This window comes from Rhodosalinus sp. FB01 (assembly GCF_041365715.1).
Lineage (GTDB): Bacteria > Pseudomonadota > Alphaproteobacteria > Rhodobacterales > Rhodobacteraceae > Rhodosalinus.
In genome coordinates, this window is the sequence record NZ_JBGFSH010000001.1 from 56,299 (window position 1) to 279,076 (window position 222,778).

Genomic DNA, 222,778 nt, shown 5'->3' on the forward strand with positions numbered 1-222,778 from the left:
CACCGCCTTCGGCTTCGAGATGCTGATCCGCAAGGCGCTGGAAGCGGGGCTTCAGGACGCCTTCCTGCGGTCGGAGGCCTACGCCGCCTACGCTTCCGAACGCCGCGCCGCGGGGCTCGAATGAGCGGGCATTCCGACCGCGCACGCCGCGCGCTCGCCCATCTCGCAGAGACCGACCCCGCGCTTGCCGCGCTCGCGCTCTGGTGCGCCCACCGCGACGGGACGGGCGAGATGCGCAGCGAGGGCGCGACGATCTACTACGACGCGGGCTTTCCGCTTCGCCCGCTGCCCGAACAGGTGGGACTCGCCGGGCATCACGTGCTCCACGCGGCGCTCGGCCACGGCGCGCGCAAGGCGGCGATGGGCGCGCGCCAGGGCGGCGGGTTCGATCCCGCGCGCTTCGCGCTCGCCGCCGACGCCATCGTGAACGAGGCGCTCCTGCTCGCCGGTCACGCCCTGCCGCGCCCCGCCGTCCGGCTGACCGAACTGCTGGTCGCCGCGGGGCTCGGGACAGCAGCCCCCGAAACCGCGCTCGCCGACTGGGACGTGGAGCGGCTCTCCACCCGCTTGCCATCCCGCGAGGGCGCGGGGGGGCGAGGAGGTCGTGGCCTACGCCGCCGCCAAGGGCTTTTCCGGGGATTTCGAGGCCGAGGCGGCGGGGTCGTCGGGCCGCGAGAGCGCCCCCGCGGACTGGCGCGGCGCACTCGCCCGCGCGATGGAGGCCGGGCGGCGCGCCGGGCGCGGGATCGGGCGGCTCGCGGGCCGCGTGGCCGACATCCCCGACACCCGCACACCCTGGGAGCTGGAGTTGCGCGGGCTGCTCGCCAAAGCCGCGACCGAGATGCCGGAGCCCGCCGCCCTTCGCCCCGCGCGCCGCTGGATCGCGATGGCCGCCGAGGCGGAAGCCCGGGGCGCGGCCCTGCCCGGTTTCCAGCCCGGCACGGCGCGCACGGGGCGGCGGCCGCGCATCGCGGTCGGGCTCGACAGTTCCGGATCCATCGACGACGCGACGCTGGCGCGCTTCGCCGCCGAACTCGACGGCGTCGCCCGGCGCAGCCGGGCCGAGACGCATCTTCTGGCCTTCGACGAAACCGTCCACACCGCCCGCGCGGTCGGCCCAGGCGGCTGGGACGCGGCGCTGCGCGCGCGACCGCTGCGGCGCGGGGGCGGCACCGCCTTCGGCGACGTGATCGCCCGGGCGGTGGAGATCGACGCGTCGGCCGCGGTGATCCTCACCGACCTCGACGGCGCCTTCGGTCCCGCGCCGCGGGGCCTTCCGGTGATCTGGGCGGTGCCCGGCGCGCCCCCGGCGCCCCCGCCCTTCGGCCGGGTCCTGCGGCTCGACCGCTGAGGCTGCGACATCGCGTCCGGATGGCGCGAGTTCTTGCGAATGGCTCTCACTTGCATTGACAAATGCGACTAACTCGCAATATTGGAGTCGTGGGGCTGCACGCCTCGATGCAACGAAGGTTCACGTAACGGATGCTGACGAAACGCATGTTCCTGGCCGCGGCGACGGCCTGCGGACTCGCCCTTGGCACCGGCCCGGCGATGGCCTCCGAAAGGCTCGACGTCGTGGCCACCACTGGCATGATCGCCGACGCGGCCCGCGAGGTGGGCGGCGAGCTTCTGGAGGTGCGCGCGCTCATGGGTCCCGGCGTGGACCCGCACTCCTACCGGCAGACCCGCAGCGACATCGTCGCCATGGCCCGCGCCGATCTGGTGTTGTGGCACGGGCTCTACCTGGAGGCGCAGCTCGAGGAGTTCCTGCTGGACCTCGGAGCGGATCGCACCGTGGTCGCGGTTGCCGAAAACCTGCCGCGCGATGTACTGATCTCGCACGAGGATTACGCCGACAAGCATGACCCGCATGTGTGGATGGACCCCGAACTCTGGGGGCTCGTGGTGCTCAACGTCCGCGACGCGCTGATCGCGGCGCGCCCGGGGGACGAAGCGGCGTTCCGCGCCAACGCAGAGGTGTATCTGGCGCAACTGGCGGAGCTCGCCCGGTATACCGACGCGGTGCTCGCCTCGGTTCCCGAGGAAAGCCGGGTGCTCGTCACCGCCCATGACGCCTTCAACTATTTCGGCGCCGCCCACGACTTCGAGGTCGTCGGCATCCAGGGCATTTCGACCGAGAGCGAGGCGGGACTGCGGCGGATCGGCGAACTCGTGGACATGCTGGTGGCGCGCGACATCGGAGCGGTCTTCGTGGAAAGCTCCGTCTCGGACAGGAACGTGCGCGCGCTCGTCGAGGGCGCGGCGGCACGCGGGCACGAGGTCGTCATCGGCGGCGAGCTCTACTCGGATGCCATGGGCGCGCCCGGCACCTACGAGGGCACCTATCTCGGCATGATCGACCACAACGCCACCGTGATCGCCTCGGCGCTCGGCGGCACGGCCCCCGAACGCGGCATGCAGGGGCTGCTCAACTGATGGAGCGTGACAGGATGCAGACCCCGGGGCTCAGCCTTGCGGCGCGGAACGGCCGGGCCACGGACACCTTCGCGATACCGCCCGGCACGGCGCTCGCCATCCGCGGGCTCACCGTCTCCTACGGAGAGTCGCCGGCGGTCTTCTCGGTGGACGCCACCTTCCCCGCCGGGACCATGTCGGCGATCGTGGGGCCGAACGGCGCGGGCAAGTCGACGATGTTGAAGGCCGCGCTCGGCATCGTTCCGCGCCTCTCGGGAGACGTGCGCATCTTCGGGCAGCCGCTCGAGCGCGCGCGCGACCGCATCGCCTATGTGCCCCAGCGCGCCAGCGTGGACTGGGATTTCCCGACCACCGTGATGGAGGTGGTGCTGATGGGGCTCTACCGCCGGGTGGGTCTGCTCGGCCGCGTCACCGGGCGGCATCGCGCGACCGCGCGGGAATGCCTCGACCGCGTCGGCATGGCGGATTTCGCCCAGCGGCAGATCGGCCAGCTTTCCGGCGGGCAGCAGCAGCGCGTGTTCCTCGCCCGCGCTCTCGCCCAGGAGGCCGATCTCTACCTGCTCGACGAGCCCTTCGCCGGCGTGGACGCCGCGACCGAGCGTGCCATCATCGAGGTGCTGACCTCGCTCAGGGCCGAGGGCAAGGCGGTCATCGCCGTGCACCATGACCTCTCGACGGTGCGCGCCTACTTCGACCACGTCTTCCTGATCAACGTGCGCGGCATCGCCGAGGGCCCGGTGGAGACGGCCTTCACCGCCGAGACGCTCAACGCGGCCTATGGCGGACGCCTCGCGGCCACCCATCTCGACGCGCTGGAGCTGGCCGCCTCGTGAGCGCGCTTCTCGACGCGCTCACCCTCGGTGCGGGTTACAACGCCGCGCTCGTGGCGGTGGGCGCGGGGCTTCTTGGCTTCTCCGCCGGGTCGGCGGGCAGCTTCCTGTTCCTGCGCAAGCGCGCGCTCGTCTCCGACGCGGTGGCCCATGCGACACTGCCGGGCGTTGGGATCGCCTTCATGGCGATGGTGGCGCTCGGCGGCGACGGGCGGAACCTGGCCGGCCTTCTGGCCGGTTCGGCGCTCAGCGCCTGGATCGGGCTTCTCGCGCTGGAGTGGATCACCCGGCGCACGCGGCTGTCCGAGGATGCGGCCATCGGCGCGGTGCTGTCGGTCTTCTTCGGCCTCGGCATCGTTCTGCTCACCGTGATCCAGACCATGGGCGCGGGGCGGCAGGCCGGGCTCGAGGACTTCCTGCTCGGCGCCACGGCGGGGATGCTTTGGTCCGACGCCATGCTCATCGCGGGCGGCGGCGCGCTGGTGCTGGCGATCCTCTGGCTGCTGCGCCGCCCGCTCACGCTGGTGGCCTTCGATCCCGACTATGCCGCGGCGGCGGGCTACGACGTGCGCCGCATCGACCTCGCGGCGATGGGGCTCGGCATGGCCGTCACCGTGATCGGGCTGAAGCTTGTCGGGCTCGTGCTGATCGTCGCGCTGCTCATCATCCCGCCCGTGACGGCGCGGTTCTGGACCGAGCGCACGAACCGCATGGTCTGGACCGCCGGCGCGCTCGGCGCGGTCTCGGGCTATGTCGGAGCGGCGATCTCGGCTACCGCGCCTGGCCTGCCCACGGGGCCGCTCATCGTGCTGACCGCCGCGGCGCTCTTCGCCCTTTCGCTGCTCTTCGCGCCGGCGCGGGGCCTGGCCTCCGCCCTGCGGCGGCACCGGCGCTTCCAGCACCGGGTGCACCGGCGGCAGGGTCTGCTCTCGCTCGCCCGCGGCGAGGTGATCCACGACGCCTTCACCCTGCGCGTGCTGCGCGCCGAGGGGCTGATCCGTCCCGACGGGGTGGCAACCGAGGCCGGGCGCGCGGCGGCCGCCAAGGAGGCGCGGGACGAACGCCGCTGGGACGTGGCGCGCGCCGTCCACCAGGACACCGCGCTCGCCGGGCGCTATGACGGGCTGACCCCGATCGAGGACGTCTTCACCCCGGACGAGATCGCGGAGTTCGACCGCCGGATCGGCCCGCCGCACGCGGCCGGAGGACACGCCTGATGGGAGCGGAGTTCGTGCAGTTCTCGCTGACGCCGATCCTGATCGGGGTGCTCGCCTCGGTGGCGTGCGCGCTGCCGGGCAACTTCCTTCTGCTGCGGCGGCAGGCGCTTCTGGGCGACGCCATCAGCCATGTCGTGCTGCCGGGCATCGTCGTGGCGTTCCTGCTCACCGGGGTGGTCGCGGCCGGGCCGATGCTGCTGGGCGCGGGGGGCGCGGCGCTGGTGGCGGTGGGGCTGATCGAGGCGGTGCGCCGCCTCGGCCGGATCGAGCCCGGCGCGGCCATGGGCGTGGTCTTCACCACCCTCTTCGCGGCCGGCGTTCTGCTGCTGGAGCGCAGCGACACCTCGAGCGTGCACCTCGACGTGGAGCACGCGCTCATGGGCAATCTCGAATCGCTGGTTTGGCTTCGCGCCGAGGGCTGGGGCTCGCTCCTCGACCCCGCCGCGCTGGCCTCGCTGCCGCCGGAGCTTTTCCGCATGGCGCTGGCCTGTGCGCTCGTGGCGCTGCTGACGGCCGTGTTCTGGCGCTGGCTCAAGATCTCGACCTTCGACGAGGGCTTCGCCACCGGGCTCGGCCTGCCCGTGCGCTGGATCGGCCTTGGCCTCGTGACCGCCGCGGCGGTGGCGGCGGTCGCCGCCTTCGACGCGGTGGGCTCGATCATCGTGATCGCGATGTTCATCTGCCCGCCCGCCGCCGCGCGGCTGATGACCGACCGGCTGGCGCGTCAGGTGGGATGGTCGGTGGGTTTCGCCACGCTCTCCGCCGTGCTGGGCTACGTGCTCGCGGGCTACGGGCCGCTCTGGCTCGGCGGGCGGGACGCGGTCAGCGCCGCGGGCATGATCGCGACCGTCTCCGGCGCGATCCTCGCGCTTGCCTGCCTCTTCGGGCCGCGTCGGTCCCGTGCGGGTATCGGCCGCGAAGAGGCGGCCTGACGCCCGAACGCAGCGAAATGGCGCAGGCGCTCCGCGCTTTGCCCGCTCGGTGTTTCGCGCTAGCCTAGCCGCCAAGGCAGAGGCGAGAGACTGTGATGCGGCTATCCCGGCGGACGATGGCACTGGGCCTGGGCGCGACGGCGCTCGCGGCCTGCTCGGGCGGTCCCGGACCGAGCGCGCGCGCGCCCGCGGGCGCCGACCCGGCCATGCGCCCCGCGCGCAATCCCGCCTTCGACGCGTGGCTCGACGGCTTCCGCCCCCGCGCCCGTGCCGCGGGCATCTCCGAGGCCACGCTGGAGCGCGCCCTGCCCCGCGCGGGCTTCCTGCCCGGCGTGGTGGAGCGCGACAGGAACCAGGCGGAGTTCACCCGCTCGCTCGAGGACTATCTCGCCATCGCGGCCTCGGACGAGCGCGTGGCCATGGGCCGCGCGATGCGCCGGCGCCACGCGGCCACGCTCGCCGCGATCGACGCGCGCTACGGCGTCGAGCCCGAGATCGTCACCGCGATCTGGGGCCTCGAAAGCCGCTACGGCGAACGGCGGGGCGACATCCCCGTGATCTCGGCGCTCGCCACGCTGGCCTTCGACGGGCGGCGCGGCCCCTTCTTCGAGCGTCCGCTCGTGGCCGCGCTGCGCATCCTCGCGCGCGGCGACATCACGCCCGACCGGATGACCGGAAGCTGGGCCGGCGCCATGGGGCACACGCAGTTCATCCCGACCTCCTTCGAGGCCTATGCCGTGGATTTCACCGGCGACGGGCGGCGGGACATCTGGTCGGACGACCCCACCGACGCGCTCGCCTCCGCGGCGGCCTATCTCGACCGCTTCGGCTGGCGGCGCGGCCAGCCCTGGGGCGTGGAGGTGCGCCTGCCCGCGGGCTTCTCCGGCCCCTTGGGGCGCGGCACGACGCGCAGCCCAGCGGCCTGGGCCGCGGCGGGCGTGCGCGACATGGACGGCCACCGCGTGCCCGACCACGGCCCGGCCTCGATCCTGCGCCCGGCGGGGTCTGCCGGGCCCGCCTTCATGGTGTTCCCGAATTTCGGTGTGATCGCGCGCTACAACAACGCCGAGTCCTACGTGATCGGGGTGGGCCACCTTGCCGACCGGATCGCCGGCGGCCCGCCCATCCGGACAAGCTTTCCGCCCGATGCAGAGGGGCTCACCCTCTCCGACCGTAAGGAGATCCAGGAGCGGCTCACCCGCGCGGGCTTTGACACGAACGGCGTGGACGGGGTGATCGGTAGCGGCACCGAGGCGGCGATCCGCGCCTATGAGCGCGCCCGCCGCCTGCCCGAAACCGGCCGGGCCACGCGCGCGCTCCTCGACCGGCTCCGGCGCAGCGCCTGACGCGTCAGGGCGCGATCCAGGCGCCCGCGAATCCGTCCGCCCGGGAGAAATCCGCGCGGCGGTGCCAGTCCCCGAGATGGAGCGCCTCGATCCGCTCCACCCGGCCGTCCAGCACCGCGAAGCGCGCGCGCTCCCGCGTCTCCTCGTAATCGGCCACGGGATCGCCGATGGGCCGGCCCGGTTCCGGCCGGCCGCCATAGGCCCGGCGCGCCTCGGGCGACAGGCGCTCCCAAAGCGCGTCGAGCGAAGCGCCGGTGCGCAGCTCGACCGTCAGCGCGAGGCGGATCTGCAGCCGGTCCTTCGGCTCCCAGACATGAAGCGTGGCGCGGGGCTCGCGCGCGAGTTCGGCCACCTTGGCCGAGGCCGCATCGGTGTAGATCGTGACGCTGCCCGCAGCCTCCGAGGAGCCGCGCAGCACCACGGTGCGCGCCTCGGGCGCGCCGTCGGTGCCCAGGGTGGCCAGCGTCGGGTGTCGCGCGGGCGCACGCCGGTCCGCCACGCCGCGCCCGAGGCGTTGCCACACGCGGGCGCGCAGGCCCTCCAGCGTCTCGAACCACTCACTCATAGCCCGTCATCTCCAAGTAGCCGTGGCCGTCATGGCTGCCGGAGACGGAGACTGGCCCTTCCCAGTAGGGAAAGCTCGTGGCCATCCATGACTGCGGGTTGAGCGGCTCGGTCGTGACGTCGAGCCCCTTGGCGGGCAGCTCCACCCGCCAGCGCACGGGCACCTCGCGGCCCGCCACCTCGGCCGTCCCCAGCGGCGTGAGGCGCAGCGCCCCGTCGCCGTAGGGCGTCTCGGTCCCGTCAGGCGCGATCCAGGTGGCGAAGGTGAAGACGCCGCCCCCCGTCTCGCGGACCTGCGCCGCCATGACCCGCGCGCCGCCATCGAGGCTGATCGAGAACCAGTCCCAGCCCTCCTGGCTTTCGGAGAGCGGCTGGCTGGACCATTCCCGGTCGAGCCAGGCGGTCCCGGTGACCGCCACCTCGCGCCCCTCGAGGGACAGCGTGCCCCGCGCCCTGTAGAAGGGTTGCGAGTAGTAGTGGCTCGCCTGCCCCTCGGCGGACTTGACCGAGAAGCCGTTCTCGCCGTGGAAGACGAAAGGCCCCTCCGCGTCGAGGTCGAGGGCATAGCCGAAACCGGGGCCGGAGGCGGTGACGGTGACCTCCGACAGGCTGGGCCCCGCCGCGCGCCAGTCGTCGATCCAGGCCGCGAAGGGCTCGGCCGTGACGCCCGCCTGCCCCACGCCCCCGCGCGCCAGGCGCTCGGCGTGGTGGTGCCGCGAAGCGGTGGTGAGCGCCGCGTGCCCCATCCAGAGCTGCGGGCTCTGCCACCCGTCCGCCTCGCGCGGGGCGAGCGCGGTGCGGAAAAGCGTCCATTGCACGCCGTAGCGTGCCCCGTCCGCCGCCTGAAGGTTGGCCGTCAGGTACCACCATTCGATGCGGAATTCGGGATGGGCGCCGTGATCCTCGGGAAAGGTGATCGGGGCCCCGCGCTCGGGCAGCGCGAAACCCTCCGCCTCGGTGCCGAGGCCGGCGAAGCCCTGCGCCCGGGCCGTGCCGGCCGCCGCCACGAGAAGGATGGCAAGACATCTAGCGATCATGGGTGAACACCGCGACAAGCTGGCGGGGCGGCATCCGGGCGAGCCGCCGCGCGGGGATGAGCGCGGCCAGCACCGCCGCCAGAACCGCGAGCGCGGCCAGCGGCGCCCACTGGCCGGGAAAGAGGTGCATGGGAAGCCGCCAGCCGAACGCCTCCACGTTCACCACGGCCAGCAGCAGCCAGGCCAGCGCCAGCCCGACCGGCAGCGCCAGCACGAAGGTCAGAAGCGCCAGCATGCCCGCGCGCGCGAGTTCGAGCGTGGCAAGCCGCCGTCGGGCCACCCCCGCCGCCCAGACCGGCGCGAGCTGCGGCAGCCGCATGGCCGAAAGCGTGAGCAGGCTGGTCAGCATCGCCACCCCCGCCACGGCCAGCGTCAGCACGTTGAGCGCGGCCGTCACCGCGAAGGTCCGCTCGAAGACGCCGAGCGAGAAGGCCTTGATCGATGCCTGGTCCACGACCGCCTCCGCCGGCAGGCCGAACTCCTCCACCAGCGCGGCGCGCAACCCCTCGGCCTCTTCCGGTGGCAGGCGGAGGCCGAAGCGCAGCGGCGCCACGTCTGGGAAACGCTCGGTGAAAGGCTCCGCCCCCACGATCGCCTGCCCGGCCGGGTTGCCGTAGTCGGAGTAGACGCCCGCCACCGGCAGCTCCCACCCCGGCGCCAGCTCCACCTGCGTGCCCGGCCAGAGCCCCGCGCGGCGCGCGAGCTGCTCGTTCACCAGCGCCGCCTCCCCCGCCGCGACCCGGTCCCACGGGCGCGCGCCCGCGGCGAGAAGCGGCCAGGCCTCGCGGTAGGTGTCGTGATCGACGACGCCGTAGACCTCCGCGGGCTGCCCCGCGATGCGCGTGTCGGCCCACTGGATCGGCAGCACCGCGTCCACGCGCGGCGCCACCCAGTCGCGCAGCGCCGCCGCCTCGGTCCGGTCGCGGGCGCCGATGTAGAGTTCGGCCGCGAGGCGCTGATCCAGCCAGCCCGTGAACCCCAGCCGGAAGGAGGACACCATCGTACCCACGCCCACATTCGCCGAGAGCGCGAGCAGAAGCGCCATCAGCGCGAGCGACAGGCCCGGAAGCTGGTGGCGCGTGTCGGCCCACACCCACTCGGAGAGCGGGCCGCGCGCCAGGGCCGCCGCCCGGCCCAGCACCGCGTGAAGGAACACCGGCAGCGCGAGCGCCGCGCCCAGAAGCAGCCCGCCGAGCGCGGCGAAGCCCGCCAGCAACCCGTCGAAGAGAACCGGGGCAAGCGCGCCGGCCGCGAAGAGCGCCGCCGCGCCCGCGCCCTGCCGCCGCAGCCCGGCCGCGGCCGCCCGCGACCAGGCGCGCGGCTGCGCGGGCGCCAGAAGCGGCAGCCGCCAGAGCCGCCAGATCGCCTGCGCGGCCGCGACCGCCGTCCCGCCGAGCGCCATGGCGAGCCCCGCCGCCGCCCAGCCCGGCCGGAACGCGAGGCTGCCCGTCACCTCCGCGCCGTAAAGCCCCCGCAGCGTCGCCGCCACGTCCGGCAGGAGCACCGTGGCGACGCCGTAGCCCAGTGCGAGCCCGAAAAGCCCCGCAAGAAGCGCGAGCGCCGCCAGCTCCGCCGCCACCACCCGCATCACCAGCCCGAGAGGCGCGCCGAGGGCGCGCAGCGTGCGCACCATCGCGCGCCGCTGCTCGAAGGCGAGGCCGATGGCGCCGTGAACGATGAAGAGCCCCACCGCGAAAGACAGGAAGCCGAAAGCGGTGAGGTTGAGGTGAAAGGACCGCGTGAGCCGCGCGATGTCGCCCTGCGCCTCGGGCGCGCGCTGCACGAGCCCATCCGCCACCGTCTCGAGCGGCGCGCGCCCGGCGGGCTGATCGGGCAGAACCAGGATCCGCGTGACGGTGCCCGGCGCGCCCGACAGCCGCGCCGCTGTGGCGATGTCGGTGATCGCGCGGCCGTCGGCCAGACCCGCCGAGACACGGATCTCCGGCCAGCCGGCGCGCTCGGCCGCGTTGAGCGCCGCCGCAGTGCCGGGGGCGGCGTAGGCGATGCCGGGCGGCGTCAGGAAGTCGAGCGCGGCCCCGTCGCCCAGCCCCGGGATCGCGCCGCCCGAGGGCGCGGTCAGCGGCTCCACCCCGAGAAGGCTCACCGTCTGGCCCCCCGCGACGAGCTGCGTCTCGATTTCCGGCGACACCCGCCAGCCCGCGCGGCGGAGCGCCGCGAAATCCGCGACGGTGAGCGCGCGGCCCTCGGCCTCGATCACCGCGAGATCCGCCTGCCCGGTGGCCGACTGCGCCGCGGCGTAGCTGGCCCGCGCCTCGGCGTTGATCGCCTGGACGCCGGACCAGAGCGCGGTGGCGAGCGCGAGCCCCGCCAGCAGGGTGACGAGCTGGAGCGGATGGCGCCGCCAGTGGCCAAGCAGGGCGACGAGGATCCAGCGGCTCATGCAAGCCGCCCGGCGCGCAGATGCACGCGCCGCTCCATCCGCCCGGCCAGCCGCTCGGAATGGGTGACCATCAGGAGCGCCGCGCCGGTTTCGGCCACGAGTTCCAGCATCAGCGCGAGCACGGCGTCGCCGGGCTCCTCGTCGAGGTTGCCGGTGGGCTCGTCGGCCAGGATGAGCGCGGGGCGCGGCGCGAGCGCCCGGCCGATCGCCACCCGCTGCTGCTGGCCGCCCGACAGCTCCTCCGGGTAGCGCCGCTCGAAACCCGAAAGGCCCAGCCTGTCGCACAGCCGCGCGGTCCAGCCCGTGTCCTCGCGCCCGGCGAGCCGCGCCTGGAAGGCGATGTTGGCGCCCGCGTCGAGCGACGGGATCAGGTTGAACTGCTGGAAGACGAGGCCGACCGTCTCGCGGCGCAGCGCCGCGCGGCCCGCGTCGTCGAGCGCGCCCACATCCGCGCCGGCCAGCCGCACATGCCCGCCATCGGGCGTGTCGAGCCCGGCGACGAGGTTCAGAAGCGTGGACTTGCCGCTGCCCGACTCGCCGGTCAGCGCCAGCGTCTCGCCCGCGTCGAGCGCAAGCGACACCCCCTGCAGCACCGGCGGCCCGCCGGGATAGGTCTTCTCGACTGTGTCGATCTCAAGCAGCATCGCTTTGCCCTCTGCCTTCCAGAGGTGCGTCCCGTGACCGATTTGGCAAGCGCCCGCAAGACCCGGGGGGCGGCGCGAAACGCCGCCCCCCCCCTGGCGATCATCCTGCGCTCCCGTGGCCGGGGGCCTTCGCCGCTCAGAAGAGCTCGATGTCGCCCTCGTTGAACCCCGTGAGCACGGAAGCCGAGTTGAACTCCGCGAGCTTGTAGTCAGCCACGCCGTCGGCGTCCTCGTCGAACCAGAGCGCGCGCGTCGTCGCGAAGTCGTCGAGGATGAAGGTCGCCTCGCCTGGCGTCGCGCCGAAATAGGTCTGCGTCGTGGCGTCCACCGAGGCGTTGACGAAGTTGTTCGCATCGAGCAGCCCCGCGGTTTCCGCATCGAGCAGGGCGCCGAAGGCCGACTTGTCGATCCGGATGCCATCGCCGTCGGCGGTGGAGTAGGACGCGATGAGGTCGGTCCCCTCGTCGGGGGCGCGGAACTCGAACCTGTCGGCGCCGGTGCCGCCGTTCAGCGTGTCCGCCCCGGCGCCGCCGTAAAGGAGGTCGTCGTTGTTGCCGCCGAAAAGCTCGTCGGCACCGGCCCCGCCGAACAGGCTGTCGTTGCCGTCGAGGCCGAGCAGCGTGTCGTCACCAGCACCGCCGCCGAGTTCGTTGGCGTCCATGTCGCCGGTCAGCGCGTCGCCGAAATCCGTGCCGAAGACGCGATCGATCCCCGTCACCTCGTGAACCGGCGCCGCGCCGGTTTCCTGGAACGTGCCGGTTGTAAGCGAGACGGTCACCGCAGCGGTATGGTCGGTGAAGGACAGGAGGTCATTCCCGCCGCCACCGTCGATGGCGAAGACCGTCCCGCCGGTGAGCCCCGTGACGCCGAAGCTGTTCGCAGCGGCACTGCCCGAGACGTCGAGCGTCTCGATGCCCGAGAACGTCACCGTGTCGGAGAAGCTCGCCGGCACCGGCTCGTAGGAGAACGAGGCGGCCCCAAGCGCGAAGTTGCCCGACCCTGCTCCGCTGCCGTCCACCAGAAGCGTGTCGTCGTCGGCCCCGCCGATCACCGAGTCGTCGCCGTCGCCCGGCGTCCAGACGAACAGGTCGTCCCCCGCGCCGCCGTCGAGGGTGTCGTTACCGGTGAAGCCGTTAATCAGGTCATCGGCATTGGTGCCGACGATGCTGTCCGCCTGCGTCGTGCCGTCGATGAAGACGATCTGCCCGGCGGGCAGCGTCACCGTCAAGCCGCTCAGATCGACGCTGCCGTCCGCCGCCGTCTCGTCGAAGAACGAGCCCGGATTGGCCGCCGTGTTGGGGGTGCCGCTGGGCGACTGGTCGGCCATCGGGTCGATGCCCACCGGTGTACCCCACAAGGTGCTGTCCACGTCCACGCTCGAGTTCGCGACCGAAAGACCCGTCATGTCCGTGTAGCCCTGGACGTAGAACGCCGGTTTCCGCGCCTCGCCTGACAGGGTGAGGCCGTCGATCGTCACGGTGCCGATGGGCGTGAGGACGTCGTAGCTTCCGACCGAGGATCCCGGCGTCGGCGTGAGCTGGTCGTAGAGCGGACCGTCGAAGCCTGCCATCTGGAACAGGTAGTCCGCGCTCGTCGCGCCCGAGATCGCGTTCGACGAGGTGACGTTCGTGATCGTCGCATCGCCGTCGAACTCGAAGAACACGATATTGCCCGCGTTCGACGAGGTTTGCGCATTGTCGATGAAGCTGGAGCCGATCAGCACCACGCTCTGCACCCCGGCCTGATCGTAGGCGCTGCTGGCCTTGCGACCCGACACGAGCAGACCGGAGCCGCCCGCGCCTTCCACGCGGACGCCCTCGATCCGCAATGTGCCCAACACCTCTTGGTCCGCCGCCGTGATGCCGGCCCCTTCGACCGCGAGATCCTGGAAGGCCACCTCGCCCGAGGCGTTGTCTGCGGCGAGGTCGACCGAGAGACCGCTCGTGAACACCGTGTCGGCAGCGGTCGCGCCGTCGCCCTGGCCAATGACGGTCACAGCCTTCGTGAGGGCCGCGCCGGCATAGCTGCCCGATGCCACGAGGATCGTATCGCCAGAGACCGCCGCCGCTTCCGCCTCCGCGAGGCTCGAGAAGCCGCCATTGGCCGCGTCGTCCACCAGCAGGACGGTCTCGCCGCCGATCTCCACCCGCTCGATGCCGAAAAGCGTGTCGGTGTCGGTGCCGTCGGTGACCTCCCAGGCGCCTGCGGGTTCGTTCCACGAGAGCGTGAAGCCCGCGCCGTAAGTGGCCGTATCAACGGTGGTGTTCGCGTCGTCCGCCGTGTCGGTGCCGCCGTAGAGCGTGTCCGACCCGGCGCCGCCGTCGAGCGTATCCGCGCCCGCGCCGCCCGAAAGCGTGTCGTCGCCGCCCGCGCCGTTCAGCGCGTTGTCGCCGGCGTCGCCCGTCACGGCCTGCGCGACCTCGTTGCCCGTGAGCGTGAGCCCGGATCCGCCGGAAACGAGCGCCTCGATCTCGGCACCCACGGCGAGCACGTAGTCCACCGAGGCCTCGACCGTGTCGCTGCCCTCGCCCGCGGCCTCCAGCACCACGTCGAGGGCGTCGTCCACGACGAAGCTGTCGTCGCCCGCGCCACCGTCCATGGTGTCTGCGCCGCCACCGCCGTCGAGCTGGTCGTCGCCGTCGAGGCCGGTGAGGCTGTCGTTCGCCGCCGCGCCGAGCAGGATGTCGTCGGCATCGCTGCCTTCGACCGCAAAGGGCGTGGTGAGCGTATCCGTCGCCTGGTGCCACACCCCGACGCCGTAGCTATCGGTCACGTCGACATTGGTGACCGCGTTGTTCTCGATCAGGATCTGATCGGGCGTGATCTCGCCGACGGCGAGAATGCCGACATCGGTGCCGTCGATGCTGTTTCCGGAGATCTCGCCTCCCGAGACGGCGCCGGAACTGTCGGCAACATAGATGCCGATGACCTTGGTCGCAGGCTCGGCGCCGTTGGGGCTGGTGATCTGGTTGCCCGTCACCGAGAGATCCGTGCTATCGAACAGGAGCATCGCGCCGGAATAGACCGAGTCCGACCCGGCATAGCCGATCCCGTTGATCGCGATGCCCGAGATCGAGCCCGTGGACCCCGACGTCTGGATGCCGTTCTGTGCGATGACGGGCTGCGCGCCGCCGCCCTGCACGGTGACGCCGGACACATCCAGGTCGGCCTGCCGGAATGCGGTCGCGTTCTTCTGGAAGTCCTCGATCGTGCCGCCCGACATGCCGAAGGACATGAGCGTGTCGTTGTCCACCCGCACGCCCACGCCACGCTGGTTGCCGGACACCACCGGGAAGCCGTCCACCGTGGTCCCGCCCGGGTAGGCATCGCGGATGCCGGTCACGTTCACGTCGGTGAGGCCGCCGGAGGCGTTACGGTAGTTCACGCCCACGAAATTCCCGCCACCGGTGACGACGCCCGCCTGTCCGTCACCGTCTACGGTGACGTTCTCGATCTGGACGTTCGCGGAGTCGATCACGTCGACCACCGCCCACACGCCGCGGCCCGAGCCTGTGGTCGACGTCTGCACCGCTGCGGCGTCCGCCTCGACCGTCACGTTGCCCTGACCGATCAACGTCAGTTCGTCGATGCCGTCGATCACCACTTGGCCGGTGTAGGTTCCCGCGGAGACGAGGATCGTGTCGCCGGCCTGCGCCTCGTCCACCGCCTCCTGGATGGTGTCGAAGCCGCCGTTGCCCACGAGGAGGGTGCGCGAGACCAGCGTGCCGGAGCCGTCGCGGGTCTCGACGATCTCGATATCCTTCAGCGTATCCGTGCCCTGGCCCGTGGCGAGGCCGGTGGCGTCCACCTGCCAGCCGTCGAACGCGGCGCCGCCCACCGGCTCCGTGCCGGAGACGGCCGAGATGTCGGCCGTGCCGATCTCGTCGGCCGCGCCGCCGAGATAGACGGCCACGTCGCCCTCGCCCGGGTCGGCCGCGCCGTTCAGCGACTCGAGCCCGCCGTCGAGGTAGTCGTCGCCCGCGCCGCCCGTCAGCTCGTCATTGCCCGTCTCGGCCACGGTGGGCTGTCCGGGCTTCTCGGAGCCATAAAGCTCGTCGTCGCCCGCGCCACCCGACAGGCTGTCGTCGCCCGTCTTGCCGTGCAGACGCTCGTTCGCCGCCGTGCCGATGATCGTCGTGTTCACATCGGCCTGGTCGATCTTCTCGCCCTGCAGCTCGGCCACGATCCCGGAACCCGCGGGGTAGGTGATGCCGTAGGCGGTGGCGTCGATCGTGGCGTCGGTCACGCCGTCGATGTTGAAGAGCGGCCCCCAGGCGCTTTCCGCGCCGGAGAAATCGAGGCCCGAGATCGAGAGCCCGTCGATCTCGCCGAAGTTGAACACCGCGACCGGGTTCTTGTGATAGGCGCCCGCGACCGTGACGTTGGCGAGGCTCACCGTGCCGAGATCCGGCGGCGTGCCGCCGTTGACAGCGCTGCCGCCCGCGACGTTGCCGGTGATCTCGATGGCGTTGTCGGGCCGGTCGGCCGTGGCCGCGCCGCTCGCCGCGCCGTCGAAGGTGACGTCGGTGAAGCTCGCATCGCCCCAGAAGCCGAAGAGCTTCGCATCGGCGGTGTTCCCGCCACCTGCCCCGTTGTCCGAGAAGGCGACGTTCGTCACCACCACGGCGGCCGCGCCCATCAGGCCGAGCGCCGTGTCGCCGGTGACGTAGAGCGCCACGTTGCCGAGGCCGCTCAGGGCCCCGTCCTCCACCGTAAGGGTGCCGACATTGGCCACCTCGTCGAGGAAGATGCCGTTCGTGCCGCCCGCGATGTCGAGGTTGACGAAGGAGAGGTTCCCGCCGCCGGTGTCCTGATCGACCGTGAACGCGTTGCCCGAGGCCGGCGCGATCACCGCGCGGTTGCCGTCGATGGTGACGCCCTGGAAGGTGAGCGCCTTGCCCTGGGTGTCCACCGTCTCGTCGAAGGCGGTGGGCTGGCCAAGAATCTGCACCGTCATGCCGTCGGCGGTCGAGGCCGCGTCCACCGCCGCCTGGATGCCGGCGTAGGCCCCGACGAGCGCGCCGGAGCCGTCCACCACGCGCACCGGCGCGGTGAGGTCGATGTCGGTGTCGTCGAAGCGCAGCGTCTCGACATCGGCCGCGATCTCGATCGCGTCCGTGCCGTTGTCCATCGTCACCGCGCCGTCCGCCGCGACGGCGTAGCTGTAACTGGCCGCATTGCCGACCACATCCACGATATCGTCGCCCGCGCCGCCCGACACCGTGTCCGAGCCGCCCTGGGTGGCGAAGAGGTTGTCCTCGTCGTTGCCCGTCATGCTGTCGGACTGGGCCGAGCCGATCACGTTCTCCACGCCCGAAATCGCGGCGAAGCCCGTCGCGCTCTGCCCCGACCCGCTGTCGTTCAGGTCCACCGTGACGCCGGTTGTGAAGTCCGAGTAATCGACTGCGGCGCCCACCAGCGTGCCCCAGGCCGGCAGGGAGAAGGCGCTCTCGCCCGTTTCGCCCGCGTGGTAGGTATATCCGGCCGCACCGTCGTTGACGGCGAAGGAGTCGTTGCCGCCGCCCGACTCGAAGGTCAATGTCACGGCGTCGCCGGCCGCGAGGTTCCACGCGATCAGGCGATCGTGTCCGCCCCCGCCGAGGCCGCTCGCGTCATCCGGCCCGACGAAGACGTCGGTCACCCCCTCGACCGCGAGATCCCCGCTGACGAATACGTCCGAACCGCCATCGCCCAGGAACACGCGGATGTTCTCGATGTCGTTCGCCTGAACCCCGTTGGTGAAATCCTGGATCGTCACCCCCCCGGAGACGGGCGCGTCGATGGCGATGTTGCGGAAGCTCGTGACCGGGTCGGCCGTGCCATCGGCCGGGCCGAGCGACCCGTCCGGGAAGACCGCAGAGAAGATCACGGTGTCCCCGCCCGCGCCATTGGTGCCGCCGTCGACGATCGCGGTGCTGCCGGGCCCGGCAACATGTGTGAAGTGCACGAAGGTGTCGTCGCCCGCCTCGCCCGAGAGGGTGTCGATCCCGCCGCCGCCGAAGATCAGGTCGTCGCCCGCGCCGCCCTCGATCGTCTCGCTGGCCGCCGTGCCGATCAGCGCGTCGCCCACGAAGCCGCCCGGATCGCTGTCCGAGCCGATGATCGTGCCGTCGGTCCCAACGCCGTTGACGACCGTGCCCGCGTTGCCGAGCGGCGCGAAGGCCGGGCTGGTGCCGTAGCTGCCGCCCGTCACGTTCACGCCGGTCAGGTCGATCGCGGAGGGCGTGGGCGAGCCGGTGACATTCGCGCCGAAGGTCGGATTCACGTAAAGGCCCGTCCACGCGGCGTTGCCGTTCAGCGTGAGCCCGCCCGAGAAGTCGAGGCCCGCCAGGTCGTTGTAGCCGTGCACATAGGCCAGCGTCTTGGCGTAGTCGCCGGTGATCTGGACGTCGGTGAAGGTCACGTCGCCGATCGGCGCGTCGATGGTGTCGCCCGCGCCGTCGTCGTAGCCGGCGACCTGGATGCCGTTGTCCCCGCTGCCGGAGCCTTCGGCGGTGACCCGGAGGAAGTCCGCGTCGCCCAGGAACTCGAAGAGCGTGATGTCGCCCGAGCCCCCGGAGGTCGGCGCGAGGCCGTTCTGACTGAGGTCCACGTCGGTGAAGCTGACCGACAGACCGGTGCCGCCCCCGTTCACCAGCACGCCCGCCTGGTCGTAGCCGGTGATCGCAACGTCGGCGACGACCAGCGCGGCGAGCGGGTTGGCGGTGCCGTCGCGGCTGCCCGTGTAGCGCAGGCCCACATTGGCGCTGCCCGCCGCGGCGTCGAGCGTCATGTTCTCGACCCGGAGCGTGCCCGTCGCCGCGTCGAGCCCGGAGGCGCCGGTGGCCGTGGAGAGCGAACCCAGCGTCACCTCCGTCGGGTCGGCGCCCGCGCCGATCAGCGACACCGCCACGTCGAGCGAGACATCCTCACCATAGCTGCCGGGCGCGATCAGGATCACGTCCCCGTCCTGGGCGGCGTCCACCGCCTCCTGCACCGTGGCGAAGCCGCCATTGCCCACGAGGTGGATCGCGCCGCCGGCATGGGCGATCGTCTCCATGCCCTCGAGCTGGTCGGTGCCCTCGGCGCCGGCGGAAACCTCCCAGCCCGTGCCGGAAAGCACGATATCGGCCTCATCGAGCGTGCCGGCGTAGCTCGCCGTGTCGATGCCCGCGCCGCCGTCGAGCGTGTTGTCGCCCGCGTTCCCCGCGCGCGCGTCGTCCCCCGAGCCGCCGGTGACGTTCTCGAAGCCCGAGATCGCCGTGGCCGGCGCGCCCGCCGCCGTGGCAGCCGCGCTCGGCGTGAAGCCGGTGGCCGTGCCCGCGCCCAGGGCGACGGCGACGGACTCGGTGGTGCCGCTATAGTCGAGCGTATCGGAGCCGGTATCCCCGGCAAGCGGCGCCAGGGTGCCGCCCGCGCCCGGCGTCGTGTCCACATGGGCCGTCACCGCCTCGATGGAGGAGAGGCTCGCCCCGTCGAGCGACGTGATGACGCCGCCCAACACGCTCACGCCCACCGCGTCGTCGCCCGCATCCGCGTCGAGCAGCAGCAGCGCGTCCGCGTCGTCGCCCCCGTCGAGCGTGTCGCCCGCGCCTTCGCCGCTGAACTGGATGAAGGAATCCGCGCCCGCGCCGCCGCTGGCGGAGTCCGCCCCGGCCCCGCCGAGGAGCAGATCGTCGCCCGCGGCGCCGTCCAGCGTGTCGTCGCCCGCGGCGCCCGAGATCACGTCGGCCCCGTCGTCGCCGGTAAAGACGTTCGCTTCGTCCGCGCCGTTCGCGCCCACCGAGATCTCCGGCGCCGTGGCCGCGGCATTCGTGACGCGCAGTCCCGGCGCCGCGCCCGCGTCGAGATCGCCGCCGATCCCGTCGATGTTGAGCCCGGCGAAGGCCGCGGTGACGGCGATGTCGAGCGATCCCGCCGGATCCGCGCCCGCGAAGGTCAGGCCTGAGAGGTCGGTGAAGTTGTAGATGGCCACCCCGGTCTTCGTGAAGGCGCCGGTCACCGTGACGCCCGAAAGGGTGATCGTGCCTGCCGGCCCCGGCGTGTCGAGACCGCGAAGCTGGATGCCGTTGTCGGCGCCCGCGCCGCCGGTGACGGTCACGTCGGTCAGCGTGACGCCACCCGTGTAGCCGAAGAAAGTGAGCGCGCCCGAGCCGTTGGAGCCCGAACTTCCGTTGCCGCTGAAGGCCGCGTTCTCGATCACGATCGCGTCGACATCGGCCGCCGTGTTGGCCGCCTCGACCGGGTTCGCGCCGCTGCCCACCAGAAGGCCGTGGCTCGCCCCGCCCGTCACGTCGCCGTCCCGAAAGGCCACGCTGTCGTAGTCGGCGCCCTCGTCGATCGAGACGCCCGCCCCGTCCGTCGCCAGAACGTCGACATTGCCGATCTCGACCGACTGCCCGGCGCCGCCGCCGGTCACGTCGATGCCCGCGACGCTCACGTCGCCGAGGCCCCGGATGGTCACGCCCTTGTCGAGCACGAGCGTCTCTGATCCCGAATAGGCCGTCTCGCCCGGCCCGCCCGCGCCGTTCACCAGGATGGTGTCGCCTTCGGCCGCGGCGTCGATCGCCGCCTGGATGGTGGCGAAGGTGCCCGCGAGGGTCGTCGCCCCCGGCGTGCCGGAGAAGAGCTGCACCGCGCTGTCGAGGCGAAGCTCCGCATCCGCGAAATCCAGCACCTCGACGCGTGTTAGGGTGTCGGTGCCTTCGTCCGCCGGGCTGCCTGCGGCCCCGTCCGTGTCCTCGACGCTCGCAAAGCCCGTGACGAAGCCCGAGGCGTCCGCCGACGTGGTGACGGTGTAGGTCGCGCGCAGGTCGGCATAGGCGGCGGTGTCCACGCCGTCCCCGCCGTCGATGGAATCGTCGCCGCCACCCCCCATCACGGTGTCGTCGCCGCCCGCGCCCGAAATGGTGTCGTCGAGATTGCCGCCCGTGAAGCTGCCCGCGCCGTCGCCGTCCGTCACGTTCGCCACGGCGGCGAAGGTCACCTCGACGGGCGCGGACGTCGCGCCGGATGTGTCGGTGACGGTCACGGTGACCACCCGGTCATTCGCGTTGAACCCGAAATCCGTCTCGCCGGCGATGACCTGCACCTGCTGGAGGACCGACTGGGCGAGCGAGGCGGACATCGGGCTGCCCGATGGCGCCTCGATCACGAAGTCCGCGGCGTTGCCGTCCCCGCTCAAGGTGAAGCCCAGGGTTTCGAGGAAGCCCTGGAACCCGGCATCGAGGAAAACCGCGTCGCCCGCGTCGAGGCCGGTGTCGCCGGGCACGCTGCTGGCGTCCACGGAGAGACCGAGCGTGATGCGCGCGATCCCGCCCTCCGGGTCGCTGCCGGTGGCCGCCCCGGCGACCGCCTCGGCGACGCCGGCCGTCACCGTGCCCGAAAGCGGCGAGACCGCGAGGGTCGGCGCGTCGTTCGCGCCATTGACCGTCACGGCCAGAACCGCGGTGTCCGACCCGCCTTCCCCGTCGGTGATGCGGTAGGAGAACATCTCCACCGGCGCGTCGCCCGCGCCGAGGGCGTTCACGGCCGCCTGCTGCGCCGCGCTCACGCCGAGCGTGTATGTGTAAGCGCCGTCCGCACCGAGCGTCAGGTCGCCATAGGTCCCGGACACCGTTGCGCCCACGTTCAGGGCCGCACCCTGTACCGCGGCCACGGCAAGCGTGTCCGCCGTGTCGACATCGCTGTCGGCCTGGTCGCCGGGGCCTTCGCCGGTCAGGACGTTGCCTGCGACCGTTTGCGCCGCGTCTTCGGTGACCTGTGCGGCGTCGGCATTGGCCACGGGGCCGTCATTGGTGCCCGTCACCGTGACCGTCAGCTGCGCCGACGCGCTCTCTGTGGGTGTTCCGTCATCGACGGCGGCGTAGGTAAACACGTCCGTCACCGATTCTCCCGCGGCGAGACCCTGGGCCGCCGCGTTGTCGAGCGCGTAACTGTAGGCTCCCGTCGCCGCGTCCACCGTCAGTGTGCCGTGGCTACCGACCACGACGATCTCTCCGCCGCTGGGCGCGGTTCCGTCCACCTCGGCCACGGCCAGCGTCTGCCCCGCATCGGGGTCGTCGTCGTTCGCCAGAAGGTTGCCCGCCGCGGTGGTCATGACGTCTTCGGTCACGCCCACGGCGTCGTCCTGGGGCAGCGGCGCCTCGTTCTCGTCCGTCACCGCCAGGGTGAGCGGGGCCGTGTCGTCCGGCGCGCCGCCCAGGCCCGCGTCGTCCACCTCGACCGTCACGTCGTAGGACGCCTGCGCCTCGAAGTCCGGGCTCGCGCCGACGTAGAAGAGCTCCGTGCCCCCGTTGCGCAGCTCGAAGGCCCCCGCGTCCGCACCGGCGAGCGACAGCGCGTTCGTCCCGAGCGCGTCGTCCGTTACCGCGATGTCGGCGACCTTCACGCCCACGCTCGTGTCCGTCCCCTCGGCGATCCCGGAAACCACGTTCGACAGCGCCACCGACGGCGCCTCGTTCTCGTCCGTCACCGTCACCGTGAGCGACTGCACCGTCGCGTTCACGCCGTCCGAGGCGGTCACCTCCACCTCGTAGTCGTTGCCGCCGTCCGCGTCGCCCGGCGCCTCGAAGTCCGGCGCCGCCGCGAAGCGCAGCTCGTTCCCGTTCACCAGCTCGAACAGCGCCCCGTCCGCGCCGCCCGTGATCTCGAAGCTCACCGGGCCGCCCACCGTGTCCACATCCGTCGCCGACAGCGTCAGAACCGGAAGACCGCCCTCCGCAACCGACGCCGACGCCGCGCCCGAGAACACCGGAGCCTCGTCGTTCACGTCCGCCACGGAGACGGTGAAGAGCGTGTCCGCCGTGCTGCCGTCCGTCGAGGTCGCCGTGACCGTGATGTCCGCCGTCGGCTCGCTCTCGAAGTCGAACACCGCGCCGGCGGCAAGACGGACCACGCCCGCGGCGTCCACCTCGAAGCGGGCGTCGTCCACCGCGTAACTCACCGTGTCCGAGCCGTCCGCATCCCCGGCGAAGACGGTGATACCGACCGCCTCGCCGCCGGCGGCCGTGCCCTCCGTCACCCCGTTCTCCGAGGCGTCCACGTCCACGGGAACGGTCACGTCGAACTCATCGACGTCCAGCACCTCGATCGTGCCGGTGGCGAGGAAGGTGAGCCCGTCACTGTCGGTCACGAGCGCGCTGAGGGTGATCTGGGTTTCGGCCTCGTAATCGAGCGCGATGCCGTCCACGAGCTTCAGCTGCCCGCCGGCGACCTCGAAACGGTCATCGGAGAGCTCGAAGGTGAAGGTGTCGCCCTCGTTGGGGTCGGTCACGACGATATCGCCCACGACACCGCCCGGTGCGTTCTCGGCGATCGTGTCGTTGAGCAGCTCGACATCCGTCGGCGCCTCGGGCCCCTCGGCATCGACGATCACGTCCGACGCAACGAGGACCGTTTCGCCGCTGTCGGAGACGAAGACCCGCAGCGGCTCGCCCGAGACCGGCGAACTGGCGGTGCCTTGCTCCGTCCAGAATCCCAGAAGGTCGAGCGAATCGTCGGCCCCGCCGATCACGACCATCTCGTTTCCGCCGCTCACGGCCGTAATCGCGGCCACGTCGAGAGTGAGCGACCCCGCGACGCCGTCGAGATCCACGACCTGGATGTTGCGCGTCGCGGCCTGCTGCCCCGGGACGGTCAGATCGAGCGTGTCGAGCGGGCCGGTCAGTATCAGCCTGTTGAACGCGCCCCCGCCCCCGTCGATATTCGCATAGCCGGCGGCCCCGATCTCGAAGCGGTCGTTGCGCGCGCCGCCCGTCATGTCATCGCCCGCGCCGATGCCCACGAAGCGGACGATCTCGCCCGTTTCCGCGCTGGCGTCGACACGATCGGCCGAGGCGCTCAGCAACACGGCAAGCGAGGAGCCGACGGCGAACCCATCGGACAGCGTCACGTCGGCCCCACCGCGCAGCTGCAACTGCTCGAACCCGGTCACGTTGACCATGTCGAACGCGCTGACCGATCCCGCGCCGAGCACGACGAGCCGATCCACGCCCGCACCGCCGTCGAGGTTGTCGGAGACCGTGAATTCGTCCGCGTCGATGAGCACGGCATCCCCCGCCGCGCCGCCAACGAAGGTTCCCGCCGCGGCGCCGAAGCCCGCCACGACGCGCACGTCGACAAGGCCGCTCGCATCGAGTTGCTGCAATCCGCCCTCCGCCGCGTAACGCAGCTGTCCCGAGGACGTCATCGTCTCGACGAGCGTGATGTTGGCGGGGTCCGCGCCGACGCGCACCTGCTCGACATTCGTGAAGGCCGACATGGCGGCCGCGCTCAGCGTGCCGCCGCCGACAAGGCGCACCACGTCCGTGCCGGCGCCACCGTCGAGGTCATCGCTGGCATCGAGATCGCCCGAGGCCGGGTCCACGAAGAAGAAATCCTGGCCCGCGCCGCCGATCACGCGATCCGTGCCGCCCCCGACGCGGTAGAGAACCGTGTCCGCCAGAACGCCGCTCGCATTCACGACCTCGTCGCCTGGACCGGTGGCCGTGACGCTGATCTGACCGGTGTCGCCCAGCCCGTCTACCAGTTCGACGGTCGCGCCGGCCCCCAGTTCGAACACGTCGATACCGCTCACGTTGGCGAGATCGGCGGCGGTCAGCGTCATGCCCGGGTCGAGCTGGAACGTGTCGCTGCCTGCGCCCCCGGCGATCGTGTCGCCCGAGGTGATATCGCCGCCTGCGATCTGGAACAGCTCGGCCACCGCGCCACCGGCGTAGCTGTCGTCACCGAGCCCGAGGTTGACGCGAAGCTGGATCGAGGGCGCCGACACGGCGCTGGAATCGATGACGTCGTTCCCGTCGCTTGCCAGCAGGCTGAAGGCCGGCGCGTCGGCAGACGCCACGAACGCGTCCGGCAGGGTGAGTTCCGTGGGGGCCGTGAGGACCACGCGCTCGAACCCGGCGACATTGGCGAAATCGTCGGCGACGAGAACGCCCCCGTCCGTAAAGCGCAGGCGATCGACGTCCTGCGGGCTGGACGAGCCGGTGAGCACATCCGCATTCGACAGGTTTTCGATCGTTCCGAAAACGACATTGACCTCGCCGGTCACGCCAGTGAAGAAATCCGCCCCGGACGTCAGTTCAAAAGATGCCATATCGTGCCCGCTCCCGGTTTCGACCCGCACCGCGAGGGACCGCGGCGCCTTTCAATTCGCGTCGGCCGGTCAGAAGGAAGATCTTGAAAAAGGCTCGGCGCCGTCCCGGAAGGAACACGCTTTTAGTGTGCCCGATTCACTGCCCTTCACACCGCGTGGCTTCTGCCATTCTCGCCGGAGACCTGCCTCGAAATTATTTTTACCATTTGTTAACGATTTCTCAACCTTGTTGTGGGCCGCCGGGAGCAAATCATCACAACTTGGGCAGATTTTTGAATAGCTTCAATGCGATGTCCGATTTCGGAACGCATCGAAATCGCCATCTTTCGCGAGAAGTCTACGTGGAAAGATAACCTGAAATTGCATTTACTTTTCAAAAATATATCGAGAAGAGAATTCCACGCCCCAAGCGGACCGGACATGTCATTTCCATGAGGGGCACTCCCACGCGGACGCACGGCTTGCCGAATGATGGCGAGCACCGAATCCGGCCAGGGTCGCAGGGACGGCGCCGGGCTGCGTTTCCCGGGCTGCCGGTCAGCGCGACAGACGGGCTCCGACCGCCGCGCTCAATGCCCTTCCTTTCCGGTTTCCGCCGTACGGATGTCCATCGCGTCGAAAAACTCTTCGAAGTCGGCGTGCAAGGCTTCGCGGCTCGACGCGCCCAGGAATATGGCCGCGAGTTCGTGGCTGTATTCGTCGCGGTGCTTCAACTCGCCCAGCCGCAAGCCTTCTTGCACATAAAGCTGGATCCGCGCGCCGGGAAAACGCTCCTCGAGGGCGCGGATCTTGTCTTCGCCGGGCGCGTGCGTCACGACCTCGTCGTCGGAATGGCCGTAAAGCCGCGGCATGAACTTGGCGGCGTAACGGAATTCACCGCGACGGGCGGGGTAATCGGGCTTTCGCCCCAGCGCCACGTCGAGCATGACCTCCTTGTGGGGCACACCCTCCACCATGTCGAAGATCGGGCTGTGCGACTTGGAAATGCGCGCGTTGATTTCCAGCAGCGACAGGCTGTCCTCTTCCTCGTGGTAGAAATACTCGATGTTGAACGGCGAATTGTCGAGGCCGATGGCCGCGACGACCTCCGCGGCCGAGGCGCGCATGCGCGCTTTCACCGGCTCGGGAAGCGCGGAGGGATACTCGTACCGCTCCAGGCTGGACCGGTTCGGCCCCCGGATCGAATCCACGATCCCGTAGATCTCCGTCTCGCCCCGAAACACGTAGCCCTCGAGTGTGCATTGCGCGCCCTGTGAAATGATTTCCTCGGCGATGCACTGCGCCGCGCCCGCCTCGGCGATCTCGGCGGGCAAATCGGCATATCCCATCAGCACCTCGAGCGGCTCCGCGAACCGCGAGATTCCCGACCGCGTCTGCGCGAGCGCGTGGGCGTAGTCCTCCCGGTTCTCGACCCGAAATCCGAGGATCGAGGAATGGGCGACGACCGGCTTCAGCCAGAACGGATAGTCGAGCGGCGGCGCGTCCGGGTCCGCCTCGAAGGGATCGACGCGCGCGAAACGCGGCACCTGCCGCGGCACGGCGTTTCGCTGGACGCTCCGGCTCCAGTACTTGTGCTGGCAGCGCAGGACGCTTTCGAGGCTGGGGCCCGGGAGACCGAATTCCCGCCGCAGGATCGGCATCATCACGATGGACGGGAAATCCCAGTAACTCACGATGGCGTCGATCGAGCCGTCGAAATCGCGCAGCACGCCCCGCGCCTTTTCGAGCAAGGCTTCCATGTCGAAACGCTCGGCATGGGTGATTTCGTCGAAATCGAAAAGCGTGTGGAACGCGTAATCGTCCGCATGACGCACGTTTTTCAGAAGGCGGAGATTGAACGGGTCTAGCCCCGCGACGAAAACGTTCCTGCGTCGATCGTCGTCCATAGGCCCTCACCCCACCCTTTGCAGAACGGCTGAAAAGGTCTCACACGCGGGCAACCGGGTCAAATCGGCCGGGCGCAAGGGCGCGATGGCCGCCCAGGGCCGGGCCATCGACGCGGGCGCCACTCCGGCGCCCCCCCGCGCTCTCTCTTCGAAGGCCCCACGTTGCGGCGCGGCTCAGCCCTCGGGCGCGTGGCGTGCGCCCGCCGCTGCAAGCCGCGCGGGCGCCAGCGCGGGCAGGAGCGCGGGATCGGGCGCGGCGCCGCCGCCGGTCACGAGATGGCGGGCGATCGCGGCGAGGGCGGGCGCGGTCTGCACCCCGTAGCCCCCCTGCCCCGCGAGCCAGAAGAATGCCTCCGCGTCCGCGGCGAAACCCGCCGCCGGCGTGCGGTCGGGCAGGAAGCTGCGCAGCCCGGCCCAGCTGCGCTCCACCCGCTCCACCGCCTCAGTCACCGCCTGTTCGTAGCGCCAGAGCCCCTCGGCCAGCACCATGTCGTCGGGCCAGGCATCGTGCGGGTCCACCGGGTCCTCGTCCGCCGGCGAGACCATGAGCCGGCCGGCATCGGGCTTCGCGTACCAGGTCTCGGTGGCAGAGCCGAAGAGCGGCCAGCGCGCCACGTCACGACCGCCGGGCGGCGGCAGGATCGCCGCCGAGCGCCGGTGCGGCACGAGGCCGAGGGGCGCCACGCCCGCCAGACGCGCCACCTCGTCCGCCCAGGCCCCGGCGGCGTTGACGATCACCGCCGCCCGTTCCGCGCCCTGCGGGGTCTCCACCCGCCACGCGCCGCCCTCCCGCGCGATGGCCGTCACGGGCGCGCCGGTCACGATCCGCCCGCCCCGCGCCCGCAGCAGACGGGCATAACCCTGGAGCGCGCGATCCACGTCGATGTCGCGGGCGTCGGGCTCCAGCGCGGCGGCCTCCACCGGGCCGGGATCGAGGATCGGCACGAGCTCCGCCGCCTCCCGCGCGCTCAGCCGCTCGATCCCGTCCGCCTCCGCGCAGTAGTCGGCGAAGGCGTGGGCCTCCCCCGCATAGGCCAGCGTCAGCGCGCCGCGCGCGGACAGAAGCGGCGTGTCGGAGATCCCGGAGGCTTCGGCATAGACCGGCTCGGCCAGCGCGTTGAGCGCGCGGAGCGTCGCGTTGCCGTAGTTGCGGATGAAGATCGCCGCCGAGCGGCCGGTGGAATGGTAGCCGAGCGCGGGCTCGGACTCGAGAAGCGTCACCCGCGCCTCCCGGGCGATCTCGGCCGCTGCGCTCACCCCGGCGATGCCGCCGCCGATGACGATGACGTCGGGCGCGCGCATGCCGCGGCGCCGGAGAGCGCGGCGGTCAGGTTGGGCCCGCGATCGGGCGAGAGATAGCCGCCCTCCTGCACGTAGAGCTGCGGGCGCCCGAGCCCGGCGATGGCGCCGGTGATCCGCCCGAAGCCCTCCGTGGTGACGGCGAGGCCCTGGAACGGGTCGTTCACATGGGCGTCCAGCCCGAGCGCCACCACCACCACGTCCGCCCCGAAGGCGTCGATCCGCGCGAGCGCGGTGTCGAGCGCGGCCAGGTAGCCCGCGTCGTCCGTGCCCCGCGGCAGCGCCAGGTTGAGGTTCGCGCCAAGCCCCGCGCCCTCGCCCCGTTCCTGCGGGTAGCCCCAGAAGAACGGGTAGAAGCGTTCGGGATGGGCGTGGATCGAGACGGTGAGCACGTCGCCCCGCGCATAGAAGATCCCCTGCGTGCCGTTGCCGTGATGCACGTCCACGTCGAGGATCGCCGGGCGGCGCCCCGCGCGCAGCAGGTGCTCGGCGGCGATGGCGGCGTTGTTGAGGAAACAGAACCCGCCCGCGAGATCGCGGTAGGCGTGATGGCCCGGCGGGCGCGACAGCGCGTAGACGGCGCGCGCGCCCCCCAGCACGAGATCGGCCGCCGAAAGCGCCGTCTGCGCCGACCAGTAGGCCGCCTCCCAGGTATGCTCGGCGATCGGGCAGGCCGTGTCCGCCTGGTGCCAGCCCGCCTGCCCCACCGCCGATTTCGGGTAGCCGTCGGCCCGGCTCGCCGGGTGGATGTTGGGGATGACCTCCTCGCCCGCCCCCTCGATACGCCGCCAGCGCGGGTAGATGGTGCGCAGGAAATGCAGGTATTCCGGCGAGTGCACCGCCGCGAGCGGCCCCATCCCGTGATCCGCCGGCGCCTCGAAGACGCAGCCCGCCGCCTCCGCCGCCGCCTTCAGCCGGGCGATGCGCTCGGGCTGCTCGGGGCTCGGCAGGCGGGTGCCGTTCGCCATGAAGAACTTCGGGTCGTGCCGCCACTGGCGGTCGTCGAAAACGGCTTTCATCGCTCTCTCTCCAGTGCCGCGAAACCGGCCTCGCTCAGCATCATGCGGGTCTGCCCCGTCACGGGCGCGAAGCCGAGCCTCTCGTAGAAGGCCCGCGCCGCGCGGCTGTCCTCGTAGACCGCGAGGGTGAGGAAGAGCGCGCCCCATTCGCGGCGCGCGTCCGCCGCCGCCGCGGCCAGCAGGCGCCGCCCGAGCGCCCGGCCGCGCGCGCCCTCCGCCACCCAGAGATCGGAGACGTAGAGCCCCGCCCCGCCGGCCACGGTGGAGAAGACCGGCGAATAGAGCGCGAGGCCCGACGGCGCGTCGCCGGCGATCTGGGCGCGCGCCACGCCGCGCGAGAGCGCGGCGGCAAGCTCCGCCTCCCCGGCGCGGTGATCATCGCCCAGATCGGCCGAGAGGCGGGCGAGCCCCTCGGAAAGCGCCGGCATGTCGTCGGGCCCTGCGGTGCGGATCGAAACCGTCATGTCAGATCGCCGTCGCCGCCGCGCCCTTGAGACCCAGAATCTCGCGCGCCTCGTCTGGGCTGGCGGGCGTGCGGCCGAGCTCTTCCACGATGCGCCGGACCTTGGCCACCTGCTGGGCATTGCTCTGCGCAAGCTCGCCCGGCCCGATGGTCAGGCTGTCCTCGAGCCCCACGCGCACATGCCCGCCCATGGCGGCAGCCTTCGCCGCGAAGGGCATCTGGTAGCGCCCGGCGGCCAGCACCGAGAAGGCATAGTCAGAGCCGAAGAGCTTGTCGGCGATGCGCTTCATGTGGATCAGGTTCTCGGGGTCGGCGCCGATCCCGCCGAGGACGCCGAAGACGAACTGGATGAAGAAGGGCGGCGCCACAAGCCCGCGATCGGCGAAATGGCGCAGCATGTAGAGATGGCCCACGTCGTAGCACTCGAACTCGAAGCGTGCGCCGCGCTCCTGGCCGAGCGCGGTGAGGATGCGCGCGATGTCGCGCGGCGTGTTCCTGAAGACGAGGTCGTCGGAGCCCTCCAGGAACGGCTTCTCCCAGTCGTGGATCCACTCTTCCACCCGCTCGGCCATGGGATAGAGGGCGAAGTTCATCGTGCCCATGTTGAGCGAACACATCTCGGGGCGCGCCTCCATCGGCGCGGCGAGCCGCTCTTCGAGGGACATGACCGCGCTGCCCCCGGTGGAGAGGTTCAGCACCGCGTCGGTGGCCGCGGCGATGCGCGGCAGGAAGGCGCGGAAATGGGCGGGATCGGCCGAGGGCTGCCCCGTTTCGGGATCACGGGCGTGCAGGTGCAGGATCGCCGCGCCGGCCTCCGCGGCCTCCACCGCCTGCGCCGCGATCTCCTCGGGCGTCACCGGCAGGTAGGGCGACATGGAGGGCGTGTGGATCGAGCCCGTGATCGCGCAGGTGATCAGGATCGGCGGCATCAGGCCACCGCCGCCATCTCGGCACTGAACTCCGCGAGCGTCTCGTCGAGAAGCCCCGCGATCTCGTCGATCTGCGCCTCGCTGACGATGAGGGGCGGCGCGACGATGACGTGATCCCCGGCGTAGCCGCCGCGCGTGCGGCGCGAATAGACGATGAGCCCCCGCGCATAGGCCAGCTCCACGAAGCGGTGAAACGCCGCCCGGCCGGGCGGCAGGGGGGCCATCGACTGCCGGTCGGCCACGAACTCGAAGGCGGTGAGCAGCCCCTTGCCGCGCACGTCGCCGATGAGCGGGTAGCGCTGGCGGAGCGCCTCGAGCCGCTCCATGAGGCGCGCGCCCATGCGCTCGGCGTTCTCCACGAGGCCCTGGCGCTCGATCTCCTCGATCACGGCGAGGCCCGCGGCACAGGCGAGCGGGTTGCCGGCATAGGTGTAGCCGTGCAGGAAGCCGCCCGCGTCGAGCACGGGCTCCACCAGCCGCGCGCCCACGGCCATCGCGCCCAAGGGCACGTAGCCCGCCGCGAAGCCCTTGGAGAGCACCATGATGTCGGGCGTGATCCCCCAGTGCTCGGCGGCGGTGAAGCGCCCGGTGCGCCCCGCCCCGGTCATCACCTCGTCGAAGATCAGCAGGATGCCGTAATGCCGGCAGATCTCGGCCACCCGCTCCATGTAGCCCGCGGGCGGCACCAGCGCGCCCGTGGAGGCCCCGCCCACCGGCTCCACGATGAAGGCGAGCACGCTTTCCGGGCCTTCCTCCTCGATCTTCGCGGCCAGCATGTCGGCATAGTGCCGCCCCGTGGCCGGGTCGGCGGGGTCCAGCCCGTCGAGATAGGCGCGCGGCGCGGGCACGCGCGGCATCATCCGCATCATCGGCTCGAACGGGTCGGTCAGTGCGTCGTAGCCCGTCACCGCGAGCGCCCCGAGCGTGGAGCCGTGATAGGACGGGAAGCGCGAGATCACCTTCCAGCGGCCGCCCTGCCCCGTGGCGAGCGCCCATTGCCGGGCGAGCTTCAGCGCGCTTTCCACGGCCTCGGATCCGCCCGAGACGAAGAACACGCGGTCCAGCTCGCCCGGGAGAAGCGCGGCGGTCCTGCGCGCCAGCGCCTCGCTCGCCTCGGTCTCGAAATGCAGCCGGTAGCCGAAGGTGGACCGCTCCATCTGCGCGCGCATGGCGGCCAGCACGTTCGGGTTGGAATGGCCGATGTTGCAGACCATCGCGCCCGACGAGCCGTCGATGTAGCGCTTGCCGTCCACGTCCCACATGTAGATGCCGCGCGCCTGGTCGAGCACCGGGCGGCGCTGACGGCCCTGGTAGAAGAGATGCGATGGCGGACGCTCGGTCATGGGCCTACCCCTCCGGCAGCGCCGCGCAGTCGCGCGGACGCAGGTGCAGCGTGACGGCATCTCCCTCGGCGAAGGGATGCTCGTCGATCATGTTGATGGCTTGCAATTGGCGCTCCCCGGCGCGCACGAAATAGCGCACCGCCTGGCCCTGGTAATCCACCGTCTCGACGGTGGCGTCAACGCAGGCCGCACCCTCCCGCGTCGCGCCGCGCGGGGCGAGTGTCAGCTTTTCGGCCCGGATCACCAGCTTGGCCGCGCCCGCGTTCCCGACATGGGGCGCCTTCCCGGCGGGCACGGGGATGCGGCCGAAGACCGCCTCCTCCAGCACCACGGCGCCGCCCTCGCGGCCGGCGACCCGCGCGGGCAGGATGTTCGAGGCGCCGAGGAAACGGGCCACGAACTCGCTCGCGGGCGTGTTGTAGACCTCCTCGGGGGTGCCCACCTGCTCGACCCGGCCGTCCGACATCACCACGATCCGGTCGGACATCGCCAGCGCCTCGGACTGGTCGTGGGTCACGAAGACCGTGGTGACGTTGATCTGGTCCTGGATGCGCTTGAGTTCCACGCGCATGTCCTCGCGCAGGTTGGCGTCGAGCGCCGAGAGCGGCTCGTCGAGAAGCAGCACGTCGGGCTCGATCACGATGGCGCGGGCGAGCGCGATGCGCTGCTGCTGCCCGCCCGACAGCGCCTTGGGGTAGCGATCCCCCAACTGCGGCAGTTGCACGAGGTCGAGCGCCCGCTGCACCCGCCCCGCGATCTCGGATTTCGCCACGTCGCGGTATTTCAGACCGAAAGCCACGTTCTCGGCCACGGTCTTGTGTGGGAAAAGCGCGTAGTTCTGGAAGACGAGCCCGAGGTTGCGCTTGTGGATCGGCACGTCGTTCATGCGCCTGCCGCCGATCAGGATCTCGCCCTCGGAGGGGTCGAGAAGCCCGGCGATCATGCGCAGGTTCGTCGTCTTGCCGCAGCCCGACGGCCCGAGAAGCGTGACGAAGGCGCCCTCCTCGATCTCGAGGTTGGTCGGATGGACGGCGGTGAAGCTGCCGAAACGCTTCACGATGTTGCTGAGCTGGACAGAGCTCATTCAGACAACCTCCTTGCATCGGGGGCGGCCGCGCGCCCCCGGAAATCCGGCCCGGGCACCCGGCCTGCCGCGCGTCCCTTGCCGCCCGGGCCCGGCGCGGCGCCGCGTCATGCGCACCGATTCCGCGACCCTTCGACCGGCGCGGCCCCGTCGCCGGGACCGCGCCCTGTCCTCAATACCCGCGCTGCACGCGGCTGAACTGCTTGGACCACTCCGCCTCGTTGCCGTTCCAGTATTCCGGATCGGCGAAGGTGAGGCCCGAGAGCGTGCCCGTCGGGTCGTAGGCCGGCAGCGTCGGGATCTTGTCGCCGAGATCCACCTTGGTCCCGTCGAGTGCGGGCGGATAGTTCTGCCCCTCGGCCACCGCGATCGAGGTTTCGGGCGCCAGCATGAAGTTCAGAAGCTCCTCGCAGGCCGAGCCCGGCGAGCCCTTGATCACGAAAAGACACTCCTGCCAGCCGAACCCGCTCGGCGGGTCGTAATAGCCGATGTCGTGGCCCTGCTCCTGCAGCGCGGCGATCCGGCCCGACCAGCCCTCGGTGACGTAGATCTCCTCCTCGGCGAGAAGGCTCATCAGTTCCGCGCCCGAGCCCCAGTATTTCAGCGCGAGGTCGCGGTGCTGGCGGATCGCGTCCCAGACGGCGTCCATGTCCTGGATGTCGTTCGGGTCCTGCCCGGTCTGAAGCGCCCCGTACCAGATCCGCGTGCGCCAGTCCGACCAGCCGCCGATCTTGCCCTCGTAGGCCGCGTCGATCAGGATGCGCGCGCCCTTTTCCTGCATCTCCTCGTCGGAGAGGTGCGCGCGATTGTAGGCAAGCCCCGTGGTCCCGTAATTGTAGGGCACCGCCGACAGCGCGTCGGGCGTGATCGCGCGGTAGGGCTCGACGAGCCGCGTCATCACCAGCTCGAAGTTGGGGATGTTCGCCAGGTCGAGCTCGGTCGTCAGGTCGAAGTTCCGGTACCGCGCGTAGTCGAACACGCCCGAGAGGTGGGCGATGTTGTACTCGCCCGGCTGGCTCGCGCGCACCTGGGCGAGATACTCGTCCCCGCCCGAGAAGGTGCCGTCCACCACCTCGATGCCGGTCTTGCCGGTGTAGGGGTCGAAGGCGTGTTCGCGGAACGCCTCCGACACCACGCCGCCCCAGCCGTCGAAGCGGATCTGGCTCACGTCCTGGGCGTGGGCGTAGCGGGCGAAGGGCGTCTGCATCCCGTAGGCCAGCCCCGCCGCGCCGATGAGGCCGAGAAAGCCCCGGCGGTCGATGTCGCCGTTCCGGTAACGCTCCAGCAGTCGTTCGTAACGCGTTGTATCGTCAATTTTTTTGGTCATCTTCATCTCCTTGTCGGTCTGGGGTTGGGGGCGGCGGTTTTCACCCGCCGCTTCTGGTTGCGAGGGCCCGCGCCAGTGCCAGCCCCAGAAGGGGCAGGCCCACCGTCATGAGGATCATGACCGTGCCGAGCGCGTTGATCTCGGGAGAAATGGAATTCCGCAGCAACGAGAAGATCTGCGTGGGCACCGTCTCGACGCCGCCCGGCTTCCAGAACAGCGTGCCGGTGATGTCGTCGAAGCTGATGGTGAAGGCAAAGAGCGCGCCGGCCAGCACCGCCGGCAGCATGAGCGGCAGGGTGATCTCGAAGAAGGTCTGCACCGGCGAGGCGCCGAGCGACATCGCGGCCTCCTCCACGTCGCGGCGGATCGCCACCAGCCGCGCCTGCACCACGAGGATCACAAAGGGCAGCGTGAAGATCACGTGCCCCAGAAGGAGCATCGTGAAGCTCTTGCCCAGTTCCAGGAAGTTCAGGAAGAGCAGCAGCGCCACGGCAAGCACCACCTCGGGCACGAGGATGGGCGCGATCAGGAGCGTCGTGATCATGTTCGCCGCCGGCACCCGGTAGCGCACCAGCGCGAGCGAGGCGAGCACGCCGAGCGTGGTGGAGATGATCGCCGTCAGCAGCCCAAGCGCGATGGAGGTGCGGAAGGCGCGCAGGATCGCCTCGTTCTGCGCCAGCTCCACGAACCAGCGAAACGAAAAGCCCGTCATGGGAAAGCTGCCGAACTGGCTCGCGTTGAAGCTGAGCAGCACCACCACGGCCACCGGCAGGAACATGAAGCCGTAGACCAGAAGCGTCCAGAAACGCACGAGATTCCAGCCGAGCCCCCCCATCAGCCGAGCCCCTTGGCCAGTTGCGCCATGCCGAGATAGCGGTTGTAGATCAGCACCAGCGCGCCCAGCACGATCAGCAGCATGAGCGAGAGCGCGGAGCCCAGCGGCCAGTTGAGCTGGGTGATGATCGCCTCGTAGACGAGGTTGGCGAACATCGCATCACGCGGCCCGCCCAGCACCATCGGCGTGATGTAGGTGCCCGCGCCCAGCACGAAGCACAGCAGCCCGCCCGCCGCGAGGCCAGGGAGCGAGAGCGGCAGCGTGACCTGCAGGAAGGCCTGCCACCGGGTGGCCCCGAGCGAGGTCGCCGCGTCCTCGAGGTTGGTGTCGATCCCGTCGAGGCTCACGAACACGTTGAGCACCATGAAGGGCAGCAGGAAATGCACGAGGCCCAGGATCACCGTGGTCTCGTTGTAAAGCATCTGCACCGGCTCCGCGGTGATCCCGAGGGTCATCAGCAGCCAGTTCAACGCGCCGGAGACGCCCAGGATGTTGATCCAGCTCATCGTGCGGATGATGTAGCTGATCCAGAAGGGAAGGATCAGGAGAAGCAGAAGGATCGCCTTGTTTCCCTTTGACCTCGCGATGAAATAGGCCGCCGGATACCCCATGAGCGCGCATACGAGCGTCGTGATCCCGGCGATCTTCAGCGTGCCCAGCAGGATGTCGCGGTAGAACGCATCGGTCAGCGCCTCCTGCCAGTTCGCGAGCGAAAGCGCCGGAATGTCCGCGCCCGTCGCCGAGCTCAGCCAGAAGGAATAGACCACGATGAAGAGAAGCGGCACGAACAGCAGGAAGGTGACCGCCGTCAGTGCGGGCGACAGCAGGATCCAGGGCTGGCGGGCTTCGCGGGCCTCGACGGACATGCACAGTCCTCGAAATGACGGTTTCGGGCGAAGCTTGACCCCTCGTCCGGGTATAGATCAAATAGTTAACGAGAATTGTCATTATTGATAGGGTCTATGATCTATGGATCTGCCCGACGATCGCCGCGCGCCCGAGCGCACCATGCGAGAGCTGGACTGGAACCTCCTGCGCACCTTCGTCGTGCTGTCGGAATCGCGATCGGTGACGGAGGCCGCGAACCGGCTGCGACTGGCGCAGCCCTCCGTTTCGGCGGCGCTGAAGCGGCTGGAGGCGCGCATCGGCAAGCGCCTCATCGACCGTGGCCCGGGACTGTTCCGCCTGACCGAGGCGGGCGAGCGTCTCAAGCGCGAGGCGGTGGACATCCAGGGCTCGATCCTGCGCATCGCCACGCTCATGCGCGAGCTTCCCGACGAGATCAGCGGCCATGTCCGCCTCGCCGTGGCCAGCCACGTGGTCTGCCCGCTCTTCGACCGGGTGCTCGCGGAATTTCACGCGTGCCACCCCAAGGCCACGCTTTCCATCGACGTGCACACCAGCGCCGAGGCCGTCGCGCGGGTCACCGACAAGAGCGCGACGCTCGCCGTCTGCCTCGTGCGCGAGCGCAACCCGCGGCTTGAATACAGCCGGCTATATCGCGAATATTTCGGCCTTTTCTGCGGCCCGTCGCATCCGCTTTTTGGGCGAGAGGGCCTTGCCGTCGGCGATCTGGCGGGGCAGGACGCGGTCAGCTTCGAGACCGACCGGCTGGGCGACGTGCTGCGCCCGGTGACGCTCATGCGCGCCGAGGCGCGGATCGGCGAGCGGGTGATCGGCGTCTCCAGCCACCTTGAGGAGGTGCGGCGGATGATCGTCGCGGGGCTCGGCGTGGGCTCGCTTCCCGTCCACGTCGCGGCGCGCGACATGGCCGAAGGGCTGCTCTGGCAGCTGCCGCCCCACGAGGCTCTGCCCGCCATCGACGTGCACGTGGTGTGGAACCCCAGGACACGCATGAACCGCGCCGAGTCCTCCTTTCTCGAGCTGTTGCAGGCGGCCATCGAAACCACGCCGATCGAGGCGCGGACCTACCGCTGAGGCGCGTGGCGCCCGACGTGCCGTGCGGCCCGCCCTACCCGCCCTCCGTCTCGGGCGGCTCGCTCAGCAGGTCCCGCAAGTGCCTGTCGTAAAGCGCCTCGACGCCCGCGCGGTTCAGGTGGTCGGTGTCGAAGTAGAATTCCGGCACATCGAGCGCGGCGGACAGGTCCACAAGCGGCACGCCCGCCGCGTCGAGGGTCCGCGACAGCGCCGCCTCGAACGCCGGGGGGCGCGGTGCAGCGGCGCGGAACGCCTCGGGCACGGGCAGGCGCAGCACCACGACCCGCGTGCCCGCCGATCCGAGCCTGTCGAGAAGACGGGCGAAATCCTCCAGCGCCGGTCGCGCCTGCGCGAGTTCCGCGCCATCGGGGTAAAGGAACTCCATCCGCGCCCGCACGGCGTGGCGCGAGGGGCGGTGCACGCGGTCGAACGCGGCCTCCCCCTCCCAGCCCTGCGCCGGGAAGCGCTCCGGCGGGTTCAGCTTCGAAAACCCGGTGAGATAGTCGAGCAGCGCGCGGGGATCGACACCCTCCGCCCTCACCGCCCCCGCCAGCAGCGCGACGGTCGAGGCCCGCAGCGGCGTCAGGCGCAGCAGGGCGCGATCCTCGATACGCCCCGCGTTCCAGCGCCGATCGAAGAAGGCGAAATCGTCCAGCACGTAAAGCGCGCGTGCAGGCGCCACGTCACGGAGGGCCTGATCGGCCACCATCCGCATGTAAAGCGGCCCGGCCCCCGTTTCGGCGAGGATCAGCATCCGTTGTCCGGTGTCCTCCTCGAGCCGCCGCGGCACCTCTCCCCAGTCGAGGGGCAGCGCGTGCGACGCGCCGAGGACGACCCAGTCCGCTGCCGCGCCCCGCGCGGCCAGCAGCCGCTGGAACGGCGCCTCCGCGCCGGCCCGGGCCACGCGGAATTCGGCGATCACGGCGGCGGCGGCGTAAAGTGCGAGGAACCCTGCCGCAAAGAGCCCGAGCCCTGCCCAGCTCGGTCGGGCACGCTTGAGGTTTTGATCAGAACTGCATGTAGACAAAGCTTTCTCCCTGCCAGCGGCCAATCAGCACGAGGGCGAAGAGCGCGGCGTACCACCCTGCCCAGCGCAAGGCGCGCGGCGCCCTCGCAAGGCGCAGGCGGATGGCGCGGCTTTCCTGCGCGGCCTCGCACAAGAGCAGCCCCGCCACGAGCGCGGCGAGAAAACCGTGCTCGGCGGTGAAGGGGTAGCGCACGACGAGCCCGGGAAGCTCCGGCAGCGCCGCCCAGATGCGCCGGGCCACGGTCACGCCGTCGGAAAGCCCGCCCGCACGGAAGAAGATCCAGCTCACGAGAACGAGGTGGAAGACGACGATCGCCGCGAGGATCGCGTGGACCCGCGCCCAGGGCGACCCCTCGAGCCGCGCGGCCAGGCGCGCGCGCCAGGGCGCGAGCCCGCGCTCGGCACAGAGATAGATGCCGTTCAGCGCCCCCCACACGACGAAGCCCGCGCCGATCCCGTAGCCGAGCCCCGCGTGCCAGACCCCGCTGACGACGAAGACGACCATGATCGCGGCATAGACCCGCAGCGGGCCCGCCCGCCGGCCCAGAAGCGGGCGGAAGAGATAGTCGCGGAACCATTGCGACAGCGAGATGTGCCAGCGCTCCGACCAGAACGTGCCGATGGAAGTGGCGAAATACGCGCGGCGGAAATTGCGGTTGAGCTCGATCCCGAAAAGCCGCGAACTGCCCCGCGCGATATCGGTGTAGCCCGAGAAGTCGCAGTAGATCTGGAATGCGAAGAAGTAGGTTGCGAGCAGAAGCTCCATCGGCACCAGGTAGGCGGGCGCGGCGTAGGCGCGATCCACGAAGGGCGCGAGGTTGTCGGCCACCACGACCTTTTTCACCAGCCCCCAGACGATGAGTTGCGCCGCGCCCGCCACGAGCGCGGGATGCAGGCGCGGCGCCTGGGCCAGCTCCGCGGCGAAGGGCTTCGCCCGCTCGATCGGGCCGGCGAGGATCTTCGGGAACCAGGCCAGCAGAAGAAGCTCCTGCCCCGGCGTCGCGCCGAGCGCCCGCGCCTGCCGGTAGCGGTCCGCCAGCAGCGCGATGGCCGTGCAGGCGTAGAAGGAGAAGCCCGGCGGCGCCTCGAGCCCCAGTTCGAGCGGCAGGCCGAGCGCCCCGACGGCCGCGTCGTGGTACTTGAGCGCCCACATGAGGGCGAGGATCGCGCCCCCCCCGGCCCAGAGCGCCGCCCCCCGCCCCGCCGCGTCTTCCCGGGCAAGCCGCCGGCCCGCCGCCAGCGCGACCGCCGCCACCGCGCCCAGCGCGACGAGGTGCGACAGCCCGAAGGAGGCGTAGAAGCCAAGGCTCGCCAGGACCAGCACGGGCAGCCGGGCGCGGCCCGGCAGCGCCCAGGCGGCGAGCGCGACGGCCGGAAGAAAGATCAGGTAGCCGAGGGAGGTGAACAGCATCCCCGCCCCCGGCCCCGCGCCTCAGTAGGAGGCGCCGCCCGCGCGCAACTCGCGGGGGATGAGGTCGATCGGGATGCCCGCATTGACCACCAGGTACTCCGCGAGCAGCCGGCGGTCGGCCTCGGTCATCTCGATCTCGATGTGGCTGGGCGAGTTCATGGTGCCGAGCCACGCCTCGACGGTGCGGTCCTGCGTGACCGTCACCGTGATGATGTGACAGGACTGGCAGAGCGCGAGCGCGAGGTCGCGCCCGTCGCGCGGCATCTCGCCCCCGGGGTCGAAGGGCGCGCGCGCGGCGAGATACTGGGCGAGCGTCTCGGTCTGCCACTGGTCGAGGTCCGTATCCCCGAGGCGGGCCATCCACGCGTCCTCGTCGGCGTCCTCGGTCGCCACGGCCCGTGCGAGTCCCTCCGGCGCGTTTCCGTCGAGAAGCCCCGCGAGCAGCGTCCGCCCGCCATCGGGGATGAAGGAGAAGATGTCGTCCTCCTGGGCGAGCGCCAGCCCGGCGGCGAGCCCCGCGACGGCGGTGGCGGAGAAGGCGAGGTATCTCGGCGGTCTCATGGGCGCATCTCCCTCGGGTCTGGGCTCAGAAACGGAGTTCGGGCGGCACGTCGCCGACCTTCATCGGCATGTTGAGCGCCGAGTAGGTCGCGAAGGTGGCGCGCTCCGTCTCCGTCATCGGTATCTCGAGGTGGAAGGGCGCCTTGAAGGTGCTCTTCCACCCCTCCACGTCGCGGTCATGCGTCAGGTAGCCGGTGAACATGGAATGGCAGAACTGGCACTGCGCGACGGCGAGGTCCTTCCCGTCGGGCGGCAGGAGCGCGGGATCGCCGCTGTCCGCCAGACGCTCCAGCACGTCGGTCCCGACGGGAAAATTCAGCTCGGCATAGGCGGCGAAGGTCCGGGCGGCGACATCCTCGATGTCCGGGGCCCGCGACCGCGCCCACGCCGTCCAGGCGTCCGCGTCGGCCTCGCGCCCCGCGGTCCTCGCCAGCAGGGCCGGATCGTCCCCGCCCAGCCGCTCGGCGAGGATCGTCCGGCCGCCGGGCGGCATGAAGCCGAACGTGTCGCCCCCTTGGGCGAAGGCCGCCGCGCCCGCCAGCGCGACAGCCAGCGCCGCGGTGAGGATTCCGGAGCCTGTCATCCGCCGCCCCCCTCATCCGGCGCGAGGCGGAAGACCGGCACGGAAAGACGCCGCGCCGCGCGCGCCTCGGGAAATCCCGAGCCGCGCAGCCTGTCGAGCCGCATCGCCGTCTCGTCGTCGTAGAAACGCTCGTTGCAGCCGGTGCAGACGAGCGCGGGCACGTCCTCGACCACCACGAGGCGCTCGCCCTCCCAAAGCGCGGTCTGCACCCGCGTCTCTTGCAGGTGGCCGCCCCGGCACAGGTCGCACACCGGGGCGGCGGGCAGGTCGGCGCGCGCCTCAGAGAAGGGCACGGGCCGCCTCCACCACGTTTTCGGGGCCCGGCCGCATCCACAGGAACATCTCCGGCGAGGCGGGCGGCGGCGCGTCTGGGAAGGCCACGCGCTTGACCTTCACCCCGTCCACGTTCTCCACCGCGCGCGCGATCACCTCCGCGCCCGGGCAGAGCGTGTAGTAGGACTGGTCCACCGTAAGCAGCCGCCTGGTCTTGGCGACCGAGGTCACGATGGTCTCGGTGTCCATCTGGTTGAGCGCGCGCAGGTCGATCACCTCCACGCTCGCGCCCTCGCCGGTCCGCGTCTCGGCGGCCTCGAGCGCGGTGCGCATCCCCGCGCCCGAACTCACGATGGTCAGGTCGCTTCCCTCCATCCGCACGGCGGCCTTGTCGAGCGGCACCTCGAACGCCTCGTCCGGCACCTCCTCGGTGAGCGTCCGCAGCCCCGCCGGGTAGAGGTAGACGACCGGGTCGGGCGAGCGCAGCGCGGCGTGCATCAGCCCCTTGGCGTCATGGGGCGTGGACGGGATCACCGTGCGCACGCCGGGGATGTGCATGTAGTAGCTGTCCTCCTCGTAGCAGGAGTGCTGCTGTCCGAAGCCCGGCGTCTGTCCGGTCATCTCGATGATCCAGACCACCGGCACCGAGGCCCGTCCACCGGTCTTGTGGCGCAGCTTGCTGGCCACGTTCTGGATCACCTCGAAGGGCATGCACGCGCCCTGGTAGGGGATGTAGGTGGCCGATTTCGACCCCGCGAGGCCCGCGCCGATCACCGCCGAGGCCATCCAGTTCTCGTCGATGCCGGTGTTGACCACGCGCTTTCGCCCGAACTCGGTCTCCAGGTTGATCACCGGCTGGCCGGGGTTCGAGGCCACCGGCGGGGTGAGTTCGAAGATCCAGGTCATCGCCGGGTCTTCGCGCATCTCGTACTGCACGGCCTCGAGGACCGAATACATCCAGCTTTTCTGTGCCATCTTGGTATCCTCCGGTCAGCGGGCCATCATCCGAATTGACGGGCGGGCACGGTGCCTTCGGCAAACACGTGCTTGAGCCCGTCCTCGGGGTTGCAAAGCGGCTGCGAGAGCCCCCATTCGAAGGCGGCCTCGATCTCGGCCTTGACCTCCTTCTCGATGTCGGCCGCGCCGGCCTCGTCGGTCACGCCCCAGTCCACCAGCACCCGGCGGCAGATATCCACCGGATCGCGCTGCATCCATTCGCGCAGCTCGCGCTCGGGCCGGAAGGAGGTGATCGCCAGCGGGTCGTATCCGAAGGCGCCGAGTTCGCCCTCCTTGGCGCCGGGCGCGCCCCAGTGGTTGTAGTAGCGGTAGGTCTTGGCCTCGATGAAGCTTGGCCCCCCGCCGGCGCGCGCGCGCTCCACGGCCTCTTTCGCCGCGTTGTAGACCTGGATCACGTCCTGCCCGTCCACCGTGCGCGACGGGATGCCGTAGGCGGCCGCGGCCGAGGCGATGTCCTCGTGCGGGCACGACAGCGAGTAATGCGCGTACTGGGGATAGAGGTTGTTTTCGCACACGTAGATGAGCGGCAGGTCCAGAAGCTTCGCGTTGTTGAGGGTGGAGTGGAAATGCGGCGCGGCGTAATTGCCGTCGCCGGCGAAGACCACCGCGACCTGGTCGGATCCCCGCGCGCGGAACGCGAAGGCCGAGCCGCTGGCGCTCACCGGCGCGGGCCCGATCATGCCGTCGGCGCCGGCGAAGCCCACATCGGGGTCGGCGATGTGCATCTCGGCGCCGTAGCCGCCGTTCATGCCGGTGGCGCGAAAGTCCATCTCGGCGACCATCTTCGGAATGTCGACGCCCTTGGCGATGGCGTGCCCCGAGGGCCGGTGCGACGAGTAGACGAGGTCGAGCTGGTCGCGCGGGCCCGAATTGCGCAGGTTGGCGCAGACGCCGGTCGCCACGGCCTCCTGGCCCGCGTAGAAGTGATTGTAGCCGCGATAATCTGGGTTCGTCAGCATCTGGTCGGCCTGCGTGCGCTCATGCCAGCGGATGCGCAGGATTGTGCGATACATGTCGATCAGCTTTTCGTCCGGCAGGTCGTGGGCGTAGTAGGGCACCTCCACCTGGCCCCAGGCCCGGCGGCCGACCGAAACGGCGGCCCCCGTCAGGGCGGCGAGTTTCAGGAAGCCGCGCCGCGAGTTCGACGCGGGCACATCCTCGCATCCGGTCTCCGCGACCGGGGTATCGGCAGTGTCGTGCATGGTTTTCCTCCCGAGTTCGGCGCGGATGCCCCGCGCCCCGCGGTCGCCGGACTCCTCCCTTCCGGGACCGCTTGAGGGCAGGGTACGCCCGGCCCGGGGCCGAATCATTGATGGCGCACAACGCTCCGGTCGCCGCGCGGGCCGATCACCTGCCACGGCGCGGGGCCCGGGGCGCCCTCCGCGCCGGCCGGGTCGAGCCGCGCGAGCCGCCTGAGGCCCGCGATGTCGGGGATCCGGTAGCGGTGGCGGGCCAGCGTCTCGACCAGCCCCTCGTCGGCGAGCCCCCTGACCACGCGGCTCACCGTTTCGACGGTGGTGTCGGACATGTCCGCCCAGTCGCCGCGCGACACCCGCATCGTCACGCGCAGACTGCCGTCGGGCAGACGGTCCACCGGCATGCACTCGGTCGCCTGAACGAGAAACGCGATGACCCGTTCCCGGCTCGTCAGCCGGCCGCGCAGCCAGATCGCGTCCTGCAGGCGTCGCAGATGCGCGGCGGCGTTGTCGAGGATCCGGTGCCGCAGCGCGGTGTCCCGCCCGAAGGCCGCGCGGAAGGCGGCGCCCGAGATCTCGCAGACCTCGGTGTCGCTCGCCGCCTCGACCGAAAAGCCCAGCGCGCGCCCGGGAAAGGCCGGCACCACGTCTCCCGCCGCGAGGAGCGCCATCACCACCCGGTCGCCGTCGCACCCGAAGCGCAACATGCGCAGATAGCCGCGCCGCAGCAGGAAGAGACGTTCCGGCACCTCCCCTTCGTGGACGAGGGTCTCGCCCTTGGCGAGATGGCGCACGCGCACGCCGCTCAACGCGGCGAACCGGCAGTCCCCGCCCTTGCGAAGCTCGCATGTCCCGCAAACCCGCTTGGACGGCAGTGTGGCGATATCGGTCATGGTCTCTCTCCGGTGATGCGATGACTCTCGAAAGATTGCAGAACCGTCGCGCGCAGCGTCGTTTCTGGCAGGATCACGAGGTTGCGCGGCTCTTCCAGAATGACGGTGGACCAGAGCGCGGGCGGCGCGGCGGCGCGCAGCGCCGACAGCATCCGGGGTTCGGCGAAAACGGCCAGCCGGGTGAAATCCCCGGCCACGCGATGGGTGTCGAGAAACCGCAGAAGCGTGCGCGCGAATTGCGCGACGTCTTCCTCGGGCCCGGCTGCGGTGCCCGGCGCGGCGCCGGACAGCGCGGCGCGCATGCCGCGCGCCTGCGGCCGCTCCACGAGTTCCGTCGGCGGGTCGGCATCACCACCGCCACGCTCGAGGCCGCGAAGGATGCGCGCGCGCACGCAATCCGACACCAACGCCCAGATCCGAAACGCAACCATTCCCCCTCCCGCGAATGATCGGGCCTCGATCCGAGCATGAACCTTCCGTAACGTCATTGACTGCCGTCAACCGATCCGCATTGTGCGATAATCGGAAAGTGCTGCGTCCCGGACGGTAGCCGTGCTACCTTTGTCGTCTGGCGTGCAGTGACCACCGCGCGGTGGCATGGGGGACCTTATGATCGAAATGAAGCCTGCCAGGCAGGACGGGCACAGGGACGGTTGCGGCCTGAGCGCCATGCCCTTGTTCCGCGCGCTTCCCGCAACCGTGCGGACGGAGCTGGCCACCATGGCCAAGCCCATCCGCTACGCCCGCGACGAGACGGTCTTTCCCGCCCATGTGCCGCAGGATCACGTGGGCTGCGTCACCCGGGGCGTGCTGAGGCTGGAGAAGCTGCTTTCCGACGGGCAGCAGCAGATCATCGGCATCCTCGTGGCCTCCGACATGTTCGGCCGGATGTTCGACGGGCCCCTCGGCTACGCGATCGAGGCCGCCACCGACGCCGAGGTCTGCCTGTTCCGCCGCGGGCCGTTCGAGGATCTGCTGGGACGGTCGCCGGAACTCGAGAAGCTGGTGATCCTCAACATCCTGAACGAGGTGGACGCGGCGCTCGAATGGGTGGGCGTGCTCGCCAACCGCAAGGTTTCGGCCCGGGCGGCCTCCTTCCTGCTGATGCTCTGCCGCCGCTGGGCCGCGCAGACCGGCGCGCTCTCGCTCGACCACGGGCGGATCGAGGTCACCGTGCCGCTCCGCCGGCACGACCTCGCGCTTTTCCTCGGCACCCGCCCCGAGACGCTGAGCCGCGCCTTCCATAGCCTGGCAGAGGACGGCTTCATCGCCATGCACTCCCCCTACCGGTTCGAGATCCGCGACCTCGACGGGCTGACACGGCTTTCGGGGCAGGACTATCTCTCGGACACCGACCCGCTTCTGCAACTGGCGCGCGCCGCGTCGAACAGCTGAACGCGGCGGGCGCCTTGACCGGCGTCAAGGCCGCGGGTCACATCACCGGGCATCACTGGCCCATGGGATCCTGCGCCGTGCAGACCGCCGCCTCCGAGGGGATCACGCTTGCCCACCGCACGCGCGGCGGCCGGATCCGCCTGCGCGTGCCCCCCCTGCCCGACCACGCGCGCAGCATGGCCCGCCTTGGCGCGGCGCTCGACGCAGACCCGCGCGTCGAGGAGGTGCGCGCGCGGGCCGCCACCGGCAGCGTCATCCTGCGCGCGCCCGCGCTGACGAGCGACGCGGCGGTCCTGTCGCTTGCGCGGGAGGCGCTCGGCCGCGCCCTCTCGCCGGACGCGCCGGCCCCCTCTCGCGGCGCGCCGCGGCCGGAACGGGCGGCGCGGGACTGGCACGCCGAGCCCGCCGAGGACGTGCTGGCAAGTCTCGGCACGGACCCGGACCGGGGCCTCGGCGACACGCAGGCCGAACGGCGCCGCGCCCGCCACGGCCCGAACGTGCTGCCGCAGGACGAGCGGCAATCGCAGTTGGCCCTCTTCGCGCAACAGTTCAACAGCCTGCCGGTCGCCATGCTCACCGTCTCGTCGGTGTTTTCCATCGCCACGGGCGGGGTCGCGGACGCGGTGGCCACGCTGTCGGTCGTGGGCGTCAACGCCGTCTTCGGCTTCGTCACGGAAGCACAGGCCGAGGCGGCGATCCACAAGCTCATGGACACCTCACAGGAGGAGGTGAGCGCGATCCGCGACGGCCGGCGGCTGCGCATCGGCGCCGCGCATCTCGTTCCCGGCGACATCGTGGAGGTGCGCGCGGGCACGCAGCTGGCCGCCGACATGCGCCTTCTCGCGGCCGAGAACCTGCGGGTGGACGAATCCGCGCTGACCGGGGAAACGCTTCCCGTCTCGAAGGATCCCGCCGCGCGGGTCGAGGCCGATGCGCCGGTGGGCGCGCGCGCCACCCTGCTGCATGGCGGCACGCTGGTGGCCGAGGGGTCGGGCCGCGCGGTCGTCGTGGAAACCGGCGCGCACACCGCGGCGGCGCGGATCTCGCTCCTGAGCAGCGGCGCGCAACGGCCCCGCGCCCCCGTCGAGGAAGAGCTCGAACGGCTGAGCGGCACGCTCGCGAAGCTTTCGCTGCTCGCCTGCGGGGCGTTCTTCGGCATAGGCTGGGCGCGCGGCATGGCGCTGTCGGCGATCCTGAAGGACGCGCTCGCGCTCGCCGTGGCGGCCGTGCCCGAGGGGCTGCCGGTCGTGGCCACCACCACGATGTCGCTGGGGCTGCGGCGGATGGAGAGGAAGGGCATCCTCGTGCGCCAGATGGACGCGGTGGAGACGCTGGGCGCGCTTCAGGTCATCTGCCTCGACAAGACGGGCACGCTGACACGCAACCGTCTCACGGTCTGCGAGGGGGCGGCGGGCCTTCGGCGGACCGAAGAGCTTGCGGATCCCGCGCTCGCCACGCTGGCCGAGGTGGCCGCGCTCAACAACGACGCAGAGCCCGGCGCCGATGGGGCCCGGGGCTCCTCGGGCACGGAGCGCGCGCTCCTCGATTTCGCCGCCGCCCACGGCGTCGACGCGGCGGCGCTGCGCGCCGCGTCCCCGCGCGACGGCGTGGTCGAGCGCACGCTGAGCCGGCCATGGATGGCCACGACCCACGGCGACGGGACGGGCTGTTTCCTGGTGAAGGGATCGCCCGACGCGGTGCTGGCCATGTGCGACAGCTACCTCGAGGATGGCGAGCACCGCGCCCTCGACGAGGAGACGCGCGCGCGGGTCCGGCAACTCAACGACGAGATCGCGGCGCGGCCCGCGCGGGTACTGGGCTTCGCGCGCGGGCCGGTTCCCGACGATCCGGAGAGCCCCGCGGGCCTGACCTGGCTCGGCCTTCTGGGCATGTCGGACCCGGTCCGCGAGGGTGCGAAGGACTTCATCGCGGCGATGCACGGCGCGGGCCTGCGCACCATCATGATCACCGGCGACCAGGTCGCCACCGCCGAGGCCATCGCCCGCGAACTCGACCTGGCCGCGGGCGAGGCGCTCCGCATCGTGGACGCGCCGCGGCTGGGCGATCTCTCGCCCGAGGTGCTGGCCGGCATCGCGCGCCGGACCCATGTCTTCTCGCGGGTGAGCGCGCAGCACAAGCTCGCCATCGTCAAGGCGTTGCAAAGCTCGGGCCAGGTGGTCGCGATGACGGGCGACGGGGTGAACGACGGGCCGGCGCTCAAGGCCGCCGACATCGGCATCGCCATGGGCGCCACCGGCACCGACCTCGCCCGCGAGGTCGCGAACGTCGTCATCCGCGACGACGAGCTGCGCACGCTGGAGGACGCCATCGCGCAGGGCCGTTCGGTCTACCGCAACATTCGCCGCGCGCTGGAGTTCCTGATCACCACCAACATGTCCGAGATCGCCGTCGGGCTGGTGGAGGCCGCCCACGGCCCGAACGAGCTCGAGACGCCGATGGAGCTTCTCTGGATCAACCTCGTCAGCGACGTGCTGCCGGGCCTCGGCCTCGCGCTCGCGGACCCGGACCCGGACGTGATGCGCCGCCCGCCCCGCGCGCCGGGAGAGCCGATCATCCCCGAGCGCGATTTCCGCCGCATGGGCCTCGATGGCGGGACCATCGCCGCGTCCGCGCTGGTGTCGCATTTCGTGGGGCTCGCCCGCTACGGGCCGGGGCCGAAAACGCGGGGGATGACCTTCCTGTCGCTGTCGCTCGGGCAGCTTCTCTACACCATGATGTGCCAGCGCTCGGACGTCCGAGAGCTTCGGCCCGACAAGCTTCTGGAGAACCGCGCGCTCGACGGGGCGGTGCTCGTCTCCTCGGGGCTCGCGGTGCTGCCCTTCTTCGTGCCGCCGCTCCGGCGGCTTCTCGGTGTCGCGCCCATCGGGCTTTCGGACAGCGCGATCGCGCTCACCGGCGCGGTGGCGCCGGCCGCGGCGGTCCTTGCCCGGCGCGGCGTGCGCATCGACCTCGACACGGTGGAGGGACGCCCATGCGGGACTTCGTGATGACCTCGGATTCGGTGACGGCCGGGCATCCGGACAAGCTTTGCGACCGGATCAGCGACGCGGTGGTGGACGCCTGGCTCTGCCACGGGCTGCGCGCGGGCGTCGCGGCGGAATGCGCCGTGGCCTCCGGCGTGGTGTTCCTGTCCGTCCGGTCGGGCGCGGGCGCGCCGGTGGATCCGGCCGCCATCGCGCGCAAGGTGGTCGCGGAGGCGGGCTATGGCGATGATGCCGAGGACGGCGATGCCCCGACCGTGGTCCTCGAGATGCGCGAGGACGATACGCTCTCGCCCGACCGCGTGACCGAGGCCGTCTCGCGCCACATGGTCACCGCCTTCGGCTACGCGGTGGCGGGGGCGCCCGCGGCGATGCCCGCCCCCATCGAGGCCGCCCACCGGATCACCGCCGCGCTCGATGCCGCGCGCAAGGACGGGCGCCTGCCCTGGCTGAGCCCCGACGCGCAGGCGCAGGTGGCGGTGCGCCATGCCGATCGCCGGGCGGCGGAGGTGACCGCCATCGCGCTCAACGTCGCGCTGGCCGAGGCGATGTCCCACGCCACCGTGCGCGAGGCGCTCGAGGCCGAGATCGTGGGCCCCGCCCTCGACGGGCTCGGGGTGGGCCGCATGCGGGACATGCGCTTCTCGCTCACCGTGCACCCTGGCCGGGGCGGTCCCTCGGCCCACTCCGGCCTGACCGGGCGCAAGACCGGCGACGACACCTACGGCGCCTTCATCCGCCACGGCGGCTCGGCGCTGAGCGGCAAGGACCCGTCGCGCGTGGACCGCATCGCCGCCTACGCCGCGCGCCACGCCGCCCGCGCCGTCACCGCGGCGGGGCTGGCGCGGGAATGCGAGGTGCAGCTCTCCTACATGCCGGGCGACTCCGCCCCCCATGACCTGGAGGTGGACAGCCACGGCTCCGGCGCCTTGCCCGACGCCGAGATCGCGCGCAGGCTCGCCCGCGCCATCGACTTCCGCGTGGGCGCGATCCAGGAGCGCTTCGGCCTCTGGGAGCTGCCGGGCCGCCATGACGGCAGCTTCTACCAGCGCCTCGCGGCGCACGGGCACATGGGGCGCGAGCGCCTCGGCGCACCGTGGGAGGACACGGACGCCGCCGCGTCGCTGGCGCGCGGCTAGCCGCGCTTGCCGCGTTCGAGAAGCGAGAAGGCCGTCATGGCGAGCGTCGTGGCCGGGCCCGCCACCCGCCCGCGCGCCAGCTGAACGATCGCCGCGCCCAGAAGCGCGACCGCCAGCGTGCTGCGCAGATCGAGCGCGCCCTCCGTCCGGCGCGCGAGTTCCATGTCGGTCCGCGCAAGGCCGAGCTGCATGACCTGCCCCACCGCCACCGGCCTCGGCGCGTCGACGATCCGGACGAGGTCCGACCCCGCCAGGGCCTCCAGCACCTCCCCGGCCGGGGCCAGCGTTTCGATGATGACGCTGCCGGTCCGCGGGCGCACCAGCGCGCGCGCCACCCCCGTCAGGTCGGCCAGCCCGTCGGCGAAGGCCGCAAGCGCCGCACCCTGGGGCACCGGCGACTGGAAGCGCAGGCGCACGCGGCGGCCGGAGCGGTGCACGAGGCAGAGGCGGGGCGGTCGGGCCGTGCCCTCAGTCGGCATCATCGGCGGCGCCCGGGGCGGCCGTGCCGGCCGCCTCCTGCGCGGCGGCGTGGCGCTCGGCCTCCATTTCCTCGCGGATCTCCGCGGCGATGTCCTCGAAGTGCTCGAACGCCTCCGCCCCCGCCTTGCGGAACTCGTCATAGGCGACGGTTCCGGTGCGCAGCGCGGCCCGCGCCAGCGGCTTGCTCGCGCGGCCGACCGCCGGGGCGACGCCGGGGATCAGCATGACGGCGCCGACCGCGACCGTCGCGCCGAGAAGGAAAGACTTGTTCATGTCGGACGCCCGCTCCATCTGCGATCGTCTCGAAGGCTACACGCTGCGCCGGCGCGACAAAAGTCCCCGGCGCGGCAGAGGCGGAAAAATCCGCGCCCCCCGCTTCCGGCCCCCGCGGTCAGGTGGCGCGCACGCTCTGCCAGAGCCGCATGGCCGGCGCGAGGCCCGCGTCGTCCAGCAGGGCGATCAGCATGTCGCCGCCCTGCCCCGCCACGGCGAGATGCCCGCCGGCCGGCGCGGGCAGGCCGAAAAGCAGAAGCCCCTCCTCCCGAAGCTCCGCGGCGGGCGGTGTTTCGCCGCCCACCAGCCCTTCGAGCGCCGTCTCGCTCCAGCCGGTCAGCGTCTCGATCAGCGCCCCGTCGCCCTTGAGCACCGTGATCTGCGCGCCGCTCGCGCGGAAGGCGGCCCGCAGATGCACCTCGAGCCCCTCCACGAGCGCCGCCAGCGCATCCCCGCCGGCCCGTTTCGGCGCGAGCGCCGTGCCGACGCCCAGCGCCTCGGCAAGGCGCGCGGCCGAGATCCCGGTCTCGCCCGTCTCGGTGCCGTCGCCGCGCGGCGCGGAGGAAACCCGCAGCCGCGACGCGCCGGCCGCAAGACCGCTCAGCAGCGCGGCGAGGGCTTCAAGGTGATCCTCCTCCGCGCCGGAAAGCGGCGTCCCGGCGAGCGCCTCGGCCTCAGGGCCCAGACCGTCCGGCAAGGGCGGAACGAGCCGCAAGAGACGCCGGCCCGACGCCTCGCAGAGAAGCCGGCCACGCCCCTCGAAATCGAAGGCGATCACGCGGCCGAGAACGGTGGCGTCGATCTGTCGGACGATGACGGCGAGCGCGTCCTCGGGGGCCGAAAGCGCATGTTCCCGCGCGGGCGCCACCCCTTCGGAGGCCACCCGCCGCAGCACGGCGCGCAGATCGTCGAGCCCGTTCAAGGGCGCGCCCCCCGGCCCATGGGTCCGGACCCGCTCATCCCGCCCCCGCGAACGCGGCGCGCCCCGCCTCGAGAAGCCGCTCCGGCGGGACGCCCGGCGCGCAGAGGCAGCACAGCGCCTCGCCCGGCTCGGCGGGATCGCGGAAAAAGGCGCGGCAGGTCACCGGGGTCAGCACCACGGCGGTGTCGGGCTCCGCCCCCTCGAACGCGCCCGCGCCGGAAAAGAGCCGGGCCGCCTCGGCGCACAGCGCGTCGAGGTTCTCCTGCGGGTGTTTCAGCGCGGCGTCGGCGGCGAGCACGGTCCCCGAGAAAACGTCGGCGAACACCGCGAGTTCGCATTCGGGCAGATCGGCGCGCAGCTGGGCGAGATCATCGGCGGTCATCGGCGGGCCTGTCCGGGTCTGTGGATGCCCGCCGTTCTGCGTCAGCGCGCCCGCGGATACAAGCCCCGCGTGCGCGCCGCCCGGGCCGCGCCCCCGTCAGAAGAGCGACGGCGCCTTCTCGCCCGGCCCCGGGCGTGCGCGGCGGCGGCCGCCGCCCGATGGCGGCGCCACGCGGCGCGGCAGCACTGCGGCGTCGGCCGGTGCCGGCTCTCCGGGGCGTTCGGGCTGCGCCTCGTCCTCGTAGGGGCCCGCGGCGTCGGTGTCGGGCGCCCCGGCGCTCTCCTGCGGCGGCTGCCCGCTCTGGCGGGCGCGCAGGCGATCGGCGATCTTTTCGGGTGCCGCGGCCTCCGCGCCCGCCGACCCGGTCTCGGCCGGGGCCGCCGAGGGAAGGCGCGGCGCGCCCTTCGGACGCCGGGCGACCTGCTCGACGAGATCCTCCAGAAGCTCCACCAGCGCATCGGTGAAGGCCGCCGCGCCGCTTTCCTCCCAGAGCTCGGGATCGCCCTCGGCCTCCAGCGCCTCGGTAAGCGAGATCGGGTAGACGGCGTGGAAACAACCCTCGACCGCGCGCTCCACCCGGCGGAAGACGCGCGTCCGGTCGGTCTCGGACAGGATCTTGTCCATCCGCGTGACGAGCAGCAGGCTCTTCTCCTGCAATTCGAGCGGCACCTCCTCCCAGACCGCGGCCTCGGACTGGCGCCAGGCCTGGGTGGCCGGCGTGCACCAGATCACCGCATCCGCCTCCTCGAGCACGGCCTGCCAGACTTCGGGATCCATGTTCGGGTCCGAGGTGCCGGGCGCGTCGATGAGGTCGCAAAGCCCGAGGATGCCCGCCCGCAGGAAGACGCGCACGGCGCGCGTGTCCTCCACGCCGACGCGACTGAGGCCCTCGGCGTCGAGCCTGACATGCTCGCCCGCATGGGTGATGCGGAAGGGCGCACCGTCGCCTTCGCTGTACCACACCGGGGGCAGCTGGGTGGCGATCACCTTCACGGGCGAGACGGCCTGCTCCATCAGCAGGTTCGCCAGCGTGCTCTTGCCGGAACTGAATTCGCCCATCAGCACGATGCGGGGCTTGCGGCCGCTCACGGGCAGGCTCTGGATCTCGCTGGTCTCGGACATGGGTCGCGCCCTCCTCCGGGTCAGGTGTTGTCGAAGGCTGCCAGCACCGACAGCGTGGATTTCAGCGTGTCCCAGCGCTGCTGGCCGCCGCCGATCTGCGCGCGCAGCTCGCCCGCGTCGAGATCGGCGCGCTCGGCCAGGTCCATGAGGACCGCGCGCTGGCCCGACAGGAATTCCGCGAGCGCCGCCTCGATCCCCCGCGCGTAGGCGGCCGCGTGATCGGTCTCGAGCGCCTGCACGACGGGCAGCGTCTCGGCGTGGATGAGATCGGTGAACTCGCGCGCGAAGGACGCGTAGCTGCGCCGCCGCCGCCACCAGCGGGTCCACCAGTTGCCCTTGAGGTCGAGCGCGATGGTCTGACCCAGAAGCACCGGCGCGGGGGCGGCGGGCACCGGCGGCGCCTCGAGCGCGAAACTCTTCTCGGGGATGGAGAAGGCGCGCAGGTAGAGATCGCAGATCTCCGATGTGGTGCGGTAGAACACGTCCTCGCCGATCTTCGAGGCCGCGCGCGCGTAGACCCGGTAGCCGGAGCGCAGAAGCAGGCGCAGCCCGCTCGGCTCGTAGATCCAGACCTTCTTTTCGCCGTGCTTTTCCAGATGCTGGATGAGCGAGGCGGCCGCACGGTCGAGGAAGGTGCGGTGCGTGCCGGCCGCGCGCCCGCGGAAGTCGTCGAGCGCGGCGTCGAGGCGGCTGCGCAGCTCTTCCAGCCGTTCGGCCTCGATCCGGTCGATCTCGGCGCCGATCCGGTCCGGGTCGATCGGCGTGACGGACGCGCCCTCCGCGCCGCGCGAGACGACGCTGCGCGAGGCGGAAAGACCGTTCGCGAGGTTGCGCGCCGCGCGCGCGATCTTCGCCTCGAGCTCCGCGCCGGGGCCGCTGTCGGCGCGTTCGGCGATGGCCTTGCCGAGCGCGGGCAAGCCCGACAGGCTCCAGATCATCGAGTCGACGGACGGGTCGGCGTTCTCGGCGGACACCTCCGACTGCGCCCAGTTGAGCAGCGCCTCGCCGCTCGCGCCCTTGAGCCCGTCATAGCGGCCGCTCAGCGCGTGGTTGGCCCAGAAGGCGCTGCCGAAGATGATCTGCGCCTCGGCCGGGCCGCCATGGCTCTGCAGCGTGGCCCGGATGCTGTCGCGGATCTCCGGCACCTCCCGCCCCGGGTCGGCCAGCTCGTCGATGCGGTTCACGAAGATGACGACCTCGCGCGACTTGATGTTCGAGATCAGCCGGATCAGCGCCATGTCCACCGACGACAGCGCCTGATGCGCCGACAGCACCACCACGCAGATCCGGCTTTCGCGGATCGCGTGGATGGTGATCTGCTCGCGGATCATGAAGGTGTCGTTCACGCCCGGCGTGTCGCGGATGCACAGCTTCATCGGCAGCTCGGGCTGACCGAAATGCAGGTCCGCGGCCTTGGTGATGTCGGCGAAACGGCCCTGCCGGTCCTCCGGGCTGGCGTCGAGATCGTCGCCGAGGCAGACGTAACGCTGGACGAGCTCCTCGTCGAAATAGCCGTAGTCATGCTCCTGCCCGAGCAGCATCTCGAACTTCCGGCCGAGCCTGCGGCGCGATTTCTCGCGCATCTCCTCGAGCTGCTGTCGGACCTTCTCGATCTCCTGCTCGGCGCCGGCGCGGCGGGCCAGCTCGCCCACGCGGCCGCCGCGCTCCAGCAGCCGGCCCCACTCCTCCTCGCTGAAGAAACGGAACCGCGCCGAATTGCCCACCGCGGTCTGGCGCGGGTCCATGTGCAGGGAGGTGACCACCGAGGTCCACGGATTGACGTCGGCCGGCAGAAGGCCCGGCCAGCCGATCATCGCGTTGACGAGCGAGGTCTTGCCCGCCTTCACCTGCCCGATCATCGTCACGCTCGGCTCGAACTCGCGCAGCCGCTTGCGCATCCGCTGCGCGGCGATGTCGATCGCGCGATCGCCGGCCTCGCCGATATCGGCGATGGCCCGGTCGAGGGTCTCGATCCGGCCGGCGCGGCCCGAGAACCCGGCATAGGTGGCCGACAGGAGGCCCGATTTCGGCGGCACACGCTCGGCAGGGTCGAGGCGGAGTTTTTCGGCAGTCATGTCAAACGGTCCCCCGGGGGATGGCGGCGCGGCCCGGCGGGGGCCACGCGGCGTGGTCAGGTCGGCGCGGCGCGCCGGTGATGGGGCGCAGCGGGGTCATGCCGCGAGTTCCTGCGCGAACTCCTCGCGCAGTTGCAGAAGCAGCGTCGCGGCCTCGCGGGCCTGCTCCTCGCCGCCCTCGAGCTGGAGCAGCACGGCAAGCTCGCTCGCCTCGATCACCGCGCGGTGCAGCGCGGCGCCCGAGACGTCGTCGGGCGCGTCGGCCTCCAGCAGGTCGGCCAGGCGCTCGGTGGTCTCCGTGCAATGGGCCAGCACGTCGCCGGCCCAGCCGCCTTGCGCCTCGGCGTCGGCGAGGCGTTCGAGAAGCGCGCGGGCGCGGGCGCGGAGGTAGAGAAAGGGGCGCGACAGGCGCGTCACGTCGGCCGGGCGGCGCGGTGCGGCCACGGCCGCGCCCGGATCGGCGGGCGGGGACCCCGCGTCGGCGGGACGGTTCGGCGCGGGGGCGCTGTCGTCTTCGGCGTCCGCGGTCTCGGCGGCGGGCCTCGGCTCGAAGCGGTTCAGGAACAGCATCGCGGCGTCCAGATCCTCGGCCAGCGCGTGGTCGATGTCGCGCGCGAGGCGCGCGAAAAGCGCCTCCATGCCCGCCAGCGTCCCGGCCGCGCCGTCAGCCGCCGGCGCGACGGGGTAGCGTCCGTCGAAGCCGGCCTCGGCCCAGCCTTCGACGGCGGGCGCGTCCGGGTCGGTCTGCACCAGAAGCGCGTGATGCTTGAGCGCCTCGGGCCCGTCGCGCCAGAACGCCCGCTCCTCATCGCCGAAGCGCCGCGTGCACCAGAGCGCCAGATCGGTGCGCGGCGCGCACCAGCGCAGCGCCGCGCGCATGTCGCGCGGCGTGCCCTCGGCCGCCACCAGAAGAAAGGACATGCGGCGCAGCGCGGGCAGCGGCGCCTCGATCCGCAGGAAGACCGCGCCCTTGGCCAGAAGCGCCGCGTCGGGCAGCCCGTCGCGTGTCAGCGTCGCGCCGTCCGCGAGCGTGGCCGTGGTCCGCGCCGCCTCGCCGAAGGCAAGCTGGCAGGTCGGCAGCACCGTGTCGCCGGCCGCGATCGCATGTCCGGCGAAGGCATCGAGAAGCCGGCGCTTTCCCGCCCCCGGCAGGCCCAGGATCGCCACGCGGACGGGACGGCGTAGCGCGTCGATGATGCGCCCGCAGCGATCCGCGGCACGCGGCGGCAGGGCGCGCGCGTCGCGTGCCGCCTCCAGCCGGGCCAGCGCGCCGGCCGCGTCGATGCGCGGGGCGACCGTCACGTCGACCTCCGCTGGCGCGCGCCGCCGACAAGCTGGCGCAGGGCGCCGAAGGCGCTGGCCGCCGCCGCGCCGGGCGCGAAGCGGCCATCGGCCCCGGGAAGAAAGGGCGCCATGCCCAGGCGCGAGGGCGTCTGCGCGTCCGAAACCCGGATGACGACCAGCGCGACGTTGTCCTGGTCGGGATCGTCGAGCGCGGCCACGCCGTCGAGCAACGCCGCGGCGATCGTGTCGCTCGACTGCGCGGCATGGCGCTCGAGGATGCCCGCGATCGTGGCGTCGTCGAGGAATTGCAGACCGTCGCTGGCCATCACCACCACGTCGCCCGGCACAAGCGGAAGCGGCTCCGCCGGGCAGTCCATCCGCTCGATCGCCTCCCCCATCAGCACCGCGGACAGGCAATTGCGCTGCGGGTGGCAGCGCGCCACCTCGGCGTCCATCAGCCCTTCGCTGACCATCAGGTCGATCTGCGCGGCCAGGGAGTGGTCCTCGTTGAGCCGCGAGAGGGCTCCGTCGCGAAAGAGGTAGAGCGGCGAGTCGCCCACCGACGCCCAGTGCAGGCAGCCGCCCTGCACCACCGTGGCCACGACGGTCCCGCCCATCCCGTCGCAGTCGCTCCGGGCGTCGCCGTGGGCGCGGACGCTTTCGTTCGCGCCCTCCACCGCGTGACGCAGGATCGCGGGTGTCGCGTCGCGGAAGCGGTCGGCCTCGGCGCCGTGCAGCATGAGTTCGCTGAAGACCTCCGTGACGATGAGACGGCTGGCGAGGTCGCCCGCGGCATGGCCGCCCATGCCGTCCGACAGCACGGCGATGCCGATCTCCCCGCCTTGGGGAAAGCCCGTGATCACGGCATCCTCCTGCCGCTCCCGGCGCCCCTGAGACAGCGCCGAGGCGGTATCGAGAAGCAGTTCAGCGGCCTGCAGCATCGGCCTGCCCGTCCGTTTCGCCCAACTCCCAACGGAAGCCGGGACCGCACAGGGCGACGAAGCGCAGCACCGTCTTGCCCACGCGGATCAGGTCGCCATCCTCCAGATCCTCGGTGGCGAGCACGGGGTTGCCATTGCGCCGCACGATGTTCGACTTGCCGCCGTGACCGACGAAGAAGCGGTTCTGCTCGTCGTCGTAGGCGACCGCCGCGTGGTGATCGCGCGAGATGCTGGTATCGCCGAAATCGAGCTGGATGGTCTGCCCGTCGCCCCGCCCGATGGTCGACACGCCCGCGGCGACCGAGAAGGAGGCCCCGCGGCCGGGCCCTTCCCCCACGACGAGCCAGCCGGCCGGGAACTCGGCGGTGGGCGCGCGCGCGACGGGCGGCTGCGCGAAGACATCCTTCGGCAACTCCTCGCCGTGAAAGCCCACAAGCCGGGTCTTGACCCGTCCGGCGCGCGCGGTCCGGCCGGGCGCCACGGCCGGGGCGGGCGCCTCGGGGGCCGCATCCTCCCGGTCGGGGTCCGGCTCCGGCTCGAGATCCCAGATCTTCGGCGCGGCGGTCTCGGCGTCGTCGGCGCCGTCCTGCGCGGGCGCCTCGGGCGCGGGCGGCGCGGTGCGGGCCCCGGCGATCTGGACGAGCTCCTCGGCGACGTCGCGCCCGGGCGTGTCGCCGCCGTTCTCCGCCGTCGCCCCGCCCTCGGCGCGGCGCGGGCGCTCGGCCGCGATCTCGGCGAAATCCCGGACATAGGGCACGTCTTCGGAACTGTCCTCCTGGCGCGCCCGGGGGCGCTTGCGCACGATCACGTCTCGGAGCTGCCTCATCTCTGTCTCTGCGCCTCTCTGTAATTGCCGGGACGGGTTCGGGGCCGCCGCCACAGGAACCGGGCCGCGCCCGAAAGCAGCCGTGGCAGCAGCCGCGGCGCCGGGGCGGCGGCGGGCGGCGCGGCCGCGGGCCCGCGGCTGGCGGCCGGCCGCGCCTCCGCCTCCGGATAAAGATCCTCAAAGGAGACGGGATCGCGGCGCGGACGGATCCGCGACGGGAAGTCGGACATCCGCGAGCCGACCGGCACGGTCAGCGGCTCGCCCGGCGCCCGCGCCGCGACCGCCTCCCGGGCCGCGGCCTCCGCGGCCGATGGCGCGGTCCTGTCGTCCTCTTCGATCGCCTGCAGGGACTGCGTGACGAGCATGGATATCTTGTGCTCCATGTCCTTGTCCTTCTGCGCCTGGGCGCGCAGCATGGCCTCGCGGCGCTCGGTGTCCACCATCTCGCGCCACTCCTCGGCGCTGTCGAGGCGATCCTTGGGAAAGACGCTCAGGCACTGGTTGAGCGCGGTGAGGAAATAGGCGTCGTAGCCCTTCGTGCCGTTGCCGAGGGGGACATAGGGGTCGAGGCGGTTCTCGGCCGTCGCGGCAAGCCGCAGGTGGCTGTTCGGCGGCGGACGGCCGTTGATGAGATGGTAGAAGGTGGCGGCAAGGGCGTAGAGATCGCTCGAGCGGCCCTGGTAGCTGCCCGCGAGGTAGTATTCCTGCGGCGAGTAGCCGTCCTTCACCGTGTGCACCTTGGACAGGATCCGGCTCGCGCGGCTCGCGCTTTCGCGCGCCGCGCCGAAGTCGATCAGCACCGGACTGTTGTCGGGATCGAGCAGGATGTTGTCGGGCGAGATGTCGCGGTGCAGGATCCCGCGCTCGTGGATGTAGGCCACGGCGTCGAGCAGCTGGATCAGCAGCCGCTTTATCGTCCGGGGCGTCAGCAGGTCCCGCTCCTCCTCCATGATCTGGAGAAGGTCCCGCCCCTCGATGAAATCGAGCGCCATGTAGGCGGTGCCGTTGTCCTTGAAGATCTGGTGCACGCCCACGATGTTAGGATGCTCGAGCGCGGAAAGCGCGCGCGCCTCGCGCTCGAACAGCTCGATGATCTTGTCGAAATCGGACTGGTAGGAGCGCGAGCGCAGCCGCACGTTGTCGCTCTTGCGGCAGCACATGGCGCCGGGAAAGCACTCCTTGATCACGACCTTCCGGCCCAGGCTGTCGCGCGCAAGATAGGTGATCCCGAACCCGCCGGAGTTCAGGTAGCTGTCGATGGTGTATTGGCCGCCGCACAGCTCGGTCCCGGGGCGCAGCGCGTCCCCGAACTCTTCTGCCGGATCGACGGCGATGTCTTCGGTCTGCTCGGTCACGTCCTCGTCCTCGTCCTTGACGCAAGGCAGGATGCGAACCTCCCTTAGAGAGGAGGATTGCGGCCATTGAGGCGCGAGAAAGTGTCTGAAAGGTGTCGTGTTTCGGGTGAATCTTCGTCGCCGTTCCGGGCGGGGCGAAGCGCGCCGCGGGGCGCCGCGTCAGCCCGCGCGCGGCGCCGCCAGCAGCACGGGACCCCGCGCCGCGTCAAGAAGGGCGCGCAGCCCCGCGCGGCCGAGCGCCAGCGCGTCGGCCCGGTCGATCACGAGGCAGGCGACGCTCATCCGGCCGAGCCGCGCGCGCCCGGCCGCATCGAGCCCCGATTCGACGAGATCCGCGCCCATCCGGCCGGCAAGGTCGGCCGCCAGCGGGTAGAGCGGCCCGGGCCCGTCCCCTCGTGCCGACACGAGCACCACGCGCCCGGCGGCCGCTGTGTCCGCGCCCTGCCCGATCACCACGAGATCCCAGTCCGCCGCCGCGCCCAGAAGCCCCTCCGCCAGCTCGGCCTCCCGCCGCTCGAAACTCCAGCCGGTGCCGGCCTGCGCGGCGAAGGCGCGCAGCGCCGCCTCGAAGGCGCGCGCGTCGCCGGACGCAAGGCGCGCGAAGGCCGCCCGGCCCGGCGCGGGCGACAGCTCTCCGCCGAAACTCACCAGCCTCTGCCCCGGCAGCTCGGCCAGGCGGCCCGGCAGCGGATCGGCCAAGAGGAGCCCGCCCACCCGGCCGAGCGCGCGCCCCCGCAGCAGTTCGGCCAGGCGCAGGGCACGCCGCGCCTCCGCGAAGCTGCCCGCCCCGACGAGAAGCCGCGGCGCGGGGGCGCTCATGGCGCGCCCTCCCCGTCCGGTCCCCCGGCGCCCGGCCGCGACGGCGCCCGCACGAAGGCGCGCCGCGCCTCGGCGAAGCGGCGCAGCGCCGCGTCCACGCGCCCGTTGACGCTCTCGGGCGGGAATTCCCCATCCTCGCCGCGCGTGCCCGCGGGCGTTCCGGTCAGGATCCCGACCCCCTCGTCGACGCGCGACACCGGGATCACGCGGAACTCGCCCGCGCGCACCGCCTCCACCACCTCGTCGCGCAGCATCAGGTGGGCCACGTTCGCCTCGGGGATGAGCACGCCCTGCCGCCCCGTCAGGCCGCGCGCGGCGCAGGTCTCGAAGAAGCCCTCGATCTTTTCGTTCACCCCGCCGATGGGCTGAACCTCGCCCTTCTGGTTGATCGAGCCCGTCACGGCGAGGCCCTGGTCGATCGGCAACCCCGCAAGCGCCGACAGCAGCGCGTAAAGCTCCGCGGAGGAGGCGCTGTCGCCGTCGACGCCGCCATAGCTCTGCTCGAAGACGAGGCTCGCATGAAGCGAGAAGGGCAGATCGCGCGCGTAGGTGCCCGTGAGGTAGCCCGACAGGATCATTACCCCCTTGGAATGCAGCGGGCCGCCAAGCTCCACCTCGCGCTCGATGTCCACGAGCTTGCCCGCGCCCAGGCGCACCCGCGCGGTGATCCGCGAGGGCCGGCCGAAGGCGTAGTCGCCCAGCCCGATGACCGACAACCCGTTGATCTGCCCGACCTCCGCGCCCGCGGTGTCGATGAGCACGGTGCCGCGGCGGATCGCCTCCTGCATCCGGTCGCGGAGGCGCGAGGCGCGGCGCTCGCGCGCCGTGACCGCGGCCGCGATGTCCCCGGCGCCGATCTCTTCTCCGCCCCGCGCGCCGGCGTAATGGTCGGCCTCCTGCATCAGGTTGCCCAGCGCCTCGAGCCGCAGGCTGAGCTTTTCCGTGTCGCCCGCAAGGCGAGCCGCCTCGTCGGCGAGACGCGCGACGCCCGCCGCGGTGAGCGCGCGCAGCCCCGCCGCGCGCGCCTGCGATCCGAAAAGTCGCGCGAAGCCCATCAGCGTCTCGTCATCGCGGTCCGCGACATCGTCGAAATCGGCCTGAAGCTTGAAAAGACGTGCGAAATCCGGATCGAGCATCACCAGCAGCGCATGGAGCATCCGGTCGCCCACCAGCGCCACCCGAAGGTCGAGCGGGATCGGGTCGGGCTCGAGCGAGGTGGTGGAGACGAGGCTCATCCGCTCGCCGAGCGAGGAGATGGTGATCTCGCCGTTGCGCAGGCAGCGTTTGAGCCCGTCCCAGGCGTAGGGCTCGGACAGGATGCGCCGCGCGTCGAGCACGAGAAAGCCGCCGTTGGCGCGGTGCAGCGCGCCGGGCTTGATCATAGTGAAGTTCGTGACGAGGGAGCCCATATGCGTGGCGTGCTCGATCCGCCCGACCACGCGGTCGAGCGTCGGCAGCGCCTCGTGCTCGAGCGGCGCGCCGGTCTCGGTCTCGGCCTCCTGCCCCACCATGACGTTGACGGCGTAGCGGCCGAAGACCGGGTCCATGTGCGCCTTGCCCACGGTGTCGGGGAACGGGGCGTCCTTCGACTGCGCGGCGCGGCGCAGGAAAAGCTCGGCGTTGGCCACGATGTCCTCGCGCAGCTCGGCCACGAAATCCTGGATGTCCGGAATGGTGTCGAAGGCCTCGGCCACCTCGGCCACGCGCGCGTCCACCACGCGCTTGGCCATCGCCGCGTTCAGCGCCTCCACCCGTTCGCGGTGGCGCTTGGCGCGGCGCGGCGCCTCGCGCAGCACGACCGCCAGCTCCTCCTGAAGGCGCGCGATCTTGGCGTCGATCTCGGCGCGCTCCTCCTCGTCGAGTTTGCGGTAGTCGTCGGGTTTGACGAGCTCGCCGTCGCGCAGCGCGCTCAGCATGAAGCCCATCGGCGTGCGCAGGAGCGCGATGTCCTCGGCGCGGGCGCGCTCGGCGAACTCCTCGAGCGAGGACTCCTCTTCCTCGCTGAACTCCTGCTCGATGGCGCGGCGCTGGCTCTGGTAGTCATCGGACTCGAAAAGCGCGGGCAGATCGCTGGCCAGATCGTCCACGAGGTCCTGCATCGCCGCGCGCAGGGGGATCGCCACGCCGGCGGGCAGCCCGATCGCGCGCGGCTTGTGCTCGGCCTCGAAGTTGTTGACGTAGACCCAGTCCTTCGGGCGCGGCCGATCGGCGGCCGCCTCGCCCAGGATCCGCATGAGCGCGCTGTGGCGCCCCGTACCCTCGGGGCCCAGCGCGAAGACGTTGAAATCCCGGTGCGGGATCGCGCCGGCAAGGCGGATCGCGTCGAGCGCGCGCTCCTGCCCGATAAGGTCGGCCGGCCCGTCGAGCTCGGCCGTGCTGGCGAAGGGGAACGCGGACGGGTCGCAGCGCGTCTGCAACCGCTCCGCGGGCAGCCCTTCGGGTCCGCTTGCTGTCGCTGCCATCGCCGCCTCCCCGTCGTCGCTGCGCCCACCTGAACATCACGGCGCGGGCGGGGCCTTGACTTGCGTCAACGCCCCTGGCGCGCGAGGGACGTGACAGCCGCGCCGTTTCGTCCGACAAAGGCGCGAGAGGCCAGAAGCTGAAGGACCGCGAGCGCATGACCGACAGGCGATACGCCGCCCCGCCGGGCGGGCATCCCGGCCAGGGCGATCTTCTGACCGGCCGGGCCGTCTTCACCGAGGCCTACGCCGTCATCCCGGCCGGCGTGCAGCGCGACATCGTGGCAAGCCGCCTGCCCTTCTGGCGGGAAACGCGCGCCTGGGTGCTGGCCCGCCCGATGAGCGGCTTCGCCGAAAGTTTCGCGCAATACGCGCTGGAGGTCGCCCCCGGCGGCGGCTCCGACCGCCCCGAACCCGACCCGGAGGCCGAGGCCGCGCTTTTCGTCACCGGCGGGACGGCGGCGCTCTCCTTCGCGGGGGCCACGCACCGGCTCGCGCCCGGAAGCTTCGCCTTCCTGCCGCCCGGCACGCAGTGGCGGCTGCGCAACGAGGGCGGCGAACCGGCCCGCCTGCAATGGATCCGCAAGCGCCACCAGGCCGTCGAGGGGCTGGGTCTTCCCGCCCCCTTCGTCACCAGCGAGGCCGAGATCGCGCCCGACCCGATGCCCGGCACCGAGGGGGGCTGGGCCACGACCCGCTTCATGGACCCGGACGATCTGCGCCACGACATGCACGTGACGATCGTGACGCTCGAGCCCGGCGCGGCGATTCCCTTCCTCGAGACCCATGTGATGGAGCACGGGCTCTACGTGCTGGAGGGCAAGGGCGTCTACCGGCTCAACCGCGACTGGGTGGAGGTGGAGGCGGGCGATTTCATGTGGCTGCGCGCCTTCTGCCCGCAGGCCTGCTATGCCGGGGGACCGGGGCCCTTCCGCTACCTTCTCTACAAGGACGTGAACCGCCACCCGCCGCTCAGCCCGCCGTGATCCGCCAGGGCGTGGCGAAGACATGCTCCTCGAGGTTCGCGCCGGGGCCGATCCGGTCCACCACCGCGAAGAGCCCCGGCGGCGCGAGCGGCGCCAGAACCCCGTGCCAGGTGCCGCGCAGGTAGTTCACGCCCTGCCCCGGCCGCGTCAGGAACGCCAGCGGCCGGCCCGGGCGCCCGCCCTCGTCCGGCGCCACCACGACGAGGAAGGGATCGGCGGTCATCGGCAGGAAGGCCTGGCTGCCCCCCGGGTGGCGCTCCACGAGGTCGAGCTCCAGCGGCAGCGCGCGGGGCTCGGCGCGAAAGAGGCTGATCCCCGCCCGCCCGTCGCCGAAATCGAGCCGCGCGCGGTCGTGGAAGCGCCTGCACCGCCCGGCATTGATGAGCTGGTCGGGCGCGCCCGCGGCCTCCAGCACGTCGCCGAAGGGTGCGAAGGCCGCCGCGTCGAGGGGGCGCGCCACGATCTCCCGGCTCATCCGAGCGCCTCCCGCAGCCGGAGCTCGGCGATCCGCTCCACCTGCCGGCAGGCTTCCGCGACCTCGGCCTCGCGGTCGTTGGCCAGCCGCCGCTCGAAGGCCGCGAGGATGCCCGCCTTGTCGTGATCGCGCACGGCGATGATGAAGGGAAACCCGAACTTCTCGGTGTAAGCCGCGTTGAAAGAAGTGAATTTTTCCCGCTCCGCGTCGGTGAGCGCGTCGAGCCCGGCCGCGGCCTGCTCCGCCGCGCTCGCCTCGGTAAGCCGCCGCGCCGCAGCGAGCCGCCCCGCGAGGTCGGGATGCGCGCGCAGCACGCCCAGCCGCTCCGCCTCCGAGGCGCTGCGGAAGACGCGCGCCAGCGCCGCGTGAACCCCGCGCGCCGTGTCGTGAGTGGGCCCGAGCTCCAGCGCCCAGGCGCGCTCCGCGAGCCAGGGCGAGTGCTCGAAGATGCCGCCGAAGGCCGCGACGAAGCGCGCGCGGTCCATCTCGGAGGGGCGCTCGCCGCGCGCGGGCGGGTGCTCCCGCGCCCAGTGCTCGGCGATCTGGAGCCGCGTGGCGAACCAGACGCCGTCATGGCCGCGCATGTGGTCGAGCGCGCGGGCGAGCGCAGCGGCCCGGCCCGGCCGCCCTGCGAGGCGGCAATGCAGCCCGATGGACAGCATCTTCGGCGCCCCGGCCGATCCTTCGGCGTAGAGCGTGTCGAAAGCGTCCCGGACATGGCGCTCGAACTCCGCGCGCGAGCCGAACCCGGCCGGCACGGCGGAGCGCATGTCGTTCACGTCGAGCGTGTAGGGCACGACGAGCTGATCGCGCCCGCCGGTGCGGATCCAGTAGGGCAGATCGTCGGCGTAGCTGTCGGCGACATAGGCGAAGCCGCCCTCCTCGGCGGCAAGGCGAACGGTGTTCATCGAGGAGCGCCCGGTGTACCAGCCGCGCGGGCGCGCGCCGACGACCTCGGCGTGCAGGCGGATGGCCTCGGCCATCTGCGCGCGCTCCTCTTCTTCGGGCATCGCGCGGTGCTCGATCCACTTGAGCCCGTGGCTCGCGATCTCCCAGCCGGCGTCCTTCATCGCCGCCACCTGCTCGGGCGCGCGGGCGAGCGCCGTGGCCACCCCGAAGACGGTGACGGGCAGGCCGGCCAGCATCCGGTGGAGCCGCCAGAACCCGGCCCGCGCGCCGTATTCGTAGATCGACTCCATGTTCCAGTGGCGCTCGCCCGGCCGGGGCTCGGCGCCCGAGATTTCCGACAGGAAGGCCTCGGAGGCCGCGTCGCCGTGCAGGATGCAGTTCTCGCCGCCCTCCTCGTAGTTGAGCACGATCTGCACCGCCACCCGCGCGGCCCCGGGCCAGCGCGGGTCGGGGGGCGTGGGGCCGTGGCCTGTCATGTCGCGGGGGTAGCGCTGCACCTCGGTCCTCCTGCTTGACGGGACGCGCGCGGGATGAGACCGGAAAGCGAGACGGAAGAAAAGGGGGCGCGCCATGGCGGGCTATCTCACGACCCATGTGCTGGACACCGCGGCGGGCCGCCCGGCGGCGGGGATTGCGATCGCGCTTTACCGGATCGAGAACGGCACGCGCCGCGAGGTGGCCCGCGCCACCACCAACGCCGACGGCCGGACGGACGGGCCTATCCTGCCCGAAAAGGATTTCGAGACAGGCGTTTACGAGCTGGTCTTCGCCGCCGGCGACTACCTGCGCGCACAAGGCGCGGCCGCCGCGGAGCCGCTCTTCCTCGACGAGGTGCCGATCCGCTTCGGCATGGCGGATCGCGCGGCGCATTACCATGTGCCCCTCCTGCTGTCGCCCTACGGCTATTCCACCTATCGCGGCAGCTAGGCGCCGCGCCGCGGCCCGATCCTTCGGCAGGCGCGGTCCCGCGGCCCGCGGGCGGCGCGGCTGGTCTTTCCTCCCGCGCGCGGCGGCGCTATGCCGGGGCGGTGCCCACCGGAGGCTTCGCCATGCTCGATTTCGCCATCTTCTGGGACTGGATCGCCTTCGCCGTGCGCTGGCTGCACGTCGTCACCGCGATGGTCTGGATCGGCACCTCGTTCTATTTCATCGCGCTCGATCTCGGGCTGGTGCGCCGCCCCGGCATGCCCGAGGGCGTGACCGGCGAGGAATGGCAGGTGCATGGCGGCGGCTTCTACCACGTCGAGAAATACGCCGTGGCGCCCGAGCGGCTGCCGGAAGACCTCACCTGGTTCAAGTGGGAAAGCTACGCCACCTGGCTGTCGGGCGCGGCGCTCCTGATGATCCTCTACTGGGCGGGGGCGGAACTTTACCTGATCGATCCCGCGAAGGCGGATCTCTCGGTCTTCCAGGCGGTGCTGCTCTCGGCGGGCTCCATCGCGCTCGGCTGGCTGATCTACGACGGGCTCTGCCGGTCGCCCCTCGGCCACCGGCCCGTGGTGCTGATGCTGGCGCTCTTCGGGGTCATCGTGGCGATGTCGTGGGGCCTCAACCAGGTCTTCACGGGGCGCGCGGCGCTTCTGCATCTCGGCGCCTTCACCGCGACGATCATGACGGCGAACGTCTTCCTCGTGATCATGCCGAACCAGCGCATCGTCGTGGGCGACCTCAAGGCCGGGCGCGTGCCGGATCCCGAATACGGGCGGATCGCCAAGCTCCGCTCCACCCACAACAACTACCTCACCCTGCCGGTCATCTTCCTGATGCTGTCGAACCACTACCCGCTGGCCTTCGGCACGCCCCATGCCTGGGCGATCGGGGCGCTCGTCTTCCTGATGGGGGTGACGATCCGGCACTACTTCAACACCCTGCACGCCCGTAAGGGCCGCCCGAACTGGACATGGGCGGCGACGGCGATCCTTTTCCTCGCGATCATGTGGCTCTCCGCCCTGCCCGGCCGCGGCCCCGCGCCCGCGGAGGCCGCGCTGCCCGAGACCGGCGCCGCGGCGCGCTTCGCCGCCGCCGAGGGGTTCGGGACGGCCCACGGCATCGTGCTCGCCCGCTGCTCCATGTGCCACGCGCGCGAGCCGCTCTGGCAGGGGCTGCACTGGGCGCCCAAGGGTGTCGCGCTCGAGACCGAGGCGGACGTCGCGCGCCAGGCCCGCGCGATCTTCCTGCAGGCCGGGGCGAGCCACGCCATGCCGCCCGGCAACCTCACCTACATGACCGGGGAGGAGCGGCAGGCCCTCTCCGAATGGTATCGCGCCGGCGCGGGCGGCTGACGCGGCCCGCAGCGCGCCCGGCCCTAGCGCGCCGCGCGCAGCGGGCGCGGCGCGAGCCCGCCCAGTTCCCGCAGATGCGCCACCGCCTCCGCCACACCCTCGCCCTGGCGCAGCGCGGCGAAGACGGTGGGCCGGCCCTGCCGGTTCTCGGCGGCGTCCCGGCGCATCTCCTCGAGATCGACGCCCACATGGGGCGCGAGGTCCGTCTTGTTGATGACCAGCAGATCCGAGCGCATCAGCGCCGGCCCCTTCTTGCGCGGGATGTCCTGCCCCATGGCGACGTCGATCATGTAGATCGTCAGATCCGCGAGCTCAGGGCTGAAATTGGCCGCGAGGTTGTCGCCGCCCGACTCGATCAGCACGATCTCGAGGCCCGGATGACGGGCGGAGAGCTCGGCCACGGCGGCGAGGTTGATCGAGGCGTCCTCGCGGATCGCGGTGTGCGGGCAGCCGCCCGTCTCCACCCCGATCACCCGGTCCCCGGGGAGAACCTGCATCCGCAGAAGCGCCTCGGCGTCCTCCCGCGTGTAGATGTCGTTGGTGATGACGCCGATGGAGTGATCGGGCGCGAGGGCGCGGGCCAGCGCGGCGGTGAGCGTCGTCTTGCCCGCGCCCACCGGGCCGCCGATTCCGACGCGAAGGGGGCCGTTCATGGTCATGAGCGGAAAAGCCTCGTCTCGAGAGTTTCGTGGCGCATGGAGGCGATGTCGGCCGCCCATGCGATGGAGGACAGATCGTCGGGCCCGAGCGCGCCCGCCTCCCGCGCGAGCCGCGCGCAAAGCGGCGCGGCCCCGGCGAGCGCCTGTTGCGCCTCGGTCTGGCCGAGGGGCACGAGACGCTGCGCCGCACCGGCGAGCGCGGTGGCGAAGGCGTGGAGGTAGAGCCGCAGCGTCTCTTCCCCGGGCAGGCCCATGAGGCGCGCGGCGCGCCCCACCGCCACGGGCTGGGCCATCGGCGCGAGGTCGAGCCCCCAGACGGCGGCGGTGGTGCGGGCGAAGGCCGCGCCCTGCTCCACGGTCTCGGCGCGACGCTCGGCCGAGGGCGCGAAGGCGCGGGCCGTGGCGTCGGCCTCCCGCACCTCCGCGGGGGTCTCCGCGCGCCAGCCTTCCATCAGGAACACCGCGTCAGCGCGCCCCGCCCCATGCTCCAGCACGTCGGCGAGCCAGGCCGCGAAGCTCTCCCGGTCGCGCACCCGCCCCTCGGCGATCTCGGTCTCGAGCCCGTGGGACCAGGCGAAGCCGCCCGTGGGATAGGCCGGCGAGAGCCACTGCGCGAGGGTAAGGAGCGCATCCGCCCCGGGCTCAGTGAGCATGGGCGTGGGTCCTGCCGTGGCCGTAGGCGCCGCCCTCGGGGGTGAAGGGCGCCTCGGCCTCCTCGATCCGGGCGCCGAGGCGGTCCAGCATGTCGCGGAGCACGTGATCGCGCCGGATGAAGAGCCGCCCAGGCGCCACCTGGCAGGGCGTGTGACGGTTCCCGATATGCCAGGCCAGCCGCGGCAGGTCGCCCGTGACCTCGTAAAGCGGCTCGGGCGCGGCCACGACCTCGACGAGCCGCCCGTCGGAAAGCTCCAGCGCGTCGCCATGCTCCAGCGAGACGGTGTGCGGCAGATCGACGAGAAACGGCACACCGTCCCGCGTCTCCAGCCGCTTGCGGCGCAGGAAGCGCGACTCGTAGTCGAGCCGTACCCACTCCGCGGGCCCGTGCCATTCGCCCTTGCGATGGAGCGTCTGCGCGATGGGAAGCTCGGTCATGTCATTGCCTCAGAACAGGAAATAGCGTTGCGCCATGGGCAGCACCTCGGCCGGCGCGCAGGTCAGAAGCTCCCCGTCGGCGCGCACCTCGTAGGTCTCCGGGTCCACCTCCATCTTCGGCAGCGCGTCGTTGAGGATCAGGTCGCGCTTCGTCACGGCGCGGATGCCGTGGACCGCGACGGTCTCCTTGGCCAGCCCCAGCGTGTCACGGATGCCGGCCGCCTGCGCCGCCTGGCTCACGAAGGTGACGGCCGAGCGCTCCACCGAGCGGCCATAGGCGCCCCACATGGGCCGCGAATAGACCGGCTGCGGCGTGGGGATGGAGGCGTTCGGATCGCCCATCTGGGCCATCGCGATGGTGCCGCCGATCAGCACCAGATCGGGCTTCACCCCGAAGAAGGCGGGCGACCAGAGCACGAGGTCGGCGCGCTTGCCCGCCTCCACGCTGCCGATCTCGTGGGCGAGGCCGTGCGCGATTGCGGGGTTGATGGTGTATTTGGCGATGTAGCGGCGGACGCGGAAATTGTCGTTCTCGCCGGTCTCGTCGCCAAGCCGCCCGCGCTGTTTCTTCATCTTGTCGGCGGTCTGCCAGGTCCGCAGGATCACCTCGCCCACCCGGCCCATCGCCTGGCTGTCCGAGCCCATCACCGAAAACGCGCCCATGTCGTGGAGGATATCCTCGGCCGCGATGGTCTCGCGCCGGATCCGGCTCTCGGCGAAGGCCACGTCCTCGGGGATCGACTTGTCGAGGTGGTGGCAGACCATCAGCATGTCGAGATGCTCTTCGATGGTGTTGACCGTGAAGGGCCGCGTCGGGTTCGTGGACGAGGGCAGGATATGCGCCTCGCCGCAGATGCGGATGATGTCGGGCGCGTGGCCCCCGCCCGCGCCCTCGGTGTGGTAGGCGTGGATCGTGCGCCCCTTCATCGCGGCGAGGGTGTGTTCGACGAACCCGCTCTCGTTGAGCGTGTCGGTGTGGATCATCACCTGGATGTCGTGGTCGTCCGCGACCGAGAGGCAGCAGTCGATCGCCGCCGGCGTCGTGCCCCAGTCCTCGTGCAGCTTGAGCGCAGAGGCGCCCGCCTCCACCTGCTCCACCAGCGCCTGCGGCAGCGAGGCGTTGCCCTTGCCGGCGAAGGCCAGGTTCATCGCGAAGGCGTCGGCCGCCTGCAGCATCCGCCCGATGTGCCAGGACCCCGGCGTGCAGGTTGTGGCCATGGTGCCCGTCGCCGGCCCCGTGCCGCCGCCCAGCATCGTGGTGATGCCGGAATGCAGCGCGTCCTCCACCTGCTGCGGACAGATGAAGTGGATATGGCTGTCGAAGCCGCCGGCGGTCAGGATCTTGCCCTCGCCGGCGATGACCTCCGTCCCCGGCCCCACGACGATGTCGACGCCCGGCTGGATGTCGGGATTGCCGGCCTTGCCGATCTTCGCGATCCGCCCGTCCTTCAGCCCCACATCGGCCTTGGTGATGCCGGTATGGTCGACGATCAGCGCGTTGGTGACGACCGTGTCGACCGCGCCGTCGGCGCGGGTCGCCTGGCTCTGGCCCATGCCGTCGCGGATCACCTTGCCACCGCCGAATTTCACCTCTTCCCCGTAGGTTGTAAGGTCTTTCTCAACTTCGACGACAAGATCGGTGTCGGCAAGGCGCAGGCGGTCGCCCGTCGTGGGGCCGAACATCGCGGCATACTCGGCGCGGGAAATCCGTGCGGGCATCAGAGCGCCCCCATGACCTGGCCGTTGAACCCGAAGATCCGCCGCGCGCCCGCCACCGGCACCAGCGCGACCTCGCGGCGCTGCCCGGGCTCGAAGCGCACGGCCGAGCCCGCGGGAATGTCGAGGCGCAGACCCCGCGCCGCCGCGCGGTCGAACTCGAGCGCGGGGTTGGCTTCCGCGAAATGGTAGTGGCTGCCCACCTGCACCGGGCGGTCCCCGGTGTTGGCCACCATCAACGTGACCGCCTCGCGGCCTTCGTTGAGCGTCAGCATGCCCTCGGCGGGGAAGACCTCTCCGGGGATCATCGCCGCCACCCCGCCCAGGCGAGGAGCGCCGCGGCAGCGAGCGCGAGAAGCGCCACGACCCAGAGCCAGCCCGCCCCGTCATGCGGGTGCAGGTGGGGCCCCGGATGGGCGGCCGCCGGCGCGGCGGCGAGAAGGAGGAGCGGAACGGCCGTGAGGTATCTCATGGGCGAAGTCCTTTCTTCAGCGGATGGGGTTGTGGACGGTCACGAGCTTGGTGCCGTCGGGAAAGGTGGCCTCGACCTGCACGTCGGGGATCATCTCGGGCACGCCCTCCATGCACATCTCGCGGGTGACGACCTGCGCGCCCGCCTCCATCATGTCGGCCACCGAGCGCCCCTCGCGGGCGCCCTCCACCACCGCGTCGGTGATGAGCGCCACGGCCTCGGGGTGGTTGAGCTTCACGCCGCGGGCAAGGCGCCGCCGCGCCACCTCGGCGGCCATGGCCACCATCAGCTTGTCCCGTTCGCGGGGGGTGAGCAGCATCGTCAGAGCCTCCAGGCCTTGGGAAGACTGTCGCCGGTCAGCCGGTCGAGCGCGGGCAGGAGCGCGCGGCGCAACGCGTGAGACTCGGGCGCGAGAACCCGCGCGGCCAGAAGGCCGTCCTCGACCAGGCTCGCCCCGCCCGAGGCCCCGAACGCCGCGCGCAGCGGACCGAGTTGCGCCGCCGCGTCGGGCCCCGCGTAGACCAGGGCCGCCATCGCGCCCGCGCCCGCCGCCACGCCCGGACGCGCAAGCAGCTCCGCCGCGCAGCCCTCGAGGCGCACCGCGTCGAGCCAGGCGAGCCGCCCGTCGCGCCGGATCTCGATCCGGTCGCGAAAGCGCAGCTCCCGAAGACGCTCCCCCATGGCCGCGCGCCCGAAGACCAGCGGCTCCACCAAGAGGAGCCGCGCGTCGCCGGCAAGATCGACGTGCAGCCGCCGCGCCAGCGCCGCGCCGTCGTAAAGAATCGTCTCCTGCGGCAGCCAGGAGAGCCGCGCGCCCGGCCCCGCCGCGAGGCGCACGTTGAGCCGCGCCTCGCTGCCCGGCTCGGCGCGGTAGGCCCGCTCCGCCGCCTGGGTCGACAGCGTGATCGTCGCGCCCGCGCCGGCCGTGGCCTCCACCGCGACGCGATCGCCGCCGGTCAGCCCGCCCGCCGTGTTCACGAGGCAGACCTCCACGCCCCGCGCGCCCCGCGGAAAGAGCGCGCGCAGCGAGCCTTGCGCGCGCAGCGCCTCGAGCCGACCGCCCCCCGGGCCCGCCTTCGCCGACACCCGCAGCGCGCCCTGCGCCCGCGGCTGGACGGGCAGGGTTTCACGCTTGTCGAAGGGCATGGGTCATCGCCTTGGGCTTCCCGGGGTCGCGATCGCGTCGCCCCTCTTTCAACAGCCATGACACCCGGCCGGCAGCGCCGTGCGCCGCTCGCACCGGCTGCGGCACGCCCTACCGCCTGCTTCATGAGCGGTTTGAGCCGCGTTGCTCATTTTCACGCCACCCCGCGAACGCGTCCCGGGCGATACCGGCCGGGGGCGGCGGGACGCGGTCCTTGCACAGCCGGACACGCAGGCGCAGGAAATTTCTGCCCCGGGATTAAGCGAATCGCCCAAATCTGTATCGTTGCCCGGCCAGCCGGCGGCTCTGACGCCTGCGCGCCAGCGCGGGGCATGGCCAAGACCGGCGGGACGACACAGACGGACGGGTGCACCCACGAACGTCCGCCAACGACAACAGGGAGACCAGACGTGTTCCATCGCCCGATCCTCGCCGCCGCCGCCTTCGCGGCCTTCGCAGGCGCCGCCACGGCGCAGACCGCCATGCCCTTCGCGCTCGACTGGAAGTTCGAAGGCCCCGCCGCGCCCTACTTCGTCGCCATCGACAAGGGGTATTTCGCCGATGTCGGGCTCGAGGTCGAGATCACCGCTGGCCAGGGCTCGCTCGACGCCATCCCGAAGGTCGCGACCGGCGCCTTCCCGGTGGGCTTCGCCGACATCAACAGCCTCATCAAGTTCCTCGACCAGAACCCGGGCGCGCCGGTGACCGCCGTGATGATGGTCTACGACAAGCCGCCCTTCGCGGTGGTCGGCCGCAAGAGCCAGGGCGTCGAGGCGCCCAAGGATCTCGAGGGGCGCGTCCTGGGCGCGCCGCCGCCCGACGGCGCCTGGGCGCAGTTCCCGATCTTCGCCGCCGAGAACGATCTCGACATGGACGCGATCACCGTGGAGCCGGTGGGCTTCCCGACCCGCGAGCCCATGCTCGCCGAGGGCGAGGTGGACGCGGTGACGGGCTTTTCCTTCTCGTCCTTCCTGAACCTCGTGCGCCTCGGCGTGCCCGAGGACGACATCTCGACCATCCTGATGGCCGATCACGGCGTCGCGCTTTACGGCAACGCGGTCATCGTCAACACCGAGTTCGCCGCCGCGAACCCGGCGGCGGTCGAAGGCTTCCTCGAAGCGGTCGCCATGGGCTGGAAGGACGCCATCGCGGAGCCGGCCGCGGCGATCGAGAGCCTCGTGGCGCGCAATCCCGCCGCGGACGCCGCGCTCGAGGAACGCCGCCTCGCACTCGCCATCGACGCCAACGTGGTCACCGACTATACCGCCGCGAATGGCATGGGCACCGTGGATGCCGACCGCATGGCCACGGCGCTGGAGCAGATCGCGCTGACCTACGAGTTCCAGAACGCGCCCGACGCGTCGCTCTACTTCACCGACGCCTACCTGCCCGAGGGCGGCTTCCCGCTCGACTGACGCGACCGCGCGCGGGCCGCAAGAGGCCCGCGCGCCACACACGAGACCACGAGCAGGCCATTGGAAAACCTGATAGACATCCGCGGCGTGCGCCATGCCTACCGCACCGAGGACGGGCCGCTGCCGGTCCTCGACGGGCTCGACATCACGGTGAACGAGGGCGGCTTCGTCGCCGTGGTGGGCCCGTCGGGCTGCGGCAAGTCCACGCTCACGCGGCTGATCGCGGGGCTGATGATCCCCGACGCGGGCGAGGTGCGCGTGCACGGCACGCCCATCACCGGGCCGCGCTCCAACGTGGGCATGGCGTTCCAGAACCCGGTTCTGCTGGAGTGGCGCACGATCCTGAAGAACGTGCTGCTGCCCCTGGAGATCGTGAAGACGCCGCTCTCGCGCGCCAAGCAGGAGGCACGGGCGCGCCGTCTCCTGTCACTCGTGGGGCTCGAGGGCTTCGAGGACAAGCGCCCCTCCGAGCTTTCGGGCGGCATGCGCCAGCGCGCGTCGCTCTGCCGCGCGCTCATCCACCAGCCCGAGGTGCTGATCCTCGACGAACCCTTCGGCGCGCTCGACGCCTTCACCCGCGAGGATCTCTGGCAGACCATGCACGCGCTCAAGGAAAAGGAACCCTTCACCGGCGTGCTCATCACCCACGACCTGCGCGAATCGATCTTCCTCGCGGACCGGGTGGTGGTGCTCTCGGGCCGCCCGGCACGCACGCAATACGTGCTCGACCTGCCGCAGGCCGGGCCGCGCGACCTCGATCACCTCTACACGGCAGAGGCGGCGGACATGCTTGCAGAGCTGCGCCACCAGATCGAGATCGCCCAGGGCCGCGCCGGCACCGACACGCCCGAGGCCGCGCAATGACCCGGGGCCTGCGCCGGGCCGCGGCGCCGCTCGTCGCCATCCTGGTGTTTCTCGTTCTCTGGGAAGCGGCCGTCTGGGCCAATGGCTGGCCCGACTACAAGATGGCCTCGCCCTCCGACCTCGTGCCCGCCTACGCGAAATACTGGGACCTCTTCGTGATCATGGGCTGGCAGACGCTCTGGCGCACGGTGCTGGGGCTCCTGCTCGCGGTGGTGGTGGGCGTGGCGCTCGGCATGGTGATGGGCTTCTCGCGCATGATGCGCGACGCGCTCTACCCGCTGCTGGTGGGGTTCAACGCGATCCCGAAGGCCACCGTGGTGCCCATCGTCGCGCTCATCTTCGTGGGCGCACACGACTTCAACACCGTGCTCATCGCCTTCATGATCTCCTTCTTCCCGATCGCGGTCTCGGTCTCCATCGGCCTGTCCACGCTCGAGCCCGAATACCGCGACATCCTGCGCTCGCTCGGCGCCTCGCAGTCGAAGATCTTCTGGAAGATCGCCCTGCCGAAGACCCTGCCGGAGTTCTTCGGCGCGCTGAAGGTCTCGGTGACGCTCGCCTTCATCGGCACCAACCTGATGGAGATCGTCTCGCCCCATGGCCGCGGCCTGGGCGCGCTGTTCGATTCCGGCAAGACGAATTCCGACTACCCGCTGATGTTCGCGGTGCTCATCGCCCTCGCGGTTCTGGGGATCCTTCTCTACTACGTCGTCGTGGCGCTCGAGCGGATCTTCGCGGGCTGGGCCGAGCGCGCGCCGACCTGACACCCCGCGACGGGCCGCGCCGCGGCGCCCGCCCACACGGCCCGACCGACGCCCTTGAAAAGGCAGCGCGCACGCGGCAGCATGCCACACGGCGCACGGAACAGCCGGCCCCTTCTACGCCGCATCGAAGGGGGCGCCCCGGTCCAGAGGGTAACGCGGCGACTTGACCGACATGCGAACAGCCTTCCTGCTCAACGGCACCCCCGTGGAGACCGAGGCCCATCCGACCGAGACGCTCCTCGACTGGCTGCGCCGCCGTGGCCTGACCGGAACGAAGGAGGGCTGCAACGAGGGCGACTGCGGCGCCTGCAGCGTCATGGTGACCGACGCCGCGACCGGCCCGAGGGCCCTCAACGCCTGCATCCTCTTCCTGCCCCAGCTCCACGGCAAGGCCGTGCGCACGGTGGAGGGCCTCGCCGGGCCGGACGGTGCGCCCCACCCCGCCCAGACGGCGATGGTGGCGCATCACGGCAGCCAGTGCGGCTTCTGCACGCCGGGCTTCGTGGTCGCCATGGCCGCCGCGCACGCCCGCGGGCGCACCGACCACGACGACCAGCTCGCCGGCAATCTCTGCCGCTGCACCGGCTACGCGCCGATCCTGCGCGCCGCCCGCGCGATCGAGGACTCGCCCCGCCCCGCCTGGCTCGCCGAGGACAGCGCCGCGGTCGACGCCGACCCGCCCTTCTTCTTGGGCGAAATACTCTCGGGGGGTGAGGCGGCGAAGCCGCCGAGGGGGGCGGACAGCCCCCCTGCCTGCGTCCTGCCGGAAAGCGCCGACGCGCTCGCCGACTGGTATGCCGCCCACCCCGAGGCCACGCTCGTCGCCGGGGCGACGGATGTGGGGCTTTGGGTGACGAAACAGCTCCGCGATCTGGGCCCCGTCGCCTTCCTGCACCGCTGCCGCGACCTGCAGCGGATCGAGGAGACGGAGACGGAGATCCGCATCGGCGCGGGCGTCACCATCGAGCGGCTCCGCACGGCGATGGAGCCCCGCCACCCGGCCTTCGCCGAGATCCTGCGCCGCTACGGCTCCGAGCAGGTCCGCGCGGCCGCCACCATCGGCGGCAACATCGCCAACGGCTCGCCCATCGGCGACGGGCCGCCGCCCCTCATCGCGCTCGGCGCCACGTTGCATCTGCGCAAGGGCGCGGCCCGGCGGAGCCTGCCGCTCGAGGACTTCTTCCTCGACTACGCCCGGCAGGACCGCGCGCCCGGAGAGTTCGTGGAAGCGGTCTCGATCCCGCGCCAGCCCGACCGGCTTTTCGCCTGGAAGGTCTCGAAACGCTTCGACCAGGACATCTCGGCGGTCTGCGGCGCCTTCGACCTCGCGCTGGAGGACGGCCGCGTCGCGGCGGCCCGGATCGCCTTCGGCGGCATGGCGGGCGTCCCGAAGCGGGCGCGCGCCGTGGAGGCCGCGCTCCTCGGCCAGCCCTTCACCGAGGCGGGCGTCGCCGCCGCCGACGCGGCCTGGGCCGAGGATTTCCAGCCGATCTCCGACATGCGCGCGAGCGCCGGCTACCGCCTCGCCGTCGCGCGGTACCTTCTGCTTCGCGCGGTGCACGCCCATGCCGGCCGGCCGGCCCATGTGCTGGAGGTGGCGCCGTGAGCGTCGCGCGGCCGCTCCCCCATGACGCCGCGGGCCGCCACGTGGACGGCAGCGCGCGCTACGTGGACGACATCCCCGTCCCGGCCGATTGCCTGCATCTCGCCTTCGGCCTCTCGCCGGCCGCGCGGGGGGCGATCCGGGCGCTCGAGCTCGACGCGGTGCGCGCCGCGCCGGGCGTGGCGGCGGTGCTGACGGCGGCGGACCTGCCCTTCGCGAACGACGTGTCGCCCTCGGCCCATGACGAGCCGCTCCTGGCCGAGGGGCGCGTCCATTACCTGGGCCAGCCCGTCTTCCTCGTTGCCGCGACGAGCCATCTCGCCGCGCGCAAGGCGGCCCGGATGGGCCGCATCGCCGTCGACGAGGAGCCGCCCGTGCTCACCCTCGACGCGGCCCTCGCGGCGGACGCGCGTTTCGAGGAGGGCCCGCGCGTCTATGGGCGCGGCGACGTGGCAGCCGCGCTCGCCGCCGCGCCGATGGTGACGGGAGGCGCGATCGAGATCGGCGGGCAGGAGCATTTCTACCTCGAGGGGCAGGCCGCGCTCGCCCTGCCCCAGGAGGGCGGCGACATGGTGGTGCACGCCTCCTCCCAGCACCCGACGGAGATCCAGCACAAGGTGGCCGACGCGCTCGGGCTGCCGATGCACGCCGTGCGGGTCGAGGTGCGGCGCATGGGCGGCGGCTTCGGCGGCAAGGAAAGCCAGGGCAACGCCCTCGCCGTGGCCTCTGCCGTGGCGGCGCGGGCCACCGGGCGCCCCTGCAAGATGCGCTACGACCGGGACGACGACTTCACCATCACCGGCAAGCGCCACGATTTCCGCGTGCTCTACCGCGCGGGCCACGACGCGGAGGGGCGGCTTCTCGCCGTCGATTTCGTCCATCTCGTGCGCTGCGGCTGGGCACAGGATCTGTCGCTGCCGGTGGCCGACCGGGCGATGCTCCATGCCGACAATGCCTACTGGCTGCCCGCCATGCGGATCGAGAGCCACCGGCTGCGCACGAACACCCAGTCCGCCACCGCCTTCCGGGGCTTCGGCGGCCCGCAGGGGATGCTCGGCATCGAGCGGGTGATCGACCACGTGGCCCATCGCGTGGGGCGCGATCCGGCGGAGGTGCGCCGGATCAACTACTATGCCGAAGCGGAAACCGGGGGCGGGGGGCTGTCCGCCCCCCTCGGCGGCTTCGCCGCCTCACCCCCCGAGAGTATTTCGCCCAAGAAGAAGGATCCGCAGGCGCGCCGCGTCACGCCCTATGGCCAGGTGGTGGAGGATTTCGTCCTCGGGGGCATGACCGAGGAGCTGATGGAGACGAGCGGTTACGCGGCGCGGCGGGCGGCGGTGGCGGCCTGGAACGCCGGAAACGACGTGATCAAGCGGGGGCTCGCCCTCACCCCGGTGAAGTTCGGGATTTCCTTCACGCTGACCCATCTGAACCAGGCCGGCGCGCTCGTGCATGTCTACCAGGACGGCTCCGTCGCGCTCAATCACGGCGGCACGGAGATGGGCCAGGGGCTTTTCCAGAAGGTGGCGCAGGTCGCGGCGGAGGTCTTCGGCCTGCCGCCCGAGGCGGTGCGGATCACCGCGACCGATACCGCCAAGGTGCCCAACACCTCCGCCACCGCCGCCTCCTCCGGATCGGACCTGAACGGCATGGCGGTGAAGCTCGCCTGCGAGGAGATCGCGGGGCGCATGGCCGCCTTCCTGGCCGAGCGCCACCAGGCTCGGCCCGAGGCGGTGCGTTTCCGCGCGGGCCGCGTGGAGGTGGGCGGCGAGAGCTACGCCTTCGCGGAGGCGGCGCGGGCCGCGTGGGAGGGCCGGGTGAGCCTTTCGGCCACGGGCTTCTACCGCACGCCCGACATCTCCTGGGACCGGCTGAAGGGCGAGGGGCGCCCGTTCTACTACTTCGCCTACGGCGTCGCGGCGAGCGAGGTGGCGCTGGACACGCTGACTGGCGAATACAGGATCCTGCGCGCCGACATCCTCCACGATGCGGGGCGCAGCCTGAACCCGGCCCTCGACATCGGCCAGATCGAGGGCGGTTTCGTGCAGGGAGCAGGCTGGCTCACCAGCGAGGAGCTGGTCTGGGACGAGGCCGGGCGGCTCAGGACCCACGCGCCCTCGACCTACAAGATCCCGGCCTTCGCGGACCGGCCGCGCGTCTTCAACGTGGCGCTCCGGGAAGGCGACAACCGGGCCGAGACGGTGCACCGCTCCAAGGCCGTGGGCGAGCCGCCGCTCATGCTGGGCATCTCGGTGCTGATGGCGCTTTCGGACGCGGCGGCGGCCTGCGGGCCCCATTACCCCGCCCTCGACGCGCCAGCCACGCCGGAGCGGGTGCTTGCGGCGGTGGAGCGGGCGCGCCATGGCGCTTGACCGCGCGGCCCTCGCCGCCGCCGTCGCGCGGGAGGGGCGCGTCGCGCGGGTCGTGGTGGCCGAGGCGCGCGGCTCCGCCCCGCGCGCGGCGGGCGCCGCGATGCTGGTCTGGGCCGGCGGCCAGGCGGGCAGCATCGGCGGCGGCGCGCTCGAGCATGCGGCGGCGGCGCGGGCGCGGGTCTGCTTTGCGGAGATGCGCGACGAGGCGCGGCAGGTGCCGCTCGGCCCCGATCTCGGCCAGTGCTGCGGCGGCGCGGTGCGGCTGGTGACCGAGTGCTTCGACGCGGCGCGGCTGGCCCAGATCCCCGAGGCGGGGCTCTGGACGCGGGCGCTGCCCGGGGCGGCGCCGGGCGCGGACCCGCCCGCCGGGCCGGGCTGGGCGGCGGGCTGGTTCGCCGAGGAGGTCTCGCCCCCCGGCCTGCCCGTCTGGATCTGGGGGGCGGGGCATGTGGGCCGCGCCCTCGCCGGCGCGCTCGCACCCCTGCCGGGGCTGTCGGTCACGCTGGCGGACACCGGGCCGGAGCGCCTGCCGGATCCGCCGCCCGAGGGCGTGGCGGCGGTGCCGGCCGCGGACCTGCCGCGGCTTGCCGCGCATGCGCCCGAAGGCGCCTGGCACTACGTCATGACCTATAGCCATGAGATCGACCTCGCGCTCTGCGACGCGCTTTTGCGGCGCGGCTTCGCGGGCTGCGGGCTCATCGGATCGGCGACGAAATGGGCACGGTTCCGCAAGCGGCTGGAGGCGGCGGGGCATGCGCCGGAGGCCGTGGCGCGCATCCGCTGCCCGATCGGCGAGCCCAGCCTCGGCAAGCACCCGCAGGCGATCGCGGTGGGCGTGGCGGCGGCGCTCCTGGCCCGGAACCCGGCCGCGGCGGGGCCCTGAGCCGGGGCGCCGGTCTCAGGTCTTGGCGAGGCGGTAGATCGCGGGGATCACCAGCACCGTGAATGCGGTGGAGGAGGCCAGCCCGAAGAGCAGCGAGATGGCGAGCCCCTGGAAGATCGGGTCGAAGAGGATCACGCTCGCCCCGATCATCGCCGCGATGGCGGTGAGAAGGATCGGCTTGAACCGCGTGGCCCCGGCCTCGATCAGGATGTCGATGGTCACCCGCCGCTCGGGATCGGCGTGGCGGATGAAGTCCACGAGCAGGATCGAGTTGCGCACGATGATGCCCGCGAGCGCGATGAAGCCGATCATCGAGGTGGCCGAGAAGGGCGCGGCGAAGAGCCAGTGGCCGAGCATGATGCCGAGGAAGGTGAGCGGCACCGGCGTCAGGATCACCAGCGGCAGGCGGAAGCTGCCGAACTGCGCCACCACCAGGATGTAGATGCCCAGAAGCGCCACCGCGAAGGCCGCGCCCATGTCGCGGAAGGTGACCCAGGTGACCTCCCATTCGCCATCCCAGAGCAGCACCGGCGCCTCGGTGCTTTCCGGCTGGCCGTGCAGCTTCACCACGGGCTTGGCGCCCTCGGGCCAGTCCATCGCGTCGAGGCGGTCGGCCACCTCGAGCATGCCGTAGAGGGGCGCCTCGAAATCCCCGGCGAGCTCGCCGGTCACCATGATCACGTCGTAGCCGTTGTGGCGGAAGACCGGGAAGGAGGTTTCCTCCTCCACGATCTCCACCACGTCGCCGAGCTCGACCACGCCGCGCCCGCCGGGCAGCGCGTTGGCCGGAACGGGGGTGGAGAGCGCCTCGGCGTCCATCACCCGCCGGGAGCGGTCGCGCGCCACGACGATGGGGATGGGCCGGCGCCCCTCGCCCCGGTGCGAATACCCCACCGTTGTCTCGCCGTTCAGCAGGCGTAGCGTCTCCAGCGCGTCGCGCTCGGCCACGCGGAAGAAATCCATGTCCGAGGGCTGGAGTTCCGCGCGCAGGCGCCGCGCGCGCGCGCCCTGGCTGTCGTCCACGTCCACGACGCAGGGCACCTCCTCGAAGGCGGCGCGCACCTTGCCGGCCACCTCGCGCCGTGTCTCGGCGTCGGGCCCGTAGATCTCGGCCAGAAGCGTGGCGATCACCGGCGGGCCGGGGGGCGGCTCCACGAGCTTGAGCACCGTGCCCTCGGGCGTGTCGAGGGCCCGCAGGCGCTCTCGCAGGTCGAGCGCGATCTCGTGGCTGACGCGGTCGCGGTGGTGCTTGGCCTCCAGGTTGACCTGCACCTCGCCAAGCGCGGGCGTCTGGCGCAGGTAGTAGTGGCGCACGAGCCCGTTGAAGTTGAAGGGCGCGGCGGTTCCGGCATGGGTCTGGGCCGAGATCACCTCGGGCAGGTCGAGCGCGATCCGGGCGGCCGCCTCGGCCACGGCGTCCGTCGCCTCCACGCTCGCGCCCTCGGGCAGGTCCACGACGATGGAAAGCTCCGACTTGTTGTCGAAGGGCAGAAGCTTCACCGTCACGTCCTTGGTGTAGAAGAGCGCGAGCGAGCCGAAGGAGAACGCCGCGACGATCAGCAGGAAGAGCGCCGATCCGCCCTTGCGCGCCAGCACGGGCCGCGCCATCGCCGCGTAGAAGCGGCCGAGCCGCCCGCCGGGGAAGCCTTCGCCCTCGCCGTCGTGATCCATCGGCGCGCGCCCCGCGACCTTGAGCATGAGCCAGGGCGTGATCATCACCGCCACGAAGAAGGAGAAGATCATCGCCGCCGAGGCGACGGCGGGGATCGGGCTCATGTAGGGGCCCATCAGCCCCGAGACGAAGAGCATGGGCAGGAGCGCCACCACAACCGTCAGGGTGGCCACGATGGTGGGGTTTCCGGCCTCGGCCACGGCGGCCACCGCCGCGTCGAGCCGCGACATCGACTGCCGCTTCATGCCCCAGTGCCGCGCGATGTTCTCGATCACGACGATGGCGTCGTCCACCAGGATGCCGATGGAGAAGATCAGCGCGAAAAGAGAGACCCGGTTGAGCGTGTAGCCCATGAAATAGGCCGCGAAGAGCGTGAGCAGGATCGTTACCGGAATGACGACCGCGACCACCACCGCCTCGCGCCAGCCGATCGCGAGGAAGACGAGGATCACGATCGAGATCGTCGCGAGCGAGAGGTGGAAGAGCAATTCGTTGGCCTTCTCGTTCGCGGTCTCGCCGTAGTCGCGGGTGACCTCGATCTCGACGCTCTCGGGGATGACGTGGCCCTGCATCTCCTCCACCCGGTGCAGGATCTGCTCGGCCACGGTCACGGCGTTGGCCCCGGCGCGCTTCGCGAGCGCGAGCGTGACCGCGGGCGCGCGGGCGACCTCGCCATCGGGTCCGCGCGCCAGGGTGGCCACGTGATGCTCGTCGAGATCCGAGACGAAGGCCACATCGGCCACGTCGCGCACGTAGACGGTGCGCCCGTCGCGCGCGGTCAGTTCCAGATTGCCGATCTCGGCGGGGCTGGACAGCGTCTCGCCGATCACGAGCTCGATCTGCCCGCCCTCGTCGCGCAGCCGGCCCACGGGCGCGGCGGCGTTGGCGCCCTGCACCTTCGCGGCGAGCTGCTGAAGCGTGATGCCGTACAGCGCCAGCCGCGCGGGGTCGGGCGCCACGCGCAGCGCCTCTTCCGTCGCGCCGATCAGGAAGGTGAGGCCCAGATCCTCGATCCGGGCGAGGCGCACCTCCACCTCGCGGGCGATCCGCGTGAGGTCGGCGGCGGTGATCCCGCCCTGCCCCGCCGCGGGCGAGAAGGTGAGCGAGACGATGGGCACGTCGTTGATGCCCCGCCCGACGACCAAGGGCTCGGGGATGCCCACGGGGATGCGGTCCAGGTTGGCGAGGATCTTGTCGCGCACGCGCAGGATCGCGATGTCGGCGGAGACGCCCACGACGAAGCGCGCGGTCACCATGACCCGGTCGTCGCGGGTGTCGGAATAGACGTGCTCGACCTCGTCGATGCCCTTGACGATGGTCTCGAGCGGCTCGGTCACGAGCTTCACCGCGTCCTCGGCGCGGAGCCCGTCGGCGCGCACGTGGATGTCCACGAGCGGCACGGAGATCTGCGGCTCCTCCTCGCGCGGCAGGCTGACCAGCGCGATGAGCCCTACCGCGAGCGAGGCCAGCAGCAGAAGCGGCGTCAGCGGCGAGGCGATGAAGGCGCGCGTCAGGCGGCCCGCAAGGCCCGGCCCCTCCGGCGCGGAGGGGGTGTCCTCGTCCCGGCCCTGCCGCTCACTCATTCTCGATCACCAGCGTCTCGCCGGCGGCGAGCCCGCTCAGGATCTCGCGCCATGTCCGGCCGTCATGGGTGACCTGCGCGCCGGGAACCACCACCCGGCGGAGCGGGCCGTCGCCCGTCTCGACCGTCACGAAATCGAGCCCGCCGTTACGCTCCAGCGCGCCGGGCGGCACGAGGATCGCCGCGCGCGTGCCCACCGGCAGGCGCACGGGCACGCGCCGGCCGACGAAACGGGCGTCGAGCCCCTCCACCTCCACGTCGGCCTGCACCCGTCCGCCCTCGATCAGGGGGTAAAGCTTCACCAGCGCGCCCTGGCGCGACGCATCCGCGCCGCCGATCTCGATGCTGTCGCCCTCGGCCAGGCTTTCGGCATGGCGTTCGGGCACGGCCAGGCGCAGGAATGCGCCGCCGCCGCCGATCTCGGCCAGCGCCTCGCCGGGCGTGACGACCGAGCCGCGCGCGATGGGCACCCTGAGAACCACGCCGGCCTCGGGGGCCAGAACCTCGCCCTCCTCGATCTGCTGTTCCACCACGAGGCGTTCGGATTCGACGCTGGAGATCTCTCCGCGCAGCACCTCCACCTCGGTGCGAAGCTGGTCGAGCCGCTGGGTGGTGATCACGCCGCGCTCGATCAACTGTTCGCCCCGCTGCAGGTCGGTGCGCGCGGTGGCGAGGCGGGCGCGCAGCGCCTCGAGCCGGGCATCGAGCGCGTCGATCCGGAACTCGAGCTTGTCGTCCTCGATCACCGCGATGCGCTGGCCCGCCTCGACGCGGTCGCCCTCGGACACGTCGAGCATGCGCACGGTGCCGCCGATGCGCGCGCGGGCAGGCACCCGGTCGCGGGTGGCGACCTCGCCGTAGATCGGCTTCCACTCCGTCACCGTCACGCGGGCGACCTCGACCGTCTCGGCCCGCGCCGCGCCCGCGGCGGCCATCAGCAATACCGGGATCAAAAGCGCACGCATTCAGGGCCCCTTCTCGTTGCGGGCGCATGCGCCCCGTTCACCGTGGATAGGCCCGGCAATGCGGCGCCTCATTGATCTCGCGCAAAAGCGTCGCCTGCGTTGATCGCCGACAAGGCCGCCCGAAGGCAAGCCCGCCATCCTGACGCCGGGCGATATTGACCGCATCGCCCGCCACAGCGAGGACCGACCGACCATGACGGACATGCCCGAAACCGCCCCCGACGCCGAGACCGAAGAGGCGCGCCGCTCGATCGCCGCGCGTGGCCTCGCGCCGCTCTGGAAGCTTCGCGACGAGATCGACGCGCTTTTCGAGGACATTCACGCGGGCAGCGCCTTCGGCCCGCTGCGCCGCCGGCTGGGCGCCGCGATGCCGGACGGCGCCGCGGCGCACGTGCCTCCCGTGGAGATGGTCGCGTCGGACGAGGAGGTCCGCGTCACCGCGGAACTGCCCGGGCTGCACATGAAGGACATCGACGTTCAGGTCTCCGACACCACCCTGACCATTTCCGGCGAAAAGCGCGAGGAGGTCGATGCGCGCGACGGTGCTGGCGAACTCGCCCTCTGCGAACGCCGCTACGGCGCCTTCTGTCGCGTCATCCGGCTGCCCGAAGGCGTGGACCCCGACGCGGCGAAGGCGAACTTCGCCAATGGCGTGCTGACCGTGCGCGTGCCGCGCAGGCCGGAGGCGGCGCCCCGCAGGATAGAGGTGAAACCGGGCGGCTGACGGTGCCGGATCACCCGCCGGAGGGATCGTATTCCATCGCGCCGATCGGGCGGACAGTGCTCGCCTGCGGGCCGATCTCGCTTTCGCCGGTCTGCACCACAAGCTCCACCGTGTCGCGCGGGTTCAAGTCCTCGAACCTGCCGTCGACGACCGCGTTGCGGTGGAAATAGATCAGCCGCTGGTCGGTCGCGATGATCTGGCCATAGCCCTCGTCGTGGTGGATCTCGACGATCTTGCCCTGCAAGGGCCCGTCATGCACCTTCACGTCGCCGCGGATCTTGTCCTTCCAGCGCTTGATCTCACGCTCCATCGACGCGAAGGCATCACGGATGGCCACCTGCAGATGCTCGTGCGCGGCCGCGTCCTTCTGCCGGGGATGCACGACGAGCTCGTCGCCCGGCACGCGTGCCTCCACCGTCACCTCGTAGAGATTGCCCTGCCGCTGGCTGCCGTGCGGCGCGCGAATGTAGACGTGGCAACTGGTGATCTGGTCGGTGAAGGTCTCGAGGTGGTCGACCTTCTCGCGGACGAGAGCCTTGATCTCGTCGGTGGGCTCCACATGCTTGAAGGTCAGTTCCAGGGGCGTCTGCATGTCTCGTCGATCTCCGTTGCATTAAGCGCGCCGCGCCCCGCGGCGGGCGGACGCTGCGAGGCAGCTTCACGCCGCGGCGCGCCGTGCGCATTGACCTCGCGCAAGTCGGCCGGGCCTCAGGGGCGGCCGTAGACGCCCACGAGCTCGGTGAACTCGATGATGTAGGGCGCGGCGAGGCGCATCACCTCGACGCAGGTCGCGTCGGGCGCCGCCGACACGATCCTGTCGCTCAGCGCGCTCAGCCTGAAATGGTAGGCGTGGGGCTTGTCGCCCTCGGGCGGGCACGGGCCGCCGTAGCCCGGCTTTCCGAAATCGTTCACGGCCTGGCGAAAGCCCGGCTCGATCGATTCCGGCCCGAAGCCCGCGTGCAGGAAATCGCGGTCCGGCGCGATATTGTAGGCGGCCCAGTGATGGAAGGTGCCGTCCGGCGCGTCGGGGTCGTCACAGACCAGAAGCAACTCCTTCGCGCCCTCGGGCACGCCCGTCCAGCGCAATGCGGGCGATACGTTCTGCCCGTCGCAGGTGAAGCGCGTCGGGATGGTCTCGCCCGGGTTGAAGTCCGGGCTCGTCAGCATGAGCATCGTGGCTGTCCTCGTTCCGTTTGCACCGATCCCCGGACCCCGTCAGGCGGCCGACCCGCCGTCGAGCGCGAAGCTGATCTTGGCGTTCACGCGGTAGCTGGTGATCTTGCCGTTCTCGACGCTCGCGTTCATTTCCTTGATGTAGACGGATTTCACGTTCCGGACGCTCTCGGATGCCTGCGTCACGGCATTCTGTGCCGCATCCTCGAAACTCTTGTCGGATTCGGCGAGAACCTCGATCACTTTGAGCATGGTCATGGCGTCTTCCTTTCCGCGTTGCGTTGCCCCTGCCCCTGGCAGGGCGCATCCGGGTTGATACCGCCACACGGCCGGGCCCTGCATTGACGGCGGTTAACGGTCCGATCGGTCGGGACGGGCCGCGGCCGCGCTGCCGGGCACCTCCCACTCGTGCGGGTCGAGCCAGTCGGGGCTCGCGAGCGTCAGCAGAAGCTGCCCCAGGGCGAGCGGCACGACGCTCATCCCCAGCGCGAGCCCCAGCCCCGCCGGCCCGGGCGCGGGCAGCCCCAGAAGATCCGACAGTCCGGGCATCCAGAGCGCGACCGCGACGAGCCCGAGGCAAAGCGCGATCGCCCCCCAGACATAGGGGTTGCGCGTGACCACGTTGCCGAAGAAGCCGCTTGCCGGGCTGCGCAGGTTGAACACGTTCCAGAGCTGCGCCAGCGCGAGGGTGACGAAGGCCACGGTCACGCCCTGCTCGGTCGACAGGCGCAACCAGTAGAGCGCGAGCGCGAAGGCGGCGAGCGTGGCCACAGTGATCGCAGCGCCCAGCGCCGCGATCAGCACCCAGCGCGGCCGGTCCACGATCGAGGTATCGGGATCGCGCGGCGGCTGATGCATGACCTCCTCGTCCCCCTTGCCGAGGCCCAGCGCGAAGGCCGGAAAGACATCGGTGACGAGGTTGAGGTAGAGGATCTGCAGCGGCAGCAGCGGCACCGGCATCCCCGCCGCGATGGCCAGTCCGACGACCAGCACCTCGCTCACGTTGCACGACATCAGGTAGACCACGAAGCGGCGGATATTGCCGAAGATGACCCGCCCCTGCCGCATGGCGTCGATGATCGTGCCGAAGGCGTCGTCCTTCAGCACCATGTCCGACGCCTCGCGCGCGACCTCGGTGCCGCGCTGCCCCATGGCGACGCCGATATCGGCCTTCTTCAGCGCGGGCGCGTCGTTGACCCCGTCGCCCGTCATCGCCACGACATGCCCCGCGTCCTGGTAGAGCGTGACGAGATCGAGCTTCGTGTCGGGCGCCACACGGGCGAACACGTCCGCCCTGAGCAGACGCTCGCGCGTCTCTTCGTCCGCTTCCTCGGCCGAGAAACCGGCCAGGTCCGAGCCGGGGATGACCGTGAGCTCGCCGTCGCCGAGCCCCGCATCGCGCGCGATGGTCTCCGCGGTGTCGGCATGGTCGCCCGTCAGCATGACCACCCTGACGCCGGCCGCCCGGCTGGCCGCGATGGCCTCGGTCACCGCCTCGCGCAGCGGATCGAGCAGGCAGACGAGCCCCACCAGCACGAGGTCCTCGTAGGGCTCCTCGTCCTCGCCTGCCCCCCGCTTCATGGCGAGCGCGAGAAGGCGCAGGCCGTCCCGGGCCGCCGCGCCGTTACGCGCCATCCAGTCCTCCCGGCCCGCCTCGTCAAGCGGCCGCGGGCCGTCGGGGCCCAGTTCCTGCGTGCAGGCGGCGACCACCTCCTCTGGCGCACCCTTGACCGCGAAGATCACGCCCTCCTTTGCGGCATGCACCGTGGCCATCATCTTCAGATCGGGATCGAAGGCATGCTCGGCGCGCGTCTCGTGGCGCTCGAGCAGCGCCTCCCGCCCCTCGCCGGACGCCTCGGCCACGGAAAGCAGGGCGATCTCCATCGGATCGCCGGACTGTCCCGCGTCGTCTTCCGCGCCGTCGCCGAGCGAAGCGGTGTTGCAGAGCGCACCCACGCGCAGCGCCCAGGCAAGGCGGTCGTCCTTTTCCGGGGAGACGTCGCTGTCGTCGGACATGAACGCCGTCTCGCCGTTGCACTCCACCTCGACGTCCTCGTCCGCGAGAAGGTAGCGCACCGCGGTCATGCGGTTCTCGGTCAGCGTGCCGGTCTTGTCGGTCAGGATCACCGTCGTCGCGCCCAGCGTCTCGACCGCGGAAAGCCGCCGGATGAGCGCGTTGCGCCGCGACATCCGCAGCATCCCGCGCGCGAGGCTGAGCGTGGCCACCACCGGTAGGCCCTCGGGCACGGCGGCCACGGCGAGCGCCATGCCGGTCTGGACGATCGCGGCCATCTCGTAGCCGCGCAGGAGGCCGATCCCGATGACGACGACGGCGAGCGCCAGCGTCAGGAAGACAAGGCGGTGGCCGAGCCGGTCGAGGCGCCGCTCGAGCGGCGCCGCCTCGCCTTTCGCGCTCTGCGCGAGGTCGCTGATCCGGCCGATCTCGGTCTCCATGCCGGTGGCCACCACCACGCCGGCGCCCCCGCCCTGGGTGATCGCCGTGCCCTTGAAGACCATGCCGGGGCGGTCGCCCACGCCCGCCTCCGCCTCGGCGGCGTCGCCGCTCTTGGCGACGGGAGCCGATTCGCCTGTCAGGACCGATTCGTCGCTTTGCAGGTTGGAGCACGCGACGAGCCGCAGATCGGCCGTGACCACGTCGCCCGCCTCGAGCACGACGATGTCCCCGGGCACGATATCGTGGGCGTCGATGCGCCGCTCCTTGCCGTCGCGGCGGACGCGGGTGCGGACCTCCGCGATGTCGAGAAGCGCCTCCATCGAGCGGGCGGCGCGCAGCTCGGTCACGAAACCAATGGAGCCGTTGATGACCAGAACCGCCACGATGGCGAGGCCCTCGGCCAGGTCGCCAAGCGCGAAGGACAGCACGGCCGCCGCCGCGAGAAGCCAGACGATGACGCTCTGGAACTGGTGGACGAGGATCTCGACGACGCTCTTGCGCTCCGTCCGGCGCAGCTTGTTCTCGCCGTGCTCCTCGAGCCGTCTTTCGGCCTCGCGGACGGAAAGCCCCTTCTCTGGCGTGACATCCAGCTCTTCGGCCACGTCCGCGGCCGGGCGCGCATGTGCGTCTTCCAGGGGACGTGCCAAGGGCGCCTCCGCTCCACGCCGCGCGGATGCACGCAGGCGCGGCGACGATGCTGCGGGGACCGGCGTCCCGCCTTAACCCAGATCAAGGCAGGCGCGGCCGCCCGCGCAGACCGCGCGCGTCAGGAGGTCAGGAATTCCCCGACGAGGCCGGCGCCTTCCGGGTGCCCGAGGTCTTCCGCGCGCTCGCAGTGTTTTCGCTCTGCGCGTCCATGCCGCCGGCCGACATGTGCCCGGCACAGCGCTGGCACAGTTCAAGCCATTCCTGCCAGTCGGCCACCATGCGCTGGACCGATTCGGCCTGCCAGTCGCCCATGGCCTTCATCGCCGAGCCCGGATCGCTCACGCCGCCCTCGCGCAGCTCGCGCGCGGTCTCCATCGCGGTGCGCGCGGCGACGTGGCGACGCTCGAACCAGTGGCGCGAAAACGCCTCCGCCTCGTCGAGAAGCTGTTCCTGCGCCTTCCAGAATTCCTCCATCTGCGGCGCGGCGAGCGGACTGGATCCGAAGGCACGCTGAACCTGCTGCATCATCTCGGGAATTCCGCCGGTCGTCGTCTCGGTGGATTTCGAACTGGCCATGTCTGTCCTCCTCGGATGTCCGTCGCGTCGGGGGCTGCATGACGCGTCGGCGCCGCACGCGCATTAATCTCTGTCAACGGACGTCCGGGAAATCCCCGGGCGGGCCCGGCTTGCCGCATCGCGGCGAAGTCGGGGCGATACGCGCCGCCGGACGGTGTGCTATCCTTCGCGGCGCGGCACCGCTCAATGAGCGCGATCAATGCGCTCGGGCGCCGCCGCAGGGATCACGTCGTGGGGTGCGCCCATGCGCGCATGAAGGCGGCGACATGCCCGATCGTGCAGGACCATCATCGCCGGCCGGCCGGGACCGGGGGCTTCTTGCCCGCAAGCTCGGCCCGATGCCCGCGGCCTCGCTCCGCGCGATGCGGGATTACGGGCTCGCCGACGCGGAAATCGCCCGTTACTACGGGATGACGCCGGCCTCCGTGGCGCGGTGCCGCCGGCTGTTCTGCGCCGGCGCGCCCGAGGGCCGCCGGGACACGCCGCGCATCCCCCCGCCCCAGGGGAGCGGCGGGGCATTTGATCGAGGTTAAGGTGGGCCGCCTCGGCGCTTCCTAGAAGGATCCGAGGGCCGTGCGCGAAAGCGCCCGGGGGCAAACGCACGGAGCGGGACAGGTGACGGACGAAGGCCGGACCGGCAAGATCGTGGCCCTCGAGGGCGGGGTGGCCGATATCCGCTTCGAGGGGGCGCTGCCCGAGATCGGAACGCGGCTCGTCACGCTGTCCGATCCGTCCGTGACGATCGAGGTGGCGGATCTGCCGTCCCACGACACCGCGCGCGGCCTGATCCTGGACCCAGCGCCGGTGCTGCGGCTGGGCCTTGCCGTGCGCGACACCGGCGGGCCGCTCGCGGTGCCCGTGGGAGAGGCGCTGCTCGGGCGGGTGTTCAACCTTTTCGGCGACACCATCGACGACCGCGACCCGCTGCCCGACCTGCCCGGCCGCTCGATCCACGGCGAGCCGGTGGCGCTGTCACGCCGCCGGGTGGAGAACGAGACCTTCGAGACCGGCATCAAGGCCATCGACCTGCTCTGCCCGCTGGAGCGCGGCGGCAAGGCGGGGCTTTTCGGCGGCGCGGGCGTGGGCAAGACCGTGCTCATCACCGAGATGATCCACAACATGGTGGCCGAGTACGAGGGCGTCAGCCTTTTCTGCGGCATCGGGGAGCGCTGCCGCGAGGCGGAGGAACTCTACCGCGAGATGGGCGAGGCCGGGGTGCTGGAGCGCACGGTGATGATCTTCGGGCAGATGAACGAAAGCCCGGGCGTACGCTTCCGCGTGGGCCACGCGGCGCTGACCATGGCGGAGTATTTCCGCGACGACGCGCGCCGCGACGTGCTGCTGCTGATCGACAACATCTTCCGCTTCGTGCAGGCGGGGTCCGAAATCTCGGGGCTGCTCGGGCGCATCCCGTCGCGGGTGGGCTACCAGCCCACGCTGGGCACCGAGCTGGCCGCGCTGGAAGAGCGGATCTGCTCCACCGATCGCGGCGCCATGACCTCCGTGCAGGCGGTCTACGTGCCCGCTGACGACTTCACCGACCCGGCGGCCACGCACACCTTCTCGCATCTGTCCGCATCCATCGTGCTGTCCCGCAAGCGCGCGGCCGAGGGTCTCTACCCCGCGATCGATCCGCTGAAGTCCTTCTCGAAGATGCTGACGCCCGGAACGGTGAGCGAGCGCCACTACCGCGTGGCGCGCGCCGTGCGCAACGCGCTTGCGGAGTACGAGGACCTCAAGGACATCATCGCGATGCTGGGCCTCGAGGAGCTCTCCGAGGGCGACCGCGCCACCGTGCGCCGCGCCCGCCGGCTGGAGCGGTTCCTGACCCAGCCCTTCTTCAGCACCGAGGCGATGACGGGCCGCGCGGGGACGTTCGTGCAACTCGAGGACACGCTGACCTCCTGCGAGCGCATCCTCGCCGACGAATTCTCCGGAACCGGCGAAAGCGCCTTCTACATGATCGGCACGGTGGACGAGATCGACCGCGGCGCGCACGACGAAGGGGCCCCGGATGCGGCTTAGGATCGTCACCCCGCGCGAGATCCGCCTCGACACCGGGGTGCGGCGCATCGTGGCCGAGGCGCCCGACGGCGCGTTCGGCATGTGGCCCAACCACATCGATTTCGTCTCGCAGCTTGCGGCCGGGCTTGTCTTCTACGAGGACGCGGAGGGGCGCGAGCGCTATGCCGGCGTCACGCAGGGCACGCTCGTCAAGCGGGGCGAGGACGTGCTCGTGTCCACGCGCGAGGCGGTGCTGGGCGAGGATCCGGCGACTGTGCGCGATCGCGTCGAGGAGGCGTTCCGCCGGCTGGAGGAGACCGAGCGCGCGGAGCGCGCCGCCCTCGCGCGGCTGGAACTCGAACTCATGCGCCAGTTCAGGGAGCTCGACATCTCGGCATGACGAAGAAGACCGACACGGACGAGGGGCCCGCCGACAAGGACGCGCGCGAGATCGCGCGCAAGGCCACGCGCAAGCAGAAGGCGCTGCGCGAGGGCAAGGACAACCCGTTCTTTGGCCTCGCCATGTTCGGGCTGGTCGGCTGGGCGGTGGCGGTGCCCACCGTGCTGGGCATCGCGCTCGGCGTCTGGCTCGACGCGCGCACCGGGGGCGAGATCTCGTGGACGCTCACCTTCCTCTTCGCGGGCGTCGTACTGGGCTGCCTGAACGCCTGGTACTGGGTGCAGAAGGAGGGCCGGGATGACTGAGGCCGCGCTGCCGCTTCTCGGGGCCTTCCTGGCCGGCGCGGCGCTCGGCGCGGCCTATTTCGGGCTGCTCTGGCGCTCGGTTCGCGCGCTCGGCACGGGCGGCTGGGGGCGCTTCGCGGCAGGCGCCGCGGCGCGCGCGGCGCTGGTGCTGGGCGCGCTCGCCGCGGCGCTCGCCACGGGCGTCGGTGCGGCCGGGATCGGCCTTGCGGCGCTGGGGTTTCTCGCCGCGCGGCTCTGGGCCACGCGGGCCGCGCGGCGCCCCACGCGGGAGGGCTAGGCGATGGAGATCAGCCCCGACGCGTGGGTCCTGCACGAATGGCGGGGTATCGCGCTCAACGCCACGATCGTCTTCACCTGGGCGGTGATGGCGCTTCTGGTCGCCGTCTCCTGGGCGATCACCTCGCGCCTGTCGGAGGGCGAGACGGTCTCGCGCTGGCAGGTGATGCTCGAGGTCGTCGTCACCGGCATCCGCGACCAGATCGCCGAGATCGGCGCCGACCGGCCGGGGCGCTACCTGCCCTTCATCGGCACGCTCTTCCTGTTCATCGCGGTGTCGAACCTGCTGACGGTGGTGCCGGGCTATGTCCCGCCCACCGGCTCGCTGTCGACGACGGCGGCGCTGGCGGTGGCGGTGCTGATCGCGGTGCCGCTCTTCTCGATCACCGAGCGCGGGATCCTGGGCTACCTGCGCACCTACATCCGGCCCACGCCCTTCATGCTGCCCTTCAACATCATCAGCGAGGTCTCGCGCACGATCTCGCTCGCCGTGCGGCTTTACGGCAACGTGATGAGCGGCACGGTGATCGTGGGCATCCTGATCAGCATCGCGCCGTTCTTCTTTCCCGTCGTGATGCGCCTTCTGGGTCTGCTCACCGGGCTCATCCAGGCCTATATCTTCGCCGTCCTGGCGATGGTCTACATCGCCTCGGCCACGCGCAGCCGGCGCGAACGCGAGACCGACGCGCAGGACCGCTCTAGCAAGGGAGACTGAGAATGGACACGTCCACACTGGTCGCGATCGCCTCGATCGTCACGGCGGGGCTGACGATCACCGTCGGCGCGATCGCGCCCGCGCTCGCCGAGGGGCGCGCGGCGGCAAGTGCGCTCAGCGCGATCGCGCAGCAGCCGGACGCCTCCAACACGATCACGCGCACCCTCTTCGTGAGCCTCGCGATGATCGAGTCGACCGCGATCTACTGCTTCGTCGTGGCGATGATCCTGCTCTTCGCCAACCCGTTCACGGAGGTCGCGACACAGGCCGCGGGAGGCTAGGCGGTGGAGGTCGACTGGATCACCTTCGCGGCGCAGCTGGTCAACTTCCTCATCCTGATCTGGCTGCTCCAACGCTTCCTCTACGGCCCGATCACCGCGGCCATGGCGCGGCGCGAGGCGCGCATCGCCGACCGGATGGCCGAGGCCCGCGACGCGCGCCGTACCGCCGAGGACGAGAAGACGCGCCTGCGCGAAGAGCGCGAGGATCTCGAAAGCCGGCGCGAGGACATCCTCGCCGAGGCGCGCAAGGACGCCGAGGAGCTTCGCGGCGAGCTGGAAACGCAGGCGCGCGAAGAGGTGGACCGGAAGCGCCGCGCCTGGCTCGGCCATCTCGAGGACGAGCGCCACCAGATCGTCGGAAGCCTGCAGGAGCGAGTCTACCGTTTCATCCTCGAGACCGTGCGCCGGCTTCTGCGCGACTTCGCCGACACCGAGCTGGCCGCGCAGACCGCGCGGGAATTCGCGCGCCGGCTCGAGGCGCTGGACGAGGACGCGCGCGCGCGGCTCTCGGGCGCGGCCGCCGATGCGGAGGGGCCGCTCGTCGTCGAAAGCGGGCTCGACCTGCCCGAGGAGGCGCGCGCGCATGTGGCGCACGCCATCCGCGGGATCCTCGACGACGAGGACGCCCGGATCCGCTTCGACACCGACCCCGATCTCCTGATCGGCCTCAGCCTCACCGCGGGCGACCAGACGGTGCGTTGGTCGGGCGAGCGGCACCTCGACCGGCTGGAGGATACGGTGCGCGAGGCGATCGAGGCCCGGACCGACACCGCGCGGGATGGCGGGGCGCGCAAGGCGGCGGACGCATGACGCTGCGCGACGAGATCGGGCGCGCGGCGTTCTTCGAGCCGCTGGAGACGCTTCTTAAGGACACCCGGCCCGAGCTCGAGGTGGCCGACCTGGCCCATGTGACGAGCGTGGGCAACGGGGTCGCGCGGGTCGTGGGCTTCACCGACCTGCACGCCGACGAGCTCGTCAGCTTCGGCGCGGGGCTCATGGGGATCGCCTCCAGCCTGGGCGAGCGGGAAACCGGCGTGATGGTTCTGGGGCCAACCGAAAGCATCCGGCCCGGCGACCGGGTGCGCCGCACGCACCGGGTGGTGGACGTGCCCGTGGGGCGCGCGCTTCTGGGCCGCGTGGTGGACGCGCTCGGCCGGCCCCTCGACGAGGCGGGGCGGCTCGAGGCCGAGGACCGCGCCCCGGTGGAACGCACTGCGCCGCCCATCATGCATCGCGCGCCGGTGGAGGTGCCGCTTCAGACCGGGATCAAGGCGGTGGATGCGGCGGTCCCCGTGGGCCGGGGTCAGCGCCAGCTCGTCCTCGGCGACCGGCAGACCGGCAAGACCGCCATCGCGGTCGACACGATCCTCAACCAGGCCGACAGCGGCGTCGTCTCGGTCTATTGCGCCGTGGGCCAGCGCGCCTCGGCGGTGGCGCGGGTGATCCAGCGGCTGCGGGACGAGGGCGCGCTGGAGCGCACGGTCGTCGTCGCGGCGAGCGGCGAGGACGCGCCGGGGCTGCAGTTCATCGCGCCCTACGCCGCCACCAGCATCGCTGAGGCGTTCATGGCCGAGGGCCGCGACGTCCTGATCGTCTACGACGACCTCACGCGCCACGCCCGCGCCTATCGCGAGATCTCGCTGCTGCTGCGCCGCCCGCCGGGGCGCGAGGCCTACCCGGGCGACATCTTCTACATTCACTCGAGGCTGCTGGAACGCGCCACCCATCTGCGCGACGCCCATGGCGGCGGCTCGCTCACGGCGCTGCCGGTGATCGAGACGCAGGCGCAGAACATCTCCGCCTACATCCCCACCAACCTCATCTCGATCACCGACGGGCAGATCTACCTGTCGCCCAAGCTTTTCGAGAAGGGACAGCTTCCCGCCATCGACGTGGGCAAGTCGGTGAGCCGCGTGGGCGGCAAGGCGCAGCTGCCCGCCTACCGCGCCGTGGCCGGCGACCTGCGGCTTTTCTACACCCAGTTCGAGGAGCTCGAGACCTTCGCGCGCTTCGGCACCCAGATGGACGAGGAGACGCGCACCAAGCTCGCCCGCGGGCGGCGGGTGCGCGAGATCCTGCGCCAGTCCGAAGGCCTGCACCTCTCGGTGCCCGACCAGATCGCCGCCCTGCTCGCCGCCACGTCGGGCCTTTTCGACGACATCCCCGTGGAGGACATCGCCCGGGCGGAGCGGCGCGCGATGGACGCCGCGCGAAAGAATTGCGAGGAGATCACCACCCGCCTCGCGGAGGGCGGCGCGCTGGAGGACGCGGACCGCGACGCGCTTCTGAAGGCGATGGAGGGCGCGCTCGACGACATGCGCGGGGACGGTTCGGGCGGGGAGCGCGGAGATGGAAACGCTTGAGTCGCTCGGCGAGAAGCTCGACACCACCGGCGATATCCGCGCCATCGTGCGGACGATGAAATCGCTCTCCTCGGCCAGCATCCGCGGCTACGAGCGCGCGGTGGAGGCGGTGGGCGAATACGAGCGCTCGGTGGAAATGGGGTTGCAGGTCGTGCTGCGCGACGGCCCGCCGCTGGAGCGCCGCGGCGCGTCGTCGAAAGGGCCCGACGGTCTAGTGGTCCTCGGCTCGGATCGCGGGCTGTGCGGGCGTTTCAACGACCGGATCGCTCAGCACGCATCGACCTGGCTGGAGACCGTGCGGGACGGCCATACCCGGCTGGTGGGCGTGGTGGGCATCCGCGCCGCCGCGCGGCTCGAGGCGCTGGGCGCGCCGGCCGACGGGGTCTTCACGCTGCCCGGCTCGATCTCGGGACTGGCGCAGGCGGTCAACGCCCTCTCGGTGGAGATCGAGCGGCGCGTCTCGGCGGGCGAGGTGCGGTCGGTGACGCTGGCCTACAACCGCCGGACGCAGGACGCGCTCGCCCAGCCGATGGACCGGCGCCTCGTGCCCGTGCCGGAGCGGTATCTGCGGGAACTGGCCGCGCGGCCCTGGTCCGGGCCGTCGCGCCCGACCTACCGGATGGAGCGGTCCGCGCTCTTTTCCTGGCTCGTCCGCCAGCATGTCTTCGTGGCGATCTACCGCGGCTTCGCCGAATCGCTGGCGAGCGAGCACGCCTCCCGGCTCGCCGCGATGCAGAGCGCCGAGCGCAACATCGACGACCGGCGCGAGGAGCTTGAGGGCCGCTACCGCCAGAAACGCCAGGAGACGATCACGCGAGAGCTTCTCGACGTGGTCTCGGGCTTCGAGGCGGTGCGGCACCGGGGCTGAGGCCGGACGCGCGCAGGCACCGGTTGACGCGCGTCATTGCCGGGGGCGGGCGTTGCGGGCGAAGCTCTGCCCGAAGGAGGACGACGTGACCGGCACGACGCAGAAGGACATCGCGGCCGATCTGATGGCGCGCCACGGCCCCTCGCTCGCCGGGGAGCTCGGCCTCGAGCTTTCGCAGAACACGCCTGCGCCGCTCTTCCGGCTCCTGTGCGCGGCGCTTCTGCTCAGCGCGCGGATCTCCTCGGATCTCGCCATGCGCGCCGCCGCCGCGCTTGCAGAGGCGGGCTGGACCACCCCCGCGAAACTGGGCGACAGCACCTGGCAGGAGCGGGTGGAGGTCCTGAACGGCGCGGGCTACGCGCGCTTCGACGAGAAGACGGCGACCATGCTGGGAGAGCTTGCCGAAAAGCTCCTCGACGACTACGGCGGCGACCTGCGCCGCCTGCGCCGGGCCGCGGGGCGCGACCCGGACGAGGAGCATCGCCTGCTCCGGGAATTCAAGGGGATCGGAGATCTCGGCGCCGACATCTTCTGCCGCGAGGCGCAGGTGGCGTGGGACGAGCTTTACCCTTACGCCGACAGCCGCACCCTTTCGGAGGCCGCGCGGCGAGGCCTTCCCGAGACGCCCGAGGGGCTTGGCGACCTCGTCGGCCGCGCAAGGCTGCCAGGCCTGCTCGCCGCGCTCATGCGCGCCACTTGAGCGGGTTAGGCCTCGGCCTTCTTCTCCCAGCGCCCCGACGCCTCCGACCAGTATTGCGCGGTGCAGCCCGCGCCGGTGAGCGTGCGCCACTGGTCGCGGGCCGCCTCCACCGCCGCGCTGTCGTTGCCGTCGAAAAGGATGCACACCCGTTCGAGGGCCGCGGTCTCCTCGGGCGAGACGCGTGCGCCGTCCACGGCCATCACGCAGGCCGCGGCGTTCGGGGCCTCGTGCGAGGTCGTCAGCAGAACCGGCTGGAGGGCGTCATGCGGGCCGCCCGCCTGCCCGTGCGGCAGGAAACGCTCCTCCGGCCCGAGCCAGAGCTTCTGGTCGAGCCAGTCGATCCGCTCGGGATCCGTGCCGCGCACCGCCACCCGCCAGCCCTGCGCCAGCGCCCGCTCGAGAAGCTGCGGCAGCGCCTCCTCGAGCGGGCGGCGGGTGAGGTGGTAGAAGTAGGCCGCGCCCATCAGTCCTCGAAACGGTCGGCCACCAGCCGGTCGAGCGCGAGCACGCCCCAGCCCGTGGCCCCCTTCGGCGCGAGCGCGGTGTCCTTGCCGACCCGCGCCACGCCCGCGATGTCGAGGTGAATCCAGGGGGTCTCTTCCTTGACGAACCGGCCCAGGAACTGCGCCGCGGTGATCGAGCCCGCGGTGCGGCCTCCGACGTTCTTCATGTCCGCGATATCGCTCTTGATCAGCTCGTCATAGGCATCGCCCATGGGCAGGCGCCACGCGCCCTCGTCCTCCGCCTCGGCCGCCTTCAGGAACGCCGCCGCCAGCTTGTCGTCGTTCGAGAACACGCCCGCCTTCTCGTGGCCGAGCGCGATGATCATCGCGCCCGTGAGCGTGGCCAGGTCGATCATCCCGGCAGGCTTGAAACGCTCCTGCGCATACCACATCGCGTCCGCCAGCACGAGGCGGCCCTCGGCATCGGTGTTGATCACCTCGATCGTGTCGCCCTTCATCGAGGTCACCACGTCGCCCGGCCGCATGGCCGTGCCCGAGGGCATGTTCTCGACGAGGCCCACGATACCCACCACGTTGGCCTTCGCCTTGCGCAGCGCCACTGTCCGCATCACGCCGGACACGACCGCCGCGCCGCCCATGTCCATCGTCATGTCCTCCATGCCCAGCGCCGGCTTGAGCGAGATGCCCCCGGTGTCGAAGACCACGCCCTTGCCGACAAGCGCGAGCGGCGCGGCCTCCTTCGCGCCGCCCTTCCATTGCATCACCACCACCTTGGAGGGCGCGGCAGAGCCCTGCCCCACCGACAGCAGGCTGCCCATGCCGAGCTTCTCGAGGTCGGGCTCTTCCAGAACCTCCACCTCCACGCCGGCGTCGCGCAGCCCCTCGAGCCGTTCGGCGAACTGGATCGTGTTGAGGATGTTGGCGGGCTCGCTCACGAGGTCGCGGGTGAGATAGACGCCCTCGACGCGGGCGGCGCAGGGCACCCAGGCGGCCTCGGCCGCGCTCGGGTCGGACACCATCACCGTGACCGGGCCGGGCGCGGGGGCCTCTTCGCCCTTGTGCTCGGTGAACGCGTAGGCGCGCAGCGCCGCGCCCAGGGCGAGTTCCGCGGCATTGCGGCGATTGCCCGCCAGCACCGTGAGCGCCCCCTCGCCGCGCGCCACCCGCGCGCCGGCCTTGCGCGCCTCAGCCACCGAGGGCCGGCGCGGCAGGCTGACGATCTCCACCGCCTCGGCGGCCATGCCGGTGGGCCAGGCCAGGGTGATCGCCTCGCCCGGCTTCAGCTTGGCAAAGCGCGGCGACTCGACCGCGCGCGCCACCGCGCCCTTGGTCAGCCGGTTCACCCGGCGCGCGCCGGTGTCGAGCCGCCCGCTCTCCTCGACGAGGACGGCGACGCGCCCCTCGCGGTCTGCCAGCGTGTCGAGATCGGTTTCGGCGAATGTCACGGCGACGGGTCGGGTCATCGGCGGCTCCCTGCATTTTCTGTTCGGATCGTGCCCCACGTCCTAGCGCGGGTGCGCCGGCTCTGCCAGATAGCAGTTTCAGGCCGCGGGCCTTTCCGATAGGACTGAGCGCGGTGCGGTTGCCGTCTGGGGGGACGCTTGGCCCGTTTCGACCGTTACATGCTGTCGCAGCTCATGGTGCTGTTCGGCTTCTTCGCGCTCGTTCTGGTCTCCGTCTACTGGGTGAACCAGGCGGTGCAGCTTTTCGACCGGCTGATCGCGGCGGGTCATTCCGCGACCGTGGTGCTGGAGTTCACGCTGCTCAGCCTGCCCAAGGTGGTCGGACAGGTGATGCCGCTTTCGGCCTTCGCGGCCGCGGTCTACGTCACCAACCGGCTTTCCAACGAGAGCGAGCTGACGGTGGTGCAGGCCACGGGCTACTCGCCCTGGCGCCTCGCCCGGCCCGTGGCGGTCTACGGCCTCATCCTCGCGGCGATGACCGCGGCGCTGAGCCACGTGCTGATCCCGGCCAGCGGCGCGCAGTTCGCCCAGCGCGAGGCCGAGATCGCCGAATCCCTCTCGGCCAAGCTTTTCCGCGAGGGCGTCTTCCTCAACCCGTCCGAGGGCGTGACCTTCTACATCCGCGAGATCACGCCCGCGGGCGAGCTGCGCGACGTCTACCTCTCGGACCGCCGGCGCGCCGACCGGCCGGTGACCTACACCGCCGAGCGCGCCTTCCTGCTGCGCGAGGACGCGGCCACGCGGCTGGTGATGGTCGACGGCATGGCGCAGACGCTCTTCCGGGCCGACAGGCGCCTGTCCACCACGAGCTTCGACGAGCTGGCCTACGATGTCAGCAGCCTCGTCGCCGCGCGCGGGCCGCCGCGTCCCAACGTGCGCACCCTTTCGACCCTCGCGCTGCTCGGCGACCCCGGGCGCGCCGCCGGGATCACCGGCCAGGACCTGGGCCGCGTGCTGCAGGAGGCGCATCTGCGCTTCACCGAGCCGCTGCTCGTGGCGGTGGCCGCGCTCATCGGCTTCTCGACCCTCGTGGCCGGCGGTTTCAGCCGGCTCGGCATGGGCCGGCGGATCGCGCTCGCCATCTTCCTTCTGGTGCTGGTGGAGGTCGCCAAGGGCGCCGTCGTGACCCCGGTCCGGAACAATCCCGCGCTCTGGCCCGCGGTCTATCTGCCTGCGGCGCTGGGTTTCGCGATCTCGGCATGGATGCTCTGGCAGGCGGCGCGGCCCCGGCGGCGGCGCAGGGTCCGCGCGCCCGACCCGGCGGAGGGCGCGGCGGCATGATCCTGCATCTCTACTTCGCGCGGCGCTTCGCGCAGCTTTTCGGCGGGCTCCTGCTCGTCTTCTTCCTGTTTCTGGGCCTCATCGACATGGTGGAGCAGCTGCGCCGCTTCGAGGAGGCCGGTTTCGGCGAGATCATGAAGATCACGCTGCTGAACATGCCGCAGGTGCTTTACCAGTTCCTGCCGCTGGTGATGATCCTGTCGGCCATCGGCCTCTTCCTGGGTCTCTCGCGGTCCTCGGAGCTGGTGGTCACCCGTGCGGCGGGACGCTCCGGCCTCACCGCGCTTCTGGGTCCGCTCGTCGTGGCCGCCCTGATCGGCGCCGCGACGCTGACCCTGGGCAATCCGCTCGTCGCGGCCACTTCGGAGCGCTACGCCGAGTTGCGCGAAAGATACGGCGGCGGCGGGGCGGTCATCTCGATCGGGCGCGAGGGCCTCTGGCTGCGCCAGGGCGGCGCCAGCGGGCAGACGGTGATCCGCGCCGACCGCGCCAATGCCGACGCCACCGTGCTTTACGACGTGAGCTTCGTCTCCTACGCGCCAGGCGGCGGGCCGGTCCGCCGGATCGAGGCCGCCCGCGCCGAGCTCGGCGACGGGGCCTGGGAGCTTTCGCAGGCGAAGGACTGGCCGCTCGCCACCGGCACCAACCCGGAGGCGGCGGCGACGGTGCACGACCGCCTCACCCTGCCCTCCACGCTCACCCGCGAAGGCATCCGGGACAGCTTCGGCCAGCCCGCCTCGGTCTCGATCTGGCACCTGCCCGCCTTCATCTCGACGCTGGAAGAGGCGGGCTTCTCGGCGCGGCGCCACGCCGTGTGGTTCCAGATGGAACTCTCGCGCCCGCTCTTCCTGATCTCGATGATGATGGTGGGGGCGGCCTTCACCATGCGCCACGCCCGCGCGGGCCGCACGGGGCTTTTCGTGCTGGCCGCGGTGATGCTGGGCTTCGGACTCTACTACATCCGAAATTTCGCGCAGATCCTCGGCGAAAGCGGGCAGCTTGCGCCCTGGCTCGCGGCCTGGACGCCGCCCTTGGCCTCTGTCTTGCTGGCGATGGGCGTGCTGCTGAACATGGAGGAAGGCTGATGCGGGCCGCGGTCTGGCGGCATGCGCGCGTGTTCCTCGCCGCGGCGTTTCTCGCCGGCCCGGCGGCGGCGCAGGACGAGCCCGTGTTCCTGGTCGCCGACCGGGTCTTCCTGCAGGACAACGACACGCTCGTCGCCGAGGGCGACGTCGAGGCGCTTCAGGGCGACGTCCGGCTCAGCGCCTCGCGGCTGCGCTACGACGGCGCCGCCGGGCGGCTGGTCGTGGAAGGCCCGATCCGGATCGAGGATCCCGAGAGCGGCGCGGTGATCCTCGCCGACGCGGCCGATCTGGACGAGGGGCTGCGCGACGGGCTGATCGCCGGCGCGCGGCTGGTCCTCGACCGCCAGCTCCAGCTCGCCAGCGCGCAGTTGACCCGCGTGCGCGGCCGCTCCTCGATGATGACGCGCACGGCCGTGACCTCCTGCCAGGTCTGCGGCGACGAGCCGCCGCTCTGGCAGATCCGCGCGCGGCGCGTGATCCATGACGAAAAGGCCCGCCAGATCTACTTCGACGACGCGCAGTTGCGGGTGCTGGACGTGCCGGTGCTCTACCTGCCGCGGCTGCGCCTGCCCGATCCGACGCTGGAGCGGGCGCGCGGTTTTCTCTTTCCCCGGGTGCGCAACACCGAGCGGCTGGGCTTCGGGCTGAAGATACCCTATTTCATTCCCGTCGGCCCGCACCAGGACGTGACGCTCCCGCCCTACCTGTCGTCGGAGACGCGCACGCTGGAGCTGCGCTACCGCCGCGCCTTCGCGGATGGCGACATGCAGATCGACGCGGCGGCGAGCCGCGACAGCCTCGGCCGGGACGGCTTGCGCGGCTATGTCATCGGCGCGGGCGAGACCGGCCTGCCGCGCGGCTACCGGTTGCGCTTCGCCATCGAGGCGGTCAGCGACCGCGCCTACCTCAACGATTACGGCTATGCCGACAAGGACCGGCTGCGCAGCGGGCTCACGCTGTCGCGCGTGCGCGACCGGGACTATCTCGAGGCAGGCTTCAGCTACTACCAGACCCTGCGCGACGGCGAGAGCAACTCCACCCAGCCCACCCGCACCGCCAACATTCTCTATGAGCGGCTGATGCGGCCCGCCGCGATCGGCGGGCTGGCGCGGCTCGGCCTGTCCGCGCACGGCCATTTCCGCACGTCGGACGCCGACGTGCTGGGCCGCGACATGGCGCGCCTGACCGCCGAACTCGACTGGGAACGGCGCTGGACCGGGCCGGCCGGCCTGCGCGCGGGGCTGCGCGCCGGCCTCGCGGTCGATCACCTCGATGTCGCGCAGGACAGCACCGGGGCCGGGGCCGACACGGTCGTGACGCCCGCGCTCGGCGCAGAGCTTCGCTGGCCGCTGGTGCGGACCGAGAGCGGCGGGGCGCGCCAGCTTCTCGAACCCGTGGCGATGATCGCCTGGTCGGGCGGGGATCGCGCGGACATCGCCCCCGAAGAGAGCACCCTGCCCGAATTCGACGAGGCGAACCTGCTGGCGCTCTCCCGCTTTCCGGCCGCGGACCGGCGCGAGCGCGGCCTGCGCGGGGCCGCCGGGCTGCGCTGGGTCCGCGAGGACCCGGACGGGTGGAGCGCGGGCCTCGTGCTCGGGCGCGTCTGGCGCGACGATCCCGACGCGGCCTTCACCGCGGCCTCCGGCCTCGACAGCGGCGCCTCGGACTGGCTGGTCGCGGGCCAGCTCGAGCTGGCCGAGGGGCTTTCCCTGCAGGCGCGCGGTCTCTTCGCCACGCTGGGAGACGTCAACAAGGCCGAAGCGCGCGGCACCTGGAGCACCGACCGGCTGGGGCTCGGCGCGAGCTACCTGCTGCTGCCGGCCGATGCGGCCGGGGCGCGCCCCAGCGCGATATCGGAATGGAGCTTCGACGCCGACTATCGCCTCAGCCGGCACTGGACGGGCAGCGCGGAGTGGCGCTACGACATCGCCGGAAAACGCCCCGCGCGCGCGAAACTGGGCCTTGCCTACCGCAACGCGTGTCTGGAGGTCGCGCTTTCCGCCTCGCGGAACTATGCCAGCTCCGCTAGTCTCGAACCCGATACGGATTTCGGGCTGACGATCGCGCTCAAAGGTTATAGCACGGGTGGCAGCGCCAAGGAGTACCGACGCAGATGCAACTGAAATCGCTCATCGAACCGGCGCGGCGGATGGCACTCGCGCTGGCAGCCGCGGTCGCCCTCGCCGCTCCGCTCGCGGCGCAGGGACTCTTCGCGCCCGCCATCATCGTCGACGACCAGGTGATCACGCGTTACGAACTCCAGCAGCGCGAGCGGTTCCTCGTCCTGCTCAACGCCCCCGGCAACCCGGCCGAGCAGGCCCGCGAGCAGCTGATCGACGACCGTCTCAAGCTGGCAGAGGTGCGCCGCGCGGGCCTTCTGCCCACCGAGGAACAGATCGCCGAGGGCGTGACGGAATTCGCCGGCCGCGCGAACCTCTCGCCCGACGAGCTGGTGCAGGCCCTCGAAGCGAGCGGCGTGGCCCAGGAGACGCTGGTGGATTTCGTGCGCGCGGGCATCGGCTGGCGCAATCTCGTGCGGGCCCGCTTCGCCGGGCGCGCCGAGGTGAGCGAGGGCGAGATCGACCGCGCCATCGGCGGCGACGGGGCGGGCAACGTCCGCGTCAGGCTGGCCGAGATCATCCTTCCGCTGGACCCGGCCCGGCAGGACGAGATCCGCGCCCGCGCCGGCGAGATTTCCCGATACACCACCGAGGCCCAGTTCTCCGAGGCGGCGCGCCGCTTCTCGGCCGCGCCCTCCGCCCGCTCCGGCGGACAGCTTCCCTGGCAGGAGCTCACGCGGCTGCCGCCGGGGCTGCGGCCGCTGATCCTGGCGCTCGGGCCGGGCGATGTCTCGGACCCGATCCCGCTGGACGGCGCGATCGCCCTCTTCCAGCTGCGCGACATCGAGGAGACGGAGTATACCGCGCCCGACTACGCGGCGATCGAATACGCCAGCTACCTCATCCCGGGCGGCCGCACCGAGGCCGCGCTGGCCGAAGCCGCACGCGTCCGCGCCGCGGTCGACCGCTGCGACGACCTTTACGGCGTCAATCTCGGCCAGCCCGACGAGCGGCTCGAACGCGTCAGCCTGCCGCCCGACGAGGTGCCGCGCGACGTCGCGCTGGAACTCTCGCGGCTCGACGACGGCGAGATCTCGACCGCCCTGACCCGGCGCGACGCCGCGAGCAACGCGAACCTCGTCCTGCTGATGCTCTGCGGCCGCACGCCGGAGATCGCGGAGGACGTCTCGCGCGAGGAGATCGAGATCGGGCTCAGGAACCGCCGCCTCGCCTCCTACGCCGACAGCCTGCTGCAGCAGCTGCGCTCCGAGGCGCGCATCGTCGAGCCATGACCGCGCCGCCCATGGCCGTCAGCTGCGGCGAGCCCGCAGGGATCGGGCCCGAGCTTGCGGCCCGGGCATGGCAGGCGCTGGGCGCCACGCGCCCCTTCTTCCTGATCGGCGATCCGGGGCATCTGCCGCCGGGCACGCCCACAACCGAGATCGACGCGCCGGAAGAGGCCGCGGAGGCGTCGCGGCACGGTCTGCCGGTGCTGCGGCTGCCCTTCCCGGCCCCGGCGCGCCCCGGCCGGCCCGATCCCGCCAACGCCGCCGCGGTGATCGAGGCCATCGCCCTGGGCGTCCGGCTGGTGCGGGGCGGCCGCGCCCGCGCGCTCTGCACGCTGCCGATCCAGAAATCCGTGCTGGCCGAGGGCGCGGGCTTCGCCTTTCCCGGCCACACCGAGTATCTCGCCGCGCTGGGCGAGGTGGATCGCGTGGCGATGATGCTGGTCTCGCCAGAGTTGCGGGTGGTGCCCGCCACGATCCATATCCCGCTTTCCGAGGTGCCCCGCGCCCTCACGCCCGAGGTGCTGGAAAGCGCGATCCGGCTGACCCATGACGGGCTGGTGCGCCTTTTCGGTATCGCGCACCCCCGTATCGCGGTCACGGGCCTCAACCCCCACGCCGGCGAGGCGGGGCGCATGGGCCGCGAGGAGATCGCGTGGATCTCCCCCCTGCTCGAGCGCCTGCGCGAGGAGGGGCTCGATCTTTCGGGGCCGCGCCCGGCCGACACGATGTTCCACGCCGCCGCGCGGGCGGGCTACGACGCGGCGGTGGCGATGTATCACGACCAGGCGCTGATCCCGGTCAAGACGCTCGACTTCGACCGCGGCGTGAACCTGACGCTGGGCCTGCCCTTCCTGCGCACCTCGCCCGATCACGGCACGGCGCTCGACATCGCGGGCACAGGCCGCGCGAACCCCGCCTCTACCCTCGCCGCGCTCGACCTCGCCTGGCGCCTGTCCGGCGGGGCGGCATGACCGGCGCGGGCACGCGCCGGACGCGGGCGGCGCAAGCGGCATGAGCGCCATCGACGACCTGCCCCCGCTGCGCGAGGTGATCGCCCGCCACGGGCTCTCGGCGCGCAAGGCGCTCGGCCAGAACTTCCTTCTGGATCTGAACCTCACCGCCAGGATCGCGCGCGCGGCGGGCGATCTGTCGGGCGCGGATGTGCTCGAGGTGGGGCCCGGCCCCGGCGGGCTCACGCGCGGGCTTCTGGCCGAGGGCGCGCGGCGCGTGCTGGCCGTCGAAAAGGACGCCCGCTGCCTGCCCGCCCTGGAAGAGATCGCCGCCGCCTATCCGGGCCGGCTGACCGTCATTCACGGCGACGCGCTGGAGGTGGATCCCCTCGCCCATCTCTCGAGGCCGGTGAAGGTGGTCGCGAACCTGCCCTACAACGTGGGCACCGAGCTTCTAGTGCGCTGGCTCACGCCGAAGGTCTGGCCGCCCTTCTGGGACAGCCTGACCCTGATGTTCCAGCGCGAGGTCGCAGAGCGCATCGTGGCGCCTCCCGGCTCCAGGACCTACGGGCGGCTCGCGGTGCTGGCGCAGTGGCGCGCCGAGGCGCGGATCGTCATGCAGCTTCCACCGGCGGCGTTCACGCCCCCGCCCAAGGTGTCCTCGGCGGTGGTGCGGCTCGAGGCGCTGCCGGCGCCGCGGTACCCCGCCGACCCGGCGGTGCTGAGCCGCGTCGTGGCGATGGCGTTCGGGCAGCGCCGCAAGATGCTGCGCTCCGCGCTCAAGGGGCTTGGCCCGGACGTGGGCGATCTGCTCTCGGCGGCAGGCATCGCGCCGACGGCGCGGGCCGAGGAAATCGGGTTGGAGGCGTTCTGCGCGCTGGCGCGCGCCGTGGCCGCGCGGGACCGGGGCTGAGGCGCTACTCCGCGGCCTCCTGCGAGCCGCCACCACCGCCGTCGCGGCCCGACGAGCCGCCATCCTGCGTTCCTTCGGAGCGCTGTTCGGAGCGCGGCTTGCGGCTGCGGCGCGGCTTCGGGCGGCTCTCGGGCGTCTCGACGAGGCCGCTCTCACCCTCTCCGCCGGTCTGCGGCTTGTCCTGCGAGGGGGTTTCGCCACCACCCTCGCCGCCACCCTCGCCGCCGCCCTGCGCGGCCTCGCGCTCGGCACGCTCGCGGTCGCGCTGCGCCTGGCGTTCGCGATTCTCGCGCTCCTGCTGCTCGCGGCGGGCTTCCTGCTCGCGCTGCGCTTCGGAGAGCAGGCGCAGGTAATGTTCCGCGTGCTGCTGGAAGTTCTCGGTCGCGACACGGTCGTTGGACAGCTGCGCGTCGCGGGCGAGCTGGTTGTACTTGTCGATGATCTGCTGGGGGGTGCCGCGCACCTTGCCCTCTGGTCCCGAACTGTCGAACACGCGGTTGACCACGTTGCCCACGGAACGGGAGCGGTTCGACTTCGACCGCGACCTTGCTTTGGAAGATCTCATGTAGCTCTTGTCCAGCCTGTTTCGGTTTTGCCGCTTCGCGCCGTCATGCGGATGTGCCGCGCCGCTTCATGGATCGGAAGAGCGGATTGTCTGGCTTGGCGTGCGACCGGGACGAGCCCCTTGGGTGTCCACTGCCGCGACTACGCCTTGTGTAACCATGTCGGCGCGGTCGAGACAAGGGGGAAATCCGGCCCGCCTGCGGATTTGCGCCGGTTTTCAGGCAGAAATCAACACGGGCAACGCGCCGACACGACGCGATCCCTGTCATCGAGATCGGCATGCACGGTGACGTCTTCAAGACCCGCCGCCGCGAAAAGACCCGCGACCGCGTCGCCCTGCGTCGGTCCGATCTCCACGGCCAGGCGCCCGCCCGCCGCGAGGTGCCCCGGGGCGGCCGCGGCGATGGCGCGGTAGGCGTCGAGCCCGTCGCCGCCCGGGCAGAGCGCCTGCGGCGGATCGTGGAGCCGCACCTCGGGCGCGAGATCGGCAAGCTCCGCCTCGGCGATGTAGGGCGGGTTCGACACGACCAGGTCGAAGCGGCCGGTCACATCGGCGAACCAGTCGCTTTCGACGAGCCGGAGCCGGTCGGCCACCCCGTGCCGCGTCGCGTTGGCCCGCGCGATGGCGAGCGCCGCGGCGCTGATGTCGGTCGCCACGCCCCGCGCGCCGGGCCATTCCGCGAGGAGAGAGACGGCGAGGATGCCGCTGCCGGTGCCCAGGTCGAGGATCCGCCGGGCGGGCGACATCAGCGCGATGGCAAGCAGCGTCTCGGTCTCGGGACGCGGATCGAGCACGGCGTCGCCGACCTTGAAATCGCGGCCCCAGAACACGCGCCGCCCGAGGATGCGTGCCACCGGGCGGCGGGCCGAGCGGGCGTTCAGCATCTTCACGAACCGCTCTTGCGCCTCCGGCGGCACCGGGTCCGGCCCCATCGCGCCGATCCGCCCCGCCTCGACGCCGAGGGCGCCCGCCAGAAGCCGCCGCGCGTCGCGCGCCGCGCCCTCGATCCCCGCCGCGCGGAGCTGCGCCGTGCCGCGCGCCAGCGCCTCGGTGACGGTCATCCCTCCATCTCGGCCAGCTCCGCCGCCTGCGCGTCGGCGATCAGCGCGTCGATCACCTCGTCGAGGTCCCCGGCGAGGATCTGGTCGAGCTTGTAGAGCGTCAGGTTGATGCGGTGGTCGGTCATCCGCCCCTGGGGGAAGTTGTAGGTGCGGATGCGTTCCGACCGGTCGCCCGAGCCGACCTGCGCCTTGCGCGCGCTGGCGCGCGCGTCCGCTGCGCGACGGCGCTCGATATCGAAGAGCCGCGCCTTGAGCACCTGCATGGCGATCTCGCGGTTGCGGTGCTGGGACTTTTCCGAGCTGGTGACCACGATGCCCGTGGGCAGATGGGTGACCCGAACCGCCGAATCGGTCGTGTTCACGTGCTGCCCGCCCGCGCCCGAGCTGCGCATGGTGTCGATGCGCAGCTCGGCCGGGTCGATGGAAACGTCCACATCCTCGGCCTGCGGCAGCACCGCGACGGTCGCCGCCGAGGTGTGGATGCGCCCGCCCGATTCCGTGGCCGGCACGCGCTGCACGCGGTGGACGCCGGATTCGTACTTGAGCCGGGCGAAGACGCCCTCCCCCTTCACCTGCGCCACCAGCTCGCGGATGCCGCCCAGCTCGCTTTCCTGCTGCTCGACGACCTCGAAGCTCCAGCCCTTCGCCTCTGCGTAGCGCTGGTACATGCGCATGAGATCGGCCGCGAAGAGCGCCGCCTCCTCGCCCCCGGTGCCGGGCCGGATCTCCAGCATGGCGGGGCGCGCGTCGGCCGCGTCGCGCGGCAGGAGGGCCAGCCGGAGCGCCTGCTCCGCCTCGGGCAGCTCCGCCTCGAGGCGCGCGATCTCCTCGCGCGCGAGCCCGGCCATGTCGGGGTCGTCCAGAAGCGCCTGCGCCTCCGCCAGGTCCGCGCGAAGCTTTCGCCACGCCTCGATCTCGGCCACGATCGGGCGCAGCTCGGCATATTCCCGGCCCAGGCGCGCAAGGTCGCCGCCGCCCTCCGCCATGCGCGCCTCCAGGTACTGGAAGCGCTGCAAGATCTGCTCGAGCCTGTCGGTGGGGATCATGCCGCTCTGTCCCCCATCGCGCGGGTCTGGTCAAGACCGCGCGATTTGCTACACTCGATGCCATGCGCGCGCTCGTGCTTCCCGTCTGCTGGCTCGCCGCCGGCCCGTCGCTCGCCGAGGGGCCCACCGCCGCGCCCGGCGCGCCGACCCCCTCTGCCGCTACGGACTGCTACTGCACCGACAGCACCGGCGGGCGGGTCGAGCTGGGCGAGAGCATCTGCCTGACCGTGGACGGCCGCAGCTTCATCGCCCAGTGCCAGATGTCGCTCAACAATCCGATGTGGCGCGAAATATCGGAAGGGTGCGCCCCGTCCTCCTAGGAGGCGAGGCCGGCCTTTGACAGCCATCCGTCCACCCGCGCCTTGTTGACCCCGAGATCGGATTGCCCGAAGCGAAGCCGCCCGTGGACGACGAGATCCTCGCCGTCGAGGGCCGCGGTCGTGTAGTCGGGAAAGCCGAAGACCCGCGAGCGCGAGACGTAGGTGATCCGTCCCTCCTGCGGCGATCCGGCCAGCACCCGCGTGCGCGGCGCGGCGCGTGCCACCCGGTCGAAGGCGGCGAGCCCTTCCGCGCCCGCGCCCGCGACGCGCCGCTTCACGCCGCCCGGCAGATCCTCGTTCCCGTCCACCTGCGGCACAGCGTGCCACCGCGCGACGTCGGTGGGCGCGAAGCGCACCCACGCCGCGACATTCACCACGACGAGCAGCACCAGCACCGCGAACCAGAACAAGATCTTCAGAACGCCTGTCATCGCCGGCCTCCGCCCCGCTTCATCATTCCCACCCCGTCTGCCGCGCCGGGAGCACGCGGCGCAAGGCCCTCACCGCCCTTTCGCGCGGGCCTGCCCGATCAGGCAGAGCATCTCCGTCGCCACATGCGCGCCCGCCACCGCCGTCGCGCCGGTGGTGTCGAAGGGCGGCGAGACCTCGACGACGTCGCCGCCCCGAAGGTCGATCCCCGCGAGGTCGCGCAGGATCGCCGCGGCCTGCCAGCTCGCCAGCCCGCCCCAGACGGGCGTGCCGGTGCCGGGCGCGAAGGCCGGGTCGAGCGCGTCGATGTCGAAGCTGAGATAGACCGGCGCGTCGCCCAGGATGCGCCGCACTTTCGCGACCGTGTCGGCGACGGGGTTCTCGTGGACCTCGCGCGCGTCGATGATCGGGATGCCCAGCGTGTCCGGGTTGTAGGTGCGGATGCCGATCTGGACCGAGCGCGCCGGGTCGATGCAGCCCGCCTTCACCGCCTTGTAGAACATCGTGCCGTGGTCGATGCGGTCCATGTCGTCATCGGCCCAGGTGTCGGTGTGGGCGTCGAAATGCAGAAGCGACATCGGCCCAAACTTCGCGGCGTAAGCCTTCAGAAGCGGGAAGGAAATATAGTGATCGCCGCCCAGCGCCACGCTCGCCGCGCCAGCCTCGAGGATGGTGCGGATATGGGCGGTCAGCGCGTCGGGAAACTCCGCCACGCGGGCATAGTCGAAGGCGAGATCGCCGTAATCCGCGATGGCGAGGTCCTGCATCGGGTCGTAGCCGCCCCAGCCCCAGGGCGGATCGTAGGGCTGGAGACAGCTCGCCTCGCGGATCGCGCGCGGCCCGAGGCGGGTTCCGGGGCGGTTCGTCACCGACTGGTCGAAGGGCACGCCCGTCACCGCCACGTCCACGCCCGCAAGATCCTTCGTGTAACGGCGCCGCAGGAAGGACACCGCGCCACCGAAGGTGTTCTCGAAGCTGTTGCCCTTCAGCTCCTCCCGGGTGAAGGCGTGGTCCACCTGCCGTTTCGCGTCCTCGAGCGCCATGTCTCACCCCAGCGGAAGCGCGCGCTCGACGATCCGGGCCAGCAGCGAGGCCCCGACCGGCGCGATGCGATCGTTGAAATCATAGGCCGGGTGGTGGCACATCGGCGTGTCGCCCTGCCCGACCAGCAGGTAGGCCCCCGGCCGCGCCCCGAGCATGTAGGCGAAATCCTCCGCCCCCATGCTGGCGGGCGTGTCGGTCTCCCCCGCGTCCTCCCCGACGATCTCGCGCGCGACGTCCGCGGCGAAGGCGGCCTCGCGGGCATGGTTCACGGTTGCGGGATACCAGCGCTGGTAGTCGATCTGCGGCGTCACGCCATAGGCCGCGGCGATCCCCGTGACGACCTCGCGCACCCGCCGCTCCGCCCAGTCGCGCAGCGCGGGGTCGAAACTGCGCACCGTCCCGGCGCGCGCCGCCGTCTCGGGCACCACGTTCGTCGCCGTGCCGGCCTGCAGCCGGGTCACCGCGACGACGAGTTCGGCGCTCGGGTCGGCCTCCGTCGCAGCGAGGCTGCGCAGCGCCTGCGCGATCGCGGTGAGCGGCGGAATCGGGTCCACCGTCTCGTGGGGCCGTGCGGCGTGCCCGCCCTTGCCCTTCAGCGTCACCACGTAGTCGTCCACCGCCGCCATGATCGGCCCCGCACGGGTGGCGACATGGCCCTCGGGCAGGCCCGGGCGGTTGTGCAGCGCGTAGACCTCGCGCACGTCGAACCGGTCGAGCACGCCGTCTTCGACCATCACGCCGCCGCCGCCGCCATCCTCCTCGGCGGGCTGGAAGATCAGCACGGCGCGTCCTGCGAAGTTGCGCGTCTCGGCGAGGTAGCGCGCCGCGCCGAGCAGCATCGAGGTGTGCCCGTCATGGCCGCAGGCGTGCATCCGCCCCGGCGTCTCCGACGCCCAGGCCGCACCGCTCGTCTCGTCCATGGGCAGCGCGTCCATGTCCGCGCGCAGGCCCACGCCGGGCCCCTCGGCGCGGCCCCGGATCACCGCCACGACGCCGGTTTCCGCGATGCCCTCGTGCAGCTCGTCCACGCCGATCCCGCGCAGCGTCGCTGCCACGAAACCGGCGGTGTCGTGGCAGTCGAATCCGATCTCGGGCCGGGCGTGCAGGTAGCGCCGCCAGGCCGTCATGTCCTCGGCCAGGCCGGCGATGCGGTTGATCACGGGCATGCGCTGGACTCCCCACCTCTCTCGGGTCAGGGTCCACTCAACCGCAAACCGGACAGAGCCGCAATGCCCCACGACCCGAACGACGCGCTCATCCACGATCCCCGGGGCGGCGTGCCGCGCCTCAAGGCGATCATGGCCCGCCTCCGCGACCCGGAGCGGGGCTGCCCGTGGGACGTGGAGCAGGATTTCGCCTCCATCGCGCCCTACACGATCGAGGAGGCCTACGAGGTCGCCGACGCCATCGAGCGCGGCGCCTGGGACGAGCTGGAGGGCGAGCTCGGGGACCTTCTGCTTCAGGTGATCTTTCACGCGCAACTGGCGGACGAAAAAGGGCTTTTCGATTTCGACTCCGTGGCCGACCGGATCTCGGAGAAGATGGTCGCGCGCCACCCCCACGTCTTCGGGGACGAGAGCCGCGACAAGTCCGCCGAGCAGCAGACCCGCGACTGGGAGGCGATCAAGGCCGCCGAGCGCGCAGCGAAGAACGCCCATGGCGTGCTCGACGACGTGGCGGTGGGGCTGCCTGCGCTCCTGCGCGCGGTGAAGCTCCAGAAGCGCGCGGCGCGGGTGGGCTTCGACTGGCCGGAAACGGGCCAGGTCCTCGACAAGATCGCCGAGGAGGCGCGCGAACTCGTGGAGGCGCGCGACACCCTCGGACCCGACGAGATCGAGGCGGAGATGGGCGATCTGCTCTTCGTGATGGCGAATCTCGCCCGCCACCTCGAGGTGGACCCGGAGGCGGCGCTCCGCCGCGCCAACGCCAAGTTCACGCGCCGCTTCCGCGCCATCGAGGCGGCGCTGGCCGCCGAGGGGCGGCGGCCGGAGGACTCCACGCTCGACGAGATGGACGCGCTCTGGGACCGGGCCAAGGCCCTCGAACGGCGCTGAGCCGCCCATCGGCCGCGAGGCCCGTTGCGGGCCGGCCGCGGCTCTGACAGTAAGGCTGCGTCAGCGACACGAAGGTCCGCGCCATGCCGCCCCGCCGCATCATCATCGACACCGATCCGGGCCAGGACGACGCCGTGGCGATCCTGCTCGCGCTGGCGAGCCCGGAAGAGATCGAGGTGCTGGGGATCACGGCGGTGGCGGGAAACGTGCCGCTGCCGCTCACCGCGCGGAACGCGCGCGTCGTCTGCGAGCTTGCCGGGCGGCGGGACATTCCGGTCTTCGCGGGCTGCGAGCGCCCGCTCGAGCGCCCGCTCGTCACCGCCGAGCACGTGCACGGCAGGACGGGGCTCGACGGGCCGGTGCTGCCGGAGCCCACTATGCCGCTGCAGGACGCCCATGCGGTCGATTTCATCGCCGAGACGCTGCGCGCGGAGGCCCCGGGCACCGTCACGCTCTGCCCTCTCGGACCGCTCACCAACATCGCCACCGCGTTCCGGCAGGCCCCCGACATCGTGGACCGGGTGGCCGGGATCATTCTCATGGGCGGGGCCTATTTCGAGGTGGGCAACATCACGCCGGCGGCCGAGTTCAACATCTACGTCGACCCCGAAGCCGCTGATATCGTGTTTCGATCCGGCGCTCCGCTCACGGTGATGCCGCTCGACGTCACGCATAAGGCGCTCGTGACCCGGCCGCGGAACGAGGCCTTCCGCGCCATCGGCACGCCGGTCGGGCGCGCCGTGGCCGAGATGACCGACTTCTTCGAGCGCTTCGACAAGGAGAAATACGGCTCCGAGGGCGCGCCGCTGCACGATCCCTGCGTCACCGCCTACCTGATCCGGCCCGATCTCTTCTCCGGGCGGTTCGTCAACGTGGAGGTCGAGACCGTCTCGGAGCTGACCATGGGCATGACGGTGGCCGACTGGTGGGGCGTCACCGACCGCGCGCCCAACGCGACCTTCATGGGCGCGCTGGACGCGCCGGGCTTCTTCGCGCTCCTGACCGAACGGCTGGCGCGGCTGTGAACGGCGCGGCGCTTCATCTCGCCCGGCCCGAGGATCTCGAGCGGGTGCTGCCGCTGGTCGCGGCGATGCACGCCGAGCTGGGCATCACGCAGACCGACGAGGCGCGCCGCGCCGCGCTCGCCCCGCTGCTCGAGGGCTCGCCCCACGGCGCCGTCTACCTCATCGGGCCGCAGCGCGCGCCCATCGGCTATCTCGTCGTGACCTTCGGCTGGTCCGTGGCGTTCGGCGGCATGGACGGGTCCGTGGACGAGATCTTCATCCGTCCCGGCGTGCGCGGGCGCGGCATCGCCTCGGAGGTGCTGGGCGCGATCTGCCGCGCGCTGAAGGCCGCCGGCCTCAAGGCGATCCACATCGAGGTGGACCGGCAGGACGAGGCCGCGCGCCGCCTCTACGGCCGGTGCCGTTTCGAGGCGCGCGAGCCGAGCATGCGCATGACACGGCGGCTCTGACGCAAGGCGGTTTCGAAACCGCCTCGGGCACACACCCGCACGTCTCGCAGGACCGGGCGTACGACGCGCCCTTTTACGGCGGGCGGCGGAACTGCCCTGCCCGCGCCGTCCTCACGGCCTGGCGCGAAGCGGTTTCGAAACCGCTTCGCCCGCCTAGAGGCTGCCGACCACGATCACCATCAGCACCGAGTAGAGCATGATGCCCCCGCCGATCAGCCACAGCGCATGATTGCGCGCAAAGCTCGCCTTGGTGAGTTCCCGCGCCTGGTAGATGAGGTCGGGCCACGTGTAGGAGACGAAATCCCCCTGGGTGAACACCGCCACCACGCGGCCCTCGTCGTCGACGACGGGCAGGCGCCGGAACCGTTCGTTCGACATGATCCGAAGCCAGTCGACCACGTCGTCGGTGGCCCGCGCGACACGCGGCTCGCGGGACATCACCTCGGCCAGCGTCGTGGCCTGCGCGTCCCGGCGCTCGTTGACGACACGGCGCATGACGTCGCGTTCGGTCACCACGCCGGTCAGCTTGCCGTCCTCGCCGATGACCATGACAGAGCCGAAATTCCGGTCGCACATGGCCGCCACGGCCTCCGCCACGCTTGCGCTTTCGGGAAAGGTGAGCGGCCGCGATTTCGAGGCGAACTCGGGCCTGTCTTGCAATTGCATCCGCGCATGGGTCGTCGCGCTCATGGAGTTCTCCTTTGCGTCCATCTCTTGGCACCCGAGTCTAGGGCACGGGCGCGCTGGACCAAACAGGCGCGTCGGGGCGGGCCGGGCTGGCGCACGGGCAGGCGCGCGCCTAGGTTCGGGGCATGACGCTTTCGATCCCCTTCGACAACAGCTACGCCCGGCTGCCCGCCCAGTTCCACGCGCGCCTCGCGCCCGAGCCGGTGCGCGCGCCTCATCTTCTGGCCTTCAACCGCCCGCTGGCCCAGGAGCTCGGCATCGCCTGGGACGACGCCGAGGAGCTTGCCCGCGTGTTCGGCGGCAACGCCGTGCCCGAAGGCGCCGATCCGCTCGCCCAGCTTTACGCGGGCCACCAGTTCGGCCAGTACAACCCGCAGCTGGGCGACGGGCGCGCGATCCTGCTGGGCGAGGTGGTGGACCGCGCCGGGCGGCGGCGCGACATCCAGCTCAAGGGGTCGGGGCGCACACCCTATTCGCGCATGGGTGACGGGCGCGCCTGGTTCGGCCCGGTGCTGCGCGAATACGTCGTCTCCGAAGCGATGCACGCGCTCGGCATCCCCACGACACGGGCGCTTGCCGCCGTCTCCACCGGAGAGCCCGTCTTGCGCGAGCGGGTGCTGCCCGGCGCCGTGCTCACCCGCGTCGCCGCGAGCCACATCCGCGTCGGCACCTTCCAGGTCTTCGCCGCCCGGCGGGATATCGCGTCGCTCCGCCGCCTCTTCGACTACACCGTGGCGCGCCACTACCCCGAGGCCGCGGACCCCCAGGCGCTTCTCGACGCGGTGATCGCCGCCCAGGCGCGGCTCGTCGCGCAATGGATGTCGGTGGGCTTCATCCACGGCGTGATGAACACCGACAACTGCGCGCTCTCGGGCGAGACGATCGATTACGGCCCCTGCGCCTTCGTGGACGACTACCACCCCGACACGGTGTTCTCGTCCATCGACCGGATGGGGCGCTACGCCTACGCCAACCAGCCGCGGATCATCGTGTGGAACATGGCGCAGCTCGCCACCGCGCTCGTGCCGCTCATGCCCGACGAGGAGGCCGCGATCGAGGGCTTCACGCGCTCGGTCCACGCCATGCCCGCGCGGATCGAGGCGGAATGGCTCGCCCGTTTCCGCGCCAAGATCGGTCTCTCGACCGAGGCGGAGGGGGATCTGGACCTCGTTTCAGGGCTTCTCGACCTCATGGCGCGGGACGGGGCGGACTTCACCAACACGTTCCGGGCGCTCGCGACGGGCGACGCGCGCGACCAGTTCACCGACCGAGCGGAGTTCGACGCATGGGCCGCGCGGTGGCAGGCGCGCCTCGAGGCGGAAGAGGAGGATCCCGCGGCGGTGATGCGGGCCGCGAACCCGGCCGTGATCCCCCGCAACCACCGCATCGAGGAGATGATCGATGCGGCCCTCGGCGGCGACATGGCGCCCTTCGAGGCCCTGATGCAGGCGCTCTCGCGGCCCTACGAGGCACCGGAGGATCCGGCCCTCACCCGTCCGCCCAAGGCCTCGGAACGGGTGCAGGCCACCTTCTGCGGCACCTGAGCCGCCGGCCCGGCGCCGCGGCTCAGGCCGACACGGGCCTGCGGGGCCGGTTCACGAGCCAGAGCCCCGCCGCCACCAGCGCGAGGGCGGCCAGGATCGAGGGCCCCACGGGCTCGGCCAGAAGCGCCCAGCCGAGCAGCACCGAGAAGACCGGCGCGAGGAAGCTGAAGGACGCCACCCCCGAGGCGGGATAGACCGAGATCAGCCAGAACCAGAACAGGAAGCCCGCGCTGGCGATGGCGAGGATCTGGAAGGCGAGGCCCGCCAGGTGCTCCGGCCCCGGATCGCGCAAAAGCGGCCCGAAGAGCGGCGCCAGCGCGAGGAGAAGCGGCACAGAGACCGCGAGCTGCCAGAAGAGCTGCATCTCCGGGCGCTGGCGCGAGAGCGCCGAGAGCCGCACGGTGAGCGCGATGCCCGCCCAGCCCAGTGCCCCCGCGAGCGCGAGCAGATCGCCGGCGAGCGACGCCTGCCCCCCGCCCCGGTCCGCGAGCGCGAGCGCGACGCCCGCGAGCGCGAGCGCGAGCCCCGCGAGCCGGCGCCCGTCCAGCCGCTCCCCCGGCAGCAGCACATGCGCGGCGAGCGCGAGCCAGACCGGCATGCTGTAGAAGACGATGCCCGCGCGCGCGACGGTGGTGAGATCGAGGGCGAGGAAGAGCGCGGTGAACTCGGCCGCGAAGAGCGCGCCCACCAGCACGCCGCCCGCCCAGCTCTCGCGCGGCAGCGAGAGCGGGATGCCCCGAAGCCGCATCCAGAAAAGCAGCACCAGCACCGCGCCCGCCGAGCGCAGCCCCGCCGCGAAGACCGGCTGAAAGCCGCCGTTCGTGAGCTTGATGATCACCTGGTTGACGGCGAGGAGAAGGGAAAACCCCACCAGCATCGCGGCCCCGGCCGCGTCGATCCCCGCCTTGCGCTCCATGCGCGCCAAAGGACCCGGCCCGCAGGGCGGCGTCAAGCCGACGCGCCCGAGGGGGGCACGGCGGGCTTCTGACCGCGGCCGGGCGGAAGGGCTTTATTCCACGCGCCCACCGGCTTAAATGCTTGGCACCCGGAGTCCGAGGCGGAGGCGCCGATGCCCCATTCCATCATCGACCGATGCGAAGCCCAGGGGCTGCGGATGACCGGCCAGCGCCGCATCATCGCCGCCGTGCTCGAGGAGGCCGAGGATCACCCCGATGTCGAGGAGCTCTACGCCCGGGCGGCGGACCGCGACGGCGCGATCTCGCTTGCCACGGTCTACCGCACCGTGAAGCTCTTCGAGGAGGCGGGCATCCTCGAGAAGGTCGATTTCGGCGACGGGCGCGCCCGCTACGAGGACGCCGAGCGCGCGCATCACGACCACCTCATCGACATGCACTCGGGCGAGGTGATCGAGTTCGTGGACCCCGAGATCGAGGCCTTGCAGGAAAAGATCGCCGAGCGGCTGGGCTACCGGCTCAAGGGCCACAAGCTCGAACTCTACGGCGTGCCGCTCGGCCGCGGGCGGCGCAAGGGCTGAGCCCCGGTTCCGCCGGGACTTCCCCTTCCGCGCGAAAAGGCGTAGCGCCCGCGCGGGAGGTGGCCCATGACGGAGAACCTGCGCGGCATCGCGCTCATGGTGGCGGCGATGGCCGCCTTCGCGGTCGAGGACATGCTCATCAAGAAGATGGGCGCGGCGCTGCCGCCCGGGCAGATCCTCGTCTTTCTGGGCCTGGGCGGTTCGGCGGGATTCGCGCTCATGGCCGCCTACCGGCGCGAGCGGGTGATCTCGCCCGCCTTCCTGTCGCGCACCGTGATGCTTCGGAACCTGGGCGAAATCCTCGGCACGGTGGGCTTCGTCACCGCCATCGTGCTCACGCCCCTCTCCTCGGCCTCGGCGATTCTCCAGGCCATGCCGCTCGCGGTGACGCTGGGCGCGGCGCTCTTCCTCGGCGAGCCGGTGGGCTGGCGGCGCTGGAGCGCGATCGGCGTGGGCTTTCTCGGCGTGCTGCTCATCATCCGGCCCGGCCTTCAGGGGTTCGAGCCCGCCTCGCTCTTCGCGGTGCTCGGCGTGGCGGGGCTCGCGCTCCGCGATCTCGCCACCCGCGCGGTGCCGCGGGACGTCTCCACGCTGGTGCTCTCGGCCTGGGGATTCGCCATGCTCGTGCCCACGGGCGCGGCGCTCCTGGCCCTTTCGGGCGGGGCCACGGTGCCGCAGGCGGCGGCGATGGGGCAGATGTTGCTCGCCATCGGGTTCGGGATCGCTGGCTATTACGCGATCACGCAGGCCATGCGCTCGGGCGACATCGCGGTCGTCACGCCCTTTCGCTACAGCCGCCTTCTCTTCGCGCTGGTGATCGGCATCTGGGTCTTCGGCGAGCGGCCCGACGCGATGACCTTTGCCGGCGCCGCGCTGGTGATCGGCTCGGGGCTCTACACGCTCCTGCGCGAGGCGCGGCTCGGCCGGCGGCGCGGCGCGCTCACCGCCGCGCCCGAGGCGGTGGGCCGCCAGCCCCGCCCGCCGCGCTGACGCGGGGCGGCGATGTTTGCGCAACCGGTCCCTGTTCGCGCCGCAGCGAAGGGTGCTAAAGGCGGACGCGACGCAGCCACGAGGGACGGCCCATGACCACGATCATCGACATCCACGCGCGCGAGATCCTCGACAGCCGCGGCAACCCCACCGTGGAGGTGGACGTGACGCTGGAGGACGGCACGCTGGGCCGCGCCGCGGTGCCTTCGGGCGCCTCCACCGGCGCGCACGAGGCGGTGGAGCGGCGCGACGGCGAGGCCGAGCGCTATCTCGGCAAGGGCGTGCGCGAGGCCGTGGCCGCGGTGAACGGCGAGATCGCCGACGCGCTGGTGGGCAGCGAAGCCACCGAGCAGGTCGAGATCGACACGGCGATGGTCGAACTCGACGGCACGCCGAACAAGGGCCGGCTTGGCGCCAACGCGATTCTCGGCGTCTCCCTCGCCACGGCGAAGGCTGCCGCGGATGCCAGCGCCCTGCCGCTCTACCGCTACGTGGGCGGCACGCAGGCCCGCGTGCTGCCGGTGCCGATGATGAACATCGTCAACGGCGGCGAGCACGCCGACAACCCGATCGACGTGCAGGAGTTCATGATCATGCCCGTGGCCGCGCCCAGCCTGTCGGAGGCGGTGCGCTGGGGCGCGGAAGTGTTCCACACGCTGAAGAAGGAACTCGCCGCGGCGGGGCTGTCGACCTCGGTGGGCGACGAGGGCGGCTTCGCGCCCGACCTCGCCTCCACCCGCGCGGCGCTCGACGTCATCCTGAAATCCATCGAGACCGCCGGCTACCGGCCCGGCGAGGACATCTTCCTCGCGCTCGACTGCGCCGCCACCGAATACTTCAAGGACGGGCGGTATATCCTTTCGGGTGAAGGAAAAACCCTGACGGCGGAAGAGAACGTCACCTGGCTTTCCAGGCTTTGCGACGACTATCCGATCATCTCCATCGAGGACGGCTGCGCCGAGGACGACTGGGAGGGCTGGTCCGCGCTCACCGAGGCGCTCGGCGATCGCGTGCAGCTCGTGGGGGACGATCTCCTCGTCACCAATCCCGAGCGGCTGGCCATGGGCATCGCGCGCGGCGCGGGCAACGCGATGCTCGTCAAGGTGAACCAGATCGGCACCCTGACGGAGACCCTGCGCGCGGTGGAGATGGCGCACCGCGCGGGCATGCGCAACGTGATGTCCCACCGCTCGGGCGAGACCGAGGACACCACCATCGCCGATCTCGCCGTGGCCACGAATTGCGGGCAGATCAAGACGGGCAGCCTCGCGCGCTCCGACCGGCTGGCGAAATACAACCAGCTGATCCGGATCGAGGAGGGGCTGGGCGCGGCCGCGGAATATGCCGGGCGCTCCGTCCTGCGGTGACGACGGCCCGCGGCAATCGGTCGCAGGCAATATCGCCTTACCACGGGGAATTTCTGCTAGCTTGACGTAGGGTCAGGTTTATCCGCCCCAGTTCATCGCAAGGCGATCCCATGCTCTCGCGCCTGAGGCTTCTGGTTCTTCTCGTCGCTGCAACGGGGGGCGCCTGTTCGGGTGCGCCCGACAGCTACGCCCTGTCGCGTCAGGCGCCCGACCCCGATGACCCGGTCCACACCCTCGAGGCACGGCGCCTCTCGCCGCCGGGCTAGAGGCCCTTGACGCGCCCGGATCGCGAGCCCCGTCTCCTCACCAGGACTTGATCCCGGTCAAGTCGCCGAAACGGCGTCCGGGTCAAAGTCCCCGAGCGCCCCCGAAGGCGCCCCGGATACCGAAACGGAGGAGATCGACACCATGTATCGTGTGCCTGCCCTGTTCGTCGCACTTGCCCTGTTGGCAGCCTGCGAAGGGCCACAGACCAATTATCCAATGTCCGGCGAGGAATGCGCGCCCGAAGATCCGGTGCGCACGCTCGATTCGCGGGAGTGCACGCCCCCCGCGTGACAAGGGCGGCGCTAGAGCACCCCGCGATAGACGGAGCGCGTGGCCTCCTGCCCGTCGAGCGCCGCGATCAGCGCGGCGCCGTCTTTCGTGGGCGCGCCGGCCGCGTCGAGCCATCCGCGGCGGTGAGCGATGTCCTTCGGGTCGTTCGCCGCCGCGCCGCAATGCCGGGCGAAGGCGAGAATTCTTCCCTTGAGCGCGTGGTCGTCCATGTCCGGTCTCCCTTGCTTGAGGCGGGACCTAGCGTGCGATCGCCGGCTGTCAGCCCATGCCCGCGCAGGCTGCGACACCGGGCGGGACACGGGGCGGCACCGGCGCGTCCGGGGCGCGCCCGAAAACGGCGGGCAAGGGGCGGGCGGGCTTGCCGCGCGAGGCCGGGCACGGCAAGAGTTGCGCCCATGGACCTGCGCTATCACGCCCCGCTCAGCCCGGAAGAGCAGACGGCCCACGGCCTGCCCGAGCCCTGGCCGCTGGCCATGGCCGACCGTGTCCGATTTTGCGAGCTCGACATGCTGCGCCACGTCAACAACGCCACCTACATGGCGTGGTTCGAGACGATCCGGATCCGCTATTTCCAGGACTGGGGCCTCTCGCAGTACCGGGCGGAGGATCCGCGCATCGTGATCCGCCGCGCAGAGATCGACTATTTCGCCGAGATGGTGATGGACGAAAGCTATATCGTCACCGCGCGTTGCGGCAGCTTCCGGCGGACGAGCTTCACGCTCCTGAACGAGATCTGGGCAGGCGGCACGCGCCGCGCGGGCTTTTCCTGCGTGATCGTCACGCTGGAGCCCGACGGCTCGGCCAAGCGCGCATTGCCGCAAGCGCTTATCACCCGCTTCCGCGAGGTGGACGGCGCGCAGCCGGCGGGCTGAGCGCGGACGGCCCGGCGCGCGAGGCGTGGGCCACTCAGCCCCGCCCCTGCCCCGTGAGGTAGCCTACGAGCTGGCGGGTGGAGCCGTCCTTGCTCTCCGCGCTCTCTCGCGCCTCGAGCACGGGCCCGAGCGCCGTGGCAAGCTCCTTGCCGAGTTCCACGCCCCACTGGTCGAAGGAGTTGATGCCGAGGATCACGCCCTCGGCGAAGACGCGATGCTCGTAGAGCGCGAGGATGCGCCCCAGCATCTCCGGGGTGAGCTTCGGGTAGGCCAGCGTCACCGACGGGCGGTCGCCCGGAAAGACCCGGTGGCGCGCCTGCCGTTCGAGCTCGTCCCCCTCGAAGCGGTCGGCGAGCCGCGCGCGCGCCTCCGCCAGCGTCCGGCCGCGCATCAGCGCCTCGGACTGGGCGAGGCAGTTGGCCACGAGCAGCCGGTGGTGATGCGCAAGCGCCGGCTCGTGCCCCTCGGCCGCCAGCAGGAACTCGCAGGGCACGACCTCGGTGCCCTGGTGGACGGACTGCATGAAGGCGTGCTGCCCGTTGGTGCCGGGCTCGCCCCAGATCACCGGGCCCGCAGGGCGCGCGAGGTCCGATCCGTCCATCGCCACCCGCTTGCCGTTCGATTCCATCTCGAGCTGCTGGAGATAGGCGGGCAGCCGGGCCAGACGCTCGTCGTAGGGCAGCACGGCGCGGGTCGCGTGCCCGCAGACCTGCGCGTGCCAGATGCCGGTGAGCGCCAGCAGAAGCGGCATGTTCGCCCCGGGCGCGGCCTCGAGGAAATGGCGATCCATCCAGCGCGCGCCGGCGAGGAACTCCCGGAACCGCGCGGGGCCGATGGCGATCATCAGGCTGAGCCCGATCGGCCCCCAGACGGAATAACGCCCGCCCACCCAGTCGGCGAAGGGGAAGACGCGCGCCTCGGGGATGCCGAAGGCGGCCGTGCGCTCCATCGCGGTGGAGAGCGCCGCGACCTGCGCCGCCGGATCGGCGACCGCTTCGGCCATCCAGGCGCGCGCCGTCTCGGCGTTGGTCATGGTCTCGATGGTGGTGAAGGTCTTGGAGGCCACGATGACGAGCGTGCGCGCCGGGTCGAGGGGCGCGAGCGTGTCGGCGATGTCCGCCCCGTCCACGTGCGAGACGAAATGGCAGCGCGGCCCGTCCTGGTAGGGCGCCAGCGCGCGCACCGCCATCGCCGGGCCGAGATCTGAGCCGCCGATGCCGATGTTCACGACATCCGCCACCGCCCCGCCCGCGGCCTCGAACCGGCCCGTGCGCACCTCCTCGGCGAAGCGTTCCATCCGCGAAAGAACCGACCGGATGCCGGGGCGCACATCCGCCCCGTCCACGATCAGCGGCGGGCCGTCGGGATCGCGGAGCGCGGTGTGGAGCGCGGAGCGCCCCTCGGTCGCGTTCACGGGCGCGCCCGCCATCATCGCCCGGGCGCGCGCCGCCACGCCCGCCCCGGCGGCGAGGTCGAGAAGCCCCGCCCGCGCCTCGGCGTCGATCGCCGTCTTGGAGTAGTCGAAAAGCATCCCGCCCGCCCGGGCCGAGAAGCGCGCGGCGCGGTCGGGATCGGCCGCGAAGAGATCGAGGATGCGCCGCCCCGCGGCCTCCGCCCGGAGCGCCTGCAGCCTGTCCCAGGCGACCTGCGGCGCGCCCGGTGCGCCGCTCACGGCGCCCAGTGGACGGTCATCCCGTCCATCACCGCCGCCACGGGCGCCTCGCGCGGGTCGCGCTTCACCGAGGCGTCGAGCATCGCGCGCTTCTCCTCCCCGGTGATGACGAGGTGCTTCGCGAGCGCCCCCGCCAGCACCGGCACCGTCATGGTGAGCCGCGGCTCGGGCACGCCCGGCGCGCTGATCGCGGCGAGAAGCGGCGCGTCGTCGGCGAGCGCATCCTCGAGCCCCTCGGCGCCCGGGAAGAGCGAGGCGACATGCCCGTCCGTCCCCATGCCCAGCAGAAGCACGTCCACCGGCAGGCGCGGCGCGATCTCCCCGGTCAGCTTGGCGATCGCCTCCTCCGGCGTGGCGTCCGCCGTCACCATCGGCACCAGCCGCGCCGCCGCCGCGCGCTCCACCAGCAGCCGGTCGCGCACGAGGCGGGTGTTGGAGCGGGGGTCGTCCTCGGGCACCCAGCGCTCGTCGGTCAGGATGAGGTCCACCGCCGCCCAGTCGAGGTCGGCCGCGCAGAGATCGTCGAAGACCGGGCCCGGCGTGGTGCCCCCCGGCACCGCGAAGAGCACCCGGTCGCTGCGGTGAAGCGCGGTGTTGAGGTCCCCGGCGAGCTTCTGGGCGAGGTTCATCGCCATCATCTCGCGATCGGCGTATTCCACAAGTTTCATGGGTCTATCTCCCGCCAGCGCCGCCCGTCGCGGTGCATGAGCATGAGCGAATCCTCGGGGCCCGAGGATCCGATGTCGTAGGGCGCGGGCGCCTTGCCCCGTTCCTGCCACCCGGCGATCACCGGGTCGGTCCAGGCCCAGGCGGCCTCGACCTCGTCGTCGCGCATGAAGAGCGTCTGGTTGCCCCGGATCACGTCCATGATGAGCCGTTCGTAGGCGTCGGGGATCTCTTCGGCGTCCGGGCCCAGCGTCTCGGCGAAGGTCATGTCGAGCGGCACGTCGAGAAGCCGCATGCCCCCCGGCCCCGGCTCCTTGATGGTGACGTCGAGGGTCATGCCCTCGTTGGGCTGGAGCTGGATCGCGAGCACGTTGGAATGCCGCCCCGCCTCGGTCCCGAAGATCGAATGCGGCGCGTCCTTGAAGACGATCGCGATCTCGGAAGAGCGCGCCCGCAGCCGCTTGCCCGTGCGCAGGTAGAAGGGCGTGCCCGCCCAGCGCCAGTTCGACACGTTGGCCTTGAGCGCGACGAAGCTCTCGGTGCGGCTTTGCGGCTGCCCCACATCCTCGCGATAGCCCGGCACCGCGCCGTCGCCCCGATACTGCCCGCGCACGATGTTGCCCGGCTCCACCGGATCGAGCGCGCGGATCACCTTGAGCTTCTCGTCGCGCACCGCGTGCGCCTCGAACCGCGCGGGCGGCTCCATCGCGATGAGGCAGAGAAGCTGCATGATGTGGTTCTGCACCATGTCGCGCATGGCGCCCGCGCGGTCGTAGTACTCCGCCCGCCCCGCCACGCCCACGGTCTCGGCCACGGTGATCTGGATGTGGTCGACGTATTGCGCGTTCCACAGCGGCTCGAACAGCGTGTTGCCGAAGCGCACAGCCATCAGGTTCTGCACCGTCTCCTTCCCGAGATAGTGATCGATCCGGTAGACCTGATCCTCGTGGAAATGCTCGGCCAGCGCCGCGTTCAGCGCCCGTGCCGAGGCGAGGTCGTGGCCGAAGGGCTTTTCCACCACGACCCGCGTGCCGGCCGCGGCGAGCCCGTGCCGTTCCACCCGCTTCGCGAGAGGCGCGAAGAGATGGGGATCGACCGAGAAGTAGAAGGCACGCAGCACGTCGGGCCGGCAGGTCGCGGCCAGCGCGTCCCATCCCGTCTCGCCCTCGGCGTCCAGCACGACGTAGTCGAGCCGCGCCAGGAAGGCGTCGCGTTCCGGGCCCTCGCCCAGCGCGCTCGCCACCTCGGCGCGCCAGCCGCCGGTGTCCATCTCGGTGCGCGCGGCGCCGATCACCCGCGCCTCCGGCGGGATCTGGCCGGCGCGGAACCGGCGGTAGAGCGCGGGCAGGATCTTGCGCATCGCAAGATCGCCGGTCGCGCCGACGATCACGAGGTCGAACGGATCGACGGGTATGACGCGCGAGACCATGGCCGGGCCCTCCGGGACGGATCGGCGTCACACTAGCATCTCGCAGGCCGATCACAACGCCCCGGACGGGCGCGAGATTACGCCGCCGCCCACCGCCGCGCGCACGCCCGTGGTTCCCGGCGCCGAGGTGGGCAGGCCGCGCATCACGCGCACCGCGAGATAGGCGAAGGCCTGCGCCTCCAGCATGTCGCCGTCGAGCCCCACGGCCTCCACCGGCGCGACCTCGGCGTCGAGCGCGGCGGCCAGCATCCGCATCATCACCGGGTTCTTGCGCCCGCCCCCGGTGACGAGAATCCGCTCCGGCTGAACCGGGCAGTGCTCGAGCCCGCGCATGACCGACGCCGCGACCACGGCGGTGAGCGTGGCCGCCGCGTCGGCGTCCGACAACGCCTCCACCGAGGCGAGGAGCCCCGGAAACGCGTCCCGGTCGAGCGACTTCGGCGGCATGCGCAGGAAATAGGGCTCCGCCATCAGCGCCTCGAGCGCGCCTTCCACGACCCGGCCCGCCCCCGCCAGCCGCCCGCCCTCGTCGCAGGCCGCGCCCAGCCGCGCACGCAACAGGTCGTCGATGGGCGCGTTGGCGGGCCCCGTGTCGAAGGCCAGAAGCGCGCCCTCCTCCTCGGGCGCGGCGCGGCGCGGGTCGATCCAGGTCAAGTTGCCCACGCCGCCCAGGTTCAGCAGGCAGAGCGGCCGCTCCGCCCCGATCCGCTTGGCGAGCGCGAAGTGGAAGAAGGGCGCGAGCGGCGCGCCCTCGCCGCCCAGCCGCACGTCGGCGGTGCGGAAATCCCAGACCACGGGCCGGCCAAGCGCCTCGGCCAGCGCCGCGCCGTCGCCGAGTTGATGGGTGCCCCGCCCGCCCGGATCATGGGCCAGCGTCTGCCCGTGAAAGCCCACGATCTCCGCCTCGGGGAAGCGCGCCAGCAACTCGGCATGGGCGCTCCGGATCACCTCCGCCGCCCGGTCGAGGTCGTCGCCCGGCCAACGCCCCAGCGCCACGCGCAGCACCGCGCGCTCGTCTTCCGAATAGGGCCGGTAGTCAGAGGCGCCGAACGCCTCCACCCGCACGCCGTCGGTACGGATCATCGCCGCGTCCACGCCGTCGAGCGAGGTGCCCGACATCGCTCCCAGCGCCCAGACAGACCCTCCGCCCATCCTGCTCTTCCCCTTCGCTTGCCCGGGCACTATAGACGGGCCGCGCCAAGGAAGGGAACCAGCCCGATGACCACCTACCGCCCCCGCTCCGACTTCCTCCAGGTGATGCTCGAGCGCGGCTATCTGGCCGACTGCACCGACCTGCAAGGGCTCGACGAGGCGCTGATGGCGGGCCCGACCCCGGCCTATATCGGCTTCGACGCCACGGCACGCTCGCTCCATGTGGGCTCGCTCATCCAGATCATGATGCTGCGCTGGCTGCAGAAGACCGGCCACAAGCCGATCACGCTCATGGGGGGAGGCACCACGAAGGTGGGCGATCCGTCCTTCCGCGCCGAGGAGCGCCCGCTCCTCACGCCCGACCAGATCGACGAGAACATCGCCGGCATCCGCCGCGTCTTCGCGAGCTACATCGACTACGGCGAAGGGCCCTCGGGCGCACTCATGATCGACAACGCCGAGTGGCTCGACGGGCTCAACTACCTCGACTTCCTGCGCGATGTGGGCCGCCATTTCTCGGTCAACCGGATGCTCTCGTTCGAAAGCGTGAAGTCCCGCCTCGACCGCGCGCAGTCGCTCTCGTTTTTGGAGTTCAACTACATGATCCTGCAGGCCTACGATTTCGTGGAGCTTTACCGCCGCCACGGCTGCCGGCTGCAGATGGGCGGTTCCGACCAGTGGGGCAACATCGTCAACGGCATCGACCTCGCCCGCCGGATGAGCGACGCGGAGCTCTTCGGCCTCACCTCGCCGCTCCTGACCACGGCGGACGGGCGCAAGATGGGCAAGACCGCCGAGGGCGCGGTCTGGCTCGACGCGGAACTGACCTCGCCCTTTGATTTCTGGCAGTTCTGGCGGAACACCGCCGACGCTGACGTGGGCCGCTTCCTGCGGCTCTACACCGAGCTGCCCGTGGAGGAATGCGCGCGGCTGGGCGCGCTGCAAGGCGCCGAGATCAACAAGGCGAAGATCGTGCTCGCCAACGAGGTCACGACCTTGCTGCATGGTCAGACCATTGCAGCAGCTGCCGCTAGCGCCGCGGGTGCAATCTTCACGCACAAGCTTGAAGCTAGCGGGTTAGTGGCGACGCCATCCATTAGCGGGGGGACGCTATCAGTTTCTGCACTTCCGACTCTTAAACTAGATCCAAACGAAGTCGCGGGCGGCATCTCCGTCGTGCAGCTCTTCGTCCGCGCCGGGCTCGCGAAATCGGGCAAGGACGCCAAGCGCCTCATCGCCGAGCAGGGCGCGCGGCTCGACGACGCGCCGGTCTCCGATCCCGGGCTCATGCTCGACGCCGCCGCCCTCGCGCGCCCGGTGAAGCTCTCGGCCGGCAAGAAGCGCCACGCCCTCGTCACCCTGGCCGGCTGAGCCCTCTTCTTGGCGAAAATACTCCGGGGGTGAATTGGCCGCAGGCCAAGAGGGGGCAGCGCCCCCTCGCCCGCGACGGTGACGCATGCGGGCGTCAGCGCGCCCCGCCGGCCAGCATCCAGGTGCCCTCGGGCCAGAAGGCATGGAACGCGAAGGCGAACATGACGTCATGGGCCACGTCCCGACCCGCCGCGTCCCGCACCCGCACAGAGCCCACGTCGCGCCCGCCGCCGATCGTGCCGGCATCGAGCGCCGAGGCCTGGCCCGTCCGCCATGACAGCGTGACGCCCGCCTCGGCGATGCGGCCTTCCTCGGAGAGCCGCGAGAGCGGCCAGGCCCGGGTATCCACCCGCACGACGCGGGCGAGCGGCGGGATGCCGTGGGGCGGCATCTCGCCGGAGTAGAGGAAGGGCCGGCGCGCGCTGTCGTAGCCGCGATAGGGGTTGCGGCCATAGGCGCGGTTCCAGCCGGGCTCGTCCATCACGAGCCCCTCGGGGTTGCGCGCGGCGAACTGCGCCCAGCCCTCCATCCAGGTGGGCAGCGTCTTTAGCGTGGTGCCCGTCATCTCGCCCGCGATCGCCTCGCCGATGGCCTGCTGCCACCAGCTCTCGGTCTGGCGGTCGTACATGATCATGTCCGAGCGACGGAGCTTGCCGGAGACGCCGAACTCGAGCGTGCGCCCACCCGCGCGCCGGTCGAAGGTGATGCCGGAATTGCAGAGCGGGCAGAAGGTCACGGCGACGGGCCGTCCGCCGATCTCGTCGTTCACGATCTCGTGCCAGGTGAGGTAGCGGATCGGGTAGGCGCGCGGCCGCTCGCCGGCAAGCTCCACCGCGATCACCGGCTCGCGCGCGCCGAGCCGCGTCTCGGCGGAGACGGGGATGAAATCGGGGTCCGAAAGCGCGGGGATCCCGTCCTTGGGCGGCCCGCCCGAGATCACCTCGTCCCAGCTCTCGAGCGTGGTCTTCGAGAAATCGGTATCGGGCCACTCGGCGGCCCAGCGCGCGGGGTCGGCGGCGACCGGCCCGGCGGCGGCGAGCGCGAGGCCGAGGGCGGCGAGAATCGTCCTGGGTGTCATGGCGAAGCCCTCCCATGCGGAACTTCCGCACAGGGTGCGGGCGAATCGCCCGCCCGCACAGCCCCCTTGCCGCGAACGTGACCGGCCGCGAGGCCCCGGCTCAGTCGGTGACGGTGACCCGCTCCATGACGTCGGGCTGCCCGATCACGGCGCCGTTCTGTCCCTCGCCGCGCTTGATCGCGTCCACCACCTCCATGCCGGAGGTCACGCGCCCCACGACAGTGTACTGGCCGTTCAGGAACGCCCCCGGGGCGAACATGATGAAGAACTGCGAATTCGCGCTGTCGGGGTTCTGGGACCGGGCCATGCCGACCACGCCCCGCTCGAACGGGATGTCGGAGAACTCGGCCGGCAGGTCCGGCATGGCCGAGCCGCCGCGCCCGGCCATGGACATGTCGCCGCCCATCTTGCCGAACTCCACGTCTCCGGTCTGCGCCATGAAGCCGTCGATCACGCGGTGGAAGACGACCCCGTCATAGGCGCCCTCGGCGGCAAGCGTCGCGATGCGCTCGGCGTGGGCGGGCGCCACGTCTTCGAGCAGGTCGATGGCGATGGTGCCCTCGGCTTCGCCCGAGACCTCGATCTCGATGCCGGTGGCGAGGGCGGGAGAGGCCGCGAAGGCCAGGATAACGGCGAGTTTACGCATCGGCGGCCACCTTCACGCTGATCATCCGGTCGGGGTTCGCGGGCGGCTCGCCGCGGGTGATCGCATCCACATGCGCCATCCCGTCGATCACGCGGCCGTAGACCGTGTACTGCCCGTTCAGGAAGTGGTTGTCCTTGAAATTGATGAAGAACTGCGAGTTCGCGCTGTCGGGGTTCTGGCTGCGCGCCGCGCCGAGCGTGCCGCGATCGTGCGGGATGCGCGAGAATTCGGCCTTGAGATCGGGCAGGTTCGAGCCGCCGGTGCCCGCACGGCGCAGGTTGAAATCGCTTTCCATGTTGCCGTGCGCCACGTCGCCGGTCTGCGCCATGAACCCGTCGATCACGCGGTGGAAGGCCACGTTGTCGTAGGCGCCGGCGCGGGCCAGCTCCTTCATCCGCGCGCAGTGTTCCGGCGCGATGTCGGGCAGAAGCTCTATCACGACGGTGCCGTCCTTCAGCTCCATCAGGATGGTGTTCTCGGGGTCCTTGATCTCGGCCATGGCCGGCTCTCCTTCGCCTCGGTTCGCCACACTCCTAGGCCGCGTGCGGCCAGCCCGCAAGCTTCGCATTGACGCGCCGGGGTGGCCCGTGGAAGAGGAGCCCGGGCCGCAACCGGGCAGGAGGGGACGATGGGCTGGGCGACGCTCGACGACATGGCGCTCGAGGGCAAGCGGGTGCTGATCCGCGTGGACATCAACGTGCCGGTGCAGGACGGCGAGGTCACCGACGCGAGCCGCATCGCCCGCACCACGCCCACCATCCGCGACGTGCTGGAGGCCGGCGGCCGGCCGATCCTCTTGGCCCATTTCGACCGCCCGAAGGGCAGGCGCGTGCCGGAGATGTCGCTGGAGCAGCTCGCACGCCCGATGCAGGACGCGCTCGGCGTGCCGGTGCGCTTCTGCGAGGCGTGCGTGGGGCCCGCCGCCGAAGCCGCGGCGGACGCGCTGCCCGCGGGCGAGGTGCTGCTTCTGGAGAACACGCGCTTTTACCCGGGCGAGGAGGCCAACGATGCGGACTTCGCCGCGGCGCTGGCGCGGCTCGGCGACATCTACTGCAACGACGCCTTCTCGGCCGCGCATCGCGCCCACGCCTCGACGGCGGGCATCGCGTCCCACCTGCCCTCCTGCGCCGGGCGGCTGATGGCGGCCGAGCTCTCGGCGCTGTCGCGCGCGCTGACCGAGCCGGAGCGGCCGCTGATGGCGGTGGTGGGCGGGGCCAAGGTCTCGACTAAGCTCGAGCTTCTGGCCAACCTCGTGGAGCGGGTCGACATCCTCGTGATCGGCGGCGGCATGGCCAACACCTTCCTGGCCGCCCGCGGCCTCGAGATCGGCCGCTCGCTGGCCGAGCACGACATGGCAGACACCGCGCGCGAGATCACGGAGAAGGCGGCGAAGGCGGGCTGCGAGGTCCTGCTTCCGGTAGACGTAGTGGTGGCGCGCGACCTCGCCGCGGGCGCGCCGCACGAGACCGTGCCCGCCGACGCCTGCCCCGAGGACGCGATGATCCTCGACGCGGGCGCCGAGAGCGTACGGCGCATCCGCGACGCGCTGGAGCGCGCACGCACGCTTCTCTGGAACGGCCCCCTCGGTGCTTTCGAGTACCCGCCCTTCGATGCGGCCACGGCCGCCGCGGCGGCCAAGGCGGCGGAGCTGTCGCGCATGGGCCGGCTCGTCTCGGTCGCGGGCGGCGGCGATACCGTGGCCGCGCTCAACCGCGCCGACGCGGCAAAGGATTTCACCTACATCTCGACGGCGGGCGGCGCCTTCCTCGAATGGATGGAGGGCAAGGATCTTCCGGGCGTCGCGGCGCTCAAGCGCTGATCGCGTGGTGGTGCGCCGCGCCCGCCCGCGTCAGGCCCCGGCCTGATCGCCGCTCATGTAGGTGTTGTAGAAGGCGGGCTCGCCCATCCGCTCCAGCAGGTCGATCTGCCGGTTGAGCCAGTCCCAGTGGCCCTCTTCGTCGAGCACGATGTCCTCGAAAAGCCGACGCGTGCCGATATCGTCATTGTCCGAGGCGGCGCGCGCGGACTCGGTGTAGAAGCGGATCGCCTCGCCCTCGTCCTTCCGGTCGGACTCGAAAAGCGCGCGGAGCGACTCCGCCTTCGACGGCGTCGCCGCGGGGGTGAGGTTCGGCGTGCCGCCGAGGAACATGATGCGCTCGATGAACTTGCCGGCATGGCCGAGCTCTTCCTGCATCTCGTCGCGCATCCGCGAGGCGAGCTTGTCCAGCCCCCAATCGTCGAGGACATGGGCATGCAGCAGGTACTGGTGCGCCGCGGTCAGCTCCATCGCGAGGGCCTGTTGCAGGTTGTCGATGCTGGTCTCGTTCTTCATGGCCATGCGGGCCTCCTTTCCTGTCCGTCGCGTTCCCGTGCCCCGCCCGCGTTCCGGGGCGGATGCACCTTCCTCGGCGCTCCGGCGCGGTCCTGCCGCGCCGAGGCGCACCGCAATCCATTTCGAGGTGGAGGCTCCATCCCGATTTTCAACCCGTGCCGGACCCGCGCGTCCCGGATGCGCCACGCCGGGCCGCCGGCGCGTCGATGCCCGCGGATTCGGGGATTCCCATGGCGAATCGCCTGTGCCATAGTGGTGGCCGACGGCCCGAAAGAGGCCGCGGCCGAGGCAGAGCAAGGCGCAGCCATGCTGACATCGCGATCCCGTCCCGCCTTCGGGGCGATCCTCTTCTTCGCCGGCGCCCTCGGGCTCGGGCTCTACTTCACCTATGCCGCGGTGCAGGGCGATTACGGGCTCTTCCGCCGCGCCGAGGTCGAGGTGGAGAAGGCGCGCCTGGCCGAGGATCTGGCACGGCTCCGCGCCGAGGTGGCGCGGATGGAGAACCTCACCCATCGTCTGTCGGACGACTATCTCGACCTCGATCTGCTGGACCAGCAGGCCCGCGACGTGCTGGGCCTCCTGCGCGCCGACGAGGTCGTGCTAAAATAGCCCACCAGCGGCCCGCGGCGCCGCGCCAGAAACCCCCTTACTCCCGCCGGGGGAATCCGCTATGGCTTTTGTTCAGTGCTAAACCATCTGCCTGAGGGAGGGCGCGCCCCCATGGCCACCCGCAAGACCGCCAAGGCCCCCAACGTGTCGGCCGAGGAGCTGAAAGGCTACTACCGCGACATGCTCCTGATCCGCCGCTTCGAGGAGAAGGCGGGCCAGCTTTACGGCATGGGCCTGATCGGCGGCTTCTGCCATCTCTACATCGGGCAGGAGGCCGTCGTCGTCGGCCTCGAGGCCGCCGCCGAGGAAGGCGACAAGCGCATCACCTCCTACCGCGACCACGGCCACATGCTGGCCTGCGGGATGGACCCCAAGGGCGTCATGGCCGAGCTCACGGGCCGCGAGGGCGGCTATTCCAAGGGCAAGGGCGGCTCCATGCACATGTTCTCGAAAGAGAAACATTTCTACGGCGGGCACGGGATCGTCGCCGCGCAGGTGCCGCTGGGCGCGGGGCTCGCCTTCGCCGACAAGTACAACGAGACCGACCGCGTCACCTTCACCTATTTCGGCGAGGGCGCGGCCAACCAGGGCCAGGTCTACGAGGCGTTCAACATGGCCGCGCTCTGGGAGCTGCCGGTGATCTTCGTCGTGGAGAACAACCAGTACGCCATGGGCACCTCGCAGAAGCGCGCGACGTCGACGCCCGACATCTATACCCGCGGCGCCGCCTTCGGCATCCCCGGGGAGGCGGTGGACGGCATGGACGTGCTCGCCGTGAAGGCCGGCGGCGACAAGGCGGTGGCGCACTGCCGGTCCGGCAAGGGGCCCTACATCCTCGAGATCAAGACCTACCGCTACCGCGGCCACTCCATGTCCGATCCCGCGAAGTACCGCACCCGCGAGGAGGTGCAGAAGATGCGCGAGGAACGCGACGCCATCGAGCATGTGCGCGAGCTGCTGCTGTCCGGCGACCACGCCAGCGAGGAAGACCTCAAGGCGATCGACCGCGAGATCAAGTCGGTGGTCAACGCCGCGGCGGATTTCGCCCGCGAAAGCCCCGAGCCCGCGCTCGACGAGCTCTGGACCGACATCTACGCCAACACCGCGCCGCAGGATGCCTGAGGGAGACCCGACCGCATGAGCACCGAGATCCTGATGCCCGCCCTCTCGCCGACGATGGAGGAAGGCACCCTTGCCAAGTGGCTCGTCAAGGAGGGCGACAGCGTGGCCGCGGGCGACATCCTCGCCGAGATCGAGACCGACAAGGCCACCATGGAATTCGAGGCGGTGGACGAAGGCACCGTCGGCAGGATCCTCGTGGCCGAGGGGACCGAGGGCGTGAAGGTCAACACGCCCATCGCCGTGCTTCTCGAGGAGGGCGAAAACGCCGAGGACGCCGAGGCGGCCGCGAGCGAGGCGAGCGAGGCAAACCGGCCCGAGGCCCGGGAGACATCCGGGTCGGAGGCCCCGAAGGCCGCAGCAAGCGCGTCGGGTCCGGCCGAGACCCCGGCCCCGGCCTCCGAGCCCGACGTGCCCGAGGGCACCGAGTTCAAGAAGCAGACCGTGCGCGAGGCGCTGCGCGACGCCATGGCCGAGGAGATGCGCCGCGACGGGTCGGTCTTCGTCATGGGCGAGGAGGTCGCCGAGTACGAGGGCGCCTACAAGATCACCCAGGGCATCCTCGACGAATTCGGCGCGAAACGCGTCATCGACACGCCGATCACCGAGCACGGCTTCACAGGTCTCGGCGTGGGCGCGGCCTTCGGCGGGCTGCGCCCGGTCGTGGAGTTCATGACCTTCAACTTCGCCATGCAGGCGATCGACCAGATCATCAACTCGGCCGCCAAGACGCTCTACATGTCGGGCGGGCAGATGGGCTGCCCCATCGTCTTCCGCGGCCCGAACGGCGCGGCGGCGCGCGTCGCCGCCCAGCACAGCCAGGATTACGCGGCGTGGTACGCGCATGTTCCCGGCCTCAAGGTCGCGATGCCCTATTCCGCCGCCGACGCGAAGGGCCTCCTGAAGACCGCGATCCGCGATCCCAACCCGGTGATCTTCCTCGAGAACGAGATCCTCTATGGCAAGAGCTTCGAGGTCCCGGTGCTCGACGATTTCACCATCCCCTTCGGCAAGGCGAAGATCTGGCGCGAGGGCACGGACGTGACCATCGTGAGCTTCGGCATCGGCATGACCTACGCCATGGAAGCGGCCGAGAAGCTGGCCGAGGACGGCGTCTCCGCCGAGGTGGTGGACCTGCGCACGCTGCGGCCCATGGACACCGCCACCGTGATCGAGAGCGTGAAGAAGACCAACCGCTGCGTCACCGTGGAGGAGGGCTGGCCCGTCGCCTCCATCGGCAGCCACGTCTCCGCCGTGCTGATGCGCGAGGCCTTCGACTGGCTCGACGCGCCGGTGCTCACCGTCGCCGGCAAGGCCGTGCCGATGCCCTACGCCGCCAACCTCGAGCGCCATGCCCTCGTCCCCACCGACGAGCTGCTCGAGGCGGTGCGCCAGGTCACCTACCGCTGAGGGAGCGCTGCGCATGCCCACCGAGATCCTGATGCCCGCCCTTTCGCCCACCATGGAGGAGGGCACGCTCGCCAGGTGGCTCGTGAAGGAAGGGGACACCGTCGCCGCAGGAGACCTTCTGGCGGAGATCGAGACCGACAAGGCCACCATGGAATTCGAGGCGGTCGACGAGGGCACCGTCGGCAAGATCCTCGTGGCCGAGGGCAGCGAGGGTGTGAAGGTCAACACGCCCATCGCCGTCCTTCTGGACGACGGCGAGAGCGCCGACGACCTGCCCGACGCCGCTCCGGCGGCCGGCAAGAGCGGCAAGGCGGGCGGCGCCGAGGCCCCGGCCGAAACCGGCAAGCCGGAGAGCGCGCCGCGTTCCGCCCCTGCCCCTGCCCCTGAGGCAAGCGCCGGGAACGCGCTGCCCGACACGCCCGCCCCGGCCGCGCCCGAGGACGCCGAGGGGCGGCGCGTCTTCGCCTCCCCGCTCGCCCGCCGCATCGCCGCGGCGAAGGGTCTCGACCTCACGCGGATCGAGGGGTCGGGTCCGCATGGCCGGATCGTCCGCGCCGACGTGGAGGGTGCGAAGCCCGCCGCGGCCGCTGACGCCGCCGCGCCGGAGGCCGCACAGGCCGCGCCGAAACCGGCAGCCGGCGCCATGCCGACAGGCCCCGACGCCGACCAGGTCCGCAAGATCTATGCCGACCGCGAGACGGAGGAAATCGCCCTCGATGGTATGCGCCGCACGGTCGCCCAGCGCCTCACCGAGGCCAAGCAGACCATCCCGCATTTCTACCTGCGCCGCGAGATCCGGCTAGACGCCCTTCTCGACCTGCGCAAGCGTCTCAACGCGGACCTGGAGGCGCGCGGCGTCAAGCTCTCGGTCAACGACTTCATCATCAAGGCCTGCGCGCTGGCCCTTCAGGAGGTGCCGGCAGCCAACGCCGTCTGGGCGGGCGACCGCATCCTGCGGCTCAAGCCGTCGGACGTGGCCGTGGCCGTCGCCGTGGAGGGCGGGCTCTTCACGCCGGTGATCCGGGATGCCGAGAGCAAATCGCTCTCCGCGCTCTCGGCCGCGATGAAGGATCTCGCGGGCCGGGCCCGCGACCGCAAGCTCGCGCCACAGGAATACCAGGGCGGCAGCTTCGCGATCTCCAATCTCGGGATGTACGGGATCGAGAATTTCGACGCAGTCATAAACCCGCCCCACGGCGCCATCCTCGCGGTGGGCGCCGGCGTGACGAAGCCGGTCGTGGACGCGGGCGGCGCCCTCTCCTCCGCGACGGTGATGTCCGTCACGCTGTCGGTGGATCACCGGGTGATCGACGGCGCGCTCGGCGCGGAGCTGCTGGCGGCCATCGTCCGGCACCTCGAGGCGCCGCTCGCCATGCTTGCCTGACGCCCCGGGCGTCAGCCGCTGATGGGCGACGCCGGCCCGGGGGGCTGCGCCCCGCAGCACGTCGAAGCCCGCACCCCGGGATCAGCGTTCAGGGCCGAAGGATCCGGCGGGGTCAGATCTCGCCGCGCAGGATCTGGTCCATGGTGACGGAGGGCTGGGCGCAGCCGGCCTCACCCACGATGCGCGCGGGCACGCCCGCCACGGTCTTCTTCGGCGGTATGTCTTCGAGCACCACGGACCCCGCGGCGATCCGGCAGCAATCACCAACTCGGATATTGCCCAGAACCTTGGCCCCCGCGCCGATCAGCACGCCCGAGCCGATCTTCGGGTGGCGGTCCTGGTCTTCCTTGCCGGTGCCGCCCAGTGTCACCGAATGGAGCATGGAGACGTTGTCGCCCACCATCGCCGTCTCGCCGATCACGATGGAATGGGCGTGGTCGATCATGATCCCCTGCCCGACGCGCGCCGCCGGGTGGATGTCCACCGAGAACACCTCGGAGACGCGCATCTGGAAGAAATAGGCGAGGTCGCGCCGACCTTGCGTCCAGAGCCAATGCGCCACGCGGTAGCATTGCAAGGCTTGGAACCCCTTGAAGAAGAGAAGCGGTTGCAGGAAGCGGTGGCAGGCCGGATCGCGGTCGTAGACGGCGGCGATGTCGGCGCGCGCGGCCTGGGCGAGCGCGGGCTCGGCCGCGTGGGCCTCGTCGCAGATCTCGCGGAGGATCTGCTCTGACATCTCGCCCGAGGCGAGCTTGAGCGAGACCCGGTACGCGAGCGCGCGCGGCAAGGTCGGGTGGTGCAGCACGCTGGAATGGATCACCCCGCCCAGAAGCGGCTCGTCCGCGACGGCCGCCTCCGCCTCGGACGTGATGCGGGCCCAGACAGGGTCGAGCTGCTTCAGCTTCGCGCGCGTTTCCGCCATGGCGGCCTCCCTCGGCACTTGATACGGTCCGTGATACACAAAATGGTCCTCGCCCGCCATTCGGAAAGTCCTGAACGGAGGCTCGACACCCATGCCGGATCCCGATCCCGAGGAGTTCCGCGCCCTGATCGCGGCGCGTCTCGCCGAACTCGACGCGGAGGACGCGCTCGGCGCCGGCGGCCAGTCGGTGGTCACGCTGGACCAGCAGTCCGTCGGGCGGCTCTCGCGGCAGGACGCGCTTCAGTCGCAGGCCATGGCCAAGGCCCAGCAGCTCCGCCGCGACACGGAACGGCGGCGGCTTTCGGCCGCGCTCGCCCGGATCGAAGAGGGCGAATTCGGCTATTGCGAGGACTGCGGAGAGGCGATCCCGGCCGGACGGCTGCGCCTCGACCCGGCGGCGGCGCGTTGCGTGGACTGCGCCTCGGGCTGACCGGCGCGGCGAAACGCGGCGAGTTCGGACAGCGCCACCGCCAGGCAGTCGCACCAGTCGGGATCCGACAGCGGCGGCGCGGGCGGCAGGGGTCCCGCCTGCCCCGCCCGTGCCATGAGCGAGCCCGTGCCCCAGCGCGGATGCGCGCGGCCGAAGCGCCGGTGGTAGCGGTGCGCCGCGTCCGCTTCCTGCAGAAGCAGGCGGCAGGCCCGGGCGCGCGCCGGGCCCGGCAGCGCGCGAAGCGCCCGCGCCGCCGCCCACACGTCGCCCACGAGAACGGCCCGCATCAGCCGCCCACCGTGAGCGCCGCGAAAGGCCCGGGGCCGTAGCGCGCCGAGACCTGCGCCACGCGCAGCTCGAAGGGCGCCGCGACCCCCGTCGGCGGCCATGTCGGCGGCGGCATACACCCATTCGGGCGCGTCCACCGTCACCTCCCGCTGCACGCCGGTGCCGGTGACGATCCGGACGAGGTAGCGTTCGCGCTCTTCCCCGAGCGGCACCTCGGCCCCCTCCCAGCCGTCGCCGTCGATGCGCGTGCGCCGGACCCAGCGGAAATGCCATGCGCCGGCCTCGGCCCGGGCGCGCAGGTGGCAGGGGCGATAGGGCCGCAGCCCCTCTCCGGCGAAGGCGGCCACGACATGGGTATAGCTCGGATCGTCATAGCCGCGCCGCGCGGGGGCCTATACGGTAATGTCGCGCCACGTTGCGCGCGGTGGGCGGCAGGGCGATCTGCTGCGCGGCCCCGTTCATCAGGACGATCCGCGAGCCCGCGGGCCAGCTTGGCGGCATCACGCCGTCGCTGCCCGCCTGCCCGCGAAGCCGCTCGGACAGAAGCCACCGGTCGGGCCCGAGCATGCGCGCCGCGCGGAACTGGAAGAGCTCCCATCGCGCCGGGCTCCCGTCGCCGATCGCCACGAGGTTCGCGCCGGCGAGCAGCGCCTCCTCGGTGACATCGCCCAGCGCGCCGCCGTCGAGGCGCACGGCGAGCGCCGGGCCACGGTCGATCCGCCCGGGCGGCGCGGCGGGCAGCGCCGTTTCCGTGACCCCCATCGCGGCGCGGACCGCGAAGACGGAATTCAGCGCGTAGCCCGCGTCGAACGGCGCGTCCCACACCGCGACCGTCCCGGGCCAGGGATCGGCGCGAAGCGCCAGATGCGGGACATGGGGCGCCTCGTCGCCGGTCATGAGCGGCAGATCGAGGAAGACCGACTCCACCGGCACCGGGACGACGAAGGGCGCGAGGCGCGAGGGGGCCTCCGGCTCGAACGCGGCCGGCAGGTAGACGCTGGGCTCCACGCGCACCGCCTCGACCAGCAGCGCGGCGCCCTGCTCGGTCCGGTCGATCCGCCAGAGCGCGCCGCCCCCGCCGTCGCCGAGGCGCACCACGTCGCCCGGACCGAGCGCAAAGCGCGACGGCGGCAGGGCGAAGCGGCACGTGTCGCGCGCGACCCGTGCCTCTGCAAGCCAGCGCTCCGCCGTGGACGTCGCCTCGGCGCGCGTCATCGCAAGCGGCATCTCGCTTTCGCTGACCGCGTGGGTCGCATCGTCGGGTAACACGGCCTCTGCGGCGGCGATCTCGAAATCGCTGCCATGGGCCACAAACCGCAGCCGCACCCGCCCGGCCTGCTCGGCCTCTGCGGCGCGTGTTTCCTCGAGGCGGCCCTCCAGGCTCTCGATCACGGCAAGCCGGTCCGGGTCGAGCTCCAGCGGACGCGCCCGGTCTCGCGGCTGGAAGCGCAAGCGCCCGTCGCGTTCCACGGCGTCGATGCCGTGGCGCAGAAGCAGCGGCTGAAGCGCGGCGCGCGCGGTGCCCGCATCGGGCACGAGGTAGCCGCGCACATGGCCGTGCGCCGCGTCCACGTCGTAATCGTGCAGCCCGGCCCGGTCGCAGATCTCGCCGATCACGGATCCCAGCCCGCGCCCCGAGGCGCGCCCGTTGAGCCAATGGCCCCGCGCATAGTTCACCCCGTCCGCCCAGACATCCTGCGCGGCGGGAAACCACGGCCAGGGCCGGGCATCCCAGCTCCACGCGAAACAGCGGGACAGGTCGATCATCGGCCCGCCATAGATGTCCGAGACCGGATTCGCCGCGGGATCCGACCAGTGGGCGAGCGTCGCCCGGTAGTAATTCGCCTGAAGCACCTCGTCGCGCCGCCCGTCCGAGAAGTGCGGCAGCCCGGATTCCGAGGATTTCGGGTCGAGAAAGCGATTGGGCTGGTTCGTGCCCTTGTCCACCGCCGCGCAACCGAACTCCGTGAACCAGATCGGCTTGGACCCGGGAACCCAACCCGTGGGCGTGGCCTGCCGCACGCCCCCGATGCGCTCGTGGTGCGGGTTCTCCCACCAGCTCCGGATATCCTTGGGCCGCCAGATCCAGGCCTCGCCGTGGGCGCCGTCCTCGATCGGCGTGCGGATCTGGGCGGCGCGCGCCTCCTCGGAGTGATAGAACCAGTCGAAGAGTTCGCCGCCCGCAACGTTCGCGCGCAGGTAGTCGAGATCGTGAATACCACCCGCATCACCCGCGTCGGCGTGCTCCGTGCCGTCGCGCCAGTCCGACAGTGGCAGATAGTTGTCGATACCCACGAAATCGATTTCCTCGTCGGCCCAGAGCGGATCGAGGTGAAAGAGCCTGTCGCCCGGCGCGTCGGGCGGCTGGTAACCCCAGTATTCCGACCAGTCGGCGGCATAGCCGATCTTCACCTGCGGTCCGAGCAGCGCCCGCACCTCGGCGGCGAGCGCGCGCAGCCGCGCGACCGCGGGAAAGCCCGCGTCGTCCCGGATCTGCGTGAGGCCGCGCAGTTCCGACCCGATGCAGAACGCCTCCACCCCGCCCGCGGCGGCGCAGAGCGCCGCATAGTGCAGGATGAAACGGTTAAGGCCCCAGTCCTCCGCCGGGCCGGTGTAGGTGACGGTCCCGTCGCCCACGGCGAAATCCGCCGCCCGCGCCGCGCCGAAGAAGGCCGCGACCTCGTCGGCCGCGGGCGCGGTGCCATCCGGAGACTCCTCGCGCCCGGGCGCGACGGAGAGCGTGATGCGCCCTCGCCATGGCAGCACGGGCTGCCCCGCCGCGCCGGTCCACGGGTCGGGCAGCGTGTTGCCGGCCATCTGTTCCATCAGGATGAACGGATAGAAGGTCACCGCCTGCCCGCGCGCGGAAAGCTCGCGGATCGCCTCGACCACGGCGGCGTCGGTGGGCGTGCCACCGTAGACGGGACGGCCGTCATCGACAGGCACCGTTCCGGCTGCACCGCGGGTCACCCCCGCCACTGCCCACGGCATTTCCTTGCCGTCGGCCTCGGCCTGCTCGACCTTCGGCCGCAGGCTGCACGCGCCGCAGCGCAGATCGTCACCGAACCAGCTCACGACCAGCGACACCGCCTCGCAGGCCGGCAACTCGCGCTCGAGCCCGTCGAGCGAGGTCACCAGATCGGTCTCGCCCGAGGGCGAGTTCACGTTGGCGACCACCTTCCGCCCTGGCTCGCGTTCGAGCCGGACCGGCGTGGTGGCGAGCGCGTATTCGCCGGTGCCCGGCGTGAGGGCCACCGCACGCAACACACCCGCCGGCTCCGTCTCGGCCCCGGGACGGGCGGGCTGCTCGTGGCGGATCACCTCGAAGCTCAGCTGCGGGATGCGGTTTCCCCAGGTCGACAGGTCCAGATCCTCGATCACCAGATAGGCCGTGCCGCGGTAGGCGGGCACCGCGCCCGCCCCCTCGATCGCCTCGATCGCCGGATCGGGCAACTGGTCCTCGCTGCCCGGGTGCACCCGCATGACAAGCTCTCCGGGCGCGATCTCGGCGCCGTCCGCCCAGACACGGCCGACGCCCGCGATCTCGCCCTCGCAAAGCGCCACGGCAAGGCTGACGCGGTAGCTGTAGCGCCGCGTCTTGGGCTGGCGCGGTTCGCCCTTGCCGCCACCGCCCGCCTCGGTGACGACTTCGGTAAAGCGGCTGGCCCAGATCACGTGCCCCCCCACCCGCATCCGGCCATAGACCTGCGGAACGGGCGCGCCCTCGCCCGCGCCCGTCAGGCGGAACCGCTCGATCCGGCCGGTTTCCACCGTGTCCGAGCCCTGCCCCATCAGCCGCGCGTCGATGGCCCGCCCCAGCGTGACGCCCAGGAACCGGCCCGCGGCCGTCATCGACAGGCCGAGAACCGTGCCCCCCAGCGAACTGCCTAGCGCCGCCCCGGCGGCGGAAAGAAGGATCGTCGCCATCAGCGGGTCCTTTCGGGAAACGAGAAACGGGCCACGATGCACCGCCGCCAGGGCGATCCGAGCGCACTTTCCACCACGCCGTGGCCCGAATAGGCGTGGATCACGCTGGCCGCGCGGCCGGTGCGCCCCTGGATGCCGAGATGCTTGGCCACCGCGCCGCGCCGAAGCCGGAAGAGCAGGACGTCCCCCGGCGCCTCCGCGGCGAGCGGCTTGGCAACGAGATGCCGCGCCGCCGCACGCCAGAGCCGCTCTTCGCCCTGCGGCTCCGACCAGTCGGGCGTGTAGGGCGGGACGGCCTCCGGCTCGGTGCCCAGAACCTCGCGCCACACCCCGCGCAGCAGCCCGAGACAGTCCGCGCCGGCCCCCTTCACGCTCGCCTGGTGGCGGTAGGGCGTTCCGATCCAGCCGCGCGCGGCGGCGACCACGATCCGCGCATGCGCCGCCATCTCAGCGCCGGCTCCCGCCGCCGATGCTGCCCGACTGCGCGGCATGAACGAGCATCCAGTCCTCCTCGGGAATATCCGGAAAACCACGAAAGTTCAGAAGGTTGTCGAATTTCAGGCGACAGGTTTCCATGCGCTTGTCGCACCCCGCCTCGAGGCGCAGCCGCGTGCCCGCGCCGACGACGGCACGCAGCGGCTCCCAAAGCTCGATGACGCGCGCGGTCTCTTCGGCCGCGTCGCGCTTGATGGCGCCGGAAAGCCCCGCCGCGGGCCCGTCCAGCACCGTCAGCCGCCCGTGCGCGAACCAGCCCGGCGCGAAGCCGGGCAGCGGGGCAAGGCGGAAGACCCGCGCGCGATCCGCCGAAACGGCCGCGGCCTCGTGGGCATACCCGGGCCTCGACAGGTCGAAGCGGCAGGCAGCGTCGCCCAGGACGGCCGTGCAGGGCCGCTGGAAGACGCGCCCGAGCGGGCGGTTGAGCGCATCCGAAAGCCCCCGAACCTCGGCGCGGAAAACGCCGTCGATCCGTCGGATCTCGCCGATATGCCCCCGGAAGACGAGATGGTGCGCCCGCGGATCCTGCCAGTCGACGATCCAGACCCGAAGCTCCGCGCCATCGTAGCGGCCCGCCTCGACGTCGGCCTCCGTGATCGCGGAATCCGACAGCGCGCCCAGCGCCTCGGTGTTGTCGACCGCAAGCCCGGTGCCCTGCTGAAGCGCCATGGCGCTCAGCCCGGTGTCGGGGCGGAACGCGAGACCGTCGAAGACGAGCGGACGGTCGTGATCGGTGAACCCCATCTCCACGCCGTCGGTGCGGGTCAGCGCCCAGGCGCGCGCAAGGGTCGTGAGGCCACCGTCGAGATGCGCGGCCAGGGTCGGGTTCATGTCGCTCATGTGCGGATCTCCACCACCGGCACGCGGGGCATTTCGCCGGCGCGGAAACTCGCCACGCCGGTCTGGATCGCGTCGGTGTCGAACCTGACCGGCACGTCGAACTCGAACCCCGCAGTGATCTCCATGCCCGCTGCCGGCGCGCGCTCCAGCGTCACGAGGCCGGTGGCCGCATCGACCTCGAAGTCGACGCCCTCGCGCAGCGCGTCGCCCTGCACCGCCACGCGGACGGTGCCGGAGACCGGCTTCTCGATCCGCCGCGTGTAGGCGCCCTCTCCGGACCGGTAGGTCTTGACGAGCTGCCAGGCCCGTGTCGCCCCGTCGCCCGTGCCAAGGTGCTGATCGTCCCGCGCGACAGGCCGGCTGGGGCGCGACGACTTGAAGTCCGACCAGTCCTTCCAGCGAAACCCGTGCAGCCGCCCGCGCCGCGCCTCGAAGAACGCCACGAGCGTCTCGATGTCGTCGAGCGACCGCAGGCCCACGCCCGCGTCATAGCGCCGCCGCGACTGCGCCCAGGGCGTGTTGCGCTCCTCGAACCCGTTGGCGAGGGTCACCACGTCGGTGCGGCGCTCCGGCCCACCCACCGATCCGAAACTCAGGTTGCTTGGAAAGCGGATCTCGTGAAAGCCCATGGTCCCTCCTCAGCGGTAGCGCTGCCCGCGGGCGAGCGCGCGGCCCATCTCGGCGGCGATCTGGCCCTGCGACCGGCGGAAGCCGTCGACGTCGGGGGTGGTGACGTTGACCACCACGGTGACGGGCCGCGCCGATCCCTGCCCGGAGCGCACTCCGAGCCGCCCGTCGGCGCCCCGTGCGAGCGGCAGGATCGCCTCCGGTCCCGCCTCGCCCATCAGCCCGGTTCCGCCCCGCATGGGAAAGAGCGTGGGCCGGGTGACGATCCCGCCCTCGGCGAACGGCATCACCCGCCCTTGCGTGAAGCTGCCGCCCGACGCGAACCCGGAAAGCCCGCCGAAGAGCCCGCCCACCGCGTCCGCGATCAGCCCGCCGAAATGATCGGTCACGGGCTTCACCGCGGCGCCGTAAGCCGTGGCGACAAGCGAGCGGCCCACCGCCTCCAGCGCCTCGGAGGCGCGCATCCCGTCCAGCACGATCCCGTCGATGGCCCGGCGTAGCCCCCGACCCAGCGACGACTCGAGCTCCGCCACGCCCTTGCCGGTGGCGCTGAACGTCTCGTGGATGCGCCTGAGTTCGGCGTCGAAGCCCGCCGCGAGGCCTGCCGCGGCGCCGAAACTCGCCTCGAGGGCGTCGATCTGGTCCTCGAGGCGCTCGGCCTCCTCGTAGTCAGCCATCGCAGTCTCCCGTCTCGTCAGGAAACGCCGCGAGCAACTCGTCGAGCCGCGCCCGCGGCATCGGCGCCACCCCCGCCTCCGGTCCCAGTAGCAGCCGCAATTCGGCCGGGGTCAGCGCCCAGATCTTGGCGGGCGCCAGCCCCAGCCCGCGCACGCCAGCCCGCAAGAGCCCCGGCCAGTCCATTCGCGCCGTCACGACGGCTCTCCGGGATCCATGAAGGCGCGCGCCAGAAGCTCGGCGGCCGCCCGCGCCGCCGCCCGCGGCCCGCCCGCGATCTCGGCGCGGGCAAGATCTGCGGCCGTCATGTCGGCGCCGCCTCCCCGCAGCCCCGCCGCAAGCAGCGCCAGCACATCGCGCGCGGAAAAAATCCCCTCCTCGAAGCGCCGCACAAGATCGAGGAGCGATCCCGCCTCGAGCGCGGCCTCCAGCTCGGCCAGCGCCCCGAGGGTGAGCCGCATCACCCGCGCCTTGCCGTCGATGACGAGTTCCACCTCGCCCGCCCAGGGATTGGCCATCTCAGAGCGCCGTGAACCGAAGGGCGCCCGCCGAGGCGAGGGAAAGCTCGTAGGTGGCTTCGCCGTTATGGGTGCCCGCGTAGTCGAGCGCGGTCACCTGGAACGCCCCGTCCACCGTGCCGAAGCCCGGGATCACCACCTGGAAATCCGGCGTCTCCCCGTCGAAGAAGATCTGGCGGGCGCGCTCGTCGGTCGCCGCGTCGCGGAAAACGCCCGAACCCGAGATGGCGGCCGACTTGACCCCGGCGCCGGCCAGCAACTCGCGCCAGCCGCCCTGACTTTCCAGGCTGGTCACGTCCACCTGCTCGGCGTTGAAACTCACCCGCGTGGCCCGCAGCCCCGCGATGGTGTGGAACTGGCCGTCACCGGTCAGATCCACCTTGATCAGAAGATCCTTGCCGTTCTGCGCGGTCATGCGCGGTCCTCCTTCGGTCAGTCCTCGTCCACGCGGACGCGGAACACGAGATCGATGCGGCGATAGCGGCCGCGCTTTTCGCGCCGGGCCGCGGCGCGGCGGAACCGGAGCGAGACGAGATGCCCGCGCGCCAGCGAGAGCCCGGGCGCCAGAAGCGCGTCCGAGACCGCAGCGGCGGCCGCCTTCGCCGGGGCGAAGCCCCGCCCGTCCGAGACGACGGAGACGGTGACGTCGTGGTCCGCGCCACGCGCGGTGGCGTCCGACCGGTCGCGCACCGTCTCGTCGCCCAGAAGCACGAAGAGCGGCGGCAGCTTGCCCGGCGGCAACGCGTCATAGACATGGCCGGCCACAAGCGCCGCGAGCGCCGGGTCGGCCGACAGGCGGCCATGAACCGCCTTCTGAAGATCGGGCGCGAGAGCGTAACTCATTGCGAAAGCTCCTCCTCGCAGACGCAGTCGAGATAGAGGCCGTGCGGGTCTGCCTCGGCCACCGCGAGGATCCGGAAACGCCGCTCGCCCTCTGCGAAGCGCTGGCCCGGCCGCGGACGGGCCGGATCGCCGGGGCGCGCCGCGCGCACGGTGACCCGGTAGGCGGACTGCGCCAGAGGCGCCGCCATGCCCGCCTCCTCGCGCGCCGCGCGCGGCGTGACCGCGGCCCAGAGCGTTCCGAGCGCGCTCCAGCCCGGGACGAAGCCGCCGGCGCCGTCCGGCACCTCGCCCGGCGCCTCCAGCACCAGCGCCCGGTTCAGCCGCGGCGCGCTCACCGCCCCGCCCCGGCATGAAGCCGCAATGCGCGGTAACGCTCGATCAGGCTCGTCACGCCGAAGGGCATGCAGCCCCCGCCGAGCGAGGTCGCATCACGGTATTCGTAGTAATGCGCCGCGAGCAGCAGCACCGCCTGGCCGAGGTCGGCCGGCAACTCTCCCCAGGCCGTGGCGTAGCCTGCCTCGAAGCGCAGCACGGCGCTTTGCCCCCTGGGGATCGCCGGCAGGGCCCCGCCCGCGGCGCGCAGCACCGGGCGATGCGCCTCCTCTGCCAGCCAGACCACGTCAAGCCCGCTTGCCGTTTCCGTGCCCGCCCGGTCGCGGAAGCCCAGCGAGACCAGCCCCGTCACCGGCGCCACGGGCAGTGGATGCGCGTCGCGCGCAGCCCAGTCCTGCACCGTCAGCGCAAAGACGCGGCGGACGAGCGCCTTGGCCGTGCGCGCCTCGATCGCCGCGATGGCCGCCCGCAGGAAACTCCGCAGCACGGGCTCCTGAAGCGTCTCGGCGGAAAACCCCGTGCCAAGCCGCAGATGGGCCGTGAACTCCGTCACCGGCAGCGCGGCGTCGGGCACGCCGGCTTCATCGATCAGCATCATCCAACCTCTCCGACTGGTCCCCGGCCCCGGCCGCGCGCGTGGGCGCCGCCGGGACCGGCTCTGGCTTGCCGTCGCCGCGTCAGGACGCGGCGAAGCGCAGCAGCTTGATCGCGGCGAAGTCGGTCACGTCACCGCCCACGCGCTTCGTGGCGTAGAAGAGGACATGCGGCTTCGCGCTGAACGGGTCACGCAGCACGCGCAGGTCCGGCCTTTCCACGACCGTGTATCCCGCGCGGAAGTCACCGAAGGCGATGGCGTCCGAACCGCTGGCGATGTCGGGCATGTCCTCCGCGATCAGCACCGGGTAGCCCAGCAACCGCGCCGGCTCTGCCGCGGCGAGGCCGTCAGACCACAGGAAGCGCCCGTCATTGTCCTTGAGCTTGCGCACCGCGCCCGCCGTCTTCGAGTTCATCACGAAGCTCGCATTGGCCCGGTAGGGCGCGCCCAGCGCGTAGACGAGGTCCACCAGCGCTTCGGCGCCCGAGAACGCGCCGGTCGCGCCAGTGGGCACATAGCCCAGGCTGTCCCACGCCCAGCTGTCGTTCGCCACCGCCGGGTGGGTCAGGAACCCCGTGGGCTTGTCCGTCCCGTCGCCCGACACGAAGGCCGCAGCTTCGGCCCGGGCGAACTTCTCCGCGATGCGCCCGGCCAGCCAGCCCTCGATGTCGAAGGCCGCATCGTCGAGAAGACGCTGGCTGCATTTCGGCAGCGCCGAAAGTTCGTGAAGCGGGATCGAGATCCGATCGACCGTGGGCGTCCCGGTCTCGGCCTGCGGGCCCGTCTCGCTGGCCCAGCCCGCGCCCGCCTCGCTGGTGTCGATCAGCACGTCATAGGCGCTGGCCTCGACCTCGACGACGTTGGCGATCCGCCGGATGGAACCCGCGCCGCCCAGGACCGAACGGATCGTCGCCGCGGTTTCCGGGTCGATCAGGTAGCCCCCGTCGCCCGCCACCGCGGTCGACATCGCCTTTCCCTCGAATTCGAGTCCGCGCAGATGATCGTCGTCGCCCGTGCGCAGGTAGGCGGCGAAGGCCTTGCGGTGCGGGGCGTCGGTGTGATCGGCGCGCGAAAGCGCGGGGCGCGTCGTCGTCGCCGTGGCGAGCGTTGTCTTGCGGTCAAGCATGTCTAGCCGTTCTTCCTGTTGCTGAAGCCTTTGATGAATTCCTTCTCGGAATTCCCTGAAGTCCTTTGTGAAACCCACCACTGCGCGCTTCACCTCCGCGACAGGCGCGATCTGCCCGCCCGGCGCGTCCTCCTGCGTTTCCATCCGGTTTCCTCTCGCTTGGCCGCGACCGCGGCGTGTTTTCGGGGGACGGGTTCAGTCGCCCGCCAGGCTGCGGCGCGCGGTCTCGAAGACCTGCGCCATCTCGCGAAGCGCGACCGCGCCCGCATCCTCCTTCGCCGCCACGCGGGCGCTCGGCAGCATCGGGAAGGTGACGAGCGACACCTCCCACAGCTCGATTTCCTCGAGCACACGGCGTCCCGCGGCGTCGCGGTGCGCGCGCTTCACGCGGTAGCCGATCGAAAGGCCCTCGATCGCGCCCGCCGCCAGCAGCGCGGCGGCCTCGCGGCCCCGGGCCACGGCCTCGAGAAGCCGGCCGCGCACACGCAAGCCCTTCTTGTCCTCGCGAACCTCGTCCCAGACCCCGATCGGCTCGCGCGGGTCATGCTGCCAGAGCATCCGTACCCGCCCGCCACCCGCGGCGAGGCGCGCCAGCGAGGCCGCGAAGGCGCCCTCGGCGACCACGTCGCCGCCCGTATCGCCGGCGCCGAAAAGACTTGCATAGCCCGCGATCACGGCGCCTTCGCCCCGCGAAAGCGTCTCGCCCGCGCGGCAGAACTTGCGCTCCAGTCCCGTTTCCATGTCCATCGCCCCATTCCTTCCCTGGCCTCCCGGCGCGCTCAGGGCGCGCCCTGCATCAGCGACTGCGCCGCCTGCGCGAGGATCATTCCCGCGATCCCGTAGACGGTCAGCCAGAGCCGCCGTTCCAGTCGTTCCACCATCTGCTCGATCCGCGCGAGCCGCGCCTCCAGCGTCTGGAACTGGAGCCGGACCATGGCCTCGTGCGCCTCGAGGCGCAGCGCGGGGGCACAGTCGAACGGCTCAAATCCGTAGCGTGCCCGCTCACTCATCCGTGGCCCCGTCCGGCTCGGCCGGCAGGCCGAGCAGCCGCCGCTTCTCGGCGTTCGTCAGGAACTCCGCGGCCGCGACCCGACGCCACTGCGCGTCTCGCTCGGCGGCAAGGGCGGGCACCTGGTCGAGGTCGGGACCGAGCTCAAGCACCGCACCCCCGAAACCCGAGAGCCAGTCAGCGATCTTGGCGGTCACCCGCTGGGCAAGCGGCAGGACGGTCAGCCTGTAGAACGCCCGGTTGGCCTCCTGGTAGTTGGCGTAGGTGGCGTCCCCCGGTATCCCGAGCAGCATCGGCGGCACCCCGAAGGCGAGCGCGATCTCCCGCGCCGCAGCTTCCTTGGTCTTCTGGAACTCCATGTCGGAGGGCGAAAACCCCATCGGTTTCCAGTCGAGTCCGCCTTCCAGAAGCATCGGCCGCCCGGCGTTCCGCGCCCCCTGGTGGTAGCGCTCCATCTCTGCCACGAGCCGGTCGTACTGCTCGGCCCCGAGCCCGCCTGCGCCATCCGCGCCGGTGTAGACGATCGCGCCCGACGGCCGCGCCGCATTGTCGAGAAGCGCCTTCGACCAGCGCGAGGCGGAATTGTGCACGTCGATGGCCTGCGCCGCGGGTTGCAGCGGGGAAAGGCCGTAATGATCGTCCTGCGGGTGAAAGCTTTTCACGTGGCAGATCGGCGCGGGTGGCTCGTCCATGTGGAACCGGTGCTTCCGCCCGCCCACCGTGTAGTCGTAGGCGGCGGGCCAGCCGTCGGCCCCGGGCACGAGGCTCACCCGGTCCGAGCGCAGCACGTGCAGTTCCACCGGCCAGCCCTCGCCGCCCGCCACGGCCTCGAGATAGGCGTTTCCGGTGAGCAGAAGCTGGCCGTAGAGCGCCTCCAGAAGTTCGGCCCGCCCGTGCACGGGATTCGGCCGCGCGAGCAGCGTGAGAATGGGATGCGTCTCGTAGCGCCGCGCGCGGTCCTGAAGGACGAGGGGCAGCGCGGCCGCGGCCTCGGCGATCAGCTTGACGACGCGAAAGCCCACCGGGTTTCCGGCAAAGCCCGTGCGGGTCAGCGTCGCGGTGTCGCGCGGGCTCCAGGCCACGCGGCCCGCGCTCGCCCAGGCAAGCACCGGTCCCGTGGCAGATGCCTTCTGCTCGGGGGCCTGCGGCTCGGCGCGGCGGAAGGAAAAGACCATCTTTGGCGGCTCCTCGATCTTCGTCTGCGGCGGGCGCTCCGTCGCGCCCCGCGGCGTTGAGAAGGGGTATAGCTACCAAGGCGTTAACGACGCGGCAGCGAAGCGCACGGTGATGTGCGCGGCCCCGCAACAGGCACGATCGACCGTCTTCAGCCTTCGCCCGGCGGGCGGCCGCGCATCCCCGCGATACCGCCCGCGTGTGCCGCGAGGGGCCGGCATGCCCTCCCCTTGCGCAGGCGGCCCGCCCGCGGCGTTCAGCCTCGCGCCTGTCTCAAAGTTCCCGCATGCGCGGCCGGCGCCAGCCCGCCGCCGGCAGGATCATCAGTTCGTGGAGCGCCCAGACGAGCGCATCCACGCGGTCTGGGCTGCCCGAACCCTCGAAGCCATGCGCCGTCATGCGGCACATCTGGTCCTCGAGCCGGGCGAGCCCGCGCAGGTGCCGCACCCTCCCCTGTTCGTAAAGCGCGGCGACGGGCTCGGCGCGCGCCACCTTGCCGCGCGTCGCGTGAACGCTGCGGATCGGCACCAGCGGGTCGACCTGCCGGATGACCGCCTCGACCATCGCGCCGCCCTGGTTCACCTCCGCCACGAGACGCTCGGCCCGCCAACGCTCCATCGCGGCGACGGCCGCCTTCGCCCAGGCCGAGGGGCTCGCGGCCTCGACGCTGGCGTCCTCCAGCACCACGGCGCGCCAGTCCGCCACCGGCCCGCGCGTCACCGCGCCGGCCACGACGATGCCGCACGCGTCGCTGCCCGCATGGCCGGTGGCCGGCGGGTCCACGGCGACCACGATCCGGTCGAGCTCGGGCGCCACGTCGAGCTGCATGCCCGCCAGCGCGGCCGACGTCCAGAGCGCCCCCTCGGCATCTTCCAGAAGCACGCCGTCGAGCTCCTGGCGCCCAAGCCGGGTGCCGTCGTAGCGCGCCCGCACCTCGGCAAGGAAGCTCTCGGCGAGGTTCGCGCGGTTCGCTTCCGTCGCCGCGCGTGTGACCACGGTCGTCGGCGCAGCGAGCAGGCGTTTCAGAACGGCGACATTGCGGGGTGTCGTCGTCACGCACAGCCGCGGATCGTCGCCGAGGCGCAGCGCGAACTGCAACATGTCCCAGGCGGCCTCGCCGCGGGGCCACTTGGCAAGCTCGTCGGCCCAGGCCGCGTCGAACTGCGGGCCGCGAAGCGCCTCGGGATCCGACGCCGAGTAGAGCTGCGCGGCGGCCCCGTTCGGCCAGACGAGGCGGCGCTTGCTCACCTGCCATTCCGGGCGACGGTCGGGCGGGGAGCAGGCCACGATCCCGCTTTCGCCAAGAACCATGACGTCGCGCGCCTGGTCATAGGTCTCCCCCACAAGCGCCACGCGCCGCGCCCGGCCCTCGTCGAGCGGGCGCGGCCCCTCGACCTGCGCGCGCACCCACTCCGCGCCCGCACGCGTCTTGCCCGCGCCGCGTCCGCCCAGCACCACCCACGCCCGCCAGTCGCCCCCTGGGGGAAGCTGATGGTCCATGGCCCAGAACTCGAAAAGGTAGGGAAGCGCCAGAAGCGGCCCGTCAGCCAGCGCATCAAGAAACGTCCTCCGCGTCTCGCGCCCGGCGCAGGCGATCCAGTCGAGCGGCGATTTCGCGTCGGGCGGCGTCGAGGTCGAGGGCGTATCCGCCGCGGGCGATGCCGGCGCGGTTTCTTTGTCGTGTTGCAAGGAGCATCTCCGCTTCGATGGCAAGGCGGATCCACTGCTTGATCGAAGAGACCGCCTTTCCCGTTTCGCGCGCCTCGACGAGATCGCCAGAGGCAAGACTTGCCTGGAAGTCTTCGAGATCGTGGCGCATTTCGCGAAGTTGGCGGGCAATGCTGACGATCTCCTCGTCCAGCGGGGAGGTGTCCTCCGCCTCGGTCTTCAGGATCATGTCGGTGATCGGCCTTTCATGGGAACGTCCCGCCGTCGGCACGAAAAAGGCGGCCGCGGGGTCATCCCCCGGGCCGCCGGCATTGCCGTCAGCGTGGCATAACTTATAGGCGAGAGCGGCCCGGAAGTCAACCGGGTTGCGCAACGGAGCACCGGGTAAGCACCCGGTTCCCTTAACAAAATCCTGCCCGCAGAGACCGCGTTACTGGTTGTCCTGGTCCGGCTGGGCCGCGCGTTCCGCCTCGATCTCGCGCCAGCGCGCGACATTGCGGTTGTGCTCGGCCAGCGTCTCGGCGAAGGCGTGTCCACCGGTGCCGTCGGCCACGAAGAAGATGTAGGGCGTGGCGTCGGGGTTCACCGCGGCCTCGATGCTCGCGCGGCCCGGATTGGCGATGGGCGTGGGCGGAAGCCCCTCGATGACATACGTGTTGTAGGGAGTCGCCCCGCGAAGCTCGCTTTGACGAAGTCCGCGCCCCAGCACGCCCCGGCCCTCGGTAACGCCATAGATCACGGTGGGGTCAGTCTGCAGGCGCATCCCCGCACGAAGACGGTTGACGAAGACGCTGGCGACCTGGCGCCGCTCCTCGGGCACGCCGGTTTCCTTCTCGATGATGGAGGCGAGGATGAGCGCCTCCTCCGGCGACTCGAGCGGCAGGTCGGGCTGGCGATTCTCCCATGCGGCCGCGAGGATCACCCGCTGCGCCTGCTGCATCCTGTCGATCAGGGCCTGCCGGCTATCGCCGGGCACGACCTCGTAGCTGTCGGGCGCAAGGCTGCCCTCCGCTGGCAGATCGACCTCGCCGTCCAGGATCTCCACGTCGCGCAGCGCCTCGGCGACCTGCCAGCTCGTCACGCCCTCGGCCAGCGCGATGCGAAAGCGGGTGTCGGGCTTCGCCATCGCCTCGGCGACCGCATCGGGCGCCTCGCCCGTCCCGAGCAGGTATTCCGCCTGCTGCTCGTAGCGGCCGCTTGCCGGGTCGAGTTCGCGCAGTTCCGTCTGTGTCTGGGTCACGCCCACGCGGTAGACGATCTCGGTGCCGCAGGTGGACGCCCCGCCCCGGGTCACGATGTCCGCGATCTCCTGCATCGATGCATGCACGGGCACGAGGTAGCTGCCGAATTTGAGCGCCTCGGACTTGCCCGCGTAGTCCATTCCGATCCGGAAGAGGGCCGCGCTCTCGATGGCGCCCTCGGCGGCGAGGTCCTCCGATACGTCGCGGATGTTGGCGCCCCGCTCGACCCGCAGGCAGATCGGCTCGGAGAGCGGTCCCTCCGAAACGTATTGCCGCTGGCCCCAGAGAATGGCGCCGGCAGCAAGAAACAGCGCCAGCGCGAGGATCGTCAGGGCGTTCGACGCAAGGCTGCGCCACATCAGGCGAGGGTCCTGAAAAGCACGCTCGCGTTGGTTCCGCCGAAGCCGAAGGAATTCGACAGCGCCACGTTGATCTCGCGCTCGCGCTTCGCGTTGGGCGCGAGGTCCACCGCCGTCTCCACGGCCGGATCGTCGAGGTTGATCGTCGGCGGCGCCACCTGGTCACGGATCGCGAGGATCGAGAAGATCGCCTCGATGGCGCCCGCGGCACCGAGAAGATGCCCGGTCATCGACTTGGTGGACGACATGGTGACCTTGGACGCGGCGTTGCCCATCATCCGCTCCACCGCGCCCAGTTCGATCACGTCGGCCATGGTCGAGGTGCCGTGGGCGTTGATGTAGTCGATGTCCGACGGCGCCAGACCGGCCTTGTCGAGCGCGGCGCGCATGCAGCGCTCCGCCCCGTCGCCGTCTTCGGAGGGCGCTGTGATGTGATAGGCGTCGCCCGAAAGGCCGTAACCGATCACCTCGGCGTAGATATGCGCCCCGCGCGCCTTCGCGTGCTCGTAATCCTCCAGCACGACGATCCCGGCCCCCTCGCCCATGACGAAGCCGTCCCGGTCCGCGTCGTAGGGGCGGCTCGCCGTTTCCGGCGCGTCGCCGCGCTTCGTGGAAAGCGCCTTGCAGGCGTTGAACCCGGCGATGCCGATCTCGCTGATCGCGGCCTCGGCCCCGCCCGCCACCATGATGTCCGCGTCGCCGTCGCGGATCAGCCGCGCCGCGTCGCCGATGGCGTGCGCGCCGGTCGAACAGGCGGTGACCACGGCATGGTTCGGCCCCTTGAAGCCGTAGCGGATGCTCACCTGACCCGAGATCAGGTTGATGAGGGAGCCGGGAATGAAGAAGGGCGACACGCGCCGCGCGCCCTTGTCGCGGATCAGGTATGCCGTCTCGGCAATGGAGTTGAGCCCGCCGATTCCCGACCCGATCATCACGCCGGTGCGCAGCTTCTCCGCCTCCGACGGGGTGGTCCAGCCGGCGTCCTCGACCGCCTGTTGCGCGGCGGCGAGACCGAAGACGATGAACTCGTCGATCTTGCGTCGCTCCTTCGGCGCGACCCAGTCATCGGGGTTGAAGCTGCCGTCGGAGCCGTCGCCGTAAGGCACCTCGCACGCGTAGGTCGTGGCAAGATGGCTCGCATCGAACTTGCTGATCGTGCCCGCGCCCGACCGGCCCTCCAGCAGGCGCCGCCATGTCGTTTCGACGCCGCAGCCGAGCGGCGTCACAAGTCCCAGCCCCGTCACCACGACACGTCGCATGCCCGGCCCCCGTCTTGTTCCCGTTTTTTACTCGCCGCTCATTAGCGCGGCTCGCCCGCGTTCGGCAAGAGCGCCGCACCCGGCGCCGGCGGCGCGGCGCAGGCCCGCCCAAAAGCAAGAACGGCGCCCGGGGTCTCCCGGACGCCGCCCGCAATCATCCCGAGGCTGCCCTTACTGGGCGTCCTGAATGAACTTCACCGCATCGCCGAAGGTCTGGATGTTCTCGGCGGCGTCGTCCGGGATCTCGATGCCGAACTCCTCTTCGAAGGCCATGACGAGCTCGACCGTGTCGAGGCTGTCCGCGCCGAGATCGTCGATGAAGGACGCATTGTCGGCGACCTTGTCCTCCTCCACGCCGAGATGTTCCACGACGATCTTCTTCACGCGGTCCGCGATGTCGCTCATGTCAAATCCTCATTGTCTTTCCGGGGCTTCGCCCCTGATTTGCCCTCGCCCATTGCGGACGCTCGGTTTCAACTGCCCCTGAGGGCGGCTCCTGCTCCCGCCTCGGGCGGGCCGGCGGGACATGCCCGCAGGCCCCCCGCCGAAATCCTGCGCGCCTATAGCACAGGCGCGGGGAATGGCAAACGCTTTCGCCCGCCCCGCGCGGCGCTCACAACATGGCCATGCCGCCATTGACGTGCAAGGTCGCGCCGGTAACGTATCCTGCCTCCTCGCTCGAAAGGTAAACCACCGCCGCCGCCACCTCGCGCGCCGACCCCATGCGTCCCATCGGCACGCGGGTCAGCAGCCCCGACCGCTGCTCCTCGGTCAGCTTTTCCGTCATCGCCGTGGTGATGAAACCCGGCGCGACGACATTGGCGGTGATGTCGCGGCTCGCCACCTCGTGGGCGATCGACTTCGTCAGCCCCACGAGGCCCGCCTTCGCCGCGGCGTAATTGGCCTGGCCCGGGTTGCCGATGGCCCCCACCACCGAGCCCACCGAGACGATGCGGCCCCAGCGCGCCTTCATCATGCCGCGCATGACACCGCGGCAAAGCCGCATCGCGGCAGTCAGGTTGACCTCGAGCACCCGCGCCCATTCCTCGTCGGACATGCGCATGAAAAGGTTGTCAGCGGTGATGCCCGCGTTGTTCACGAGGATGTCCACCGAGCCAATCGCCTCGGCCGCGCGCTTCGGCAGCGCGTCCACCGCCGCGGGGTCGGAGAGGTCGCAGGTCAGCACATGCGCCCGCGCGCCCAACTCCTCGGCGAGCGCCGCAAGAGGCGCCTCCCGCGTTCCCGAAAGCCCCACCGTGGCCCCCGCTTGATGCATCGCGCGCGCGATCTCGCCGCCAATACCGCCCGAAGCGCCCGTGATGAGCGCCGTCTTTCCCGTCAGATCGAACATGCCCGCCTCCCAGCAAAAAACACACCGCCCACCCGGCGATCCAATCCCGGAGCCTTAACCGAGGGCGCGGTCGCGCGGCAAGACGGGAGCGCGGCTTGCAACCCGAGCGGCCAGGCGATATCGCGCAAGAAGGCCATCCGGACAAAGCACATGCCGAGCCCTCTTCGCATCGTCGTCTATGTCCGCGCCGTTTCGGGCGGCGCCGGCAAGAACGCGGTGAAATACGCGAACATCCTCGCCGAGGCGGGGCACGAGGTCACGTTGGCGACCGGCCGCGCGCCCCAGGTGGACCAGTTCGGGCTGCGCCGCGATCTCGTCCGCCTGGAGGTCCTGAACGTGCGCCGCAACATCCAGGTGGGGCCGCGGCTTCGCAGGGTCATCGAGGGCGCGCGCCCCGATATCTGCCTCGTGGTGGACATGGCCAACATGCTCGGGCTTCAGCTCGCCCTGCGCGGCGTCGACCCGCAACCGCGCGTGATCCTGCGCGAGGCGCTCTACACGTGGGAGCGCAACCAGATGCGGTCCTGGTTCGTGCGCACGCAGAAAGCGTATGTGTTCCGCAAGGGCTACGCCCGCGCCGATCACGTGATCGCGCTCACCGACAGCATGGCCGAGCAGATCGCCGAGAAGTGGGGCGTGCCGCGCGAGCGGATCACCGTGATCCGCAACGCGGTCGACGTGCCCGACGCCCCGCCCGAGCGCCTGCCGCCGGACGGCCCGCCGACGATCCTGTGCGTCGCGCGGCTGACGAAGCAGAAGAACGTGGGCCTCCTGCTCGACGCCTTCGCACGGCTGCGCCGCACGCGCGACGCGCGGCTGCGGATCGCCGGGGACGGCAAGCTGCGGGAACAGCTCGAACGCCAGGCCCGACGGTTGGGCATCGCCGAGGACGTCACCTTTCTCGGCCACGTCTCCGACGTGGACTCCGAATATCGACGCGCCGACCTGACGGTTCTGCCCTCCCGCTGGGAGGGATTTCCGAACGTCATCATCGAATCGCTCGCCCACGGCACGCCGGTCGTCGCCACCGACACGCCCGGCGCGGTGGAAGTGCTCGAAGGCTCGGGCTGCGGGCGGATCGCGCGGATGGACGACGCCGACGACCTCGCCCGTCAGGTGCAGGCCGCCCTCGACACGTCGTTTTCGCCCCAGACGCTTCATGCGTTCGCGAAGAAGCATTCGGGCGAAAGTTTGCGCAAGCATGTAAACAACTTAATGAACAATCTGCCCAAGCCATGAACTCGAGCGAAGTCAATGAAATTTACCGATAAATTGCTAGCGCATCACACGCAGCCAAGCTTAATTTATCGCGCTCGCGCATCTCTAAAGCTCACAAAAGATACCAACCTCTTTTGGTACTACAACAAGAACGAAGGTATTAATTTTGGTGACTGGATAGGCCCATACCTATTCTATAAGAAAACAGGAGAACTACCTTTTCGATACCTCCCAAGAGGCACGAGCCGCGCAACAACCTTATTTACTGTAGGAAGCATCTTGCATCGGATTAGGAAGCCAGGCAGTGCTATTGTTTGGGGAACTGGCGCCATAAGTGAAACCATTAGGTTCCCGCAACCGAAGAAAATCCGCGCAGTAAGAGGCCCCCTTACTCGTCAAGTATGCCTGAAACAAGGTTACGCTTGTCCAGAAATTTTCGGCGATCCCGCAATTTTGCTTCCCGACTTTTTCGAGCCACCGCAAACTTCATCAAAGAGCGAAATCGGTATAGTTCCACACTACATCGATCAGCAACTCTGTAAAAAATACTACTCACAAATTTCAGAGCTTAGAGTGATCGATGTAAACGCAGATGTCGAAGATGTCGTGTCGCAAATTGCTTCCTGCGACTACATTCTATCCAGTTCGCTTCACGGCCTAATTGTGGCACACAGCTTTGATATACCTGCGGCCTGGGTGGAATTGACCGGGAAACTCCGCGGAGGAACCTTCAAATTCCGAGACTATTTCGCCGCTGCAAATGCTCATGAAACAACTGCGACCCAACTCACGGGCAACGAAAGCGCAGCGCAACTGAAAGAAATTGTTAAAAAAGCAACCCAGCCAAGACTTGACCGCCTTCGAGCGCCACTTATAAGATCGTGCCCCTTTTAATTGAACACCGGTCAGAGTTCACTGTGGCGTGTTACCTTTTGCGCCGGGGGAATTTGAAATATGGCCTAACACCGTATTTGTAAAACTGCTGGATAAAATGCTTTCTCGGCATTAGCCCCCTGTACTTCCAAACAAATATGTGTTTATTCACATTTCCCTTGCTTTGACGACCTTCGTCGTGTTGCCTCGCGAAAGCAATAGCCTCGTGCGCGATTCCGATCTTTTCTCCTTTTCTCAGGACCTCGATAGCGAGCGCCCGATCCTCGGAGACTGGCAGCTCCTCATCAAACCCACCAATCTCGAGGAACAATTCTTTTTCAATCAAGACGTTTATGCCGCCGGCACCTGGATTTCGCAATACAAGAACATCAATTGTCGCTGTTTCCGCCGTAAGGTTTTCCTGTTCATGGGCTTGACCATACTTCCAGCGCATGATTGTTCCGTATACACAGCGCACCGCCTGTGATTTTGATGCCTCCGCCATATGGAACAAGAAATCTTCGGACCACCAGTCATCGTCATCCAGGAAGGCTAGATGCGTACCCTTGGCCATGGATGCGCCAATATTTCTCGCGCGCGAGGGACCAATTCTAGTATCCGTCTTATGATATTTCACCGACTCAGGCAGGCTGCCGCTCGCTTGAGGCTTTTGGCCATTATCGATCACAATGATCTCTATCGGCCGCAGCGTCTGCCGGAGCGCTGATTGGACGGCTTCTTGCAGAAGCTCGGACGGGCGGTCACAGGTTGGTATTATCACAGATATTTGCACGTCGTTATGCGCCTCTGCCGGATGCACCGTCTTTAGGCCAAGCGAAGGCTTCAATTTCCGGAATCTATTTGCATGCCATTATCTTTATGCCAGTATCAGCTTGTCATTGTTACGCACAAATCGCTGCCCGCACCTCCTCCGGCGTGCCCAGCTGCCTCGTCGCGGCCTCGCGCGCGATGCGCCGGATCATGCCCGAGAGCGCCTTGCCGGCGCCGATCTCCCAGAACTCGTCGACGCCCGCGCCGGCCATCCAGGCCACGGACTCGCGCCAGCGCACCGCGCCGGTCACCTGCTCGACCAGCAGGCGGCGGATCTCGTCGGGGTCGGTGACGGCCTCTGCGCGGACATTGGCCACCAGCGGCACGGCGGGCGGCGCGATCTCCACGCCGGCGAGCGCCTCGGCCATCTCCTCGGCCGCGGGCGCCATCAGCGCGCAGTGGAAGGGCGCGGAGACGGGCAGCAGAACGGCGCGCTTCCCCCCGCGCGCCTTCGCGATCTCCACCGCGCGCTCCACCGCCGCCTTGTGCCCCGAGATCACCACCTGCGCCGGGTCGTTGTCGTTCGCGGCCTCGCACACCTCGCCGCCCGCCGCCTCCGCGGCGACCTCGCGCGCGGCCTCCAGATCGAGCCCGAGAAGCGCGGCCATCGCGCCCTCGCCCACCGGCACCGCGCGCTGCATCGCCTCTCCGCGTCGGCGCAGGAGCCGCGCCGCGTCCGCCACCGAAAGCGCGCGGGCGGCCGCCAGCGCGGAATATTCACCGAGGGAGTGACCGGCGACGTAGGCCGCGGACGTCACGGCGACGCCCTCCGCCTCGAGCGCGCGCATCGCGGCGAGCGAGGTGGCCATGAGCGCGGGCTGCGCGTTGCGGGTGAGCGTCAGTTCCCCGGCGTCGCCCTCCCAGACGAGGTGCGACAGCCGCTCGCCCAGCGCCTCGTCCACCTCGTCGAAGACCGCTTGCGCGGCGGGGTAGGCCTCGGCCAGCGCGCGCCCCATGCCGATGGTCTGCGCGCCCTGTCCTGGAAATACGAATGCCCGGCTCATGCGGCCCTCCCTTTCAATCCCGCGCCCAGATAGCGGGCGCGGCGAGAGGGCGCAACGGCCGAGGCGGAGCCTCAGCGCGGGGCGGTCAGAAGCGTCGCGCTGCCGCCAAGCAGGAAGAGCGTGAGCCCGAACTTCAACAGCAGCGTTTCCATGGCGAAGAGGGATCCCGGCAGCACCCAGAGCCCGGCAGCCGCGGTGAGAAGCGCCACCCCCAGCACCCTGCAGAAAAGACGGTTGAGGCCCTGCGGCGTCGGCCGGGCGTTCTGAAGATCGGTAAGCGACATCACTCATCCTCCGTGGCTCGTCTTGTGTCCACCAAGGTCATTCAACACTGCGTCGAATTTTGGGCACATGCGGGGCAAGGCCGCGACGATGACGCGCCGCGCGCGCGGCGGCGTTTCCCCGGGGTGCCGGACTTGCGCCGAGGGTCGATCCGTGGCAAGTGACACGCCTTCCGCGCAAGCACTCTTTTGCCGCGCAGTCTCTCGTGGGTCGGGGCGCGGAAGCAGATCGTCCGGCCCTATGAAATGCGCCTGAACAGAAACGGAGCACGCATGCCGCTTTACGAGCATGTCCTGATCGCGCGTCAGGATCTTTCGAACGCGCAGGCCGAGGGGCTCATCGAGCATTTCGGCACCGTCCTGGCGGACAACGGGGGCCAGGTCGTCGACACCGAGTACTGGGGTGTCAAGACGATGGCCTACAAGATCAACAAGAACCGCAAGGGCCATTACGGCTTCATGCGGACGAACTCGCCCGCCGCGGCCATCCAGGAAATGGAGCGCCTGATGCGTCTGCACGACGACGTGATGCGCGTGCTGACCATCAAGGTCGACACCCATGACGAGGGTCCCTCGGTCCAGATGCAGAAGCGCGACGAACGCGGCGACCGCCGCGAGCGCCGCTGAGCGAGGAAAGGAGTTCCGAAAATGGCTGCAAAACCGTTTTTCCGCCGTCGCAAGGTCTGCCCCTTCTCGGGGGACAATGCGCCCAAGATCGATTACAAGGACACGAAGCTGCTGCAGCGCTACATCTCCGAGCGCGGCAAGATCGTGCCATCGCGCATAACCGCGGTATCGTCGAAGAAACAGCGCGAACTCGCCCGTGCGATCAAGCGCGCCCGCTTCCTCGCCCTGCTGCCCTACGCCGTGAAATAAGGAGAGAGCGATGCAAGTGATCCTTCTGGAACGCGTCGCGAAGCTCGGCCAGATGGGCGACGTCGTCGACGTCAAGCCCGGCTTCGCGCGCAACTTTCTCCTGCCGCAGGGCAAGGCGCTCAGCGCCTCCAAGGCCAACATCGCCGCCTTCGAATCCCGCAAGGCCGAGCTCGAGGCGCGCAACCTCGAAACCCGCAAGGAGGCCGAGGCGCTTTCCGAACGCCTCGACGGCCAGCAGTTCGTCGTGATTCGCCAGGCCTCGGACGGCGGCTCGCTTTACGGGTCCGTCGCTCCGCGCGATGCCGCGGACGCCGCGGCCGAGGCGGGCTTCTCGGTCGACCGCAAACAGGTCCTGATCGAAAAGCCGATCAAGGAGCTGGGGCTGCACACGGTCCTCGTGCGCCTTCACCCCGAGGTCGAGGCCCGGATCACGCTGAACGTGGCCCGCTCCCCCGAGGAGGCCGAAGTCCAGGCTTCGGGCAAGTCGATCCAGGAACTCGCCGCCGAGGAAGAGGCGCAAGCCGAATTCGAGATTGCCGAGCTCTTCGACGACATCGGCGCGGCCCAGCTCGACGAGCTCGACGAGGTCGGCGGCGAAAGCCGCGATGCGGACGAGCCCCGCGAAGACGGCTCCGACGAGGACACCGTCCAGGGCGCCTGAGGCGCCCGCCTTTCCCGGCCGCGGCGCGCCCGCGGCCGGGCGCGTCCCCGGCATTCACACCTTGCCTTTCTCTACCCAAGGATGTAACGTCTCACCTACTTCAACGTAGGGCGGGAAGGCCTGATTCAGGCTGGGGGACGTCGTGGTCCTCGATCGGAACCTTGGCTTCCTATCTTCTTCGCCGTCCGACATTGCCCGCCGAGGCTGCGAGGGAAGATGGATATGAATTCAGTGGATGTCATGGTCGGTCAGCGGGTGCGTGCGCGGCGCGCGGCCCTCGGCATGAGCCAGACGGAACTCGGGCGACGGATCGGCGTCAAGTTCCAGCAGGTCCAGAAATACGAATCCGGCCAGAACCGCGTCAGCGCGTCCAGGCTGTGGGCCATTGCCGAGGCACTCGACGTCCCGGTTGTCCATTTCTTCGAACAGTTGCCCGTCGGATCGGCATCTGACGCCGGGCGCGCCGATTTTCTCGGCGATGCCCGCGCCATGCGCCTTGTGAGCGACTTCCTGTGCCTTCCCGAAGAGCAGAAGAAGGCCGTTCTTGATATCGTCGCGTCCATGGCGCACCGTGAGGGGTCAGACAGAACGGCGGAGCGACTCGGCGCCTGATCGCCACAAGACATGCCCGACCTCCCGGGTTCCGGGGCCGGGCCGAACCCAGCGGAGCCCGGATGGATCCTATCGACCTTGGAACGATCTCCGAGGAAGATCGCAGCTTCGAAGATTTCCTTGCGCAGATCTGCGACAGGCTGGGCTTCGATCACGCGGCCTATGCCGGCAGCAACCCCATAAACGGCACGCTCCACGGCCATGTGACCTATCCGGAGTCGTGGAAGCGCCACTATGTCCGCAACGGCTTTCACAACATCGACCCGACGCTCATTTCGGCCGGGCGCAGCATCGCGCCGGTGGACTGGCGCCGCCTCGAGCGCGACGCGCGCTTCCACCGCGTCTTCCGCGATGCGCATGACTTCGGTATCGCCGATCGCGGCATGACCGTGCCGGTCCGGGGCCCCTTCGGCGAGGTGGGCATGCTGAGCGTCACGCGCGATTGCACGCCGTCCGACTGGGATGACTTCCTGCCCGGCGTGATCGCGGATCTGCAGGCGGCGGCCGTGCACCTGCACGACACGGTGATGCGGTCGGACGTGCTCTCGCGCGCGCTGCGCTTTCCCGCGCTCTCCCTGCGCGAACTGGAAATCCTGCAATGGACGGCCGCCGGCAAGTCGCAACAGGACATCGGCGACATCCTGTCGATCTCGCATCGCACGGTAGAGGTGCATCTTCGCTCGGCGCGCGAAAAGCTCTACTCTCTCACCACGCCCCAGGCCGTCGGCCGCGCGATCGGGCTCGGGCTCATCCAGCCCCGCTGAGCGCCGCCTCGCGGCGACCGGCAGGGCCCCCGCCCGCCAAGGATCCGTTTGCGCAAGAGAGCTACGGGATTTCCCCAATGGAGTAGATCGGTCCATCCCCTAAAGTTTTTCCACGGAAACATCGGGGGAAACCGAAATGATCATTGTCATCGACGCCATCAACAAGCACCGCTTCCAGCACGTTCTGGACGACATGTTCCGCCTTCGCGCGCGTGTCTTCGCCGACCGGCTCGGGTGGGAGGTGGAAGTCAGCGACGGCAAGGAAATCGACAAGTTCGACCGGCTGGATCCGGCCTATGTGGTCGGTCTCGACGACGAGGGCCATGTGGTCGCGTGCGTCCGTGCGCTGCAGACGACCGGCCCGCACATGCTGGCCGACGTGTTCTCCGCAATTTTAGACGGCGAGCCGCCGCTGCGCAGCGCGACGCTCTGGGAATCGACCCGCTTCTGCGTGGACACGCAGCGTCTTGGCCGCGGCAAGGCGCGCAACTCGATCTCTTACGCGACCTGCGAGCTGATGATCGGATCGCTCGAATTCGCGCGCCGTTCGGGCATCTCGGACATCGTGACGGTGATCGACCCCATCATCGATCGCATCCTGAAACGCTCGAACAGCGCCCCCTACGACTACCTCGGCACGGCCAAGCCGATGGGCAAGGTCACGGCGATGGCCGCGCTTCTCGATTGCACCGAAGAGCGGATCAACCGGATCCGTGCCTTCGCGGGCATCCATCACGACGTGCATCTGAGCGACGAAGAGGCGCTTGCGCTGGTCGCGCGCCGGGTCGCCGGCGAAGCGACCGCGGCGGGTCAGCCGACGCTGGCCGTGGTCGATGGCGACAGTCCGGAGGAAAACGCTCCGGCCCCGAGCATCGACGCGCTGTGCGCTTACCTGCGCGCGCAGATCCGTGACGCACGGGACGAGACGGAGCTGGAGGCCGCGCTGGCACTCATGGAAGAGCTCCTGAAATCCGGTCGCGGCGAGACGCCGAAGCGTCCCGCCCCGCACCGCGTGGTCGGCTGACGCCGGCTGCGGGGCCCGGGCGGCGGCGCCCCCCAGCCCGCGCCGCCCGGACCTCAGAGCTCCGCCCTTGGGCGGAGCTCACTCTTCTTCCATCGCCTCCACGGCGGCCTGAAGCTCGTCCTTGCCGACCTCGCGCTCGGTGACCTCGGCAAGCTCTAGGATATAATCGACGACCTTGTCCTCGAAGATCGGCGCCCGCAGCTGCTGCTGCATCTGCGGATTCTGCTGCACGAACTCGAAGAACTGCCGCTCCTGGCCGGGATATTGCCGCGCCTGCGCCATCACCGCCTGCGTCATCTCCGCATCGGAAACCTCGATCTCCGCGCGGTTGCCCAGCTCGGCCAGAAGCAGGCCAAGCCGCACCCGGCGCTCGGCCAGCCTCATGTGCTCGTCGGTGGGCTCGATCTCGGGGTGATCGTGGCCTTCGACGTCCGGGTTCTCCTCGTGCCAGAGCTGGTGCGCGATCTGCTTGGCCTCGGCCTCGAGCAGGCTCGGCGGGAGGTCGAAATCGACCATCTCGTCGAGCTTGTCGAGAAGCGTCCGCTTGGCGACCGCGCGCGCAGCGCCGGCATACTCGGCCTCCAGCCGCTCGCGGATCTGGGCCTTGAGCGCCTCCAGATCGTCCGCCCCGTAACGCTGCGCGAGCGCGTCGTCGATTTCGGCGGCCTTGGGCGCCTTCACCGCCTTCACCGTGACGTCGAAGGCCGCAAGCTTCCCGGCGAGGGCCTCGGCGCCGTAATCCTCGGGGAAGGTCACCTCGATCGTCTTCTCCTCGCCCGCGGTCACGCCGGCGAGCTGCTCCTCGAAGCCGGGGATGAAGCTGCCCGAGCCAAGGGTCAGCGGGAAATCCTCGGCGGCGCCGCCCTCGAAGGGTTCGCCGTCCAGCTTGCCGACGAAATCGATGACAACCTGGTCGCCGTCTTCCGCCGCGGCGCCCGCGTCGCGGTCCTCGAAGTCCTGGGCGTTCTCGGCAAGGCTTTGCAGCGCCTCGTCCACCGCCTCCTCCGACGGCTTCACGACAAGCCGCTCGAGCGAGATCGACGAGAGGTCGGGCTCGGGAACCTCGGGCAGCGCCTCGTAGGTCATCTCGACGAGGACATCGTCGCCTTCCTTCCAGTCCTCGCCCTTCATCTGGACCTGCGGCTGCGCGGCGGGGCGGTCACCGGTCTGCTCGAAATGCTCGGACATGGCGGCGTCGATGCTCTCCTGCATCGCCTCGCCCAGAAGGCGCTGGCCGAACTGCTTCTTCAGCAGCGCCATCGGCACCTTGCCCTTGCGAAAGCCCTTCATTTCCACCTCGGGCCGCGCCTCGGCGAGCTTCTCGTTGACCTTTTCGTCAAGCTCCGCGGCGGTGACGGTGATCTCGTAGCCGCGCTTCAGCCCGTCCTTGAGAGTCTCGGTGACCTGCATTCTCAGTCCTTCTCAAACTTGTCTGGTGCGGGTGGAGGGACTTGAACCCCCACGCCTCGCGGCGCCAGAACCTAAATCTGGTGCGTCTACCAGTTCCGCCACACCCGCCAATAGAACGAGAGGGCACCCGCCGGGTCCCCGCCGTTTCGCGGCTGTCTAGCAAAGCGCCCCTGGGGATGCGAGAGGAAAAAAGGCGCCAGAAAAACCGCGACATCAACCAGATTTTGCCGTATTCTGATGAGAAACAATAAGGCAGGCGAAGCAGGACCAGCCCATGAGACCTCGACAGCCACGTCGCGTCAGCGACGCCGGACTCGATCTGTGCCAGCCGCCCGGAACGGGGGGCATCCCCGCAGGCGCGATCGTCTACAGCAAGGACGGCGAACTCCCGGTGGAGTATCTCTGCCCGGGCGACCGCATCATCACCCGCGATCGCGGCCTCGCGACGCTCCGCGCCGTGACGTGGCGCAGGGCACGCATGAGACGGATCCGCTTTCCGGCCCGCGTGATGGGCCAGCTTCGGCCGATCCGCGACACGGCGCTGCCGGGCTGCCAGGGCGTGCTCATCCGCGATTGGCGGGCGCAGGCGCTTTACGGCGCGGAGCAGGCGATCATTCCCGCCGCGCGGCTGGTGGACGGCACCTGCGTCACGGATGAGGGCGTGGCGGAGTGGACGCTCTTCACCCTGCAGTTCGACAGCCCGCACATCGTCTACGCCGACGGGCTGGAGCTCGCCGCCGCCTCGGCCATGACCGCCCCCGCCGAGAGCTGAGGCTCAGCCAAGCGACCGCAGGACCGACGGCAGCATCTCGGGCAGGTCTTCCGCCACGAGGCCGGCACCGAAGGCGATTGCCGTTTCCTGATGCAGCCAAGCCGCCGTCGCAGCGGCATCGAGGGGCGCGTGCCCCTGCGCCAGAAGCCCTGCGACGAAGCCCGAAAGCACGTCTCCCGCGCCCGCCGTGGCAAGCCAGGGGGCGGCGCGCTCATGGACCGCCGCGCTCAGGGCCGCGGAGGGTCCGGGCCCCGCGATCACCGTGTCGGCCCCCTTGAAAAGCAGCGTGCCGCCAAGGCGCGCCGCCGCCTGCCGCGCCACCTCGACCTTCGAGACGGCCGGCCCCTTGACGGGTGGCGCGTCGAGCGCTTCGGACAGGTCCGGAAAGAGACGCGCGAACTCTCCTCCATGCGGCGTGAGCACGCATCCCGCGTGGACGAGCCGCGCCAGTGTCCTGTCCGCCGCCAGCAGCGTGAGCGCGTCCGCGTCAAGAACTGCGGCGCGCCCGGAGCGAAGCGCCACCTCGAGGATCGCCGCCTCCCGCGCACCGGTGCCCAGCCCGGGGCCGAGGCACAGCACGGTGATGCGCGGATCCTCGAGCAGTTCCGCGAGGCGGTCGGCGTCGGCGACCTCCCGCAGCATGATGGCGTCCAGCCGCGCGGCATTCTCGGTGCGCGCCTCGGGCGGGCAGCCCACCGTCACGAGCCCCGCGCCCATGCGCAGCGCGCCGCGCGCGGCCAGCCGCGCCGCACCGCCCTGCCCCGCCCCGCCCGACAGGACGAGCGCATGGCCGTACTCGTATTTCTGGGCCTCGGGCCGCTTGCGCGGCGGCGCGAAGGGCGGCGATCCGGGGCGCACGAGACGAAGCAGGGCGGCGCCCGGTCCCGTCGCGGCGTCCCCGCCCAGGCCGATGTCGTGCACCGCAAGCCGCCCGCAGAGCCTCGGGCCGTCGCGCAGGAAATGTCCGGGCTTGGCGCGATGGAAGCTCACCGTCAGGTCGGCGGGCGCGAACACGCAGTCCCCGGCCGGCGCGCCGGGGCGGCCGGCCGGCACAAGCGCCGCGCCACTGTCGGCGCAAAGCCCGCTCGGGATGTCCACCGCAAGGACACGGACGCCGTCCATGCCGCGTACGGCCCGGCCCCAACGGACGATCTCGTCCGGGATCGCACGGCCGAGCCCGGTGCCGAACAGCGCGTCCACCACGAGATCGGGGGCCGCCGCGCTTTCGGGCGGGGCGCCGTGCACCGGCCCGGTTGCGGCCCAGCGGTCGTGTTTGGCGCGCGCGTCGGGCGGCAGCTTCTGGGCTTCGCCGAAGAGCACGACCTCCACCTGCCAGCCACGCCCGGCGAGGAGCCGCGCCACCACGAACCCGTCGCCGCCGTTGTTGCCCGGCCCGCAGAACACCCAGGCCCGCCGCGGCGCGGCCGCGAGATCGGGCCAGGCCTCGAACGCCTCCGCCACCACGCCACGGCCCGCACGCTCCATGAGCGACAGCCCGGTGGCCGCCCCGGCCTCCATGGCCGAGCGCTCGGCCGCGCGCATCTGCTCCGCGGTCAGCACCTCGCAGGGCGCCCGGCTCACCGATTCAACTCTGCTCATTTTATATGCGCCTCGCACAAAACCGCGCCACGCGACGGGAAACCCCTCCCCGCTCCGTGGCGCTCTCAGCCTATCCGATTGTCGCCCCGGCGCGAAACTGGTCTCACCGCCGTGACACGGGAAGCGAGGGAGACCCCGGGATGAAGAAGATCGAGGCGATCATCAAGCCGTTCAAGCTCGACGAGGTGAAGGAAGCACTGCAGGAGGTGGGTGTGCAGGGCCTTTCCGTCATCGAGGTCAAGGGCTTCGGACGGCAGAAGGGGCACACGGAGCTTTATCGCGGGGCGGAGTACGTCGTGGATTTCCTTCCCAAGGTGAAGATCGAGGTCGTTCTCGACGACGACCAGGTGGACGCGGCGGTGGAGGCCATCGTCAGCGCCGCCAAGACCGACAAGATCGGCGACGGCAAGATCTTCGTCAGCCCCGTGGAACAGGCGATCCGCATCCGCACCGGCGAGACCGGCTCGGACGCGATCTGATAAACGCCCAAATCTAGACGAAAGGGACCAAGGGAATGAGCAAGGACTCCATCCTCAAGACCATCAAGGACGAGGACGTGGCCTACGTCGACCTGCGCTTCTGCGACCCGCGCGGGAAGATGCACCACGTCACGGTCATGTCCGATCTGGTGGACGAGGACTTCATCGACGAGGGATTCATGTTCGACGGCTCCTCCATCAACGGATGGAAGGGGATCGAAGCGTCGGACATGAACATGAAGCTGGACCTCGACAGCAGCTACATCGATCCGTTCTATGCCGAGAAGACGCTCGCGGTGCATTGCTCCATCGTCGAGCCGGACACCGGCGAGCACTACGACCGCGACCCGCGCGGCACCGCGGAGAAGGCAGAGACCTACCTGAAATCCTCGGGGATCGGCGATACCTCCTTTTTCGGTCCCGAGGCCGAGTTCTTCCTTTTCGACGACGTCCGCTTCTCGGTGGGCATGAACAAGGTGTCCTACGAGGTGGACGCGCTCGACGCGTCGTGGAACACCGACACCGAATACGAGATGGGCAACATGGGCCACCGCCCGGGCATCAAGGGCGGCTACTTCCCGCTGCCGCCCGTCGATGACGGGCAGGACATCCGCTCCGAGATGCTGTCCACGATGAAGCGCATCGGCATGACCGTGGACAAGCACCACCACGAGGTCGCGTCCTGCCAGCACGAACTCGGGCTGATCTTCTCGACCCTGACCAAGCAGGCCGACGAGCTGCAGAAATACAAGTATGTCATCCACAACGTGGCGCAGGCCTACGGCAAGACGGCGACCTTCATGCCCAAGCCCATCGCCGGCGACAACGGCACCGGCATGCACGTCAACATGTCGATCTGGAAGGACGGCAAGCCGCTCTTCGCGGGCGACAAGTACGCCGACCTCAGCCAGGAGGCGCTGTGGTACATCGGCGGGCTTCTGAAGCACGCCAAGACGCTCAACGCCTTCACCAACCCGTCGACGAACTCCTACAAGCGGCTCATCCCGGGCTTCGAGGCGCCGGTGCTGCGCGCCTATTCCGCCCGCAACCGCTCGGGCTGCATCCGGATCCCGTGGACCGAAAGCCCGAAGGCCAAGCGGGTCGAGGCGCGTTTCCCCGACCCGTCGGCGAACCCCTACCTGTGCTTCGCCGCGCTGCTCATGGCCGGCCTCGACGGGATCAAGAACAAGATCGATCCGGGCGAGGCGATGGACAAGAACCTCTACGACCTGCCGGCAGAGGAGCTCGAGGGCATCCCGACCGTCTGCGGGTCGCTGCGCGAGGCCATCGACTGCCTGAAGGCGGATCACGAGTTCCTTCTCGCGGGCGACGTCTTTACCAAGGACCAGATCGACGGCTACATCGATCTCAAGATGGAAGAGATCGAAACCTACGAGCACACGCCGCACCCGGTCGAATTCAAGCTCTACTACAGCTGCTGAACCGTATCGTTTCCAAGGTTCGCGGGGGGCGCCTTCGGGCGCCCCGTTTCGTTTCCGAACCGGCGACGACGCGTCGGGAGTCCGGCACTTGCCCCCGGTTCTGCGAATTCGGGTCACGAATTCTCCGCGATTGACCGTCATTCTCCTTCGGAAACCCGAGCGAGGGCGACGATGACCGCGATCCCGCACACCCTGCACGGCACGGGCCATTACGCCGCGCTCGTGTTTCCGGCCGACGAAGCGCCGTCGGCGGCGGCGCTTCTGGACCGGCTCGACTGCTGGCTCGAGCAGGCCGGCCACACCGTGCGCGCGGCACGGCTTCACCCGTCGAACGGGGCCGCGCTGATCGAAACGGACGGGTTCCGGGTCACGGTGATGGAAAGCGTGGGCGAGACCGCGAAGGAGCGCCGCCTCGCCATCCGGCTGGAGGAAACCGGCGGCTCGGCCAACGCCGCGCTCCTCGCCCTGATCGGCATCACCTACGGGCTTACGGCGCGGCTCGGGCCTGTCGCGCTCGAGTGGCAGGAACCCGGTCTCCGGCTCGATGTCGCGGATTTCCTGCGCGTGATCCCGGGGCCGATCGGCCGCGTGCGGCCCGCACGCCCCGCGCGCGTGCGCCGCCCCGCCGCCCCGGCCCCGCCGCCGCCCGGGGCAGCGCAGGACGCCTCGCCGCCGGCACGGGCGGACGCAGCCCGCTACGCCCCCCCGGCCGCGCGACGGCCCGGACGGGCCGAGACGCTTCTGCCCTGGACCTTCACGGCCGCAATCGCGACGATCTACCTGCCTCTCGCGCCGGTGCTCGCCGCGATCAACCTTCGCCACGGGGCCGATCCGCGCCTGCCCGTCCACGCGATGGCCCTGGCCGGGATCTATGTCCTGCTCGAGCGGGCGGGCACCTTCGAGCATCTGGCCGCGCTCGCCCTGTCCTGAAGATCCCGGAGGCGGCAGCGAACGCTTTGCCGCAGCGTAAACTTTGGCTACGCTTCCCCCGTTGGCACCGCACACGGAGGGACACGATGCACGCCCGACAGAGGAGCCGCGCCATGGGCGCGCTTTTCGCGCTCGCCGCCGCCGCCTCGACCCCCGCCGCCGCCGCGCCTTGCGGCAACACCGGCGCGGGCTTCGAGACATGGAAGGCCGCCTTCGCGCAGGACGCCGCCCGCGCCGGGGTCGGTCAGCGCGGCCTGCAGGCGCTCGCCGCCTCGCGCTATGCGCAGTCCACCATCAACGCCGACCGCAACCAGAAGAGTTTTCGTCTCGGGCTCGACGAGTTCATGCGGGTGCGCGGCTCGGCCACCATCGTCAGGCAGGGCCGCCAGCGCCTTGCCCGGAACCCGCGGTTCTACTCCTCGCTCGAACGCGCCTACGGCGTGCCAGCGGGCGTTCTGATCGCGATCCACGGCATGGAAACGGGGTTCGGGCGCTTCATGGGCGACAGCCAGGTCGTCTCGGCCATCGTGACGCTGGCCTATGACTGCCGCCGGAGCGATTTCTTCAGGCCCCACGCCATCGGCGCGCTGAGGCTCGTGGACAACGGGACGATCTCCGCCGGCACGCTCGGCGCCCGGCACGGGGAGCTCGGCCACACCCAGTTCCTGCCTGGCAACGCGCTGCGCTACGGGGTGGACGCCAACCGGGACGGCCGGGTGGATTTCTATTCCGAAGCCGACGCGCTCGCCTCCACCGCGAACTTCCTCGTGCAGAAGGGCTGGCAACGCGGCGCCGGATACCAGCCCGGCGAACGCAACTTCCGCGTGATTCAGGAATGGAACGCGGCTTCCGTCTACCAGCAGACCATCGCGATCATGGCGGCGCAGATCGACGGTCGGGGCTGAGCGCCGCGCGACCGGCAGAAAATTGCCGTGCTCTGCGCGCCCGGTTACGGCCGTCCGGCAACAATCCGCGCAATCCTTAACAATTGCCTAACTGTTTCTGCCGTCAGGACACAGTTTTTCCCTCTTTGCCCGCCACAACTTGGGCAAGAAAGAAGGAAGGAATCCGCAATGGACGAGGAAGCAGTTCTTCACCAGGCCGTGCTGGTGGTCTTCGGCCGCCACACGTTCGATGCAGACGAGCTGCGCGGCGACGTCGAGACGGCGTTCCGCGCCACTGGCCAGGCCCCGATCGGCGATCCGGCCGAATGCGACGATCCGCTCACCGTCGTGGGACGGACGCTGATGGCCCAGCTCGACGTGTTCGCCGATGCCCGCCGCGGCGGCAGCGTGCCGGAGGACGAGGTGAAGGAAGGGATCGAGGTCTTCGCTGACGCCTATCCGGACCTGCCCCGCCCCGACGCACTGATTTCGGTGCGCCTCGTGGCCCATGCGCCCGACACCGACGGCACGCCGGACACGACCTCCGCGGTGCTCGCGCAGATGCTGCACCTTCTCGTCGATCGCACCTACGCGCATTTCGTGCGCTTGCCCGGCCGCTCGGGCCTGATGACAGGCGAAAGGTTCCAGACCGAATTCCGTCTCGTGAGCCCGCCGACCGTGCTGATCGGCGCGGGAAACAGCGAGGACGACGCCTCGGTGGACGCGCGCTTCCCCGACATCGAGGAAACGGGCGACCGGCTCGAGGCCGAGTGGCTCCGCCTCGACCCGCCGGAGCCCGACGCCCGCCGCTTCTGGCAGGACATCGTCGAGGATCGCCCGCAACTGCCCATCGAGGCGCGACTCGCCACCTGGGCCGTCAACGGCACGGTTGCGATCTTCTCGCCGCCTGTGGGGGCCTCGCTCGCGGTCTACAACGTCCTGCGCGGAGAGGATTTCCGGCTGAACACCCATGCGCTGACGCTGACCAGCGTGTTCCTCACCCTCGCCGCGGCCGGCGCGCCGGGTCCCTTCATGTGATGGCGTCGCGCCCGGCCGCGGCCCCGCGCGGCCGGGCGAGCATGTAGGTGTGGATCGAGAACACCACCGCCCCGCTTTCCGGCAGGCGCAGCACGCATTGGCGCTCGCAGCGCAGGTAGGGGGCGCTGCCGCGATCCCCTCGGTGCGGGTCCGATTCGCTCCTGGGCTGGAAGAGCGCCGGATCGTGGTAGCCCAGCGCGTTGAAGCGCCAGAGCGGGCGGCCGGGTTTCACCCCGTGAAAGAGCCTTTGCACACGCCGCGCGAGATCGGCGTCGTAAACCTCCACCGGCCGGTGGATCGCGGTCAGCGGCCCCAGGAACTTCTCGTCGAGCCGCCAGCTCGCGGGGAAGCAGAGCACCGCACCGGCAAGGAGATGTTCCGCGCCGCGCAGATCCATCAGGCACAGATCCTCCTGCACCAGCCGTCCGAGCGTGGCCAGCGGATCGCCCCGGTCGAGCGCGACGCGCACGCCGTCGGGCCGGAGTACGTCCCCTGCCCCGACCTCATAGGCCGGCTGGTGCGACAGGTGGCCGAGCACCGTGTCGAAAAGCTCTTCCGCCGCCGGCCGCGCCGCCGGGTCGAGCCGCAGCACCTCGTCGCGCCGCGTCGCGAGCAACCGGTCGCGCAGCGCCATCTGCGCGGCGAACGCCTCGTCCACCAGAAGCCAGTCGGCCGGGTCGAGCGGCGCGACCCCCGGCAACGGGCGCGGCGCGGCCGGATCGAAGGGTAACCGCTCCTGAAGGATCGGCGCGCTCATCGCTCGGCCTGCCGCGGGCTCGCGTAGTGCAGAAGGCCCCAGCCCGTGAGCGCCCGGTCGATCCGGGCCCAGTGGCCGAGCGCGGCAAGCGTGTCGCCGCCGGCCGCCGCGACGATATCGGCAACGCTCCGCCGCCCGTCGATCCGGGCGAGCAGCGGGGCGCACGCACGCGGCAGAGGCTCTGAGATGCGCGTGCCCGCGCCCTGCGCCGCGACCTCTCCCTTCGCCGCCACATGCGCGGCAAGCTTCTCGGGCGCAGCGCCGCGGAGATGCGGCACGAGCGCGCTGTCGCTGCCCCGCGCCATGGCCCGGCCCGCCCGCGCCTCGGGCGCGGCATAGACGATGTGGGTCTTGAGCGTGCCCGAAAGCCGCTCGGCGAGCCCCATGCGCGCGGCCAGGGGCAGGTCTTCGGGAAGCGCGACGCCTTCGGGCAGGAAGCGCGCAGGATCATAGAGCGCGGGCCGGGCCGGGCTCACGAGGCCAAGCCCGGCGCGGGAGAGATGCGCGTCGAGCTCCTCGATGGCGAAGGCCCGGTCGCAGCTGTGCAGAAGAAGGTCGTAGAAGCCCGCGTCGCTCGCCGCGTGGTCCACGAGATGGGGGTTGCGGCGGAACGGGTGGCCTTCGGGCACGCGGGCGAGGATCTCCCGCGCCCGGGCGAGCCGCTCGGCCGGGGGGAGCCCCGCGAGCAGGGTCCGGAACGCTTCCTGCAGGGGATAGACGCCGCTTCGGCCGTGGGGCGCATAGACCATGAGCCCGATCCCGCCCACGGGGTCGAGCGCGGCGGCGAGCGCGTCGAACCCCTCCTGCGGCTCGAGCAGGTGATGAAGCACGCCGCAGCAATCGATGTAGTCGAAGGGGCCGAGCCGGGCGGCCTCGCGCAGATCGCCCGTCTCGAAGCGGATGCCGTCGAGGCCGCGGATCCCGGCGCGCCGCTCGGCGATCTCCCGCGCAGCGGTCGACAGATCGAGATAGGTGATCTCCGCGCTCCGCCCCGCCCAGGCGAGCTGCTGCGCGATCTGCACCAGCCCGTCGCCGGTGCCGCCCCCCGCCACCAGCACCCGGAAGGGCCGCGACCAGTCGCGCCGGCCGGCGAAGAGGAAATGCTCGATCTCCCGCAGGTCGGAGGGCGAACCCGTGACGAGGCGGCGGCGCTCGTCATCGGGATCGCGCTCGGGATAGGGGTAGGCGTCGTACTGCTCGGTGATCTCGGACATGGGGCCAGAGAGTTTCGCGCCAGCGCGGCGGAGGCAAGCCCGAAACGCCGGCGGCAGCCTGACGCGTCCGGCGCGACCGAAAACGACAAGCGGAGATGTCGCCCGCAGGCGCGCGCGCCGCGCGAGGCCCGACAGACTTGGCGCGAGCGAGGAGGGCCGCGCCATGAACCAGCACTACCGCGACACCCGCAAGATCGACCCCACGCGGGGCGCCACGCTCGGTGACGGAACGCCGAACGACAATGACCGCGTGGAGGTCGGCCCGACCCGGCTCGCCTTCCGGGAATGGGAGGCGGCGGGGCTCGCGCTTCCCGATCTGGCCCGGATGCGCCGCTACCGCTGGCGCCGGCTCACCGATCACGTCGTGACGCGCGATTACGGTGGGCTGCTGCTCTTCGACCCGCTCAACAGCCGCTACGCCACCGATTCCACCAACATGCAGCTCTGGAACACCCACAACCCGTTCCGGGCGCTCCTGCTCTGCGCCGACGGATACATGGTGCTCTGGGACTACAAGAACGCCCCCTTCCTGAGCGAATTCAACCCCCTGGTGCGCGAAGTCCGTTCGGGCGCGGACCTCTTCTACTTCGACCGGGGGGACAAGGTGGACGTGGCGGCCGACGCCTTCTCGAACGAGCTGCGCGACCTTGTGGCCGAGCATGGCGGCGGCAACATGCGTCTCGCGGTGGACAAGATCATGCTTCACGGGCTCCGCGCGCTCGAGCGCCGCGGCTTCGAGATCATGGAGGGCGAGGAGGTCACCGAGAAGGCGCGAAGCGTGAAGGGCCCGGACGAGATCCTCGCCATGCGCTGCGCCTCCCACGCCTGCGAGGCGGCCGTGGCCGAGATGGAGCGCTTCGCCCGCACCAGCGTGCCCGGGGGCGGCGTCAGCGAGGACGACATCTGGGCGGTGCTCCACGCCGGAAACATCCGCCGCGGCGGCGAGTGGATCGAGACCCGGCTTCTCGCCTCGGGGCCGCGCACCAACCCCTGGTTCCAGGAATGCGGGCCAAGGCTCGTGCAGGAGAACGAGATCGTGGCCTTCGACACGGATCTCGTCGGCGCCTACGGTATCTGCGTGGACATCTCGCGCACCTGGTGGGTGGGCGAGGCCGAGCCGCGGCCGGACATGGTAGAGGCGATGCGCCACGCGCACGAGCACATCATGACGAACATGGAGATGCTGCGGCCCGGCGTGCACATGCGCGAGCTTTCCGAAAACTGCCACCGTCTCGCGGACAAGTACCAGGATCTGAAATACGGCTGCCTGATGCATGGCGGCGGGCTTTGCGACGAGTGGCCGCTCATCGCCTATCCCGACCGGATGGTCCCAGGCGCGTTCGACTATCACCTCGAACCCGGCATGGTGCTCTGCGTCGAGGCGCTGGTGGGCGAGGTCGGGGGCGATTTCTCGATCAAGCTCGAGGACCAGGTGCTGATCACCGAGACGGGCCACGAGAACCTGACGCGCTATCCGTTCGACCCCCGGCTCATGGGCGCCTGAGCCCCGCGGAGAGGGGGCAAGCCGCTTGCAAGCGGCTTGCCCGCGCGTTGCATCTCTGACGTTCCATCACCTCGCCGCGAGGCGCCTTGCGCCGGGCCCGCGGCCTCAGCAGGGTGCGGTCACGTCATCGCCGAGGAGCCCGACCCCATGCCCGACGACCGCTTCACCTTCGAGGGCCACGCCGGCCACGCGCTTGCAGCCCGGCTCGACATGCCGAGGGGCGCGCATCTGGCCACCGCGCTCTTCGCGCACTGCTTCACCTGCGGCAAGGACATCGCCGCCGCGCGGCGGATCGCCCAGCGCCTGGCCGGCATGGGCATTGCCGTGCTCCGCTTCGATTTCACCGGGCTCGGGCATTCCGAGGGCGAGTTCGCCAACACCTCCTTCAGCTCCAACGTGGACGACCTCGTGGCCGCCGCCACGGCGCTCGAGGCGCGCGGCATGGCGCCCTCGCTCCTCGTGGGGCACTCGCTCGGCGGCGCGGCGGTGCTCCGCGCCGCGCGCCGCATCGGAAGCGCGAAGGCCGTGGCCACGATCGGCGCGCCCTGCGACCCCGAGCATGTCACCCACAATTTCGGCGCCAATCTCGACGAGATCCGCGAGGCGGGCGAGGCGACGGTGGATCTCGGCGGGCGGCCCTTCACGATCTCGCGGGGCTTCCTCGAGGATCTCGAGGGCGCGAGCCTCGTCGAGGACATCCGAGAGCTGCGCCGCGCGCTTCTCGTCATGCACGCCCCCCGCGACGCGGTGGTGGGGATCGAGAACGCCACCCGCATCTTCGTGAACGCAAGGCACCCGAAGAGCTATGTCACGCTCGACGACGCGGACCATCTCGTGACACGGGCGCGGGACGCCGATTACGCCGCGGAGGTCATCGCCGCCTGGGCCGGGCGCTATCTCGCGCTCGAGCGCTCCGCCCCGCCCGACGGCGCGCCCGAGGGCGTGGTCCGCGTGACGGAGGCCGATCCGAAAGGCTTCCTGCAGGACATCCAGTCCGGGCCGCAGCACCACGCGCTGGCCGACGAGCCCGAACGCCTCGGCGGGACGGACAGGGGCATGTCGCCCTACGGCTTCGTCGCCGCGGGACTCGGCGCCTGCACCTCGATGACGATCCGCATCTATGCCCGCCGGAAGGGCTGGCCGCTCGCGCATGTCGAGGTGGAGGTCACCCACGACAAGCTGCACGGCGAGGACGCCGACGAGGCCGGCGCGGGCCAGCCGAAGAAGGTGGACGTGTTCCGCCGGACGATTCGCCTCGAGGGCGATCTCGACGATGCGCAGCGCGCCCGGCTGCTCGAGATCGCGGACCGCTGCCCCGTCCACCGCACCCTGGAGCAGTCGAGCCGCGTGGAGACCGCGCTCGCCTGATCCCGCGGGCGCGGCGCTTGCGGGGGCGCGGCGCGCGGTCTACACCCCGCGCCGTCCCAGGAAGGAGCGCCGCCCATGATCCCCCGTTATTCCCGCCCCGAGATGGTGGCCGTCTGGTCGCCCGAGAGCAGGTTCCGCATCTGGTTCGAGATCGAGGCGCATGCCTGCGACGCCATGGCCGAGCTGGGCGTGATCCCGCGCGAGAACGCCGAAGCCGTCTGGAAGGCGAAGGACGCCACCTTCGACGTGGCGCGGATCGACGAGATCGAGGCGGTCACGAAGCACGACGTCATCGCCTTCCTCACCCATCTGGGCGAGATCGTGGGCCAGGAGGAGGCGCGCTTCGTCCACCAGGGCATGACGAGTTCGGACGTGCTCGACACCTGCCTAAACGTGCAGCTCACCCGCGCGGCCGACATCCTTCTCGAAGATCTGGACCGGGTGCTCGCCGCGCTGAAGCGCCGCGCCTTCGAGCACAAGGAGACCGTGCGCATCGGCCGCTCCCACGGGATCCACGCCGAACCCACGACGATGGGCCTCACCTTCGCGCGCTTCTACGCCGAGATCGACAGAGGCCGCCGCCGGCTGGAGGCCGCGCGGGCGGATATCGCGACCGGCGCGATCTCGGGCGCCGTGGGAACCTTCGCCAACATCGACCCGGCGGTGGAAGCGCATGTCTGCGCGCAGATGGGGCTCGCGCCCGAGCCGATCTCGACCCAGGTGATCCCGCGCGACCGCCACGCCGCCTTCTTCGCGACACTCGGCGTCATCGCCTCGTCTGTGGAGAACATCGCCACCGAGATCCGCCACATGCAGCGCACCGAGGTGCTCGAGGGGGAGGAGTTCTTCAGCCAGGGCCAGAAAGGCAGCTCCGCGATGCCGCACAAGCGCAACCCGGTGCTCTCGGAGAACCTCACCGGGCTCGCGCGGCTGGTGCGCTCGGCGGTGATCCCGGCGATGGAGAACGTCGCGCTCTGGCACGAGCGCGACATCTCGCATTCCTCCGTGGAACGCGTGATCGCGCCCGACGCCACGGTGACGCTCGACTTCGCGCTGCACCGCCTGGCGTGGGTCGTCGACAAGCTGGTGATCTACCCCGAGCGGATGCTGGAGAACCTGCACCGTTTCCGCGGCCTCGTGATGAGCCAGCGCGTTCTGCTCGCGCTCACCCAGGCGGGGGTGAGCCGCGAGGACGCCTACGCCATGGTCCAGCGCAACGCGATGAAGGTCTGGGAGGACGGCCGCGACTTCAAGACCGAGCTCCTGGCCGATCCGGACGTCGTCCAGGCGCTTGGAAAAGAGGCGATCGAGGAAAAATTCGACCTCGATTACCACCTGAAACACGTCGACACGATCTTCGAGAGGGTTTTCGGAGCATCGAGCATTTGAAGACCGCCGTCGCCGTGCTAGCTTTCCGTTACGGAACCAACAGGAGACCGCCATGACCACGATCAAGACGCTTCTGGCCGCCGCCGCCCTGACCGCCGTGCCCGCAATGTCGATGGCGGCCTGCGGCAGCCACAGCAAACAGGTGATGTCCTGCGGCGAGGGCCTTGTCTGGAGCGAGGCTCAGCAGACCTGCGTGCAGCAGGTCATGAGCTGACACCGGCGACGCCGGGCAGGACGGAACAGGACCGGGCGGCCCCGGCGGGCCGCCTTTTTCGTTCCTGACGGCACGTCCACCGCGCGTCCGTGATGCCCGGCCCATGGCCCCGTTCGCCCGCGGTCCCTCGCCCGAGAAGCGACACGCGCCCCTGCGTGCCACCCCCGTCGCGCATCCCGCCGCAGCCGCGAGGCCGGGCCGTCTCGTTGAATCGGCGCGCGCCGGGAAACCGGGCGGGCGCCGCGGATTCTCCGCCCCGGTTCAGTCTTTCTTCACCGCTCCCGCTTAAGACCCGTCGAGAACGGCTCGACATCGGGGAGAGGATGGATACGCATCGCGAGCTTGCACCGCTCGGCGCCACGCCGGCCGCCGCCCCGCCCTCGTCGCTCGACCGGCGGCGCAAGGCGGCGATCATCGTCCGCCTTCTTGTGAACGAGGGGGCGGAGATCCCGCTTTCCGAGTTGCCCGACGAGTTGCAGGCAGAGCTCGCCCAGGAAATGGGCGCCATGCGCTACGTCGACCGCGACACGTTGCGCGCCGTCATCGACGAGTTCGCCGACGAGCTGGAGCGCGTGGGCCTCGCGTTCCCCGGGGGCATGGCCGGGGCGCTCGACGCGCTCGACGGCCATCTCAGCGCCCCCACCGCCGCGCGTCTGCGCCGCGAGGCGGGGGTGCGCCAGTCCGGCGATCCGTGGGCGCGGCTCGGGGCGCTTCCCCCGAAGGAGCTTCTGCCCTTCGTGACGGCCGAAAGCATCGAGGTCGCGGCCGTGCTGCTCTCCAAGCTCGAGACGTCCAAGGCCGCGGCGCTTCTCGGCCTTTTGCCCGGTGCGCGCGCGCGGCGGATCACTTATGCCGTCTCGCTCACCGCCGCGATCACGCCCGAGGCCGTGGACCGGATCGGCCTTGCCCTTGCCGCGCAGCTCGACGCGCGCCCGCCCCGCGCCTTCCCGGACGAGCCGGTGCAGCGCGTGGGTGCGATCCTCGACTCGTCTGCCGCCGCCACCCGGGACGACGTGCTCGAGGGGCTGGAGGAAACCGACCGCGCCTTCGCCGAACGCGTGCGCCAGGCGATCTTCACCTTCGCCGACATCCCCGGCCGGCTGGAGCCGCGCGACGCCGGCAAGATCCTGCGCGAGATGGAACAGCCGGTCCTCGCCCGCGCGCTCGCCGCGGCCGAGGCCTCGGACGAGGGCCTGCGGGACGCGGCCGCCTTCCTCCTCGACAACATATCGTCCCGCCTGGCCGACACGTTGCGCGAGGAAATGGCCGGGCTAGGGGAGGTCTCCGCGCAGGAGGGCGAGGAAGCCATCACCGAGGTCGTGGGCGTCATCCGGCGCCTCGAGCGCGCGGGCGAGATCCGCCTCGCGACGCCCCCGCCCAGGGAGTGAGCCCGACGGCGATGGACAGCCGCGATGGCCCGTGCCTAACCTTCCGACATGACACGCCCCGCGACGCCGCCCCCCGCCCCGACCGTCGATCCGGCCCTCGTCCGGTCGCGGGCGATCCTGCTGATGCTCGGCGCGGTGCTCTGCTTCACGCTGATGGACGCCACGGCCAAGGCGCTTTCGGTCCGGGTCGGCACCGTTCCGACGCTCTGGGCGCGCTACACGGGCCAGACGCTCGTGGTGCTGGCGCTCGTGGCGGCGCGCCTCGGCACCGTGCTGCGCACGCGCTACCCGCGTCTGCAGCTGTTTCGCTCGCTCTACCTTCTTGGCGCGACGGCGTGCTTCTTCTTCGGCATCGCGAATATCGGACTTGCCGAGGCCACCGCGATCATGAACGTGAACCCTGTGCTGATCACGCTCGGGGCCGCGCTCTTTCTCGGCGAGCGGATCGGTCCGCGCCGCGCCTTCGGCATCGCGGCGGCGCTTCTGGGCGCGCTCATCGTGATCCGGCCGGGCAGTGCCGTCTTCTCGCCCTTCGCGCTGCTGCCGCTGGGCGCGGCGATCTTCTATTCGGCCTATGCGCTCACCACCCGGTTCGTCGGCCGCGACGAAGACCGCTGGACCTCGCTCGTCTACACCGCGCTCTTCGGCACGGTCGCGCTCAGCCTTGCGGTGCCGTTCTACTGGCAGACGCCCGATGCCCTCTCGCTTCTCCTCATGGTGGCGCTCGCGGGGTTCGGGACGACCGGGCAACTCCTGCTCATCACCGCGCTGCAGCGGGGCGAAGCGGGAATGCTCGCCCCCTTCGCCTATGCCGGACTGGTCTTCGCGGCGCTCTGGGGCATCCTCTTCTTCGCGGAATACCCCGATGGCTGGACCGTCCTAGGCGCGCTTGTGATCGCGGGCGCCGGACTCTATGTCTGGCACCGCGAAACAAGGGCCGCCTGACGGCGGAGCGCCATGCCCCCTGCCCCGCCCCAATCCGACGCCCCCGGCGGAAGCTGGAGCGACTGGCTGACGGACCGGCTGCTGCGCGGTCTGATCGCCGGTGCCCTGCTGCTGCCCTGGACGACGCGACCCCGCCTCATGGGATGGCTCGTGCGTCGGGTGGTGGCACCGCTCGCCGGCTGGCGCGCGCGGGCGCGGGCCAATCTTGCCCATGTCTGGCCGGACATGCCCGAGGCGGAGCGGCGGCGCATCGCCGACGCGGCCGCCGACAATGCCGGGCGCACCATGATCGAGAACTACGACATCGCGGGGCTGAAGGCGCGCGCCGCCGCCGCGCCCATCGGCGGCGAGGGTCTCGCGCTGCTGGAACGCGCCCACGCCGCCGGCGAGCCGGTGCTGCTGGTGACCGGGCATTTCGGCAACCACGAGATCCCGCGCGCCGCGCTGGTGGCGCGCGGCCTGCAGGTGGGCGGCCTCTACCGCCCGATGAAGAACCGCTACTTCAACGATCATTACGCGGCGAACATGCACGCGCTTTCGGGGCCGGTCTTCGAGCAGGGCCGCCGGGGCACGATGGGCCTCGTCCGGCACATCCGCGAGGGCGGCATCGGCGTGCTTCTCTTCGACCTCTATGCCGGGCGCGGCGCGCCGGTGGATTTTCTGGGCAAGCCCGCGCCGACACTGACCTCGGCGGCCGAGATCGCGCTGAAGACCGGGGCTCACGTGATCCCGTTCTTCGGCATCCGCCAGCCCGACGGCCTTCATTTCGAGATCGCGTTCGAGGCGCCGGTGCCCCATGGCGACCCGGTGAAGATGACCCGAGAGATGACCCGGCGGCTTGAGGCGCGGGTGCGCGCCGATCCCGGCCAATGGTTCTGGATCCACCGCCGCTGGAAGCCCGAGCGCCAGGCCGCGCGTCAGCGCAAGCGCGCCGCCGCGAGCACCGCGCCCTGATCGTCACCGTCGCCCGCGTCCTGGACCAGAACCACGACGGGCTGATCCCCGGGCGCCTCCGCCAGAAGCCGAAGGGGCGTCTGCCCGTCCCAGCGCGCCAGCACCGTCCAGCGGGTCACGATGTTGGAATAGGCCAGCGTGCGGCCCGCGTTCTCGCCCCGCGTGATCTTCACGGTCGCGTGCGGCCGGTAGCGCACGAAGTGCACCTGCGCCGCGCCCACGGGCGCCACGGCCTCGACCTCGATCGCCACTTTCGCCCCGGCAGCGCGCTCGAGGCCCAGCGACACCTTGCGCGGCGCCTCGGCATGGGCGCGGATCAGGTCGATCACGGCCATCGGGCGGGCGCCCATCACGTGGTCGGCGCCGCCCACGATCATCTGCGGCGTGTAGATGGAATTGTGCCCGGCGGCATGGGCGTAAGCCTTTTGCCGCGCGGTGAAGGCGGGCTGCGCGAAGCTGTCCTTCCAGCCGATATAGTCCCAGTAATCGACGTGCAGCGCGAGTGCGATCACGTCGTCGCGCTCTGCCAGATCGGCCAGAAACGCGTCGGCGGGCGGGCAGGAGGAGCATCCCTGCGAAGTGAAGAGTTCGACGACGACCGGGTGCTCGTCGGCCGAGGCCACCGACGCACCCGCCACCAGAACCCAGCCAGCCAGTAGCCATCCGCCGATCCGCCGCATGCCTCGATGCCTTTCTCCGTTACGCCACCTTCGTTCTAGGAGCCGCACCGGGGGTTGGCCAATCACCGTTTTGCGAGAGCTGTCACACGCGCCTTGCGACCAATTGTGCACTATAGTATACAAAGCGGGACGCCGGCCTTGATCGCACCCCTGCGCGGGCGGTAAGCCGGCCGCGAACGCGCCATTCCAGCCATTACCCGAGGAGCTTTCAATGCCCATCACCGTCGGACAGGACAGCGCCGGAACCCGCCGCGAGATCGAGGCGGGCGGCAAGCGGTTTGCCTACTACTCCATTCCCGCGGCCGAGGAGGCCGGGCTGGGCGACTTCTCCCGCCTTCCCGCCGTGCTCAAGGTGGTGCTGGAAAACATGCTCCGCTTCGAGGACGGCAAGACCGTCTCGGTGGACGACATCAAGGCGTTCTCGGCCTGGGCCGAAAAGGGCGGCAGGACGCCGCGCGAGATCGCCTACCGCCCCGCGCGGGTCCTGATGCAGGACTTCACCGGCGTGCCGGCGGTCGTCGATCTCGCGGCGATGCGCGACGGCATCAAGGCGCTTGGCGGCGATCCTCAGAAGATCAATCCGCTGAACCCGGTCGACCTCGTGATCGACCACTCGGTGATGATCGACGAGTTCGGCAACCCGCGCGCCTTCCAGATGAACGTGGACCGGGAATACGAGCGCAACATCGAGCGCTACACTTTCCTCAAATGGGGCCAGAAGGCCTTCGACAACTTCCGCGTGGTTCCGCCGGGCACCGGCATCTGCCACCAGGTGAACCTGGAATACCTGGCCCAGACCGTCTGGTCCGACGCGGACCAGAACGGCGATGAGGTGGCGTATCCCGACACGCTGGTGGGCACCGACAGCCACACCACCATGGTCAACGGGGCGGCCGTCCTCGGCTGGGGCGTGGGCGGCATCGAGGCGGAGGCCGCGATGCTGGGCCAGCCGATCTCGATGCTGATCCCCGAGGTGGTCGGCTTCGAGCTGACCGGCCGCATGATCGAGGGCACGACCGGCACCGATCTCGTGCTCAAGGTGGTCGAGATGCTGCGCAAGAAGGGCGTGGTGGGCAAGTTCGTGGAGTTCTACGGCGAAGGGCTGGATCACCTGCCGCTCGCCGACCGCGCCACGATCGCCAACATGGCCCCCGAATACGGCGCCACCTGCGGCTTCTTCCCGGTCGATGACGAGACGCTGCGCTATCTGCGCCAGACCGGCCGCGAGGAGGCGCGCGTGGACCTTGTGGAAGCCTATGCCAAGACCAATGGCATGTGGCGCGGGCCCGACTACGCGCCGATCTACACCGACACGCTGACGCTCGACATGGGCACCATCGTGCCTGCCATCTCGGGGCCGAAGCGGCCGCAGGACTACACCACGCTCGACCGCGCCGCGCCGGCCTTCTTCGAGGTCGTCTCGGAGTATCGCGGCGAGGACGAGGGGCTCGAGGCCACCTCCATGGCGTCCGAAGGCCCGGCGCCCGACGCGATGGTCGACCCGCGCAAGGAGGTCTCGGTCGAGGGCGAGGACTACACCCTGCGCGACGGCTCGGTGGTCATCGCCTCGATCACTTCCTGCACCAACACGTCGAACCCCTACGTGATGATCGGCGCGGGGCTCGTGGCGCGCAAGGCGCGCGAACTCGGCCTGACACGCAAGCCCTGGGTCAAGCCCTCCCTCGCCCCGGGCAGCCAGGTCGTCTCCGCCTATCTGGAAGCAGCCGGGCTTCAGGAGGATCTGGACGCCATCGGCTTCAACCTCGTGGGCTACGGCTGCACCACCTGCATCGGCAATTCGGGCCCGCTTCAGCCTGAGATTTCCGAGGCGATCACCACGGGCGACCTCATCGCCACCTCGGTGCTTTCGGGCAACCGCAACTTCGAGGGCCGGATCAGCCCCGACGTGCGCGCGAACTACCTCGCCAGCCCGCCGCTCGTCGTGGTCTACGCGCTCGCGGGCGACATGAACATCGACCTCACGCGGGAGCCCGTCGGCGACGACAAGGACGGCAACCCCGTCTACCTGAAGGATCTCTGGCCCAGCCAGAAGGAGATCGCGGAGCTGGTGGAACGCACGGTGACGCGCGAGGCGTTCCAGACGCGCTACGCCGACGTCTTCGAGGGCGACGACAAGTGGCGTTCGGTGGAGACGACCGACAGCGAGACCTACGACTGGCCGGCAAGTTCCACCTACGTGCAGAACCCGCCCTACTTCCAGGACATGGGCATGGAGCCCGGCACCATCGAGAACATCGAGGGCGCGCGCATCCTCGCGATCCTTGGCGCCATGGTGACCACCGACCACATCTCGCCCGCCGGCTCCTTCAAGCCCGACACGCCGGCCGGGCGCTACCTGACCGATCGGCAGGTGGCCCCGCGCGACTTCACCTCCTACGGCTCGCGGCGCGGCAACCACGAGGTGATGATGCGCGGCACCTTCGCCAACATCCGCATCCGCAACGAGATGCTCGACGGGGTCGAGGGCGGCTACACGCTCGGCCCGGACGGCGAGCAGACCTCGATCTACGAGGCCGCCATGGCCTGGCAGGAGAAGAGCGTGCCGCTCGTGGTGATCGCGGGCGAGCAGTACGGCGCCGGCTCGTCGCGCGACTGGGCCGCGAAGGGCACCGCGCTTCTGGGCGTCAAGGCCGTCATCGCCGAGAACTTCGAGCGCATCCACCGCTCGAACCTCGTGGGCATGGGCGTCGTGCCGTTCGAGTTCATGAACGGCGACACACGGCGAACTCTGGAGCTGAAGGGCGACGAAAGCGTCTCGATCGGGGGGCTCGACAGCGTGACCCCGCAGGCCGAGGTTCCGGCGACGATCACCTACGGCGACGGCACGACGAAGGAGATCACCCTGAAGTGCCGCATCGATACGGCGGTGGAAAAGGAATACGTCGAGAACGGCGGCGTGCTGCACTTCGTGCTCCGGAACCTCGCCGGCGCGGCATGATCCGAAGGGCGGCGCCGGCGACCTGGCGCCGCCCCCTCCCGGCCGGAAGGGACCAGGCAGGACCGCGCGGGAAAACCTTTCCTTGACGATTTTCGGGCAGAACCGTCGCCACGGGCGAGGGCGCCATCACGGAAATCACGAATGACACATCGTTTCGCAAACCACCGTTCCGCCCCCGCGCGCGTCCTGCGTCGCGGGGCCATCCCGATGCCGCTTCTCGAGGCGGCATTCCTTCTCACGCTTGTCCTGGTCTCGGCGTTGTGAGGGTCAGTTCCCGGCGATGCCGCCCGCCCGCTCGATGGCCGGGCGGATCGTGCTTTCCAGGATGTTCTCCGTGATCGGCCCGGCGAAGCGCAGGACGATCACGCCGTCGCCGTCGATCACGTAGGTCTCGGGCACGCCGTAAAGCCCCCAGTCGAGCGCCATGCGCCCCGAGGCGTCCGCGCCGATGGCGGCGTAGGGATCGCCCAGCTCCTCCAGGAATCGCAGCGCCTTGCCCGGGTCGTCCTTGTAATTGATTCCGTAGATCGGCACGCCCTCCTCGGCGAGCGTCTCGAGATGCGGATGCTCCACCCGGCAGGGCGCGCACCAGGACGCCCAGTAGTTCACGAGCTTCGCGCCCGGACGGCGCAGCGTGTCGTCATCGAAAAGCGTCTTGTCCCCGAGGTCGCTCACCTGCACGGGCGGGGCCGGTCGCCCTTCCCGCGCGGAGGGCAGCGCGTCGGGGTCCTCGCGGAACATGCCCGCGAAGAACAGCCCCGCCAGCGCGGCGAAGATCACCGGCGGCAGGATCATCATCGGCCTAAGCTTCGCCATCGCGCCGCGCCTCCAGCTTGTCGAGATCGGCCTTCACGCGCCGCGCGCGCCTCAGGCTCAGCCAGACCAGCGCCGCGAGGAGCAGAAGGCTCCCGCCATAGGACCCGAGCACCGCGGCCGCGTATTTTCCGAGATCGGGCATCATGCCATCCGCTCCCGCGCGATGAGCGCCTTCGCCCGCCGCGCGCGGATCTCGGTGCGCGTGCGCAGCAGCAGAAGCGCCACGAACAGAAGCACGAACCCGGCGATGCAGACGAGAAGCGGCAGGTAGAAGACGTCGTGCACGTTCTCCTCGGCGTCGAGCGACAGCGACGCGCCCTGGTGCAGACCCTGGTTCCAGAAGAGCACCGCGTAGCGCGACAGAAGCGCGAAGACCGAGCCCACGAGGCACAGCACCGAGGTGAGGTCCGCCGCCGTGTCCGGGTTGTCCACCGCCTCCCAGAGCGCGACGTAGCCGAGGTAGAACAGGAACAGGACAAGGAACGAGGTGAGCCGCGGATCCCATGCCCACCAGGTACCCCACATCGGCTGCCCCCAGAGCGCGCCCGTCAGAAGCGCGATCATCGTCATGACGAGGCCCACGGGGGCCGCGGCCTTCGCCGCCAGCGCCGAGACGTGGTGCCGGCGGATCACCCATATCAAAGAGGCCGCCAGCATCATGATCCAGATGTTGATCGCCATGAGCGCGGCCGGAACGTGCAGGTAGATGATCTTCACCGTCGATCCCTGGCGGAAATCGTCGGGCGTGAAGAAGAACCCCCAGACAAGACCCACGGCAAGGCAGATCGCCGCCCCCCAAGACACCCAGGGCAGCAGCCATCCCGACAGCCGCAGGAATTTCACGGGGTTCGCCCACTCCCACATCGACCGGCTCGCGCGCTGTTCCATCGTCCTCCCTCTCGTCTGGCTGATCTAGTCGCTGCCGGCGCCGGGCGCAATTCACATCAGCGCAGGTTGATCCTGACTACCGCGGCAGAGGCGAAAGGCAAAAGCGCGATGGTGCCGCAGGTCAGCCCGGCCAGAAGCGCGGCGGGGGTCGCGACGGCGAGGCCCTCGGCCCCGCGGCGCGCCACTTCCGCCCCGAAGATCAGCGTGGGAACGTAGAGCGGCAGCACGAGAAGCGACAGCAGAAGCCCGCCGCGCTTGATCCCGACCGTCAGCGCCGCACCGAAGGTGCCGATCACCGACAGCGCGGGCGTGCCGAGCGCGAGCGAGACCACGAGCCACAGATAACCCCCGGGCGCGAGGTTCATCAGAACGCCGAGGGCCGGCGCGGCCAGCACCAGCGGCAGCCCCGTGGTCAGCCAGTGCGCCAGCGCCTTGACCGACACCAGCGCCTCGAGCGGCAGGGGGGCCGTGGCCAGCAGATCGAGGCTGCCATCCTCCCAGTCGAGCGCGAAGATCCGGTCGAGCGACAGCAGGCAGGCCAGCAGCGCCCCCACCCAGAGGATGCCCGGCGCGATCCGCGCGAGAAGCGCGGTGTCCGGCCCGACCCCGAAGGGCACGAGGACGGTGACGATCAGGAAGAAGGCGAGGCCGAGGCCGAACCCCCCGCCCGCGCGGATCGCAAGTTTCAGGTCGCGGGCCAGAAGCGCGATCACAGGAACGCCTCGTCCTCGGCCGCGGCGCGCGGCCGCGCTTTCAGCGGGGTGACGTCCAGCACCTGCGCCTCGAGCCCGAGATCGATATGCGTGGCGATGAGCACCGCGCCGCCCTGCCCGAGATGGGCGCGCACCGCCTGCGCGAAAAGCCCCACCGAGGCCATGTCGAGCGACACGGTGGGCTCGTCCAGCGCCCAGACCGGCCGGCCCGTCACCAGCAGGCGCGCAAGCCCCAGCCGGCGTTTCTGCCCGGCCGAAAGCGCGCCCGCCGGCCGCTCTGCCAGCGCCTCGAGGTCGAAGGCGGCCAGCGCCGGGGCGATATCGCCGGTGCCGAAGACGCGCGCCCAGAAGGCGAGGTTCTCGGTCACCGTGAGCGTGGTCTTCAACCCGTCGGCGTGGGCCGCGTAGGCGATGGCGTCCGGCGCGGCCTCGATCCAGCCCTCGAGCGGCGGCTGAAGCCCCGCCACCGTGCGCAGAAGCGTGGTCTTGCCGGACCCGTTCGGCCCGCGCAGCACCAGCGCCCCGCCCGGGGCGAGCGTGAAGGCCACGTGCTCTAGCACGGGCACGCCGCCGCGGGAGACAGCAAGATCGTGGGCGGACAACAACATGACCCGGGCCTTAGCCCATCGCCCCGGCGGGGGAAAGGCGGGACGGCGCCGCGCCCCCGCCCGATGTCGATGGGCCGCGCGGATGCGAACCAGGGCTCACGAAGGCGCCCCCGGACCCCTCAGACCGGCAGCGCGGCGAGCGCGATGCGCCTGCCCTCCGACAGGAGCACGTTGAAGCTTCGGCAGGCGGGCCCCGTGGCCATCACCTCGACCCCGATGCCGGCCTCCTCGAGCCGGGCGCGCAGATCGGAGGGGATATGGGCGATCTCCGCACCGGTGCCGACGAAAAGCACGTCGACGTCGCCCGCCAGCGCAAGAAGGCTCTCGTTGTCCTCGTAGCCGCCCCAGGACGCCGCGCCGCGGTGGCTCAGAAGAAGCGGGCCCTCGCGCGCCTCCCCGCCCACGCGGAAGAAGCCGGGGCCGTAGCCGTCCACCGGCAGGGCGTCGGTATAGACCACTTCGTTGAGGCGCATCGCGGACCTCCCTCAGCCGTCGAAGAGCGGGGCTCCGGTTATCACGGCAAGCGCGATCACGCCATAGGCCGCGCCCCGGAAGAGCCGCTCGCGGGCGGGATCGAAGAGCCACTGGCCCAGAAGCGTGGTGACGAAATAGGGCACGGCCAGCAACGCGGCGAGCCAGACCGTCGCCGCGCCGCCCCCCAGCCCCCGCAGCGACAGGTTGGCCACGATCACCACGTCGAGCGCCGCGAGAAAGAGGATGGTGTTGGCGCGCACGGCCTGCGCTGCGCGGGTCGAGGCGAGGTAGAACAGGATCACCACCGGGCCGGTCAGCCCGGTCATCCCGCCCACGACGCCGGCGGCCCCCCCGATCGCGGCAATGCCCGGCGCACGAAGCCGCGCGTGGTAGCGCCATCCCGTTGCCACGGCGGCGAGTGTCGTCGCCGCGATACCCGTGACGAGCCAGCGCAGCGTGGTTTCCGGCAGCACGCCCAGCGCCCAGACGCCGGCGGGCACGGTCACCGCGGCACAAAGCGCAAGCATACCCACCTCGCCCCGATCGGCCTCGCCCCAGGCCCGCGGCAAAAGCGCCCCGGTGCTTGCCAGCCCGGTGAGCGCGATCAGCAGCACGACCTGCGAGAGCGGCAGGAAAAGCCCCGCGACGGGCACGAAGATCAGCGCCGTGCCAAAGCCGGTGAAGCCGCGCACGAGCCCGGCGACGGCGATCGTGAGAGCGAGCCAGGCCGCGCCGGGGGTCGCGAGCGCGGCCCAGAGGCCCTCAGGCATCCACGTCGGAGAACTGCGTTCCGGCGGAGGCGTCGGGCTTCGACCAGTCGCGCTTCACCCCGAGGACGAGGAGGATCGTCGAGGCCACGAAGATCGAGGAATAGGTGCCGACGACCACGCCCCAGATCATCGCGAAGACGAAGCCGCGGATCACGTCGCCGCCGAGGACGAAAAGCGAGATCAGCGCGAGCAGCGTCGTCACCGAGGTCATGAAGGTGCGCGAAAGCGTCTCGTTGATCGAAAGGTTCAGCACCTCCCGCAACGGGCGTTTCTTGTATTTCATCAGGTTCTCGCGCACCCGGTCGAAGACGACCACCGTGTCGTTGAGCGAATAGCCCACGATGGTCAGCAGAGCCGCGATGATCGCGAGGTCGAACCTGATCTGCAATTCCGAGAAGATGCCGATGGTCAGGATCACGTCGTGGATGAGGGCGGCGACGGCGCCCAGCGCGAACTGCCACTCGAAGCGCAACCAGATGTAGATGAGCACCGCGCCGATGGCGAGCATCACCGCGATGATCGCGGTCCTGATCAACTCTCCGGAGACCTTCGGGCCGACCGACTCCACCGACACGAACTGGATGTCCGGCGCGACCGTCCGAAGCGCGCCGCGCACCTCCTCCACGACCGCGGCGGAAACGCTTTCCTCGCCCTCCTGCGCTGCGAGGCGGACCATCGCGACGTTCTGGTCGGGGCCGAAGGTCGGATCGAAAACCTCCGATATCGCGACATCGCCCAGGTTCAGCCGCTGCAGCGCGTCGCGGTAGGCGCCCACGTCGACGGGCTGGGCCGATTCGGTCCGGATCGTCGTGCCACCGCGGAAATCGATGCCGTAGTTCAGGCCCTGGAGCAGAAAGGAGGCGATGGCGACGACGACCAGGAGCCCCGAGATCCCGAGCCACAGCTTCGGCCGCCCGAAGAAGTCGAAATTCGTGTCCTGGGGGACCAGTTTCAGCCGCATCGTCAGACCTCCAGCGTCTTGGGTCGGCGACGCTCGAACCACATCACCACCAGCAGGCGGGTGACGAAGATCGCCGTGAACACCGAGGTGAGGATGCCGAGGCCGAGCGTGATCGCGAAGCCGCGCACGGGCCCCGACCCCATCACGTAAAGGATGAGCGCGGTGATGAAGGTGGTGATGTTGGCATCCACGATCGCCGAAAGCGCCTTTTCGTAGCCCAGCTCGATGGCCCGCGCCGGGCCCTTGGCGGTGCGAAGCTCCTCCCGGATGCGCTCGAAGACGAGCACGTTGGCGTCCACCGCCATGCCGACGGTGAGCACGATCCCGGCAATGCCGGGCAGCGTCAGCGTCGCGCCGATCAGCGACAGCAGCCCGAAGATGAGACCGATGTTGAGAATGAGCGCCACGTTGGCGAAAAGCCCGAAGAGTCCGTAGGACAGCCCCATGAAAATCAGCACCGCGGCGAACGCCACCATGGTCGCGATCCGCCCGGCCTCGATGGAGTCGGCGCCGAGCTCGGGGCCGATGGTGCGCTCCTCCAGGAACTCGAGGCCCGCGGGCAGCGCGCCCGCGCGCAGCAGCACGGCGAGATTGGTGGACTCCTCGACCGTGAAGTCGCCGGTGATGATTCCCGATCCGCCGGGAATGTGGCTCTGGATCACGGGGGCGGAGATCACCTCCCCGTCGAGCACGATGGCGAAGGGGTTGCCGATATTCTGCGCGGTGTAGTCGCCGAACTTGCGCGCGCCGGTCGGGTTGAAGCGGAAATTCACCGCCGGGCGCCCGTTCTGATCGAAGGCGGGCTGCGCGTCCACCAGCTCCTCGCCGGTGACGACGGGCGCGGATTCGAGGTTGTAGAAAACACCCTCCTCGTCCAGCGAGGGCAGGATCTCGTTGCCGATGCCCGGAGGCTCGCCGGGATCGGCGTTTCGACTGACCACCGGCTGGAAGGTCAGAAGCGCCGTGGTGCCGATGATCTCCTTGAGCTCCGCGGCAGAGCCGATGCCGGGAACCTGGATCAGGATGCGCTCCGCGCCCTGTCGCTGGATGGTCGGCTCGCGGGTGCCCACCTCGTCGATGCGGCGGCGGATGATCTCGAGGGCCTGGCGCACCGTGCGATCGTCGGTGGCGCGTTTCTCCGCCTCCGAGAGCGTCACCACGATCTCGTCGCCCTCGCCGCGCACCTCCAGGTCCTGGGCGCCCGTGCCGGCAAGCGACGTGACCGGGCGGGCGAGCCCGCGCGCGACCTGCAGCGCGCGCGCCATGCCGTCGGGCTCGGAGATGCGCACGCGCAACTCGTCGGGCGCGGAAGGCTGCAGGCGGATCGTGCCCACGGTTTCGCGCTCGTCGCGCAGCGCGTCGCGCAGCTCGGGCCAGAGCGACTCCATCCGGCTTTCGTAGACGTCCCCGACCTGAACCTCGGCCAGCAGATGCGCACCGCCGCGCAGGTCGAGGCCGAGATTGACGATGCCGGAGGGCAGCCACGACGGCCAGAGCCCCGCCTCGGCCTCCAGCCGCGGCGTCGCGCCCTCGCGCTCGATGGTGGCGACCGCGTCGTTACGGGTCTCCACCCGCTCGTAGAACAGGTTCGGCATGGCCAGAAGCAGTCCGGTGGCCACGACGAGCCAGATCAGGACGCGCTTCCAGAGATCGAACTGGAGCATTTCGCGGACCTTTCGTCCGGGGCCGCGGTCAGGACCCCGAGGGCTCGGTCTTGCTGAGGACCTGCGCGATGGTGTTCTGGACGACGCGCACGCGCACGCCATCGGCCAGCTCGACCTCGATCTCGTTGTCGTCCTTGACCTTGGTGATCTTGCCGATCAGCCCGCCCTGCGTGACCACCTGATCGCCGCGGCGCAGGTTCTCGACCATTTTCTGGTGTTCCTTCATGCGCTTCTGCTGCGGGCGGATCAGCAGGAAGTACATGATCGCGAAGATCAGAATCAGCGGCAGAATCTGGGCAAATGCGCTCGCACCGTCCATCGGGGACTCCCTTGATAAGTGGCGGGGCGTCCCCGCGAGATCTGGCGCGAACCTATGGGGCGGGCGCCGGGTTTGCAAGACGCGCCCGGACGCTTGCGGGCGCGCCTGACCCGACGCTAGGCTCGCCTGGCCCGACACCCCTCACAAGGAGCGCCCGGATGTGCGCGCCGCTCCGCCTCGCCACGCTTTGCCTCGCGCTATGGGCCCCGCTGCCGGGCGGGGCAGAGAGCGCGCTGCCGCCGCTGGCCGACGCCGGCGGGCCGGCCTGGCACGCGGTCGGACGCGTCAACGTCGCGGGGTTCAAGCGCCGCACGATCTGCACCGGAACACTGGTGGCGCCCGACCTGGTAGTGACCGCCGCACATTGCGTGACGCGGGGAGACGGGCGCTCGGTTCCGCTCGGCGATCTGCATTTCGTCGCGGGCTGGCACAAGGGCGCCCATGCGGGCCACGCGCGGGCCGTGGCCGTTCACCTGCATCCGCGCTGGCGCGGCACCGGCCGGAGCGAGGTCGCCGCGGACATCGCGGTGATCCGGCTCGACGCGGCGCTCGAAGTTGCGCCACTGGGCTTCGGGGCGGCCGGCCGGCCGAACGGCGGGCGCGCGATCCTGGGATATCAGGCCAGCCGCCCCCACGCGCTCGGCGGGCGCACCGGCTGCGGCGGCGTCACGGTCGCGCCGGGGCACATGCGGCTCGATTGCGCGGCCGCGCCCGGCGCCTCCGGCGGGCCGGTGCTCGAGCGGCACGGCGACGCCTGGCGCGTGGTGGGCGTCGTCTCGGGCGGCGCGCCGCCCGGCGCGCCGCCGCGCACCCATGCCGCGCTGCTCGACCGGTGGGCGCTGGGGCACCTCGCCCGCCCGCGCTGAAGCGGCAGGCCCCGGGCCCTTACGTCGGCGGCGGAATTGTTCCATAACCCGCCCCGACCAGGACGAGTCGCAAGAGGGACCGATGCACGACATCCGCTTCATCCGCGAGGCGCCCGACGCCTTCGACGCGGCGCTTGCCCGGCGCGGGGCGGCCCCCGTCGCCGCGACGCTGCTGGAGCTTGACGAGGCCCGGCGCGCCGCCATCACCGCCGCCGAACAGGCGCAGGCCGAGCAGAACCGCGCCTCCAAGGAGGTGGGCCGCGCCAAGGCCGCGGGCGACGAGGCGGAATTCGAACGCCTGCGCGCCCTCGTCGCCGAGAAGAAGGACGAGGTGGCCGCGATGCAGGCCCGCGCGCGGGCCAAGGACGAGGCGCTGGCCGAGCTTCTCGCCGAGATCCCGACCCTGCCGCTCGACGACGTGCCCGACGGCGCGGACGAGGACGACAACGTCGAGATCCGCCGCTGGGGCGCGCCGCGCGCCCTCGACTTCACGGCGAAGGAGCATTTCGAGATCGCGGGCGTCGCGCGCGGAATGGATTTCGAGACCGCCGCGAAGCTCTCCGGCGCGCGCTTCGTGGTGCTTTCGGGGGCGGTGGCGCGGCTGCACCGCGCGCTCGCGCAGTTCATGATCGACGTCCATGTCGAGGAGAACGGCCTCACCGAAACCTGGACGCCCGTGCTCGTGCGCGAGGAGATGATGTTCGGCACCGGGCAGCTTCCGAAATTCGGCGAGGACAGCTACCGCACCGAGGATGGCTGGTGGCTCGTGCCCACCGCCGAGGTCACGCTCACCAACATCGTCAACGGCCAGATCGTGGACGAGGCCACCCTGCCCCGCCGCTTCGTGGCCCATACCCAGTGCTTCCGCTCGGAGGCGGGAAGCGCCGGCAAGGACACGGCGGGCATGCTGCGCCAGCACCAGTTCGAGAAGGTCGAGATGGTCTCGGTCACGCATCCCGACGCCTCGCTCGACGAGCATGCGCGCATGACCCGCTGCGCCGAGGACATCCTGGAACGTCTCGGCCTGCCCTACCGCACCGTCGTGCTTTGCACCGGCGACATGGGCTTCGGCGCGAAGAAGACCCACGACATCGAGGTCTGGCTTCCCGGCCAGGACCGCTACCGCGAGATCAGCTCCGTCTCGGTCTGCGGCGACTTCCAGGCGCGGCGGATGAACGCGCGCTTCCGTCCCGAGGGCGGCGGCAAGCCCGGCTTCGTGCACACCCTGAACGGCTCCGGCCTCGCGGTCGGGCGCACGCTGATCGCGGTGCTGGAAAACGGCCAGCAGGCCGACGGATCGGTGGTGCTGCCCGAGGCGCTCGCGCCCTATCTCGGCGGGCGCGGGAGGCTCACGACCGACGGCACGCTCGCCTGAGCCGCACGCCCCGCCGGCCGCGCGCCTTGCTGCCCGTCAGGCGAGCGCCTTGCCCAGCCGCGGCAGCCGCGCCTTCCTGAGAAGCGGGCGGATCTCCCAGCGTCCGTGCTCGGACAGCGCCTCGGCCCGGGCGCGCACGGCCTCCGCCGCCTCCGCCACCATGGCGGGGTCGGCCTTCCAGAAGCCAAGAAGAAACCCGTCGGGATCCGCGCGGGAGAGCCCCTCCTCTGCCAGCAGGCCGCGCGGAAAATCGGCCGCGTTCATGGTGACGATCGCGTCCGCCGAGCCCGCGATGGCGGCGGCAAGAACGTGGATGTCCGACGGGTCCGGCAGCCAGAGCCGCGCCTCGAGCGAACCGCCCGGCGCGATCTCGGCGTCCGGCCAGGCCGCACGCAGAAGCGCGATCTCCGCCCGCGCCTGCGCCTCGCCGCCGGGCCCGAGCTTCGCCGCGGCGCGCGCCCATTCCTCGAGGATGCGCGCGGACCAGAGCGGGCGGAACCCGCCGCGCGCCGCCACGCCGAGCAGAAGCTCGCGCATCACCGTGGGATAGAGCACGTTGGCGTCGAGCAGCGCCCTCACAGCCGGAACGCCAGCGCCTTGAGATAGCCGCTCTCGGCCAGCATCGGGTGCTGGGGATGATCGGGGCCGGCAAAGCCAGTTCGGATCAGCTGCGCGGCGCGTCCCGCGCGCCCGATGCCGCGCAGCGAGGCGCGGCGGAAGCGCGCGAGATCCGCGGCGTGAGAGCACGAACACAGCACCAGGAAGCCGCCCTCCGCCACCAGCGGTGCGGCGAGCCGCGCGACGCGCTCATAGGCGCGAAGCCCCGCCTCCAGCGCAGGTTTCGACGGCGCGAAGGCGGGCGGATCGCAGACGACGAGATCGAAGCGCGCGCCCTCTTGCCCGAGCGCGGTCATCACCTCGAATGCATCGCCCTGCCGGATGCCGAGGCGGTCACCCAGGCCCGCGGCACGCGCCCCGGCCTCGGCAAGCGCGAGCGCCGGGGCCGAGCCGTCGACCGCAAGCGCCTCCGCCGCGCCCTGCGCGAGCGCGGCGAGGCCGAACCCGCCCACATGCGAGAAGACGTCGAGCACACGGCCGTTACCCGCAAGCCGGGCGGCGAAAGCCTGATTGTCGCGCTGGTCGAAATAGAGCCCCGTCTTCTGCCCGCCGGTGAGGTCCGCCATGTAGATCGCGCCGTTCATCGGCACCTCCACCGGTCCCTCGGGCGCGCTGCCCCGAAGCACCTGCGGCAGGTCGTCGAGCCCCTCGAGCGCGCGCGCCCGGCCGCCCGCGTTCTTCAGCACCGTCGTCACGCCGGTGACCTCCACCAGCGCCTCGACCAGCGCGGGCAGATGCGCCTCGGCCCAGGCGGCGTTCGGTTGCACCACCGCGATATCCCCGAAGCGGTCGATCACCACGCCGGGCAGGCCGTCGCCCTCGGCGTGGGCAAGGCGGTAGAAAGGGGCGTCGTAGAGCCGCGCGCGCACCGCCTGCGCCCGCGCGATCCGCGCGGCGACCCAACCCGCGTCCACCCGCGCCGCCGGATCGGCGTCGAGCACGCGGGCCATGATCTTCGAGACCGGGTTGATGGCGACAAGGGCGACGGGCGCGCGCGCTGCGTCCTCCAGCACCGCGACGGTGCCGGGCGACAGGGCGCGGGTGCGCCGGTCGGTCACGAGGTCGTCCGCGTAGACCCAAGGAAACCCGTGCCGCAGCGCGCGGGCGTCGGCCTTGGGCTTCAGCCGGACGACGGGAAGATCGGAACCATTCATGCCGCCGCCATAGCCCGACGACGCGGAAAGCGGAAGCGTCCGCGTGCGCGACGCCGCCCTTCCGCGGGACGAAAGGACCGGCGGCCCGGAAGGTGCGGGCAAGGCCGCGTCGAGACGGGCGTACAGCCTGCCGATCAGCCCGCAGGCCAGGGCGAGGTCGCCGCGCCGAGCGTCACCGCGGTCTCGGTATCCTCGCCGCCGCGCTGGCGCCTCAGGCCCTCCGCGGCGCAGAGCCGGTCCGCCTCGCCGACGCTCATCCCCTCGGGCCGGTCGACCGACCGGTCCCAGTCCACGCGCTCGCGCGTGTAAAGCTGGCACGTCACCGGGCCATGGGACGTGGACAGTACCACCGGAATCGATTCCAGGTTCTGCGGCGAAATCGTGCACCCGGCCAGCGCGGCCACGATCGCCATACCTGCGATTTTCGAACTCATATCAAACCTCTTCGTGCAAACTCTATCCCAAGTCCTTCGGCTCTGGACCTTGCCGCCGGGCGACGCGGCGGTGCTGCGCCCGTCACGCGCGCCCCTTCTGCTTCCGGACGCCCATGGCGCGGCCTGTCCCGCAAACTGCGATCCAACGCTGCCCCGCACGACGGTTGTCGCTCCTGTCCGATCGGGAAAACCGGGAGAGGTCCGACGTGACCGGCCGATGATACGCCTTTTCATTTCCGATACAGCGCTTTCGCCGCCCGATCAATCTTGGGGCGCGTTTTCCGCTTGGCAGGCAGGCGTTTCATCTCCCCTGATTGCGGGATCGTCGAGCTTCGCAATTCAGGGTGGCGCAGCAATCGGACAGGCGTCTTCCGCCGGGGTCCGGGGCTCGCTCGTCCGCGGCGCAAGCAGGTTGTTAGCGCTAAACCGGTTTGCTAGATTAAGAGGCAGAGGAGTTTCATGGCACTCGATCCGACGATCCACCGCGTCACCGAACGTATCCGCGCGCGCTCCGCCGCGACGCGACGCGATTACCTCGACCGCATGCGCCGCGCCGCCGAGGACGGACCGCGCCGGGCGCACCTGTCCTGCGGCAACCAGGCCCACGCCTACGCCGCGAGCGGTGCGGACAAGGACAGCCTTGCCGGCCACCGCGCGCCCAATCTCGGGATCGTCACCGCCTACAACGACATGCTTTCGGCCCACCAGCCCTTCGAGCGCTTCCCCGACCTGATCCGGGAGGCCGCGCGGGCGGCGGGCGGCACGGCGCAGGTGGCCGGCGGCGTGCCGGCCATGTGCGACGGCGTCACCCAGGGCCAGTCGGGGATGGAGCTCTCGCTCTTCTCGCGCGACGTGATCGCGCTCGCCGCGGGGGTGGCGCTCTCGCACAACACCTTCGACGCGGCCGCCTATCTGGGCGTCTGCGACAAGATCGTGCCGGGGCTCGTGATCGCGGCGGCGACCTTCGGCCACATCCCCGGCGTCTTCATGCCGGCGGGCCCGATGACGAGCGGGCTGCCCAACGACGAGAAGGCGCGCGTGCGCCAGCGCTTCGCCGCGGGCGAGATCGGCCGGGAGGAACTCATGCGCGCCGAGATGGCCTCCTATCACGGGCCGGGCACCTGCACCTTCTACGGCACCGCCAACTCCAACCAGATGCTGATGGAGGTGATGGGGCTGCACCTGCCCGGTGCGAGTTTCGTGAACCCGGGCACGCCGCTCCGCGAGGCGCTGACCCGGGCGGCGACCGAGCGCGCGCTCGGGATCACCGCGCTCGGCGACGCCTACACGCCGGTCTGCGACGTGCTCGACGAGCGCGCTTTCGTGAACGGGATCGTGGGCCTGATGGCCACCGGCGGCTCCACCAATCTCGTCATCCATCTGCCCGCCATGGCGCGCGCGGCGGGGGTTCTGCTGGAACTCGAGGATTTCGACGACATCTCGCAGGTCACGCCGCTCATGGCGAAGGTCTACCCGAACGGGCTGGCCGACGTGAACCATTTCCATGCCGCGGGCGGGCTGGCCTACCTGATCGGCGAACTGCTCGACGCGGGGCTGCTGCACGAGGACGTCACCACCGTGGCCGGGCCGGGGCTTGCCCGCTACACCGAGGAGCCGAAGCTCGCGGACGGGCGCCTCGCCTGGCAGGCCGGTCCGCGCGAAAGCCAGAATGCGCGCATCCTGCGCCCCGCCGCCGATCCCTTCCAGCCCACGGGCGGGCTCCGGCGGCTTTCGGGCAATCTGGGCACGGGCATCATCAAGGTCTCCGCGGTGGCCGAGGACGTGCAGACGATCGAGGCGCCTGCACGCGTGTTCGACGACCAGGAGGAGGTGAAGCGGGCCTTCCGCGCGGGCGCCCTCACCGAGGATTGCGTGGTGGTCGTCCGCCACCAGGGTCCGCGCGCCAACGGGATGCCCGAGCTGCACGGGCTCACGCCGACGCTGTCGGTGCTGCTCGACCGGGGCCTGAGAGTCGCGCTGGTGACCGACGGGCGCATGTCGGGAGCGTCGGGGAAGGTGCCCGCGGCGCTTCACGTGAGCCCCGAGGCGGCCGCGGGCGGGCCGCTCGCGCGGCTGCGCGACGGCGATATCCTGCGGCTCGACGCGCGGGCGGGACGGCTCGAGGCGCTGGTCGATGACCTCGACGCCCGCGCGCCCGCCCTGCCGGACAGGCCGGGCAGCGCCCAGGGCACCGGGCGCGAACTCTTCGAGCTGTTCCGCCACAGCGTGGGCGCGGCGGGCGACGGGGCCGGCGTGGTGGTGTGATGCGGCGCGGTGCGCCATGGGGGCGCTGCCCCCGCCGCGCCTTCGGCGCGACTCCCCCGGAGTATTTCCGCCAAGAAGAAGGAGCCGGGCCATGACGGACGACCGCGCGCGTTCGAAAGACATCGCCGCGCTTTGCGCCCGAGCGCCGGTGATCCCGGTGCTCGTCGTGAGCGACGCGCGGACCGCACGTCCGCTCGCCCGGGCGCTGGTGGCGGGGGGGCTTCCCGTGCTCGAGGTGACGCTTCGCACGCCGGCGGCGCTCGACGCGATCGCCGAGATCACGGCGGTTCCGGGGGCCGCGGTGGGCGCGGGCACGCTGCTGTCACCGGGCGACGGGGCCGCGGCGCGGGCGGCGGGCGCGGTCTTCGGGGTCTCGCCCGGGGCGACGGACAGGCTGCTCGACGCCTGCGAGGACGCGGGCCTGCCGCTGCTTCCGGGCGCGGCCACGGCGAGCGAGGCGCTGGCGCTTCTGGAACGGGGCTATTCGGTGCAGAAATTCTTCCCCGCCGATGCCGCCGGGGGCACGGCTGCGCTGCGCGCGCTGGCCGGCCCGCTGCCGCAGATCGGCTGGTGTCCCACGGGCGGGATCACGGCCGGGACCGCGCGCGACTATCTTTCCCTGCCCAACGTGGTTTGCGTGGGCGGAAGCTGGCTGGCCCCGGCCGCCCGGGTCGCGGCGGAGGATTGGGCCGGGATCGAGGCGCTGGCCCGGGCGGCCGCGACGCTCTAGCCCGCCCCGCCACGGTCGCGCCCGCGCCAGCCCCCGCGCCGGCGCGGAGGGGCGGCCGCATCCCGCCCCTCGGTCAGCACACGGGTCATCGGGTGGTCCGGCGCGCCATCGCCGTGCCGCGCGAGGAGTTCGGCCAGCAGCGCGCGCGGGTCGGCCTCCATCGGCACGCCGAGCGCCCAGTCCAGGAAGATCGAGCGGCACTCTTCATAGGTGATGCCCTCGATGCGGTAGGCCTCCCGGACAAGGCCCTTCGGGTCGGCGGAATCTCGAGTCATCGGTCTTTCTCCGTGTCCGCGGGCAGGTGCGCGTCGATCACGGCCGCGGCCCGCTCCGTCACCTCGCCGAGGCGGCCGGAGAGCGCCTCGAGCCCCTCGATCCCCGTCAGGCGCGCGAGCAGCGCCGCGCCGCCCTCGCCGATGCGGTCATCGGCGAGCGGCCCCTCGCTCAGCAGCTTGGACGCGATCTGCACCTGCCAGCAGAGCGTCCAGGCCTCTTCCAGCGTTTCGGCGCCCGCCCCGTCGAGCCAGCCCGCGGCGACCGCGGCGGCAAGCCCGTCACGCGGCACGCGGGACGGCTCGTCCCCGATCAGCGCGCCGGCCTGGGCGACGAGTTCCACGTCCTGCAGCCGCCCCGGGCCGATCTTGGCGTCCCAGGGGCCCTCGGGCGACTTGGCCTCGGCGATGCGCGCGCGCATTCGCGCGGCCTCGCGCAGCACGGTGTCGCGGTCCTCGCGGCCCAGAAGGCTCTCGCGGAACGCCTCCACCTCTTCGGAGAGCGCCGCGTCCCCCGCCACGGCCCGCGCCCGCGTGAGCGCGAGATGTTCCCAGACCCACGCCTCCTCGCGCTGGTAGGACCGGAAGCTCTGCCAGCTCGTGGCCACGGGGCCCTGCTTGCCCGAGGGGCGCAGGCGCATGTCCACCTCGTAGAGCCGGCCCTCGGCGGTCTGGGCGCTCACCGCGGTCACGAGCGCCTGGGTAAGGCGCGCGTAGTAGGCGCGCGCGGAGAGCGGGCGGCGGCCCTCGGACTGCTCCACCCCGTCGGCGTCGTAGATCACGATGAGGTCGAGATCCGAGGTGGGCGCCATGCGCGCGGCGCCGAGCGAGCCCATGCCGAGCACCATCGCGCCGCGTCCGGGCGGGGCCCCGTGCTTGGCCGCGAACTGCTCCACGACCGCGGGCCAGAGCGCGCGCAGGGCGGCCTCGGCCAGAGCGGCATAGTGCTGCCCGGCCTCGACGCAGCCCGCCTGCCCGCGCAGAAGATGCACGCCCACCCGGAAATGCACCTCATGCGCCCAGCGGCGGGCGGCATCGAGCTTGCGCTCGTAGTCGTCCTCGCGCGCGAGGCGGGTCGCGAGATCGCGGCTCAGCTCCTCCACGCCCGGGATCGGCGCGAAGAAGTCGCCGGCGATCACCGCGTCGAAGACCCCGGCATGGCGCGAAAGGTGACGCGCCAGCGCCGGCGCGGTGCCCGCGATGTCCACCAGCAGGTCGATCAGATGCGGGTTGGCCTCGAACAGCGAGAAAAGCTGCACCCCCGCCGGCAGCCCCGCGAGGAAGCCGTCGAAGGCGGCCAGCGCCTCCTCGGGCCGCGCGGTGCGCGCGAGACGGCCGAGGATCTCGGGGCGGAGCCGCTCGAAGATGGCCATGGCGCGATCGGACCGCAGCGCCGGGTAGCTCGGCCAGCGCGCCGTGACGCTGGCGTCGATCTCGGGCGTGTCCGCGTCGGCGGCCGGGGGCGCGGCGTCGGGCGCGAAGAACCCCTCGGTCAGTTCGTGCACCTCCGTCAGCCGCTCGGTCAGGTCGCGGCGAAGCGCCTGCGCCTCCTGCCCCATCAGGGCGGCGAGCCGGTCGAAGCCCGCGTCCGAGCGCGGCAGCGCGTGGGTCTGGGCGTCGTGGATCATCTGCACCCGGTGCTCGATCTCGCGGTGGGCGCGGTAGTGGCGCGCCAGCGTCCGGGCCACCTCGTCCGGCACCCAGCCCTTCGCGGCCAGCACCTCGAGTCCGGCCACGGTGCCGCGCACCCTGAGGGCCGGGTCGCGCCCGCCTGCGATGATCTGGCGCGTCTGGGTGAAGAACTCGATCTCGCGGATGCCGCCCCGGCCGAGCTTCATGTCGTGGCCGGGCAGCGTGATCGGCCCGTTGAGGCCCTTGTGCTCGCGGATGCGCAGCCGCATCGCATGGGCGTCCTCGATGGCGGCGAAGTCGAGGTGGCGGCGCCAGACGAAGGGCCTGAGCGTCTCGAGAAACCTTTCGCCCGCGTCGAGGTCGCCCGCGGCGGGGCGGGCCTTGACGTAGGCCGCACGCTCCCACGTGCGCCCGAGACTCTCGTAATAGGTCTCGGCCGCGGCCATGCTCAGCACCACGGGCGTCACCGACGGGTCGGGGCGAAGCCGCAGGTCGGTGCGGAAGACGTAGCCCTCGGCGGTGTTGTCCGACAGCGTTCGCGTCATCGCCCGGACGGCGCGCACCAGCGCGGCGCGCGCCTCCATCACGTCGTCTTCCGGGTAGCGGGTCTCGTCGAAAAGGCAGACCAGGTCGATGTCGGAGGAATAGTTCAGCTCGTGCGCCCCCATCTTGCCCATGGCGAGCGCGACGAGGCCCCCCGCCGTCGGGACGGCGTCCTCATCCTGTCCGGGCAGCTTGCCCCGGCGGATCTCGCGGCCCACCGCGGCCTCCATCGCGCGCTGGCAGGCGAGATCGGCGAAATCGGTGAGCGTTCCGGTGACCTTTTCCAGCGGCCAGACCCCCGCGAGATCCGCAAGCGCCAAGAGAAGCGCCCCGCGCCGCTTGCCCTGCCGAAGCGCGTCCGAGAGCGTGTCGGGCGGCGTCTCTCCGAGATCGTCGAAAACGTCCGCGAGCGCCGCTTCGGGATCGTCGAACGCGGCGGGAAGCCAACCGGCCTCCTTCTCGATCAGGTCCTTGAGATAAGGGCTGCACCCCCCCGCCCCTTCGAGCAACCGGGCGAGATCGCCCTCGGTCCCGGGGCAGGCGGCCCGGGCCTCGGCGCCGCGCTCGGGCTCATGGGCATGGGGCAGACGGGTGATGCGGTTCGCGAAACTCATGTGGCGGAGATGGCCACGGCCCGCGCGCGGGGTCAATCGCCTGCGGCGCGGCGCGGCGGGGACGGGCCGCCGTTTCGCGCCGTCCGGGGCTGGGCTAGCATGGCACGGGGCCAACCGGAGGAGATCCATGAGTCGAAGCCTGAAACGCGTGCGCGCGGCGCTGGAGGCTGCGGGCCTCGCGGCGGAGATCCGCGAGCCGGGCGAGACGCGCACCGCCCAGCAGGCGGCCCAAGCCGCGGGCTGCGCGCTCGACCAGATCGTCAAATCGATCATGTTCCGCGGCGAGGACAGCGGCGAGGCGCTGCTGTTTCTCACCGCGGGCGGGAACCGGGTGGACGCGTCGAAGGCGGCCGCGCTCGCCGGGGAGCCGCTGGGCAAGGCGGACGCGGCGCTGATCCGCGCGCAGACCGGTTTCGCGATCGGCGGCGTTGCGCCGGTGGGCCATCTCACCCCGCCGCGCGCCTGGCTCGACCGCCGGCTCATGGACTTCGACGAGGTCTGGGCCGCCGCGGGCACCCCGCGTCATGTCTTCGCGCTGGACCCGGCGGACCTGCCGCGGATTTCCGGCGCGCAACCCGCTGATTTCACGGCCCAACGCGAAAAAATGTAAAAATCTTTCACATCTCCCCTTGTGACCGGGCGGCGCGGTTCCGATCTCGCCTCATGTGAAAGACATTCACATCGTGACACGACGCATGGAGACGCACATGACATCCGCCGCAACCGACTGGACCCGCGCCCGTCCGGGGCACTGGTTTTCCCGTGCCGAAGCCTGGCTCGACTCGCAGGGAAAGGGCGCCTGGATCGCCGCCATGGTACTGGGCTTCATCCTGTTCTGGCCTCTGGGCCTTGCACTTCTTGCCTACATGATCTGGAGCAAACGCCTTTTCGGGAGCTCCTGCCGTAACGAAAACGGCGCGCGGGCCGGCCTCGACGCCATGACGCCCTCGGGCAACTCCGCCTTCGACGCCTACAAGGCCGACACCCTGCGGCGCCTCGAGGAGGAGCAGAAAAGCTTTCACGAGTTCCTCCAGCGCCTGCGCGAGGCCCGGGACAAGGCCGAATTCGACCAGTTCATGGAAGAGCGCGCCCGCGCCGCCCGGACGGCACCGGACGACACGGACGGCGCTGGCCCCCGCGATCTCTGATCACCTCCCGACCGCCCCGGCCATTGCGCGCCGGGGCGGCGCCATGCGAAGGACCCGCCATGCATCTCGACGGCCACACGCCCTTTCCCGACCCCGAGCGCCAGCCGGAATTCTACGCGGGCGTGCCAGCCAAGCGCCTTCTCGCATGGGTCGTGGACATGCTCCTCATCGTCCTGCTGTCGCTGCTCGTGGTGCCGTTCACGGCCTTCACGGGCATCTTCTTCTTTCCCTTCCTGATGCTCGTCGTCGGCTTCCTCTACCGCGTGGCAACGCTTGCGGGCGGGTCGGCCACCTGGGGGATGCGCCTCATGGCGATCGAGATCCGCGACGCGCGGGGGCTGAGGCTCGATGTGTCCACCGCGTTCCTGCACACGCTGGGATATACCGTCTCCATCGCGGTCTTCCCGCTTCAGATCGTGTCCATCGTGCTCATGCTCGTCAGCACCTACCGGCAGGGGCTGACCGATCACGTCATGGGAACCGTGGCGCTGAACCTGCGGGCCTGAACCGTTCCGAAACGGGCTTGGCGCGTCGCGGACGGGTTGCTATCGTTTCCCGAATTTCTAGGTGGAAGCGTGATGCGTCATACCCTGCCCATAGCGCCGCAATTCTACGTGACGGCACCGCAACCCTGCCCCTATCTTGAAGGGCGGATGGAGCGTAAACTCTTCACCGCGCTGCAGGGCGAGGGGGCGGAGCGGCTGAACGACACCCTGTCCAAACAAGGCTTCCGGCGGTCACAGAACGTGCTTTACCGGCCCTCCTGTTCGGAGTGCTCGGCCTGCCTGTCCGCACGGATCGACGTCTCGCGCTTCAGCCCCTCGAAAAGCCAGCGCCGCACGATACGAAACAACGCCTGCCTCTCGCGCCGGGCGACATCGCCCTGGGCCACCGAGGAGCAGTACGCGCTGTTCCGGCGCTATCTCGACAGCCGGCACGCCGATGGCGGCATGGCGGACATGGACGTGTTCGAATTCGCCGCCATGATCGAGGAGACGCCGGTCCGCTCCCGCGTCGTGGAATACAGCGATCGCGGCACCGGGGAGCTGGTGGCCGTGTGCCTGACGGACGTTCTCGACGACGGGCTGAGCATGGTCTATTCCTTCTATGCGCCCGACCGCCCGAAGGCGTCGCTCGGCACCTACATCATCCTCGATCACGTGCAGATCGCGCGCGAGGCGGGGCTTCCCTACGTCTATCTGGGCTATTGGGTGCCCGGCAGCCCGAAGATGGGCTACAAGGCCCGCTTCTCCGGGCTGGAGGTGCACAGGCGCGGCCAGTGGGAGCGGATGCGCGACCCGCAGGACTACAGCGCCGAACTGCACCCGCTGTCCACCGACCCGATCGCGGAGCAGGTGGCGAACCTGTCGCTGCCCGGCGCGCGCCCCGCCGCCCGCAAGGGCTGACATCCACCGCCATCGCGAGACATCTTCGCCGTTAGCACAGGCGGCGCGCGCGGGCGCACGCGCGCGCCGCGACCCTCAGTTCGGGATCAGGTCCGGAACGATCGTCACGATGCCGGGGAACCAGAACAGGATCGCCAGGCCGATCACCTGGATCAGCACGAAGGGCAGCACGCCCTGGTAGATCTGGGTTGTCGTCACCTCGCGCGGCGCCACGCCCCTGAGATAGAAGAGCGCGAAGCCGAAGGGCGGCGTCAGGAACGAGGTCTGCAGGTTCACGGCGATCATGATCGTCACCCATTTCGGGTCGAAGCTGCCGCCATAGATCACCGGCCCCACGATCGGAACGACGATGTAGATGATCTCGAGGAAGTCGAGCACGAAGCCCAGGATGAAGAGCACGAGCATGACGATCAGGAAGACCTTGATCTCGTTGTCGAAGCTCTTGAGGAAATCCTGGATGTAGTGCTCTCCGCCGAAGGAGATCAGCACGAGGTTCAGAAGCTGCGAGCCGATCAGGATGGTGAAGACCATCGACGTGACCTTGGCGGTTTCGCGCACCACCGGCGTCAGCACGCCGCCGGCGAACAGCACCCAGCAGGCATAAAGCAGGCCGAAGAGCGCGTAGAGATAGGCCGCCTGCGCCACGGCATAGGCCAGCCACGTCTCGATCCCCGCCGTCGAGGTCGTGACCCGAAGGTCGAAGTTCACGCCCACGAGGATCATGATGACGAGCGCGAAGGTCGACCAGATGATGATCCGGCCCGACTTCTCCTGGTCCGCGAGCTTGCGGTAGGCGGCCAGCATGATCGCCCCCGCCGCGCCGAGCGCGGCCGCCGGCGTCGGGTTGGTGATCCCGCCCAGGATCGACCCCAGCACCGCGATGATCAGAATGAGCGGCGGGAACACCACGCGCAGGAGGTCGTTGGTGGCCAGCCGCGCGAAGGCGTGCCGCACGCCGTAAAGCGTCAGCAGCAGCGGCAGCGCGAGCCACAGGAAGCTCGCCCCGGGCGAACTGAGCGGCGAGATCGCCACGATATCCGCCAGAAGGGCGAGCACGATGCCCGCCGCGCCGATGACGAGCGGCAGCGGATCGGCCGAGGGCGCCACCCCCCGCGCCAGAGCGAGAATGAGCGCGAGCACCAGGAAACCGACGGCGATGCCCGTGCCGATCGGCGCGGCGTTGGCGATATTCTCCTCGAGGCGCTGCTGATACTCTTCCTCGGTGAAGGCGTGCTGCTCCTCCACGCCGCCCGCCGCCTCGATCGCCTCCTGCTGTGCGATGGCTTCGTCCCAGGCCTCCTGCCCGTGCAGCTCGATCATGGAGGCCTTGCACTGGTCGGACACGTTGGTGCGCAGCGACGCCATCTCGCCGCGCTCGGAGAAGCCGCCGGGATCCACGTTCTGGCCGCCGACGAGACCGACCTGCCCGGCAAGGACCACGCCGAGGATCAGCGCGGCCGGCACGCCGGCGAACCAGGTCCACCGCTCGCCCGGGGTGGTCACCTCGCCGCCGGTGCCTTCGAGGGAGGGGACCGCCGGCGCCTTGGACGGATTGAAGACCGCGTAGCCGAAGGCGTAGGCCGCGTAGAGGCCCGCCAGCAGGATCCCCGGCAATAGCGCCGCCTGGAAGAGCGTGCCCACCGAGACCACCGCCGCCTCGCCAAGATAGGTGAGCGCGTCGGTGCAGCCGGCAAGCTGGGCGCGCTGTTCCTGCGCGGCTGAGTAGATGTCGCCGGTCAGCGTGCCGAGAAGGACGATCACGATAGAGGGCGGAATGATCTGCCCGAGCGTGCCCGAGGCCGCGATCACGCCGGTGGAAAGCTGCGGCGAATAACCCGCGCGCAGCATGGTCGGAAGCGCCAGCAGGCCCATCGTCACCACGGTGGCCCCGACGATCCCCGTGGACGCGGCGAGAAACGCGCCCACGACCACGATGGACACCGCCAGCCCGCCCGGCAGCGGGCCGAACACCCGCGCCATGGTGGTCAGGAGATCCTCCGCGATGCGCGACCGCTCGAGCGTGATGCCCATCATCACGAACATCAGCACGGCGAGCAGCGTCTCGATGGACTGGCCCGCGAGCACCCGCTCGTTGATGCGGTTCACGATGAAGGAGATGTTGCGATCCAGCGCCGTTTCCCAGCCCTGCGGGAAGACGGGCGTCTCGACGCGCGGCAGTTCGGGGTATCGGAATATGTTGATGTTCGCCGGCCTCGCGCCGTCGCTCACCAGCGCCTGATACGCGGCCGAGCCGGTGTCGATCGCCTGATGTATGAGCAGCCCCGCGCTGTCGAGCGCCGCGATGATCGCGAAGGAGATCACGCCCGCCCCTCCGATGGCGAAGGCCACCGGGAACCCCGACAGGATGCCGGCGAACAGGCACAGGAAGACGATGATCAGGCCGATCTCGACCCCATCTAGACCGAACAGCATGGGTCAGGTGGCTCCCGAATGGATTTCGTGCTGGCGCTCTTCGGCCGCGTCGCCGAGAACGTCGCGGTCGACGTGCTTGCCCTCGCTTTCAGGGCCCTCGCGCATCTCGCAGACGGCGCGCCAGAACACCGCCATGGCGTGCAGAAGGACGAGCCCGGCGAACAGCACGAGCAGGATCTTGAAAAGGAAGTAGGCGGAAAAGCCCTGCGGCGCGAAACCCGTCGTCTCGACGTTCCAGCGCAGCACCCGGGCGCGCATCATCATCCGGTCGATCTCGTCCGAGGCGGAGGGCGCGGGCACGACGAGGTGCCGCCACATGAAGAACCAGCCGTAAAGCCAGATCAGGATCGCCATCGGCGCCATGAAGACCAGCGCGCCGAACATGTCCACGGCCTTGCGAGCGCGGTGCGAGAACTGCGCGTAGAGGATGTCCACCCGCACATGGCCACCCTGCACGAAGGTGTAGGAGACGCAGAGCGACACGATCATAGCGTTGTAGAGCTTCAGCCCCTCGGACCACCAGCTCACGTCGAAGGTGGCCACGGAGCCCACGCCGACGGAGAGTTGCGACAGCGCGAAGATGCGCTGCGTGAACACCACCATGACCTGTTGCAGCACCATGATGAGGCCGACCCACGCCGCGATGCGCCCCACCGTGTTCGCGAACCCCTCGAGGCCGGTCACGACGCCCCACAGGAAGTTCCGGCGCCAGAGCCCGACGATCGTGATGATCGCGAAGACGTTGAAGACGACGAAGAAGAACTCGACGGAGGCGCCGTAATAGATCACCCGCATCATCGCCTCGGGGTCCGACCAGTTCAGCCAGAGCCCGGGATGGGTGACGGCATAGCCGAAATTGTAGAACGCCATCAGGACGTTCTGGAAAAACCAGCCGAGCGCGTCGAGCATCGCTCCCCCCTGCTCCGCGTTCTATCGCGGATCGCTTCTTGTCTTCGTCGAAAGCCGCCTCCCGCGCGCGGCGGGGGGCGGCAGGGCCCGGATCCGGGCGGCGTTACGCGTTCACGCGGTTGCGCTGGCGCATGTATTCGCCGTCGGCCTGCTCGTACCAGCTGGAGGATTCTTCCATGCTGGCGAAGTAGCTGTCGGCCACCGCCTTGTAGATCGGATCGCCCATGTTCTCCTCGCGGACCTCGGCCGAGGCGCGGCCGAACGCGTCCCAGACGTCGTCCGGGAACTGGCGAACCTGGACGCCCTGGCTTTGCAGGCGGGCGAGCGCCGCGCCGTTCTCGGCCAGCGAGAGCGAGAGGTTGCGGCTGTAGACGGCCTCGGTGGCGGTCTGGATGATCTGCTGCTGCGCGGGCGTCAGGTCGTTGAAGACATCGAGGTTCACCGCGAGGCTCAGCGCCGAGCCCGGCTCGTGGAAGCCGGCGGCGTAATAGATGTTGGTGATCTCCTGGAAGCCCAGCCGCTCGTCCGCGAAGGGACCGATCCACTCCGCGCCGTCGATCGCGCCCGAGGCCAGCGCCTGGTAGATCTCGCCGCCGGGGATGTTCTGCACGCTCGCGCCGAGACGTCCGAGCACCTGGCCGCCCTGCCCCGGCATGCGGAAGCGCAGCCCCTGCAGGTCGTCGGCCGACGTGATCTCCTTGTTGAACCAGCCGCCGGGCTGCATCGCCGTCTGGCCCGACAGGAACGACTTCAGGTTGAAGAGCTCCGAGAGCTCGTTGTGAAGCTCGTGGCCGCCACGGTGGTAGTACCAGTTGGCAAGCTCCTGCGCGGTCATCCCGAACGGCACGGCCGTGAAGAAGGCGTAGGCCGGGTGCTGGTTCAGGAAGTAGTAGTCGGCCGAGTGGTACATGTCGGCCTGGCCTGCGGACACCGCGTCGAACACCTCGAACGCGCCGACGAGGCTCCCGGCGGGGCGCTTGTCGATGGTCAGCTGGCCGTCCGTCATGGCCGTGATGTAATCGGCGGCAAGCTGCGCGGCGTCATCGAAGATGGCGAAGCCATCGGGCACCGACGTCACCATGGTGAGTGTGCGGTTTCCTTGCGCGTAAAGGGGCGCGGCCAGGCTCGACGCGGCAGCGGCGGCGCCGCCGACGGCGCCGGCACGGATGAAAGAACGGCGATCCATTGGTCTGGTTTCCTCCCAAGTTTGGCGATCCGTCCTCGGCGCTGCCGAAGCGGACCCTCGTTGACCGTGGGCGGACACTAGCGATGGCGCCCCTGCTTTGGAACAGGAAAAATGCGCGGCGAGGCCCGTTTGCCGACTGTTTCTTGCGCACCCGCCCGCGCGCCCTCGCGCCACCCGCAAGAAAGAATATTGCGCAAGCTTGCCCCGGTGCGACATTTTCTCCGGAATGTGCCAGTCGCCGGTTGACGCGACTTTCTGCACATGCATATCTCCCGGCACGCAGGAGAAAAGTATGACTCGTCTTATCGTAATCGTGGAAAATTGGCGCATGGGCCGGTAACGGAACCCCAGGCCGGATGTCATGCGCCCCCGAACGAAAGGACGGGGGCTTTTTTGTGCGATGCGAGAGGCGGCGACGCGGCTTTGAAGGAGACACGCCGATGACACGGCAGATGACCGGAGCGAAAATGGTGGTTCAGGCGCTGAAGGATCAGGGCGTGGACACGGTATTCGGCTATCCCGGGGGCGCGGTGCTACCGATCTACGACGAGATCTTCCAGCAGAACGACATCCGCCACATCCTGGTGCGTCACGAGCAGGGCGCGGTCCATGCCGCGGAAGGCTATGCGCGCTCGACGGGCAAGCCCGGCGTCGTTCTCGTGACCTCGGGTCCCGGCGCCACGAATTCCGTGACCGGGATCACCGACGCACTGATGGATTCGATCCCGATCGTCGTGCTGACGGGCCAGGTGCCCACCTTCCTGATCGGCTCGGACGCCTTTCAGGAGGCCGACACGGTGGGCATCACCCGCGCCTGTACCAAGCACAACTGGCTGGTGAAGGATCCCGCGCGGCTTTCGGGCACGATCCACGAGGCGTTCCACGTCGCCACCTCGGGCCGGCCGGGCCCGGTCCTCGTGGACATCCCCAAGGACGTGCAGTTCGCCACCGACAGCTACACGCCGCCGTCGAAGGCCCGGGTGAGCCACTACCAGCCGCAGGTGAAGGGCGATGCCGAGGGGATCGCCGACCTCGTCGCCGCGATCGAGACCACCGAGCGGCCGATCTTCTACACCGGGGGTGGCGTCATCAACTCCGGCCCCCGTGCGAGCCGGCTGCTGCGGGAGCTCGTGGATGCCACGGGCTTTCCCGTCACCTCGACGCTGATGGGCCTCGGCGCCTACCCGGCGAGCGGCGCGAACTGGCTCGGCATGCTGGGGATGCACGGCCTCTACGAGGCCAACCTCGCGATGCATGGCTGCGATCTGATGATCAACCTCGGCGCGCGGTTCGACGACCGGATCACCGGCCGGATCGACGCCTTCTCGCCGAATTCCCGCAAGGCGCATGTCGATATCGATCCGTCCTCCATCAACAAGGTGGTCAAGACCGACTTTCCCATCGTGGGCGACATCGGCCATGTCCTCGAGGACGTGCTGGAACTCTGGAAGGCGCGCGGCGGCAAGGTGAACCGCGAGGGCCTCGCCAAGTGGTGGAAGCGGATCGAACAGTGGCGCAAGGTCGACTGCCTGGCGTTCAAGCCCGCCCCGAGGACCATCAAGCCGCAGCACGCGCTGGCGCGGCTCGAGGCGCTCACGAAGGATCACCCGGACCGCTACATCTGCACCGAGGTCGGCCAGCACCAGATGTGGGCCGCGCAGTATATCGGTTTCGAGGGTCCGAACCGCTGGATGACGTCCGGCGGCCTCGGCACCATGGGCTACGGCACCCCCGCCTCGATCGGCGTGCAGGTGGCGCATCCCGACGCGCTGGTCATCAACGTCGCGGGCGAGGCGAGCTGGCTGATGAACATGCAGGAGATGGGTACCGCGGTGCAGTACCGCCTGCCCGTCAAGCAGTTCATCCTCAACAACGAGCGGCTCGGCATGGTGCGCCAGTGGCAGGAGCTTCTGCACGGCGAGCGCTACTCGCACAGCTGGTCCGAGGCGCTGCCCGATTTCGTCAAGCTTGCCGAGGCCTTCGGCTGCAAGGGCATCCAGTGCGCCGATCCCGCCCAGCTCGACGACGCGATCCAGGAGATGCTGGATTACGACGGCCCGGTGATCTTCGACTGCCTCGTCGAGAAGCACGAGAACTGCTTCCCGATGATTCCGTCGGGCAAGGCGCACAACGAGATGCTGCTCGGCGAGGCGGAGACGCAGGGCGCGATCGACGCGAAGGGCTCGGTGCTGGTCTGAGGCGACGCAGGGGGGCGTCCGCCCCCTCTTCGCCTGCGGCGAATTCACCCCCGGGGAGTATTTCCGCCAAGAAGAAGGCGGTGGCGGATGGGACGATGGCGGCCGCGGGCCGCGGCTGAGAGAGGGGAAGGTGGCGGATGTCCGCACTGAAGATCAAGAAGGGCTCGAACAAGCATTCGGCCTACAACCTGCGCCCGACATTCTCGGACGTGCAGGAGCGGCACACGCTGGCCGTTCTGGTCGACAACGAGCCCGGCGTGCTCGCGCGGGTCATCGGGCTTTTCTCGGGGCGGGGCTACAATATCGAAAGCCTCACCGTGGCGGAGGTGGACCACACCGGTCACCTGAGCCGGATCACCATCGTCACCACCGGCACGCCGCAGGTGATCGTGCAGATCAAGGCCCAGCTGGGGCGCATCGTGCCGGTCCACGAGGTGCACGACCTCACCGTGGAGGGCCGCGCCGTGGAGCGGGAGCTTGCGCTTTTCAAGGTGGCGGGCCAGGGCGACAAGCGGGTCGAGGCGCTGCGCCTGGCCGACATCTTCAGGGCGAACGTCGTGGACAGCACGCTGGAAAGCTTCGTCTTCCAGCTTACCGGCACGTCCGAGAAGATCGACGCCTTCGCCGAGCTCATGCGCCCGCTGGGCCTGACGGAGATGGCGCGCACGGGCATCGCGGCGCTTTCGCGCGGCGCAGGCTGAACGGCGCGAAACAGCCCGCGCGGCATGTCGCCCCGGGCAAAACCGGGTCGCGGACAGGCGCGCGCCGGGCGGTGGCCGCGGTATCCTCGCGGGGCTTGCGAGGAGGACCGCCGCCCATGACCGCCACCGATCTTTCCGCCGTCCGACAGCCCGTCGCCGCGGCGCAGGGACTGCCCAACGCGCATTATGTCGACCCGCGCGTTCACGCCGAGGAACGCGACGCGCTGCTTTTCGGACAGTGGGCCGGTCTTGCCGTGGCGGCGGACGTGCCCGAGCCGGGCGACGCGGTGCCGATCGATTTTCTCGGCATGCCGCTTCTGCTGCTCCGCGACCGCGAGGGCCAAGTCCGGGTGTTTCTCAATACCTGCCGCCATCGGGGCATGATCCTTGTCGAGAGTGCGCGCAAGATCGAGGGGGCGATCCGCTGTCCCTACCATTCCTGGTGCTACGCCACCGACGGCCGGCTCGTGGCCACGCCCCATGTCGGCGGGCCGGGCCACAACACCCATGACGCGATCCGCCGGGACGAGCTCGGCCTCGTCGAGGTGCGCAGCCATGTCTGGTTCGACGTGGTGTGGATCAATGTCTCGGGGGACGCGCCGCCCTTCGAGGAGGCTCATGCGGAGCTTCTGGAGCGCTGGCGCGAGTTCGACCGGCCGATCCATCACGGCGGCCCGGACAGCCGCTGGCAGCTGGCCGTGAACGCCAACTGGAAGCTCGCGGTGGAGAACTACTGCGAGAGCTATCACCTGCCCTGGGTGCATCCCGGTCTCAACAGCTATTCGCGGCTCGAAGACCACTACCACATCGAGGCGCCGGGCCGTTTCTCTGGCCAGGGAACCCTGGTCTACCGGCAGCTCACCAACGAGTTCGGGCAGGTCTTCCCCGATTTCGAGGGCCTGTCGCCGAGATGGGACACGGCCGCGGAATACATCGCGGTCTATCCCAACGTGCTTCTGGGCGTGCACCGGGACCACGCCTTCGCCATCCTGCTCGTGCCCGACGGGCAGGAGCGGACGGTGGAGCACATCCAGCTCTACTATACCCGCCCCGACACCGACGAGGGGTTGCGGATGCGGAACGTGCAGCTCTGGAAGACGGTGTTCGAGGAGGACATCTTCGTCGTGGAGGGCATGCAGCGCGGGCGCCACGCGGCGGGCTTCGACGGCGGGCGTTTCTCTCCGGCGATGGACGGGCCCACGCATTGCTTCCACGCCTGGGTCGCAGCGCGAATGGAGGCGCACCGCGGGCGAGCGCGCGCCGCGGAATGAGCGCGGGCCTGCACGAGGCGCTGCTCGAGGCGCATGCGCGCGCCGACCGCGCGGGGCTGGTGGATCTCTATGCCCGCGCCGCGGACCGGCAGAACGACGTGGACGCGGCCTGCTTCTTCCTGACGCATGCCTACGTCTTCGCGCTTGAAACCGGCCACCCCGCGGCAACGGCCCTGCACGGGCGGCTGAAGGCCCGGGGGCGCGAGGCCTAGGCCGACTGCGTCTCGCCCTCGCCCGCCGCTTCGGCCGCGCCCGCCGCGACGGCGAGGCGGTAGAGATGCCAGGTCGTGTGGCCGAGAAGCGGCAGCACCAGAAAGAGCCCGAGGAATCCCGGCACGAGCGCGAGGAAGGTGACGACCGCGATGAAAAGCGCCCAGCCCAGCATCGGGCCGGGGCTGCCCGTCACGGTCTGGACGCTCGCGATCATGGCGGTGACGAAATCCACCTCGCGGTCGAGCAGAAGCGGCAGCGCGATCACCGTGACCGCGTAGAGCAGAAGGGCGAAGGCCGCGCCCACGGCGATCTCGACCGCGATCATCGAAACACCCTCGGGCGTGGTGTAGACCTCGTAGGAGGTGGAGATGTTGGTGAGCGTCGAGAAGCCCAGGAAGAGCGCGAAGATCATGTGCGCGAGGAAGAACCAGAACAGCACCATGAAGAGGATGATCGCGCACATGGTCGGGAGCTGCCGGCCGGTCTGGTGGGCGACGACGCCCAGCACCTCGCCCCAGACGAGCGGGCGCCCCAGTTCCAGCCGCCGGCTCACCTCGTAGAGGCCGACCGCGGCGAAGGGCCCGACGAGCGGAAAGGCCGTGGCCGCGAAGATCAGCCAGTAGGTCTGGCCGGTCAATTGCGTCACCGCGACCATGATCCAGCCGACGGCGACGTAGACGCCCGCGAAGAAAAGCCCGAAAAGCGGCGCGCTGCGCATGTCCGCCCAACCTCGCGCGAGCGCGCGGCGCAGCATGTCGCGCGTGACGGCGCCGAGCGGCGGCACCCCAAGGGGCGGTGCGTCGTCCTGCATGGGCCTCCCCTCCCCTGCCATGGAGCGCTTTCCCGATGAGACCGGGAAAGCCCGCGCGTTTCAAGGGCCGTCACACGGCCGGGCGCATCTCGGGCCATCGCGTGGCGTCATGGTAGGCATGGCCGAGCCGGAGAAGGCCTGCATCGCCCCCGCGCCGGCCCATGAGCTGCAGGCCCGCGGGCAGCCCGGCCGGGCCGAAGCCTGCGGGACACGCGAGCGCGGGCAGACCCGCCAGGCTTGCCGGGACGACCACCTCCATCCAGCGGTGGTAGCTGTCCATGGCGCGCCCGGCGATCTCTTTCGGCCAACGGAGCTCGACCGGGAAGGGCCAGACCTGCGCGGCCGGCAGCGCGAGCGCATCGTATCGCGCGAAGATCTCGGCCGCGCGGGCGAACCAGCGCGAGCGGAGAACCGAGGCCCGATGCACCTCCATCGCCGAGAGCGCGCGGCCACGCTCGATTTCCCAGAGCGCCTCGGGCTTGAGCCTGTCGCGGGCCTCCGGACGCTCGGCCAGGGGCCCGAGCGATGCCGCCACCGCCCAGGAGCGCAGCGTCGTCCAGCTTTCCCAGAGGGCTTCCGCCGGAAAGGGCGGCGCGAGCGGCTCCACCCGCGCGCCCAGCGCCTCGAACGCGGCAAGCGCCGCCTCGCAAGTCTCCAGGATACCGGCTTCGCAGGGAAGGCTCCCGCCCCAGTCGCCAAGCCAGGCGATGCGCGCGCCCGCGGCGCCACGCCTTATCCCCGAGAGGAAGGCTTCGGCGGGCATGCCGTGGGGCTGGCGCGGATCGGGGCCGGCCATCACCTCGAGCAACGCGGCCAGGTCGGCGGGGCTTCGCGCCATCGGCCCGGGTGTCGAAAGCTGGTGGAGGAAGCTGTCGCCCTCGGGCTCGGCGGGCACGCGGCCCCAACTCGGGCGCAGGCCATAGACGTTGTTCCAGGCCGCCGGGTTGCGCAACGAGCCCATCATGTCCGACCCGTCGGCCACCGCCAGCATCCGCGTGGCCAGCGCCGCCGCCGCCCCGCCCGAGGAGCCGCCGGCCGAGCGCGAGAGATCGTAAGGGTTGCGCGTCGCACCGAACACCTCGTTGAAGGTGTGGCTGCCGAGGCCGAATTCGGGCGTGTTGGACTTTCCGATCACGATGGCGCCGGCGGCGCGCAGGCGGCCGATCGCGATGTCGTCCCGCTCCGCCACGCGGCCGGCGAAGAGCGGGGAGCCCTGGCTGGTCGGCAGCCCGGCGGCGTTGGCAAGATCCTTGACCGCAAGGGGGATGCCATGAAGCCAGCCCGCGCGTGGCGCGGCGTCGGCCGCGCGCGCCTCCGCGAGCAGCGTTTCGGGATCGCGCAGCGAGACGATGGCGTTAACGTCGGGGTTGATCGCCTCGACGCGCGCGAGGGTCGCGCGCATCACCTCTTCGGCGGAGACCTCCCGCCGGGAGAGGGCCGCCGCGAGGTCGAGCGCATCGAGATCGAGCGGATCGGCCACCGGCGGGCCGGCCTCAGGCGTCGGCCTGCGCCTCGGCGCGGCTCTTGCCCGCGGCGTCGAGCGCGAGCACGGCGGCCATGAAGCCATCGATGTCCCCGTCGAGCACGCCCTTGGTGTCGGAGGTCTCGTAATTGGTGCGCAGGTCCTTCACCATCTGGTAGGGCTGGAGAACGTAAGAGCGGATCTGGTTGCCCCAGCCTGCATCACCCTTGGCCTCATGTGCCTCCTGGATGGAGGCGGTCCGCTTCTCCAGCTCCATCTGGTAAAGCCGCGATTTCAGGGCCTTCATGGCGATGTCACGGTTCTGGTGCTGCGACTTCTCCGAGCTCGTCACCACGATGCCGGTGGGCACATGGGTGATCCGCACCGCCGAGTCGGTGGTGTTCACGTGCTGCCCGCCCGCCCCGGAAGAGCGATAGGTATCCACGCGGATGTCGGCCGGGTTGACCTCGATCTCGATGTTCTCGTCAACCACCGGGTAGACCCAGACGGAACTGAACGAGGTGTGCCGCCGCGCCGAACTGTCATAGGGCGAGATCCGCACGAGGCGGTGCACGCCGGACTCCGATTTCAGCCAGCCATAGGCGTTCTGGCCGGTGATCTTGTAGGTGGCGGACTTGATGCCCGCCTCGTCGCCCGGCGTCTCGTCCTGAAGCTCGACCTTGAAGCCGCGCTTCTCGGCCCAGCGCACATACATCCGCGCCAGCATCGAGGCCCAGTCGCAGGATTCGGTGCCGCCCGCGCCGGCATGGATCTCCAGATAGGTGTCGTTGCCGTCCGCCTCGCCGTCGAGCAGCGCCTCTAGCTCGCGCGCGCGCGCGACGTCGACGAGATCCTTCAGCGCGCCCTCCGCCTCGGCGATCACCTCCTCGTCGCCCTCGGCCTCGCCCATCCCGATCAGTTCGACATTGTCGGAAAGCTGCTGCTCGATGGCGCCCACGGTTTCGATCGCGTCGACAAGCGCCTGGCGCTCGCGCATGAGCTTCTGCGCCTTTTCAGCGTCGTTCCAGAGATCGGGATCCTCCACCCGGGCATTGAATTCCTCGAGCCGGTGCTGCGCGGTTTCCCAATCCATGCGCTGGCGCAGCAGGTCGAGCGACTTCCTGATCTCTGCAACGGCGGATTCGGCGTCGGCACGCATGGATATCTCCGGGGAACGGGGGGTTGGAACGGTGTGATAAACCAGCCGCCGGGGCGCGGCAAGCGGCTCAGTAAAGGCCGCCGGAACTCATGGACCCGAAGCTGGCGCGCGGCCCCACCACGCCGCGCTGGCCGGTCGAGGTCGTCACCTCGCGCGACACGCCGCCCTCCTCGGGTGCGATGCGCGTGAAGTCGCTCCCCATCGCGAACCCGCCGTCATAGGTGATGCCGAAGATCGGCTCCTCGCCCTCGCGGAAATACTCGGCGACGACGTTGGGGCCGGTGGCGTCGTCGGGCAGGCGCGCGCCGGTATAGCGGTCGATCTTGATGAAGGTGCCGCCCGGGGGAACCTCGAACGCGCCGCCGCCATATTTCGTGATCGCCTCGGACATGAAGCGCTGGAACACCGGCCCGCACAGCGTGGAGCCGTAGGCGCCTTGGCCGAGCGGGCGCGGCTGGTCGTGGCCGATATAGCAGCCTGCCACGATATTGGACGAGAAGCCGATGAACCAGACGTCGCGGGCGTCGTTGGTCGTCCCGGTCTTGCCCGCGATCGGCACCGGCAGGTCGATCGCGCCGCTCGCCGTGCCGCGATCGCCCACGCCCTGCATCATGGAGGTCAGCTGGTAGGCGGTGATCGCGTCCATCACCCGCTCGCGCTCGGAGACGAGCCGCGGGCTGCGGCCCGGCGCGATGTTCGGATCGCCGCAATCGGTGCAGATGCGCTGGTCGTGGCGGTAGATTGTGCGCCCGTAGCGGTCCTGCACGCGGTCCACCAGCGTGGGCTCCACCCGCTCGCCGCCATTGGCGAACATCGCGTAGGCCGCCACCATGTCGTAAAGCGTGGTCTCCTGAGAGCCGAGCGCATTGGCGAGATAGGGTTCCAGCCGGTCGTAGACGCCGAACCGCTCGGCATAAGCGGCAACGGTCTGCATGCTCACTTCCTGCGCAAGGCGCACCGTCATCAGGTTCCGCGACTGCTCGATGCCCGTGCGCAGCGGCGTCGGTCCGTAGAACGCGTTCGACGCGTTCTTGGGCCGCCAGACGCCCTGGGGCGTGTCCACCTCGATGGGCGCGTCCACGATGATCGTCGCGGGCGAGTAGCCGGAATCGAGCGCGGCGGCGTAGACGAAAGGCTTGAACGACGAGCCGGGCTGACGCTGGGCCTGCGTCGTGCGGTTGAAAACCGAGTCCTGGTAGGAGAACCCGCCCTGCATGGCGATCACGCGGCCGTTGTTCACGTCCATCGCCATGAAGCCGCCCTGCACCTCGGGCACCTGCCGGAGCGACCAGCGGATGAAGCTGCCGTCGTCGTCCGACACCATGCGCCGGACATGGACCACGTCGCCCACCTCGAAATTCGCGAAGAAGTCGCCACGCATCCAGCGGATATCCTCGCGCGGCACCACGAAAGGCTCGGCCTCCGTCTCGTCCACGCCCTCGATGCCGAGGCGCAGCCGGTTCTCGGCCACCTCGAGCACCACCGCCGGGTGCCAGGGCTGCACCAGGTCGACGTCGCGGGCGACATCGGCCTCGGCAAGAGCCGCGCGCCATGCCTCCTCGCTTGCGAGGGCCTCCTGCGGAAGCGTCTCGCCCGTGCCGCGCCAGACCCCGGCGTTGCGGTCGTACTGTTCGAGCTGGGTCCGGAACGCCTCGGCCGCGACGACCTGCATCTCGGGATCCAGTGTCGCGCGCACCGTGAAGCCCGCCGAGAAGAATTCGGCCTCGCCGAAATCGCGCGACAACTGGCGGCGGATCTCGTCGGTGAAGTAGTCGCGCGGCGGCAGGGCGGAGCGGAAGCTCTCGAAATCGCCCGCCTGCACCGAGCGCAGCGGCATCGCGCGCTCGCGCTCGTAGGTGGCGCGGTCGAGATAGCCGTTCTCGTGCATCTCCGTCAGGACGTAGTTGCGCCGCGCCATGAGCCGGTCGGCGTTGCGCACGGGATGGAAGTCCGACGGCGCCTTCGGCATCGAGGCGAGGAAGGCCGCCTCGTGCGGCGCCAGCTCCCGCAGGGTCTTGTTGAAGAAGGTCTGCGCGGCCGCCGCCACGCCATAGGAATTCTGGCCGAGATAGATCTCGTTCAGGTAAAGCTCGAGGATATCTTCCTTGCTGAGCGTCTGTTCTAGACGGGTGGCGAGAATGATTTCCTTTATCTTGCGCTCCACCCGGCGTTCGCCGCCCAGCAGGAAGTTCTTCATCACCTGCTGGGTGATCGTCGAGGCCCCGCGCAGCGTCTCGCCGCGGGTCCGCACCGCCTCCACCAGCGCCGCGGCGATGCCGCGCGCGTCGAAGCCCTGGTGCTGGTAGAAGTTCTTGTCCTCCGCCGAGATGAACGCGTGCTTCACGAGCGGCGGGATCTCTTCGGCCGGCGCGAAGAGGCGGCGTTCCTGCGCGAACTCGTCGATGATCCGGCCCTCGGCCGAATACACCCGGCTGATCGTGGGCGGGCGATACTGGGCGAGGCTTTCATGGCTGGGCAGATCGCGCCCGTAGACCCAGAAGACGCCGCCGATGGTGAGCGCGACCATCACCACGCCCAGCGTGATCAGGCTGAACAGTCCGCCAAGGACGGAGAGGAAAAATCTGAGCAATCGTGGCTCCTGCCGGTTTGGCGTCTGTATACGCGCGGCGCCGCGCCGGGTCAAAACACAACGCCGCGTGCCTGTGCTGCAATTGGGGCGGGCCGGGGCCCGGCGCCAGCCTTGCCCGGCCCGATCGGCGGGCCACTGCCTACCTGCGGCGCAGCGGCGCCTCCGCCGCGTCCGCGGCTTCCCAGGCGGCGATGCCATCGCGAATTCCCGCGACGAGACGCGCGCGCCAGTCCGGGTCGGTCAGGTTCTCCAGATCCTCCGGCGTGGACAGGAACCCCGCCTCGAGCAGGACCGATGGGATGTCGGCGGCCTTGAGCACCGAGAACCCGGCGCTGCGCAGCGGGCGCGAGTTGACGTGGCTCGTCCGGGCGTCGATCCCGACGATCAGCGCGCGGGCAAGCTTTTCGGATCGCGGCGCCGTCTCCAGCCTTGCGATCTCCATCAGCACGTTGGCCACCACGTCGTCGGTGCCCGTCAGGTCGACGCCGGCGAGCAGGTCGGCGCGGTTGTGACGCTCGGCGAGCGCGGCGCTCGCCTCGTCCGTGGCGCTGTCGGAGAGCGTGT

214 protein-coding genes, 1 tRNA gene and 1 pseudogene (2 of these 216 running past the window's edge) are annotated in these 222,778 nt (G+C 70.8%); 89 read left to right on the plus strand and 127 right to left on the minus strand.

Annotated features, from left to right (window positions below; all coding sequences use genetic code 11):
* From AB6A65_RS00240 to AB6A65_RS00275, 8 genes and pseudogenes are all read left to right on the plus strand, one after another.
* On the plus strand, window positions 1–124 hold the 3' end of the coding sequence (locus AB6A65_RS00240; protein WP_371036344.1) for an AAA family ATPase. 995 nt of this gene lie to the left of the window's left edge; only the last 124 of its 1,119 coding nucleotides appear in the window; the start codon falls outside the window, past its left edge; it ends in the stop codon at window positions 122–124.
* Window positions 121–874, plus strand: a pseudogene (locus tag AB6A65_RS00245) (hypothetical protein); the annotation flags it as partial. The gene AB6A65_RS00240 and the pseudogene AB6A65_RS00245, both read left to right, overlap by 4 nt.
* Before the next feature lie 12 nt (window positions 875–886).
* On the plus strand, window positions 887–1,351 hold the full coding sequence (locus AB6A65_RS00250; protein WP_371036801.1) for a VWA-like domain-containing protein: 465 nt from the start codon (window positions 887–889) through the stop codon (window positions 1,349–1,351).
* A gap of 131 nt (window positions 1,352–1,482) precedes the next feature.
* Window positions 1,483–2,436 (plus strand): metal ABC transporter solute-binding protein, Zn/Mn family, encoded by a 954-nt coding sequence (locus AB6A65_RS00255; protein WP_371036345.1) that lies wholly within the window; start codon window positions 1,483–1,485, stop codon window positions 2,434–2,436.
* 14 nt (window positions 2,437–2,450) lie between these two features.
* A complete protein-coding gene (locus AB6A65_RS00260; protein ID WP_371036346.1) occupies window positions 2,451–3,269 on the plus strand; it encodes a metal ABC transporter ATP-binding protein in 819 nt (272 codons plus the stop codon).
* The gene (locus tag AB6A65_RS00265) at window positions 3,266–4,483 is read left to right on the plus strand and encodes a metal ABC transporter permease (RefSeq protein WP_371036347.1); all 1,218 of its coding nucleotides are present in this window, start codon (window positions 3,266–3,268) and stop codon (window positions 4,481–4,483) included. The genes AB6A65_RS00260 and AB6A65_RS00265 overlap by 4 nt, the downstream gene beginning before the upstream one ends.
* Entirely contained in the window at window positions 4,483–5,415 is a 933-nt protein-coding gene (locus AB6A65_RS00270) for a metal ABC transporter permease (RefSeq protein WP_371036348.1), read from the plus strand. Before AB6A65_RS00265 ends, AB6A65_RS00270 begins: the two co-directional genes overlap by 1 nt.
* 95 nt (window positions 5,416–5,510) lie before the next feature.
* Entirely contained in the window at window positions 5,511–6,761 is a 1,251-nt protein-coding gene (locus tag AB6A65_RS00275) for a lytic murein transglycosylase (protein WP_371036349.1), read from the plus strand.
* A 4-nt stretch (window positions 6,762–6,765) separates the two neighbouring features.
* On the opposite strand, the gene AB6A65_RS00280 is transcribed toward AB6A65_RS00275, so the two are convergent.
* From AB6A65_RS00280 to AB6A65_RS00350, 15 genes are all read right to left on the minus strand, one after another.
* Entirely contained in the window at window positions 6,766–7,326 is a 561-nt protein-coding gene (locus AB6A65_RS00280; protein ID WP_371036350.1) for a pyridoxamine 5'-phosphate oxidase family protein, read from the minus strand.
* A complete protein-coding gene (locus AB6A65_RS00285) occupies window positions 7,319–8,362 on the minus strand; it encodes a lipocalin-like domain-containing protein (protein ID WP_371036351.1) in 1,044 nt (347 codons plus the stop codon). Before AB6A65_RS00285 ends, AB6A65_RS00280 begins: the two co-directional genes overlap by 8 nt.
* Window positions 8,352–10,763, minus strand: coding sequence for an FtsX-like permease family protein (locus tag AB6A65_RS00290; RefSeq protein WP_371036352.1), 2,412 nt, complete (start codon window positions 10,761–10,763; stop codon window positions 8,352–8,354). The genes AB6A65_RS00285 and AB6A65_RS00290 overlap by 11 nt, the downstream gene beginning before the upstream one ends.
* A complete protein-coding gene (locus AB6A65_RS00295; protein WP_371036353.1) occupies window positions 10,760–11,407 on the minus strand; it encodes an ABC transporter ATP-binding protein in 648 nt (215 codons plus the stop codon). The genes AB6A65_RS00290 and AB6A65_RS00295 overlap by 4 nt, the downstream gene beginning before the upstream one ends.
* Window positions 11,408–11,543: 136 nt before the next feature.
* A complete protein-coding gene (locus AB6A65_RS00300) occupies window positions 11,544–24,482 on the minus strand; it encodes a VCBS domain-containing protein (protein ID WP_371036354.1) in 12,939 nt (4,312 codons plus the stop codon).
* 569 nt (window positions 24,483–25,051) lie between these two features.
* Window positions 25,052–26,368 (minus strand): acetyl-CoA carboxylase biotin carboxylase subunit family protein, encoded by a 1,317-nt coding sequence (locus AB6A65_RS00305; protein WP_371036355.1) that lies wholly within the window; start codon window positions 26,366–26,368, stop codon window positions 25,052–25,054.
* A gap of 174 nt (window positions 26,369–26,542) precedes the next feature.
* The gene (locus AB6A65_RS00310; RefSeq protein ID WP_371036356.1) at window positions 26,543–27,670 is read right to left on the minus strand and encodes an NAD(P)/FAD-dependent oxidoreductase; all 1,128 of its coding nucleotides are present in this window, start codon (window positions 27,668–27,670) and stop codon (window positions 26,543–26,545) included.
* Window positions 27,622–28,686 (minus strand): histone deacetylase family protein, encoded by a 1,065-nt coding sequence (locus AB6A65_RS00315; protein WP_371036357.1) that lies wholly within the window; start codon window positions 28,684–28,686, stop codon window positions 27,622–27,624. The genes AB6A65_RS00310 and AB6A65_RS00315 overlap by 49 nt, the downstream gene beginning before the upstream one ends.
* Window positions 28,683–29,150: a GNAT family N-acetyltransferase gene (locus AB6A65_RS00320; RefSeq protein ID WP_371036358.1), complete on the minus strand. Its 468-nt coding sequence runs from the start codon at window positions 29,148–29,150 to the stop codon at window positions 28,683–28,685. The genes AB6A65_RS00315 and AB6A65_RS00320 overlap by 4 nt, the downstream gene beginning before the upstream one ends.
* 1 nt (window position 29,151) lies before the next feature.
* Complete coding sequence (locus tag AB6A65_RS00325) at window positions 29,152–30,078, minus strand: 3-keto-5-aminohexanoate cleavage protein (RefSeq protein ID WP_371036359.1); 927 nt, start codon at window positions 30,076–30,078, stop codon at window positions 29,152–29,154.
* Window positions 30,078–31,421, minus strand: a complete 1,344-nt coding sequence (locus AB6A65_RS00330) for an aspartate aminotransferase family protein (protein ID WP_371036360.1) — start codon at window positions 31,419–31,421, stop codon at window positions 30,078–30,080. Before AB6A65_RS00330 ends, AB6A65_RS00325 begins: the two co-directional genes overlap by 1 nt.
* 4 nt (window positions 31,422–31,425) lie before the next feature.
* Window positions 31,426–32,505 (minus strand): ABC transporter ATP-binding protein, encoded by a 1,080-nt coding sequence (locus AB6A65_RS00335; RefSeq protein WP_371036361.1) that lies wholly within the window; start codon window positions 32,503–32,505, stop codon window positions 31,426–31,428.
* A 172-nt stretch (window positions 32,506–32,677) separates the two neighbouring features.
* Entirely contained in the window at window positions 32,678–33,820 is a 1,143-nt protein-coding gene (locus tag AB6A65_RS00340; RefSeq protein ID WP_371036802.1) for a PotD/PotF family extracellular solute-binding protein, read from the minus strand.
* A 52-nt stretch (window positions 33,821–33,872) separates the two neighbouring features.
* The gene (locus AB6A65_RS00345; RefSeq protein ID WP_371036362.1) at window positions 33,873–34,667 is read right to left on the minus strand and encodes an ABC transporter permease; all 795 of its coding nucleotides are present in this window, start codon (window positions 34,665–34,667) and stop codon (window positions 33,873–33,875) included.
* Window positions 34,667–35,533: an ABC transporter permease gene (locus AB6A65_RS00350; RefSeq protein WP_371036363.1), complete on the minus strand. Its 867-nt coding sequence runs from the start codon at window positions 35,531–35,533 to the stop codon at window positions 34,667–34,669. Before AB6A65_RS00350 ends, AB6A65_RS00345 begins: the two co-directional genes overlap by 1 nt.
* A 103-nt stretch (window positions 35,534–35,636) precedes the next feature.
* On the opposite strand from AB6A65_RS00350, the gene AB6A65_RS00355 reads away from it, so the two are divergent.
* Window positions 35,637–36,605: a LysR family transcriptional regulator gene (locus AB6A65_RS00355; RefSeq protein ID WP_371036364.1), complete on the plus strand. Its 969-nt coding sequence runs from the start codon at window positions 35,637–35,639 to the stop codon at window positions 36,603–36,605.
* Window positions 36,606–36,639: 34 nt separating this feature from the next.
* Here AB6A65_RS00355 and AB6A65_RS00360 read toward each other — a convergent pair whose 3' ends face one another.
* The 9 genes from AB6A65_RS00360 to AB6A65_RS00400 form a co-directional block, all read right to left on the minus strand.
* On the minus strand, window positions 36,640–37,632 hold the full coding sequence (locus AB6A65_RS00360; protein WP_371036365.1) for a hypothetical protein: 993 nt from the start codon (window positions 37,630–37,632) through the stop codon (window positions 36,640–36,642).
* On the minus strand, window positions 37,613–39,043 hold the full coding sequence (locus tag AB6A65_RS00365; RefSeq protein ID WP_371036366.1) for an MBOAT family protein: 1,431 nt from the start codon (window positions 39,041–39,043) through the stop codon (window positions 37,613–37,615). The genes AB6A65_RS00360 and AB6A65_RS00365 overlap by 20 nt, the downstream gene beginning before the upstream one ends.
* Before the next feature lie 21 nt (window positions 39,044–39,064).
* A complete protein-coding gene (locus AB6A65_RS00370; RefSeq protein WP_371036367.1) occupies window positions 39,065–39,604 on the minus strand; it encodes a hypothetical protein in 540 nt (179 codons plus the stop codon).
* A 25-nt stretch (window positions 39,605–39,629) separates the two neighbouring features.
* Complete coding sequence (locus tag AB6A65_RS00375; RefSeq protein ID WP_371036368.1) at window positions 39,630–40,187, minus strand: hypothetical protein; 558 nt, start codon at window positions 40,185–40,187, stop codon at window positions 39,630–39,632.
* Window positions 40,184–40,480 carry a type II toxin-antitoxin system MqsA family antitoxin gene (locus AB6A65_RS00380; RefSeq protein ID WP_371036369.1) on the minus strand — a complete coding sequence of 99 codons (297 nt, stop codon included), beginning with the start codon at window positions 40,478–40,480 and terminating at the stop codon, window positions 40,184–40,186. The genes AB6A65_RS00375 and AB6A65_RS00380 overlap by 4 nt, the downstream gene beginning before the upstream one ends.
* Window positions 40,467–41,435: an alpha-ketoacid dehydrogenase subunit beta gene (locus tag AB6A65_RS00385; protein WP_371036370.1), complete on the minus strand. Its 969-nt coding sequence runs from the start codon at window positions 41,433–41,435 to the stop codon at window positions 40,467–40,469. Before AB6A65_RS00385 ends, AB6A65_RS00380 begins: the two co-directional genes overlap by 14 nt.
* 26 nt (window positions 41,436–41,461) lie before the next feature.
* Entirely contained in the window at window positions 41,462–42,679 is a 1,218-nt protein-coding gene (locus AB6A65_RS00390; protein ID WP_371036371.1) for a thiamine pyrophosphate-dependent dehydrogenase E1 component subunit alpha, read from the minus strand.
* 104 nt (window positions 42,680–42,783) lie between these two features.
* A complete protein-coding gene (locus AB6A65_RS00395; RefSeq protein WP_371036372.1) occupies window positions 42,784–43,566 on the minus strand; it encodes a Crp/Fnr family transcriptional regulator in 783 nt (260 codons plus the stop codon).
* Window positions 43,563–43,997, minus strand: a complete 435-nt coding sequence (locus AB6A65_RS00400; protein WP_371036373.1) for a host attachment protein — start codon at window positions 43,995–43,997, stop codon at window positions 43,563–43,565. The genes AB6A65_RS00395 and AB6A65_RS00400 overlap by 4 nt, the downstream gene beginning before the upstream one ends.
* Before the next feature lie 289 nt (window positions 43,998–44,286).
* Between AB6A65_RS00400 and AB6A65_RS00405 the strand changes: the two genes are divergently transcribed.
* The 3 genes from AB6A65_RS00405 to AB6A65_RS00415 are packed head-to-tail and all read left to right on the plus strand — an operon-like array spanning window position 44,287 to window position 49,102.
* Window positions 44,287–44,961: a Crp/Fnr family transcriptional regulator gene (locus tag AB6A65_RS00405; protein ID WP_371036374.1), complete on the plus strand. Its 675-nt coding sequence runs from the start codon at window positions 44,287–44,289 to the stop codon at window positions 44,959–44,961.
* Window positions 44,962–44,975: 14 nt separating this feature from the next.
* The gene (locus tag AB6A65_RS00410; protein WP_371036375.1) at window positions 44,976–47,969 is read left to right on the plus strand and encodes a cation-translocating P-type ATPase; all 2,994 of its coding nucleotides are present in this window, start codon (window positions 44,976–44,978) and stop codon (window positions 47,967–47,969) included.
* Window positions 47,954–49,102, plus strand: a complete 1,149-nt coding sequence (locus tag AB6A65_RS00415; RefSeq protein WP_371036376.1) for a methionine adenosyltransferase domain-containing protein — start codon at window positions 47,954–47,956, stop codon at window positions 49,100–49,102. The genes AB6A65_RS00410 and AB6A65_RS00415 overlap by 16 nt, the downstream gene beginning before the upstream one ends.
* Here AB6A65_RS00415 and AB6A65_RS00420 read toward each other — a convergent pair.
* The 12 genes from AB6A65_RS00420 to AB6A65_RS00475 form a co-directional block, all read right to left on the minus strand.
* Window positions 49,099–49,584 carry a hypothetical protein gene (locus AB6A65_RS00420; RefSeq protein ID WP_371036377.1) on the minus strand — a complete coding sequence of 162 codons (486 nt, stop codon included), beginning with the start codon at window positions 49,582–49,584 and terminating at the stop codon, window positions 49,099–49,101. The two genes, AB6A65_RS00415 and AB6A65_RS00420, sit on opposite strands and share 4 nt — an antisense overlap.
* Entirely contained in the window at window positions 49,571–49,855 is a 285-nt protein-coding gene (locus AB6A65_RS00425) for a DUF5132 domain-containing protein (RefSeq protein ID WP_371036378.1), read from the minus strand. Before AB6A65_RS00425 ends, AB6A65_RS00420 begins: the two co-directional genes overlap by 14 nt.
* A 118-nt stretch (window positions 49,856–49,973) precedes the next feature.
* Entirely contained in the window at window positions 49,974–50,777 is an 804-nt protein-coding gene (locus AB6A65_RS00430; RefSeq protein ID WP_371036379.1) for a hypothetical protein, read from the minus strand.
* Between the two features lie 34 nt (window positions 50,778–50,811).
* Window positions 50,812–51,159 (minus strand): hypothetical protein, encoded by a 348-nt coding sequence (locus AB6A65_RS00435; RefSeq protein ID WP_371036380.1) that lies wholly within the window; start codon window positions 51,157–51,159, stop codon window positions 50,812–50,814.
* A 96-nt stretch (window positions 51,160–51,255) separates the two neighbouring features.
* Window positions 51,256–52,281 carry a hypothetical protein gene (locus tag AB6A65_RS00440; protein WP_371036381.1) on the minus strand — a complete coding sequence of 342 codons (1,026 nt, stop codon included), beginning with the start codon at window positions 52,279–52,281 and terminating at the stop codon, window positions 51,256–51,258.
* A 20-nt stretch (window positions 52,282–52,301) separates the two neighbouring features.
* Window positions 52,302–54,356, minus strand: coding sequence for a dynamin family protein (locus tag AB6A65_RS00445; RefSeq protein ID WP_371036382.1), 2,055 nt, complete (start codon window positions 54,354–54,356; stop codon window positions 52,302–52,304).
* Window positions 54,357–54,452: 96 nt separating this feature from the next.
* Window positions 54,453–55,658, minus strand: a complete 1,206-nt coding sequence (locus tag AB6A65_RS00450; protein WP_371036383.1) for a hypothetical protein — start codon at window positions 55,656–55,658, stop codon at window positions 54,453–54,455.
* Window positions 55,655–56,581, minus strand: a complete 927-nt coding sequence (locus AB6A65_RS00455) for a PP2C family serine/threonine-protein phosphatase (RefSeq protein ID WP_371036384.1) — start codon at window positions 56,579–56,581, stop codon at window positions 55,655–55,657. The genes AB6A65_RS00450 and AB6A65_RS00455 overlap by 4 nt, the downstream gene beginning before the upstream one ends.
* Entirely contained in the window at window positions 56,565–57,407 is an 843-nt protein-coding gene (locus AB6A65_RS00460) for an FHA domain-containing protein (protein ID WP_371036385.1), read from the minus strand. The genes AB6A65_RS00455 and AB6A65_RS00460 overlap by 17 nt, the downstream gene beginning before the upstream one ends.
* Window positions 57,404–58,762, minus strand: a complete 1,359-nt coding sequence (locus AB6A65_RS00465) for a serine/threonine-protein kinase (RefSeq protein ID WP_371036386.1) — start codon at window positions 58,760–58,762, stop codon at window positions 57,404–57,406. The genes AB6A65_RS00460 and AB6A65_RS00465 overlap by 4 nt, the downstream gene beginning before the upstream one ends.
* 159 nt (window positions 58,763–58,921) lie before the next feature.
* Window positions 58,922–59,581 carry a hypothetical protein gene (locus AB6A65_RS00470; RefSeq protein WP_371036387.1) on the minus strand — a complete coding sequence of 220 codons (660 nt, stop codon included), beginning with the start codon at window positions 59,579–59,581 and terminating at the stop codon, window positions 58,922–58,924.
* The gene (locus AB6A65_RS00475) at window positions 59,578–62,043 is read right to left on the minus strand and encodes a Lon protease family protein (RefSeq protein WP_371036388.1); all 2,466 of its coding nucleotides are present in this window, start codon (window positions 62,041–62,043) and stop codon (window positions 59,578–59,580) included. Before AB6A65_RS00475 ends, AB6A65_RS00470 begins: the two co-directional genes overlap by 4 nt.
* A gap of 155 nt (window positions 62,044–62,198) precedes the next feature.
* Between AB6A65_RS00475 and AB6A65_RS00480 the strand changes: the two genes are divergently transcribed.
* Window positions 62,199–63,026 carry a bifunctional allantoicase/(S)-ureidoglycine aminohydrolase gene (locus tag AB6A65_RS00480; RefSeq protein WP_371036389.1) on the plus strand — a complete coding sequence of 276 codons (828 nt, stop codon included), beginning with the start codon at window positions 62,199–62,201 and terminating at the stop codon, window positions 63,024–63,026.
* Here AB6A65_RS00480 and AB6A65_RS00485 read toward each other — a convergent pair.
* Both AB6A65_RS00485 and puuE read right to left on the minus strand, forming a co-directional pair.
* The gene (locus tag AB6A65_RS00485) at window positions 63,013–63,501 is read right to left on the minus strand and encodes an ureidoglycolate lyase (protein ID WP_371036390.1); all 489 of its coding nucleotides are present in this window, start codon (window positions 63,499–63,501) and stop codon (window positions 63,013–63,015) included. The genes AB6A65_RS00480 and AB6A65_RS00485 overlap by 14 nt on opposite strands.
* A complete protein-coding gene (gene puuE / locus AB6A65_RS00490) occupies window positions 63,498–64,907 on the minus strand; it encodes an allantoinase PuuE (protein ID WP_371036391.1) in 1,410 nt (469 codons plus the stop codon). The genes AB6A65_RS00485 and puuE overlap by 4 nt, the downstream gene beginning before the upstream one ends.
* A 73-nt stretch (window positions 64,908–64,980) precedes the next feature.
* Here puuE and uraH point away from each other — a divergent pair, with 73 nt between their 5' ends.
* Complete coding sequence (uraH, locus tag AB6A65_RS00495; RefSeq protein ID WP_371036392.1) at window positions 64,981–65,337, plus strand: hydroxyisourate hydrolase; 357 nt, start codon at window positions 64,981–64,983, stop codon at window positions 65,335–65,337.
* Window positions 65,338–65,459: 122 nt separating this feature from the next.
* The gene (locus tag AB6A65_RS00500; RefSeq protein ID WP_371036393.1) at window positions 65,460–66,692 is read left to right on the plus strand and encodes a urate hydroxylase PuuD; all 1,233 of its coding nucleotides are present in this window, start codon (window positions 65,460–65,462) and stop codon (window positions 66,690–66,692) included.
* 23 nt (window positions 66,693–66,715) lie between these two features.
* Here AB6A65_RS00500 and ureG read toward each other — a convergent pair whose 3' ends face one another.
* From ureG to AB6A65_RS00540, 8 genes are read right to left on the minus strand one after another with little or no spacing between them, the layout of a single operon-like run.
* Window positions 66,716–67,351, minus strand: a complete 636-nt coding sequence (ureG, locus tag AB6A65_RS00505; protein WP_371036394.1) for an urease accessory protein UreG — start codon at window positions 67,349–67,351, stop codon at window positions 66,716–66,718.
* The gene (locus tag AB6A65_RS00510; RefSeq protein WP_371036395.1) at window positions 67,348–68,004 is read right to left on the minus strand and encodes an urease accessory protein UreF; all 657 of its coding nucleotides are present in this window, start codon (window positions 68,002–68,004) and stop codon (window positions 67,348–67,350) included. The genes ureG and AB6A65_RS00510 overlap by 4 nt, the downstream gene beginning before the upstream one ends.
* Complete coding sequence (locus AB6A65_RS00515) at window positions 67,994–68,443, minus strand: urease accessory protein UreE (RefSeq protein WP_371036396.1); 450 nt, start codon at window positions 68,441–68,443, stop codon at window positions 67,994–67,996. Before AB6A65_RS00515 ends, AB6A65_RS00510 begins: the two co-directional genes overlap by 11 nt.
* Window positions 68,444–68,452: 9 nt before the next feature.
* On the minus strand, window positions 68,453–70,162 hold the full coding sequence (gene ureC, locus AB6A65_RS00520) for an urease subunit alpha (RefSeq protein ID WP_371036397.1): 1,710 nt from the start codon (window positions 70,160–70,162) through the stop codon (window positions 68,453–68,455).
* The gene (locus AB6A65_RS00525; RefSeq protein WP_371036398.1) at window positions 70,162–70,467 is read right to left on the minus strand and encodes an urease subunit beta; all 306 of its coding nucleotides are present in this window, start codon (window positions 70,465–70,467) and stop codon (window positions 70,162–70,164) included. The genes ureC and AB6A65_RS00525 overlap by 1 nt, the downstream gene beginning before the upstream one ends.
* Window positions 70,464–70,631: a hypothetical protein gene (locus tag AB6A65_RS00530; RefSeq protein WP_371036399.1), complete on the minus strand. Its 168-nt coding sequence runs from the start codon at window positions 70,629–70,631 to the stop codon at window positions 70,464–70,466. Before AB6A65_RS00530 ends, AB6A65_RS00525 begins: the two co-directional genes overlap by 4 nt.
* A gap of 16 nt (window positions 70,632–70,647) precedes the next feature.
* Window positions 70,648–70,950 (minus strand): urease subunit gamma, encoded by a 303-nt coding sequence (locus tag AB6A65_RS00535; RefSeq protein WP_371036400.1) that lies wholly within the window; start codon window positions 70,948–70,950, stop codon window positions 70,648–70,650.
* Window positions 70,951–70,952: 2 nt separating this feature from the next.
* Window positions 70,953–71,777: an urease accessory protein UreD gene (locus AB6A65_RS00540; protein WP_371036401.1), complete on the minus strand. Its 825-nt coding sequence runs from the start codon at window positions 71,775–71,777 to the stop codon at window positions 70,953–70,955.
* Window positions 71,778–72,185: 408 nt separating this feature from the next.
* Here AB6A65_RS00540 and AB6A65_RS00545 point away from each other — a divergent pair, with 408 nt between their 5' ends.
* The 6 genes from AB6A65_RS00545 (at window position 72,186) to xdhC (ending at window position 79,676) form a co-directional block, all read left to right on the plus strand.
* Window positions 72,186–73,190: an ABC transporter substrate-binding protein gene (locus tag AB6A65_RS00545; RefSeq protein ID WP_371036402.1), complete on the plus strand. Its 1,005-nt coding sequence runs from the start codon at window positions 72,186–72,188 to the stop codon at window positions 73,188–73,190.
* Between the two features lie 60 nt (window positions 73,191–73,250).
* On the plus strand, window positions 73,251–74,054 hold the full coding sequence (locus AB6A65_RS00550) for an ABC transporter ATP-binding protein (protein ID WP_371036403.1): 804 nt from the start codon (window positions 73,251–73,253) through the stop codon (window positions 74,052–74,054).
* Window positions 74,051–74,818 carry an ABC transporter permease gene (locus AB6A65_RS00555; RefSeq protein ID WP_371036404.1) on the plus strand — a complete coding sequence of 256 codons (768 nt, stop codon included), beginning with the start codon at window positions 74,051–74,053 and terminating at the stop codon, window positions 74,816–74,818. The genes AB6A65_RS00550 and AB6A65_RS00555 overlap by 4 nt, the downstream gene beginning before the upstream one ends.
* A 172-nt stretch (window positions 74,819–74,990) precedes the next feature.
* Window positions 74,991–76,424, plus strand: coding sequence for a xanthine dehydrogenase small subunit (xdhA, locus tag AB6A65_RS00560; protein ID WP_371036405.1), 1,434 nt, complete (start codon window positions 74,991–74,993; stop codon window positions 76,422–76,424).
* Entirely contained in the window at window positions 76,421–78,793 is a 2,373-nt protein-coding gene (xdhB, locus tag AB6A65_RS00565; RefSeq protein ID WP_371036406.1) for a xanthine dehydrogenase molybdopterin binding subunit, read from the plus strand. Before xdhA ends, xdhB begins: the two co-directional genes overlap by 4 nt.
* Entirely contained in the window at window positions 78,783–79,676 is an 894-nt protein-coding gene (gene xdhC / locus AB6A65_RS00570; RefSeq protein ID WP_371036407.1) for a xanthine dehydrogenase accessory protein XdhC, read from the plus strand. Before xdhB ends, xdhC begins: the two co-directional genes overlap by 11 nt.
* Window positions 79,677–79,691: 15 nt before the next feature.
* Here the strand turns inward: xdhC and AB6A65_RS00575 are convergent, their stop codons facing one another.
* Complete coding sequence (locus tag AB6A65_RS00575; protein ID WP_371036408.1) at window positions 79,692–82,931, minus strand: efflux RND transporter permease subunit; 3,240 nt, start codon at window positions 82,929–82,931, stop codon at window positions 79,692–79,694.
* Complete coding sequence (locus AB6A65_RS00580; RefSeq protein WP_371036409.1) at window positions 82,924–83,895, minus strand: efflux RND transporter periplasmic adaptor subunit; 972 nt, start codon at window positions 83,893–83,895, stop codon at window positions 82,924–82,926. The genes AB6A65_RS00575 and AB6A65_RS00580 overlap by 8 nt, the downstream gene beginning before the upstream one ends.
* A 193-nt stretch (window positions 83,896–84,088) precedes the next feature.
* Between AB6A65_RS00580 and AB6A65_RS00585 the strand changes: the two genes are divergently transcribed.
* The gene (locus tag AB6A65_RS00585) at window positions 84,089–84,619 is read left to right on the plus strand and encodes an Hsp20/alpha crystallin family protein (protein WP_371036410.1); all 531 of its coding nucleotides are present in this window, start codon (window positions 84,089–84,091) and stop codon (window positions 84,617–84,619) included.
* A gap of 10 nt (window positions 84,620–84,629) precedes the next feature.
* Here AB6A65_RS00585 and AB6A65_RS00590 read toward each other — a convergent pair whose 3' ends face one another.
* The 5 genes from AB6A65_RS00590 to AB6A65_RS00610 all read right to left on the minus strand — a co-directional run bounded on the left by AB6A65_RS00590 (window position 84,630) and on the right by AB6A65_RS00610 (window position 89,471).
* Window positions 84,630–85,211, minus strand: coding sequence for an HPF/RaiA family ribosome-associated protein (locus AB6A65_RS00590; RefSeq protein WP_371036411.1), 582 nt, complete (start codon window positions 85,209–85,211; stop codon window positions 84,630–84,632).
* Window positions 85,212–85,327: 116 nt separating this feature from the next.
* Window positions 85,328–85,792 carry a YbhB/YbcL family Raf kinase inhibitor-like protein gene (locus AB6A65_RS00595; protein ID WP_371036412.1) on the minus strand — a complete coding sequence of 155 codons (465 nt, stop codon included), beginning with the start codon at window positions 85,790–85,792 and terminating at the stop codon, window positions 85,328–85,330.
* Window positions 85,793–85,834: 42 nt separating this feature from the next.
* Window positions 85,835–86,050 carry a dodecin family protein gene (locus AB6A65_RS00600; RefSeq protein ID WP_371036413.1) on the minus strand — a complete coding sequence of 72 codons (216 nt, stop codon included), beginning with the start codon at window positions 86,048–86,050 and terminating at the stop codon, window positions 85,835–85,837.
* 93 nt (window positions 86,051–86,143) lie between these two features.
* Complete coding sequence (locus tag AB6A65_RS00605) at window positions 86,144–88,894, minus strand: cation-translocating P-type ATPase (protein ID WP_371036414.1); 2,751 nt, start codon at window positions 88,892–88,894, stop codon at window positions 86,144–86,146.
* 127 nt (window positions 88,895–89,021) lie between these two features.
* Window positions 89,022–89,471 (minus strand): hypothetical protein, encoded by a 450-nt coding sequence (locus tag AB6A65_RS00610; protein ID WP_371036415.1) that lies wholly within the window; start codon window positions 89,469–89,471, stop codon window positions 89,022–89,024.
* A 615-nt stretch (window positions 89,472–90,086) separates the two neighbouring features.
* Here AB6A65_RS00610 and atpD point away from each other — a divergent pair.
* From atpD to AB6A65_RS00660, 10 genes are all read left to right on the plus strand, one after another.
* Window positions 90,087–91,496 carry a F0F1 ATP synthase subunit beta gene (atpD, locus tag AB6A65_RS00615; protein ID WP_371036416.1) on the plus strand — a complete coding sequence of 470 codons (1,410 nt, stop codon included), beginning with the start codon at window positions 90,087–90,089 and terminating at the stop codon, window positions 91,494–91,496.
* Window positions 91,486–91,875 carry an ATPase gene (locus tag AB6A65_RS00620; RefSeq protein ID WP_371036417.1) on the plus strand — a complete coding sequence of 130 codons (390 nt, stop codon included), beginning with the start codon at window positions 91,486–91,488 and terminating at the stop codon, window positions 91,873–91,875. The genes atpD and AB6A65_RS00620 overlap by 11 nt, the downstream gene beginning before the upstream one ends.
* Window positions 91,872–92,180: an AtpZ/AtpI family protein gene (locus AB6A65_RS00625; RefSeq protein WP_371036418.1), complete on the plus strand. Its 309-nt coding sequence runs from the start codon at window positions 91,872–91,874 to the stop codon at window positions 92,178–92,180. Before AB6A65_RS00620 ends, AB6A65_RS00625 begins: the two co-directional genes overlap by 4 nt.
* Entirely contained in the window at window positions 92,173–92,457 is a 285-nt protein-coding gene (locus AB6A65_RS00630; protein WP_371036419.1) for an ATP synthase subunit I, read from the plus strand. Before AB6A65_RS00625 ends, AB6A65_RS00630 begins: the two co-directional genes overlap by 8 nt.
* A 3-nt stretch (window positions 92,458–92,460) precedes the next feature.
* A complete protein-coding gene (locus tag AB6A65_RS00635; RefSeq protein ID WP_371036420.1) occupies window positions 92,461–93,171 on the plus strand; it encodes a F0F1 ATP synthase subunit A in 711 nt (236 codons plus the stop codon).
* Between the two features lie 2 nt (window positions 93,172–93,173).
* Complete coding sequence (locus AB6A65_RS00640) at window positions 93,174–93,452, plus strand: F0F1 ATP synthase subunit C (RefSeq protein WP_371036421.1); 279 nt, start codon at window positions 93,174–93,176, stop codon at window positions 93,450–93,452.
* 3 nt (window positions 93,453–93,455) lie between these two features.
* The gene (locus AB6A65_RS00645; RefSeq protein WP_371036422.1) at window positions 93,456–94,262 is read left to right on the plus strand and encodes a hypothetical protein; all 807 of its coding nucleotides are present in this window, start codon (window positions 93,456–93,458) and stop codon (window positions 94,260–94,262) included.
* On the plus strand, window positions 94,259–95,815 hold the full coding sequence (locus tag AB6A65_RS00650) for an alternate F1F0 ATPase, F1 subunit alpha (protein WP_371036423.1): 1,557 nt from the start codon (window positions 94,259–94,261) through the stop codon (window positions 95,813–95,815). Before AB6A65_RS00645 ends, AB6A65_RS00650 begins: the two co-directional genes overlap by 4 nt.
* On the plus strand, window positions 95,802–96,683 hold the full coding sequence (locus tag AB6A65_RS00655) for a F0F1 ATP synthase subunit gamma (RefSeq protein ID WP_371036424.1): 882 nt from the start codon (window positions 95,802–95,804) through the stop codon (window positions 96,681–96,683). The genes AB6A65_RS00650 and AB6A65_RS00655 overlap by 14 nt, the downstream gene beginning before the upstream one ends.
* Window positions 96,684–96,768: 85 nt before the next feature.
* Entirely contained in the window at window positions 96,769–97,383 is a 615-nt protein-coding gene (locus AB6A65_RS00660) for an endonuclease (protein ID WP_371036425.1), read from the plus strand.
* A 5-nt stretch (window positions 97,384–97,388) separates the two neighbouring features.
* Here the strand turns inward: AB6A65_RS00660 and AB6A65_RS00665 are convergent, their stop codons facing one another.
* Both AB6A65_RS00665 and AB6A65_RS00670 read right to left on the minus strand, forming a co-directional pair.
* The gene (locus AB6A65_RS00665) at window positions 97,389–97,847 is read right to left on the minus strand and encodes a DNA polymerase III subunit chi (protein WP_371036426.1); all 459 of its coding nucleotides are present in this window, start codon (window positions 97,845–97,847) and stop codon (window positions 97,389–97,391) included.
* A complete protein-coding gene (locus AB6A65_RS00670; protein WP_371036427.1) occupies window positions 97,847–99,310 on the minus strand; it encodes a leucyl aminopeptidase in 1,464 nt (487 codons plus the stop codon). The genes AB6A65_RS00665 and AB6A65_RS00670 overlap by 1 nt, the downstream gene beginning before the upstream one ends.
* A 138-nt stretch (window positions 99,311–99,448) precedes the next feature.
* Here AB6A65_RS00670 and lptF point away from each other — a divergent pair, with 138 nt between their 5' ends.
* Genes lptF through rsmA form a run of 6 tightly spaced genes read left to right on the plus strand, consistent with a single transcriptional unit; the run spans window position 99,449 to window position 106,888 of the window.
* Window positions 99,449–100,591, plus strand: coding sequence for an LPS export ABC transporter permease LptF (gene lptF / locus AB6A65_RS00675; RefSeq protein WP_371036428.1), 1,143 nt, complete (start codon window positions 99,449–99,451; stop codon window positions 100,589–100,591).
* Window positions 100,588–101,676, plus strand: coding sequence for an LPS export ABC transporter permease LptG (lptG, locus tag AB6A65_RS00680; RefSeq protein ID WP_371036429.1), 1,089 nt, complete (start codon window positions 100,588–100,590; stop codon window positions 101,674–101,676). The genes lptF and lptG overlap by 4 nt, the downstream gene beginning before the upstream one ends.
* The gene (locus AB6A65_RS00685; RefSeq protein WP_371036430.1) at window positions 101,676–103,799 is read left to right on the plus strand and encodes an LPS-assembly protein LptD; all 2,124 of its coding nucleotides are present in this window, start codon (window positions 101,676–101,678) and stop codon (window positions 103,797–103,799) included. Before lptG ends, AB6A65_RS00685 begins: the two co-directional genes overlap by 1 nt.
* A complete protein-coding gene (locus AB6A65_RS00690) occupies window positions 103,790–105,028 on the plus strand; it encodes a peptidylprolyl isomerase (RefSeq protein WP_371036431.1) in 1,239 nt (412 codons plus the stop codon). The genes AB6A65_RS00685 and AB6A65_RS00690 overlap by 10 nt, the downstream gene beginning before the upstream one ends.
* Window positions 105,025–105,996, plus strand: coding sequence for a 4-hydroxythreonine-4-phosphate dehydrogenase PdxA (pdxA, locus tag AB6A65_RS00695; protein ID WP_371036432.1), 972 nt, complete (start codon window positions 105,025–105,027; stop codon window positions 105,994–105,996). The genes AB6A65_RS00690 and pdxA overlap by 4 nt, the downstream gene beginning before the upstream one ends.
* Window positions 105,997–106,036: 40 nt before the next feature.
* The gene (gene rsmA / locus AB6A65_RS00700; protein ID WP_371036433.1) at window positions 106,037–106,888 is read left to right on the plus strand and encodes a 16S rRNA (adenine(1518)-N(6)/adenine(1519)-N(6))-dimethyltransferase RsmA; all 852 of its coding nucleotides are present in this window, start codon (window positions 106,037–106,039) and stop codon (window positions 106,886–106,888) included.
* Between the two features lie 4 nt (window positions 106,889–106,892).
* Here rsmA and AB6A65_RS00705 read toward each other — a convergent pair whose 3' ends face one another.
* The 3 genes from AB6A65_RS00705 to prfA form a co-directional block, all read right to left on the minus strand.
* Window positions 106,893–107,453: a DUF4167 domain-containing protein gene (locus tag AB6A65_RS00705; RefSeq protein ID WP_371036434.1), complete on the minus strand. Its 561-nt coding sequence runs from the start codon at window positions 107,451–107,453 to the stop codon at window positions 106,893–106,895.
* 227 nt (window positions 107,454–107,680) lie between these two features.
* Window positions 107,681–108,514, minus strand: coding sequence for a peptide chain release factor N(5)-glutamine methyltransferase (gene prmC / locus AB6A65_RS00710; protein ID WP_371036435.1), 834 nt, complete (start codon window positions 108,512–108,514; stop codon window positions 107,681–107,683).
* A complete protein-coding gene (gene prfA, locus AB6A65_RS00715; protein WP_371036436.1) occupies window positions 108,511–109,560 on the minus strand; it encodes a peptide chain release factor 1 in 1,050 nt (349 codons plus the stop codon). Before prfA ends, prmC begins: the two co-directional genes overlap by 4 nt.
* A 62-nt stretch (window positions 109,561–109,622) precedes the next feature.
* On the opposite strand from prfA, the gene AB6A65_RS00720 reads away from it, so the two are divergent.
* On the plus strand, window positions 109,623–109,880 hold the full coding sequence (locus tag AB6A65_RS00720; protein ID WP_371036437.1) for a hypothetical protein: 258 nt from the start codon (window positions 109,623–109,625) through the stop codon (window positions 109,878–109,880).
* Here AB6A65_RS00720 and AB6A65_RS00725 read toward each other — a convergent pair.
* The 3 genes from AB6A65_RS00725 to AB6A65_RS00735 all read right to left on the minus strand — a co-directional run bounded on the left by AB6A65_RS00725 (window position 109,877) and on the right by AB6A65_RS00735 (window position 112,519).
* Window positions 109,877–110,311 carry a DUF1499 domain-containing protein gene (locus AB6A65_RS00725; protein WP_371036438.1) on the minus strand — a complete coding sequence of 145 codons (435 nt, stop codon included), beginning with the start codon at window positions 110,309–110,311 and terminating at the stop codon, window positions 109,877–109,879. The two genes, AB6A65_RS00720 and AB6A65_RS00725, sit on opposite strands and share 4 nt — an antisense overlap.
* 69 nt (window positions 110,312–110,380) lie before the next feature.
* Window positions 110,381–111,352, minus strand: coding sequence for an agmatinase (speB, locus tag AB6A65_RS00730; RefSeq protein WP_371036439.1), 972 nt, complete (start codon window positions 111,350–111,352; stop codon window positions 110,381–110,383).
* 3 nt (window positions 111,353–111,355) lie between these two features.
* Complete coding sequence (locus tag AB6A65_RS00735) at window positions 111,356–112,519, minus strand: M20 aminoacylase family protein (RefSeq protein ID WP_371036440.1); 1,164 nt, start codon at window positions 112,517–112,519, stop codon at window positions 111,356–111,358.
* Window positions 112,520–112,582: 63 nt separating this feature from the next.
* On the opposite strand from AB6A65_RS00735, the gene mazG reads away from it, so the two are divergent.
* The 3 genes from mazG to AB6A65_RS00750 all read left to right on the plus strand — a co-directional run bounded on the left by mazG (window position 112,583) and on the right by AB6A65_RS00750 (window position 114,881).
* Entirely contained in the window at window positions 112,583–113,407 is an 825-nt protein-coding gene (mazG, locus tag AB6A65_RS00740) for a nucleoside triphosphate pyrophosphohydrolase (RefSeq protein ID WP_371036441.1), read from the plus strand.
* 83 nt (window positions 113,408–113,490) lie between these two features.
* A complete protein-coding gene (locus AB6A65_RS00745) occupies window positions 113,491–114,432 on the plus strand; it encodes a nucleoside hydrolase (protein ID WP_371036442.1) in 942 nt (313 codons plus the stop codon).
* Window positions 114,429–114,881 carry an N-acetyltransferase family protein gene (locus tag AB6A65_RS00750; RefSeq protein WP_371036443.1) on the plus strand — a complete coding sequence of 151 codons (453 nt, stop codon included), beginning with the start codon at window positions 114,429–114,431 and terminating at the stop codon, window positions 114,879–114,881. Before AB6A65_RS00745 ends, AB6A65_RS00750 begins: the two co-directional genes overlap by 4 nt.
* Before the next feature lie 153 nt (window positions 114,882–115,034).
* On the opposite strand, the gene AB6A65_RS00755 is transcribed toward AB6A65_RS00750, so the two are convergent.
* Window positions 115,035–115,571 carry a CBS domain-containing protein gene (locus AB6A65_RS00755; RefSeq protein WP_371036444.1) on the minus strand — a complete coding sequence of 179 codons (537 nt, stop codon included), beginning with the start codon at window positions 115,569–115,571 and terminating at the stop codon, window positions 115,035–115,037.
* A gap of 122 nt (window positions 115,572–115,693) precedes the next feature.
* Here AB6A65_RS00755 and AB6A65_RS00760 point away from each other — a divergent pair, with 122 nt between their 5' ends.
* Window positions 115,694–117,112 (plus strand): YdiU family protein, encoded by a 1,419-nt coding sequence (locus AB6A65_RS00760; protein ID WP_371036445.1) that lies wholly within the window; start codon window positions 115,694–115,696, stop codon window positions 117,110–117,112.
* A gap of 22 nt (window positions 117,113–117,134) precedes the next feature.
* Here AB6A65_RS00760 and AB6A65_RS00765 read toward each other — a convergent pair whose 3' ends face one another.
* Window positions 117,135–118,028 (minus strand): DMT family transporter, encoded by an 894-nt coding sequence (locus AB6A65_RS00765; RefSeq protein ID WP_371036446.1) that lies wholly within the window; start codon window positions 118,026–118,028, stop codon window positions 117,135–117,137.
* 153 nt (window positions 118,029–118,181) lie between these two features.
* Here AB6A65_RS00765 and AB6A65_RS00770 point away from each other — a divergent pair, with 153 nt between their 5' ends.
* From AB6A65_RS00770 to AB6A65_RS00785, 4 genes are all read left to right on the plus strand, one after another.
* Window positions 118,182–118,607 carry a Fur family transcriptional regulator gene (locus AB6A65_RS00770; protein ID WP_371036447.1) on the plus strand — a complete coding sequence of 142 codons (426 nt, stop codon included), beginning with the start codon at window positions 118,182–118,184 and terminating at the stop codon, window positions 118,605–118,607.
* Window positions 118,608–118,673: 66 nt separating this feature from the next.
* Window positions 118,674–119,597: a DMT family transporter gene (locus AB6A65_RS00775; RefSeq protein WP_371036448.1), complete on the plus strand. Its 924-nt coding sequence runs from the start codon at window positions 118,674–118,676 to the stop codon at window positions 119,595–119,597.
* A 92-nt stretch (window positions 119,598–119,689) separates the two neighbouring features.
* A complete protein-coding gene (gene eno / locus AB6A65_RS00780; RefSeq protein WP_371036449.1) occupies window positions 119,690–120,964 on the plus strand; it encodes a phosphopyruvate hydratase in 1,275 nt (424 codons plus the stop codon).
* Between the two features lie 110 nt (window positions 120,965–121,074).
* Entirely contained in the window at window positions 121,075–121,230 is a 156-nt protein-coding gene (locus tag AB6A65_RS00785; protein WP_371036450.1) for a hypothetical protein, read from the plus strand.
* A 303-nt stretch (window positions 121,231–121,533) separates the two neighbouring features.
* On the opposite strand, the gene AB6A65_RS00790 is transcribed toward AB6A65_RS00785, so the two are convergent.
* Window positions 121,534–121,731, minus strand: a complete 198-nt coding sequence (locus AB6A65_RS00790) for a hypothetical protein (RefSeq protein ID WP_371036451.1) — start codon at window positions 121,729–121,731, stop codon at window positions 121,534–121,536.
* Between the two features lie 186 nt (window positions 121,732–121,917).
* Here AB6A65_RS00790 and AB6A65_RS00795 point away from each other — a divergent pair, with 186 nt between their 5' ends.
* A complete protein-coding gene (locus AB6A65_RS00795) occupies window positions 121,918–122,394 on the plus strand; it encodes an acyl-CoA thioesterase (protein WP_371036452.1) in 477 nt (158 codons plus the stop codon).
* Window positions 122,395–122,428: 34 nt separating this feature from the next.
* Here the strand turns inward: AB6A65_RS00795 and pgi are convergent, their stop codons facing one another.
* From pgi to AB6A65_RS00815, 4 genes are read right to left on the minus strand one after another with little or no spacing between them, the layout of a single operon-like run.
* Window positions 122,429–124,066 (minus strand): glucose-6-phosphate isomerase, encoded by a 1,638-nt coding sequence (gene pgi, locus AB6A65_RS00800; RefSeq protein WP_371036453.1) that lies wholly within the window; start codon window positions 124,064–124,066, stop codon window positions 122,429–122,431.
* The gene (gene pgl, locus AB6A65_RS00805) at window positions 124,063–124,734 is read right to left on the minus strand and encodes a 6-phosphogluconolactonase (RefSeq protein WP_371036454.1); all 672 of its coding nucleotides are present in this window, start codon (window positions 124,732–124,734) and stop codon (window positions 124,063–124,065) included. Before pgl ends, pgi begins: the two co-directional genes overlap by 4 nt.
* Window positions 124,731–126,161: a glucose-6-phosphate dehydrogenase gene (gene zwf, locus AB6A65_RS00810; protein ID WP_371036455.1), complete on the minus strand. Its 1,431-nt coding sequence runs from the start codon at window positions 126,159–126,161 to the stop codon at window positions 124,731–124,733. Before zwf ends, pgl begins: the two co-directional genes overlap by 4 nt.
* Before the next feature lie 51 nt (window positions 126,162–126,212).
* Entirely contained in the window at window positions 126,213–127,313 is a 1,101-nt protein-coding gene (locus tag AB6A65_RS00815; RefSeq protein ID WP_371036456.1) for an anhydro-N-acetylmuramic acid kinase, read from the minus strand.
* Between the two features lie 66 nt (window positions 127,314–127,379).
* On the opposite strand from AB6A65_RS00815, the gene tyrS reads away from it, so the two are divergent.
* Window positions 127,380–128,684: a tyrosine--tRNA ligase gene (gene tyrS, locus AB6A65_RS00820; RefSeq protein ID WP_371036457.1), complete on the plus strand. Its 1,305-nt coding sequence runs from the start codon at window positions 127,380–127,382 to the stop codon at window positions 128,682–128,684.
* A 94-nt stretch (window positions 128,685–128,778) separates the two neighbouring features.
* On the opposite strand, the gene AB6A65_RS00825 is transcribed toward tyrS, so the two are convergent.
* The 3 genes from AB6A65_RS00825 to AB6A65_RS00835 all read right to left on the minus strand — a co-directional run bounded on the left by AB6A65_RS00825 (window position 128,779) and on the right by AB6A65_RS00835 (window position 130,907).
* Window positions 128,779–129,762, minus strand: coding sequence for a DUF3179 domain-containing protein (locus AB6A65_RS00825; protein ID WP_371036458.1), 984 nt, complete (start codon window positions 129,760–129,762; stop codon window positions 128,779–128,781).
* Window positions 129,763–129,862: 100 nt separating this feature from the next.
* Window positions 129,863–130,408, minus strand: coding sequence for a peptidylprolyl isomerase (locus AB6A65_RS00830; RefSeq protein ID WP_371036459.1), 546 nt, complete (start codon window positions 130,406–130,408; stop codon window positions 129,863–129,865).
* Window positions 130,401–130,907, minus strand: coding sequence for a peptidylprolyl isomerase (locus tag AB6A65_RS00835; RefSeq protein WP_371036460.1), 507 nt, complete (start codon window positions 130,905–130,907; stop codon window positions 130,401–130,403). The genes AB6A65_RS00830 and AB6A65_RS00835 overlap by 8 nt, the downstream gene beginning before the upstream one ends.
* 129 nt (window positions 130,908–131,036) lie before the next feature.
* Between AB6A65_RS00835 and pgk the strand changes: the two genes are divergently transcribed.
* Window positions 131,037–132,227, plus strand: a complete 1,191-nt coding sequence (gene pgk, locus AB6A65_RS00840) for a phosphoglycerate kinase (protein ID WP_371036461.1) — start codon at window positions 131,037–131,039, stop codon at window positions 132,225–132,227.
* 30 nt (window positions 132,228–132,257) lie between these two features.
* Here the strand turns inward: pgk and AB6A65_RS00845 are convergent, their stop codons facing one another.
* Window positions 132,258–132,746: a bacterioferritin gene (locus tag AB6A65_RS00845; protein ID WP_371036462.1), complete on the minus strand. Its 489-nt coding sequence runs from the start codon at window positions 132,744–132,746 to the stop codon at window positions 132,258–132,260.
* A 303-nt stretch (window positions 132,747–133,049) separates the two neighbouring features.
* On the opposite strand from AB6A65_RS00845, the gene AB6A65_RS00850 reads away from it, so the two are divergent.
* From AB6A65_RS00850 to AB6A65_RS00865, 4 genes are all read left to right on the plus strand, one after another.
* A complete protein-coding gene (locus AB6A65_RS00850; RefSeq protein ID WP_371036803.1) occupies window positions 133,050–133,349 on the plus strand; it encodes a septum formation initiator family protein in 300 nt (99 codons plus the stop codon).
* Between the two features lie 111 nt (window positions 133,350–133,460).
* Window positions 133,461–134,471 carry a pyruvate dehydrogenase (acetyl-transferring) E1 component subunit alpha gene (gene pdhA / locus AB6A65_RS00855; RefSeq protein ID WP_371036463.1) on the plus strand — a complete coding sequence of 337 codons (1,011 nt, stop codon included), beginning with the start codon at window positions 133,461–133,463 and terminating at the stop codon, window positions 134,469–134,471.
* Window positions 134,472–134,486: 15 nt separating this feature from the next.
* Window positions 134,487–135,878, plus strand: coding sequence for a pyruvate dehydrogenase complex E1 component subunit beta (locus AB6A65_RS00860; protein ID WP_371036464.1), 1,392 nt, complete (start codon window positions 134,487–134,489; stop codon window positions 135,876–135,878).
* A gap of 13 nt (window positions 135,879–135,891) precedes the next feature.
* Window positions 135,892–137,262: a pyruvate dehydrogenase complex dihydrolipoamide acetyltransferase gene (locus AB6A65_RS00865; RefSeq protein WP_371036465.1), complete on the plus strand. Its 1,371-nt coding sequence runs from the start codon at window positions 135,892–135,894 to the stop codon at window positions 137,260–137,262.
* A gap of 112 nt (window positions 137,263–137,374) precedes the next feature.
* On the opposite strand, the gene cysE is transcribed toward AB6A65_RS00865, so the two are convergent.
* Window positions 137,375–138,184: a serine O-acetyltransferase gene (gene cysE, locus AB6A65_RS00870; RefSeq protein ID WP_371036466.1), complete on the minus strand. Its 810-nt coding sequence runs from the start codon at window positions 138,182–138,184 to the stop codon at window positions 137,375–137,377.
* 91 nt (window positions 138,185–138,275) lie between these two features.
* On the opposite strand from cysE, the gene AB6A65_RS00875 reads away from it, so the two are divergent.
* Entirely contained in the window at window positions 138,276–138,614 is a 339-nt protein-coding gene (locus AB6A65_RS00875; RefSeq protein ID WP_371036467.1) for a TraR/DksA family transcriptional regulator, read from the plus strand.
* Here AB6A65_RS00875 and AB6A65_RS00880 read toward each other — a convergent pair.
* From AB6A65_RS00880 to fabG, 22 genes are all read right to left on the minus strand, one after another.
* The gene (locus tag AB6A65_RS00880; RefSeq protein WP_371036468.1) at window positions 138,524–139,249 is read right to left on the minus strand and encodes a hypothetical protein; all 726 of its coding nucleotides are present in this window, start codon (window positions 139,247–139,249) and stop codon (window positions 138,524–138,526) included. The genes AB6A65_RS00875 and AB6A65_RS00880 overlap by 91 nt on opposite strands.
* A gap of 22 nt (window positions 139,250–139,271) precedes the next feature.
* Window positions 139,272–142,829: a glycoside hydrolase/phage tail family protein gene (locus tag AB6A65_RS00885; protein ID WP_371036469.1), complete on the minus strand. Its 3,558-nt coding sequence runs from the start codon at window positions 142,827–142,829 to the stop codon at window positions 139,272–139,274.
* Entirely contained in the window at window positions 142,829–143,275 is a 447-nt protein-coding gene (locus AB6A65_RS00890) for a peptidase (RefSeq protein WP_371036470.1), read from the minus strand. The genes AB6A65_RS00885 and AB6A65_RS00890 overlap by 1 nt, the downstream gene beginning before the upstream one ends.
* Window position 143,276: 1 nt before the next feature.
* The gene (locus AB6A65_RS00895; protein ID WP_371036471.1) at window positions 143,277–144,164 is read right to left on the minus strand and encodes a DUF2163 domain-containing protein; all 888 of its coding nucleotides are present in this window, start codon (window positions 144,162–144,164) and stop codon (window positions 143,277–143,279) included.
* Window positions 144,161–144,793: a TIGR02217 family protein gene (locus tag AB6A65_RS00900; protein WP_371036472.1), complete on the minus strand. Its 633-nt coding sequence runs from the start codon at window positions 144,791–144,793 to the stop codon at window positions 144,161–144,163. The genes AB6A65_RS00895 and AB6A65_RS00900 overlap by 4 nt, the downstream gene beginning before the upstream one ends.
* A gap of 9 nt (window positions 144,794–144,802) precedes the next feature.
* Window positions 144,803–145,468 carry a phage tail tape measure protein gene (locus AB6A65_RS00905; protein ID WP_371036473.1) on the minus strand — a complete coding sequence of 222 codons (666 nt, stop codon included), beginning with the start codon at window positions 145,466–145,468 and terminating at the stop codon, window positions 144,803–144,805.
* Entirely contained in the window at window positions 145,461–145,652 is a 192-nt protein-coding gene (locus tag AB6A65_RS00910; RefSeq protein ID WP_371036804.1) for a rcc01693 family protein, read from the minus strand. The genes AB6A65_RS00905 and AB6A65_RS00910 overlap by 8 nt, the downstream gene beginning before the upstream one ends.
* A gap of 8 nt (window positions 145,653–145,660) precedes the next feature.
* Window positions 145,661–145,984 (minus strand): gene transfer agent family protein, encoded by a 324-nt coding sequence (locus AB6A65_RS00915; protein ID WP_371036474.1) that lies wholly within the window; start codon window positions 145,982–145,984, stop codon window positions 145,661–145,663.
* Window position 145,985: 1 nt separating this feature from the next.
* Entirely contained in the window at window positions 145,986–146,399 is a 414-nt protein-coding gene (locus tag AB6A65_RS00920) for a phage major tail protein, TP901-1 family (RefSeq protein WP_371036475.1), read from the minus strand.
* A gap of 17 nt (window positions 146,400–146,416) precedes the next feature.
* Window positions 146,417–146,827 carry a DUF3168 domain-containing protein gene (locus AB6A65_RS00925; RefSeq protein WP_371036476.1) on the minus strand — a complete coding sequence of 137 codons (411 nt, stop codon included), beginning with the start codon at window positions 146,825–146,827 and terminating at the stop codon, window positions 146,417–146,419.
* Window positions 146,824–147,162 (minus strand): head-tail adaptor protein, encoded by a 339-nt coding sequence (locus AB6A65_RS00930; protein ID WP_371036477.1) that lies wholly within the window; start codon window positions 147,160–147,162, stop codon window positions 146,824–146,826. The genes AB6A65_RS00925 and AB6A65_RS00930 overlap by 4 nt, the downstream gene beginning before the upstream one ends.
* The gene (locus AB6A65_RS00935; RefSeq protein WP_371036478.1) at window positions 147,159–147,758 is read right to left on the minus strand and encodes a head-tail connector protein; all 600 of its coding nucleotides are present in this window, start codon (window positions 147,756–147,758) and stop codon (window positions 147,159–147,161) included. Before AB6A65_RS00935 ends, AB6A65_RS00930 begins: the two co-directional genes overlap by 4 nt.
* Window positions 147,759–147,837: 79 nt before the next feature.
* A complete protein-coding gene (locus tag AB6A65_RS00940; RefSeq protein ID WP_371036479.1) occupies window positions 147,838–149,025 on the minus strand; it encodes a phage major capsid protein in 1,188 nt (395 codons plus the stop codon).
* A gap of 51 nt (window positions 149,026–149,076) precedes the next feature.
* Window positions 149,077–149,628: an HK97 family phage prohead protease gene (locus AB6A65_RS00945; protein WP_371036480.1), complete on the minus strand. Its 552-nt coding sequence runs from the start codon at window positions 149,626–149,628 to the stop codon at window positions 149,077–149,079.
* Between the two features lie 32 nt (window positions 149,629–149,660).
* Window positions 149,661–149,891: a hypothetical protein gene (locus AB6A65_RS00950; RefSeq protein WP_371036481.1), complete on the minus strand. Its 231-nt coding sequence runs from the start codon at window positions 149,889–149,891 to the stop codon at window positions 149,661–149,663.
* Window positions 149,884–151,065 (minus strand): phage portal protein, encoded by a 1,182-nt coding sequence (locus tag AB6A65_RS00955; protein WP_371036482.1) that lies wholly within the window; start codon window positions 151,063–151,065, stop codon window positions 149,884–149,886. The genes AB6A65_RS00950 and AB6A65_RS00955 overlap by 8 nt, the downstream gene beginning before the upstream one ends.
* A 271-nt stretch (window positions 151,066–151,336) precedes the next feature.
* Window positions 151,337–152,596, minus strand: coding sequence for a DNA-packaging protein (locus AB6A65_RS00960; protein WP_371036805.1), 1,260 nt, complete (start codon window positions 152,594–152,596; stop codon window positions 151,337–151,339).
* Between the two features lie 22 nt (window positions 152,597–152,618).
* Window positions 152,619–153,104 (minus strand): hypothetical protein, encoded by a 486-nt coding sequence (locus tag AB6A65_RS00965; RefSeq protein ID WP_371036483.1) that lies wholly within the window; start codon window positions 153,102–153,104, stop codon window positions 152,619–152,621.
* Between the two features lie 57 nt (window positions 153,105–153,161).
* Entirely contained in the window at window positions 153,162–154,331 is a 1,170-nt protein-coding gene (mltG, locus tag AB6A65_RS00970; RefSeq protein ID WP_371036484.1) for an endolytic transglycosylase MltG, read from the minus strand.
* Entirely contained in the window at window positions 154,331–155,590 is a 1,260-nt protein-coding gene (gene fabF, locus AB6A65_RS00975; protein ID WP_371036485.1) for a beta-ketoacyl-ACP synthase II, read from the minus strand. The genes mltG and fabF overlap by 1 nt, the downstream gene beginning before the upstream one ends.
* Window positions 155,591–155,761: 171 nt before the next feature.
* A complete protein-coding gene (locus AB6A65_RS00980) occupies window positions 155,762–155,995 on the minus strand; it encodes an acyl carrier protein (protein WP_371036486.1) in 234 nt (77 codons plus the stop codon).
* 208 nt (window positions 155,996–156,203) lie between these two features.
* Window positions 156,204–156,941 carry a 3-oxoacyl-[acyl-carrier-protein] reductase gene (gene fabG / locus AB6A65_RS00985; protein ID WP_371036487.1) on the minus strand — a complete coding sequence of 246 codons (738 nt, stop codon included), beginning with the start codon at window positions 156,939–156,941 and terminating at the stop codon, window positions 156,204–156,206.
* 150 nt (window positions 156,942–157,091) lie between these two features.
* Here fabG and AB6A65_RS00990 point away from each other — a divergent pair, with 150 nt between their 5' ends.
* A complete protein-coding gene (locus AB6A65_RS00990; protein ID WP_371036488.1) occupies window positions 157,092–158,180 on the plus strand; it encodes a glycosyltransferase in 1,089 nt (362 codons plus the stop codon).
* A 15-nt stretch (window positions 158,181–158,195) separates the two neighbouring features.
* Complete coding sequence (locus AB6A65_RS00995) at window positions 158,196–159,053, plus strand: polysaccharide pyruvyl transferase family protein (protein ID WP_371036489.1); 858 nt, start codon at window positions 158,196–158,198, stop codon at window positions 159,051–159,053.
* Between the two features lie 31 nt (window positions 159,054–159,084).
* Here AB6A65_RS00995 and AB6A65_RS01000 read toward each other — a convergent pair whose 3' ends face one another.
* From AB6A65_RS01000 to AB6A65_RS01010, 3 genes are all read right to left on the minus strand, one after another.
* On the minus strand, window positions 159,085–159,879 hold the full coding sequence (locus tag AB6A65_RS01000) for a glycosyltransferase family 2 protein (RefSeq protein ID WP_371036490.1): 795 nt from the start codon (window positions 159,877–159,879) through the stop codon (window positions 159,085–159,087).
* A gap of 55 nt (window positions 159,880–159,934) precedes the next feature.
* Window positions 159,935–160,867, minus strand: a complete 933-nt coding sequence (gene fabD, locus AB6A65_RS01005) for an ACP S-malonyltransferase (protein WP_371036491.1) — start codon at window positions 160,865–160,867, stop codon at window positions 159,935–159,937.
* A gap of 71 nt (window positions 160,868–160,938) precedes the next feature.
* On the minus strand, window positions 160,939–161,151 hold the full coding sequence (locus AB6A65_RS01010; RefSeq protein ID WP_371036492.1) for a hypothetical protein: 213 nt from the start codon (window positions 161,149–161,151) through the stop codon (window positions 160,939–160,941).
* Window positions 161,152–161,421: 270 nt separating this feature from the next.
* Here AB6A65_RS01010 and rpsF point away from each other — a divergent pair, with 270 nt between their 5' ends.
* The 6 genes from rpsF to AB6A65_RS01040 all read left to right on the plus strand — a co-directional run bounded on the left by rpsF (window position 161,422) and on the right by AB6A65_RS01040 (window position 165,085).
* A complete protein-coding gene (rpsF, locus tag AB6A65_RS01015; RefSeq protein ID WP_371036493.1) occupies window positions 161,422–161,775 on the plus strand; it encodes a 30S ribosomal protein S6 in 354 nt (117 codons plus the stop codon).
* A 21-nt stretch (window positions 161,776–161,796) separates the two neighbouring features.
* Window positions 161,797–162,024, plus strand: a complete 228-nt coding sequence (gene rpsR / locus AB6A65_RS01020; RefSeq protein WP_020040241.1) for a 30S ribosomal protein S18 — start codon at window positions 161,797–161,799, stop codon at window positions 162,022–162,024.
* Between the two features lie 10 nt (window positions 162,025–162,034).
* Window positions 162,035–162,685 carry a 50S ribosomal protein L9 gene (gene rplI / locus AB6A65_RS01025; RefSeq protein WP_371036494.1) on the plus strand — a complete coding sequence of 217 codons (651 nt, stop codon included), beginning with the start codon at window positions 162,035–162,037 and terminating at the stop codon, window positions 162,683–162,685.
* Window positions 162,686–162,925: 240 nt separating this feature from the next.
* Window positions 162,926–163,297 carry a helix-turn-helix domain-containing protein gene (locus tag AB6A65_RS01030; RefSeq protein WP_371036806.1) on the plus strand — a complete coding sequence of 124 codons (372 nt, stop codon included), beginning with the start codon at window positions 162,926–162,928 and terminating at the stop codon, window positions 163,295–163,297.
* A gap of 62 nt (window positions 163,298–163,359) precedes the next feature.
* Window positions 163,360–164,061: a LuxR family transcriptional regulator gene (locus AB6A65_RS01035; RefSeq protein WP_371036495.1), complete on the plus strand. Its 702-nt coding sequence runs from the start codon at window positions 163,360–163,362 to the stop codon at window positions 164,059–164,061.
* Between the two features lie 136 nt (window positions 164,062–164,197).
* Window positions 164,198–165,085: an acyl-homoserine-lactone synthase gene (locus tag AB6A65_RS01040; RefSeq protein WP_371036496.1), complete on the plus strand. Its 888-nt coding sequence runs from the start codon at window positions 164,198–164,200 to the stop codon at window positions 165,083–165,085.
* Between the two features lie 78 nt (window positions 165,086–165,163).
* Here AB6A65_RS01040 and tig read toward each other — a convergent pair whose 3' ends face one another.
* Together tig and AB6A65_RS01050 are read right to left on the minus strand one after the other, a co-directional pair.
* Window positions 165,164–166,495, minus strand: a complete 1,332-nt coding sequence (gene tig, locus AB6A65_RS01045; RefSeq protein WP_371036497.1) for a trigger factor — start codon at window positions 166,493–166,495, stop codon at window positions 165,164–165,166.
* A 23-nt stretch (window positions 166,496–166,518) separates the two neighbouring features.
* A tRNA-Leu gene (locus AB6A65_RS01050) sits at window positions 166,519–166,603 on the minus strand.
* Window positions 166,604–166,769: 166 nt separating this feature from the next.
* Here AB6A65_RS01050 and AB6A65_RS01055 point away from each other — a divergent pair.
* Window positions 166,770–167,267 (plus strand): Hint domain-containing protein, encoded by a 498-nt coding sequence (locus AB6A65_RS01055; protein WP_371036498.1) that lies wholly within the window; start codon window positions 166,770–166,772, stop codon window positions 167,265–167,267.
* A gap of 3 nt (window positions 167,268–167,270) precedes the next feature.
* Here AB6A65_RS01055 and AB6A65_RS01060 read toward each other — a convergent pair whose 3' ends face one another.
* Window positions 167,271–168,866 (minus strand): NAD(P)H-hydrate dehydratase, encoded by a 1,596-nt coding sequence (locus AB6A65_RS01060; protein WP_371036499.1) that lies wholly within the window; start codon window positions 168,864–168,866, stop codon window positions 167,271–167,273.
* 140 nt (window positions 168,867–169,006) lie between these two features.
* Between AB6A65_RS01060 and AB6A65_RS01065 the strand changes: the two genes are divergently transcribed.
* The 5 genes from AB6A65_RS01065 to AB6A65_RS01085 all read left to right on the plus strand — a co-directional run bounded on the left by AB6A65_RS01065 (window position 169,007) and on the right by AB6A65_RS01085 (window position 173,639).
* Entirely contained in the window at window positions 169,007–169,345 is a 339-nt protein-coding gene (locus tag AB6A65_RS01065) for a P-II family nitrogen regulator (protein WP_371036500.1), read from the plus strand.
* Window positions 169,346–169,380: 35 nt separating this feature from the next.
* Window positions 169,381–170,787: a type I glutamate--ammonia ligase gene (glnA, locus tag AB6A65_RS01070; protein WP_371036501.1), complete on the plus strand. Its 1,407-nt coding sequence runs from the start codon at window positions 169,381–169,383 to the stop codon at window positions 170,785–170,787.
* 171 nt (window positions 170,788–170,958) lie between these two features.
* On the plus strand, window positions 170,959–171,717 hold the full coding sequence (locus AB6A65_RS01075; protein ID WP_371036502.1) for a hypothetical protein: 759 nt from the start codon (window positions 170,959–170,961) through the stop codon (window positions 171,715–171,717).
* A gap of 113 nt (window positions 171,718–171,830) precedes the next feature.
* Window positions 171,831–172,622, plus strand: a complete 792-nt coding sequence (locus AB6A65_RS01080; protein ID WP_371036503.1) for a lytic transglycosylase domain-containing protein — start codon at window positions 171,831–171,833, stop codon at window positions 172,620–172,622.
* 168 nt (window positions 172,623–172,790) lie between these two features.
* On the plus strand, window positions 172,791–173,639 hold the full coding sequence (locus AB6A65_RS01085; RefSeq protein ID WP_371036504.1) for a hypothetical protein: 849 nt from the start codon (window positions 172,791–172,793) through the stop codon (window positions 173,637–173,639).
* On the opposite strand, the gene AB6A65_RS01090 is transcribed toward AB6A65_RS01085, so the two are convergent.
* Both AB6A65_RS01090 and AB6A65_RS01095 read right to left on the minus strand, forming a co-directional pair.
* Complete coding sequence (locus AB6A65_RS01090; protein ID WP_371036505.1) at window positions 173,632–174,396, minus strand: DUF3445 domain-containing protein; 765 nt, start codon at window positions 174,394–174,396, stop codon at window positions 173,632–173,634. The genes AB6A65_RS01085 and AB6A65_RS01090 overlap by 8 nt on opposite strands.
* Window positions 174,393–175,610, minus strand: a complete 1,218-nt coding sequence (locus AB6A65_RS01095; protein ID WP_371036506.1) for a class I SAM-dependent methyltransferase — start codon at window positions 175,608–175,610, stop codon at window positions 174,393–174,395. Before AB6A65_RS01095 ends, AB6A65_RS01090 begins: the two co-directional genes overlap by 4 nt.
* A gap of 163 nt (window positions 175,611–175,773) precedes the next feature.
* Here AB6A65_RS01095 and dddP point away from each other — a divergent pair, with 163 nt between their 5' ends.
* From dddP to AB6A65_RS01130, 7 genes are all read left to right on the plus strand, one after another.
* Entirely contained in the window at window positions 175,774–177,114 is a 1,341-nt protein-coding gene (dddP, locus tag AB6A65_RS01100) for a dimethylsulfonioproprionate lyase DddP (protein WP_371036507.1), read from the plus strand.
* Between the two features lie 147 nt (window positions 177,115–177,261).
* The gene (locus tag AB6A65_RS01105; RefSeq protein WP_371036508.1) at window positions 177,262–178,482 is read left to right on the plus strand and encodes an alpha/beta fold hydrolase; all 1,221 of its coding nucleotides are present in this window, start codon (window positions 177,262–177,264) and stop codon (window positions 178,480–178,482) included.
* Window positions 178,483–178,557: 75 nt separating this feature from the next.
* The gene (purB, locus tag AB6A65_RS01110; RefSeq protein WP_371036509.1) at window positions 178,558–179,871 is read left to right on the plus strand and encodes an adenylosuccinate lyase; all 1,314 of its coding nucleotides are present in this window, start codon (window positions 178,558–178,560) and stop codon (window positions 179,869–179,871) included.
* 52 nt (window positions 179,872–179,923) lie between these two features.
* Window positions 179,924–180,085 carry a chitin-binding domain-containing protein gene (locus AB6A65_RS01115; RefSeq protein ID WP_371036510.1) on the plus strand — a complete coding sequence of 54 codons (162 nt, stop codon included), beginning with the start codon at window positions 179,924–179,926 and terminating at the stop codon, window positions 180,083–180,085.
* Window positions 180,086–180,408: 323 nt separating this feature from the next.
* Complete coding sequence (locus AB6A65_RS01120) at window positions 180,409–181,473, plus strand: flagellar motor switch protein FliG (protein ID WP_371036511.1); 1,065 nt, start codon at window positions 180,409–180,411, stop codon at window positions 181,471–181,473.
* Window positions 181,474–181,521: 48 nt separating this feature from the next.
* Entirely contained in the window at window positions 181,522–182,418 is an 897-nt protein-coding gene (locus AB6A65_RS01125) for a DMT family transporter (protein ID WP_371036512.1), read from the plus strand.
* A gap of 12 nt (window positions 182,419–182,430) precedes the next feature.
* On the plus strand, window positions 182,431–183,372 hold the full coding sequence (locus AB6A65_RS01130) for a lysophospholipid acyltransferase family protein (RefSeq protein ID WP_371036513.1): 942 nt from the start codon (window positions 182,431–182,433) through the stop codon (window positions 183,370–183,372).
* Here AB6A65_RS01130 and AB6A65_RS01135 read toward each other — a convergent pair.
* Window positions 183,336–184,052 carry a DUF1223 domain-containing protein gene (locus AB6A65_RS01135; protein ID WP_371036514.1) on the minus strand — a complete coding sequence of 239 codons (717 nt, stop codon included), beginning with the start codon at window positions 184,050–184,052 and terminating at the stop codon, window positions 183,336–183,338. The two genes, AB6A65_RS01130 and AB6A65_RS01135, sit on opposite strands and share 37 nt — an antisense overlap.
* 211 nt (window positions 184,053–184,263) lie before the next feature.
* Here AB6A65_RS01135 and acnA point away from each other — a divergent pair, with 211 nt between their 5' ends.
* Entirely contained in the window at window positions 184,264–187,011 is a 2,748-nt protein-coding gene (acnA, locus tag AB6A65_RS01140; RefSeq protein ID WP_371036515.1) for an aconitate hydratase AcnA, read from the plus strand.
* Window positions 187,012–187,278: 267 nt separating this feature from the next.
* Here acnA and AB6A65_RS01145 read toward each other — a convergent pair whose 3' ends face one another.
* The 10 genes from AB6A65_RS01145 to yajC all read right to left on the minus strand — a co-directional run bounded on the left by AB6A65_RS01145 (window position 187,279) and on the right by yajC (window position 194,224).
* A complete protein-coding gene (locus AB6A65_RS01145) occupies window positions 187,279–187,827 on the minus strand; it encodes a DsbE family thiol:disulfide interchange protein (protein WP_371036516.1) in 549 nt (182 codons plus the stop codon).
* Entirely contained in the window at window positions 187,814–187,972 is a 159-nt protein-coding gene (ccmD, locus tag AB6A65_RS01150; protein WP_371036517.1) for a heme exporter protein CcmD, read from the minus strand. Before ccmD ends, AB6A65_RS01145 begins: the two co-directional genes overlap by 14 nt.
* Window positions 187,969–188,715: a heme ABC transporter permease gene (locus tag AB6A65_RS01155; protein ID WP_371036518.1), complete on the minus strand. Its 747-nt coding sequence runs from the start codon at window positions 188,713–188,715 to the stop codon at window positions 187,969–187,971. The genes ccmD and AB6A65_RS01155 overlap by 4 nt, the downstream gene beginning before the upstream one ends.
* Before the next feature lie 56 nt (window positions 188,716–188,771).
* Window positions 188,772–189,428: a heme exporter protein CcmB gene (gene ccmB / locus AB6A65_RS01160; protein ID WP_371036519.1), complete on the minus strand. Its 657-nt coding sequence runs from the start codon at window positions 189,426–189,428 to the stop codon at window positions 188,772–188,774.
* Window positions 189,425–190,036 carry a heme ABC exporter ATP-binding protein CcmA gene (ccmA, locus tag AB6A65_RS01165; RefSeq protein WP_371036520.1) on the minus strand — a complete coding sequence of 204 codons (612 nt, stop codon included), beginning with the start codon at window positions 190,034–190,036 and terminating at the stop codon, window positions 189,425–189,427. Before ccmA ends, ccmB begins: the two co-directional genes overlap by 4 nt.
* A 119-nt stretch (window positions 190,037–190,155) precedes the next feature.
* Window positions 190,156–190,509, minus strand: coding sequence for an Mth938-like domain-containing protein (locus tag AB6A65_RS01170; protein WP_371036521.1), 354 nt, complete (start codon window positions 190,507–190,509; stop codon window positions 190,156–190,158).
* Between the two features lie 12 nt (window positions 190,510–190,521).
* Window positions 190,522–191,280 (minus strand): sulfite exporter TauE/SafE family protein, encoded by a 759-nt coding sequence (locus AB6A65_RS01175; RefSeq protein ID WP_371036522.1) that lies wholly within the window; start codon window positions 191,278–191,280, stop codon window positions 190,522–190,524.
* Complete coding sequence (secF, locus tag AB6A65_RS01180) at window positions 191,273–192,241, minus strand: protein translocase subunit SecF (protein WP_371036523.1); 969 nt, start codon at window positions 192,239–192,241, stop codon at window positions 191,273–191,275. The genes AB6A65_RS01175 and secF overlap by 8 nt, the downstream gene beginning before the upstream one ends.
* Window positions 192,242–192,243: 2 nt before the next feature.
* Window positions 192,244–193,905, minus strand: a complete 1,662-nt coding sequence (gene secD, locus AB6A65_RS01185) for a protein translocase subunit SecD (protein WP_371036524.1) — start codon at window positions 193,903–193,905, stop codon at window positions 192,244–192,246.
* 28 nt (window positions 193,906–193,933) lie between these two features.
* Entirely contained in the window at window positions 193,934–194,224 is a 291-nt protein-coding gene (gene yajC, locus AB6A65_RS01190) for a preprotein translocase subunit YajC (RefSeq protein WP_371036525.1), read from the minus strand.
* A 158-nt stretch (window positions 194,225–194,382) separates the two neighbouring features.
* Between yajC and AB6A65_RS01195 the strand changes: the two genes are divergently transcribed.
* Window positions 194,383–195,090, plus strand: a complete 708-nt coding sequence (locus tag AB6A65_RS01195) for a serine protease (protein ID WP_371036526.1) — start codon at window positions 194,383–194,385, stop codon at window positions 195,088–195,090.
* Between the two features lie 82 nt (window positions 195,091–195,172).
* The gene (gene serS / locus AB6A65_RS01200) at window positions 195,173–196,465 is read left to right on the plus strand and encodes a serine--tRNA ligase (protein ID WP_371036527.1); all 1,293 of its coding nucleotides are present in this window, start codon (window positions 195,173–195,175) and stop codon (window positions 196,463–196,465) included.
* Between the two features lie 36 nt (window positions 196,466–196,501).
* On the opposite strand, the gene AB6A65_RS01205 is transcribed toward serS, so the two are convergent.
* From AB6A65_RS01205 to AB6A65_RS01215, 3 genes are all read right to left on the minus strand, one after another.
* A complete protein-coding gene (locus AB6A65_RS01205; RefSeq protein ID WP_371036528.1) occupies window positions 196,502–197,044 on the minus strand; it encodes an RSP_2648 family PIN domain-containing protein in 543 nt (180 codons plus the stop codon).
* The gene (locus AB6A65_RS01210; protein WP_371036529.1) at window positions 197,041–198,237 is read right to left on the minus strand and encodes an RSP_2647 family RNA methyltransferase; all 1,197 of its coding nucleotides are present in this window, start codon (window positions 198,235–198,237) and stop codon (window positions 197,041–197,043) included. Before AB6A65_RS01210 ends, AB6A65_RS01205 begins: the two co-directional genes overlap by 4 nt.
* A 134-nt stretch (window positions 198,238–198,371) precedes the next feature.
* Window positions 198,372–198,671 (minus strand): hypothetical protein, encoded by a 300-nt coding sequence (locus AB6A65_RS01215; protein WP_371036530.1) that lies wholly within the window; start codon window positions 198,669–198,671, stop codon window positions 198,372–198,374.
* Window positions 198,672–199,130: 459 nt separating this feature from the next.
* On the opposite strand from AB6A65_RS01215, the gene edd reads away from it, so the two are divergent.
* Both edd and eda read left to right on the plus strand, forming a co-directional pair.
* Window positions 199,131–200,936 (plus strand): phosphogluconate dehydratase, encoded by a 1,806-nt coding sequence (edd, locus tag AB6A65_RS01220; RefSeq protein ID WP_371036531.1) that lies wholly within the window; start codon window positions 199,131–199,133, stop codon window positions 200,934–200,936.
* Window positions 200,937–201,027: 91 nt separating this feature from the next.
* Window positions 201,028–201,666: a bifunctional 4-hydroxy-2-oxoglutarate aldolase/2-dehydro-3-deoxy-phosphogluconate aldolase gene (gene eda, locus AB6A65_RS01225; RefSeq protein WP_371036532.1), complete on the plus strand. Its 639-nt coding sequence runs from the start codon at window positions 201,028–201,030 to the stop codon at window positions 201,664–201,666.
* On the opposite strand, the gene AB6A65_RS01230 is transcribed toward eda, so the two are convergent.
* Together AB6A65_RS01230 and AB6A65_RS01235 are read right to left on the minus strand one after the other, a co-directional pair.
* Entirely contained in the window at window positions 201,663–201,941 is a 279-nt protein-coding gene (locus AB6A65_RS01230) for a hypothetical protein (protein WP_371036533.1), read from the minus strand. The two genes, eda and AB6A65_RS01230, sit on opposite strands and share 4 nt — an antisense overlap.
* Window positions 201,938–204,727 carry a glutamine-synthetase adenylyltransferase gene (locus AB6A65_RS01235; RefSeq protein ID WP_371036534.1) on the minus strand — a complete coding sequence of 930 codons (2,790 nt, stop codon included), beginning with the start codon at window positions 204,725–204,727 and terminating at the stop codon, window positions 201,938–201,940. Before AB6A65_RS01235 ends, AB6A65_RS01230 begins: the two co-directional genes overlap by 4 nt.
* A 127-nt stretch (window positions 204,728–204,854) precedes the next feature.
* Here AB6A65_RS01235 and AB6A65_RS01240 point away from each other — a divergent pair, with 127 nt between their 5' ends.
* The 4 genes from AB6A65_RS01240 (at window position 204,855) to AB6A65_RS01255 (ending at window position 207,281) form a co-directional block, all read left to right on the plus strand.
* Window positions 204,855–205,337: a YbaK/EbsC family protein gene (locus AB6A65_RS01240; RefSeq protein WP_371036535.1), complete on the plus strand. Its 483-nt coding sequence runs from the start codon at window positions 204,855–204,857 to the stop codon at window positions 205,335–205,337.
* Between the two features lie 97 nt (window positions 205,338–205,434).
* A complete protein-coding gene (locus AB6A65_RS01245; protein ID WP_371036536.1) occupies window positions 205,435–205,875 on the plus strand; it encodes a DUF2852 domain-containing protein in 441 nt (146 codons plus the stop codon).
* A 59-nt stretch (window positions 205,876–205,934) separates the two neighbouring features.
* Window positions 205,935–206,381, plus strand: coding sequence for an RDD family protein (locus tag AB6A65_RS01250; protein WP_371036537.1), 447 nt, complete (start codon window positions 205,935–205,937; stop codon window positions 206,379–206,381).
* A gap of 72 nt (window positions 206,382–206,453) precedes the next feature.
* Window positions 206,454–207,281 carry an arginyltransferase gene (locus tag AB6A65_RS01255; RefSeq protein WP_371036538.1) on the plus strand — a complete coding sequence of 276 codons (828 nt, stop codon included), beginning with the start codon at window positions 206,454–206,456 and terminating at the stop codon, window positions 207,279–207,281.
* 75 nt (window positions 207,282–207,356) lie between these two features.
* Here AB6A65_RS01255 and AB6A65_RS01260 read toward each other — a convergent pair whose 3' ends face one another.
* From AB6A65_RS01260 to AB6A65_RS01270, 3 genes are all read right to left on the minus strand, one after another.
* A complete protein-coding gene (locus AB6A65_RS01260; RefSeq protein WP_371036539.1) occupies window positions 207,357–209,714 on the minus strand; it encodes a TRAP transporter large permease subunit in 2,358 nt (785 codons plus the stop codon).
* A 3-nt stretch (window positions 209,715–209,717) separates the two neighbouring features.
* A complete protein-coding gene (locus AB6A65_RS01265) occupies window positions 209,718–210,623 on the minus strand; it encodes a TRAP transporter small permease subunit (RefSeq protein WP_371036540.1) in 906 nt (301 codons plus the stop codon).
* Between the two features lie 103 nt (window positions 210,624–210,726).
* On the minus strand, window positions 210,727–211,809 hold the full coding sequence (locus AB6A65_RS01270) for a TRAP transporter substrate-binding protein (protein ID WP_371036541.1): 1,083 nt from the start codon (window positions 211,807–211,809) through the stop codon (window positions 210,727–210,729).
* A gap of 440 nt (window positions 211,810–212,249) precedes the next feature.
* Here AB6A65_RS01270 and AB6A65_RS01275 point away from each other — a divergent pair, with 440 nt between their 5' ends.
* The 4 genes from AB6A65_RS01275 to AB6A65_RS01290 all read left to right on the plus strand — a co-directional run bounded on the left by AB6A65_RS01275 (window position 212,250) and on the right by AB6A65_RS01290 (window position 216,191).
* Window positions 212,250–214,007, plus strand: a complete 1,758-nt coding sequence (locus tag AB6A65_RS01275) for an acetolactate synthase 3 large subunit (RefSeq protein ID WP_371036542.1) — start codon at window positions 212,250–212,252, stop codon at window positions 214,005–214,007.
* Between the two features lie 137 nt (window positions 214,008–214,144).
* Window positions 214,145–214,708 (plus strand): acetolactate synthase small subunit, encoded by a 564-nt coding sequence (gene ilvN, locus AB6A65_RS01280; RefSeq protein ID WP_371036543.1) that lies wholly within the window; start codon window positions 214,145–214,147, stop codon window positions 214,706–214,708.
* A gap of 116 nt (window positions 214,709–214,824) precedes the next feature.
* Window positions 214,825–215,979 (plus strand): SRPBCC family protein, encoded by a 1,155-nt coding sequence (locus AB6A65_RS01285; protein WP_371036544.1) that lies wholly within the window; start codon window positions 214,825–214,827, stop codon window positions 215,977–215,979.
* Window positions 215,976–216,191, plus strand: coding sequence for a hypothetical protein (locus AB6A65_RS01290; protein WP_371036545.1), 216 nt, complete (start codon window positions 215,976–215,978; stop codon window positions 216,189–216,191). The genes AB6A65_RS01285 and AB6A65_RS01290 overlap by 4 nt, the downstream gene beginning before the upstream one ends.
* Here the strand turns inward: AB6A65_RS01290 and AB6A65_RS01295 are convergent.
* The 5 genes from AB6A65_RS01295 to AB6A65_RS01315 form a co-directional block, all read right to left on the minus strand.
* Window positions 216,188–217,003, minus strand: a complete 816-nt coding sequence (locus AB6A65_RS01295; RefSeq protein WP_371036546.1) for a DUF2189 domain-containing protein — start codon at window positions 217,001–217,003, stop codon at window positions 216,188–216,190. The two genes, AB6A65_RS01290 and AB6A65_RS01295, sit on opposite strands and share 4 nt — an antisense overlap.
* Window positions 217,004–217,073: 70 nt before the next feature.
* Window positions 217,074–218,483, minus strand: coding sequence for an amidase (locus AB6A65_RS01300; RefSeq protein ID WP_371036547.1), 1,410 nt, complete (start codon window positions 218,481–218,483; stop codon window positions 217,074–217,076).
* Between the two features lie 13 nt (window positions 218,484–218,496).
* Complete coding sequence (prfB, locus tag AB6A65_RS01305; protein ID WP_371036548.1) at window positions 218,497–219,624, minus strand: peptide chain release factor 2; 1,128 nt, start codon at window positions 219,622–219,624, stop codon at window positions 218,497–218,499.
* 67 nt (window positions 219,625–219,691) lie between these two features.
* Window positions 219,692–222,214: a penicillin-binding protein 1A gene (locus AB6A65_RS01310; RefSeq protein WP_371036549.1), complete on the minus strand. Its 2,523-nt coding sequence runs from the start codon at window positions 222,212–222,214 to the stop codon at window positions 219,692–219,694.
* Window positions 222,215–222,353: 139 nt separating this feature from the next.
* Window positions 222,354–222,778, minus strand: partial view of an N-acetylmuramoyl-L-alanine amidase gene (locus AB6A65_RS01315; RefSeq protein ID WP_371036550.1) — the 3' end only. 796 nt of this gene lie beyond the right edge of the window; the window shows 425 of its 1,221 coding nt (coding positions 797–1,221); its start codon lies beyond the right edge, outside the window; its stop codon occupies window positions 222,354–222,356.

Bases quoted from the DNA above. Each gene is read 5' to 3' on its own strand.
- ccmA (WP_371036520.1), bottom strand. From the start codon at position 190,036: ATGTTGTTGTCCGCCCACGATCTTGCTGTCTCCCGCGGCGGCGTGCCC.
- AB6A65_RS01265 (WP_371036540.1), bottom strand. From the start codon at position 210,623: ATGCTCGACGCGCTCGGCTGGTTTTTCCAGAACGTCCTGATGGCGTTC.
- AB6A65_RS00390 (WP_371036371.1), bottom strand. From the start codon at position 42,679: ATGCACGACACTGCCGATACCCCGGTCGCGGAGACCGGATGCGAGGAT.
- AB6A65_RS00455 (WP_371036384.1), bottom strand. From the start codon at position 56,581: ATGCTGCAGGCCGCTGAACTGCTTCTCGATACCGCCTCGGCGCTGTCT.
- AB6A65_RS01230 (WP_371036533.1), bottom strand. From the start codon at position 201,941: ATGACTCGAGATTCCGCCGACCCGAAGGGCCTTGTCCGGGAGGCCTAC.
- AB6A65_RS01030 (WP_371036806.1), top strand. From the start codon at position 162,926: ATGGTCGGTCAGCGGGTGCGTGCGCGGCGCGCGGCCCTCGGCATGAGC.
- AB6A65_RS00705 (WP_371036434.1), bottom strand. From the start codon at position 107,453: ATGAGATCTTCCAAAGCAAGGTCGCGGTCGAAGTCGAACCGCTCCCGT.
- AB6A65_RS00585 (WP_371036410.1), top strand. From the start codon at position 84,089: ATGACGGACATGCCCGAAACCGCCCCCGACGCCGAGACCGAAGAGGCG.
- AB6A65_RS00415 (WP_371036376.1), top strand. From the start codon at position 47,954: ATGCGGGACTTCGTGATGACCTCGGATTCGGTGACGGCCGGGCATCCG.
- AB6A65_RS00250 (WP_371036801.1), top strand. From the start codon at position 887: ATGGCCGCCGAGGCGGAAGCCCGGGGCGCGGCCCTGCCCGGTTTCCAG.
- AB6A65_RS00395 (WP_371036372.1), bottom strand. From the start codon at position 43,566: ATGACCGATATCGCCACACTGCCGTCCAAGCGGGTTTGCGGGACATGC.
- AB6A65_RS00885 (WP_371036469.1), bottom strand. From the start codon at position 142,829: ATGGCGACGATCCTTCTTTCCGCCGCCGGGGCGGCGCTAGGCAGTTCG.
- AB6A65_RS01085 (WP_371036504.1), top strand. From the start codon at position 172,791: ATGGACGAGGAAGCAGTTCTTCACCAGGCCGTGCTGGTGGTCTTCGGC.
- AB6A65_RS01175 (WP_371036522.1), bottom strand. From the start codon at position 191,280: ATGCCTGAGGGCCTCTGGGCCGCGCTCGCGACCCCCGGCGCGGCCTGG.
- AB6A65_RS00590 (WP_371036411.1), bottom strand. From the start codon at position 85,211: ATGCAGACGCCCCTGGAACTGACCTTCAAGCATGTGGAGCCCACCGAC.
- AB6A65_RS01060 (WP_371036499.1), bottom strand. From the start codon at position 168,866: ATGAGCAGAGTTGAATCGGTGAGCCGGGCGCCCTGCGAGGTGCTGACC.
- yajC (WP_371036525.1), bottom strand. From the start codon at position 194,224: ATGGACGGTGCGAGCGCATTTGCCCAGATTCTGCCGCTGATTCTGATC.
- xdhA (WP_371036405.1), top strand. From the start codon at position 74,991: ATGCGAACAGCCTTCCTGCTCAACGGCACCCCCGTGGAGACCGAGGCC.
- AB6A65_RS00940 (WP_371036479.1), bottom strand. From the start codon at position 149,025: ATGGAAACGCAGGAGGACGCGCCGGGCGGGCAGATCGCGCCTGTCGCG.
- AB6A65_RS00980 (WP_371036486.1), bottom strand. From the start codon at position 155,995: ATGAGCGACATCGCGGACCGCGTGAAGAAGATCGTCGTGGAACATCTC.
- AB6A65_RS00315 (WP_371036357.1), bottom strand. From the start codon at position 28,686: ATGAAAGCCGTTTTCGACGACCGCCAGTGGCGGCACGACCCGAAGTTC.
- AB6A65_RS00775 (WP_371036448.1), top strand. From the start codon at position 118,674: ATGACGGAGAACCTGCGCGGCATCGCGCTCATGGTGGCGGCGATGGCC.
- AB6A65_RS01135 (WP_371036514.1), bottom strand. From the start codon at position 184,052: ATGCGGCGGATCGGCGGATGGCTACTGGCTGGCTGGGTTCTGGTGGCG.
- AB6A65_RS01245 (WP_371036536.1), top strand. From the start codon at position 205,435: ATGACATCCGCCGCAACCGACTGGACCCGCGCCCGTCCGGGGCACTGG.
- AB6A65_RS00370 (WP_371036367.1), bottom strand. From the start codon at position 39,604: ATGAGACCGCCGAGATACCTCGCCTTCTCCGCCACCGCCGTCGCGGGG.
- AB6A65_RS00865 (WP_371036465.1), top strand. From the start codon at position 135,892: ATGCCCACCGAGATCCTGATGCCCGCCCTTTCGCCCACCATGGAGGAG.
- glnA (WP_371036501.1), top strand. From the start codon at position 169,381: ATGAGCAAGGACTCCATCCTCAAGACCATCAAGGACGAGGACGTGGCC.
- AB6A65_RS00655 (WP_371036424.1), top strand. From the start codon at position 95,802: ATGGAAACGCTTGAGTCGCTCGGCGAGAAGCTCGACACCACCGGCGAT.
- AB6A65_RS01105 (WP_371036508.1), top strand. From the start codon at position 177,262: ATGCCCGACGACCGCTTCACCTTCGAGGGCCACGCCGGCCACGCGCTT.
- mazG (WP_371036441.1), top strand. From the start codon at position 112,583: ATGCCCCACGACCCGAACGACGCGCTCATCCACGATCCCCGGGGCGGC.
- AB6A65_RS00955 (WP_371036482.1), bottom strand. From the start codon at position 151,065: ATGGTCTTTTCCTTCCGCCGCGCCGAGCCGCAGGCCCCCGAGCAGAAG.
- AB6A65_RS00470 (WP_371036387.1), bottom strand. From the start codon at position 59,581: ATGAGCGCCCCCGCGCCGCGGCTTCTCGTCGGGGCGGGCAGCTTCGCG.
- speB (WP_371036439.1), bottom strand. From the start codon at position 111,352: ATGGCGCTCGAGGACGCGAAACGGCAGGTGGACCACGCCTTCACCCGG.
- AB6A65_RS01255 (WP_371036538.1), top strand. From the start codon at position 206,454: ATGCGTCATACCCTGCCCATAGCGCCGCAATTCTACGTGACGGCACCG.
- AB6A65_RS00345 (WP_371036362.1), bottom strand. From the start codon at position 34,667: ATGGGGGGGCTCGGCTGGAATCTCGTGCGTTTCTGGACGCTTCTGGTC.
- AB6A65_RS00790 (WP_371036451.1), bottom strand. From the start codon at position 121,731: ATGGACGACCACGCGCTCAAGGGAAGAATTCTCGCCTTCGCCCGGCAT.
- AB6A65_RS00625 (WP_371036418.1), top strand. From the start codon at position 91,872: ATGACGAAGAAGACCGACACGGACGAGGGGCCCGCCGACAAGGACGCG.
- AB6A65_RS01130 (WP_371036513.1), top strand. From the start codon at position 182,431: ATGCCCCCTGCCCCGCCCCAATCCGACGCCCCCGGCGGAAGCTGGAGC.
- AB6A65_RS01285 (WP_371036544.1), top strand. From the start codon at position 214,825: ATGACCGCCACCGATCTTTCCGCCGTCCGACAGCCCGTCGCCGCGGCG.
- AB6A65_RS00555 (WP_371036404.1), top strand. From the start codon at position 74,051: ATGACCCGGGGCCTGCGCCGGGCCGCGGCGCCGCTCGTCGCCATCCTG.
- AB6A65_RS00745 (WP_371036442.1), top strand. From the start codon at position 113,491: ATGCCGCCCCGCCGCATCATCATCGACACCGATCCGGGCCAGGACGAC.
- acnA (WP_371036515.1), top strand. From the start codon at position 184,264: ATGCCCATCACCGTCGGACAGGACAGCGCCGGAACCCGCCGCGAGATC.
- dddP (WP_371036507.1), top strand. From the start codon at position 175,774: ATGAACCAGCACTACCGCGACACCCGCAAGATCGACCCCACGCGGGGC.
- fabD (WP_371036491.1), bottom strand. From the start codon at position 160,867: ATGAGCCGGGCATTCGTATTTCCAGGACAGGGCGCGCAGACCATCGGC.
- AB6A65_RS00300 (WP_371036354.1), bottom strand. From the start codon at position 24,482: ATGGCATCTTTTGAACTGACGTCCGGGGCGGATTTCTTCACTGGCGTG.
- AB6A65_RS00350 (WP_371036363.1), bottom strand. From the start codon at position 35,533: ATGTCCGTCGAGGCCCGCGAAGCCCGCCAGCCCTGGATCCTGCTGTCG.
- AB6A65_RS00760 (WP_371036445.1), top strand. From the start codon at position 115,694: ATGACGCTTTCGATCCCCTTCGACAACAGCTACGCCCGGCTGCCCGCC.
- AB6A65_RS01125 (WP_371036512.1), top strand. From the start codon at position 181,522: ATGACACGCCCCGCGACGCCGCCCCCCGCCCCGACCGTCGATCCGGCC.
- AB6A65_RS00830 (WP_371036459.1), bottom strand. From the start codon at position 130,408: ATGCGTAAACTCGCCGTTATCCTGGCCTTCGCGGCCTCTCCCGCCCTC.
- AB6A65_RS01270 (WP_371036541.1), bottom strand. From the start codon at position 211,809: ATGGATCGCCGTTCTTTCATCCGTGCCGGCGCCGTCGGCGGCGCCGCC.
- AB6A65_RS01080 (WP_371036503.1), top strand. From the start codon at position 171,831: ATGGGCGCGCTTTTCGCGCTCGCCGCCGCCGCCTCGACCCCCGCCGCC.
- prfB (WP_371036548.1), bottom strand. From the start codon at position 219,624: ATGCGTGCCGACGCCGAATCCGCCGTTGCAGAGATCAGGAAGTCGCTC.
- AB6A65_RS00330 (WP_371036360.1), bottom strand. From the start codon at position 31,421: ATGACCGAGCGTCCGCCATCGCATCTCTTCTACCAGGGCCGTCAGCGC.
- lptG (WP_371036429.1), top strand. From the start codon at position 100,588: ATGATCCTGCATCTCTACTTCGCGCGGCGCTTCGCGCAGCTTTTCGGC.
- eno (WP_371036449.1), top strand. From the start codon at position 119,690: ATGACCACGATCATCGACATCCACGCGCGCGAGATCCTCGACAGCCGC.
- AB6A65_RS00795 (WP_371036452.1), top strand. From the start codon at position 121,918: ATGGACCTGCGCTATCACGCCCCGCTCAGCCCGGAAGAGCAGACGGCC.
- AB6A65_RS01075 (WP_371036502.1), top strand. From the start codon at position 170,959: ATGACCGCGATCCCGCACACCCTGCACGGCACGGGCCATTACGCCGCG.
- AB6A65_RS00890 (WP_371036470.1), bottom strand. From the start codon at position 143,275: ATGGCGGCGCATGCGCGGATCGTGGTCGCCGCCGCGCGCGGCTGGATC.
- AB6A65_RS00765 (WP_371036446.1), bottom strand. From the start codon at position 118,028: ATGGAGCGCAAGGCGGGGATCGACGCGGCCGGGGCCGCGATGCTGGTG.
- AB6A65_RS01275 (WP_371036542.1), top strand. From the start codon at position 212,250: ATGACACGGCAGATGACCGGAGCGAAAATGGTGGTTCAGGCGCTGAAG.
- AB6A65_RS00385 (WP_371036370.1), bottom strand. From the start codon at position 41,435: ATGGCACAGAAAAGCTGGATGTATTCGGTCCTCGAGGCCGTGCAGTAC.
- AB6A65_RS01065 (WP_371036500.1), top strand. From the start codon at position 169,007: ATGAAGAAGATCGAGGCGATCATCAAGCCGTTCAAGCTCGACGAGGTG.
- ureC (WP_371036397.1), bottom strand. From the start codon at position 70,162: ATGCCCGCACGGATTTCCCGCGCCGAGTATGCCGCGATGTTCGGCCCC.
- AB6A65_RS01295 (WP_371036546.1), bottom strand. From the start codon at position 217,003: ATGCAGGACGACGCACCGCCCCTTGGGGTGCCGCCGCTCGGCGCCGTC.
- AB6A65_RS00875 (WP_371036467.1), top strand. From the start codon at position 138,276: ATGCCGGATCCCGATCCCGAGGAGTTCCGCGCCCTGATCGCGGCGCGT.
- AB6A65_RS00460 (WP_371036385.1), bottom strand. From the start codon at position 57,407: ATGAGGCAGCTCCGAGACGTGATCGTGCGCAAGCGCCCCCGGGCGCGC.
- AB6A65_RS00275 (WP_371036349.1), top strand. From the start codon at position 5,511: ATGCGGCTATCCCGGCGGACGATGGCACTGGGCCTGGGCGCGACGGCG.
- AB6A65_RS00595 (WP_371036412.1), bottom strand. From the start codon at position 85,792: ATGCTCATGCTGACGAGCCCGGACTTCAACCCGGGCGAGACCATCCCG.
- AB6A65_RS00825 (WP_371036458.1), bottom strand. From the start codon at position 129,762: ATGACACCCAGGACGATTCTCGCCGCCCTCGGCCTCGCGCTCGCCGCC.
- AB6A65_RS00260 (WP_371036346.1), top strand. From the start codon at position 2,451: ATGCAGACCCCGGGGCTCAGCCTTGCGGCGCGGAACGGCCGGGCCACG.
- AB6A65_RS01010 (WP_371036492.1), bottom strand. From the start codon at position 161,151: ATGTCGCTTACCGATCTTCAGAACGCCCGGCCGACGCCGCAGGGCCTC.
- secD (WP_371036524.1), bottom strand. From the start codon at position 193,905: ATGCTCCAGTTCGATCTCTGGAAGCGCGTCCTGATCTGGCTCGTCGTG.
- AB6A65_RS00600 (WP_371036413.1), bottom strand. From the start codon at position 86,050: ATGACCATGCTCAAAGTGATCGAGGTTCTCGCCGAATCCGACAAGAGT.
- AB6A65_RS00785 (WP_371036450.1), top strand. From the start codon at position 121,075: ATGCTCTCGCGCCTGAGGCTTCTGGTTCTTCTCGTCGCTGCAACGGGG.
- AB6A65_RS00320 (WP_371036358.1), bottom strand. From the start codon at position 29,150: ATGACGGTTTCGATCCGCACCGCAGGGCCCGACGACATGCCGGCGCTT.
- AB6A65_RS01170 (WP_371036521.1), bottom strand. From the start codon at position 190,509: ATGCGCCTCAACGAAGTGGTCTATACCGACGCCCTGCCGGTGGACGGC.
- xdhC (WP_371036407.1), top strand. From the start codon at position 78,783: ATGGCGCTTGACCGCGCGGCCCTCGCCGCCGCCGTCGCGCGGGAGGGG.
- AB6A65_RS00690 (WP_371036431.1), top strand. From the start codon at position 103,790: ATGCAACTGAAATCGCTCATCGAACCGGCGCGGCGGATGGCACTCGCG.
- AB6A65_RS00400 (WP_371036373.1), bottom strand. From the start codon at position 43,997: ATGGTTGCGTTTCGGATCTGGGCGTTGGTGTCGGATTGCGTGCGCGCG.
- AB6A65_RS01040 (WP_371036496.1), top strand. From the start codon at position 164,198: ATGATCATTGTCATCGACGCCATCAACAAGCACCGCTTCCAGCACGTT.
- AB6A65_RS00530 (WP_371036399.1), bottom strand. From the start codon at position 70,631: ATGAGATACCTCACGGCCGTTCCGCTCCTCCTTCTCGCCGCCGCGCCG.
- AB6A65_RS01035 (WP_371036495.1), top strand. From the start codon at position 163,360: ATGGATCCTATCGACCTTGGAACGATCTCCGAGGAAGATCGCAGCTTC.
- AB6A65_RS01260 (WP_371036539.1), bottom strand. From the start codon at position 209,714: ATGCTGTTCGGTCTAGATGGGGTCGAGATCGGCCTGATCATCGTCTTC.
- AB6A65_RS00935 (WP_371036478.1), bottom strand. From the start codon at position 147,758: ATGATGCTGATCGATGAAGCCGGCGTGCCCGACGCCGCGCTGCCGGTG.
- AB6A65_RS00770 (WP_371036447.1), top strand. From the start codon at position 118,182: ATGCCCCATTCCATCATCGACCGATGCGAAGCCCAGGGGCTGCGGATG.
- tyrS (WP_371036457.1), top strand. From the start codon at position 127,380: ATGACCACCTACCGCCCCCGCTCCGACTTCCTCCAGGTGATGCTCGAG.
- rsmA (WP_371036433.1), top strand. From the start codon at position 106,037: ATGAGCGCCATCGACGACCTGCCCCCGCTGCGCGAGGTGATCGCCCGC.
- AB6A65_RS00475 (WP_371036388.1), bottom strand. From the start codon at position 62,043: ATGGCAGCGACAGCAAGCGGACCCGAAGGGCTGCCCGCGGAGCGGTTG.
- purB (WP_371036509.1), top strand. From the start codon at position 178,558: ATGATCCCCCGTTATTCCCGCCCCGAGATGGTGGCCGTCTGGTCGCCC.
- AB6A65_RS00910 (WP_371036804.1), bottom strand. From the start codon at position 145,652: ATGGACTGGCCGGGGCTCTTGCGGGCTGGCGTGCGCGGGCTGGGGCTG.
- AB6A65_RS00720 (WP_371036437.1), top strand. From the start codon at position 109,623: ATGCGCGCGCTCGTGCTTCCCGTCTGCTGGCTCGCCGCCGGCCCGTCG.
- fabF (WP_371036485.1), bottom strand. From the start codon at position 155,590: ATGCGACGTGTCGTGGTGACGGGGCTGGGACTTGTGACGCCGCTCGGC.
- AB6A65_RS00325 (WP_371036359.1), bottom strand. From the start codon at position 30,078: ATGCCGCCGATCCTGATCACCTGCGCGATCACGGGCTCGATCCACACG.
- cysE (WP_371036466.1), bottom strand. From the start codon at position 138,184: ATGGCGGAAACGCGCGCGAAGCTGAAGCAGCTCGACCCTGTCTGGGCC.
- AB6A65_RS00255 (WP_371036345.1), top strand. From the start codon at position 1,483: ATGCTGACGAAACGCATGTTCCTGGCCGCGGCGACGGCCTGCGGACTC.
- AB6A65_RS00580 (WP_371036409.1), bottom strand. From the start codon at position 83,895: ATGCGTGCGCTTTTGATCCCGGTATTGCTGATGGCCGCCGCGGGCGCG.
- AB6A65_RS00535 (WP_371036400.1), bottom strand. From the start codon at position 70,950: ATGCTGCTCACCCCCCGCGAACGGGACAAGCTGATGGTGGCCATGGCC.
- AB6A65_RS01195 (WP_371036526.1), top strand. From the start codon at position 194,383: ATGTGCGCGCCGCTCCGCCTCGCCACGCTTTGCCTCGCGCTATGGGCC.
- AB6A65_RS01210 (WP_371036529.1), bottom strand. From the start codon at position 198,237: ATGAATGGTTCCGATCTTCCCGTCGTCCGGCTGAAGCCCAAGGCCGAC.
- AB6A65_RS01095 (WP_371036506.1), bottom strand. From the start codon at position 175,610: ATGTCCGAGATCACCGAGCAGTACGACGCCTACCCCTATCCCGAGCGC.
- AB6A65_RS00365 (WP_371036366.1), bottom strand. From the start codon at position 39,043: ATGCTGTTCACCTCCCTCGGCTACCTGATCTTTCTTCCGGCCGTCGCG.
- AB6A65_RS00920 (WP_371036475.1), bottom strand. From the start codon at position 146,399: ATGACCGCGCAGAACGGCAAGGATCTTCTGATCAAGGTGGATCTGACC.
- ccmD (WP_371036517.1), bottom strand. From the start codon at position 187,972: ATGATGCCCGATCTCGGAAAATACGCGGCCGCGGTGCTCGGGTCCTAT.
- AB6A65_RS01215 (WP_371036530.1), bottom strand. From the start codon at position 198,671: ATGAGTTCGAAAATCGCAGGTATGGCGATCGTGGCCGCGCTGGCCGGG.
- AB6A65_RS00860 (WP_371036464.1), top strand. From the start codon at position 134,487: ATGAGCACCGAGATCCTGATGCCCGCCCTCTCGCCGACGATGGAGGAA.
- AB6A65_RS00650 (WP_371036423.1), top strand. From the start codon at position 94,259: ATGACGCTGCGCGACGAGATCGGGCGCGCGGCGTTCTTCGAGCCGCTG.
- AB6A65_RS00305 (WP_371036355.1), bottom strand. From the start codon at position 26,368: ATGGACGACGATCGACGCAGGAACGTTTTCGTCGCGGGGCTAGACCCG.
- AB6A65_RS00440 (WP_371036381.1), bottom strand. From the start codon at position 52,281: ATGTCCGAGACCAGCGAGATCCAGAGCCTGCCCGTGAGCGGCCGCAAG.
- AB6A65_RS00445 (WP_371036382.1), bottom strand. From the start codon at position 54,356: ATGACTGCCGAAAAACTCCGCCTCGACCCTGCCGAGCGTGTGCCGCCG.
- AB6A65_RS00725 (WP_371036438.1), bottom strand. From the start codon at position 110,311: ATGACAGGCGTTCTGAAGATCTTGTTCTGGTTCGCGGTGCTGGTGCTG.
- AB6A65_RS00610 (WP_371036415.1), bottom strand. From the start codon at position 89,471: ATGGCCAGTTCGAAATCCACCGAGACGACGACCGGCGGAATTCCCGAG.
- AB6A65_RS00620 (WP_371036417.1), top strand. From the start codon at position 91,486: ATGCGGCTTAGGATCGTCACCCCGCGCGAGATCCGCCTCGACACCGGG.
- AB6A65_RS00270 (WP_371036348.1), top strand. From the start codon at position 4,483: ATGGGAGCGGAGTTCGTGCAGTTCTCGCTGACGCCGATCCTGATCGGG.
- AB6A65_RS00835 (WP_371036460.1), bottom strand. From the start codon at position 130,907: ATGGCCGAGATCAAGGACCCCGAGAACACCATCCTGATGGAGCTGAAG.
- AB6A65_RS00815 (WP_371036456.1), bottom strand. From the start codon at position 127,313: ATGGGCGGAGGGTCTGTCTGGGCGCTGGGAGCGATGTCGGGCACCTCG.
- rpsF (WP_371036493.1), top strand. From the start codon at position 161,422: ATGCCGCTTTACGAGCATGTCCTGATCGCGCGTCAGGATCTTTCGAAC.
- AB6A65_RS01090 (WP_371036505.1), bottom strand. From the start codon at position 174,396: ATGAGCGCGCCGATCCTTCAGGAGCGGTTACCCTTCGATCCGGCCGCG.
- rplI (WP_371036494.1), top strand. From the start codon at position 162,035: ATGCAAGTGATCCTTCTGGAACGCGTCGCGAAGCTCGGCCAGATGGGC.
- AB6A65_RS00640 (WP_371036421.1), top strand. From the start codon at position 93,174: ATGGACACGTCCACACTGGTCGCGATCGCCTCGATCGTCACGGCGGGG.
- AB6A65_RS01240 (WP_371036535.1), top strand. From the start codon at position 204,855: ATGAGTCGAAGCCTGAAACGCGTGCGCGCGGCGCTGGAGGCTGCGGGC.
- AB6A65_RS00375 (WP_371036368.1), bottom strand. From the start codon at position 40,187: ATGACAGGCTCCGGAATCCTCACCGCGGCGCTGGCTGTCGCGCTGGCG.
- AB6A65_RS00900 (WP_371036472.1), bottom strand. From the start codon at position 144,793: ATGGGCTTTCACGAGATCCGCTTTCCAAGCAACCTGAGTTTCGGATCG.
- edd (WP_371036531.1), top strand. From the start codon at position 199,131: ATGGCACTCGATCCGACGATCCACCGCGTCACCGAACGTATCCGCGCG.
- AB6A65_RS00845 (WP_371036462.1), bottom strand. From the start codon at position 132,746: ATGGCCATGAAGAACGAGACCAGCATCGACAACCTGCAACAGGCCCTC.
- AB6A65_RS00995 (WP_371036489.1), top strand. From the start codon at position 158,196: ATGAAATTTACCGATAAATTGCTAGCGCATCACACGCAGCCAAGCTTA.
- AB6A65_RS00435 (WP_371036380.1), bottom strand. From the start codon at position 51,159: ATGACCGCCGATGATCTCGCCCAGCTGCGCGCCGATCTGCCCGAATGC.
- AB6A65_RS00950 (WP_371036481.1), bottom strand. From the start codon at position 149,891: ATGAGTGAGCGGGCACGCTACGGATTTGAGCCGTTCGACTGTGCCCCC.
- AB6A65_RS00665 (WP_371036426.1), bottom strand. From the start codon at position 97,847: ATGGGCGCGGCCTACTTCTACCACCTCACCCGCCGCCCGCTCGAGGAG.
- AB6A65_RS00755 (WP_371036444.1), bottom strand. From the start codon at position 115,571: ATGAGCGCGACGACCCATGCGCGGATGCAATTGCAAGACAGGCCCGAG.
- AB6A65_RS00630 (WP_371036419.1), top strand. From the start codon at position 92,173: ATGACTGAGGCCGCGCTGCCGCTTCTCGGGGCCTTCCTGGCCGGCGCG.
- AB6A65_RS01290 (WP_371036545.1), top strand. From the start codon at position 215,976: ATGAGCGCGGGCCTGCACGAGGCGCTGCTCGAGGCGCATGCGCGCGCC.
- pgk (WP_371036461.1), top strand. From the start codon at position 131,037: ATGGGCTGGGCGACGCTCGACGACATGGCGCTCGAGGGCAAGCGGGTG.
- AB6A65_RS00500 (WP_371036393.1), top strand. From the start codon at position 65,460: ATGCTCGATTTCGCCATCTTCTGGGACTGGATCGCCTTCGCCGTGCGC.
- ilvN (WP_371036543.1), top strand. From the start codon at position 214,145: ATGTCCGCACTGAAGATCAAGAAGGGCTCGAACAAGCATTCGGCCTAC.
- AB6A65_RS00290 (WP_371036352.1), bottom strand. From the start codon at position 10,763: ATGAGCCGCTGGATCCTCGTCGCCCTGCTTGGCCACTGGCGGCGCCAT.
- AB6A65_RS01115 (WP_371036510.1), top strand. From the start codon at position 179,924: ATGACCACGATCAAGACGCTTCTGGCCGCCGCCGCCCTGACCGCCGTG.
- AB6A65_RS00735 (WP_371036440.1), bottom strand. From the start codon at position 112,519: ATGCCCGTGATCAACCGCATCGCCGGCCTGGCCGAGGACATGACGGCC.
- AB6A65_RS01120 (WP_371036511.1), top strand. From the start codon at position 180,409: ATGGATACGCATCGCGAGCTTGCACCGCTCGGCGCCACGCCGGCCGCC.
- prfA (WP_371036436.1), bottom strand. From the start codon at position 109,560: ATGATCCCCACCGACAGGCTCGAGCAGATCTTGCAGCGCTTCCAGTAC.
- tig (WP_371036497.1), bottom strand. From the start codon at position 166,495: ATGCAGGTCACCGAGACTCTCAAGGACGGGCTGAAGCGCGGCTACGAG.
- fabG (WP_371036487.1), bottom strand. From the start codon at position 156,941: ATGTTCGATCTGACGGGAAAGACGGCGCTCATCACGGGCGCTTCGGGC.
- AB6A65_RS00280 (WP_371036350.1), bottom strand. From the start codon at position 7,326: ATGAGTGAGTGGTTCGAGACGCTGGAGGGCCTGCGCGCCCGCGTGTGG.
- AB6A65_RS01055 (WP_371036498.1), top strand. From the start codon at position 166,770: ATGAGACCTCGACAGCCACGTCGCGTCAGCGACGCCGGACTCGATCTG.
- zwf (WP_371036455.1), bottom strand. From the start codon at position 126,161: ATGGTCTCGCGCGTCATACCCGTCGATCCGTTCGACCTCGTGATCGTC.
- AB6A65_RS00405 (WP_371036374.1), top strand. From the start codon at position 44,287: ATGGCCAAGCCCATCCGCTACGCCCGCGACGAGACGGTCTTTCCCGCC.
- prmC (WP_371036435.1), bottom strand. From the start codon at position 108,514: ATGACCGTCACCGAGGCGCTGGCGCGCGGCACGGCGCAGCTCCGCGCG.
- serS (WP_371036527.1), top strand. From the start codon at position 195,173: ATGCACGACATCCGCTTCATCCGCGAGGCGCCCGACGCCTTCGACGCG.
- AB6A65_RS00515 (WP_371036396.1), bottom strand. From the start codon at position 68,443: ATGACCGAGCTTCCCATCGCGCAGACGCTCCATCGCAAGGGCGAATGG.
- AB6A65_RS01155 (WP_371036518.1), bottom strand. From the start codon at position 188,715: ATGGAACAGCGCGCGAGCCGGTCGATGTGGGAGTGGGCGAACCCCGTG.
- AB6A65_RS01250 (WP_371036537.1), top strand. From the start codon at position 205,935: ATGCATCTCGACGGCCACACGCCCTTTCCCGACCCCGAGCGCCAGCCG.
- AB6A65_RS00915 (WP_371036474.1), bottom strand. From the start codon at position 145,984: ATGGCCAATCCCTGGGCGGGCGAGGTGGAACTCGTCATCGACGGCAAG.
- AB6A65_RS01145 (WP_371036516.1), bottom strand. From the start codon at position 187,827: ATGGCGAAGCTTAGGCCGATGATGATCCTGCCGCCGGTGATCTTCGCC.
- eda (WP_371036532.1), top strand. From the start codon at position 201,028: ATGACGGACGACCGCGCGCGTTCGAAAGACATCGCCGCGCTTTGCGCC.
- AB6A65_RS00685 (WP_371036430.1), top strand. From the start codon at position 101,676: ATGCGGGCCGCGGTCTGGCGGCATGCGCGCGTGTTCCTCGCCGCGGCG.
- AB6A65_RS00335 (WP_371036361.1), bottom strand. From the start codon at position 32,505: ATGAGCTCTGTCCAGCTCAGCAACATCGTGAAGCGTTTCGGCAGCTTC.
- AB6A65_RS00895 (WP_371036471.1), bottom strand. From the start codon at position 144,164: ATGAGCGACATGAACCCGACCCTGGCCGCGCATCTCGACGGTGGCCTC.
- AB6A65_RS00425 (WP_371036378.1), bottom strand. From the start codon at position 49,855: ATGAACAAGTCTTTCCTTCTCGGCGCGACGGTCGCGGTCGGCGCCGTC.
- AB6A65_RS01235 (WP_371036534.1), bottom strand. From the start codon at position 204,727: ATGAGTTTCGCGAACCGCATCACCCGTCTGCCCCATGCCCATGAGCCC.
- AB6A65_RS00480 (WP_371036389.1), top strand. From the start codon at position 62,199: ATGACCGACAGGCGATACGCCGCCCCGCCGGGCGGGCATCCCGGCCAG.
- AB6A65_RS00670 (WP_371036427.1), bottom strand. From the start codon at position 99,310: ATGACCCGACCCGTCGCCGTGACATTCGCCGAAACCGATCTCGACACG.
- AB6A65_RS00285 (WP_371036351.1), bottom strand. From the start codon at position 8,362: ATGATCGCTAGATGTCTTGCCATCCTTCTCGTGGCGGCGGCCGGCACG.
- AB6A65_RS00635 (WP_371036420.1), top strand. From the start codon at position 92,461: ATGGAGATCAGCCCCGACGCGTGGGTCCTGCACGAATGGCGGGGTATC.
- AB6A65_RS00355 (WP_371036364.1), top strand. From the start codon at position 35,637: ATGGATCTGCCCGACGATCGCCGCGCGCCCGAGCGCACCATGCGAGAG.
- AB6A65_RS00295 (WP_371036353.1), bottom strand. From the start codon at position 11,407: ATGCTGCTTGAGATCGACACAGTCGAGAAGACCTATCCCGGCGGGCCG.
- pdxA (WP_371036432.1), top strand. From the start codon at position 105,025: ATGACCGCGCCGCCCATGGCCGTCAGCTGCGGCGAGCCCGCAGGGATC.
- pgl (WP_371036454.1), bottom strand. From the start codon at position 124,734: ATGAAACTTGTGGAATACGCCGATCGCGAGATGATGGCGATGAACCTC.
- AB6A65_RS00540 (WP_371036401.1), bottom strand. From the start codon at position 71,777: ATGCCCTTCGACAAGCGTGAAACCCTGCCCGTCCAGCCGCGGGCGCAG.
- uraH (WP_371036392.1), top strand. From the start codon at position 64,981: ATGGCGGGCTATCTCACGACCCATGTGCTGGACACCGCGGCGGGCCGC.
- AB6A65_RS00485 (WP_371036390.1), bottom strand. From the start codon at position 63,501: ATGAGCCGGGAGATCGTGGCGCGCCCCCTCGACGCGGCGGCCTTCGCA.
- AB6A65_RS00525 (WP_371036398.1), bottom strand. From the start codon at position 70,467: ATGATCCCCGGAGAGGTCTTCCCCGCCGAGGGCATGCTGACGCTCAAC.
- AB6A65_RS00905 (WP_371036473.1), bottom strand. From the start codon at position 145,468: ATGGCTGACTACGAGGAGGCCGAGCGCCTCGAGGACCAGATCGACGCC.
- pdhA (WP_371036463.1), top strand. From the start codon at position 133,461: ATGGCCACCCGCAAGACCGCCAAGGCCCCCAACGTGTCGGCCGAGGAG.
- AB6A65_RS00575 (WP_371036408.1), bottom strand. From the start codon at position 82,931: ATGAGTGAGCGGCAGGGCCGGGACGAGGACACCCCCTCCGCGCCGGAG.
- secF (WP_371036523.1), bottom strand. From the start codon at position 192,241: ATGCGGCTGAAACTGGTCCCCCAGGACACGAATTTCGACTTCTTCGGG.
- AB6A65_RS00420 (WP_371036377.1), bottom strand. From the start codon at position 49,584: ATGATGCCGACTGAGGGCACGGCCCGACCGCCCCGCCTCTGCCTCGTG.
- AB6A65_RS00510 (WP_371036395.1), bottom strand. From the start codon at position 68,004: ATGCTCACTGAGCCCGGGGCGGATGCGCTCCTTACCCTCGCGCAGTGG.
- mltG (WP_371036484.1), bottom strand. From the start codon at position 154,331: ATGTGGCGCAGCCTTGCGTCGAACGCCCTGACGATCCTCGCGCTGGCG.
- AB6A65_RS00990 (WP_371036488.1), top strand. From the start codon at position 157,092: ATGCCGAGCCCTCTTCGCATCGTCGTCTATGTCCGCGCCGTTTCGGGC.
- AB6A65_RS00925 (WP_371036476.1), bottom strand. From the start codon at position 146,827: ATGAGTTACGCTCTCGCGCCCGATCTTCAGAAGGCGGTTCATGGCCGC.
- AB6A65_RS00310 (WP_371036356.1), bottom strand. From the start codon at position 27,670: ATGCGCGCGCCCGACGTCATCGTCATCGGCGGCGGCATCGCCGGGGTG.
- ureG (WP_371036394.1), bottom strand. From the start codon at position 67,351: ATGACCATGAACGGCCCCCTTCGCGTCGGAATCGGCGGCCCGGTGGGC.
- AB6A65_RS00945 (WP_371036480.1), bottom strand. From the start codon at position 149,628: ATGGACATGGAAACGGGACTGGAGCGCAAGTTCTGCCGCGCGGGCGAG.
- rpsR (WP_020040241.1), top strand. From the start codon at position 161,797: ATGGCTGCAAAACCGTTTTTCCGCCGTCGCAAGGTCTGCCCCTTCTCG.